Source organism: Stutzerimonas stutzeri (genome assembly GCF_000952685.1).
Taxonomy (GTDB): domain Bacteria; phylum Pseudomonadota; class Gammaproteobacteria; order Pseudomonadales; family Pseudomonadaceae; genus Stutzerimonas; species Stutzerimonas stutzeri_E.
This window is the reverse complement of sequence record NZ_JYHV01000034.1, coordinates 57,672-250,415: the sequence shown is the minus strand read 5'-3', so window position 1 is coordinate 250,415 and position 192,744 is coordinate 57,672. Positions and strand designations below refer to the sequence as shown.

187 protein-coding genes, 1 other RNA gene and 1 pseudogene (1 of these 189 cut by a window edge) are annotated in these 192,744 nt (G+C 61.9%); 96 read left to right on the top strand and 93 right to left on the bottom strand.

Going from position 1 to position 192,744, the window contains the following annotated elements; genetic code table 11:
* Positions 1-385: 385 nt before the first annotated feature.
* Positions 386-1,069 (top strand): type 1 glutamine amidotransferase domain-containing protein, encoded by a 684-nt coding sequence (locus UF78_RS18245; RefSeq protein ID WP_045163636.1) that lies wholly within the window; start codon positions 386-388, stop codon positions 1,067-1,069.
* A 6-nt stretch (positions 1,070-1,075) separates the two neighbouring features.
* On the opposite strand, the gene UF78_RS18240 is transcribed toward UF78_RS18245, so the two are convergent.
* The 4 genes from UF78_RS18240 to phhA form a co-directional block, all read right to left on the bottom strand.
* Entirely contained in the window at positions 1,076-1,900 is an 825-nt protein-coding gene (locus tag UF78_RS18240; RefSeq protein WP_045163635.1) for an EAL domain-containing protein, read from the bottom strand.
* 373 nt (positions 1,901-2,273) lie between these two features.
* The gene (locus UF78_RS18235) at positions 2,274-3,470 is read right to left on the bottom strand and encodes an amino acid aminotransferase (RefSeq protein ID WP_045163634.1); all 1,197 of its coding nucleotides are present in this window, start codon (positions 3,468-3,470) and stop codon (positions 2,274-2,276) included.
* Positions 3,467-3,823 (bottom strand): 4a-hydroxytetrahydrobiopterin dehydratase, encoded by a 357-nt coding sequence (locus tag UF78_RS18230; RefSeq protein WP_025240484.1) that lies wholly within the window; start codon positions 3,821-3,823, stop codon positions 3,467-3,469. The genes UF78_RS18235 and UF78_RS18230 overlap by 4 nt, the downstream gene beginning before the upstream one ends.
* A gap of 196 nt (positions 3,824-4,019) precedes the next feature.
* A complete protein-coding gene (phhA, locus tag UF78_RS18225) occupies positions 4,020-4,805 on the bottom strand; it encodes a phenylalanine 4-monooxygenase (RefSeq protein ID WP_045163633.1) in 786 nt (261 codons plus the stop codon).
* 261 nt (positions 4,806-5,066) lie between these two features.
* Here phhA and UF78_RS18220 point away from each other — a divergent pair, with 261 nt between their 5' ends.
* Positions 5,067-6,623: a sigma-54-dependent phenylalanine hydroxylase transcriptional regulator PhhR gene (locus UF78_RS18220; protein WP_045163632.1), complete on the top strand. Its 1,557-nt coding sequence runs from the start codon at positions 5,067-5,069 to the stop codon at positions 6,621-6,623.
* Positions 6,624-6,827: 204 nt separating this feature from the next.
* On the opposite strand, the gene UF78_RS18215 is transcribed toward UF78_RS18220, so the two are convergent.
* The 3 genes from UF78_RS18215 to UF78_RS18205 all read right to left on the bottom strand — a co-directional run bounded on the left by UF78_RS18215 (position 6,828) and on the right by UF78_RS18205 (position 13,577).
* Positions 6,828-10,997, bottom strand: coding sequence for a CheR family methyltransferase (locus tag UF78_RS18215; RefSeq protein ID WP_045163631.1), 4,170 nt, complete (start codon positions 10,995-10,997; stop codon positions 6,828-6,830).
* A gap of 172 nt (positions 10,998-11,169) precedes the next feature.
* Complete coding sequence (locus UF78_RS18210) at positions 11,170-12,546, bottom strand: L-serine ammonia-lyase (RefSeq protein ID WP_045163630.1); 1,377 nt, start codon at positions 12,544-12,546, stop codon at positions 11,170-11,172.
* A gap of 80 nt (positions 12,547-12,626) precedes the next feature.
* Positions 12,627-13,577 (bottom strand): NAD(P)/FAD-dependent oxidoreductase, encoded by a 951-nt coding sequence (locus tag UF78_RS18205; protein WP_196298696.1) that lies wholly within the window; start codon positions 13,575-13,577, stop codon positions 12,627-12,629.
* 360 nt (positions 13,578-13,937) lie between these two features.
* Between UF78_RS18205 and UF78_RS18200 the strand changes: the two genes are divergently transcribed.
* The 3 genes from UF78_RS18200 to UF78_RS18190 all read left to right on the top strand — a co-directional run bounded on the left by UF78_RS18200 (position 13,938) and on the right by UF78_RS18190 (position 18,253).
* Positions 13,938-14,930: a TRAP transporter substrate-binding protein gene (locus tag UF78_RS18200; RefSeq protein WP_045163629.1), complete on the top strand. Its 993-nt coding sequence runs from the start codon at positions 13,938-13,940 to the stop codon at positions 14,928-14,930.
* Positions 14,931-15,294: 364 nt separating this feature from the next.
* Positions 15,295-16,293, top strand: a complete 999-nt coding sequence (locus UF78_RS18195; RefSeq protein WP_045163628.1) for a TRAP transporter substrate-binding protein — start codon at positions 15,295-15,297, stop codon at positions 16,291-16,293.
* Positions 16,294-16,648: 355 nt separating this feature from the next.
* Complete coding sequence (locus UF78_RS18190; RefSeq protein ID WP_230623683.1) at positions 16,649-18,253, top strand: BCCT family transporter; 1,605 nt, start codon at positions 16,649-16,651, stop codon at positions 18,251-18,253.
* Between the two features lie 87 nt (positions 18,254-18,340).
* Here UF78_RS18190 and UF78_RS18185 read toward each other — a convergent pair whose 3' ends face one another.
* The 3 genes from UF78_RS18185 to UF78_RS18175 all read right to left on the bottom strand — a co-directional run bounded on the left by UF78_RS18185 (position 18,341) and on the right by UF78_RS18175 (position 21,587).
* Positions 18,341-19,063, bottom strand: coding sequence for a 3'-5' exonuclease (locus tag UF78_RS18185; RefSeq protein WP_045163626.1), 723 nt, complete (start codon positions 19,061-19,063; stop codon positions 18,341-18,343).
* Positions 19,060-20,952, bottom strand: a complete 1,893-nt coding sequence (locus UF78_RS18180) for a DUF294 nucleotidyltransferase-like domain-containing protein (protein ID WP_045163625.1) — start codon at positions 20,950-20,952, stop codon at positions 19,060-19,062. Before UF78_RS18180 ends, UF78_RS18185 begins: the two co-directional genes overlap by 4 nt.
* A 233-nt stretch (positions 20,953-21,185) precedes the next feature.
* Positions 21,186-21,587 carry a DUF488 domain-containing protein gene (locus UF78_RS18175; protein WP_045163624.1) on the bottom strand — a complete coding sequence of 134 codons (402 nt, stop codon included), beginning with the start codon at positions 21,585-21,587 and terminating at the stop codon, positions 21,186-21,188.
* A 197-nt stretch (positions 21,588-21,784) separates the two neighbouring features.
* Between UF78_RS18175 and UF78_RS18170 the strand changes: the two genes are divergently transcribed.
* From UF78_RS18170 to UF78_RS18110, 13 genes are all read left to right on the top strand, one after another.
* Positions 21,785-22,138 carry a hypothetical protein gene (locus UF78_RS18170; protein WP_045163623.1) on the top strand — a complete coding sequence of 118 codons (354 nt, stop codon included), beginning with the start codon at positions 21,785-21,787 and terminating at the stop codon, positions 22,136-22,138.
* 63 nt (positions 22,139-22,201) lie between these two features.
* Positions 22,202-22,642: a CopD family copper resistance protein gene (locus UF78_RS18165; protein ID WP_045163622.1), complete on the top strand. Its 441-nt coding sequence runs from the start codon at positions 22,202-22,204 to the stop codon at positions 22,640-22,642.
* 259 nt (positions 22,643-22,901) lie between these two features.
* Entirely contained in the window at positions 22,902-24,158 is a 1,257-nt protein-coding gene (locus UF78_RS18160) for an acyl-CoA dehydrogenase family protein (RefSeq protein WP_045163621.1), read from the top strand.
* Positions 24,159-24,463: 305 nt separating this feature from the next.
* Positions 24,464-26,653 carry a transcriptional regulator NosR gene (gene nosR, locus UF78_RS18155; protein WP_045163620.1) on the top strand — a complete coding sequence of 730 codons (2,190 nt, stop codon included), beginning with the start codon at positions 24,464-24,466 and terminating at the stop codon, positions 26,651-26,653.
* Positions 26,654-26,708: 55 nt separating this feature from the next.
* Entirely contained in the window at positions 26,709-28,610 is a 1,902-nt protein-coding gene (gene nosZ / locus UF78_RS18150) for a TAT-dependent nitrous-oxide reductase (RefSeq protein WP_045163619.1), read from the top strand.
* Positions 28,611-28,675: 65 nt separating this feature from the next.
* Positions 28,676-29,983 (top strand): nitrous oxide reductase family maturation protein NosD, encoded by a 1,308-nt coding sequence (locus tag UF78_RS18145; protein WP_045163618.1) that lies wholly within the window; start codon positions 28,676-28,678, stop codon positions 29,981-29,983.
* On the top strand, positions 29,980-30,906 hold the full coding sequence (locus UF78_RS18140; protein ID WP_045163617.1) for an ABC transporter ATP-binding protein: 927 nt from the start codon (positions 29,980-29,982) through the stop codon (positions 30,904-30,906). Before UF78_RS18145 ends, UF78_RS18140 begins: the two co-directional genes overlap by 4 nt.
* A complete protein-coding gene (locus UF78_RS18135) occupies positions 30,903-31,730 on the top strand; it encodes an ABC transporter permease (protein ID WP_045163616.1) in 828 nt (275 codons plus the stop codon). The genes UF78_RS18140 and UF78_RS18135 overlap by 4 nt, the downstream gene beginning before the upstream one ends.
* Positions 31,731-31,752: 22 nt before the next feature.
* Positions 31,753-32,307 (top strand): nitrous oxide reductase accessory protein NosL, encoded by a 555-nt coding sequence (locus UF78_RS18130; RefSeq protein ID WP_045163615.1) that lies wholly within the window; start codon positions 31,753-31,755, stop codon positions 32,305-32,307.
* 53 nt (positions 32,308-32,360) lie between these two features.
* Positions 32,361-32,537, top strand: a complete 177-nt coding sequence (gene tatA, locus UF78_RS18125; RefSeq protein WP_045163647.1) for a twin-arginine translocase TatA/TatE family subunit — start codon at positions 32,361-32,363, stop codon at positions 32,535-32,537.
* 849 nt (positions 32,538-33,386) lie between these two features.
* Positions 33,387-34,577, top strand: coding sequence for an NnrS family protein (locus UF78_RS18120; protein ID WP_045163614.1), 1,191 nt, complete (start codon positions 33,387-33,389; stop codon positions 34,575-34,577).
* A gap of 112 nt (positions 34,578-34,689) precedes the next feature.
* Positions 34,690-35,433, top strand: a complete 744-nt coding sequence (locus UF78_RS18115; protein WP_045163613.1) for an SDR family NAD(P)-dependent oxidoreductase — start codon at positions 34,690-34,692, stop codon at positions 35,431-35,433.
* A 380-nt stretch (positions 35,434-35,813) separates the two neighbouring features.
* Positions 35,814-36,953 (top strand): HPP family protein, encoded by a 1,140-nt coding sequence (locus UF78_RS18110; protein WP_045163612.1) that lies wholly within the window; start codon positions 35,814-35,816, stop codon positions 36,951-36,953.
* A 243-nt stretch (positions 36,954-37,196) separates the two neighbouring features.
* Here UF78_RS18110 and UF78_RS18105 read toward each other — a convergent pair whose 3' ends face one another.
* The 4 genes from UF78_RS18105 to nirJ all read right to left on the bottom strand — a co-directional run bounded on the left by UF78_RS18105 (position 37,197) and on the right by nirJ (position 41,742).
* On the bottom strand, positions 37,197-38,057 hold the full coding sequence (locus UF78_RS18105; RefSeq protein WP_045163611.1) for a LysR family transcriptional regulator: 861 nt from the start codon (positions 38,055-38,057) through the stop codon (positions 37,197-37,199).
* Between the two features lie 109 nt (positions 38,058-38,166).
* A complete protein-coding gene (locus UF78_RS18100) occupies positions 38,167-39,660 on the bottom strand; it encodes a nitrite reductase (protein WP_045163610.1) in 1,494 nt (497 codons plus the stop codon).
* Positions 39,651-40,496 (bottom strand): uroporphyrinogen-III C-methyltransferase, encoded by an 846-nt coding sequence (gene cobA / locus UF78_RS18095; RefSeq protein WP_045163609.1) that lies wholly within the window; start codon positions 40,494-40,496, stop codon positions 39,651-39,653. Before cobA ends, UF78_RS18100 begins: the two co-directional genes overlap by 10 nt.
* Positions 40,497-40,560: 64 nt before the next feature.
* Positions 40,561-41,742 (bottom strand): heme d1 biosynthesis radical SAM protein NirJ, encoded by a 1,182-nt coding sequence (nirJ, locus tag UF78_RS18090; RefSeq protein ID WP_045163608.1) that lies wholly within the window; start codon positions 41,740-41,742, stop codon positions 40,561-40,563.
* Positions 41,743-42,040: 298 nt separating this feature from the next.
* Between nirJ and UF78_RS18085 the strand changes: the two genes are divergently transcribed.
* A complete protein-coding gene (locus UF78_RS18085; protein ID WP_045163607.1) occupies positions 42,041-42,271 on the top strand; it encodes a hypothetical protein in 231 nt (76 codons plus the stop codon).
* A gap of 30 nt (positions 42,272-42,301) precedes the next feature.
* On the opposite strand, the gene UF78_RS18080 is transcribed toward UF78_RS18085, so the two are convergent.
* Genes UF78_RS18080 through UF78_RS18045 form a run of 8 tightly spaced genes read right to left on the bottom strand, consistent with a single transcriptional unit; the run spans position 42,302 to position 47,807 of the window.
* Positions 42,302-42,814, bottom strand: a complete 513-nt coding sequence (locus tag UF78_RS18080) for an Lrp/AsnC family transcriptional regulator (RefSeq protein ID WP_045163606.1) — start codon at positions 42,812-42,814, stop codon at positions 42,302-42,304.
* Complete coding sequence (locus UF78_RS18075; RefSeq protein ID WP_045163605.1) at positions 42,789-43,232, bottom strand: Lrp/AsnC family transcriptional regulator; 444 nt, start codon at positions 43,230-43,232, stop codon at positions 42,789-42,791. The genes UF78_RS18080 and UF78_RS18075 overlap by 26 nt, the downstream gene beginning before the upstream one ends.
* Positions 43,225-43,740, bottom strand: coding sequence for an Lrp/AsnC family transcriptional regulator (locus UF78_RS18070; protein ID WP_045163604.1), 516 nt, complete (start codon positions 43,738-43,740; stop codon positions 43,225-43,227). Before UF78_RS18070 ends, UF78_RS18075 begins: the two co-directional genes overlap by 8 nt.
* A complete protein-coding gene (locus tag UF78_RS18065) occupies positions 43,737-44,195 on the bottom strand; it encodes an Lrp/AsnC family transcriptional regulator (protein ID WP_045163603.1) in 459 nt (152 codons plus the stop codon). The genes UF78_RS18070 and UF78_RS18065 overlap by 4 nt, the downstream gene beginning before the upstream one ends.
* Before the next feature lies 1 nt (position 44,196).
* The gene (locus tag UF78_RS18060) at positions 44,197-45,375 is read right to left on the bottom strand and encodes a cytochrome D1 domain-containing protein (RefSeq protein WP_045163602.1); all 1,179 of its coding nucleotides are present in this window, start codon (positions 45,373-45,375) and stop codon (positions 44,197-44,199) included.
* Positions 45,372-45,713, bottom strand: a complete 342-nt coding sequence (locus tag UF78_RS18055; protein WP_045163601.1) for a c-type cytochrome — start codon at positions 45,711-45,713, stop codon at positions 45,372-45,374. The genes UF78_RS18060 and UF78_RS18055 overlap by 4 nt, the downstream gene beginning before the upstream one ends.
* 16 nt (positions 45,714-45,729) lie before the next feature.
* On the bottom strand, positions 45,730-46,044 hold the full coding sequence (locus UF78_RS18050; RefSeq protein ID WP_045163600.1) for a c-type cytochrome: 315 nt from the start codon (positions 46,042-46,044) through the stop codon (positions 45,730-45,732).
* 53 nt (positions 46,045-46,097) lie between these two features.
* Entirely contained in the window at positions 46,098-47,807 is a 1,710-nt protein-coding gene (locus UF78_RS18045) for a nitrite reductase (RefSeq protein ID WP_045163599.1), read from the bottom strand.
* Between the two features lie 349 nt (positions 47,808-48,156).
* Here UF78_RS18045 and UF78_RS18040 point away from each other — a divergent pair, with 349 nt between their 5' ends.
* The 6 genes from UF78_RS18040 (at position 48,157) to UF78_RS18015 (ending at position 53,982) form a co-directional block, all read left to right on the top strand.
* Positions 48,157-48,963: a CbbQ/NirQ/NorQ/GpvN family protein gene (locus tag UF78_RS18040; protein WP_045163598.1), complete on the top strand. Its 807-nt coding sequence runs from the start codon at positions 48,157-48,159 to the stop codon at positions 48,961-48,963.
* Complete coding sequence (locus UF78_RS18035) at positions 48,947-49,531, top strand: cytochrome c oxidase subunit 3 (protein WP_045163597.1); 585 nt, start codon at positions 48,947-48,949, stop codon at positions 49,529-49,531. The genes UF78_RS18040 and UF78_RS18035 overlap by 17 nt, the downstream gene beginning before the upstream one ends.
* Positions 49,532-49,541: 10 nt before the next feature.
* Positions 49,542-49,793, top strand: a complete 252-nt coding sequence (locus UF78_RS18030; protein ID WP_045163596.1) for a cytochrome C oxidase subunit IV family protein — start codon at positions 49,542-49,544, stop codon at positions 49,791-49,793.
* 391 nt (positions 49,794-50,184) lie between these two features.
* Positions 50,185-50,625, top strand: coding sequence for a c-type cytochrome (locus tag UF78_RS18025; RefSeq protein ID WP_045163595.1), 441 nt, complete (start codon positions 50,185-50,187; stop codon positions 50,623-50,625).
* A 3-nt stretch (positions 50,626-50,628) separates the two neighbouring features.
* Entirely contained in the window at positions 50,629-52,056 is a 1,428-nt protein-coding gene (locus UF78_RS18020) for a cbb3-type cytochrome c oxidase subunit I (RefSeq protein WP_045163594.1), read from the top strand.
* An 81-nt stretch (positions 52,057-52,137) separates the two neighbouring features.
* Positions 52,138-53,982, top strand: a complete 1,845-nt coding sequence (locus UF78_RS18015; protein WP_045163593.1) for a nitric oxide reductase activation protein NorD — start codon at positions 52,138-52,140, stop codon at positions 53,980-53,982.
* 787 nt (positions 53,983-54,769) lie between these two features.
* On the opposite strand, the gene UF78_RS18005 is transcribed toward UF78_RS18015, so the two are convergent.
* From UF78_RS18005 to ytfE, 4 genes are all read right to left on the bottom strand, one after another.
* Positions 54,770-54,958: a hypothetical protein gene (locus UF78_RS18005; RefSeq protein WP_045163591.1), complete on the bottom strand. Its 189-nt coding sequence runs from the start codon at positions 54,956-54,958 to the stop codon at positions 54,770-54,772.
* A gap of 135 nt (positions 54,959-55,093) precedes the next feature.
* A complete protein-coding gene (locus UF78_RS18000; protein WP_045163590.1) occupies positions 55,094-55,777 on the bottom strand; it encodes a Crp/Fnr family transcriptional regulator in 684 nt (227 codons plus the stop codon).
* A gap of 153 nt (positions 55,778-55,930) precedes the next feature.
* Positions 55,931-56,068 (bottom strand): hypothetical protein, encoded by a 138-nt coding sequence (locus tag UF78_RS23035; protein ID WP_196298694.1) that lies wholly within the window; start codon positions 56,066-56,068, stop codon positions 55,931-55,933.
* 55 nt (positions 56,069-56,123) lie between these two features.
* The gene (gene ytfE, locus UF78_RS17995; RefSeq protein WP_045163589.1) at positions 56,124-56,795 is read right to left on the bottom strand and encodes an iron-sulfur cluster repair protein YtfE; all 672 of its coding nucleotides are present in this window, start codon (positions 56,793-56,795) and stop codon (positions 56,124-56,126) included.
* A gap of 146 nt (positions 56,796-56,941) precedes the next feature.
* Between ytfE and norR the strand changes: the two genes are divergently transcribed.
* From norR to ubiT, 5 genes are all read left to right on the top strand, one after another.
* Complete coding sequence (gene norR / locus UF78_RS17990) at positions 56,942-58,471, top strand: nitric oxide reductase transcriptional regulator NorR (RefSeq protein ID WP_045163588.1); 1,530 nt, start codon at positions 56,942-56,944, stop codon at positions 58,469-58,471.
* A 107-nt stretch (positions 58,472-58,578) separates the two neighbouring features.
* Positions 58,579-58,788 (top strand): hypothetical protein, encoded by a 210-nt coding sequence (locus UF78_RS17985; protein ID WP_045163587.1) that lies wholly within the window; start codon positions 58,579-58,581, stop codon positions 58,786-58,788.
* Positions 58,789-59,138: 350 nt separating this feature from the next.
* Positions 59,139-60,134 carry a ubiquinone anaerobic biosynthesis protein UbiU gene (gene ubiU, locus UF78_RS17980; RefSeq protein WP_045163586.1) on the top strand — a complete coding sequence of 332 codons (996 nt, stop codon included), beginning with the start codon at positions 59,139-59,141 and terminating at the stop codon, positions 60,132-60,134.
* A gap of 14 nt (positions 60,135-60,148) precedes the next feature.
* A complete protein-coding gene (locus UF78_RS17975; protein ID WP_045163585.1) occupies positions 60,149-61,039 on the top strand; it encodes a U32 family peptidase in 891 nt (296 codons plus the stop codon).
* Complete coding sequence (ubiT, locus tag UF78_RS17970) at positions 61,033-61,527, top strand: ubiquinone anaerobic biosynthesis accessory factor UbiT (RefSeq protein ID WP_045163584.1); 495 nt, start codon at positions 61,033-61,035, stop codon at positions 61,525-61,527. Before UF78_RS17975 ends, ubiT begins: the two co-directional genes overlap by 7 nt.
* A 117-nt stretch (positions 61,528-61,644) precedes the next feature.
* On the opposite strand, the gene UF78_RS17965 is transcribed toward ubiT, so the two are convergent.
* Entirely contained in the window at positions 61,645-62,028 is a 384-nt protein-coding gene (locus UF78_RS17965) for a putative zinc-binding protein (protein WP_045163583.1), read from the bottom strand.
* A gap of 98 nt (positions 62,029-62,126) precedes the next feature.
* Entirely contained in the window at positions 62,127-62,804 is a 678-nt protein-coding gene (locus UF78_RS17960) for a Crp/Fnr family transcriptional regulator (RefSeq protein ID WP_045163582.1), read from the bottom strand.
* 235 nt (positions 62,805-63,039) lie between these two features.
* Between UF78_RS17960 and UF78_RS17955 the strand changes: the two genes are divergently transcribed.
* Genes UF78_RS17955 through UF78_RS17945 form a run of 3 tightly spaced genes read left to right on the top strand, consistent with a single transcriptional unit; the run spans position 63,040 to position 65,947 of the window.
* Positions 63,040-65,055 carry a ribonucleoside triphosphate reductase gene (locus tag UF78_RS17955; protein ID WP_045163581.1) on the top strand — a complete coding sequence of 672 codons (2,016 nt, stop codon included), beginning with the start codon at positions 63,040-63,042 and terminating at the stop codon, positions 65,053-65,055.
* Positions 65,056-65,087: 32 nt separating this feature from the next.
* Positions 65,088-65,255, top strand: a complete 168-nt coding sequence (gene nrdD, locus UF78_RS17950) for an anaerobic ribonucleoside-triphosphate reductase (protein WP_045163580.1) — start codon at positions 65,088-65,090, stop codon at positions 65,253-65,255.
* Positions 65,252-65,947, top strand: a complete 696-nt coding sequence (locus tag UF78_RS17945; RefSeq protein WP_045163579.1) for an anaerobic ribonucleoside-triphosphate reductase activating protein — start codon at positions 65,252-65,254, stop codon at positions 65,945-65,947. The genes nrdD and UF78_RS17945 overlap by 4 nt, the downstream gene beginning before the upstream one ends.
* 156 nt (positions 65,948-66,103) lie before the next feature.
* Here UF78_RS17945 and UF78_RS17940 read toward each other — a convergent pair whose 3' ends face one another.
* From UF78_RS17940 to UF78_RS17920, 5 genes are all read right to left on the bottom strand, one after another.
* Positions 66,104-66,562 (bottom strand): GNAT family N-acetyltransferase, encoded by a 459-nt coding sequence (locus tag UF78_RS17940; RefSeq protein ID WP_045163578.1) that lies wholly within the window; start codon positions 66,560-66,562, stop codon positions 66,104-66,106.
* Between the two features lie 256 nt (positions 66,563-66,818).
* On the bottom strand, positions 66,819-68,195 hold the full coding sequence (locus tag UF78_RS17935) for a 4Fe-4S binding protein (protein WP_045163577.1): 1,377 nt from the start codon (positions 68,193-68,195) through the stop codon (positions 66,819-66,821).
* Positions 68,192-69,049 carry an FTR1 family iron permease gene (locus UF78_RS17930; RefSeq protein WP_045163576.1) on the bottom strand — a complete coding sequence of 286 codons (858 nt, stop codon included), beginning with the start codon at positions 69,047-69,049 and terminating at the stop codon, positions 68,192-68,194. The genes UF78_RS17935 and UF78_RS17930 overlap by 4 nt, the downstream gene beginning before the upstream one ends.
* Positions 69,050-69,070: 21 nt before the next feature.
* A complete protein-coding gene (locus UF78_RS17925; protein WP_045163575.1) occupies positions 69,071-69,403 on the bottom strand; it encodes a cupredoxin domain-containing protein in 333 nt (110 codons plus the stop codon).
* 13 nt (positions 69,404-69,416) lie between these two features.
* The gene (locus UF78_RS17920; protein WP_045163574.1) at positions 69,417-69,950 is read right to left on the bottom strand and encodes an iron transporter; all 534 of its coding nucleotides are present in this window, start codon (positions 69,948-69,950) and stop codon (positions 69,417-69,419) included.
* Between the two features lie 325 nt (positions 69,951-70,275).
* Here UF78_RS17920 and mdtD point away from each other — a divergent pair, with 325 nt between their 5' ends.
* On the top strand, positions 70,276-71,688 hold the full coding sequence (gene mdtD / locus UF78_RS17915) for a multidrug transporter subunit MdtD (protein ID WP_045163573.1): 1,413 nt from the start codon (positions 70,276-70,278) through the stop codon (positions 71,686-71,688).
* A gap of 4 nt (positions 71,689-71,692) precedes the next feature.
* Here the strand turns inward: mdtD and UF78_RS17910 are convergent, their stop codons facing one another.
* Positions 71,693-71,905: a hypothetical protein gene (locus UF78_RS17910; protein ID WP_045163646.1), complete on the bottom strand. Its 213-nt coding sequence runs from the start codon at positions 71,903-71,905 to the stop codon at positions 71,693-71,695.
* A 233-nt stretch (positions 71,906-72,138) separates the two neighbouring features.
* Here UF78_RS17910 and UF78_RS17905 point away from each other — a divergent pair, with 233 nt between their 5' ends.
* Positions 72,139-72,870, top strand: a complete 732-nt coding sequence (locus tag UF78_RS17905; RefSeq protein WP_045163572.1) for a GntR family transcriptional regulator — start codon at positions 72,139-72,141, stop codon at positions 72,868-72,870.
* A 44-nt stretch (positions 72,871-72,914) separates the two neighbouring features.
* On the opposite strand, the gene UF78_RS17900 is transcribed toward UF78_RS17905, so the two are convergent.
* The 7 genes and pseudogenes from UF78_RS17900 to UF78_RS17870 all read right to left on the bottom strand — a co-directional run bounded on the left by UF78_RS17900 (position 72,915) and on the right by UF78_RS17870 (position 79,422).
* The gene (locus tag UF78_RS17900; RefSeq protein WP_045163571.1) at positions 72,915-73,868 is read right to left on the bottom strand and encodes a PDR/VanB family oxidoreductase; all 954 of its coding nucleotides are present in this window, start codon (positions 73,866-73,868) and stop codon (positions 72,915-72,917) included.
* A 48-nt stretch (positions 73,869-73,916) separates the two neighbouring features.
* On the bottom strand, positions 73,917-74,978 hold the full coding sequence (locus UF78_RS17895) for an aromatic ring-hydroxylating oxygenase subunit alpha (RefSeq protein ID WP_045163570.1): 1,062 nt from the start codon (positions 74,976-74,978) through the stop codon (positions 73,917-73,919).
* A gap of 721 nt (positions 74,979-75,699) precedes the next feature.
* Positions 75,700-76,071: pseudogene (locus tag UF78_RS17890) on the bottom strand (hypothetical protein); the annotation flags it as partial.
* A 149-nt stretch (positions 76,072-76,220) separates the two neighbouring features.
* A complete protein-coding gene (locus UF78_RS17885) occupies positions 76,221-77,051 on the bottom strand; it encodes an NYN domain-containing protein (protein ID WP_045163568.1) in 831 nt (276 codons plus the stop codon).
* Positions 77,052-77,140: 89 nt separating this feature from the next.
* Positions 77,141-77,599, bottom strand: coding sequence for a DUF2214 family protein (locus UF78_RS17880; protein ID WP_045163567.1), 459 nt, complete (start codon positions 77,597-77,599; stop codon positions 77,141-77,143).
* A 3-nt stretch (positions 77,600-77,602) separates the two neighbouring features.
* Positions 77,603-78,982 (bottom strand): MATE family efflux transporter, encoded by a 1,380-nt coding sequence (locus UF78_RS17875; protein ID WP_045163566.1) that lies wholly within the window; start codon positions 78,980-78,982, stop codon positions 77,603-77,605.
* A gap of 146 nt (positions 78,983-79,128) precedes the next feature.
* Entirely contained in the window at positions 79,129-79,422 is a 294-nt protein-coding gene (locus UF78_RS17870) for a hypothetical protein (protein ID WP_045163565.1), read from the bottom strand.
* A gap of 207 nt (positions 79,423-79,629) precedes the next feature.
* Between UF78_RS17870 and UF78_RS17865 the strand changes: the two genes are divergently transcribed.
* Positions 79,630-80,565 (top strand): SdiA-regulated domain-containing protein, encoded by a 936-nt coding sequence (locus tag UF78_RS17865; protein WP_045163564.1) that lies wholly within the window; start codon positions 79,630-79,632, stop codon positions 80,563-80,565.
* An 86-nt stretch (positions 80,566-80,651) separates the two neighbouring features.
* Here the strand turns inward: UF78_RS17865 and UF78_RS17860 are convergent, their stop codons facing one another.
* The 5 genes from UF78_RS17860 to cra all read right to left on the bottom strand — a co-directional run bounded on the left by UF78_RS17860 (position 80,652) and on the right by cra (position 83,985).
* Complete coding sequence (locus UF78_RS17860) at positions 80,652-81,212, bottom strand: DUF4136 domain-containing protein (protein WP_045163563.1); 561 nt, start codon at positions 81,210-81,212, stop codon at positions 80,652-80,654.
* Between the two features lie 25 nt (positions 81,213-81,237).
* On the bottom strand, positions 81,238-81,843 hold the full coding sequence (locus tag UF78_RS17855) for a DUF4136 domain-containing protein (RefSeq protein ID WP_045163645.1): 606 nt from the start codon (positions 81,841-81,843) through the stop codon (positions 81,238-81,240).
* Positions 81,844-81,863: 20 nt separating this feature from the next.
* Positions 81,864-82,613 carry a methyltransferase domain-containing protein gene (locus UF78_RS17850; protein WP_045163562.1) on the bottom strand — a complete coding sequence of 250 codons (750 nt, stop codon included), beginning with the start codon at positions 82,611-82,613 and terminating at the stop codon, positions 81,864-81,866.
* The gene (locus UF78_RS17845) at positions 82,610-82,915 is read right to left on the bottom strand and encodes a nucleotide pyrophosphohydrolase (protein ID WP_045163561.1); all 306 of its coding nucleotides are present in this window, start codon (positions 82,913-82,915) and stop codon (positions 82,610-82,612) included. Before UF78_RS17845 ends, UF78_RS17850 begins: the two co-directional genes overlap by 4 nt.
* A gap of 68 nt (positions 82,916-82,983) precedes the next feature.
* Positions 82,984-83,985, bottom strand: coding sequence for a catabolite repressor/activator (cra, locus tag UF78_RS17840; protein ID WP_045163560.1), 1,002 nt, complete (start codon positions 83,983-83,985; stop codon positions 82,984-82,986).
* Positions 83,986-84,186: 201 nt separating this feature from the next.
* Here cra and ptsP point away from each other — a divergent pair, with 201 nt between their 5' ends.
* From ptsP to UF78_RS17820, 4 genes are all read left to right on the top strand, one after another.
* Positions 84,187-87,069 (top strand): phosphoenolpyruvate--protein phosphotransferase, encoded by a 2,883-nt coding sequence (gene ptsP, locus UF78_RS17835; protein ID WP_045163559.1) that lies wholly within the window; start codon positions 84,187-84,189, stop codon positions 87,067-87,069.
* Complete coding sequence (pfkB, locus tag UF78_RS17830; RefSeq protein ID WP_045163558.1) at positions 87,069-88,007, top strand: 1-phosphofructokinase; 939 nt, start codon at positions 87,069-87,071, stop codon at positions 88,005-88,007. Before ptsP ends, pfkB begins: the two co-directional genes overlap by 1 nt.
* A gap of 20 nt (positions 88,008-88,027) precedes the next feature.
* The gene (locus UF78_RS17825; RefSeq protein ID WP_045163557.1) at positions 88,028-89,767 is read left to right on the top strand and encodes a PTS fructose-like transporter subunit IIB; all 1,740 of its coding nucleotides are present in this window, start codon (positions 88,028-88,030) and stop codon (positions 89,765-89,767) included.
* Positions 89,768-89,886: 119 nt separating this feature from the next.
* A complete protein-coding gene (locus tag UF78_RS17820) occupies positions 89,887-92,289 on the top strand; it encodes a membrane-bound PQQ-dependent dehydrogenase, glucose/quinate/shikimate family (RefSeq protein WP_045163556.1) in 2,403 nt (800 codons plus the stop codon).
* 108 nt (positions 92,290-92,397) lie between these two features.
* On the opposite strand, the gene UF78_RS17815 is transcribed toward UF78_RS17820, so the two are convergent.
* Entirely contained in the window at positions 92,398-92,724 is a 327-nt protein-coding gene (locus tag UF78_RS17815) for a hypothetical protein (RefSeq protein ID WP_045163555.1), read from the bottom strand.
* A 262-nt stretch (positions 92,725-92,986) separates the two neighbouring features.
* On the opposite strand from UF78_RS17815, the gene UF78_RS17810 reads away from it, so the two are divergent.
* Together UF78_RS17810 and UF78_RS17805 are read left to right on the top strand one after the other, a co-directional pair.
* Positions 92,987-94,567 (top strand): alkaline phosphatase D family protein, encoded by a 1,581-nt coding sequence (locus UF78_RS17810; protein ID WP_045163554.1) that lies wholly within the window; start codon positions 92,987-92,989, stop codon positions 94,565-94,567.
* Positions 94,568-94,585: 18 nt separating this feature from the next.
* A complete protein-coding gene (locus tag UF78_RS17805) occupies positions 94,586-96,937 on the top strand; it encodes an ExeM/NucH family extracellular endonuclease (RefSeq protein ID WP_423831487.1) in 2,352 nt (783 codons plus the stop codon).
* Between the two features lie 83 nt (positions 96,938-97,020).
* Here UF78_RS17805 and UF78_RS17800 read toward each other — a convergent pair whose 3' ends face one another.
* Positions 97,021-97,362, bottom strand: coding sequence for a zinc ribbon domain-containing protein YjdM (locus tag UF78_RS17800; protein WP_045163553.1), 342 nt, complete (start codon positions 97,360-97,362; stop codon positions 97,021-97,023).
* Between the two features lie 133 nt (positions 97,363-97,495).
* Positions 97,496-97,978, bottom strand: a complete 483-nt coding sequence (locus UF78_RS17795) for an acyl-CoA thioesterase (protein ID WP_045163552.1) — start codon at positions 97,976-97,978, stop codon at positions 97,496-97,498.
* A gap of 332 nt (positions 97,979-98,310) precedes the next feature.
* On the opposite strand from UF78_RS17795, the gene UF78_RS17790 reads away from it, so the two are divergent.
* Entirely contained in the window at positions 98,311-98,991 is a 681-nt protein-coding gene (locus UF78_RS17790) for a c-type cytochrome (protein WP_045163551.1), read from the top strand.
* Positions 98,992-99,011: 20 nt separating this feature from the next.
* On the opposite strand, the gene cynS is transcribed toward UF78_RS17790, so the two are convergent.
* The 5 genes from cynS to UF78_RS17765 form a co-directional block, all read right to left on the bottom strand.
* The gene (gene cynS, locus UF78_RS17785) at positions 99,012-99,461 is read right to left on the bottom strand and encodes a cyanase (RefSeq protein WP_045163550.1); all 450 of its coding nucleotides are present in this window, start codon (positions 99,459-99,461) and stop codon (positions 99,012-99,014) included.
* A 103-nt stretch (positions 99,462-99,564) separates the two neighbouring features.
* Positions 99,565-100,326: a phytanoyl-CoA dioxygenase family protein gene (locus UF78_RS17780; RefSeq protein ID WP_045163549.1), complete on the bottom strand. Its 762-nt coding sequence runs from the start codon at positions 100,324-100,326 to the stop codon at positions 99,565-99,567.
* A 208-nt stretch (positions 100,327-100,534) separates the two neighbouring features.
* Positions 100,535-104,188, bottom strand: coding sequence for an AAA family ATPase (locus UF78_RS17775; protein WP_045163548.1), 3,654 nt, complete (start codon positions 104,186-104,188; stop codon positions 100,535-100,537).
* Positions 104,185-105,420 (bottom strand): exonuclease SbcCD subunit D C-terminal domain-containing protein, encoded by a 1,236-nt coding sequence (locus tag UF78_RS17770; protein WP_045163547.1) that lies wholly within the window; start codon positions 105,418-105,420, stop codon positions 104,185-104,187. Before UF78_RS17770 ends, UF78_RS17775 begins: the two co-directional genes overlap by 4 nt.
* Positions 105,421-106,351: 931 nt before the next feature.
* On the bottom strand, positions 106,352-107,224 hold the full coding sequence (locus UF78_RS17765; RefSeq protein WP_045163546.1) for a helix-turn-helix transcriptional regulator: 873 nt from the start codon (positions 107,222-107,224) through the stop codon (positions 106,352-106,354).
* Between the two features lie 332 nt (positions 107,225-107,556).
* Here UF78_RS17765 and UF78_RS17760 point away from each other — a divergent pair, with 332 nt between their 5' ends.
* Positions 107,557-107,772 carry a hypothetical protein gene (locus UF78_RS17760; protein WP_045163545.1) on the top strand — a complete coding sequence of 72 codons (216 nt, stop codon included), beginning with the start codon at positions 107,557-107,559 and terminating at the stop codon, positions 107,770-107,772.
* Between the two features lie 35 nt (positions 107,773-107,807).
* Here the strand turns inward: UF78_RS17760 and UF78_RS17755 are convergent, their stop codons facing one another.
* Genes UF78_RS17755 through UF78_RS17740 form a run of 4 tightly spaced genes read right to left on the bottom strand, consistent with a single transcriptional unit; the run spans position 107,808 to position 110,411 of the window.
* Positions 107,808-109,136 (bottom strand): sensor histidine kinase, encoded by a 1,329-nt coding sequence (locus UF78_RS17755; protein ID WP_045163544.1) that lies wholly within the window; start codon positions 109,134-109,136, stop codon positions 107,808-107,810.
* Complete coding sequence (locus UF78_RS17750) at positions 109,133-109,798, bottom strand: response regulator transcription factor (protein ID WP_045163543.1); 666 nt, start codon at positions 109,796-109,798, stop codon at positions 109,133-109,135. The genes UF78_RS17755 and UF78_RS17750 overlap by 4 nt, the downstream gene beginning before the upstream one ends.
* Complete coding sequence (locus UF78_RS17745) at positions 109,798-110,103, bottom strand: PepSY domain-containing protein (RefSeq protein ID WP_045163542.1); 306 nt, start codon at positions 110,101-110,103, stop codon at positions 109,798-109,800. Before UF78_RS17745 ends, UF78_RS17750 begins: the two co-directional genes overlap by 1 nt.
* On the bottom strand, positions 110,103-110,411 hold the full coding sequence (locus UF78_RS17740) for a PepSY domain-containing protein (RefSeq protein ID WP_045163541.1): 309 nt from the start codon (positions 110,409-110,411) through the stop codon (positions 110,103-110,105). Before UF78_RS17740 ends, UF78_RS17745 begins: the two co-directional genes overlap by 1 nt.
* 161 nt (positions 110,412-110,572) lie before the next feature.
* On the opposite strand from UF78_RS17740, the gene UF78_RS17735 reads away from it, so the two are divergent.
* On the top strand, positions 110,573-110,932 hold the full coding sequence (locus tag UF78_RS17735) for a copper-binding protein (RefSeq protein WP_045163540.1): 360 nt from the start codon (positions 110,573-110,575) through the stop codon (positions 110,930-110,932).
* A 103-nt stretch (positions 110,933-111,035) separates the two neighbouring features.
* Here UF78_RS17735 and UF78_RS17730 read toward each other — a convergent pair whose 3' ends face one another.
* Both UF78_RS17730 and UF78_RS17725 read right to left on the bottom strand, forming a co-directional pair.
* Entirely contained in the window at positions 111,036-112,847 is a 1,812-nt protein-coding gene (locus UF78_RS17730; protein WP_045163539.1) for a thiamine pyrophosphate-requiring protein, read from the bottom strand.
* Between the two features lie 189 nt (positions 112,848-113,036).
* The gene (locus UF78_RS17725; RefSeq protein ID WP_045163538.1) at positions 113,037-113,822 is read right to left on the bottom strand and encodes a DUF899 domain-containing protein; all 786 of its coding nucleotides are present in this window, start codon (positions 113,820-113,822) and stop codon (positions 113,037-113,039) included.
* A gap of 178 nt (positions 113,823-114,000) precedes the next feature.
* Here UF78_RS17725 and UF78_RS17720 point away from each other — a divergent pair, with 178 nt between their 5' ends.
* Entirely contained in the window at positions 114,001-114,888 is an 888-nt protein-coding gene (locus tag UF78_RS17720; protein WP_196298693.1) for a pseudouridine synthase, read from the top strand.
* 126 nt (positions 114,889-115,014) lie between these two features.
* On the opposite strand, the gene UF78_RS17715 is transcribed toward UF78_RS17720, so the two are convergent.
* Entirely contained in the window at positions 115,015-116,598 is a 1,584-nt protein-coding gene (locus tag UF78_RS17715) for a peptide chain release factor 3 (RefSeq protein ID WP_045163537.1), read from the bottom strand.
* Positions 116,599-117,049: 451 nt separating this feature from the next.
* Here UF78_RS17715 and UF78_RS17710 point away from each other — a divergent pair, with 451 nt between their 5' ends.
* A complete protein-coding gene (locus UF78_RS17710) occupies positions 117,050-118,213 on the top strand; it encodes a type III PLP-dependent enzyme (protein WP_045163536.1) in 1,164 nt (387 codons plus the stop codon).
* Between the two features lie 142 nt (positions 118,214-118,355).
* On the opposite strand, the gene UF78_RS17705 is transcribed toward UF78_RS17710, so the two are convergent.
* The gene (locus tag UF78_RS17705) at positions 118,356-119,048 is read right to left on the bottom strand and encodes an SIMPL domain-containing protein (protein WP_045163535.1); all 693 of its coding nucleotides are present in this window, start codon (positions 119,046-119,048) and stop codon (positions 118,356-118,358) included.
* Positions 119,049-119,197: 149 nt separating this feature from the next.
* On the opposite strand from UF78_RS17705, the gene UF78_RS17700 reads away from it, so the two are divergent.
* The 6 genes from UF78_RS17700 to UF78_RS17675 all read left to right on the top strand — a co-directional run bounded on the left by UF78_RS17700 (position 119,198) and on the right by UF78_RS17675 (position 124,126).
* Positions 119,198-120,451 carry an ATP-binding protein gene (locus UF78_RS17700; RefSeq protein WP_045163534.1) on the top strand — a complete coding sequence of 418 codons (1,254 nt, stop codon included), beginning with the start codon at positions 119,198-119,200 and terminating at the stop codon, positions 120,449-120,451.
* Between the two features lie 33 nt (positions 120,452-120,484).
* On the top strand, positions 120,485-121,045 hold the full coding sequence (locus UF78_RS17695) for a response regulator transcription factor (protein ID WP_045163533.1): 561 nt from the start codon (positions 120,485-120,487) through the stop codon (positions 121,043-121,045).
* A 209-nt stretch (positions 121,046-121,254) separates the two neighbouring features.
* A complete protein-coding gene (locus UF78_RS17690; RefSeq protein WP_045163532.1) occupies positions 121,255-122,196 on the top strand; it encodes an AEC family transporter in 942 nt (313 codons plus the stop codon).
* 179 nt (positions 122,197-122,375) lie between these two features.
* Positions 122,376-123,353, top strand: a complete 978-nt coding sequence (locus UF78_RS17685) for a M23 family metallopeptidase (protein ID WP_045163531.1) — start codon at positions 122,376-122,378, stop codon at positions 123,351-123,353.
* Complete coding sequence (locus tag UF78_RS17680) at positions 123,346-123,690, top strand: hypothetical protein (RefSeq protein WP_230623682.1); 345 nt, start codon at positions 123,346-123,348, stop codon at positions 123,688-123,690. Before UF78_RS17685 ends, UF78_RS17680 begins: the two co-directional genes overlap by 8 nt.
* 16 nt (positions 123,691-123,706) lie before the next feature.
* Positions 123,707-124,126, top strand: coding sequence for a bactofilin family protein (locus UF78_RS17675; RefSeq protein ID WP_045163529.1), 420 nt, complete (start codon positions 123,707-123,709; stop codon positions 124,124-124,126).
* A 79-nt stretch (positions 124,127-124,205) separates the two neighbouring features.
* Here UF78_RS17675 and UF78_RS17670 read toward each other — a convergent pair whose 3' ends face one another.
* The 6 genes from UF78_RS17670 to gatC form a co-directional block, all read right to left on the bottom strand.
* Positions 124,206-125,294, bottom strand: a complete 1,089-nt coding sequence (locus tag UF78_RS17670; RefSeq protein WP_045163528.1) for a calcium/sodium antiporter — start codon at positions 125,292-125,294, stop codon at positions 124,206-124,208.
* Between the two features lie 31 nt (positions 125,295-125,325).
* Positions 125,326-126,411, bottom strand: coding sequence for a calcium/sodium antiporter (locus UF78_RS17665; RefSeq protein ID WP_045163527.1), 1,086 nt, complete (start codon positions 126,409-126,411; stop codon positions 125,326-125,328).
* A gap of 29 nt (positions 126,412-126,440) precedes the next feature.
* Positions 126,441-126,827, bottom strand: coding sequence for a septal ring lytic transglycosylase RlpA family protein (locus UF78_RS17660; protein ID WP_045163526.1), 387 nt, complete (start codon positions 126,825-126,827; stop codon positions 126,441-126,443).
* Between the two features lie 152 nt (positions 126,828-126,979).
* Positions 126,980-128,425: an Asp-tRNA(Asn)/Glu-tRNA(Gln) amidotransferase subunit GatB gene (gene gatB / locus UF78_RS17655; protein ID WP_045163525.1), complete on the bottom strand. Its 1,446-nt coding sequence runs from the start codon at positions 128,423-128,425 to the stop codon at positions 126,980-126,982.
* An 11-nt stretch (positions 128,426-128,436) separates the two neighbouring features.
* A complete protein-coding gene (gatA, locus tag UF78_RS17650) occupies positions 128,437-129,888 on the bottom strand; it encodes an Asp-tRNA(Asn)/Glu-tRNA(Gln) amidotransferase subunit GatA (protein ID WP_045163642.1) in 1,452 nt (483 codons plus the stop codon).
* Between the two features lie 14 nt (positions 129,889-129,902).
* On the bottom strand, positions 129,903-130,190 hold the full coding sequence (gene gatC, locus UF78_RS17645) for an Asp-tRNA(Asn)/Glu-tRNA(Gln) amidotransferase subunit GatC (RefSeq protein ID WP_045163524.1): 288 nt from the start codon (positions 130,188-130,190) through the stop codon (positions 129,903-129,905).
* A gap of 314 nt (positions 130,191-130,504) precedes the next feature.
* On the opposite strand from gatC, the gene mreB reads away from it, so the two are divergent.
* The 8 genes from mreB to tldD all read left to right on the top strand — a co-directional run bounded on the left by mreB (position 130,505) and on the right by tldD (position 141,799).
* A complete protein-coding gene (gene mreB, locus UF78_RS17640; RefSeq protein ID WP_025242938.1) occupies positions 130,505-131,542 on the top strand; it encodes a rod shape-determining protein MreB in 1,038 nt (345 codons plus the stop codon).
* A gap of 271 nt (positions 131,543-131,813) precedes the next feature.
* Positions 131,814-132,743 (top strand): rod shape-determining protein MreC, encoded by a 930-nt coding sequence (gene mreC, locus UF78_RS17635; protein ID WP_045163523.1) that lies wholly within the window; start codon positions 131,814-131,816, stop codon positions 132,741-132,743.
* The gene (gene mreD / locus UF78_RS17630; RefSeq protein ID WP_045163522.1) at positions 132,740-133,228 is read left to right on the top strand and encodes a rod shape-determining protein MreD; all 489 of its coding nucleotides are present in this window, start codon (positions 132,740-132,742) and stop codon (positions 133,226-133,228) included. Before mreC ends, mreD begins: the two co-directional genes overlap by 4 nt.
* A gap of 84 nt (positions 133,229-133,312) precedes the next feature.
* Positions 133,313-133,903, top strand: coding sequence for a Maf family protein (locus UF78_RS17625; RefSeq protein WP_045163521.1), 591 nt, complete (start codon positions 133,313-133,315; stop codon positions 133,901-133,903).
* A gap of 248 nt (positions 133,904-134,151) precedes the next feature.
* Positions 134,152-135,609: a ribonuclease G gene (gene rng, locus UF78_RS17620; RefSeq protein ID WP_045163520.1), complete on the top strand. Its 1,458-nt coding sequence runs from the start codon at positions 134,152-134,154 to the stop codon at positions 135,607-135,609.
* A gap of 49 nt (positions 135,610-135,658) precedes the next feature.
* Positions 135,659-139,462: a YhdP family protein gene (locus tag UF78_RS17615; RefSeq protein WP_045163519.1), complete on the top strand. Its 3,804-nt coding sequence runs from the start codon at positions 135,659-135,661 to the stop codon at positions 139,460-139,462.
* A gap of 46 nt (positions 139,463-139,508) precedes the next feature.
* The gene (locus tag UF78_RS17610) at positions 139,509-140,354 is read left to right on the top strand and encodes a carbon-nitrogen hydrolase family protein (RefSeq protein WP_045163518.1); all 846 of its coding nucleotides are present in this window, start codon (positions 139,509-139,511) and stop codon (positions 140,352-140,354) included.
* 2 nt (positions 140,355-140,356) lie between these two features.
* Positions 140,357-141,799 carry a metalloprotease TldD gene (tldD, locus tag UF78_RS17605; RefSeq protein ID WP_045163517.1) on the top strand — a complete coding sequence of 481 codons (1,443 nt, stop codon included), beginning with the start codon at positions 140,357-140,359 and terminating at the stop codon, positions 141,797-141,799.
* 32 nt (positions 141,800-141,831) lie between these two features.
* On the opposite strand, the gene yjgA is transcribed toward tldD, so the two are convergent.
* The gene (gene yjgA, locus UF78_RS17600) at positions 141,832-142,353 is read right to left on the bottom strand and encodes a ribosome biogenesis factor YjgA (RefSeq protein ID WP_045163516.1); all 522 of its coding nucleotides are present in this window, start codon (positions 142,351-142,353) and stop codon (positions 141,832-141,834) included.
* Between the two features lie 105 nt (positions 142,354-142,458).
* On the opposite strand from yjgA, the gene pmbA reads away from it, so the two are divergent.
* Complete coding sequence (pmbA, locus tag UF78_RS17595) at positions 142,459-143,805, top strand: metalloprotease PmbA (RefSeq protein ID WP_045163515.1); 1,347 nt, start codon at positions 142,459-142,461, stop codon at positions 143,803-143,805.
* Positions 143,806-143,836: 31 nt separating this feature from the next.
* Here the strand turns inward: pmbA and UF78_RS17590 are convergent, their stop codons facing one another.
* The 10 genes from UF78_RS17590 to UF78_RS17545 form a co-directional block, all read right to left on the bottom strand.
* Entirely contained in the window at positions 143,837-144,109 is a 273-nt protein-coding gene (locus tag UF78_RS17590; protein WP_045163514.1) for an HPr family phosphocarrier protein, read from the bottom strand.
* An 8-nt stretch (positions 144,110-144,117) separates the two neighbouring features.
* Positions 144,118-144,975 carry an RNase adapter RapZ gene (gene rapZ / locus UF78_RS17585; RefSeq protein WP_045163513.1) on the bottom strand — a complete coding sequence of 286 codons (858 nt, stop codon included), beginning with the start codon at positions 144,973-144,975 and terminating at the stop codon, positions 144,118-144,120.
* A gap of 123 nt (positions 144,976-145,098) precedes the next feature.
* Complete coding sequence (gene ptsN / locus UF78_RS17580) at positions 145,099-145,563, bottom strand: PTS IIA-like nitrogen regulatory protein PtsN (RefSeq protein ID WP_045163512.1); 465 nt, start codon at positions 145,561-145,563, stop codon at positions 145,099-145,101.
* Positions 145,564-145,569: 6 nt separating this feature from the next.
* Positions 145,570-145,878, bottom strand: a complete 309-nt coding sequence (hpf, locus tag UF78_RS17575) for a ribosome hibernation-promoting factor, HPF/YfiA family (RefSeq protein ID WP_045163511.1) — start codon at positions 145,876-145,878, stop codon at positions 145,570-145,572.
* 80 nt (positions 145,879-145,958) lie between these two features.
* Positions 145,959-147,467 (bottom strand): RNA polymerase factor sigma-54, encoded by a 1,509-nt coding sequence (locus UF78_RS17570; RefSeq protein WP_045163510.1) that lies wholly within the window; start codon positions 147,465-147,467, stop codon positions 145,959-145,961.
* Between the two features lie 147 nt (positions 147,468-147,614).
* A complete protein-coding gene (lptB, locus tag UF78_RS17565; protein ID WP_045163509.1) occupies positions 147,615-148,340 on the bottom strand; it encodes an LPS export ABC transporter ATP-binding protein in 726 nt (241 codons plus the stop codon).
* The gene (gene lptA / locus UF78_RS17560) at positions 148,340-148,888 is read right to left on the bottom strand and encodes a lipopolysaccharide transport periplasmic protein LptA (RefSeq protein WP_045163508.1); all 549 of its coding nucleotides are present in this window, start codon (positions 148,886-148,888) and stop codon (positions 148,340-148,342) included. The genes lptB and lptA overlap by 1 nt, the downstream gene beginning before the upstream one ends.
* Complete coding sequence (gene lptC, locus UF78_RS17555; protein ID WP_045163507.1) at positions 148,875-149,447, bottom strand: LPS export ABC transporter periplasmic protein LptC; 573 nt, start codon at positions 149,445-149,447, stop codon at positions 148,875-148,877. The genes lptA and lptC overlap by 14 nt, the downstream gene beginning before the upstream one ends.
* Positions 149,448-149,455: 8 nt before the next feature.
* On the bottom strand, positions 149,456-149,977 hold the full coding sequence (locus tag UF78_RS17550) for a KdsC family phosphatase (RefSeq protein WP_045163506.1): 522 nt from the start codon (positions 149,975-149,977) through the stop codon (positions 149,456-149,458).
* Positions 149,978-150,952: a KpsF/GutQ family sugar-phosphate isomerase gene (locus tag UF78_RS17545; RefSeq protein WP_045163641.1), complete on the bottom strand. Its 975-nt coding sequence runs from the start codon at positions 150,950-150,952 to the stop codon at positions 149,978-149,980. It lies immediately after the preceding gene.
* Between the two features lie 263 nt (positions 150,953-151,215).
* On the opposite strand from UF78_RS17545, the gene UF78_RS17540 reads away from it, so the two are divergent.
* The 11 genes from UF78_RS17540 (at position 151,216) to hisC (ending at position 159,859) form a co-directional block, all read left to right on the top strand.
* Complete coding sequence (locus tag UF78_RS17540) at positions 151,216-152,031, top strand: ATP-binding cassette domain-containing protein (protein ID WP_045163505.1); 816 nt, start codon at positions 151,216-151,218, stop codon at positions 152,029-152,031.
* The gene (mlaE, locus tag UF78_RS17535; protein WP_045163504.1) at positions 152,024-152,821 is read left to right on the top strand and encodes a lipid asymmetry maintenance ABC transporter permease subunit MlaE; all 798 of its coding nucleotides are present in this window, start codon (positions 152,024-152,026) and stop codon (positions 152,819-152,821) included. Before UF78_RS17540 ends, mlaE begins: the two co-directional genes overlap by 8 nt.
* Complete coding sequence (gene mlaD / locus UF78_RS17530) at positions 152,821-153,279, top strand: outer membrane lipid asymmetry maintenance protein MlaD (protein ID WP_045163503.1); 459 nt, start codon at positions 152,821-152,823, stop codon at positions 153,277-153,279. The genes mlaE and mlaD overlap by 1 nt, the downstream gene beginning before the upstream one ends.
* 11 nt (positions 153,280-153,290) lie before the next feature.
* Positions 153,291-153,941, top strand: coding sequence for an MlaC/ttg2D family ABC transporter substrate-binding protein (locus UF78_RS17525; RefSeq protein WP_045163502.1), 651 nt, complete (start codon positions 153,291-153,293; stop codon positions 153,939-153,941).
* The gene (locus UF78_RS17520) at positions 153,934-154,260 is read left to right on the top strand and encodes an STAS domain-containing protein (protein ID WP_045163501.1); all 327 of its coding nucleotides are present in this window, start codon (positions 153,934-153,936) and stop codon (positions 154,258-154,260) included. Before UF78_RS17525 ends, UF78_RS17520 begins: the two co-directional genes overlap by 8 nt.
* On the top strand, positions 154,260-154,742 hold the full coding sequence (locus tag UF78_RS17515) for a phosphate-starvation-inducible protein PsiE (RefSeq protein ID WP_045163500.1): 483 nt from the start codon (positions 154,260-154,262) through the stop codon (positions 154,740-154,742). Before UF78_RS17520 ends, UF78_RS17515 begins: the two co-directional genes overlap by 1 nt.
* A gap of 97 nt (positions 154,743-154,839) precedes the next feature.
* Complete coding sequence (locus UF78_RS17510) at positions 154,840-155,079, top strand: BolA family protein (RefSeq protein WP_045163499.1); 240 nt, start codon at positions 154,840-154,842, stop codon at positions 155,077-155,079.
* A gap of 102 nt (positions 155,080-155,181) precedes the next feature.
* Entirely contained in the window at positions 155,182-156,447 is a 1,266-nt protein-coding gene (gene murA, locus UF78_RS17505) for a UDP-N-acetylglucosamine 1-carboxyvinyltransferase (RefSeq protein WP_045163498.1), read from the top strand.
* Between the two features lie 118 nt (positions 156,448-156,565).
* On the top strand, positions 156,566-157,195 hold the full coding sequence (hisG, locus tag UF78_RS17500) for an ATP phosphoribosyltransferase (protein WP_045163497.1): 630 nt from the start codon (positions 156,566-156,568) through the stop codon (positions 157,193-157,195).
* Positions 157,196-157,327: 132 nt separating this feature from the next.
* On the top strand, positions 157,328-158,638 hold the full coding sequence (gene hisD, locus UF78_RS17495) for a histidinol dehydrogenase (protein WP_045163496.1): 1,311 nt from the start codon (positions 157,328-157,330) through the stop codon (positions 158,636-158,638).
* Between the two features lie 165 nt (positions 158,639-158,803).
* Positions 158,804-159,859 (top strand): histidinol-phosphate transaminase, encoded by a 1,056-nt coding sequence (hisC, locus tag UF78_RS17490; RefSeq protein WP_045163495.1) that lies wholly within the window; start codon positions 158,804-158,806, stop codon positions 159,857-159,859.
* 37 nt (positions 159,860-159,896) lie between these two features.
* Here the strand turns inward: hisC and algW are convergent, their stop codons facing one another.
* A complete protein-coding gene (gene algW, locus UF78_RS17485) occupies positions 159,897-161,054 on the bottom strand; it encodes a Do family serine endopeptidase AlgW (protein ID WP_045163494.1) in 1,158 nt (385 codons plus the stop codon).
* Between the two features lie 218 nt (positions 161,055-161,272).
* Here algW and UF78_RS17480 point away from each other — a divergent pair, with 218 nt between their 5' ends.
* The 4 genes from UF78_RS17480 to cysN all read left to right on the top strand — a co-directional run bounded on the left by UF78_RS17480 (position 161,273) and on the right by cysN (position 165,498).
* Positions 161,273-162,031, top strand: coding sequence for a Nif3-like dinuclear metal center hexameric protein (locus tag UF78_RS17480; protein WP_045163493.1), 759 nt, complete (start codon positions 161,273-161,275; stop codon positions 162,029-162,031).
* Positions 162,032-162,205: 174 nt separating this feature from the next.
* A complete protein-coding gene (gene cysD / locus UF78_RS17475) occupies positions 162,206-163,123 on the top strand; it encodes a sulfate adenylyltransferase subunit CysD (RefSeq protein WP_045163492.1) in 918 nt (305 codons plus the stop codon).
* Between the two features lie 56 nt (positions 163,124-163,179).
* Positions 163,180-163,524 (top strand): four helix bundle protein, encoded by a 345-nt coding sequence (locus tag UF78_RS17470; protein WP_045163491.1) that lies wholly within the window; start codon positions 163,180-163,182, stop codon positions 163,522-163,524.
* Positions 163,525-163,599: 75 nt separating this feature from the next.
* On the top strand, positions 163,600-165,498 hold the full coding sequence (gene cysN, locus UF78_RS17465) for a sulfate adenylyltransferase subunit CysN (protein ID WP_045163490.1): 1,899 nt from the start codon (positions 163,600-163,602) through the stop codon (positions 165,496-165,498).
* Between the two features lie 112 nt (positions 165,499-165,610).
* Here cysN and UF78_RS17460 read toward each other — a convergent pair whose 3' ends face one another.
* The 7 genes from UF78_RS17460 to UF78_RS23220 form a co-directional block, all read right to left on the bottom strand.
* The gene (locus tag UF78_RS17460; RefSeq protein ID WP_045163489.1) at positions 165,611-166,159 is read right to left on the bottom strand and encodes an REP-associated tyrosine transposase; all 549 of its coding nucleotides are present in this window, start codon (positions 166,157-166,159) and stop codon (positions 165,611-165,613) included.
* Positions 166,160-166,617: 458 nt separating this feature from the next.
* Positions 166,618-167,514, bottom strand: a complete 897-nt coding sequence (locus tag UF78_RS17455) for an ABC transporter ATP-binding protein (protein ID WP_045163488.1) — start codon at positions 167,512-167,514, stop codon at positions 166,618-166,620.
* Positions 167,511-168,326, bottom strand: a complete 816-nt coding sequence (locus UF78_RS17450; protein ID WP_230623681.1) for a hypothetical protein — start codon at positions 168,324-168,326, stop codon at positions 167,511-167,513. Before UF78_RS17450 ends, UF78_RS17455 begins: the two co-directional genes overlap by 4 nt.
* Positions 168,327-168,348: 22 nt before the next feature.
* Positions 168,349-169,158, bottom strand: a complete 810-nt coding sequence (locus UF78_RS17445) for an ABC transporter permease subunit (RefSeq protein ID WP_045163486.1) — start codon at positions 169,156-169,158, stop codon at positions 168,349-168,351.
* An 82-nt stretch (positions 169,159-169,240) separates the two neighbouring features.
* Positions 169,241-169,423, bottom strand: a complete 183-nt coding sequence (locus UF78_RS23225; protein WP_045163485.1) for a type IV pilin protein — start codon at positions 169,421-169,423, stop codon at positions 169,241-169,243.
* 97 nt (positions 169,424-169,520) lie between these two features.
* Positions 169,521-169,976, bottom strand: coding sequence for a hypothetical protein (locus UF78_RS22930; RefSeq protein ID WP_155397667.1), 456 nt, complete (start codon positions 169,974-169,976; stop codon positions 169,521-169,523).
* An 11-nt stretch (positions 169,977-169,987) separates the two neighbouring features.
* Positions 169,988-170,173 carry a type IV pilin protein gene (locus UF78_RS23220; protein WP_037038490.1) on the bottom strand — a complete coding sequence of 62 codons (186 nt, stop codon included), beginning with the start codon at positions 170,171-170,173 and terminating at the stop codon, positions 169,988-169,990.
* Positions 170,174-170,721: 548 nt separating this feature from the next.
* On the opposite strand from UF78_RS23220, the gene pilB reads away from it, so the two are divergent.
* The 5 genes from pilB (at position 170,722) to yacG (ending at position 175,826) form a co-directional block, all read left to right on the top strand.
* Entirely contained in the window at positions 170,722-172,428 is a 1,707-nt protein-coding gene (gene pilB / locus UF78_RS17430; protein WP_045163484.1) for a type IV-A pilus assembly ATPase PilB, read from the top strand.
* Positions 172,429-172,430: 2 nt separating this feature from the next.
* Positions 172,431-173,651 carry a type II secretion system F family protein gene (locus UF78_RS17425; protein ID WP_045163483.1) on the top strand — a complete coding sequence of 407 codons (1,221 nt, stop codon included), beginning with the start codon at positions 172,431-172,433 and terminating at the stop codon, positions 173,649-173,651.
* Between the two features lie 4 nt (positions 173,652-173,655).
* Complete coding sequence (locus UF78_RS17420) at positions 173,656-174,519, top strand: prepilin peptidase (RefSeq protein WP_423831485.1); 864 nt, start codon at positions 173,656-173,658, stop codon at positions 174,517-174,519.
* Positions 174,520-175,023: 504 nt separating this feature from the next.
* Positions 175,024-175,632: a dephospho-CoA kinase gene (gene coaE, locus UF78_RS17415; RefSeq protein ID WP_045163482.1), complete on the top strand. Its 609-nt coding sequence runs from the start codon at positions 175,024-175,026 to the stop codon at positions 175,630-175,632.
* Positions 175,629-175,826 (top strand): DNA gyrase inhibitor YacG, encoded by a 198-nt coding sequence (gene yacG, locus UF78_RS17410; protein ID WP_045163481.1) that lies wholly within the window; start codon positions 175,629-175,631, stop codon positions 175,824-175,826. Before coaE ends, yacG begins: the two co-directional genes overlap by 4 nt.
* Positions 175,827-175,882: 56 nt before the next feature.
* On the opposite strand, the gene UF78_RS17405 is transcribed toward yacG, so the two are convergent.
* Positions 175,883-176,575 carry an energy-coupling factor ABC transporter permease gene (locus UF78_RS17405; protein WP_045163480.1) on the bottom strand — a complete coding sequence of 231 codons (693 nt, stop codon included), beginning with the start codon at positions 176,573-176,575 and terminating at the stop codon, positions 175,883-175,885.
* 105 nt (positions 176,576-176,680) lie between these two features.
* Positions 176,681-177,718 (bottom strand): NADP(H)-dependent aldo-keto reductase, encoded by a 1,038-nt coding sequence (locus UF78_RS17400; RefSeq protein ID WP_045163479.1) that lies wholly within the window; start codon positions 177,716-177,718, stop codon positions 176,681-176,683.
* Between the two features lie 384 nt (positions 177,719-178,102).
* On the opposite strand from UF78_RS17400, the gene rplM reads away from it, so the two are divergent.
* The 7 genes from rplM (at position 178,103) to UF78_RS17365 (ending at position 182,938) form a co-directional block, all read left to right on the top strand.
* Positions 178,103-178,531 carry a 50S ribosomal protein L13 gene (gene rplM, locus UF78_RS17395; RefSeq protein WP_019342644.1) on the top strand — a complete coding sequence of 143 codons (429 nt, stop codon included), beginning with the start codon at positions 178,103-178,105 and terminating at the stop codon, positions 178,529-178,531.
* A 14-nt stretch (positions 178,532-178,545) separates the two neighbouring features.
* Entirely contained in the window at positions 178,546-178,938 is a 393-nt protein-coding gene (gene rpsI, locus UF78_RS17390; RefSeq protein WP_021209313.1) for a 30S ribosomal protein S9, read from the top strand.
* Between the two features lie 251 nt (positions 178,939-179,189).
* The gene (petA, locus tag UF78_RS17385) at positions 179,190-179,783 is read left to right on the top strand and encodes a ubiquinol-cytochrome c reductase iron-sulfur subunit (RefSeq protein WP_045163478.1); all 594 of its coding nucleotides are present in this window, start codon (positions 179,190-179,192) and stop codon (positions 179,781-179,783) included.
* On the top strand, positions 179,783-180,994 hold the full coding sequence (locus tag UF78_RS17380; RefSeq protein ID WP_045163477.1) for a cytochrome b: 1,212 nt from the start codon (positions 179,783-179,785) through the stop codon (positions 180,992-180,994). The genes petA and UF78_RS17380 overlap by 1 nt, the downstream gene beginning before the upstream one ends.
* On the top strand, positions 180,994-181,803 hold the full coding sequence (locus UF78_RS17375; protein WP_045163476.1) for a cytochrome c1: 810 nt from the start codon (positions 180,994-180,996) through the stop codon (positions 181,801-181,803). Before UF78_RS17380 ends, UF78_RS17375 begins: the two co-directional genes overlap by 1 nt.
* Before the next feature lie 88 nt (positions 181,804-181,891).
* The gene (locus UF78_RS17370; RefSeq protein ID WP_045163475.1) at positions 181,892-182,509 is read left to right on the top strand and encodes a glutathione S-transferase N-terminal domain-containing protein; all 618 of its coding nucleotides are present in this window, start codon (positions 181,892-181,894) and stop codon (positions 182,507-182,509) included.
* Positions 182,510-182,521: 12 nt separating this feature from the next.
* The gene (locus UF78_RS17365) at positions 182,522-182,938 is read left to right on the top strand and encodes a ClpXP protease specificity-enhancing factor (protein ID WP_045163474.1); all 417 of its coding nucleotides are present in this window, start codon (positions 182,522-182,524) and stop codon (positions 182,936-182,938) included.
* A 73-nt stretch (positions 182,939-183,011) separates the two neighbouring features.
* On the opposite strand, the gene UF78_RS17360 is transcribed toward UF78_RS17365, so the two are convergent.
* The 4 genes from UF78_RS17360 to UF78_RS17345 form a co-directional block, all read right to left on the bottom strand.
* Positions 183,012-183,590, bottom strand: a complete 579-nt coding sequence (locus UF78_RS17360) for a BON domain-containing protein (protein WP_045163473.1) — start codon at positions 183,588-183,590, stop codon at positions 183,012-183,014.
* Entirely contained in the window at positions 183,587-184,180 is a 594-nt protein-coding gene (locus tag UF78_RS17355; RefSeq protein WP_025242888.1) for a phosphoheptose isomerase, read from the bottom strand. The genes UF78_RS17360 and UF78_RS17355 overlap by 4 nt, the downstream gene beginning before the upstream one ends.
* A gap of 101 nt (positions 184,181-184,281) precedes the next feature.
* Positions 184,282-184,701, bottom strand: coding sequence for a YraN family protein (locus UF78_RS17350; protein WP_080890653.1), 420 nt, complete (start codon positions 184,699-184,701; stop codon positions 184,282-184,284).
* The gene (locus UF78_RS17345) at positions 184,647-186,410 is read right to left on the bottom strand and encodes a penicillin-binding protein activator (protein WP_196298691.1); all 1,764 of its coding nucleotides are present in this window, start codon (positions 186,408-186,410) and stop codon (positions 184,647-184,649) included. Before UF78_RS17345 ends, UF78_RS17350 begins: the two co-directional genes overlap by 55 nt.
* 122 nt (positions 186,411-186,532) lie before the next feature.
* On the opposite strand from UF78_RS17345, the gene rsmI reads away from it, so the two are divergent.
* The 7 genes from rsmI to UF78_RS17315 all read left to right on the top strand — a co-directional run.
* Positions 186,533-187,420, top strand: coding sequence for a 16S rRNA (cytidine(1402)-2'-O)-methyltransferase (gene rsmI, locus UF78_RS17340; protein WP_045163471.1), 888 nt, complete (start codon positions 186,533-186,535; stop codon positions 187,418-187,420).
* 67 nt (positions 187,421-187,487) lie between these two features.
* Positions 187,488-187,846: RNase P RNA component class A (rnpB, locus tag UF78_RS22470), an RNA gene on the top strand.
* A gap of 289 nt (positions 187,847-188,135) precedes the next feature.
* Positions 188,136-188,591: a division/cell wall cluster transcriptional repressor MraZ gene (gene mraZ / locus UF78_RS17335; RefSeq protein WP_045163470.1), complete on the top strand. Its 456-nt coding sequence runs from the start codon at positions 188,136-188,138 to the stop codon at positions 188,589-188,591.
* The gene (gene rsmH, locus UF78_RS17330; protein WP_045163469.1) at positions 188,588-189,535 is read left to right on the top strand and encodes a 16S rRNA (cytosine(1402)-N(4))-methyltransferase RsmH; all 948 of its coding nucleotides are present in this window, start codon (positions 188,588-188,590) and stop codon (positions 189,533-189,535) included. Before mraZ ends, rsmH begins: the two co-directional genes overlap by 4 nt.
* Positions 189,536-189,552: 17 nt before the next feature.
* On the top strand, positions 189,553-189,822 hold the full coding sequence (gene ftsL, locus UF78_RS17325) for a cell division protein FtsL (protein WP_275589464.1): 270 nt from the start codon (positions 189,553-189,555) through the stop codon (positions 189,820-189,822).
* Entirely contained in the window at positions 189,819-191,555 is a 1,737-nt protein-coding gene (locus tag UF78_RS17320) for a peptidoglycan D,D-transpeptidase FtsI family protein (protein ID WP_045163467.1), read from the top strand. The genes ftsL and UF78_RS17320 overlap by 4 nt, the downstream gene beginning before the upstream one ends.
* A protein-coding gene (locus UF78_RS17315) for a UDP-N-acetylmuramoyl-L-alanyl-D-glutamate--2,6-diaminopimelate ligase (protein ID WP_045163466.1) crosses the window boundary here: on the top strand, positions 191,555-192,744 show its 5' portion. Its footprint extends 274 nt past the window's final position; 1,190 of the gene's 1,464 nt are visible here — the first part of the coding sequence; it begins with the start codon at positions 191,555-191,557; its stop codon lies beyond the right edge, outside the window. Before UF78_RS17320 ends, UF78_RS17315 begins: the two co-directional genes overlap by 1 nt.

Below are 192,744 nucleotides of genomic sequence, written 5' to 3'. Positions count from 1 at the left end.
GAATGAGGGAAGTCGAGCGCAGCGAGACCCGGATGCAGGGGCAAGCGTTTTTGCTTACTTTTTCCGCGTTTGGAAAAAGTGAGTCGCCCAGCAGGGCGAAACCAATGCCCCAGCCATCCCGGCCAACAGGTTTAAACCAGATGACTCCAGCCCACTAAATCTTCGCAGCCAAGGCCACTCCTATAACAGCGCACTGTGCAGGGCTCTCGAACTTGCAACAGTCTCGTCGTAGCCCGGCATTACGGCTCGTCACGGTGCCGAGTTCGTGGCAGCGGGCGACCGCGGCCTCGGCGCCACGCCCACCCGTTGACCCATTTCCTACTCCCACGGTCCAGATAAACCAAGGCCCCGCCAATCTCGGGCCACCCGACCACAGGAGACCCCCATGAAAATCCTCATCGTGCTCACCTCCCACGACAAGCTCGGCAACACCGGCAAACCCACCGGCTTCTGGCTAGAAGAATTCGCCGCGCCTTACTACGTGTTCAAGGACGCCGGCGCCGAGATCGTCCTGGCCTCACCCAAGGGCGGGCAGCCGCCGCTGGATCCGAAAAGCGATGCGCCGGATGCCCAGACCGAGATGACCCAACGCTTCAAGAACGATGCCGAGTCCCAGGCCCTGCTGGCCAACACCCGCACGCTGGACGAGGTGTCGTCTGAGGATTTCGATGCGGTGTTCTATCCCGGTGGCCACGGACCGCTGTGGGACCTGTCCGGCAATCCCACCTCGATCTCACTGATCGAATCCTTCATCAAGGCGGGCAAGCCAGTGGGGGCGGTCTGTCATGCGCCGGCGGCGCTGATCGAGGTGCGCGGCGAGGACGGCGAATACCTGGTAAAGGGCAAGCAGGTGACCGGTTTCACCAACACCGAGGAAGCAGGCGTGCAGCTCACCGACGTGGTGCCCTTCCTGTTGGAGGAGAAGCTCAAGGAGATCGGTGGCGACTACAGCAAAGGGCCGGACTGGTCATCCTACGTGCAGGTAGACGGCCTGCTGGTCACTGGGCAGAACCCGGCGTCCTCGGAAGAGGCCGCTCGGGCATTGCTCAAACTAATGAATGCCGTTTGAAGGACTTCAGCACGGCAGGCCGTTCGGCCATACCAGGATATCGGCCTGGCTGCAGGCTTCGAACAGCGGTTTGCTGAACAGATAGCCCTGCATCAGGCTGATACCCAGATCATGCAGGGCGCTGCATTCATCCAGCGTTTCCACGCCTTCGCCGATCACCTGGATGTTCAGCTCCTGGCACATCGCAACCGTTGCCCTGACGATGGCCTGGCGGGGGCGGCTCTGGTCGATGCCGCGTATCAGGTCCATGTCCAGCTTGATGATGTCCGGCTGGAAGTCGGCAAGCAGGTTGAGACCGGCAAAGCCGGCACCGAAATCATCGATGGCGGTGAGAAATCCGATGCGCTGGTATTCGCGCAGTACTTCGGCCAGCCACTTGGCATCGCTGATGCGCTCGCCTTCGACGGTCTCGAAAATGATCCGCTCGACCGGAAAGTCATGCGCGCGGGCTGCTTCCAGCGTCGAGCGAATGCACAGCTCTGGCCGGTAGATGGCGTTGGGCATGAAGTTGATCGACAGCCTGCTTTGCATGTCGAGCTTGGCGGCGGTCTTGATCGCCTTGACCCGGCCGGCCTGGTCGAAGCGGAAGCGGTTGTCCTCGTTGACCTGCGACAGCACGCTCGGTGCGGGCTCGCCCTCAGGGCCACGGACCAATGCTTCATGAGCGAAAATCTCGCGTTTGCCTAGATCCACGATCGGCTGATAGGCATAACTGAAACGAAAGCCCAGGCGTTCGCCATTGGCGCAGCTGGGACAGGCGCCATGTTCGCTGGCCGCATGGCAGGCATATTCGCTTGGGGCAGGGTTGCCGTCAGTGCTGCGTTGAATCATGGGCGAGCTCGCTCGAAACCTGTTGCTGAAGATAGCGGCCGGGCCGGCCGCGGCTGAAGTCCATTCGTCACCAGGCTGCGCATTCCGCAAGATTGACCAAGCGTCATATTGAGTTAGAAATTCAAGATGTGATGGCTAAATGCTGCGGCCTGGCGCGGTCAGTCGAGTTCCGCCTGAGCTATCGATGTGGAGCGGCAATCATCGGAAAGATGGCCTGGGGCCCGGTTGCAGGCTTGGCCCCGGTGCGTTCGAGATGCGCAGCGCGCCCGGTCGTGACATGTCATGTCCGGCCTGCGCATAACGACGGTGTAGGGCATCCATGGCAAAAAAAGGCCAGCATGGTTGCCGGCCCGATGCCCTTCACGGGGAGTGCTTATGCCGTGACGCGTGCGATCGCCGCCGCCAGCTGATCCAGCCGCGCGGCATCCAGCCCGGCAATGTTGGCGCGGCCGCTTTCCACCAGATACACCGAATTCTCGCGGCGCAGGCGCAGCACCTGCTCGGCGGTCAGGCCGGTATAAGAGAACATGCCGCGTTGCTGTGTAATATGCGCGAAGCGCTCGGCCAAACCATGCGGTGCGAGGGCTTCGACCAGGCCCTTGCGCAAGCCGGCGATCCGTTCACGCTTGGCGGCGACTTCCTGCTGCCAGAGCTGACGCAGTTCAGGGTTGGCCAGGATCGTCGCGACCACGGCCGCGCCATGTGACGGGGGCGTGGACCAGAGGTTGCGTGCCACCGAAGCGAACTGGCTGCGCACGTCGAGCAGCGATTCGCCATTGGCGGCCACCACAATCAGTGCACCGGTGCGTTCGCGGTACAGGCCGAAGTTCTTCGAGCAGGAGCTGGTGATCAGCACTTCCGGCAGCGCCTCGACGAACAGACGAACCGCCCAGGCGTCTTCATCGATACCGTCGCCAAAGCCCTGGTAGGCGAAGTCGAACAGCGGCAGCAGTTCGCGCCGACGAACGATCTCCAGCACCTGGTGCCACTCGTCCCGGCTCAGGTCGTAGCCGGTGGGGTTGTGGCAGCAGGCGTGCAGCAGCACCACGTCGCCGCTGGGGATCCGCTGCAGCGCTTCGAGCATCGCGGGTACGTCGAGGCGGTTCTGCGCGTCGACATAGGGGTAATGCTCGGCCTTCAAGCGGGCAGCGGCGAACAGGGTTTCGTGGATAGGCCAGGTCGGGTCGCTGAGCCAGAGGCCGCGGCTCGGCAGGCACTTGGCGATGAAGTCGCCCACCAGCCGCAGGGCGCCGGTGCCGCCGGGTGTCTGGGTGCAGCCAGCTCGGTTTTCGATCAGGGCTGGCGAGCCCTCACCGAGCACCATCTTCAGTAATTGCTCACCGAACAGCGGATCGCCATGACCGCCGATATAGCTTTTGGTCTGCTCGCTGTCGATCAACCGCTGTTCGGCCAACTTCACCGCCTTGGGAATCGGCGTCAGGCCCAGCGCATCCTTGTAGACGCCGACACCGAGGTCGAGCTTGGCCGGATTGGGGTCGGCGCGATAAGCGTCCAGCAGACCGAGAATTGGGTCGCCGGGAACCCGTACGACATCAGCGAAATGCTTCACTTGCGGCCCTCGGCAGTCTTGGCCACCTCATCGGTGCGCGCGGCCATGATGAAGTCGTTGCGGTGCAGGCCCTTGATCGAGTGGCTCCACCAGGTCACGGTGACCTTGCCCCATTCGGTGAGCAGGCCGGGGTGGTGGCCTTCGGCTTCGGCTATTTCGCCGACGGCATTGGTGAAGGCCAGGGCGTGGCGGAAGTTCTTGAACGCGAAGACCTTCTCCAGCTCCATGTGGCCGTCGCGGGTCTCAATGTTCCAGTCCGGGATCTGCTTGATCAGTTCGGCCAGTTCGTCGTCGGAGACCTTGGGTGCGTCGGCGCGGCAGGCTTCGCAGTGGGCTTGGGTGAGAGCGGTCATGGTTGGGTCCTTGTGATGAGAGTCATGAGAGTTAAGCAGCGTAGGGTGGACAACGCCGCAGGCTTGTCCACGCGTCGGGTTCGGTCCGCCACGTTGCCGAGGGCTCATCCACCAATCGGCCGAAACGACCGGCATCGCCGCGAGACGTCGTTGTGGCCGAAATCAACGCGTGGAAAATGCTTCGCAGTTTTCCACCCTACGCCGCTTTCGGCGGGAATTTCGGCTGGTGCAGGCCCAACTGCATGGCGGTGCGGACGTGGGCCATGATGTCTTCATGAGCGACGTCGAACAGTCGCTTGAGTTCCGGCAGGGCGAAGTACACCGGCTGCAGGATATCGATGCGATACGGCGTGCGCATCGCTTCGACCACATCGAAGGGCTGATGCTCTGGCGCGTCCGAGAGGCAGTAAAGCGTCTCCTTCGGTGAGGAGAGGATGCCGCCGCCATAGATGCGGCGCCCGGCCGGCGTGTCTACCAGGCCGAACTCGATGGTCATCCAGTACAGCCGCGCCAGGTAGACGCGTTCTTCCTTGCTGGCCTTGAGGCCGAGCTGGCCGTAGGTGTGGGTGAATTCGGCGAACCAGGGGTTGGTCAGCAACGGGCAGTGGCCAAAGATCTCGTGGAAGATGTCCGGCTCCTGCAGATAATCCAGTTCCTCCGGGGTACGGATGAAGGTGGCGACCGGAAATCGCTTGCTGGCCAGTAGTTCGAAAAAGGTCTGGAAGGGAATCAGCGCCGGCACTCGCGCCACCTGCCAGCCGGTGGTGGACTGCAGCACGCGGTTGATCTCGTCCAGTTGCGGGATGCGGTCGCGGGGCAGGGCCAGCTGTTCGATACCGTCCAGATACTCCTGGCAAGCGCGACCGTCGAGTAGCTTCAACTGGCGTTCGATCAGCGTCTGCCAGACCGCGTGTTCGGCGTCCGGATACCGAATCTGGCCGTGCGCATCCGGTTCGCGGGCGACGTATTTCGTAGCTTTCATCTGACCTCCTGAGCGGGATGGCCGCGTAAATCTTGTTGTTATAGATGCCTCATCTGAACGCGCTGTAGATGCGCTGGGAAGTGTTTCGGACGGTTCTTCGCGAAGAGATATGCATTGTTTCGTAAAGAAAAGCTTACGAGCAGGCGGGTTGGCGTGATGATCGACTTGATCGGTGCCGCTGCTGTCAAATAATCTTGACGATAATCAACGGCAAGCGATAAAAATCGCCGGCGCTACCAACGACAACAGAGGCTTTCTCGCATGCGCATCAGGATTCTCTGCCAGAACCGCATCGGCATCCTCCGGGACATGCTCGAGCTGCTGGTGGACTACGGCATCAACGTCGCGCGCGGCGAAGTTGGCGGCGAGCATGGCAATGCCGTTTACCTGCATTGCCCCAATCTGATGAACCTGCAACTGCAGGCCCTGCGCCCCAAGATAGAGGCTCTGCAGGGCGTGTTCGAGGTACGCAAGGTCGGGCTGATGCCCAGCGAGCGGCATTCGCTGGAACTCAATGCACTGCTCGGTGCGCTGGAGTTTCCGGTGCTGTCGATCGACATGACGGGGGCCATCGTTGCCGCCAACCGTGCCGCGGCGCAGTTGCTCGGTGTGCGGGTGGATGAAGTGCCGGGCATGAGCCTGTCGCGCTACGCCGAGGATTTCGACTTGCCGGAGTTGGTGCGGGCGAACAAGGCGCGGATCAATGGGCTGCGGGTGACCATCAAAGGTGACGTTTTCCTCGCCGACATCGCCCCGCTCCAATCGGAACACGACGACAGTGAGGCGTTGGCTGGCGCAGTGTTGACGCTGCATCGCGCCGATCGTGTCGGCGAGCGCATCTACAACGTGCGCAAGCAGGAGCTGCGCGGTTTCGACAGCATCTTCCAGAGTTCGAAAGTGATGGCCGCGGTGGTCCGTGAAGCGCGCCGCATGGCCCCGCTGGACGCGCCGTTGCTGATCGAGGGCGAAACCGGCACCGGCAAGGAGCTGCTGGCGCGCGCCTGCCACCTGTCCAGCCCGCGCGGGCAATCACCGTTCATGGCGCTCAATTGCGCTGGTTTGCCGGAATCCATGGCCGAAACTGAGTTGTTCGGCTACGGCCCGGGCGCATTCGAGGGCGCGCGCCCGGAAGGCAAGCTCGGCCTGCTGGAGCTGACCGCCGGCGGCACGCTGTTCCTCGATGGCGTCGGCGAGATGAGCACACGCTTGCAGGCCAAGCTTGTGCGCTTTCTGCAGGACGGCTGTTTCCGCCGGGTCGGCAGCGATGAGGAGGTCTATCTGGACGTGCGGGTGATCTGCGCGACGCAGCTGGATCTGTCCGAACTCTGTGCTAAAGGCGAATTTCGCCAGGACCTGTACCACCGACTCAATGTGCTGTCCCTGCATATCCCGCCGCTGCGTGAATGCCTGGACGGGCTGGAGCCGCTGGCACTGCACTTTATCGACCAGGCCAGCCGGCAGATCGGTTGCGCCTTGCCGAGCCTGTCAGTGCAGGCGCTGGAGCGGCTGGCCGCCTATCACTGGCCGGGCAATGTGCGGCAGTTGGAGAACACCCTGTTTCAGGCGGTTTCGCTCTGCGAGGGCGGGATGATCAAGCCCGAGCACATTCGCCTGCCGGACTACGGCGCGCCGCAGCCGTTGGGCGAATTCTCCCTGGAGGGTGGCCTGAACAGCATCGTCGGGCGCTTCGAGAAGGCGGTGCTGGAGGCGCTTTACCAGCAGCATCCGAGCAGCCGCCTGCTGGGCAAGCGCCTGGGCGTTTCGCACACCACCATCGCCAACAAACTGCGCGACTACGGGATCGGTAAGGAGGGCTGAAGCGAGCGGTGCATGCGGGAAAGTTCGTGCACGCCCTTCCTCTCGGCCTGATGGGTTGCACCTGCGCGGCCCGACCCATCCTACGGTTATCCGGGACGGGCTCCGTAAGAGAGTGCGGGCCGCGCAAGGGCGACCTTTCTTGGATTGGCTCCAAAATCAGCCAGCAGACGCAACCTCGGCCAGCCTAGCGCGGCAGGCCTCGGCTCAGTGCACCGCCTGCAGCACCGCGTCGATCAGCGCCTGCAGATCGATCGGCTTGCGCAGGTGCAGGGTGAAGCCCGCGCTTTTGGCCTTCTCCACATCGCGCAGGGTGCCGTAGCCGGTGAGCGCAATGCTCGGGGTTTGGGCATTGGTGGTGCCGCGTCGTATTTCGCTCATCATCTTGTGGCCGTCGATGACCGGCATGCCGATATCGGACACGATCACGTCGAAGCGCGACTGCTCCGCGAGTTCTATACCCTGGGCGCCGCTGTCGGCGATGGTGACATTGGCGCCTTCGCTTTCCAGCAACTCGCGCATGGTATCGAGAATGTCCGGTGAGTCGTCGACCAGCAGAATTCGGATGCCGAGCAGGCCGCCGTTGAGCTCATGCGACGCCAGCCCGCTGAGTTCAAGTTCGGTCTGCAGGTGCATCGGCAGCCAAATGCTGAAGCGTGCGCCACGGCCCAACCCTTCGGAAAACGCCTCGATACGCCCGCCGTGCGCTTCCACCAGCTGTTTGACCAGCGCCAGGCCGATCCCCAGGCCGTGCTTGGAGCGCTGAGCATGCTGCATCTCCGCCTGGCCGAACATGTCGAAGACCTTGGGCAGGAAATCCGCAGTGATCCCTTCCCCGGTATCGATGACGTCCAGGCGGGCCAGATCGCCGTCGCGTTCGAGCTGCATGCAGATGCGGTCGCCGCCCTTGGTGAACTTCCAGGCGTTGTTCAACAGGTTCCAGATGATCTGCTCCAGGCGCGTTGGGTCGGCATGAATGAAAACCGGTTGCTCCGGCTTGAAGGTTTCGAAGCTGACACCTTCGGCCTGAGCCAGCGGGCCGAACACCGCCTCGATGCCCTTGAGCAGCTCCTGATAGGACAGCGTGACGAAGTTGAGCTTGAGCTTGCCGGTGCGGATGCGCGAAACGTCCATCAGATCGTCGATGATTCGCGACTGGCTGCGCACCGCGTTCTGAATCGCCTGGGTGGCTTTCTGCAGAGATGGCGTGTTTTTCGCGGCTTGGGAGCGAGCAATCAGGTCGGCATTGAGCTGGATGAGGTTCAGCGGGTGCTTGAGCTCGTGAGAGAGCACCGCGAAGAACTGATCCTTCTGCTGGTTGGCTGCCTGGACGCTCTCCAGTTCGTTCTGTTGATCGTTGCTGCGCTGTCGGTCGTCGGTGATGTCGCGCGCAATCTTGGCGAAACCGGCTACCCTGCCGTAATTGTCCATCAACGGATTGACCAGGCCACTAAAGAAGCACTGCGTACCATCCTGGCGAACATGCCATCGTTCGTCGGCAGCCTGACCCTGCTCCAGGGCGCGCTGACGTTCGGCTTCCGGTACTCCGAGCGACCGATCCGCCTCCGTATAGATCAGTTGGATGTTCTGACCCAAGACCTCATTCTCGGCATAGCCGAAGATGTATTCGGCGCCGCGGTTCCAGGTAGTGATGAGGCCGTCGCAGTCCAGGGTGATGATGGCGTAGCCCTTGGTGCTCTGCGCCAGTTGCTTCATATGGGCTTCGCCAGCGCGCACCTGCTCTTCGGCCCGGCGGCGGTCGGTGATGTCGATGAAGGTCAGCACGGCGCCCTGAATGCGGTCGTCCAGGGTTCGGTAGGGCAGCACGCGGGCCAGATACCAGTGGCTGCGGTCGAGGTTGCTGATCTCACGTTCGACCAGGTGCAGCGATTCGAAGGCCTCGGTGGCGTCTTGATGCAGCTGCGGATAGTCGAGCCGATGGGTGATGTCCAGCAGCGAGCGCCCGGCGTCGTTGCCGATCACGTTGAAAATGTCCTGCGCGCGCGGGGTGAACCATTTGATGCGCATGGTGCGGTCGACGAACAGGGTGGCGATGTCCGTTGAGGCGATCAGGTTCTGCAGGTCGTCGTTGATCTTGCTGGTTTCATCGACCTTGGTCTTCAGTTCAAAGTTGACCGTGGTCAGCTCCTCGTTGATCGACTGCAGTTCTTCCTTGCTGGTTTCCAGTTCTTCGGTGGCCGAGCGCAGCTCTTCATTGATTGCCTGTAGCTCTTCGTTGGAGGCACGCAGCTCTTCGGTCGAGGTTTCCGAGTGCTCCATGGTCACCTGCAGCTGCTCCTTGGTCTGCTGCAGTTCGGCCTCCAGCTGGGTCAGCACGCTGTCCTTGGTGGTGGGATTTGCCAGCGTGTTGCCGTCCATGCAGTCTTCGACTTCATCGAAGATCACCAGCATGTATTCGCTGCCGGCTTCGTTATCGCGGAACGGCCGTACGACCATATTCACGTAATAGTGCCGGCCGTCGCGCTCCAGCCGCACCCGCCGCGCCTCGACGCTCTTGCCGGTGTGAGTGGCCTGGTACAACGCAGTGCGCAACTCCAGGCGCAGCTGCGGGTGTACCAAGGTGGTCAGGTTCAGCGAGGGCTCACCGCCGACATAACGCAGGAAGTTGCCGGCGCGGTCGGACATGTGGACGATCTCCGCGTCGTGATTGACGATCACACTGGGCGGTGCGTACTGCTCGAGCGCCCGTTGGTGCACGTCGGCAAAGGAGAACTTGCGGTTGCGTCTGTGCGGCTGGCTGGTCTGGGATTGGCTCAGCGGACCGGTCGCAGTCAACGAGTGAAAAGGGGCTGTGGGCGCGCGGCGCAACCCCGATCCGACATTCTTGGCACGGTAGATACGGTTCTTTTTGTCGACCGGCTCGAACAATTGGCTGCAGGCATCGGCGGTTTCCGAGCTGCCGAGAAACAGATAGCCACCGGCATTGAGCGCAAAGTGGAACATGCGCAGCACTTCGATCTGGATGTCCCGGTCCAGGTAGATCATCAGGTTCCGGCAGGAAATCAGATCGAGCCGGGAAAACGGGGGGTCGCGCAGAATGTTGTGGCGGGCGAAGAGAATGCGCTCGCGTAGCTCCTTCTGCATGCGGTAGTGGTTCTGCTCCTTGACGAAATACTGGCGCAGGCGCATGGGCGGTACATCAGTGACGATGGCTTCCGGATAGACGCCGGTGCGCGCGGCATCCAGAGAGCGATCGTCGATATCGGTGGCGAACAGCTGCAGGTGCACTTCGTCGTCGTGGTGGTCACGTATCTGCGCATAGTCGGAAAACAGCATGGCCAGCGAGTAGGCCTCTTCGCCGGTCGAGCAGGCGGCGGACCAGATGCGCAGCGACTTATCTTCGGCCTGGGCTTTTTCTTCGAATAGCGCCGGGACGATGTCGCGCTCCAGCGCCTCGAACGCCTCACGGTCACGGAAGAAGTTGGTCACACCGATCAGCATGTCGGTGAGTAGCTTCGGCGTCTCGTCAGGGTGAGCTTGCAAGTACTTGGCGTAGCTGGGCATGTCGCGCAGTGCGTTGACCTGCATGCGTCGCTCGATGCGGCGCAGCACGGTGGCCTGCTTGTAATGCCGGAAGTCATGGCCGGTCCGGCTGCGAAGCGCCGCGAGGATTTCCCGTAACGCCAGCTCGTTGGGCTTGGACTGAGTGTGCGCGCGCTCGCTTTCCAGATCGCCCTGGTCCTGTTCGACGTCGCCGGGCGACGGGATGGGTGGGCGCTGGGTCAGCAACTCCACCATGTTTCGCCCCAACTCAACCAGGCGCTGCGGCATTTCCGCCACCGGCAGCACGATATCGACCATGCCGGTCTCGATGGCGTTGAGCGGCATCGAGTCGTATTCGGCGTCCTCGGGGCTCTGCGCCAGGGTCACGCCGCCTTGTTCCTTGATGCGCGCCAGGCCGACCGAGCCGTCGGCGCCGCTGCCGGATAGCACGATGCCGATGGCGTGGGTGTGGTGCACGTCCGCCAGTGTGCGGAAGAACAGATCGATGGCGACCTGAGCCCCGCGTTCGCGGGTGGGCCTCTGCAGGCGCAGATAGCCGTCGCTCATCGACAGGTCCATCGCCGGCGGAATCACATAAATGTGGTTGCGCTCGATGGGGACGGGCTGCTGTACCTGCAGCACACGCATCCTGGTGACATTCTGGAGAATCTTGTCGGCGTTGCTTTCGTGTTTGGGCGACAGGTGCATGATGACGACGAAGGCCATGCCGCAGTCGCTCGGCATCTGCTCGAAGAAGGTCAGCAGCGCTTTCAGGCCACCCGCCGAGGCACCGATTCCAACCACCGGGTAATCCAGCGTGCTTCTGGCCACTTGGCTGTTTTTCGGCGTAGAAGGCTCAGAGCTGGTGTTCATCGATTCCTCGGCATGTGGGTGCGCATTTTTTGTTCTGGCGGCTTGGAAAGAAGACAGCAGGCCCGCTGGGCGAATTCCTCTGAACGCCGGATTTGTCGCGAAAGGGGCAGATGATACGACTTGCCGCTGCCGATTGGCGCATTTTGCGTCGCGCTGCGACGAGCCGGGCGGCTCAGCACTCAATGATATTGACCGCCAGGCCTCCACGGGCGGTTTCCTTATATTTGCTCTTCATGTCCGCGCCGGTCTGGCGCATGGTGCGGATCACCTTGTCCAGTGAAATGAAGTGGCTGCCGTTACCACGCAGTGCCATTCGCGCGGCGTTGATGGCCTTGACCGCACCCATCGCGTTGCGCTCGATACAGGGCACCTGCACCAGCCCGCCGACCGGGTCGCAGGTCAGCCCGAGGTTGTGCTCCATGCCGATTTCGGCGGCATTCTCGACCTGTCGAGGATTGCCGCCCAGCACTTCGCAGAGTGCGCCCGCACCCATCGAGCAAGCGACGCCGACCTCGCCCTGACAACCGACTTCGGCGCCGGAGATCGACGCGTTTTCCTTGTACAGGATGCCGATCGCCGCCGCGGTGAGCAGAAATCGCACGACCCCATCTTCGTTGGCGCCGCGAATGAAACGTACATAGTAATGAAGCAACGCCGGGATGATTCCGGCCGCACCATTGGTTGGCGCGGTGACCACGCGACCACCGGCTGCATTCTCTTCATTCACTGCCAGCGCATAGAGGTTGACCCAGTCGAGAACGCTGAGCGAATCGCTCAGGCTGGCTTCCGGATGTTCGCTGAGCTGCCGATACAGGCCTGCCGCGCGCCGTTGCACTTTGAGCCCGCCGGGCATCACGCCTTCGGTGCGGCAACCGGCCTTGACGCAATCCTGCATGACCTGCCAGATCTTCAGCAGGCCGGCACGGGTTTCGGCTTCCGGGCGCCATGCGGCCTCGTTGGCAAGCATCAGTTCGCTGATCGACAGATCATGCTCACCGCTCAGCGCCAGTAACTCGGCGGCGCTACGGAACGGGTAGGGCAGCGGTGTGCGATCTTCGACGATACGGTCGCTGCCGGCTGCCTGTTCGTCGACCACGAAACCGCCGCCGACTGAATAATACTCGCGGCTGCGCAGTTGCAATCCGGCGCCATCGAAGGCGCGCAGAATCATGCCGTTGGGGTGATAGGCCAGCGGTTTGCGGATGAACTGCAGATCGTTGCTGACTTCGAATCGAATGGTTTTGTCGCCCAGCAAGCGCAGTTCGTGGGACTCACGGATGGTCGCCATGCGCTGCGCAATGCTGCCGGTATCGACGGCCTCCGGCAGCTCGCCTTCGAGCCCGAGGATCACCGCCTTGTCGCTGCCATGACCCTTGCCGGTGGCACCGAGCGAGCCGTACAGCTCGACTCGGACGCGTTCGGTGGCGCTCAGCAGATCGTCCTCGCGCAGGCCTTCGGCAAACCGCAGCGCCGCGCGCATCGGTCCCACCGTGTGCGAGCTGGACGGGCCGATACCGATCTTGAACAGGTCGAATACGCTGAGTGACATGACAGGCTCCGGGGCGAACAGACGTATATTGAGCCTAGACCCTCAGTGCCGCTCAGCTGTTGCAATCGCGTCACTGCGACTCAGCGCGTCGCCACCGAGCCGCCCCAGGGCTTGGCTTCCAGGCTGTTGTGCACCGCCGTGGCGGCCTGTGCGGCCTGACCAACGGCGACACTCATCTGTTTCAGGCCCTGGGTCACGTCGCCGATGGCGTAAAGCCCGCGCACCGAGGTTTGCATATGCTCGTCCACGCGTATGCCGCCGTCATCATCGCAACCCACATCCAGTCGCTGGGCGAGTTCCGAACGGAAGCGCGCGCCCAGACAGGGGTAGACGATATCGAAATGATAGGTGTCGCCTCGGCAGGTGATCATCTCGATTCCGGTTGTGCAAGGGCGCAGCGCTTCGACGCGATCGCTGATCAGGCGCACGTCGTAATGCTCGGCCAGGGCGATGGCTTGGTCGCAGGCATCCTGCTCGCCATGCACCACCACCGTGACCTGGTCAGTGAAGGTGCGTAGAAACACCGCATGGCCGATGGCGCATTCCGCCTCGCCGTAGACCGCGACGTTGTCGCCGTTGACCTCGTAGCCGTCGCAGATGGCGCACAGCCGCAGCTTGCCCTCGCCGATGGCCTGCTCGACATCCGGCATGTCCGGCAAGGTATCTTCGATGCCGGTGGCCAGAATGATCCGTCGGGTCACACAGCTTTTGTCCCCGTAGCGCACGCTGAAGCCTTCGGCGTGGGGTTCGATGTGTTCGACTCGACCATGCTCAAGCTCTGCGCCGTAGCTGTGGGCCTGTTCACGCAGACGAATCAACAGATCGTTGCCGTTGATGCCTGGCGGGAAGCCTGGGTAGTTATGCGACCGCGGTATCCATGAGGCGCGGCTGGAGCCTGCATCGACCACCCTGCAGCTGCGGCGAAAGCGCGCCAGATAGAGCGCAGCGGTCAGTCCGCCCGGCCCCCCGCCGATAACCAGGCAGTCGATCAGATCGGGGTTCGGCGGCGGTGGGGTCGAAACGTCGTTCATGGCAGATCGGAATGGCTGGGGATGTTGCTTGTAGAAGTGGCGGGCGATTTGAAAGTTCGCTTCTTCCGATGAGTGAAATGTTCCGTTTTGAGAGCTGGTCGGACCTTCAACCCTTGTGCTAGAGCGTCTGATGGCCAAAACTGCGCCGCTCGGTGACTGGGCGGATTCAATCCGTACTGACCGGTCATCGCCATTCCAATAAAGGCCAGCCTGCGATTCGTCGCGGTGCTCTGGTCACCCCGCTTTACCCATTCAGGCGTGCCACAACAGGTTCCGGCTGAACGCATATCGAACCGCAATACACCACTCGAACGGTGCTCACGAGGCGCCGCATCGAGCTTATTTCCCGTGGGGGTCAAAATGTTCAAATCATTCTTCGTTGCGCCTTGTACGGCGCTTTTCCTGTTGTTCGCGCCAATGGCCAGCGGCGCGGAGCCCATTGTGATCAAGTTCGCCCATGTGGTCGCGGACGACACGCCAAAGGGCAAGGGCGCCTTGCTGTTCCAGAAACTGGTTCGCGAGCGGCTCGCTGGCGCGGTGGAGGTCGAGGTCTATCCGAACTCGACGCTGGTTGGCGACGCCGATGAGATGCAGGCGCTGCTGGATAACAAGGTGCAGATGCTGGCGCCCTCGCTGTCCAAGTTCACCGAGTACTCACCGAAGCTGGAAGTCTTCGACCTGCCGTTTCTGTTCGATGACGAGGCGGCAGTGGCGCGCTTCCAGAAGCGCGAGATGAGCCGCGAGCTGCTGCGCTCGATGGCCCACCGTGGGATCTACGGTCTGGCTTATTGGAATAACGGCCTCAAACAGTTGTCGGCCAGCCAGCCATTGCGCAGCCCGGCGGACGCGGCGGGTCTGGCGTTCCGTATTCAGCCCTCATCGGTGCTCGAGGCGCAGTTCGCGGCAGTGGATGCCAAGACCATCCGGTTACCGTTTGCCGAAGTGGCAAAAGCCATGCAAAGCGGTACGGTGCAAGGCACCGAGGGCCCCTGGTCCAACATGCGCGGACAGAACGCGGGCGTTAAACGGAGCTACGTCACCGAAACCAATCATGGCGTGCTCAATTACATGTTGGTGACTAACTCCAAATTCTGGACCAGCATTCCTTTTGCGGTGCGCTCCGAGCTGGAAAACATCCTGCTCGAAGTGACACAGACCGTGAATGCAGAAGCCGCGGCAATCAACCAGCGCGAGCGTGAACGCATTCTGGCCAGCGGCAGCAGCACGCTCGTTACGCTAACCGCCGAGCAGCGCCAGGCCTGGCGAGACAAGATGCAGCCGGTATGGAAATCCTTCGAGTCGCAGATCGGCGCCGACGTCATGCGCGCGGCGCTGACGGTCAATCGCCGCTAACGCGGTCTGCGCCGGCGTCCGTATGGAGGCGCCGATGCTTCAGCACTCCTGCCGAGCGCGCACTCATTCGCGCGCTCAACCAATGTGTCGTTTTGAGAGCTGGTTGGACTTTCTGGCCTTGTGCCACGCCCGGTGATCGCGAAGACTTCCGCTCGGTTGGTAAAGGCTCTAGCGCTCTGCTTTTCGCCAACCGCATTCCAATAAAGGCCAGCCGCCGACCGCCGCAGTCGAGATGATCTGGCCAACTCGAACTGAAAAAACGAACCGACCACGCCGCTGCGTGAGTCAGGCCTTATCGTTGTCGACTAACCACTCGAACGGTGCCCACAAGGTGTCGCTTCGGGCTTTTCCCGTTGGGGGGTAGATGTTCAAGTCTTGTGTCGCTGCGCTGATCGCAGTTATGTGTGGGTTGAGTGCCTCGGTCATGGCGGCCGAAGGCGAGCCGTTCGTCATCAAGTTCGCTCACGTGGTGGCCGATGACACGCCCAAGGGCAAGGGGGCATTGCTGTTTCAGAAGCTGGTGCACGAGCGTCTGGGCGGCAAGGTCAAGGTCGAGGTCTATCCGAATTCGACATTGGTTGGCGATGCCGACGAGATGCAGGCGCTGCTGAATAACGACGTCCAGATCCTTGCGCCTTCGCTGTCCAAGTTCGGCAAGTACACGAACAAGTTGCAGGTCTTCGATCTGCCCTTCCTGTTCGATGACGAAGCGGCGGTTCAGCGCTTCCAGAAGCGCGAAATGAGCCGTGAATTGCTGCGCTCGATGGCCGACTCCGGCATCTATGGCCTGGCGTATTGGAACAACGGCCTTAAGCAGCTTTCCGCCACCAAGGCGTTGCATCTGCCCGAAGATGCCGCCGGATTGGCGTTTCGCATACAGCCTTCGGCGGTACTGGAAGCGCAGTTCAACGCGGTTGGGGCCAAGCCGGTGGTGCTGCCTTTCGCCGAGGTGTACAAGTCGCTCCAGGCTGGCGTGGTCCAGGGCGCGGAGAACCCATGGTCGAACATTGCCAGCCAGAACATGCACAAGGTCCAGCCGTTCATCACCGAGAGCAATCACGGGGTGCTCAACTACATGCTGGTGACCAGTTCGAAGTTCTGGATGAGCATGCCCTTTGCGGTGCGCTCGGAACTCGAGGGCATCATTCTCGAAGTGACCCAGGCGGTGAACCGAGAGGCTGCGGCGCTGAACCAGCGTGACCGTGACCGCATCCTCGCCAGTGGCAGCAGCAAGCTGATCACACTCACGCCGGAGCAGCGTCAGGCCTGGCGCGAGAAAATGATGCCGGTGTGGCAGTCCTATGAAGCGCAAATCGGTGCAGACGTGATCCGCGCAGCACTGACGGTCAATCGCAAACGCTAACCTCGTGCCTTCCGCTCGCCGGCACTGCCGTGCGGCGAGCTCGGCGCACCCACGCCGCTTCCGTTCCCCTTCTTTCCTCTCCTTGCGGGCCTGTCCACACCGGGCGTTTGCTGCAGTGCATCAGCAGACTAACGCTTGTCAAGGCCCGCCCCGCCGCCTGACGGTTCTAAGCTTGTCGATGCCGGTCCCTGAACGTTGGGCTTGATACCTGGCTGCTAGCATCATCTAGCAGGCGGAACCAGCCCGGTTGCAACAGGGGGCTTGTTCGTCCGTTGTGCGTGTGTTTCGAAGTGCCAACCAAGAATAAGGAGAACAGCAGGTGGCGACTAATCCTGGAAAGAACACGGCGTCGGCCGTGGAGAGTATCCCCGCCCCGACCGGGGCGGCCAACCTGATCGATACCGACTACGTCATCGGTCAGGACAACATCAAACGCAAGTTTTTCGACATTCATGGCAAGGTTTTCACTATCTCCGCCCTGACCATCGTGCTTTTCGTGGTCGTTACGCTCGCCCTGCGCAGCGATGTCGAGCCGCTGTTCACTGCGCTTCGCGACTGGCTGACCAGCAATCTGGCCTGGTTCTTTCTCGGCTCGGCGAACATTTTCGTCCTGCTGTGCCTGGGGCTGATCCTTTCGCCGTTGGGCAGGGTACGCCTGGGCGGCAGGGACGCGACCCCGGATTATTCCTACACGGGCTGGTTCTCCATGCTGTTCGCCGCCGGCATGGGCATCGGCCTGATGTTTTACGGCGTCGCCGAACCCATGTCGCATTTCTCCACGGCCATGGGGGGAACCACCGTCGAGAATGGCGTGCGAACCGACTGGGCTCCCCTGGGCGCCGCGGCGGGCGATGCCCAGGCTGCTGCCAGCCTGAGTATGGCTGCCACCATCTTCCACTGGGGCCTGCACCCCTGGGCAATCTACGCCATCGTGGCCTTGGCCTTGGCGCTGTTCTCCTTCAACAAGGGATTGCCGTTGAGCATCCGCTCGATCTTCTACCCGCTGCTCGGTGAGCGGGTGTGGGGTTGGCCGGGCCATATCATCGATATTCTGGCGGTGTTCGCGACCCTGTTCGGTTTGGCCACTTCGCTGGGCCTGGGTGCGCAACAGGCAGCGGCCGGTCTCGAGTTCCTGTTCGACATGCCCAATACGGACACCAGCAAGGTTCTGCTGGTAGCTGGTATCACCGTGATCGCCCTGATGTCGGTGCTGGCTGGCTTGGACAAGGGGGTCAAGCGCCTGTCGGAAATCAACATGGTGCTGGCGCTGTTGCTGCTGTTCTTCATCATCGTAGTCGGGCCGACCCTGGCGATCGTGACCGGCTTCTTCAGTAACCTGGGCAGCTACCTGACCAACTTGCCGGCACTGTCCAATCCGATCGGTCGCGACGACGCCAACTTCAGCCAAGGCTGGACAGCGTTTTACTGGGCCTGGTGGATCAGCTGGTCGCCCTTCGTCGGCATGTTCATCGCCCGGGTCAGCCGCGGCCGTACCGTACGTGAATTCCTGATCGCCGTGCTGCTGGTACCGTCGCTGGTATCGGTACTGTGGATGACCGCGTTCGGCGGCACGGCCCTCGGCCAGTTCGTCACCGATGGCTTCACCGGGGTGCAGGATGCGGCGCTGGAACTGAAACTGTTCGCCATGCTCGGCGAGCTGCCGCTGACGCAGATCAGCTCCTTTGTCGGAATCGTGCTGGTGGTGGTGTTCTTCGTCACCTCGTCGGACTCCGGTTCCCTGGTGATCGACACCATCACCGCCGGCGGCAAGGTCAACGCGCCGGTTCCGCAGCGGGCGTTCTGGGCCGTGTTGCAGGGAATCGTGGCCATTTCCTTGCTGCTTGGGGGCGGCCTGGTCGCGTTGCAAGCCATGGCGGTATCGACTGGTCTGCCGTTTACCATCGTGCTGCTGGTGGGCTGCGTGTCCATCGTCAAAGGTTTGATGAGTGAGCCGCGGTAGTTAACGGACGTATCCGGGGGTGCATGCCGATCAGGTGTGTACCCCAGTGTTCTACAAAGAAACGCGACCCATGGCGGTCGCGTTTTTTTAGTTCCAGAGATCGCCCACCGCCGTCGTCGGTGGATAGTGCCTGGCCGCCTGCGCCTGCAGCAGTTCGGCGGTGGCCAGGGCGTCGGTCAGGGCATGGTGTGCCTGGTACAGCGGCAAGCCGTAGCGCAGGCGGCTGTCGGCCAGCCGGATCGATACCGGCCGCTGCTTGTCGATCAGACGGCGCAGCCAGCCGGGCCGGCGTCGGCGCGGATGCAGCCGTGCTTCAAGCTGCATGGTGTCGATCACCGGGAATTGCAGCCCTTCACCCAGCAGGTGGCGCACCGCTTGGTCCAGAAAACCCCGTTCTATGTTGCGGTAATGCACCACCACGATCTTGCCGGCCATGGCGGCGAGCAGCTCGTCGAGCACGGTGGCCAGTCGTGGCGCCTCGCTGATATCCGAATGGGTGATGTGATGGAAGGTGACCGATTGGCTGCTCAGCTCGCAAATCGGTTTGACCACCCAGTAACTGGCCTCGCGGCAGCGGATGCGGCGCAGGTCGAAGGGCACCAGGCCGAGACTGACGATCGAGTCGCGCTGACTGTCCAGGCCGGTGGTCTCGACATCCAGCGCGAGCAAGGGCACCTGCTCCAGGGGCGTGTCAGCGCTGACCGTGCCGGCTTGGTAGAAGCGTACCAGGCGTGGATCGCGTGCCGTTTGCGCCAGTTGGGCGAACAGGCTTGGCCAATCGGGGGTTGGCGTATGGGCGTTACGCTTCATAGTGGTCGGCTTTGAGCTTGACCAGGGTAGCGGAAGCGCAGGAACTGCTGCGCATTGCTCAACACCTGGAAGGCCGACTTGAGGTTGTGTCGTTCGTTGGCTGACACCTTTTCCGGTTCTATGTAGTTATCCGGCTCGCGCCCCTCCAGCAGGTCCATGGCCTGATGACGGATGCGCACGATCGAGAGGAACTCCAGGGCATTGCGCAGCTGGGTGATGGCGTCTTCGGTCAACAGTTTGGTGGCGGCGATGGCGTCCAGGCGCTCCAGCGAGTTCTGGGCTTTGGAGCCGACGGCCAGGGCGTGTACCCGGATCAGGTCGGTCAGAGGCGCGGTGCCGCGGCCCTTGAGGTTGATGATGTTGTTCTGCTGACCGTCCTTTTCCATCACGAAGGTGCGAAAGAAGCCCAGGGGTGGTGTGCGGTTGAGCGCGTTGCGTGCCAGGCTGGCGAGAAACAGCGGGTTGCTGCTGGCTTTCTGCGCAATCAGATCCTTGAGGCCTTCCACCAGGCTGGCCTCGCCGTAAACACTGTCGAGGTCGAAGAAGATCGAACTGTTGAGCAGGGTTTCCGGGTTGGGCTGCTCGATCCACTGGGTGAAATAACTTCTCCAGACCCTCAACGGCTGGCGCCACTTGGGGTTGCTGGCCATGATCCCACCCTTGCAGTAGCTGTAGCCGCAGGCAGCCAGACCGTCGCTGACGAAGCTCGCCAACTGGAGGAAATATTCGTCGTGGATTCGCGGGTCGAAGCGGTTGTCGATTACCAGGGCATTGTCCTGGTCGGTAACGATCAGCTGTTCGTCACGCGCCATGGATCCCAGGACCATGTAGCAGTAGGGCACCGGCGGTGGTCCCAGCCGTTCCTCGGCCAGTTCCAGCAGGCGATGGGTCAGGCTGCGGCCGATCCCTGACATGGCGCTGCCGATCATGTGCGCGGTGGCCTCTTCATTGACCATGCGCAGGAAGGTTGCGCGCAGGTCCGGCAGCAGGGCCTGCAGTTCGGCCACCGATTGCTTGTTGAAGATGCTGTTGACCAGATACAGGCTGCTTTGCGATTCGTACTTGATGATGTCCGACAGGTTGATCACCCCAACCGGGCGCTGGCGATGCATCACCGGCAGGTGATGGATGTTATGGCGCAGCATGCACAGCATCGCCTCGAATACCGAGTCGTCGGCCTGAATGGTGATCGGGTTGGGTGACATCACCTGGTCGACCGGGGTATCCAGTGCCAGGCCTTCGGCTAATACTCGAGTGCGCAGGTCGCGATCGGTGGTGATGCCGGTCATAATCTGGATGCTGGACGGCGCGGAAGCGGTCGCTGGTGGGCCCAGGATCACCAGCGAGGAGACCCCATGTTCGGTCATCACCTGCGCCGCCTCCTGCACGCTGGTGCCCAGCGGTACGCTGACGGTGCGCCGGGTGATCAGCTTGCGCACCTTGATCTTCATCAGCTCGCTGGCCTTGCCGTTCGGCTCTTCCGGCTTCAACCGCGACTGACCTTCGGCCTCGACGAAGTCGGCGAAGGCGTCATGCGCCTCGCACAGCTGTTCGAACAGCTGGCCGGGAATGAAGTAGATCAGGCTGTCTTCGATCGCCCGTGCCGGCAGGCGCACCCTGTGCCCGCGCAGCAGGCCGAACTGGCCAAACACCTCACCCTCGGACAGGCGGTTGTACAGCTCGCCGTTGCGCCGGTAGATTTCCACCGCGCCGCTGCGAATGTAGTGCAGGTCCTCGATCGGTTCGCCATAGCGGAGGATGTCGCTGCCGGCCTTGAAATAGCTGACCTCGACCTGCCGGGCGATTTCGTCGAGGGTGTCGTCCGGCAGTCCGTCGAAGGGGGCGAAGCGACTCAGGTGGTCGCGTATCTCTATCAGCTCGACCTGCATGCAAATCTCCTGGCAGCACGCTCACGCTATTGAATGCATTGAACCATAGCCGCGGCTCTCAGCGTCGGGGCGCGGTGGCGCGAGTCGTTGGCTGGCAGCTGCATGTCGTTCGGTGGCGCGCTCGGGTTCGTTTGAATGCTGGTGCGAGGAGATCCTGTCCTATGGCCGTCGTATGACGCGCAAATCAGAGCCGACGTGATGCGTGCGCTGACGGTCAACCGCAACCCTGCCCCTCACGCCATCCGCTCGCCGGCATAGCAGGTCGGCGAACTCGGCGCGCCACGCCGTTCCAGCTCTTCCTCCAGCCATTCGGCCAGTACTCGCGCGTTGTTCTGCTGCTCGTCGCGGGCGGCGTAGATCAGCGTCAGCGGGCCTTTAGTGGCGATGTCCAGTAGCGGCCACCAGTGCTCCGGGTGGCCCGCCAACTCTCGCCGGTAATCGTCTCGAAAGGTCTCGTATACCTTTTCGCCTGCCTTGAACGCGCGTCGCAGCTCGGTCGAGGGCGCCAGATCCTTGCGCCAGTCATCCAGCGCCAGCGCTTCCTTGCGCAGGTTTCGCGGCCAGAGCCGATCAACCAGCACACGATGTCCATCGTTGGGTTCCGGAGTCTCGTAGGCGCGTTTGCAGCGGATCATCGGCCGGCTCCATCAGCATGAAATATAAGGCGATCAAATAAGGGTTAAAAAAACTTATCGCTAGGTCGTTATAACCATATGGATGTGGGTAAAAAGTACATCACCTGTTTCAGGTGTTTGAAAAATAAAGAAATTAAAAGCGGCACGCTTCGTGATTGTCATCAAGGGAACGACACAACACCTTGAAGGAGCATCGCATGAAAAATCTAGTCGCTTTGGTTACCTGTGCAACCCTATTGTCCAGCTCGCTGGCTGTCGCTGATTCGGTGGTAACGGCGCGAGAGGACCGCGTCGTCGGCGGCGGTTTCGGCGGGCTCAGTGGATTCATGCTCGGGGCCGCTGCCGGTGGGCCAATCGGCGCGCTGGTCGGCGGTGGCTTGGGCTATTTTGCCGGGCAGGGCGTGCAGAAGGCGGCGGGGCTCGAACAGACGCTCTATGTTGTTGAGCACGAAGATGGCAGCCAATCACGCCTACGCAGTTCTCACAATGGCCTGGTCGCCGGGGAGCAGGTACAACGCGACGGCACGCTCATCAGCGCAGACAACCGCTAGGGCCCCGCAGCGCAGGTCTGCCGTTCTGATAGGCTGGCCGGCATCAGACGCGAAGGAGCCGAGATGAGCTACTCCTTGTTACACATCACGCATCTACTGGCGGCGATCTTCTTTATCGGCGCGCTGTTCGTCGAGGTCGCCGTGCTCGCCCGGGTGCGCCAGCAGATCGAGCCGGCGACCATGCAGACCGTCGACAAGGCGGTCAGTGCTCGCCTGCGGGTGGTGCTGCACTGGGTGGTGGTGTTCGTCTATGGCGCCGGCATCGGCCTGGCCTGGCATCACCGCCAAGCACTCGCCGATCCCTTCTCCAGCAGCTTCGCGACGTTGTTGTCGTTGAAAATCCTGCTGGCGATCGGGGTGTTCTTCACCTTCGGCCTGGTCGCGATGTTGCTGCGCAGCGGGCGCATGACGCCGGCGCGCTATCGGCGCGTTCATTGGGCAATATTTGCCCAGATGATTGGCATCGTGCTGCTGGCCAAGGGCATGTTCTACCTGCACTGGTAACGGGCCGCGGCCGCCCAGGCCGTTATCCCCAACGGGCCTCACTGCGGGCCTTCGGCTTGTGCCTGTTGTCGATCGGGCGGTTTATGCCAGTCGCGTCTCTACTGCATCGACACAGGGTCGGCGATGACCTCGGTCAATCCCCATGCGCTATCGGCTGGCGTGATTGTGGGCAGATTCAGCCGCTTTAGCCTTGTTTGTTTCGGCTCCCATCGCGCCTATCGTCAGCGCATCCCTGCCCGTCAGATCAACGAGGTATCCGATGAATTTCGCCTACAGCCCACGTGTTGAGGCCTTGCGCCAGCAGCTACTGGCCTTTATGGATGAGTACGTTGTGCCGCGTAACGGCGCCTGGCACATGGAGGTCGCCGCCGGAGCCTACCCGGTGTCGTTCATGGAGGATCTGAAGGCGCTGGCACGCTCTGAAGGGCTGTGGAATCTGTTCCTGCCTTCGCTCGGCGAGGACGAACCGGGCACGGGTCTGAGCAATCTCGAATACGCCCCGCTGGCCGAAATCATGGGCCGTGTGCATTGGGCATCGGAGGTGTTCAACTGCAACGCGCCGGACACCGGCAACATGGAGTTGCTGCACCTGTTCGCCACGCCGGCGCAGCGTGAGCGCTGGCTCAAGCCTCTGCTCGAGGGCGAGATCCGCTCGGCCTTCGCCATGACCGAGCCGGACGTGCCATCCTCCGATGCCACCAACATCCAGACACTGATCCGCCGCGACGGCGACGACTACGTGATCAACGGTCGCAAGTGGTTCATCACCAATGCCTCGCACCCCAACTGCAAGCTGCTCATCGTCATGGGCAAGACCGACCCGGACGCCGATACCCATCGGCAGCAGAGCATGATCCTGGTGCCGTTCGACACGCCCGGTGTCGAGCGAGTGCGCAATATCCCGGTGATGAACCACGTCGCGCCGGAAGGCCACTGCGAGCTGCTGCTGCGTAACGTGCGGGTGCCGGCCACCAACTTGCTGGGCCAGGAAGGGCAGGGCTTCATGATGGCCCAGGCTCGGCTCGGCCCAGGGCGCATCCATCATTGCATGCGCTCGATCGGCATGGCCGAGCTGGCGTTGGAGTTGATGGTCGAGCGCTGCCAGGAGCGCAAGGCGTTCGGCAGGTACCTGCAACAATATTCGAATATCAGCGACTGGATCGCCGAGTCGCGTATCGAGATCGAACAGGCGCGGCTGCTGGTGCTCAAGACCGCCTGGATGATCGACGAAGTCGGTGCCAAGGCAGCGCGCAAAGAGATCGCAATGATCAAAGCGCTGGTGCCGCGCATGCAGACGCGGGTAGTCGACCGCGCCATGCAGGTCTATGGCGGCATGGGGCTGACCCCCGATACGCCGCTGGCCGACATGTGGACCGCCGGCCGTGCCCTGCGCTTCGCCGACGGTCCGGATCAGGTGCACCTGCGCAGCATTGCGCGGATGGAGATCAAGGCCAGCGAAGCCACCCGCGGTGCGACCATGGTCTACCTCACCCCGCCCGGACGTCACGGCGTGTAGCTGGCTGGTGGGCTGAAGCGGAACGCCGCTCGGCCCATCCTACCGGGTGCGAATCCTTCATTCACGGTGAGCGCCAGACCGCCACGGTCAATGCTCGATGGTCATTGCGACTGAACCGCGAGCAGACCAGCTAACCGCTCTTGCTTCGGACGGGCGCGAGACTATCGGCGCTCCGCCAGATCCCGTCTCGTTGACATGGCTCAATGCAATCAGGGTTACCCGTGCAAGCTTGATCCGAGTCAAGGAGAGCGCCCGACCCACTCCCTACCATCGCTTCACATTCGATAAGTGAAAGTGGGTAGGTCATGAAGTCCCGTCTATCTCTCGCAGTAGCTGTCAGGCGTGCATGGGGGCTTGGCTTCACTCTGCTGATGACGTTGATGTTGGGCGCCGTAACCCTCGAGGCCAAGGAATACGAAGCCGAACAGCAGCGACTCGAACAATTCTTTCCTGGCACCAGCCTCTCCGCGCCCGAGGGCGACTATCAGGTGCGCACCATCCGCAAGGGTGACGAGGTGCTCGGTTACGCCTTCCAGACCATCAACGTGGTCGACATTCCGGCCTATTCCGGCAAGCCGATCAATATCCAGGTGCTGCTCGATCCGCAGGGCGTGATAGTCGATGCCTATGTGCTTGAGCACCACGAACCGATTCTGCTGGTGGGCATCCCGGTGGAGAAGCTCCACGCATTTACCGCCAAGTACCAGGGCATCAAGATCGATCAGCGGGTGGTCGTTGGCCATTCCAGTGACGAAAAGGCCGTCACCATCGATGCCGTGACCGGCGCCACGGTCACTGTGATGGTGGTCAACGAGATCGTCATGCGTGCCGGTCACGACGTCGCGGTATCGCTCGGGCTGGTCGAGGACAAGGGCGGCGCGACGCAGAAACCGGCCACGATTCGCCAGGATGACTATCAGCCGGCCAGTTGGAGCGAGCTCACCGGCAACGGCGCGATCCGCCGGTTGCACCTGACCAAGGGCGACATCGACCAGGCGTTCAAGGGCACCGACGCCGAGGGCATCGACGAAGCCGCCCCGGAAGCTGCCAACGAGACCTTCATCGACCTCTATGCCGCCGAAATCAATCCGCCGACCATCGGCCGCAACCTGCTGGGCGACAGCCAGTACCAGTCGCTCATGGGAGCGCTGAAGCCGGGCGAGCATGCCGTTGCGGTGATGGCCAGCGGCGAATATTCCTTCAAGGGCTCGGGGTACGTGCGCGGTGGCATCTTCGATCGGGTGCAGCTGCGCCAGTTCGGCAATGTCATCAGCTTCCGCGACATGGACTTCCAGCGCCTCGATGACGTCTATGCCGAGGGCATGCCGGATTTCGGTGAAATGGCCGTGTTCATCGTCCGCCAGCACGGCGCCTTCGACCCCGGCTCACCCTGGACGCTGGAGCTGCTGGTGCGGCGCCAGACCGGCCCGGTCAGCGGCGTGTTCACCAGTTTCGAGCTGCCGTACCAGATGCCCGAGGCCTACCTCGATCGCCCGCAGCCGAGTGCCGAGGAACTGGCTGCGGCCGAGGAGGCCAGCCGGCCGATGTGGGTCAACATCTGGTACCAGAAGAGCTTCCAGATCGGCGTGATCCTGGTCGCCCTGGCGTTGCTGACCGTCATCCTCTTCCTGCAGGACACCTTTACCCGGCGCCCACGCTTCATGCACTGGCTGCGTCGCGGCTACCTGGTGTTCACCGTAGTGTTCATCGGCTGGTACGCCTTAGGGCAGCTGTCGGTGGTCAATGCGCTGACCTTCGTCCATGCGCTGTTTCAGGATTTTCGCTGGGAGCTGTTCCTCACCGACCCGGTGATCTTCATTCTCTGGACCTTCACCGCGGCGAGCATCCTGCTCTGGGGACGCGGTGTGTTCTGCGGCTGGCTGTGCCCCTTCGGTGCCCTGCAGGAGCTGATCAACGAGGCCGCGCGCAAGCTGAAGATCCCGCAGTACGAACTGCCGTTTGCCGTGCATGAGCGGCTCTGGGCGATCAAGTACATCGTGCTGCTGGTGCTGTTCGGCATCTCGCTCGAGTCGATGATGATGGCCGAGAAGGCCGCCGAGGTGGAGCCGTTCAAGACGGCCATCACCCTGCACTTCGATCGTCAGTGGTGGTTCGTCGCTTACGCGGTGGCGCTGCTGGTCATCAACGTTTTCACCCGCAAGGTGTACTGCCGCTACATCTGCCCGCTGGGCGCGGCGCTGGCGATCCCCACCAAGTTCCGCCTGTTCGATTGGCTCAAGCGACGCAAGGAATGCGGCAACCCCTGCCAGCTGTGCGCCAAGGAATGCGAAATCCAGGCGATTCATCCGGACGGCCACATCAATGCCAACGAGTGCCATTACTGCCTCGATTGCCAGATGACCTACCACAACGAAAACAAGTGCCCGCCGCTGATTCTGAAGAACAAGCGCACCAAGCGCGGCAAGAAGGCCCCTGCCGGCCCGACGCTGATTCCCGTAGTGCAAGTGATGGACCCCGCGAGCGAGGCGCCGTAGCGCGAAAGCTCGCAATGATCCTCTGACCAAAAGCTGTCCCCTAAGGAGCAATCACATGAGCGACAAAGAAACCAAGAACCCCCAGGCGCTGGAGAAGAGTGGCCTCAGTCGCCGCGGCTTCCTCGGGGCCAGCGCCATGACCGGCGCGGTGGTAGCGGCTACGGCCCTGACCGGCGGCGTGATGACGCGCGAGTCGTGGGCGGCTGCGGTCAAGGAAGCGAAATCGAAGATCCACGTCGCGCCCGGTGAGCTCGACGATTACTACGGTTTCTGGAGCGGCGGCCACCAGGGCGAAGTACGCGTGGTGGGCGTGCCGTCGATGCGTGAGCTGATGCGTATCCCTGTGTTCAACGTCGATTCGGCCACTGGTTGGGGACTGACCAACGAAAGCCGCCACATCATGGGCGACAGCGCGAAATACCTGAACGGCGACTGCCACCATCCGCATATCTCGATGACCGATGGCAAGTACGACGGCAAATATCTGTTCATCAATGACAAGGCCAACAGCCGCGTCGCGCGGATCCGTCTGGACATCATGAAGTGCGACAAGATGCTCACCGTGCCCAACGTCCAGGCCATTCACGGCTTGCGTTTGCAGAAGGTGCCGCACACCAAGTACGTGTTCGCCAACGCCGAGTTCGTGATTCCGCACCCCAATGACGGCAGCAGTTTCGACCTGCAGGCCGAGAGCGCCTACACCCTGTTCAACGTCATCGATGCCGAGAAGATGGAGATGGCCTTCCAGGTCATCGTCGACGGTAATCTGGACAACACCGATGCCGACTACACCGGCAAGTATGCCGCCTCCACCTGCTACAACTCGGAAAAGGCCTACGACCTGGGCGGCATGATGCGCAACGAGCGCGACTGGGTCGTGGTGTACAACATTCCGCGCATCGAGGCCGCCATCAAGGCCGGCAAGTTCAGCACCATCGGTGATTCCAAGGTGCCGGTGGTCGACGGTCGCGCAGGCTCCGAGTTCACCCGCTACATTCCGGTGCCGAAGAACCCGCACGGCTGCAACACGTCCTCCGATGGCAAGTACTTCATCGCAGCCGGCAAGCTGTCGCCGACCGTCACCATGATCGAGATCGCCAAGCTCGATGACCTGTTCGATGGCAAGCTGAAGGATCCGCGCGATGTGGTCGCCGCCGAACCGGAACTGGGCCTCGGCCCGCTGCACACCACCTTCGACGGCCGCGGCAATGCCTACACCACGCTGTTCATCGACAGCCAGGTGGTCAAATGGAACATGGCCGACGCGGTGCGCGCCTACAACGGCGAGAAGGTCAACTACATCAAGCAGAAGCTCGATGTGCAGTATCAACCGGGCCACCTGCATGCCTCGCTGACCGAAACCAGCGAAGCCGACGGTCAATGGTTGGTGGCGCTGTGCAAGTTCTCCAAGGATCGCTTCCTCCCGACCGGGCCGCTGCACCCGGAAAACGACCAGCTGATCGACATTTCCGGCGACGAGATGAAACTGGTGCATGACGGCCCGACCTACGCCGAGCCGCACGACTGCATCCTCGCCCGTCGCGACCAGATCAAGACGCGCAAGATCTGGGAACGCAACGATCCATTCTTCGCGCCGACCGTCGAGATGGCGAAGAAGGACGGCATCACCCTGGAAACCGACAACAAGGTCATCCGCGACGGCAACAAGGTGCGCGTCTACATGACCTCGTCGGCACCGACCTATGGCCTGACCGAGTTCAACGTCAAGCAGGGCGACGAAGTCACCGTGGTCATCACCAATATCGACCAGATCGAGGACGTGTCCCACGGGTTCGTCATGACCAACCACGGCGCGAGCATGGAGATCAGCCCGCAGCAGACCTCGTCCATCACCTTCATTGCCGATAAGCCGGGCCTGCACTGGTACTACTGCAGCTGGTTCTGCCACGCGCTGCACATGGAAATGGTCGGCCGCATGCTGGTCGAGCCGGCGTAACACGACCGGGCGGGGGCGATCGCTCCCGCCTTTCACCTGCCTGGAAGCTGAAGAGGAACAACGCAGTGCTCAGATCTCAGGCGATATCCAGGCTTCAACCGCTGGCAGCGCTGCTGCTGGCACTGTTCTGCGGGGTGGCCGTGGCGGCCCCGCAACCCATCACCGTGCTGCCGTTACAGGCGGACGGCGAACAGCGCTGGCGCTTGCCCGCCGGTGAGTACAGCGGCTCGTTCAGTATCGACGAGTCGCTGCAGATCCGCTGCGAACCCGGTGCGGTCATCGACGCACAAGGCGAGGGCAACGCCCTGACCATCACCGCACCCGACGTCAGCGTCGAGGGCTGCGCCCTGCGCAATTGGGGGCACAACCTCACCGACCTCAATTCCGCCGTGTTCATCGGACCGAAGGCGCACGGCGCGGTGATCGAGGACAACCGGATGCAGGGCCCGGGCTCGGGCGTCTGGGTCGACTCCACCCACGACGTCAGCCTGATCGGCAACCGCATCCAGGGCGACCCGAACATCCGTTCGCAGGATCGCGGCAACGGCATCCACCTGTACGCCGTGAAGGGCGCGCAGGTGATCGGCAACCACGTGCGCGAAACCCGTGACGGCATCTACATCGACACCTCCAACGGCAACCTGTTGCAGAACAACGTGCTGGAGGATCTGCGCTACGGGGTGCACTACATGTTCGCCAATGACAACCGGGTGATCGGCAACATCACCCGTCGAACCCGTACCGGTTATGCGCTGATGCAGAGCCGCAAGCTGGAGGTCATCGGCAACCGCTCCGAGCAGGACGAGAACTACGGCATCCTGATGAACTACATCACCTATTCGACCATTCGCGACAACGTCGTCAGTGACGTGCGCAGCGGCTCGACCGGCGACAGCATGATCTCGGGCGCCGAGGGCAAGGCGCTGTTCATCTACAACTCCTTGTTCAACACCATCGCAGGCAACCGTTTCGAGAAAAGCGCGCTGGGCATCCACCTGACTGCGGGCTCGGAAGACAACCGCATCTCTGGCAATGCCTTTATCGACAATCAGCAGCAGGTCAAGTACGTGGCCACTCGCACTCAGGAATGGTCCATCGACGGCCGTGGTAACTACTGGAGCGACTACCTGGGCTGGGACCGCAACGATGATGGGCGGGGCGACGTAGCCTACGAGCCCAACGACAACGTCGATCGTCTGTTGTGGCTCTACCCGCAGGTGCGGTTGTTGATGAACAGCCCGAGCATCGAGGTGCTGCGCTGGGTTCAACGGGCCTTCCCGGTCATCAAGTCGCCTGGGGTGCAAGACAGCCATCCTTTGATGAAGCCGCCAACCGAACCATTGATGAGCAAAACGCAGGAGCCAACGCCATGAGCGCTGTAGAAATCCAGGGCGTGAACCAGCGTTACGGAAGCATGACCGTGCTGCATGATCTGAACCTGACCCTCGGCGAGGGCGAGGTGCTGGGCCTGTTCGGCCACAACGGCGCCGGCAAGACCACCAGCATGAAGCTCATCCTCGGCCTGCTGATGCCCAGCGAAGGGCAGGTGCGGGTGCTGAGCCATGCGCCGAACGACCCGGCGGTGCGCCGCCAGCTCGGCTATCTGCCTGAGAACGTGACCTTCTACCCGCAGCTCAGCGGCCGCGAAACGCTCCGGCATTTCGCCCGATTGAAGAGCGCGCCGCTGAAACAGGTCGACGATCTGCTGGAGCAGGTGGGCCTCGCCCATGCGGCCGACCGGCGGGTCAAGACTTATTCCAAGGGCATGCGTCAGCGCCTCGGCCTGGCCCAGGCGCTGCTCGGCGAGCCGCGCCTGCTACTGCTCGACGAACCTACCGTGGGCCTTGATCCGATTGCCACCGGCGATCTGTATCAGCTGATCGACCGCCTGCGTCAGCGCGGCACCAGCATCATTCTCTGTTCGCACGTGCTGCCTGGCGTCGAGGCGCACATCAACCGCGCGGCAATCCTCGCTAAAGGCCGCTTGCAGGCGGTCGGCAGTCTGGCGCAATTGCGTGTCGAGGCGGGCCTGCCGGTGCGCATCCGTGCCAGCGGCATGGACAACGGCGCGGCCTGGGTCCAGCGCTGGGATGCGGCCGGTCACCCGGCCCGCACGCTGGGCGAGCGCAGCGTCGAGGTTTCCGCCATCAACGGCCACAAACTGCCATTGCTGCGCGAGCTGCTCGGCGAAGGCGAGCCGGATGACATCGAGATTCATCAGCCTTCGCTGGAGGACCTGTACCGCTATTACATGGAGCGCGCCGGCGACGTCCGGGCCTCGGAGGGCACGCTATGAACCAAGTCTGGAACATCGCCCGCAAGGAACTCAGCGATGGCCTGCGCAACCGGTGGCTGCTGGCGATCAGTCTGCTGTTCGCGATGCTGGCGGTGGGCATCGCCTGGCTCGGCGCCGCGGCGTCCGGTCAGCTCGGCTTCACCTCGATCCCGGCCACGGTCGCCAGCCTGGCCAGTCTGGCGACTTTTCTGATGCCATTGATCGCACTGTTGCTGGCCTACGATGCCATCGTCGGCGAAGACGAGGGCGGCACCCTGATGCTGCTGCTGACCTATCCGCTGGGGCGCGGGCAGATTCTGCTCGGCAAGTTCGTCGGCCACGGCTTGATTCTGGCGTTGGCGGTGCTGATCGGCTTCGGCTGCGCGATGCTGGCCATCGCGGTGCTGGTCGACGACATCGAGATCGGCCTGCTGCTCTGGGCGTTCGGTCGCTTCATGGTGTCTTCGACGCTGCTTGGCTGGGTATTTCTGGCCATGGCCTATGTGCTGAGCAGCAAGGTCAGCGAGAAATCCAGTGCGGCCGGCTTGGCGCTCGGCGTGTGGTTTCTCTTCGTGCTGGTGTTCGATCTGGTCCTGCTGGCGCTGCTGGTGCTCAGCGAGGGCACCTTCAGCTCCGAGGCGCTGCCCTGGTTGCTGCTGCTCAACCCCGCCGACATTTACCGCCTGATCAATCTGTCCGGTTTCGAAGGTGGCAACGCCATGGGTGTGTTGTCGCTGGGCGGCGATCTGCCGCTACCGGGTGCCGCGCTCTGGCTATGCCTGCTGCTCTGGGTGGGCGTTTCGCTGCTACTGGCCTATGGCGTGTTCCGCCGCCGTTTGGCATGACTACGAGAAGGAAACTGTAACCATGAATGCGCTATACATCCGTTCGTCACGACTGCTGCTAACCGCGGCGCTGCTGTTGGGTTTGGCTGCCTGCAACGAGCCGGAGACCAACGAACAGGCGCTGGCGCCGGTGGCCTTCCATGCCAGCGATGAGTGCCACGTTTGCGGCATGGCGATCAGCGATTTCCCCGGCCCCAAGGGAGAGGCGGTGGAGAAGGGCAAGGTGAGGAAATTCTGTTCCACCGCGGAACTGCTCGGCTGGTGGTTGCAGCCGGAAAACCGCACGCTGCAGGCCAAGCTCTATGTTCACGACATGGGCCGCAGCAGTTGGGAGAAACCCGATGATCACTACCTGATCGATGCAACCAGCGCCTACTATGTGGCCGGTACGAAACTAAAGGGCGCGATGGGCGCGGTACTGGCGACCTTCGCCAAGGAAACCGACGCACAGCGCCTGGCAGCCGAGCAGGGTGGGCGGGTGCTGCGCTTCGACGAGATCGACCAGGCCGTGCTGCAACCCCAAGCCACCATGTCCATGGACATGACCGATCATCAACAGGCCCACGGCGGCCACTGATCGGCCGTCGGCACCGGCCGATCAACACAACTTGAAACGAGGTATTTGCAATGATGGGTATCAGTATCTGGCAACTCCTGATCGTGCTGATGATCGTGATCATGCTATTCGGCACCAAGCGCCTGCGCGGCCTGGGCTCCGACCTGGGCGGCGCGATCAGTGGCTTTCGCAAGTCAATGAACGACGGCGACAGCAGCGCCGCCGATGTGGTCAAGCACGAGCCGAAATAGCGTCGCAACCGACTGTCTTTGCGCTTTTCCTGTAGGAACCGCCCTCGGGGCGAGGCTTTTCGGCGCTGACTTGGCGCCATTCGCCGCGGGTCGCGGCTCCCACAGAAAAAGTGTGCGACCTGCACAGCGCAGCGCCACGCACGGGCGCGATTTGTGGAAGCGCCAACCCGGGGCGAGGCTTTTCGGCACCGAGTTGCGCCATTCGCCGCGGGTCGCGGCTCCCACAGAAAAAGCGTGCGACCTGCACAACGCAGCGCCACGCACGGGCGCGATTTGTGGAAGCCCCGACCCGGGGCGAGGCTTTTTCGGCACCGAGTTGCGCCATTCGCCGCGGGTCGCGGCTCCCACAGAAAAAGTGTGCGACCTGCACAACGCAGCGTCACGCACGGGCTCGATTTGTGGGAGCCCCGACCCGGGGCGAAGCTTTTCCGGCACCGAGTTGCGCCATTCGCCGCGGGTCGCGGCTCCCACAGAAGAAGTGTGCGACCTGCACAACGCAGCGTTACGCACGGGCTCCCACAGAAAAACAAGCCACCTGCATCAGTCGGCGCCACGCACGGGCTCTCATGAAGAGCTGCGTAGGGTGGATGTCGCCTTTTACATCCACCGTGGCTCGGCAGTCGGCGGCTCGACGAGGCGTGGCGCCGCTTGCCGGATGCCGGATGCCGGCTGCAACCCTGCCACGGCCTGCCAGCGGGACCCTCAGCAAAAACTGATTGCAATCAAGTCTGGGAACGCCTCCTACCCTGTAAAAAGTAACCCTGGCTCCGGGAATCTCGGCGCCCTGGTTCCTCGGTCCGGCGGCTTACTGCTTCGCCGGCCGTTGCAGAATGAGTGTCAGGAGGCCCCGTGCAAGTCATCGATCGGCGAAAAGCCCTCAGTATCCCGCCCCTTTGGCGGCTCGCGTTTCGTCCATTCTTTCTCGCCGGCAGCCTCTTCGCGATGCTGGCGATCCCGTTGTGGATCGGGGCCTGGACCGGACTGTGGTCGGGCTTTCACCCCACCGGCGGCTGGCTCGCCTGGCACCGCCACGAAATGCTGTTCGGCTTCGCCATGGCAATCGTCGCTGGCTTCCTGCTGACGGCGGGGCAGACCTGGACCGGCCAGCCCGGCGTCTCCGGCAACCGGTTGGCAGCGCTGGCGGGCGTTTGGCTGCTGGCGCGGCTGGGTTGGTTGCTGGGTGCGCCGATCGGCCTGCTGATCGTGGCGGACCTGCTATTTCTGCTCGGCGTGACCGGATTGATGGCGCGCATGCTCTGGGTGGCCAGGCAGAAACGCAACTACCCGATCATCGCCGTACTCACCCTGATGACCTGTGCCGATGTGCTGGTGCTCTGCGGCGTCGCCCTGAGCGACGATGGGCTGCAGCGCCAGGGCGTGCTCGCCGGGCTGTGGCTGGTGGCGGCGTTGATGGCCATCATCGGAGGCCGGGTGATTCCGTTCTTCACCCAGCGCGGCCTCGGTCGCAGCGAAGCCGTGAAACCCTGGCTTTGGCTGGACGTGGCGTTGCTGGTCGGGACCGGCTTGGTCGCTGCGCTCTATGCCGCCGGCGTCGCGCTGCTACCGAACGTGTGGCTCGGTGTGCTGTTTCTCGCCATCGCCATCGGCCACCTGCTGCGCCTGACTCGCTGGTACGACGCGGGGATCTGGCGAGTGTCGTTGCTCTGGTCGCTGCACCTGGCAATGCTCTGGCTGGTGATTGCCGCGGCAGGCCTGGCACTGTGGAATTTCGGCCTGCTGGCCAACTCCAGCGCTGCGCTGCATGCACTCTCGGTAGGCTCGATGAGCGGGCTGATCCTGGCGATGATCGCGCGGGTCACCCTTGGCCATACCGGACGCCCATTGCAGTTGCCGTCGGGCATCGTCGCCGCCTTCGTGCTGTTCAACCTCGGCGCCGTCTCGCGGGTGTTCCTCGCCAGCCAGTGGCCGATGACCGGGCTCTGGCTCGCCACCATCTGCTGGGTGCTGGCGTTCGCCCTGTATGCCTGGCGCTATGCGCCGATGCTGGTGACTGCGCGGGTCGACGGTCACCCTGGCTGATCGTTGTCCTGGCGCCTTCTCGGTTTCCCTGTTCACCCACTGAAAAACCGCTGCCTGCCCATCCTGGGACGGGCAGCCTGCGGCTCGGCGAACGCCGGCATCGGAGATGATGATGAAAACTGAATTCAAGGACCGTCTGGCCGTGGTCACCGGAGCCAGCTCCGGGATTGGACTGGCATTGTGCGCGGCGTTGCTGCAGCGTGGCGCTCGCGTATTGGCCATGTCGCGCAACCTGGGCGGTCTGGGGCAGCTGATGGAAACCTATTCCGAGCAGCTGCACTGGCTGGCGGGTGACGTGACCTCTGCGGACGCTTTGCTGGCGCTGAGCCGGCGTGCTGCCGAACTCGGGCCGGTGGACTATCTGGTACCGAACGCGGGCATCGCCGAGCTGGGCGACAGCCTCGACATGGCCTGCTTCGATCGTCAGTGGGCGGTCAACGGCGCCGGCGCGTTGAATACCCTGGCGGCACTGCGCGCCGAACTGGCCAAACCCGCCTCGGTGGTGTTCGTCGGCACCTTCCTGACGCGCGGAACCTTTCCCGGCCTGGCTGCCTACATCGCTACCAAGGCGGCATTGGTGGCCCAGGCGCGCACCCTGGCGGTGGAATTCGCGCCCCTGGATGTGCGCATCAACGTGGTCTCGCCGGGCCCGACCGCCACGGCGATATGGGGCACCCTGGGGTTGCCCGACGAGCAGCTCGAACAGGTCGCCGAAGGCGTCACCAAGCGTCTTTTGCCGGGGCACTTCCTCGAATCGGCGGCGGTTGCCAATGTCATCCTGTTCCAGCTGTCCCAGGGCGCTCGCGGCGTCTACGGCCAGGACTGGGTGGTCGATAACGGCTACACGCTCAGCTAACCTCGCGGGGCTGACGATCATCTTCGGATGCAAGCGAACCGTTCGCGAACGGTCTCGATCAGGTGTCGCACCAGGTCGAGACCCTGGCTACCCATTCGCGGGAAATCAACGGCATCGTCGATCTCAACAGCGGCATCGCCAACCCGCTCGCGCTCAACGCCGCCATGAGACGGTGATGGCGAGGCTGCAGTAGTGGATTGTTAGCAAAATTATTGCATCGAAGGATCAATAGGATTCATTGGCGGCGCTGACTCGACGCACCGACAATGTGCGGCTGGGCTGGCTGTGCCTCTTTTTCGTGCGCCGGTAAGCAGCCCGATGGCGGTATCGCGTCCTGCCGGACGACCGCAGTACGTCCTCCCTTCGATCAAGCAGGCCACATGCAACAACGTCTTCTCGACTGGTGCCGATCCTTCGCACCGGCGCCGCTTTCGGCACGTCCCGCGGAATGGCTGCGCGCGGCAATCGGTATTGGTCTGGCGCTACTCGTGGTTATCCCGGCCGGAGCCCTGCTTTTCGGTGTCTCGATCACCCTGCCATTGGCAGCGCCGACAGCCGCGTCGGCTGTATTGTTGTTTGCCGCATCGTCGAGTCCCTTCGCCCAGCCATGGTCGGTGACCGCCGGCAATCTATTGGCGACTGCGATTGGTGTCGCGCTGGGCGCCACTGATCTTCCGGTGGCGACGGCTGCCGGCCTGACCGGAACCTTGACGATCGTCTGCCTGTTCGGCCTGCGTTGCCTGCACCCGCCCAGCGCGGCGCTGGCGTTGGTGGCGGTGATTGGCACCCCGGAGCTACATGCCTACGGTTTTCAGTTGCTCTATCCGGTCGCATTCAACTCGCTGTTGTTGGTCACGGTTGCGTTGATCTACAACAACCTCAGCGGACATGCCTATCCGAAACCGCGCCCGCAAAAAGACAACCCGCATCACACCCATGATCCCTTGCCCAGCGAACGCATGAGCTTCAGCGAGGACGACGTCGAGCAGGCGTTGGCAGACTTCGGTGAGTACGTCGACGTGACCCGGGACGATCTCGCCCAGCTGATCAAGCAGACCGAAAAACATGCATTGCGGCGCAGCATGGGCGAGATCACCGCGGCCGATATCATGTCCCGCGATCTCTACTGGGGCACGCCGGATTGCTCGATTCAACGGGCCTGGCAAACCTTGCGCGAACACCGCCTGCACTCCTTCCCGGTGCTGGAGCCCGACAGCCAACGGCTGGTGGGTATCGTCACCCTGGTCGATCTGCTCAAGCACTTCCAGCCAGCGTCGGCACGGATCAAGTTCGGCCAGCTCAAGTTCCTTCGCGGCGTCCAGTTACGCACGATCATGAGCACGCCCGTGGTCTCGGTAACCCAGGACTGCCACATGGTCGACCTGGTGTTCCTCCTCTCCGACCGCGGCCTGCATTGCCTACCGGTGGTCGACGATCAGCAGCGGCTGGTCGGCATGATCACTCAGACCGACCTCATTGCCGCGCTCTACCGGAACTGGCTCAAGCATCTGCCCGACTGACTTGCGCCCTGCTGGTGCAGGCGGCAAGGCAACCCCTCGGCGAGCAAGCAGAGCCCTTGCGAGAGCGCCTGAACCATTGGTTGCGGTCGTGCATTCGTCTCCGCCGGATGTGCTAGAAGCGCTGAATCCGCCCTGGCTACCCGTGGCGATCCGGCTCAGTGACGGGGCGTCAGCCGGAGCGATTCGCCCCCACGTGTAAGTGCGCTGGATGAAGTGGGCCGAGCACTCGAGGGCCGTGCCGGTTCAGATTTCATAGGCCCAGCGCGACCAGTCGTAATCGTCCCGGGCGACCTCGCGTAGCAGCTCCAGCGCCTTGAGCAGCGCCGGCGATTGCGCCGCACGAGAGTGGACCAGATAGACCGGATAGCTGAATTCCGGCGCCTGCTCGACGCGCTTGAGCACGCCCTCATCGAGATAGCGCTGCACCACACGCGTGCGGAAGTAGCCGCGCCCGCCGCACTGGACCAGATACTGCAGCGCCAGCGGGCCCAGGCTGAACGACAATGCGGCGCGCATGTGCCCGGGCAGCGACAGGTCGTGCTGCTGACGAAACGCCGGACCCCAGTCGACGTAGAGATAAGGATCCGGCTCGCTCGCATGCACCACCTGGATAAGTTTTTCCTCCAGCAACTGCTCCACCTGCAGGCCCGGCCAGTATTCGGGCTGATGCAGCAATGCCGCGTCCAGCGCGCCCAGATCGAGCTGCTTCTGCAGCTCATCGCCGCTGGCCACCTCGTTGCGCAGCGCGTGGTCGGGCATCACCTGGCGCAGGCGCTGCACCCAGGCGAGCATCAGCGGGTTGCACAGGCTCATCTCGGCACCGAGTGACAACAGCTTGTCGTAGCCACGCGGCAGCGGCAGGTCGCGTCGCGCCGTTTCCCAGGTCTGCACCAGCTGCGTGGCGTAGGCGACAAAGCGCTCCCCATCGGCGGTTAGCCGCGCCCCGGCGCGATTGCGTATGAACAGTCGGCAACCGAGCTGTGTTTCCAGGCTACGTACCCGCGCGGTCACCGCCGTCTGGGTGATGTGCAAACGGTCGGCAGTAGCGATGAAGCTGCCGCTGCGAATGATCTCGAGAAAAGTACGGGCGAGATCGATGTCCATGGGAAGGGCTCATATCAAAGGGAATGATATGAAAGCAGGTTGGAATGATAAAAAACAACCGCAGACGCTAGGCCTCAGGCGCGGATAACCGCCTGAAGCCTGAGCCGATCTAGTGGGAGGTGCCTTCGGCAAACTCGATCTTGTTGCCGACGTTGTACTTGCCAGAGGGCTTGTTCATCGGGATGCGCTTGATCTCTTCCAGGGTCTTGGCGTCGTAGACGATCAGCGCGCCATTGGTATCCCAGACGCTGAGCAGGGCATAGCGGCCGTCGTTGGTGAACTCGACATGGGCGGCGTTCTTGCCAGGCATCGGACGCAGGGTATGGGCGACTTCCAGGGTCTGCTTGTCGATCAGGTGTACGGCGTCGTTGTTCGGGCCGAAGAACACATCGGTCCAGGCGTATTTCGAGTTCAGGTGGCTGCGCATGAAAAAGCCCGGCCCTTCGGTGGGAATCTCCTTGACAAGCCTCCAGGTGTCGAGGTCGAGCACCGAGATCAGTCCCTTGCTGACGTTGGGTGTGGCGAAGATCCACTGGCCGTCGCGTTTCCAGTAAATGCCCGAACCGAGGTGCGGCATGCCCGGCAGCGGAATGTCAGTGACCGCCTCGCCGGTGTCCAGATCGATGACCTGGCCGCCGAGGGCCTTGCGCGAGGTGGCCAGCAGGTAGTGGTAGTCCGGGGTAAAGGAAAAGTCGTCAAGAAAGTCCGCAGCCGGGATGCGCCGTGGCTGGAAGTTCGGTGTGCCGGCATAGGACAGCTCCCAGGCTTCCTTAACGTCCTTCAGCGCGACCACGAAGCTGTCTCGCGGCGGCGCGGTGTAGACCGCGCTGACCCGCGACGGCGTGCCGTCGACGGCGACCGCCGGGATGTGCTTGACCAGCGACAGGTCATGGGCGTCGAGCAGCACCAGATTGCCTGGCAGGTAGTTGCCTACCAACACCCAGCGGCCATCATTGCTGACGGCCAGGTTGCGGGTATTCAGGCCGGCGCGCACCTCGGCGATCATGGTCAGGTTGTGAAGGTCGTAGACGCTGACCCAGCCGTCGCGCGAGGCGAAGTAGACGAAGCGGCCGTCCGGCGAGAACTTCGGCCCGCCGTGCAGGGCGAAGTGCGACGGGAAGTTGGCCAGCTCCTCGAAGCGATCACCGTCCAGCACGCGAACGTGGTGATTGCCGGCCTCGACCACGACGAACAGGTTGAGCGGATCGGCGCCGTGCTGCGGCGTGCTCGGCAAAGCCTTCACGTCGGCAAGGATTCGGTGGCTGGTGCGGATGTCATCGTCGCTCCAGGTCGGCGGGGTGGCGGCCGGCTGGTAGAGGTAGTTGACCAAGCCGTCGATCTGAGCGGCGTCGAGGCGATCGCCAAAGGCCGCCATCTGGCTGGCTGGCCGGCCGTCATGGATCACCGCGCGGGCCTCGTCCGGCTTGAGCCGGCTGAGGCTTTCCGGCAGCAACGCCGGGCCGGCGCCGCCGAGGCGGTTGACGCCGTGGCAGCTCAGGCAATGCTGCTCGTAGAGCGCGCTGGCCTGTTCCAGGCTGACCACCTCCGGCGCCGCCTGAATTGCGCCAGACCATGCCAAAAGAAGAACCGGGACTACTCGCATAGGGCCTCCTGTTGGACGGGTTGCGCCTGACGTGTGGCCAGCATCCGAGCGGGGAACTCCAGTGCGGTGTCGGCGAACAGGCCAACCACCTGGCCGATCACGGTGAGCGTCGGCGGCAGCAGCTGGTGCGTCTGCGCCATGCCCGGCAGTTGCTTGAGGCTGCAGCGCACCACGCGCTGGTCGGCGCGAGTGCCATTGCCGATCAGCGCGGCGGGGGTATCGACCGGCAGGCCGGCGGCAATCAGGTTGCGCGAGATCTCGCCGAGTGCGGCCAGGCCCATGTAGAACACCAGGGTCTGCTTGCCCTCGACCAGGCTGCTCCAGGGTAGTTGCAGGGCGCCGTCCTCCTGCAGGTGACCAGTAATGAACTGGCAGGAGTGCGCCAGGTCGCGGTGGGTCAGCGGAATGCCGGCATAGGCGCTGCAGCCAGCCGCTGCGGTTACGCCCGGCACCACCTGACCATTGATGCCGCGCTTCAACAGATACTCGAGCTCTTCGGCACCGCGGCCGAAGATGAAAGGGTCGCCGCCCTTGAGCCTCACCACACGCAGGTTCTGTTGCGCCAGGTCCACCAGTAGCTGATTGATCTGTGGTTGCGGCAGGCTGTGGTAACCGCTGGTCTTGCCGACGTAGTGGCGGACGCAGCCGGCCGGCAACAGTTGCATCAGATCATTGCTGACCAGGCGGTCGTAGACCACCGCATCGGCCTGTTGCAGCAGGCTCCAGGCCCGCAGCGTGAGCAGCCCGGGGTCGCCGGGGCCGGCGCCGATCAAGGCGACTTCGCCCGGGGCCAACGTGGCGCCGAGCGAAGCGGGGAGGGTGATTGGCTGATCCATGCGAACTCCTGAAATCTCGTCGGACTGCGGTAGGTCTTGGGCGGCCTCGGGGCCGCGCTCGGTATCAAATGGAGAGGCTGGGGATGCGCTGCGGTTGCGGCAAACCGATCTCCTGATCGCTGAGGTAGCAACCGGGGTCTTCGCCCCAGAGGTTTCCTTCGGCCCAGGCGCGGGTGCGCGTATTGCCGTTGCAGATCGACAGCCAGCGACACTCGGCGCAGCGCCCGCCAATGGCGCGCGGATGCTGGCGCAGCTCGGTGAGCAGCGGCTCGGGCTTGTCCAGCCACAGCTCGCGGAACGGCTGTCGGCGCACATTGCCGACGGTGTGCTGCCACCAGTAGGTGTCCGGGTGCACGTCGCCGATGTTGTCGATGTTGGCGATGCCGCTGCCCGAGGCGTTGCCACCCCAGGCACGCAGCATCCGCTCCAGGCGGTCACGGTGCTCCGGCAATCGCTGCTCGACCCACTGCAGCAGGAGCACGGCGTCGGCGTCGTTGTTGCCACTGACGAAATCGGTTTCGCGGCCGTGTTGCACGTCGTCCCAGGCCTGCTCGAACAGCTGGTACATGGCGTCGCGGGTCATTTGGTGATGGGCGTCGGCCTTGCGGCTGCGTTTGCCGCGCCCGCTGTAGTTGAGGTGCGAGAGGTAGAACTTCTGCACGTCGTGCTCGCGCATCAGCGCCAGCAGAGCCGGCAGTTGCGGGTAGTTGTTCTGCGTCAGGGTGGTGCGCAGGCCGACCCGGATGCCGTGCTGGCGGCACAGGTCGATGGCGTGCATGGACGCGGCGAAGCTGCCCTTGAGCTGGCGCCAGTCGTCGTGCACTGCTTCGAGCCCGTCGATGCTGATGCCCACGTAGTCGTACTTCGCCGCGGCGATCCGCTCGATGTTGCGCTCGTCGATCAACGTGCCATTGGTTGACAGCGCGACGAAGAAACCGCGTAGGCGCGCGTACTCGGACAATTCGAAGATGTCCTCGCGCAGCAGCGGCTCGCCACCGGACAGGATCAATACCCGTACGCCGGCTTCATGCAGATCATCGATCACCTTGAGTGCTTCGGCGGTGCCCAGCTCGTCGCGGAACACGCTGTCGGCGGAGGTCGCGTAGCAGTGTTTGCAGGTCAGGTTGCAACGGCGCAACAGGTTCCAGATCACCACCGGCGGGCGCGCCGCACCCGTGCTGCGCGCGCCCAGTACCGGCATGGCGGGCCGGGCGAGGGCGCGCAGGTAATGGCTGATTCTCAACATGAGCGTCTCTCCCCGCGTCACGCGTCTTGCGTGGTTCGATGGACGCAGCATCTCCGAGCGACACCGTCCAATCCTTGACTGGAAACAATAAAAGCCTTGGTCCTGGTAAGGACATGCGCCTTGAACAGACCTGAGCTGGGTTTGGCCTTCTTCACAAACGGAACGCGTGCCCATGATCTGTGGTGGACGCAAAGAAATCGGTCCCGATAATGTCGCAAGCGTCCCGTTTGGATGGGATGCGGATAAACACCTGGCCGGGTTCCCCGGCTTCCTTGCAGGGATCTTCAGGACACGCTGAATGAGCACCACCGAATTCGTTGCGCTTTACCTTCTCAACAGCGCGTTTTGGAAATGGATCATCAGTTGGGGCGGGGCCCAGTGGATCGAGGGCTGGAAGAGCATGGTCGTTCTGGACTGGTTCGCCTGGCCTTGGAATGCCGAGCAGATCCGCCTGTATGCGCTGGTAATGTGGGGCTTCTCCACGCTCTTCTTCGTGGTCGGTCTGTTCAAGCCCGAGTGGCGGTTCTGATGGCCCGGCTGCAGCGCGTTAGCGGCGGCGCTAGCGAGGGCTGCCCACACGCAATCCGGTCTTCTTGAGGATACGGCTGCTGACCAGCATCTCGTCGGCGCGACAGGCACTACCGAGCAAGGCGCGGATCTGCGCGCGGTAGCCGTCGATCTCTTCTGCGCTGCGGCCGTGCACCATGGCGAACAGGTTGTAGCGCCAGCCGTCCTGCCGTGGCCGACGGTAGCAATGGCTGACGAAGGCCTGCTCGCCGATCAGCGGGCCGAGGCGGGCAAGCTTGGTGTCGTCCACATCCCAGACGGTCATTCCGTTGTGGCGATAGCCCAGGCGGTAATGGTTGGGAACCGCGGCGACGCGGCGAATAGCGCCGTCGGCCTGCAGCTGCTGCAACAGCGCCAGGGTGGCGTCGGCGCTGATGTCCAGACGCTCGGCGAGCCAGCCCCAGGGATCGTCCACCAGCGGCAGCCCGCCTTCGGTGAGCGACACCAGGCGGCCGGCCAGCTCGGCCTGCTCGGCGGGATCAAACGGCGAAGTGCAGGCCGACATGGTAGGTCTCCTCCTTGGGCAGGTTGAGCACCGGCAGGCCGGTCTCGGCTTCGATCCGCGCAATGGTCTCGGCAATGCCCTGCGGCGTGGCGCAGCCGAGCACGAACCACATGTTCCAGGCGTGTTCGCGGCGGTAGTTGTGCGCTACTTCGGGCATGGCCGCCAGCTGCTCGGCGATACGATCGAAGCGCTCTTCCGGCACCGAAAGTGCGGCGAGGGTAAAGGCGCCGCCGAGGCGTTCGATATCGAACATCGGCCCGAAGCGGGTCAGGGTGCCGTCATCGAGCAGCGCCTGGACGCGTTCGCGCAGCTGGGCGGCGTCGGCGTCCAGCTCCGCGGCCAGCGCCTGCCAGGGGTGACGGACCAGCGGCAGGCCGTGCTGCAGGCGATTGATCAGGCGCCGGTCGAGCTCATCCATGGGCGGCCACCGGGCGCGCGGGTGGGGCGTAACGGCCACCGCATTGTTTGAACGCGCGGGTACTGAACAGCAGCTGGTGCGGCACGTCGCTGAGCCCGTGTTCGGCGAGCAGCGCGGCGATCAGCCGGCAGACCTGCTCGCGCTCGCGGCCGTGGACCATGCAGAACAGGTTATAGGGCCAGTCCGGCAGACGTCGCGGCCGCTGATAACAGAGGTTGATACCGGCGGCCTGGCCGAGACTGTGACCGACCGCGTCGACGATCTCGTCCGGGATATCCATCACCAACATGGCGTTGGCGCGAAAGCCCAGGGCGCGGTGCTTGATGACCAGCCCCATGCGGCGAAACAGCCCGCTGTCGTTCCAACGCCGGACCTGCTCCAGCACCGTCTCTTCGCTGGCGCCAATGCGCTCGGCCAGCAGCTGATAGGGGCGGGTGGCCAGTGGCAGGCCCGCTTCGAGCAGGCGCCGCAATTGCAGCGTCTGAAGATCGTCGAGCAGGGCGTTCATGAGGCGTCTCCGATGGGGAAGCCGAGGTCGATGCGGTAGGCGGCCTGCATCGGCAGATCGAGCGGCGTGAGTTCGGTTTCCGCCTCGATCCGTGCCAGCAGCGCATCGACGTGGGCGCGGTCGGGGCCGGTTACCACGAACCAGACGTTGTAGCGATGCTCGCGCAGGTAGTTGTGGTTGACTTCGGGATAGCTGTTGATACGGGCGGCGACCGACTCCAGGCGCGCCTCTGGGACCGCCAAGGCGACCAGGGTGCTGGCGCCGGCGCGGCTGTGCTCGAACACCGGACCGACGCGCGACAGGCCGCCGCCGTGCTCCAGGCGTTCGAGGCAGGCAAGGACCTCGGCTTCGCTGCAGTCCAAGGCGTCTGCCATGGCGCGGTAAGGCTCGGCGCACAGTGGCATGCCGTGCTGGAAGCGGTCGATCAGGCGGCGGCTGAGCGGATCGATCTGCATGTCACAACCCCGTCTCGTGGGCGCGGCTGGTGAAGAAGATCCCGCTCGGGCTGTCGGCCGGCAGGCGCTTGATCAGCTTCAGCGCATAGGGATCCCAGACCTGCACCTCGTTGCCGTCGCGCACCGACAGCCAGAGCTGCTCGCCGCGTGGAGTGAACTCCATATGCAGCACCGCCGGGCCGGGTTCCAGCGTGCTGATGATCTCGTGGGTTTCGCTGTCGATCACCTGCACCTTGCCGTTGTCGGGATGGGCGAAGTTGACCCAGATCTGCCGAGTGTCCGGACGCGACATGACGAACACCGGCTGGCCGGCCACGTCGATGGCATCGGTCTGCTTCCAGCTTTGCGAGTCCATCACCAGCACCCGGTGCTGACCGATGGCGGGCACGAAAGTCTGGTTGCCGGCGACCGTCCAGCCTTCAAGGTGCGGCATCTTGTAGACCGGCAGCTTTTCCTGGCCGCGGCCATAGCCGTCGATGATTCGCTCGACGCCGCGGGCGGTGTGCCAGAGGTCTATCTTGGCCATGCCGTCTTCGCCGAACAGACCGGCGATGTAGTAGCGCCCGTCGGGGGTCAAGAGGCCGTCATAGGGTTGTTTGCCGACGCCCTCGAAGCGGGTGATGGCCGGCGTGTTGCCCTGGCTGAAGTCCAGCAGCCAGGTTTCGTTGGTGTCGAACAGGCTGTAGATGAAGCGCCGCCCAGGGGCGTCGATGACGCCGACCACGCGGGAGTTGCGGCTGCCATCGGCCAGCGGTGTGGCCGGAATGTCAGCCACCAGCTCAAGGCTATCGGCGTCGAAGACCTTGACCCCGCCTGGTTCATAGTTACCGACGGCGATCAGGTGGCCGTCCTGGCTGATGGCTCCGCCGATGCTGTTGCCGCCCTGGATGATGCGCTTGTCGATGCGCCGGCGTAGCAGGTCGACTTTGGTCAGCCCGCCGTCGCGTCCGAAGACATAGGCGAAGCGTTCGTCGCGGGAGAACACCACCGACGCGTGCGACAGGTCGCCCAATCCTTCAATCCGGGCCAGGCGCATCTGGCCGGTTGTTTCGACGATCTGCAGGGCGCCAGTGGCACGCTCTACCACCACGCCAAGGTCACCGGTGCCACGTAGCGGTTGTGCGGCGCAGGCACCGAGGAGCAGGCTGGCGGCGGCCAGCAACAGGGATGGGCGCATCATGGCGTGGATTTTCCTTCGATCAATCGGTCGACCAGCCAGACGATGTCCTGCTCGCTGAGCAGCGCGCTCCAGCCAGGCATGGCGGTATCGGGTCTACCGTGGGTGACGGTGGCGATGAGGGTGTCGCGGGGTTTGCCGGCGATGGCGCTGCGGGTCAGAGCCGGACCCAGGCCACCGGTCAGACGCAGGCCGTGGCATGAGCCGCAGTCCTGCACGAGCAGATGCTCGAGTTGACCCTGGCGTTCGGCTGTAGGGCCGTCGGCCAGGGCAATGGAAAAGGGGAAGAGGGACACCAGGGTGAGCCCCAAACCGATGACTGCATGTCGGGACCGAATCATGATGTCCTCCTGGGCGTTACTTGAGGCTCAGAACCCACTCGGCGAGGGTTTTGGCTTCTTCTTCGGTGACAGGGTTTGGCGGCATCGGGATCTGGCCCCAGGCGCCTACGGTGCCATTCTTGATGTGACCGGCGAGCAGATCGGCAGCGCCGTCCTGTCCGGCGTACTTGGCGGCTACTTCCTTCAGTGCAGGGCCAACCATCTTGGCGTCGATGCTATGGCATGCAGCGCAAGGCTTGCTCTTGAACAGTGCTTCACCGTCCTGCGCCATGGCGGGCTGGAACAGCATCGCGCCGCCTAGGGCGAGCAGTGGAACCAGTACTTTCTTCATGAGTTACTTCCTCAAGGCTAGATGGGGGAGTCTGCGCTCCCCCGATGGGGCACTCAGTACACGTCGTGCTGAGTGTTGTAGACGTTAAATTTACCGGTTGGGGTGATCAACCTTTTGTCCTTGATCACCTTTTTCAGTTTTAGCGTCTTGTCATCGACCACCACGATCGCCGATTGCTCCTCTTGGCCGCTCCATACCGAGAACCAGACTTCGTCGCCGGCTTTGTTGTACTCCGGCTGCACGACGCGCTTGGCGCCTCCGGTCAGGCCCGACCATTCGCCAATCGGCAGCACAGTGTATCCGGCCCCCAGATCGTTGATGTCGAACACCGCGGCCGACTGGCTGATGTTTGCGTCAGGGTTGAATGTGGTGTCCAGGTAGATGTGATTGGATTTCGGGTGGGTCTTGATGAACAGCGAGCCGCCGCCTTGGCCCTTGAGCGTTTCGACCACTTTCCAGGCCTGGTTCGGGTGTTTCGCCGGATCGGTACCGATCAGCGAAATGGTTTCATCGCCCAGGTGGCTGGTGGCCCAGACCGGACCGAACTTGGGATGCACGAAGTTGGCGCCGCGGCCCGGATGCGGGATCTTTCCGACATCGACCAGCGCGGCGAGCTTGCGGTCCTTGGAGTCGATCACCGCGACCTTGTTGGAGTTGTTCGCCGCCGTCATGAAGTAGCGATGGCTGACGTCCCAACCGCCGTCGTGCAGGAAGGGCGCGGTGCCGATCATGGTGGTGGAGAGATTGTCGATGTCCTCGTAGTTGACCAGCATGACCTTGCCGGTTTCCTTGACGTTGACGATGAATTCGGGGTGCTCGTGCGAGGCAATGATCGCCGCTACGCGCGGTTCCGGATGATATTCCTGGGTGCCGACGGTCATGCCGCGTGTGGATACGATCTGCAGCGGCTCCAGCGTTTCGCCATCCATGATGGTGAACTGCGGAGGCCAGTAGTCACCGGCGATCACGTACTTGTCTTCGTAGCCCTTGTATTTCGAGGTTTCCACCGAGCGGGCTTCGATGCCCACCTTGATTTCCGCAACCTTGATCGGCTCTTTGGCCCAAAGGTCGATCATGTCGATTTTGGCGTCGCGGCCGATCACGAACAGGTAGCGGCCGGAGGCGGACATGCGTGAGATGTGCACGGCATAGCCGGTGTCGATGGTCTTGACGATGTCCTTGGTCTTGCCATCGATCAGGGCGATCTTGCCATCGTCGCGCAGGGTGACGGAGAACAGGTTCGGCAGGTCCAGCTTGTTCATCTGCTTCTTCGGGCGGTCCTCGGGTTTGACCAGCACCGTCCAGGAATCCTTCATCTGAGCCATGCCCCACTCCGGCGGAGTCGGCGGGGTGTGCTGGATGAACTTGGCCATCAAGGTGATTTCATCCTTGGTCAGCGCATTCGACGTCCCCCAGTTGGGCATGCCGGCAGGCGAGCCGTAGGTGATCAGCGCTTCGAGATAGGCCTGTCCGCGTGCCTGAGTGATATCCGGGGTCAGCGGCTTGCCGGTCGCGCCCTTGCGCAGGACACCATGGCAGCCTGCACAGCGCTGGAAGTAGATCTCCTTGGCTTTCTCGAATTCGGCGGCGTTCAGATCCGGTGCTCCGGGCGAATGGACCACTTGGGCGCTGGCTGGGTCGACGGCAGAGGCCTGGCCCTTGTAGGCGGCATCGGCGTTTTCCGGATTCACGGCCGCCTGGGCAACTGCCAGACCGAGCAGCGAAAGGCCGGCGACGAGGCCTGCCAGTATTGGTTTGCTCATACTCTTATCTCCTCTGACCGCTTCGTGCGGTTCCTGCTAGTGACGGCGATGTGGCAGTTCCCGGGTCTTGCTGTGTGCGGTTGCATCCTATGGCGGGCTTTGGGCGATTGCGCTTGATGGCAATCAAGAGACCTGCCGTGATGCCCGGGGCGTGACGCCGTGTCGCGGGGGCCTGGCGAATAGGGAAGGAAAGCCGGCCGAACAGGGTTGTCTGTCGGCTCGCGAGGGCTCATTTGAGACTGGGCTTGACCGTAATCAAGCTTCGCTCGTGGATGCCTTGAGGGACGTATGACCCGACGGTTAGTTTGGCGGCAGATGCTTATCCAACCGTTGCCGTGAGGTATTGCCAATGAACGCGCCCGAGAATTTTGCCGACTTACCTGGTGCTCCGTTCTACCAGTCGCTGGGCAATGAAGAGGTGCTCTTCGAGCAGGCCTGGCGGCACGGCATGCCGGTGCTGATCAAAGGCCCGACCGGCTGTGGCAAAACGCGTTTCGTGCAGCACATGGCGCACCGGCTGAACCTGCCGCTGTACACGGTGGCTTGTCACGACGACCTCAGCGCCGCGGACCTGGTCGGCCGCCACCTGATCGGCGCACAGGGCACTTGGTGGCAGGATGGCCCGCTGACCCGAGCGGTACGCGAAGGGGGCATCTGCTACCTGGACGAAGTGGTCGAGGCGCGCCAGGACACCGCCGTGGTGCTGCACCCGCTGGCCGACGATCGCCGCGAGCTGTTCATCGAGCGCACCGGTGAGGCGCTCAAGGCGCCGCCGGGCTTCATGCTGGTGGTCAGCTACAACCCCGGTTACCAGAACCTGCTCAAGGGCATGAAGCCCAGCACCCGCCAGCGCTTCGTGGCCATGCGCTTCGACTATCCGGCGGCCGCCGAGGAAGAGCGCATCGTCGCCAACGAGGCGCAGGTGGACACGGCCCTGGCGAAGCAGGTGGTCAAGCTGGGGCAGGCCTTGCGTCGCCTCGAACAGCATGATCTGGAAGAGGTCGCCTCGACTCGTCTGCTGATCTTCGCCGCGCGAATGATCCGTTCCGGCATGAGCCCGCGTGAAGCCTGCCTGGCGTGCCTGGCCGAGACGCTGTCCGACGATGCGCAGACCGTTGCGGCGCTGATGGATGTGGTCGATGTCCATTTCGCATGAAGCGAGCGCAGCGACCCGGCGGCTGCCAGGCGACCTGGCCATGTGGTTTTTCATCCTGGCCGAGCTGACCGTCTTCGCCATTCTGATCCTCGCCTTTGCCGTGGCGCAGTGGCTCAACCCGGCGTTCTTTCGCGAGAGCCGGACGGCGCTGGACAGCTCCATCGGGCTGGCTCTGACCCTGAGTCTACTGACTTCCGGTCTGTTTGCCGCCCTGGCGGTCGAGCAGGTGCGCATGGCGCAGCCGCGTCGCGCGGCGGTGCTGCTGCTGACGGCGCTGATCAGTGCCTGTGTCTATGTGGTGCTCAAACTCAACGAGTACGGCCATCTGGCCGGGATGGGGCTGGGGTTGGAGCACAACACCTTCTTCACCCTGTACTGGATTCTCACCGGCTTTCACTTCCTCCACGTGCTGCTGGGCATGGTCATTCTCGGCTGGATGGCCGAGCGCTGTCGCCGCCGCGCCTACGCGGCGACAGACTGCTCCGGGCTGGAGTCCGGCGTGCTCTATTGGCACATGGTGGATATGGTCTGGGTGCTGCTGTTCCCGCTCGTTTACATCATCAATTGAGGAGGGGCGGATGTCCGCGTCGATCGTGCTGATCCTCTGCTGGCTTGGGCTTGCGGTCCTGACCACGCTCACCGTGCTGCTGGGCAGTTCCGGCTCGACCCTGCTGCTCGCCGCCGGGGTGCTGGCGGTTGCGCTGGTCAAGGCCTGGTTGATTTCCGACGGCTTCATGGAGCTGCGTCATGCGCCACGGATGTGGCGCTTGCTGCTGTTCTGTTGGCCATTGGTGATGGCAGGCGGGATTCTGTTGGCGATCAGCCTCTGACGGTTGCGTAGCCAGGGCAACCCGCGCAGCTCTGTCGTTACGCTTGCTCTGCCGTAGCGTCTGGTGGGCTGAACCCCACCGTAGCTACACGCTCGGCTTTACGCTGCGTCCACGCCGTGATGGAGAGCACGATCGTAGGGTGGATCACGCTTCACCGATCCACCAGACCTAAGCTCGGTGGATGTAAAAAGCGACATCCACCCTACGTGTGCAAAGCCCGCCCCGCGCGGGGTGCGGCCGGTTGCTCGTTTCGTTGGTCGCCTGCGTTGAGCTCCATCGTTCAGGGCGGTAAAGACCAACTATCACGTTCAGGTTTTTCTTGATTGTCATCAAGCAGGTTTCGATAGCCACCTTCTTAAACTGGCCACGCCAACGCCATGAGGAGGCGACCATGTCCGAGACCTTTACCAAGGGAATGGCCAGAAACATCTACTTCGGGGGAAGCGTGTTCTTCTTCCTGGTATTTCTGGGCCTGACCTATCACACAGAGCAGACCTTTCCAGAGCGATCCAATGAGTCGGCGCTGACCGAATCGGTGGTGCGCGGCAAAGCGGTCTGGGAAAACAACAACTGCATCGGCTGCCACAGCCTGCTTGGTGAAGGTGCCTACTTCGCGCCGGAGCTGGGCAACGTCTTCGTTCGTCGCGGTGAGGATGCGGCCTTCAAGCCCTTCCTGCACGCATGGATGAAGGCACAGCCACTCGGCGTTCCAGGGCGCCGGGCGATGCCGCAGTTCAACCTGAACGAGCAACAAGTTGACGATCTGGCCGAGTTCCTCAAGTGGACATCGAAGATCGACACCAACAACTGGCCGCCAAACAAGGAGGGCTGAGAGATGAGCATCATGAATCCGCATCTCAAATTCCAATCGCAGGCTGTCGCCAAACCCTACTTCGTGTTTGCGCTGATGCTGTTCGTCGGTCAAATCCTGTTCGGCCTGATCATGGGTCTGCAGTATGTCGTCGGTGACTTCCTGTTTCCGCTGCTGCCGTTCAACGTGGCGCGGATGGTTCATACAAACCTGCTGATCGTCTGGTTGCTGTTCGGCTTCATGGGTGCGGCTTACTACCTCATCCCTGAGGAAGCGGACCGCGAACTGCACAGCCCGAAACTGGCGATCATCCTGTTCTGGGTGTTCGCCGCCGCCGGCGTGCTGACCATTCTCGGCTACCTGTTCGTGCCCTACGCCGGCTTGGCCGCGCTGACGCACAACGAGCTGCTGCCGACCATGGGCCGCGAGTTCCTCGAACAGCCGACCATCACCAAGATGGGTATCGTGGTGGTCGCCCTGGGCTTCCTCTACAACATCGGCATGACGCTGCTCAAGGGTCGCAAGACTGCGATCAGCATGGTCATGATGACCGGCCTGATCGGCCTGGCGGTGTTCTTCCTGTTCTCCTTCTATAACCCGGAAAACCTGGCGCGCGACAAGTACTACTGGTGGTTCGTGGTGCACCTGTGGGTGGAAGGCGTGTGGGAACTGATCATGGGTTCGATGCTGGCCTTCGTCCTGATCAAGATCACCGGCGTGGACCGTGAAGTGATCGAGAAGTGGCTCTACGTGATCATCGCCATGGCTCTGATCACCGGCATCATCGGCACCGGCCACCACTTCTTCTGGATTGGTGCGCCTGAAGTCTGGTTGTGGCTGGGTTCGATCTTCTCTGCGATGGAACCGCTGCCGTTCTTCGCCATGGTGCTGTTCTCGCTGAACATGGTGAACCGTCGCCGTCGCCAGCACCCGAACAAGGCTGCATCGCTCTGGGCCATCGGCACTACCGTGACAGCGTTCCTCGGGGCGGGCGTATGGGGCTTCCTGCACACCCTGGCACCGGTGAACTACTACACCCACGGCTCGCAACTGACAGCCGCCCATGGTCACCTGGCGTTCTATGGTGCCTACGCGATGATCATCATGACCATGATCAGCTACGCCATGCCGCGCTTGCGGGGCCTGGGTGAAGCGCCGGATGCCCGCGCTCAGCGCATTGAGATCTGGGGCTTCTGGCTGATGACCCTGTCGATGGTTGCCATCACCCTGTTCCTCACCGCCGCTGGCGTGGTGCAGGTCTGGCTGCAACGGATCCCGGCGGACGGGGCGGCAATGTCCTTCATGAACACTGTGGACCAGCTGAGCGTGTTCTTCTGGCTGCGGTTGATTGCCGGGGTGTTCTTCATGATCGGCCTGGTCTGCTACCTGTACAGCTTCAGGCAGCGTGGCCGGGCGACTGCCGACGCGACTGCAGCTGTCGCTGCAGCCTGAGAGTGATTGCAACATGAGCAACGGCCCGGCTGACCCAGCGGGCCGTTGCCGTTTTTATACGGCGCAACGGAGTGATTGAGCATGGCTTTTACCATTGAAGTCGAAGAGTGGGTCGGCAGTGTCTGGCACCGCTTCATCACCCGTCGCGCTAGCCCGGATTTTCCCGAGGCGAGCGTCGCGCTGGAGAGCATGCAGCGGTCGCTGTCGGTACTGTTCCGCGCCATGGGTGGCGCCAGCGGCGTCGGCGTCGAGGCTGCCAATGCGCGCGATTTGATGCTGCGGCGCAACCTGCTGCAACAGGTCGCCGGGACCTGTAAACAACTGCCGGTGGCGTGGTGCGACGCGAACAACCTGCGCTTACCGCAACGCCTCGCGGTCTATCCCGAAGTTTCACTCAATCAGGATCTGTATCGCTGGCTGGCGCTGCTCGCAGCGCAAGCGGGCGAGATGCGTCACTGGGCGCGCGACAACCAGCGCTGGACCCAGTCCATCCTCCAGCGCTTCCCGGCCATGCGGCCGCGCTATGAACGGCTGGTCGAGGCGCACCTGCAACTGCGCCCGGACCCGGCCAGCCTACCGCGTGCCGAGGGCGCGCTGGAGCGGGCGCTGTGCCAGGCCTTGCGCGAGCCGGGCAGTGTCACGCAGTTCCCGCGCAGCGAAGTGGCGCCTTGGCCGCTGCCGATGTGGCTCTATCCGGCGGAAAATCTCGGCGTGCCGCAGGCCACCGAGCTAGCCGAGGAGGATCAGGACAACCATCTGCAGGCCCCGCCCACCGAGCAGAAAGGCCTGCGTAAGCGCGCCAAGCGGGTCGAGGACAGCACCAGCAAGGGTGGCCTGATGCTGTTCCGCCTGGAAAATCTGTTCAGCTGGTCCGAGCACGTCGAGCTCGATCGACAGGGCGACGACAGCGAAAACGAGGATGCCTCCCGCGTCGCCGAAGACCTCGACGAGATCGCCATGTCGCGCCAGCGCATGCGCAAGGGCGGCGGCCTCAAGCTGCACCTCGACCTGCCGCCAGCGGACGTCGATGACATCCCGCTGGGCGAGGGCATCAAGCTGCCGGAGTGGGACTATCGCAAGCAGCGCATGCAGGAGAACTTCGTCAGCCTGCAGACGATGCTGCCGCGCGGCTCCGAGCCCATGGGCCTGCCGCTGCGGCTGAGCCCGCTGGCGCGCAAGCTGCGCCGGCAGTTCGAGCACCTGCGCAACGACCGCCAATGGCTGCGCGGGCAACCCCAGGGCTCGGAGTTGGACATGCAGGCCTGGCTCGACTTCCACGTGGAGCGCCAGCAAGGCCAGTGCGCCGAGCGCGGGCTGTTCATGGAGCAGCGGCAGAACCGCCGCGACCTGGCCTGCCTGCTGCTGGCCGACCTGTCGATGTCCACTGATGCGCACCTGGACGACGAGCACAAGGTGATCGATGTGATCACCGACAGCCTGCTTCTGTTCGGCGAGGCGCTGTCGGCGGTCGGGGACGATTTCGCCCTGTACGGATTTTCTTCGCTGCGCCGCCATCAGGTGCGCATGCAGGAGCTCAAGAGCTTCAAACAACGCTACGGCGACGACACCCGTGGGCGCATCCAGGCGCTCAAACCCGGCTACTACACCCGCATGGGTGCGGCCATCCGCCAGGCCACCGAACTGCTCGGCAACTGCAAGCAGCGGCGCAAGCTCTTGCTGCTGGTCACCGATGGCAAGCCCAACGACCTGGACCTGTACGAAGGCCGCTACGGCGTCGAAGACACCCGTCAGGCCGTACTGGAAGCTCGGCGCCAGGGGCTGCTGCCGTTCTGCATCACCATCGATCAGGAAGCCGGCGACTACCTGCCCCACATGTTCGGCGCCAATGGCTACACGTTGATCAAGGACCCGCAGCAGCTCCCGTTCCGCCTGCCGCAGCTGTACAAGCAGCTGACCCAGCGGTAAGCGCCAGGATGGAAAACGGACGAGGCGCGGTGTTAAGAGATGCGCTTTCGGAGGACTGGAGGACGCGTCCATCACTCAGTGGCCGGTAGGGTGGATGTCGCGCTTCACATCCGCCGTGGCTTCGCTCGGTGGATGGCCACCCCGTGGATCGGTGAAGTGTGACCCACCCTACGATGCTTTTGCGGGAGCCCTCGGGGCGAAGCTTTTCAGACACCGAGCCGCAGCCATTCGCCGCGAGTCGCGACTCCTACAAGGGCGGCGGCATGCACGACTGCTTTGTTGTGGGAGCCCCGCCCTCGGGGCGAAGCTTTTCAGACACCGAGCTGCGGCCATTCGCCGCGAGTCGCGACTCCTACAAAGGCGGCGGTATGCACGACTGCTTTTGTGGGAGCCCCGCCCTCGGGGCGAAGCGTTTTAGCACCGAGCCGCAGCCATTCGCCGCGGGTCGCGACTCCTACAAGGGCGGCGGCATGCACGACTGCTTTTGTGGGAGCCCCGCCCTCGGGGCGAAGCTTTTTAGCACCGAGCCGGCGCCACTCGCCGCGGGTCGCGACTCCTACAAAGGCGGCGGCATGCACGACTGCTTTATTGTGGGAGCCCCGCCCTCGGGGCGAAGCTTTTAGCACCGAGCCGCAGCCATTCGCCGCGGGTCGCGACTCCTACAAGGGCGGCGGTATGCACGACTGCTTTTGTGGGAGCCCCGCCCTCGGGGCGAAGCTTTTCAGGACGGCAGGATAGGCAAGCGGCGTTCCGCTTCTGTGCATCACGCGGGCAGTGTGGCCGCCCCTTAGAAGAAGTGGCGCGGCAACCAGACGATCATCACGGCACAGAACACCGTCAGGCCGATGCAGAACCAGAAGAATTTGCGTTGGCGCCGTTCGCCAGCGGTATCGGCGTGGGCGGGGAGGGGCATACCGCAGTTGCTGCATTCGGCTTCCTGCGGGTTGGGTTGCTGGCAGTACAAGCACTTGGGCATGGGCGGCGTCCTCTTTACGTCAGGTCCAGCTTGCCATCCCTGGCGACCGATCAAGGTTGACCGCAATCAACCGCCTGAAAAAGCCGCTCGGCCTGGACGGGCAGCCGACCGGGGGGAGCGGGCGGTTGCTGCCGATCACTCGAACTGTTCGAGGCGCTGGCGATCGAGGATGGTGATCTGCCGGCCTTCCTGGATGATGATGTCTTCGTCGATCAGGCGACGCATGATGCGCGAAAAGGTTTCCGGCTGGATCGACAGGTGGCCGGCGATCAGCTGCTTGGCCATCGGCAGCTCGAAGCTGTTGCTTTCGTCCTTGAGTCGCGCCAGCTGCGTCATCAGGTAGCGCACCACGCGGTGGGTGGCGTTCTTCAGCGACAGCGTTTCGATCTCGTTGATGCGCTGATGCAAGCGCACGCTGAGCTTGCCGAGTAGCGCGAAGGACAGCTTCTGGTTGGCTTCCAGCAGACGCATGTAGGCCGTATTGGAGAACCGGTAGACCTGGGTCGGGCAGACGGCCTGGGCCGAGGCGACGTAGTTGGGTGTGTCCATGAGCATCATCGCTTCGGCAAAGGTCTGCCGGTTGCCGATCACCTCGAAGACCTTTTCCTGCCCGTCCGGGGTCAGCCGGTAGATCTTAACCGCCCCGGAAATCACGAAGTAGAACGAATGGGCCGGTTCGCCCTGATGAAAGAGGTTGTCGCCCTTGTCGAGATTGAGCAGCTGGCTGGCGCTCATCAGCTCGTCCATCTGTTCGTCATTCAAGGGCTCGAACAGGTGATGGCTACGGAGGATCTGGTTGTGTACGCGATGAAGCACCATGCAAGGCATCCTGTTTTCTAATAATCAACCGCCCTCGGACGGGTGCCGTACCGGTTCACAGGTGTCGGCGTCGAGGTTTTACTGAGCCTAGCCCAGGCGTGGGACTGAAGTATTGATGCATGCCAAGTGTTGAAACGCATGGCATCAGGCCCGTCAGGGTGAGAGCGTTTTCGTTCCGCTGACAGCTGCTTGTGTGGGGCTGACGACCAGGTCGAGTGCCACACCGCTGGCCAACGCCAGCATCGACGCCACGGCCAGGCCCCACACCAAGGGCTGAATCACTGCTTTCATACCGCCTCCGTTACTACAGGATGGGGCCATCTGGCCCGCGTGGCTCGTTGTCGCCTCAATGTGCAGCGGCGTTGACGAACAGGATGTTGTTCTCGAGATGAATGTGCTGCATCAGGTCGTCGCGCAGCTCCTCGAGCCCGCGATAAAGCGCGCGCCAGGTGTTGCAGGCGTTGGCCGGCGGGGTGATGTCATGGGTCAGCTCGGCCAGGCGCTCCAGAGCGGCGCCGTGCTGGTCGTGCTCGTAGCGCATCACCGCGATCGGGCCCTGGGTCGGCGACAGTTGGATGTTGCGGCGCAGCATCGGGAACAGAATCTGCTCCTCCTTGAGCATGTGGCTTTCCAGCTCCTGCTGCATGCGCCAGAGGTGTTCGGCGAGCCCGGTCGGACAGTCAGCCTTGTTGCCGTGTACCTGCTCGACGCGGCTGGCCAGGCGGATCAGCTCTGGAAGCTGTTCACGATGCCGTTCGTGAAAGCGTTCGAGAATGTATTCGATGAGCTCGGCGACCGATTCATTGCGCCAATCCAGCTCGGTTGTCGAGTTGATACTCAGTGCCGCGAGCTCGTTGGCTATGGTTTGCGCGTCCAGGTTGCGCTGCAGCGCCGCGTCGCGCAGCGGGATGTTGCCACCGCAGCAGAAATCCAGTTTGTACTGGCGGAACACGCGGGTGGCGCCGGGGATGAGGCAAGCCAAGCTGCCCAGGGTCTGCTCGGTAAGCGCGATGTTCATGGCGGCGTATCCGTGAGTGGAGATACAGGAGAAGGGCAAGCTCCGTGCCATAGCTAACCGGTTGATTCATAAGGACCTAAATTTAGGCTTGGTGAAAACTACCTGACCGGTATAGGGTTTAAAAAACCTTGAGGGTAGTTCGCACCATGATGGAAGAAGCACTGCTGGCCGATCTTGTCACCGAGCTGCCCAATGCGGTTCGCCTGCAACGACTGGTGCATACCCTGCACGAACGCTTCCGCTGTGGCGCGGTGGTGTTGCTGCGCCTCGATGACGACACGCTGCGCCCGTTGGCCGCGGTGGGGCTGGTGCAGGAGGCGCTTGGCCGGCGCTTCGTGGTGGCGCAACACCCGCGGCTCGCTGCGATCCTCTCGCAACGCGAGCCCACCTGGTTCGAACCCGATAGCCGGCTGCCGGACCCTTACGACGGGCTGCTCGACGAACGTGCCGGCGAGCCTTTGCCGGTACACGATTGCATGGGCGTCAGCCTGTTCGTGGAAGGCAAGCTATGGGGCGCGTTGACCCTCGATGCGTTGCACGCCGGAACCTTCGATGACGACGCGCGGCGCGACCTGCAGCGCTATACCCTGGTGATCGAGGCGGCGATTCGTATCACCCGGCTGGAGCACGAAAATCGCGGCCTTCGCCTGGCCCGCACCGATGTGCTGGAACCCACCGAAGTGCCGGGTGACGGTGAGATTCTCGGCCAGAGTCAGGTGATTTCCGAACTGCTGCGGGAACTGAAAGTGGTCGCCGACTCCGAACTGCCGGTGTTGCTGCTGGGCGAGACCGGCGTGGGCAAGGAGCTGTTCGCCCGTTGGTTGCACCGCCATTCGCGCCGCCGCAACAAGCCCCTGGTGCTGGTCAACTGCGCCGCATTGCCTGAATCGTTGGCCGAAAGCGAGCTGTTCGGTCACGTCAAAGGTGCGTTTTCCGGTGCCACCACCGATCGGCCCGGCCGTTTCGATGCAGCCAACGGCGGCACTCTGGTGCTCGATGAAGTGGGCGAGTTGCCGCTGGTGGTCCAGGCCAAGCTGCTACGCACCTTGCAGAACGGAGAAATCCAGCGTCTCGGGGCCGACAAGCCGCGGCAGGTCGATGTGCGGATCATCGCGGCGACCAATCGGAATCTGCGCGAGAGCGTGCGCGACGGGCATTTTCGTGCCGATCTCTACCATCGCTTGTCCGTCTACCCGGCACCGATTCCGCCGCTGCGCGAACGCGGCAATGACGTGCTGATCCTGGCCGGCTACTTTCTCGAGCTGAACCGCGCCCGGCTGGGGCTGCGCAGCATGCGACTGTCACCTGCCGCCGAGCGCGCGTTGCTCGGTTATGGCTGGCCGGGCAACGTGCGCGAGCTGGAGCACGTGATCAGTCGCGCGGCGCTGCGACTGCTCAGCCGTGGCGCGTCACGCAGCGAGATCCTCACCCTGGAGCCCGATCTGCTCGATCTGGACAGCACGCATGCCGCCTCGCTTGCGCCGATTGCCGAGGCCCAGCCGCAACCGACGGAAGTGGAAATCGTCTCGCTGCGCCAAGCCGTCGATGACGCTCAGCGCCTGGCGATCGTTCGCGCCCTGGAGGCCAGCGGCGAGAACTGGGCACATGCAGCCCGCTTGCTGGATGTCGATTCCAGCAACCTGCACAAGCTCGCCAGACGGCTGAAGCTCAAATAGCCCCGACGTGGTTGCAACCGTTTCATCGCAATTGCCGCCAATCGGCGCGAGTCGTCTCGACAGCTCGCTGGTCTAAGCTGCTGACATGACCTATCGAGGAGACTTCCATGGCTCTGGACCATGACCAGTTCGACGCGCTGCTGACCGAGGCGCTGGCGCATGCCGAGCGCGCCGCCAGCGAGAATAATCCACAGCACTACCAACAGGCCTTCGTCGCCAGCCTCAAGGCCATGCGTCTGCTGGCGGACGAATCCGGTGCCTGGCGGCAGATGGTGGCGCGCGCCACCGAGGAATTCGAAGGCGACGAGGGAATATAGACCGAGGCGCTGGAGGCTGGCAGCAAAAGCAGAAGCTGGGCTGTCGGCGGATCGGCATGCGCGGCTTAGCGAGCTTGTGGCGAAACGCAGCCGGAGCCTCGTGAACAAGCCGCGCGCCCATGGCGTCTCGCCCCGCGCGAACTGCATGGCATGCAGAACAACATCGACAATATCCGAATGAAAGCCCAGCCCTGATTAGCTTCGAACGTCGAGCTTCGAGCGCTACCCCTCCTTGACCTTTATCAATGCCGACCTCGGGTCGTCTACCTAGACTGCCGGCTTTCCGTCCGGCCCGGACGGCGCTGCTGCCATTGGCACGGCGCGCATGAACCGCACGTCTAGGAGTTGCCATGCATTTGGTCTGTCCAGCAGGTAGCCTGCCGGCGCTGAAGGCCGCCGTCCAGCAGGGCGCCGATGCCATCTATGTCGGTTTTCGCGACGACACCAACGCCCGCCATTTCGCCGGCCTCAATCTCGATGACAAGCAGCTCGACAAGGGCCTGCAGTTGATCCGCGAGAAGGGCCGGCAGCTGTATATCGCGGTCAATACCTATGCGCAGCCCGACGGTTGGAGCCGTTGGCAGCGCGCCGTGGATCAGGCCGCCGCCATGGGCGTCGACGCACTGATCGCCGCCGACCCTGGCGTATTGGGCTATGCCGCCAAGCGCCATCCGCAGCTCAACCTGCACTTGTCGGTGCAAGGCTCGGCGACCAATGCCGCGGCGCTGGCGTTCTACCAGCAGCGCTACAACATCAAGCGCGCCGTGCTGCCCCGGGTGCTATCGCTCAAACAGGTCAAGCAGGTCGCCGCCAGCAGCCCGGTGCCGATCGAAGTGTTCGCCTTCGGCAGCCTGTGCATCATGGCCGAGGGTCGTTGCCATCTGTCTTCATATCTCACTGGCGAATCACCGAACCTCTGCGGCGTGTGCTCGCCAGCCAAGGCAGTGCGCTGGAGCGAGGAGCCGGAAGGACTGACCTCGCGCCTCAACAACGTGCTGATCGACCGCTACGCCGAGGGCGAATCGGCCGGCTACCCGACGCTGTGCAAGGGTCGCTTCATGGTCAATGGCCAACGTTTCCACGCGCTGGAAGAACCCACCAGCCTGAACACCCTGGATCTGATCCCCGAGCTGTCCGCCATCGGCGTCACCGCGATGAAGATCGAGGGCCGCCAGCGCAGCCCGGCCTATGTCGAGCAGGTCACCCGGGTCTGGCGCGCGGCGCTGGACAGCTACCTCAAGGCGCCGCAGCGCTACACGGTCGAACCCGGCTGGCGGCAGGTGCTGGACGGCCTCTCCGAAGGCTCGCAAACCACCCTGGGTGCCTACCACCGGGCTTGGCAATGAACGAGGAGTCACCCATGAAACTTTCTCTGGGCCCGGTGCTGTTCTACTGGGATCGCCAGCAGACGCTGGACTTCTACGCCAACATGGCCAGCCAGCCGCTGGATGTTATCTACCTCGGCGAAACCGTTTGCTCCAAGCGCCGCGCGCTGATGCTCGACGACTGGCTTGGTCTGGCTCGTGATCTGGCCGAAGCCTCCTCGGCGCAATTGGTATTGTCCGGCCTGACCCTGGTCGAAGCCGCTTCCGAACTGTCCAGCCTGCGTCGCCTGTGCGACAACGGCGAACTGCTGGTGGAAGCCAACGATATGGGCGCGGTGCAGCTGATGTCCGAACGCAAGTTGCCCTTCGTCGGCGGCCCGGCGCTGAATCTCTACAACGGCCATGCGCTGGCCGAGCTGGTGGCCAGCGGCATGAGCCGCTGGGTGCCGCCGGTGGAAGCCTCCGGCAAGCTGATCAAGAGCGCCCGCGCGCAGCTGCAGGAGCTGGACGTCACGCTGCCGGAAATCGAGATATTCGCCTACGGGCACCTGCCGCTGGCCTATTCGGCGCGCTGCTTCACCGCCCGCGCCGAGAACCGGCCGAAGGATGACTGTCAGTTCTGCTGCCAGAACTACCCCGAGGGCATTCCGTTGCTCAGCCAGGAAGGTGAGGCGCTGTTCACCATCAATGGCATCCAGACGATGTCGGCCTCGGTCAGCAACCTGCTGGCCGACTATGTCGGGCTGGTCGACACTGGCGCCGATCTGTTGCGCCTGAGCCCTCGCGCTGCCGGCATGGAAGAGGTGATCGGCGCCTTCGATGCGGTGCGCAAGGGCGCGCCGCCGCCGCTGGCGGTGGATGGCTGCAATGGTTATTGGCATGGCCAGCCGGGCATGCTGCGTGCCGAGGAGGCCGGATTATGTTGAGCCCGCGTGCCCATCTGGTGAATCTCGGTGGGCGGCTGCTGCCGCTCGCCGCCAAGACGCCGTTCCTGTTGCAGCGTCTGGCGCTGGAGCGCAGCCTCAATCAGGTATTCGCCGAAGCGCTGAGTGACGGTGCCTTCGATGTGCTGGACGATCGCTGGTTGAAGCTCGAAGTCGCCGACCTCGGTCTCGCCTGGTGCCTGACCTGCGAGCGTGAGCAGCTGCGCATCGCCGCGCAGGTGCCAGCGGAGGTGACGATTCGCGGCAACTGGCGTGAGTTCCTGCTGTTGGCCAGCCGTCAGGAAGACCCGGATACGCTGTTCTTCCGTCGCCGGCTGGTCATCGAAGGCGATACCGAGCTGGGCCTGGCGATCAAGAACCTGATCGACAGCCTCGACCCCGACTCGCTGCCGAGCTGGCTGTGGAAACTGCTGCAGGGCGCTGGTGAAGAAGTGGCCGCGGCCGGGCGGGCCCAGGCGGCTGGTGCCTGATCCGACTAGCAGTGCTAGCGGTGCGGCGTTGGTCAGGGTGGTCTTCAGTGTTGCGCCGTAGGATGGGCTCAGTCCGCCGCCCTGGCTGATCGAGTCGCCGACCAGCGATGTGTGGTTTCACCCCGCGCGCCGCTGCATCCGATCGCTGGCGATGATGGCCTTCATGTCCACGAACAACGCGTCGGCTTCGGCCTCCGAGCAGTCCTCGCGATAGCGCTTGCGCAAGCCGTAGCTGCTGAGCGTGATATGGACATCGGCGGTCACGTCGTGGAGCGCCAGGCAGGCTTGTACGCAATGCAGCGGGCAGCCGTCGATCGCCAGAATCGGTCGGCCCGAGTTGGCCTTGTTGACCAGCGAGCTGACTCTTCCGCCGACACCGGCAATGCAGGACATTTCTGCCAGCCCGGCACGATCGAGGCGCACCGCGAGGGTGTTGGCCAGCTGCGCCACGTTCGAGCAGCCTGAACAGGCGTACACCAAGGGTAGGCGCGACGTCGACATGCTGTTCTCCCGATCCGATAGGTCTGTCGGCAAGTATCCAAGCCTGGCGGATCTCTGCCTTTGACGATCATCAAGAAGCTGGGGCGATTGGTCGCAGGTCACTCCTGATAGGCAGCCAGGCCTTGATTGTCCAGGATCTCGATGCGGCGGCGTTGCACGCTGATCATTCCCGACTCCATCAGCCGGTGCAGGATGCGCGAAAAGGTTTCCGGCTGTATGCCCAACTTGGAGGCGATCAGGCGTTTGGGCACGTCCAGCGTGACCACGCCGCTGTCGTCCGCCTGTGACTGATAGAGAAAGCGCACCACGCGATGGCTGGCGTTGGCCAGGGTAAGGGTGTCGATTTCGTTCATGCGCTGATGCAGACGGATACTGAGCGTGGCGAGGATGTCCAGGCAGATGCTCGGGTGCTCCTCCAGCATGCGCCGATAGTGCGGGCCATGCAGGCTGGCGATGAGGCTGGCCTTGAGCGCCGTGGCACTGACCGGGTAATTCGGCGCGCCGGTGAACAACAGCGCTTCGGCGAAAGATTCGCCGCTGCGAATGACCTCCACCAGTTTCTCCTGGCCGTCGCAGACTACGCGATGCAATTTCACCTGACCGCTGAACAGAAAGTAGAAGCGCTCGGCCTTGTCGCCCTGGTGAAACAGCGAAGCGCCAGCGGGCAAACGCTTGAGATTGGCCGACGCACAGACCTCCTGCATCGCCGCCTCGGGCAGCCGGCTGAACAAGTGATGGCGGCGAAGCTCCGCAACAAGGGATGTTTCGGTGAGCATGGTTCCTCCGCCGGTACGCGTCCGGGATTGTTCGAAGCTGCATCCTAGAAGTCCCGGTGGTCGCGCTTCCTTGACCTCGGACAAGATCGTCCGCCGCGGTTGGCTAGGCCAAATGTTGAAAAAACACCGAGGACGAATTGACGATGGTCAATTCGTTCCAGGCCTCGATTCTCTACATTCACACCATCTTGTGTTTTTGGATTTTTTGCTTACTACATATGGTGATGGAGGGGTGATGCTCAGGCTTGAGGAGGTGAACCATCCTGTCTCGCTGCGCAAGCGCGATGGGCGGCTGGTAGCGTTCGAACTGGACAAGATTGGCGCCGCAATCGAGGCGGCCGGTCTGGCCACGGGTGAATTCGACCAGACCGCTGCCCAGGCGCTGGCTGCCCAGGTGCTGACGCGCTTGCAGCAGCGGGTGGTAGCGGTGGAGCAGGCGCAGGATGCCGTCGAACGCGTACTGATGGAGGCGGGGCATTACGCGACTGCCCGCGCTTATATCGTCTACCGGGAGCAGCATGGCCGGCTGCGCCGCGACCACAAGGCGATCGTCGATGTCGCCGCCTCGATGAACGAGTACCTGTCTCGTGAAGACTGGCGCGTGCGGGCCAACGCCAATCAGGGCTATTCGCTGGGCGGTCTGATCCTCAACGTGTCGGGCAAGGTCACCGCCAATTACTGGCTGGACGAGGTCTATAGTTCGGAAATCGGTACCGCGCATCGCGAAGGCGATCTGCACATCCACGATCTGGACATGCTGGCCGGCTACTGTGCCGGTTGGTCGCTGCGCACCCTGCTCAACGAAGGATTCAACGGCATTCCCGGCCGGGTCGAGGCGGGGCCTCCCAAACACCTGTCGAGTGCGCTGGGGCAGATGGTCAACTTCCTCGGCACGCTGCAGAACGAGTGGGCCGGCGCGCAAGCCTTCAGTTCCTTCGATACCTACCTCGCGCCGTTCGTGCGCAAGGACAATCTGGGCTTTGCCGAGATCCGCCAGGCCATTCAGGAATTTATCTACAACCTCAATGTGCCGTCGCGCTGGGGCACCCAGACGCCGTTCACCAATCTGACGTTCGACTGGGTCTGCCCGGAAGATCTGCGCGAGCAGATCCCCTATATCGGTGGTGAAGAGATGCCGTTCGCCTATGGCGAGCTGCAGGCCGAAATGGAGCTGATCAACCGCGCCTACATCGAGGTCATGCAGGCGGGCGACGGACTTGGTCGGGTGTTCACCTTCCCTATACCGACCTACAACATCACCCATGATTTCCCCTGGGACAGCGAGAACGCCGATCGCCTGTTCGAGATGACTGCGCGCTACGGGCTGCCGTACTTCCAGAACTTCCTCAATTCCGACATGCAGCCCAATCAGGTGCGCTCGATGTGCTGCCGGCTGCAGCTGGATGTGCGCGAGTTGCTCAAGCGAGGCGGTGGCCTGTTCGGTTCGGCCGAGCAGACCGGTTCCCTCGGCGTGGTGACGATCAACTGCGCGCGCCTCGGCTATCTACATGCCGGCGACTGGTCCGGGTTGCTCGAGCATCTCGATGCGCTACTGGAAATGGCCATGCAGAGCCTGGAGATCAAGCGCAAGGTGATTCAGCATCACATGGACGCCGGGCTCTATCCCTACACCAAGCGCTACCTGGGCACCCTGCGCAATCATTTTTCAACCGTCGGTGTGAACGGCCTGCACGAAATGGTGCGCAACTTCACCGAGGATGCCGAAGGGCTGCATACATCGGCGGGGCGGCAGCTTGCGATCGACTTGCTCGACCATGTGCGTGCGGTGCTGGTGCGCTTCCAGGAGCAGACCGGTCACCTCTACAACCTCGAAGCGACGCCGGCCGAGGGCACCACCTACCGGTTCGCCAAGGAAGACCGAAAGCGCTTCCCGGACATCTTGCAGGCGGGTTCGGCGGATGCACCGTACTACACCAATTCCTCGCAGCTGCCGGTGGGCTTCACCGATGACCCCTTCGAGGCCCTGGCGTTGCAGGACGAGCTGCAGACCAAATACACCGGCGGCACCGTGCTGCACCTGTACATGGCCGAGCAGATCTCGTCGGTGCAGGCCTGCAAGAACCTGGTGCGCAAGGCGCTCGGTCGGTTCCGGCTGCCTTACCTGACCATCACCCCGACGTTTTCCATCTGCCCGGTCCACGGCTACCTGAGCGGCGAACACGAGTTCTGCCCGAAGTGCGACGAGGTATTGATTGCCAAGCGGCGGGCCGAATGCCCCTGCACGGCGTGACACGAGTTCTAACCAACCCAGAGGAGCGACACATGACCCAAGCCACCCAACTGCCCGAGGCCCAACGCCAGCGCTGCGAAGTCTGGACCCGTGTGATGGGATATCACCGCCCGGTAACCGCCTTCAACCCGGGCAAGCAGTCGGAGCACCGGGAGCGCAGGCACTTCACTGAACAGGCGGCGCGAGTGACCGTTGCGTGAACGCAGCGCTTCGGGTCGGGGGGCTGGTCCCCCTGACCACATTGGATTTTCCAGACCATCTCGCCTGCGTGCTGTTCTGCCAAGGTTGCGGCTGGCGCTGTCGCTACTGCCATAACCCCGGGCTGATTCCAGCCTGTGGGGAGCAGGAAAAGCCTTGGGACGGGATTCTCGATTTTCTTCGGGAACGAGTCGGACTACTCGAAGCGGTCGTTTTCAGCGGCGGCGAGCCGACCCTGCAATTGGCGCTACCCGAGGCGATTGCCGAGGTGCGCGCGATGGGTTTCAAGATCGGCCTGCACAGCGCTGGCATCAAACCCAGGTTGTTCCGTCAGGTGCTATCGCTGGTGGATTGGGTGGGCTTCGACGTCAAGGCCCTGCCGGAGCACAGCATGCTGATCACCGGAGTCGAAGGCAGCGGCAAAGCCAACTGGAAAAGCCTTGAGCACTTGCTGGAAAGCGGTGTTGCCCACGAATGCCGGACCACCGTGCATTGGCAGCTGTTTGATGCCGACCACCTCTGGGACCTGGCCCAGCGTCTTCGCGCCCTGGGTGTCGAGCGCTTTGCGGTGCAGTGCGTGCGCACCGCCAGGATGTTCGACAACACCCTGCCCGACAGCCGCGCGCCCTATGACCAGCAGAAACTCTGGGATCGGCTGGGGATGCTGTTTCCGTCGTTCGTGCTGCGAGGGTGACGTCAAGCCTCTTCGCAGCATTCCGGCTCCCTCCGGATGCTTCGGGGCTGGCAACGATAACGACTCGTGGCGAGCGAACTTGCTCGCGATCAGGGTGAGCATCGGAGTTTTTGTATCAAGCCGGTGCTGGCGATTCCTGAGCGGCGTTTAGGCGTGTTACTCACGCTTCCGGCGCATGCCGATGTGCGGGATCCCGTCCTCGACATACACCTCGCCCACCGGGTCGAAGCCGTAACGCCTGTAATAGCCTTGCAGGTGGGCCTGGGCGGACAGGAAGATCGAGTGCCCCGGCCATTGTTTCTCCGCATGGTCGAGTGCATGCACCATCATTTCATGGCCGATGCCCTGACCGCGGGCCGAGGGCGCGGTCACGACGCGGCCAATGACCACGTCGCCATCATGCTGGATGGGGGCGAGCAGGCGCAGGTAGGCCGCTAATTGCTCGTCGCGCCAGGCCATCAGGTGGCAGGTGTCGCCTATCAGGTCCTGGCCATCAACATCCAGGTACACGCATTGTTGCTCGACCACGAAGACGTCCGCGCGCAGGCGCAGGATGGCATAGAGTTCTTGCGTGCTGAGTTGGGTGTGGTGTTTGCAGATCCAGTTGATTGACATGACGCCGACTCGTAGAAAATACCTGAGCTGATACTAAACGTATCCCACGCCAAACGCTGCCGACAGTCCCTGCAAGCAGCCTCCCCGACGCCCTGCGTGAGCGGGTCGGACTGCTGGAAGCCGTCGGCGTTGGCACTCGCTCTTACAGGAGCGAGCCTTGCTTGCGATCAGGGCGAGTATCAGAGGGTCCGCTTTGTTTCCGAATGCGGCTGGGATCGCCAAAAGAAGGCTGGGCGGAGCCCGACAGGGCGCCTGTTCAGCTCCAACCCCAGAACTGCAAATACCAGCCGTAACCCACCACCGCAGTCGCCAGTCCCACGCAACCTAACGCACTGAGCCGTCGCAGGCCATTGGCCCCATGGCGGCTGATTACCCGCCACGCCAAGTACAGGCTCCAGCCGATAGCACCGGCCAGGAGCAGTGCGCGGGTCGGCTGTGCCCAGGCGAGGATGAACCCTTCGTAGCGCAACAGCTTGATGGTGGTCGCCGAGAGGCCGAGAAACAGCCCAGCACCACCCAGGGGCGTGAGCGCAAGCGCGAGGTGGTGGAAAACCTCATCGCGGCGGTTCATCAAGCGCATTGCGCCACGCAACAGCAACCACAGCGCACCACCGATCAGCAGCGAGCTGGCACCGATGTAGGTAAGGATGGCTGCACCATCGAGCCAGGTGAAGGCGTCGTTGACCTGCGGATAGTGGGTCAGCAGCCACCAGGGCGCGTTGGCCTCCAGCGGCCAGAAGATGTCGCGATCGACCAGCCACTCGGCGGCGGTCTGCTTGAGGGTGATGAACCAGGGACTGACCGTCCATTGGAAGGCGCCCATGGCCAGGCCGATCATGCCGAATAGCAGCAGCGTACTGTCCCAATGGCCGTGCTGCGGCTGGTTGCCGACGATGAGGATTTCCTCGTTGGGCGAACGGGCGGCGAGGGCGACGGCCCCACGTTGGCCACTGCAGCGACCGCAGGCGTGGCATTCGCTGTTTCCCTGCATGCGGCGGATGTCGATCAGCGGCGCGCAGTTGGGGGTCGCCAGCTTCGGTCCTTGGTTGGCCTGCCAGCGTTGCTCGTCGACCCTGTAGTGCATCGGCGCCAGACGCGCGAGCAAGCCGAACACACCGCTCACCGGACACAGGTGGCGGCACCAGACGCGTTTGCCGCGTCCGTAGAGGAAGCCGACGATCATCGCCGCGACGGTGGAGCCGCCGAGGATCAATGCGGCGGCCCGACCATAGTCATAGACGCTGATCAGCTGGCCGTAGACGGTGGTCAGCACGAAGGCGATGGTCGGCCAGCCGCTCCAGCGGATCCACTGCGGCGTGCGCTTGTTCAGCCCGCGCCAGCTGATCCATTCGCTGAGCGCGCCTTCCGGGCAGAGCACGCCGCACCAGAGTCGGCCGAAAATCACCATCGACAGCAACACGAACGGCCACCACAGCCCCCAGAACAGGAACTGCGCGAACACCGTGATGTTGTCCAGCATGCGTGCCTCGGAAGGCGGCAGCGAAAGCACGGCGGGCACCAGCAACAGGACCAGATAGAAGCCGACCACCAGCCACTGGATCAGGCGGATGGTCTTGGCATGCTGGCGCAGCAGGTCGCCGATACGCGCCAGCCAGGGAGCGTTGGCTATCATGCTGGATGCGCCTCCAGACGAGCCTCCGCCTTCGGCCGCAACCAGGCCCAGACGGCCAGCCAGTACAAGGCCATGAGAATGACCGCCGCCAGCGAAGGCATTGCTCGGTAGCCGGTCAGCCCGGCGATGGTGCTGCCCAGGGTGCCGCCGTCATCGAGCAGGGCGGAGGTGTCCCATAGCGGATCGCCGAAGGCTGTATAGAACAGTTCCGGTACGTCCATGCCCATCAGTTGACCGCTGAAACGGTCGAGTCCGGCCATCAGCAGGGCGGCGCCGAGCAACAGCAGCAAGGCTTCGCTGATCTTGAAGAAGCGTTTCCAGGAGAAGAACCAGCTGCCCGCCTGCAGTGCGGCGTAGCTGAGCAGTGCCAGGCCGAAACCGAGCAGACCGCCAATGACGAAGCTGGTCAGGTCCATGCCCTGTTGCTGATGGCCGATGCCGTACAGGAAGACCACCGTCTCGCTGCCTTCACGCGCCACGGCAAGCATGGCCAACACCAGCAGTCCGACACCGTTGCCCTGGCTCAGCTGTGTGCTGGCGCTGTCGATCAGATTGCGTTTGAGATCGCGTCCATGATGATGCATCCAGCCGACCATCTGCAGGATCAGCACGCTGGCAACCAACAGCATGGCGCACTGGAACCATTCGCCCGCCGGGCCGGCCAGCCAGTCCCCGGCGCTGAGAATCCCCCAGGCCAGCAACGTCGCCAGGCCAAGGCCTGCGCCTACACCAGCCCAGAGCATACGCAGCGCGTGGCGATTGCCGGGTTGCTGGCTCAGCCAGGCGTGCAGAATGCCGATGACGAGCAGCGCCTCGACGCTTTCGCGCCAGACGATGAACATTGATTGGCCCATGTCGCTTCTCCTGTGAAGGAACTACTTGGCGATGATTTCCCCTTCCGGGAGGTCCATGTGGAACTCATCGAAGAAGGGGTAGCGGCCCGGCTTGAGCGGATGAATCACGACAAACGAGGTGACGCCGGGCGAGAGGACCTTTTCCACCCGCAGCGGCGTGCTTTCGAACTCGGTCGGCCCGCTGCCGGCATTGATGACGACGATCTTGAAGCGCTGGCGAGCCGGCACTTCGATTGTCGCCGGCTCGAAATGGCCGTCACGGATGGTCAGTTCGTAGGTGGGTAACCCGGCTTGGGCGCCGCCGGCGAAACCGGCAGCGAGCAGGGCGAGGGTAGGGAGCAGGATGCCTCGCATGCTGACCTCCGACTCAATAGCCGCCTTTCTTGCCGATGCCGGCGTAGGTGAACTCGTAGTTCAGCTTGCAGGTCTCGAACCAGGGCGCGACTCCGGTTTCCTTGTCCACGTGACGGCCGAACATGCTGTGCTTGCCATCCGGCGGCGAGATGGTGAAAGTCAGCTGGTATTTGCCTGGCCCCATCAGCTTGACGTTGTCGCCGTAGTGCGGGCCGTCGTTGGCAACCATCGGGTGGAAGTCACCCTCGATTTTCTCATCCGAGCCTTTCTTGGTCAGCGCGTAGCTGATGTTCAGGTAGGAGACGAAGCTGCCTTCCTGCCAGCCGTTGGGGTTGTTTTCCGTAGCGGAGATATCGGCTTCCAGGTGCACGTCGGATTTGGCCGCGTCGAGCATCATTCCGGCCGGCTCCATTTCGACTGGCTGCAGGTACACGGCACCGACTTCCATACCGCCGCATTGCTGCGGTTCGCCGATGGGGTATTCCTTGGCCTGAGCGAGGGGAGTGAGTAGCAACGAAGCAACGGCGAGGGTGGCGAGAATGCGCATGAAGCCTCCGAAGAGCAGAGATGAGTGTGTGGAGAGGTTCGCACCTGTGATGCTTAACGATAATGATTCGCGTCAATTCTGATCGAAATACTTTGTTACGTATAGCCCGAATGGGTTGTGTCCGACGCTCCACAGAGCCTGGATGCTCCGCGTGCTGTGTCCTGGAGCCGTTGGGTGCGTTGAGTTGTCGCACCGGGGTGGGCGCTGAAGTGGTTGGCCTCGGCATGCCAGGGCAGCCCTGTCCGGAGTGTTTATGAGGCTCGATAAAAGCTGCGGGAGATATCGTTAGCGGCCTACCATATGTATTTTCGAGTCGGGGAATTCTATGCCTCAAGCCATCGCACTGGATGCTCGATCCGCCCGTGTATTGCCCTGGCTGGTCGCCATCGCGTTCTTCATGCAGACCCTCGATGGCACCATTCTCAACACGGCGCTGCCCGCAATGGCCCGTGACCTGGCCGAGGACCCGCTGCGCATGCAGGGCGTGGTCATTGCTTACATGCTCACCGTGGCACTGCTGATTCCAGCGTCCGGATGGGTGGCGGATCGCTTCGGCACTCGACGCATCTTTTTCTCGGCCATCGTGTTGTTCACGCTCGGCTCGTTGCTCTGCGCGATGAGTGCGAGCTTTAATCAGCTGGTAATGGCTCGCGTGGTGCAGGCTATCGGGGGCGCGCTGATGCTTCCGGTCGGGCGTCTGGTGGTGCTGCGCGCCTATCCGCGCAGCGAGTTCGTGCGGGTGATGACCTTCATTGCGTTGCCGGGCATGGTCGGTCCGCTGATCGGCCCGACCCTCGGTGGTTGGCTAGTGGAATACGCCTCCTGGCACTGGATATTCCTGATCAACCTGCCAGTCGGGTTGGTTGGCTGCATCGCCGCGCTTCGCTTCATGCCCGATCTGAAGAGCAGTGAGCGGATGCGTTTCGATACGGTCGGCTTTTTGCTGTTTGGTGGCTCGATGGTGCTGATCACCATTGCGCTCGAAGGCCTGGGGGAAATGCAGATGCCTCACGCCCGCGTTCTATTATTAATGGTGATTGGCAGCGCTTGCCTGGCGGCCTATTGGTTGCGCGCCGGGCATGTCGACGAACCCTTGTTCAGCCCGACGTTGTTCCGCACGCGTAGTTTCGCCGTTGGCATTTTCGGTAATCTGTTCGCACGCCTAGGCAGTGGGGCGCTGCCTTTCCTGCTGCCGTTGCTGCTGCAGGTCGCACTGGGCTATTCGCCGGCGCAGGCGGGCATGAGCATGATCCCGCTGGCACTAGGTGCAATGTTGATCAAACCTCTGGCCAAACCGCTGATCGACCGGCTCGGCTACCGGCGCATCCTGGTGGGCAACACCTTGTTGCTGGGCAGTCTGATCGCGAGCCTCGCGACAATCGACGCACACACACCGACAGTGCTTCTGCTGCTGCAGCTGAGCCTGATCGGCATTGTCAATTCGATGCAGTTCACCGCGATGAACACCGTGACCCTGGTCGGGCTCAGCAACCAGAATGCCAGCAGCGGCAACAGCCTGTTATCGGTGGTGGTGCAGTTGTCGATGAGCCTGGGAGTGGCTTCGGCGGGCGCATTGCTGGGCGGCTTCACGGTCCCGGGCGCTGACGGCGAGGCCGTGCTGCAAGCGTTCCACTTGACGTTCCTGTGCATCGGCGGGATGTCGATGCTCGCCGCCACATTGTTCTTTCAGCTCGACAGCAAGCAGGTCATGGCCGCCCGACTCATCGACGACGAGTGACAGATCAGCCGATACAGAGATCGGCTTCTTCTTCCTCGGGTATTTCGTCAGTCACGATCACCCGCGCGTGGTAGTTGTTTTCTTCCTCCATGCGCAGGCCGAAATAGCGGGTGTCATGCGCATCCCAGAACGCCTCGACCTGCTCCATTGTGGCGGCCTCAAGGAGTACCTCCAGACTATGTTCCAGAACAATGGTGTAGAGTTTTTCAGAAGACATGGTTCGCAGGCTCATGCTCGGATTAGAAGGTGGCTGCTCGTCTGTAGCAGTGATGTCATTCTGACAGCTGGCGCTTTGTTATCCGTGCCCGCTCATCGCCTTACCACCGCGTTCCGCTGAACGGTCTATCGATGCGGTGGTCGCGTTTCCGGCAGATGCTTTATCCAGCCCGGCTTGAGCGCTGTTCGGCTGCGCTATGATGGCGTCCGTCAGGTCGAGGAGTGGGAAATCCCATGAGTAAGCCGGGTCAGCGGGTCTTGATCGCGCTGCGCAAGATGATCGCCTCCGGGGAATTGGTGGCGGGTGAGCGCATCGCAGAGATTCCTACGGCGCAATTGCTGGAAGTATCCCGCACGCCGGTGCGCATCGCCTTTCGCACCCTGGAACAAGAGGGCCTACTGGCCAAGAGCGCCGGGCGCGGTTACACGGTGCGCGCAGTCAGCCCCGTGGAAATTGCCGGCGCGGTCGAGGTACGCGGAGTGCTCGAGGGGCTGGCCGCGCGCCAGGCCGCCGAGCGCGGCATCGATGCCGAGGTGCGTCAGTCTCTACGCGAATGTCTGGAGCAAGGCGACCGGCTGTTCGGCAAAGGCTACGTCACGGAGGAGGATCTCGAGGCCTACCACGAGCTGAACATGCACTTTCATCAGCTGATCCTCGAAGCCAGCGGCAACCCTGCCATCGCCGACGCCCTGTCGCGCAACGACCACCTGCCGTTCGCCTCGGTCAGCTCGCTGGCGGTCGACCTGCATGATATGGCGCGCGAGTATCGCCGCTTCAATTTCGCTCATATGCAGCACCACGCGGTGTTCGACGCCTTGATCAACGGCCAGGGTGCCCGGGCCGAAGCGATCATGCGCGAGCATGCCAACGCGACTCTGCGCTACGCGGAGATCTTCGGACCGGCCAAAACCGCCAGTGAAGGGCTCAAAGTGATCCACAAGAGCCAGGCGGACGAAGCTGGATAAGCGCCAGCCTAATTCGGAAGGCGGCGGCGCCTGCGTAGTACGCTTTACAGATCCAAAACCAGCAACGGACTTTTCGCCCGCGAGCAGCAAGGGGTGAATTGGTCGTTGCGTGCCTGTTCTTCTTCGCTGAGGTAGAGATCGCGGTGTTCCGGTTCGCCGGCCAGCACGCCGGTCAGGCAGGTGCCGCAGATCCCCTGTTCGCACGACAACGGAATCAGGATGCCGGCGGCGTCAAGGGCCTCGGCCACGCTCTGGTCGGCGGGGATCTGGATGATCTGGCCGCTGCTGGCGAGCTGCACGGCGAAGCTGCCGTCGTGCGCATGGTCGACGGGCGCGGCGGCGAAATACTCGCGGTGCGCGCGTTCGTCGGCCCAGCCTTGGGCTTTGGCGGTATCCAGCACGTGGGCCATAAAGCCGCCCGGTCCGCACACGTACAGGTGTGTATCGGCGCCGGGCTCAGCCAACAGAGCGCTGGCATCGAGCCGCTGTGCGGCCGCGCCATCGTCAAAATGCAGCTGTACCCGGTCGGCGAATGGCGCTGCCCGCAAGCGGTCGAGGAAGGCTGCTCGCTCGACCGAGCGGGCGCAGTAATGCAGCTCGAAATCGGCACCGAGCTGGTGCAGACGTTCGGCCATACACAGCATCGGTGTGATTCCAATGCCGCCGGCGAACAGGAGGCTGCGTCGGGCATCTTCGGTTAGGGGAAACAGATTGCGCGGCTCACTGATTGACAGCGTCTGGCCGACCTGTATCTGCACGTGCATGGTCTGGGAGCCGCCGCGCGAAGCGGGATCCTTTAGAACGCCGATCAGGTAGCGGTGGTTTTCATCCGGGTGGTTGCACAGCGAATACTGGCGGACCAGGCCGCCGGGCAGGTGTACGTCAATATGCGCGCCGGCCGTGAATGCGGGCAGCGGTGCGCCGTCGGCTCGGGCCAGTTCGAAACTGCAGATGTCCTCGGCCTGGTTGTGGCGCGCAATCACTATGACTTCGATCACGGTCGGCTCCTTGAGCGGTAAGGGGATGGGCTATGCCGGGCCTGATGATCAGCTACTGGCGATCAGCTCGGGCAACGTGGCCTGGGTCCGTTCTGCGGCGATCAGTCGTTCAAGGATGCGCCGCGCCTGCACGCCCCCGGCGTCGATATTCAGCTTGAGCAGTTGGCGCTGCGGGTGCGCCAGCAGGTTGGCCTGCTGCTGCTCGAGCATTTGCAGATCCTCGGAGAAAATCTTGCCCTGGCCTTCGCGGATGCTTGCGGTGAGTTCCTGATCGTCGGGCTTGAAGCTGCGCGCCATGCCCCAGAAGTACCAGATCGAGGTCTCGGTCTCCGGGGTGATGAAATCCACAACGATGCTCGCCGCCTTGTCGGCCTCCGCCGCTTCGTAGCCGCCCTTGCCGGCGTGAGCCACGCCCACCTCGATCAGCACATGGCTCGGTGGGGTGAAGCGGCAGATCTGCCAGCGATCCACTGGGACGTCGTCCGCCAGGCCGTTGCCGCGCAGGGCCCTGCGCCAGAACGGCGGGGCCATGATGTTCTGCATGTGCCGGCTGGTGATTACGCTGTCGCCCTCGACGGTGGTGGCCGGCGCGACCTCGTCGATTTCCTTCTGGCCGATGCTCGAGGCGTGGACATAGGTCTCGTGGGTCAGGTCCATCAGGTTGTCGATCATCAGGCGATAGTCGCAATTGATGTGGAACAGCCCGCCGCCGTAGGCCCAGTCCGGGTTGTCGGCCCATTCCAGATGGTGGATCAGTGCGGGGTCGGCCTGCTCGGCGTCGCCCGGCCAGACCCAGATGAAACCGTAGCGCTCCTCCACCGGGTAGCTGCGGATACATGGGAAGCCGCGCACGCGTTGGCCCGGCATCGCGGCGGTCTTGCCGTCGGCGCCCATACTCAGGCCGTGATAGCCGCAGATGAGTTGTCCGTCTTCGACGAAACCCAGGGACAGCGGCGCGCCACGGTGCGGGCAGAAATCCTCGACCGCCGCGACCTTGCCCTGCGGGCCGCGATAGAAAGCGATTTTCTCGCCGCAGATCAGTCGGCCGAGCGGCTTCTCGGCGATCTCGTCCGGGGTGCAGGCTACATACCAAGTGTTTTTTGGAAACATGAGAGGATCTCCAGCACAGGCTGTGTTTGTTTTTATTGGATCCAATAGTTTCCTTGCTTTAGGTTGATGTCAAATAAAAGCCCGATAAATGTCCGATTATCGCCCTTATTCGGCTTAAAACGTTATGTTTTCCGGAGGGCAATAGGTGAGGTGAATTCCAATGGATCCATTATTGGATTTTTCAGATGCTCGCATCGCCGCGCTGTAAGGGCTGGTAAATTAGTTGGTCATGAGTGCAGCCATGCCGTAAGGGCTCTCCTGCAAGGGCAGGTCGCTGCCAACGAAGAACTCGGCGTTGAGGTCGGTCAGATCCGCTTCGGCGTCTTACCATTCTTCGGCGGGGTTACGGCTCAGGCGGCAGATGACGGAGCCCGTGGGGGATTCGACGGAAATGGCCGCGCAGGTGCATGAGCGGATCCAGATTCCATCCAATCAGGCTCGCAGGCATGAGGCTAGGCGTGTAGCTCAAAGGCAACGCCAGCGGAAGGCACACGGGGACTTTCACGCCATCACAGCGCGGCGGACAGATTCTGCCTGCCGCCATGCTCCTGTGCTCGTTTTCGTGTAGTCGAGCAAACGGTGCGTCGGGCGCTCAGCGGTCGCGGCCGGACGCTTCCCGTGATCGCATTGCTCCGTCCTCTGCGCCAGAAGCGGCAGGCGCCTCAGCCTCAGCCGGTTCGCTACTCGGCTCGCTGGACGGCACCGCCGTCGGCGTACCGACACTCTGGTTGGCGGCACGGCAGGTCAATTCCGCGAAGGGCTTGTCGGGCGAATAGTCTCCCGGTACCCGCTCGACCCGCTGGCTGTTCGAGGTAACGGTGAAAACCGGTGGGGCCGAGGTATCCGCGCGTGCTTCATCCGGCACGTGGAATTCGCAGGTCACGGTTTCTTCGCTCTTGTTCATGACCCGAACCGCCCGAATGCCCACCAGCTCGACACCAGCCTCGGCGCTCGTCGAGGTGGGCACGCCCATGGCGCTGACCTCGACATCGAGCCCGTTCAGGTGCGTGATGACCTCGGGTTTCGGTGTCTGGGCAAAGGCCATCGGCGCGCAAAGGGCCAGGCCGCAGGCGATGAGAAGTGGTTTGGTCATGGGAACCTCCTGGAGTCGTGTGTGCTTAGAAGGGTTCGATGGGCGAGGGTTCGGCGCTGGTCATTGGATTGGTTGCAAAATGATTGTGCCGCGACAGCGGCAGCGACGCTGCACATGCGATGCGGTGTGGGACCTGAATGGCTGAAAGGCTATTTGGAAGATTTGAGATTGCGTGCGTAAAGCGCCTTGCCACCGGTCGAGGTCGTCCCGCGGGATTCCAGCTCGAAGCGCTTGGGCTGGGACTTGATCAGGTCGCTGAGTTTCTTGAAGCCATAAAGCCGCGGATCGAAAGCTGGGCGGAGCTTGCTGATGTTCGAGCCCAGCAGGCCCAGTTGGACCCAATCATCTTCATCGTCGGCAATGTCGCTGAGCACCTTGGCGATGAAGTCCACCGGCACCTTCTGCGATTTGACCTGAGCGCTCTTGTCGGCGGCCTTGGTGTCTTCCTCGGTTTTTTCCGGCGCTGCCGGCGTAGGAGACTTCTCACCATTGCTGGGTGGTTCCTGAGAGGTCTTTGGTGCGTCGGCCCGGAGGATTTCGGTGTAGATGAACTTGTCGCACGCGGAGACGAACGGCGAGGGCGTCTTCTGTTCGCCAAATCCATAGACGGTCAGGCCCTCCTCGCGCAGGCGGGCGGCCAGGCGGGTGAAGTCGCTGTCGCTGGAAACCAGGCAGAAGCCATCGAAGCGCCGGGTGTAGAGCAGATCCATGGCATCGATGATCAGCGAGCTGTCCGTGGCATTTTTGCCGGAGGTGTAGGCGAACTGCTGAATTGGCTGGATCGAATAATCGAGCAGCACCTTCTTCCAGCTGCCGAGGTTGGGCTTGGTCCAGTCGCCGTAGATGCGCTTGACGCTGGCGACGCCGTACTTGGCGATTTCCTCGAAAAGGCCTTCGACAATGGCCGCAGGCGCGTTGTCGGCATCGATCAGTACGGCGAGGTGAATCTGCTGGCGGGTGCTGCTGGGCTTGGCGGCCATGAGGTCGTCCCTGAGTGGGTTTGGGTCGACCTTAACGTCAGTGGCGGGCCGTCGGCCAGAGGCAATGTGCGTGGTGGGGGGGGCATGCCTTACTGCGCAATCACGCCGAACCCCCGCGCCATCAAGGTGGCCAACAGGGGGATCAGCAGCAGGGCAAGGAGTTCGACGCGGATGATCAGCTTCACCCATCGGGTGGTTGCTGGGCTGATGGCCGGAGGCTGGCCGGCCTTCAGCGCTGGACGCCAGCGCAGGAAAGTGACGGTGGGGTAGATGGACAACAGCGCGACGGCCACGAACACACCGATCTTGGCATGAAAGAAACTGTTGTTGAGGTAATAGTCCATGCCCTTGCCGTAGCGCATGGCGCGAGCGGCGCCGGTGATCAGTACCAGCCCGGCGACGATGCCGAATGCAATATCGGTGCGGAACAGGCTGCGAGCCCGCTCAAGACTCAGTGGTTGGCTGAACAGCTGATGCTCAAGCACCAGCAGGGCGAAGAGCAGGAAGATCGCTACGAAGTGCAGGTAGGCCGCGACGGCGTAGGCCATTTTTCAGTGTCCTTTCGATAGGGTTGCTGCGGGTGCCGCATGGGTCGAGTGGAACCATTGCCGCTGGCGCTGCAGGCGTCGGGCGATGCTGGCAAGGCAGATACCCCGCAGCAGCATGAAGGCGAGAAAGGCCAACCACAATCCATGATTGCCCATTGCTCGCAGCAGCCAGCCCAATGGTAGCGAAATCGCCACGGCAAGAAGCATCGCATTGCGCATTTCTCGCGCCCGGGTGGCGCCGATGAAGAGGCCGTCGAGCAGATAGCTCCATACGGCAACCAGGGGCAGCGCGGCGAGATAGGGCAGGTAGACGATGGCCGTTTCGCGTACTGCGGGTATATCGGTCTGCAGGCCGATGAACAGCTCGCCGCCCAGGAGAAAGAACAGGCCGAAGGCGAGGCTGGCGAGCAACGACCAGCCACCGGCGACCGTGAGGATACGGCGCAATTCGGTCCGATTCTGCGCGCCGATGGCGTGACCGCTGAGGGCTTCCACCGCATGGGCCAGCCCGTCGAGTGCATGGGCGGTGAGCATCAGACCGTTGAGCAGCAGCGCATTGGCGGCAACGGTGGCATCACCCAGGCGGGTGCCTTGCACCGTGATCAGGAAAAACACCAGTTGCAGCGCCAGCGATCGCAGGAATATGTCGCGGTTGACGGACATCAAGGGTTTCCAGCTCGCCCAGCGGCGCAGTGCGTGGCTATCCAGGCGACCGCGATAGCGCGACAGGGCGCCACGGGTGAGCACCACGCCGATCACCACGCCGCTCCACTCGGCGATCACTGAGGCGCGTGCGGCACCGGCCACGCCCCAGTCCAGGCCGATGACGAACCAGAGATCCAGCGCGACGTTGGTCAAGTTGGTGGTCAGCAGGATCGCCAGCGGCGCACGGGCATTCTGGGTGCCGAGAAACCAGCCGATCAGCGCCAGGTTCGCCAGCGCGGCGGGCAAGCCGAACAGGCGGGTGTGGAAGTAGTGCTGGGTAAGGTCATTGAGCTCGGCCGAAGGCTGCATCAGCTGCAGCGCATAACCTTTGAGCGGCAGGGCGATCAGGCTCAGCAGCAGGGCGAATCCCAGCGCGAGTAGCAGTCCCTGCAGCAGCACCTGGCGCAACGCACCTCCGTCCTCGCGTCCCGCGGCCTGGGCGGCGAAGCCGGTGGTGCCCATGCGCAGAAAGCCCATGACCCATACCAGCAGGGTATAGAGGCTAGCGCCCACCGCGACCGATGCCAGCTGATGAGCATGCGGCAAATGGCCGATCACCGCGCTGTCGACCAAGGCCACCAGCGGCACGGACAGGTTGGACAGAATCATCGGCGCAGCCAGCGCCCAAACTCGTTTATGAGTGGGGACGTGCTGCCAGGCGGTCAATAGCCGTGACATGTATAGCTCCAGGACAGCGGGGCATGATACGTCGCGGCGAAGCGAGCGGCCAATCGAGGGATGAGGTGGCGGGATAAGAACACTCAGGTTTCATCGAAACGCTGAGCTGATGGTTCGCTCGCGCGTTGGCTTCCAGCTTCCAGCTGTCAGTGAATCAGCCAGCTCAACAGCCAGAGGCCCAGGAACAGATAGATCACACCGGCGATGATCGAGCGCCGGAAGAAGGCGCGAACGGCCCCGACCAGCAACATCAGGCCGATCGCCAGGGCGATCAGGCTGATCAGTGAGCGGTCCATGCCCAGGGTCCTGGACAGCCCTTCCAGGAAGTTGGCCCCGGCGTCGGCGAACAGGCTGAAAAAGCCGCTGAGTGCGTCGACGATGTAGCGAATCACTGTGCCGAGCGCCTGGCCCAACCATTCGAAAAAACTTTCCACCCGCATGGTGCTCTCCTGCCGTGATGGGAGCTGCAAGCGCAGCCGTTCCTCGGGGCATTGGGCTATCAATCCGTCCGGCAGTTCCCACGGCCCGGGTTGAACCGGTAGTCAAATGGTGGGTCAGTACAGGCTGATGAGTGCCGTATCGGTCGCCGTCATGCAATTGCAATCCTTCCCGAGCAGGCTGTAGCCGTTGCTCCAACGAGAAAAAATATGCCATCCGTTACTGATGTGCGCCCCCAATGGCTACCGGGCGCACGCCCCGGTGCCTGGGCGCTGGGTCTGCTGGCTGCCGGGTTGTTCTACACGGCGGCGACCTTTCACCTCGATGAGCGGGTGTTCTACTCGTTGCAATCGGCCTGGCACGAAGACAGTCGCCAGGCGCGCAGCCTCTGGCTGCCGGAGTATAAGGTGCGTGTCGAGGCGCAGCCGGTAACGTCGGTGGGTAATAACCTCTCCGGGTTAACGTTCGACGATCGCCGCAAGCATCTATGGGCGGTGGTGAACAATCCAGAAGAGTTGGTCGCGCTGGACCTGAACGGCGAATTCATCGCACGTTACCCGCTGAAGGGCTTTAGCGACGTCGAAGGCATTACCTACCTGGGCGACAACCTGCTGGCGGTCGCCGAGGAGCGCAGTCAGTCGATCGTGATACTGCCGGTCCCGGCGCAACCCGGTAATCTGCAGCGTGCAGACTATGCGTCGGTCTCGTTGCCGGCAGAGGCGTCGGATAATTCGGGGTTCGAGGGCCTGGGCTACGATCGCGACGGCGACCGCCTCTTCGTGGTCAAAGAGCATTCGCCGCGCAAGCTCTACGAAATTCAGGGTATCAAGGCAAGCCTGCACGGCCAGCTGAACTTGAAAATCATCGATCGCGAGGCATGGATCGCTGACAAGGACATGGCCAGCGATCTGGCATCGGTACACTTCGACGAGCGCACCGGCCATCTGGTGCTGCTCAGCGACGAAGCGAAGATGGTGCTGGAGCTCGACGGACAAGGCGATCTGGTCAGTTTTCGCTCGTTGTGGAGCGGTTTCGCGGGGCTGAAAAACAGTGTGCCGCAAGCCGAGGGCATGACCTTCGATGCGCACGGCAACCTCTATTTGGTCAGCGAACCCAACCTGTTCTACGCCTTCGAGCGCAGGTAGCCGTCGGCATTCGCCGAGATTCCACCAGGCGTAGACGGACATAGGAATCAAGGCCCGCCGAGACACAGCAGGCTGATGGCGACTGCTCAGTGTGGCGGGTACTGCGAGAGCACCTTGGCCACGGTCTCGCGGAGCATCCCGGCGCGTTCCTGTGGGCCGCCGGGATCGTCGCGCAGGACCTGCTCGGCACTGCCGCGCCAGACGAGTTTGCCGTCGGCCGCATCGTAGAAGTCCACCTGCAAGGTGCCGACCTGATAATGGATGGTGCGCGTGTCGGTGAACATCGGTCCGCCCCAGAAGCCATTCCAAGGACTGCCCCACGCCCCCATCGAGGTGGTGGTGTACTGCTGGGAGCGCTGATCGACGATGAGCCAGGCCTGGATCAATACATCCGCCTGGTTGCCGGCCGGGGCCTGGCGCAGGCCGCGCTGATCGAGCTGTTCGCTGACCGCGCTGCGAATACGCTGCTCGGTGAGGTCGCTTTTGATCCGGGGGTCGTCCGGGCGATATTGCAGCGCCGGCTCTTTCCAGCTCCAGCTGCGGTATGCGGAAAAGTCCCGCTGTGGATCGAAGTCGCGTTGCACCTGTGTGCTCTGGCAGGCCGCCAGGAGCAACAGCAGGGGAAGCATCATCAATTGCCGCACCATATCGATCTCCTTGAGGCACCTGCGTTCAGCGCGGAGGATAATCCGCCAACGCGCGATTCACCGCATCTCGCGCCGCGTTCTTGCGCTCGGCCTGCTTGCCGCCGCTGCGGGCTTCGGCGCGGTTGCTCCAGACCGTCTGGCCGGACGCGCCGTCGATCATCTCGACGCGCACGGTGACGACTTCCTCTTCATAGTTGCGTACCACCGGTGCGCTGACGCCAAAGCCGGAACCGTAGCCGGGGCCGTAACCGCCATAGCGACCGGCACCGATGTGAGTGCCATAGTCATCGTAGACCTGTCGCACGCGCGTCTCCATCCGGGCGCTGGCGCTGATCTGCACGTCGCCGTTGCTCCCCGCGGGCGCCGGGCGCAGACCGCGCTGATCGAGGGCGCCGGCAATCATCTCCTGCAACTCCTCGCCGGCAAGCGATGCGCTGCCTGCTGGCGGGTTGCGCCAGCTCCAGCTCTGGTACGCGGAAAAATCCCTGGGCGCGGCCGGGTAGGTGGGCGACTGGATCTGTTCGACCGGCGGCGCCGGCGGAATTGGCGCGGACTCGCTGCGGTAGGGGTTGCTGCTCTGGCAGGCCGTGAGACTCAGGCAGAGCAGGGGCAACGCAGCACGCATCAACATGATGTCCTCCTGGCCGGCGCTCAGCTCGGCCGGCACATCCAGTGCAAGTAACGTCCGAGCTTGGCGAACGCGGGATGACGGCGATAGGCCAGTTCCATCTCGATCAGGTCGGCCGGCTCGGTGCGGGCCTGGAAATCGGCGGGCATGTAATCGTGAAACACCCGCACGCCGCTTTCTGATTCGACCCGCCAGTGCGGTGCGAGTTGCGCCGCCAGCTCTCTTGGGTCGAGTGGCTGCTGCGGCGTCAGGCTCTGGCGCTCACCGGCAAAGGATTGCGTGCGCAGCTTCTTGAAGTGTCCCTTGAGCAGATTGCGGTAGATCAGCGCGTCGCGGTTGTAGAAGGCCAGCGACAGCCAGCCGTCGGCTGCGGTCAGGCGATGCAGTACTGGCAGGATCGCCTGTGGTTCGGCCAGCCACTCCAGCACGGCGTGGCAGATGACCAGATCGAACCGGCCCTCGACCTGGCTCTCCACTTCTTGCCAGGGCGCCTGGATAAAGGTGGCGTGCTGGCCTGCTTCGGCAAATCGCTCGCGTGCACCTTCGAGCATCGGTTCGGCCGGTTCGGCGAGGGTCACCTGATGGCCTTGCTGCGCCAGCCAGAGGCTCATGTGGCCGAGACCGGCACCGATGTCCAGCACCTGCAGTGGCCGCTCGGGGAGGATCTCCGTCAGGTCTGCCTGTAGCACGGCGAGACGGATAGCGCCCTTGGCGCCACCGTAGATCTTCTGCGCGAAACGCGTGGCCAGCTCGTCGAAATGGCGGTCGCTCATCGGGCGAACCGCCGCTCGTTGTCGGCCAGCTTGGCCAGCAGCGCCTGTTCCATGTCGATGCCCAGCTCGCTGCACATCAATAGCAGATACATAAGGATGTCGCCGACTTCCTGTCCGACGTGTTCACGCGTGTCGCCCGGCAGCTGGCGCGACTCGTCCTCGTTCAGCCACTGGAAGATTTCCACCAGTTCGGCCATTTCCACGCTGGCGGCCATGGCCAGATTCTTCGGGCTATGAAAGCGCTGCCAGTCGTTGCGATCGCGGATCGCATGCAGGCGTTGGGTGATCTGTTCGATGTTCATCAGCAAGCGGCTCGTTCGGAGGCGGCTAGCTTCCGTCACTGCGTCGCTGCCCGCAAGGGGTAGGCGCCTCAGGCCGGCGCGTCTGTGCGGCGAACCTTGAGCACCCGTGCCACGGCACGTTCTCCCGCTTGGTAGTCGCCGTGCTCGATGGCGCGAATCGCCTGGTCGAGCGCCAGATCGGCGATCTGCGCGTGCTGTTGGGAGATGGCGTTGACCCGGATCGGCAGGAAATCGAGCAGCTGCGCGTCGCCGAAGGTGCCCAGGCGCAAGGCCTCGGGCCATAGCAGTTGACGCTCCTGCAGGGCATCGAAGACGCCTTCGAGCAATACATAGGCGGTGGTGATCAGGGCATCGGGTAGCGGTCCGCGGTCGAGCAGAGCGAGCATCTGCTCGCGGCCGCAGGCACGGCTGAACTGCTCGGCCTGCAGCACGCTGACCTGACCCTGGTGATGCGCAAGGGCCTGGCGGAAGCCTTGCTCGCGCTGCTGGCTGATACGCAAGGCCGGTCGCGCGCTGATGAGCGCGACATGGGCATCTAGCGGCGCGTGCAACGACTGCGTCAGCTGTGTGGCCGCTTCCTTGTCATCGCTGACCACCGAACAGAAATGCTCGGCGTCCAGCGCCCGGTCGAGGGCGATAATGGGCGTGCCACCGGTCAACAGTTTGCGGTAGCTGGCATCGCCCGCCGGCAGGCAGCTGGCGACGATCAGCGCATCACAGCGGCGTGAGCGCAGCACCTGAATGACCTGGCGCTCGGTGTCCGGTTCGTCATCGGAGCCGACGATCAGCAACTGATAACCCCGTTGACGGGCGCGCTGCTCGAGCAATTTGGCCAGGCGTGCATAGCTGGGGTTTTCCAGGTCCGGGACGATGAAGCCGAGCGTTCGCGACAGCCCGCGGCGCAGACCGGCGGCCTGCTGGTCAAGCTGGAAGCCCTGCTGCTCGGCCACGGCCATTACTCGCTCGACTGTGGCCTGGCTTATCCGCCGCTGCGCCGCCTTGCCATTGAGAACGTAACTGGCGGTGGTCAGTGAGACGTTGGCGAGGCGGGCGATGTCGATCAGTTTCAAGAGAGATCCTGCGGCCTGAGACGGGTGGTATGCATTCGGGCTTCTAGAATTACTCAATATTGCGTAATGTGCCAGCCTGAGGTGAAACGTTTCAGCATTGGTTCGGTCATAAGCGCCAGCCCGGAATCCGGTGATACCGGCACCCTGTCGGTCATACCGCACCGGCTATAAAAACAATCGCGAGCCTGCAAGGAGCCTTCCATGCTTGAGTTGAATGCCCAGCACATCCACATGCATCAGACGGCAGCCGACAAGCCTGCCGCCCTGGCCCTGCTTAGCGAGGTGCTGGTGGCCGACGGGTTGGTGGCACCCGGTTACCTCGACGGGCTGCGCGCACGCGAAGCCCAGGGCTCCACCTTTCTTGGCCAGGGGCTTGCGATCCCGCACGGCACGCCGGATACCCGTGATCAGGTGTTCACCACTGGTGTGCGCTTGTTGCACTTCCCCAAGGGCGTCGACTGGGGCAACGGTCAGCAGGTGTACCTTGCTATCGGCATCGCCGCACGTTCGGATGAGCACCTGCGGTTGCTGCAGCTTTTGACCCGAGCGCTGGGGGAGGGCGATCTCAGCGAGGCGTTGCAAAAGGCCGAGTCCCCCGAAGCGATCATCGATCTGCTGCAAGGCGCGCCGCAGGCGCTGGCGCTGGATGGCGAACTGGTGGGGCTGGGCGTCGCCGCAGATGATTTCGACGAGTTGGCCTGGCAAGGCGTCAAGCTCCTCAAGCGTGCCCAGTGCGTGGAGCCCGGCTTCAATGCCGGGTTGGCCCTGAACCAGGCGCTGCCGCTGGGCGATGGCCTGTGGTGGCTGAGCAGTGAGCAGTCGGTGCTGCGGCCCGGGCTGGCGTTCGTCACACCCGCCGCGGGTCTGACTCACCAGGGCCAGCCCCTGAATGGATTGTTCGTGCTCGCCAGTCTGGGAGAAGCGCACCGCGCGATGCTCGAGCGATTGTGCAATCTGCTGATCGAGGGGCGTGGCCAGGAGCTGAGCCAGGCGACTTCCAGCCGCGTGGTGCTCGAAGCCCTGGGCGGCGAGGTCCCGGCTGACTGGCCCAGTGCGCAGGTGCCGCTCGCCAATCTGCATGGCTTGCATGCGCGACCGGCCAAGCAACTGACCGAAACCGCCCAGGCGTTCGACGGCGATATCCGTGTGCGCCTGGCCGGAAGCGAAAGCCTTGGCGTGTCGGTCAAGAGCCTGAGCAAGCTGCTCGCGCTGGGCGCACAGCGTGGTCAGGTGCTGGAGTTCATGGCCGAGCCGTCGATTGCCAGTGATGCGTTGCCCGCGTTGGTGCGCGCAGTCGAGGAGGGCCTCGGCGAAGAGATCGAGCCGCTACCGGCAGCGGGCGAGGCGAGCGAGCCGCCGGCTATCGCGGCGCTGCCCGATGAGGCGCTTATCGAACAGGCGGTACTGCGCGCCGGGGAGCGGGTAAGCGGCATCGCGGCGTCGCCCGGAATTGCCATTGGCCCGGTACTGGTGCGCAAGCCTCAAGCGATCGACTACCCCGCGCGTGGCGAGTCGCCGGCCGTCGAACTGCAGCGGCTGGACGCGGCGCTGGACAAGGTGTTTCGCGAGATCGGCGTGTTGATCGAGGAGAGCCAGGTCGCCAGCATTCGCGAGATCTTCACCACCCACCAGGCCATGCTGCGCGATCCGGCGTTGCGCGAAGAGATCCAGGTGCGCTTGCAGAAGGGGCTCAGCGCCGAAGCGGCCTGGATGGATGAAATCGAGAGTGCGGCGCAGCAGCAGGAAGCTCTGCACGACAAGTTGCTGGCAGAGCGCGCGGCGGATCTGCGCGATGTCGGCCGTCGCGTGCTGGCCTGTCTGACCGACGTCGAGGCCGAACAGGCACCAAGCGAAGCCTACATTTTGGTGATGGACGAGGTGGCACCTTCGGATGTCGCCACGCTGAACGCCCAACGCGTCGCGGGTATTCTGACTGCAGGTGGTGGCGCCACCTCGCACAGCGCCATCATCGCCCGCGCACTGGGCATTCCGGCAGTTGTCGGGGCGGGTCCGAGCGTGCTCGGGTTGGCGCCGAACACCCTGTTGCTGCTCGATGGCGAACGCGGCGAGCTGCTGGTCTCGCCGACCGACGCGCAGCTCGAGCAGGCACGCAGCGAACGCGCCACGCGCGAGGAACGAAAGCGGTTAGCTAACGAGCGACGCATGGAGCCGGCGACCACCCGTGACGGCCATTCGGTGGAGATCGCCGCCAATATCGGTGCCGCCGGTGAAACGCCCGAGGCCGTGGCGATGGGCGCCGAGGGTATCGGTCTGCTGCGCACCGAGCTGGTCTTCATGAACCATTCCCAGGCACCGGATCAGGCAACCCAGGAAGCCGAATACCGCCGTGTACTGGACGCGCTCGAAGGGCGCCCGCTGGTAGTGCGCACGCTGGATGTCGGCGGTGACAAACCATTGCCCTACTGGCCGATGCCGGCAGAAGAAAACCCCTTCCTCGGTGTGCGCGGCATTCGGCTGAGCCTGCAACGCCCGGACATCCTCGAAACCCAGCTGCGCGCCTTGCTCGCCTCGGCCGATGGCCGCCCGCTGCGGATCATGTTTCCCATGGTCGGCAACATCGGCGAATGGCGCACCGCCAAAGCCATGGTCGACCGTTTGCGGGTGGAGCTGCCGGTGGCCGATCTGCAGGTCGGCATCATGATCGAGATTCCGTCCGCTGCGCTGATCGCACCGGTGCTGGCGCAGGAAGTCGACTTTTTCAGCATCGGCACCAACGACCTGACGCAATACACCCTGGCCATCGATCGCGGCCATCCGAGCCTGTCCGGCCAGGCGGATGGGTTGCATCCGGCAGTCCTGCGGTTGATCGGCATGACCGTCGAAGCGGCCCACGCGCATGGCAAGTGGGTCGGTGTCTGCGGCGAGCTGGCGGCCGACGCCCTGGCGGTGCCGATGCTGGTGGGGCTGGGCGTCGATGAACTGAGTGTCTCGGCGCGCAGCATCGCATTGGTCAAGGCGCGGGTGCGCGAGCTGAATTTCGCCGCCTGCCAGCGGCTGGCCCAGCAAGCGCTGATGCTGCCGGGCGCGCATGAGGTGCGCACCTTCGTCGGGGAGCACTGCTGATGGCCCGTGTCCTGACTGTCACCCTCAATCCCGCGCTCGACCTGACCGTTCGGTTGCCGGCGTTGCGCCTGGGCGAGGTCAACCGCAGCGACAGTCTGCAGGTGCATGCCGCCGGCAAGGGGCTCAACGTGGCCCAAGTGCTGGCCGATCTCGGCCATCAGCTGACCGTCACCGGCTTTCTCGGCGAAGGCAATCCGCAAGCGTTCGAGCAGCTGTTTGCCGCGCGCGGCTTCAGCGACGAGTTCGTCCGCGTCGCGGGGGACACCCGCAGCAATATCAAGCTGGCCGAAGCTGGCGGACAGGTCACCGACATCAACGGCCCGGGATTGGCGGTGAGCGAGGCGCAGCGCGACGCGTTGCTGCTGCGGCTCAAGCGGTTGGCTCCGGACCATGAACTGGTGGTGGTCGCCGGCAGCCTGCCGCGCGGTGTGGACAGCCAGTGGTTCGTCGAACTGCTGCGCACGCTCAAGCAGCTCGGCTTGCGGGTCGCGCTGGACACCAGCGGCGCTGCGCTGCGCGACGGACTGACGACCGCACCCTGGCTGATCAAACCCAACGAAGAGGAACTGGCCGAGGCGCGCGGAATTCCGCTCGCCGAATCGCAGGCGCTGGCCCGCGAGGCCTGGCGTCTGCAGGTCGAAGGCGTCGAGCACGTGGTCGTTTCCCAGGGCGCAGAAGGCGTCAGCTGGTTCTCGCCGGGCGCGTCCTTGCATGCACAACCGCCCAAGGTCCGAGTGGTCAGCACGGTTGGCGCCGGCGACTCGCTGCTGGCCGGCATGCTCCATGGGTTGCTGGAAGGGTGGCCTGGTGAGCGCACTTTGGCGCACGCCACCGCGATTGCCGCGCAGGCGGTCGGTCAGGTCGGCTTCGGGATCAGCGACCCGGCTCAACTCGCCGAGCTGGAGGCTGCGGTCCGGCTTCAGCCGCTCAGCCAATAATTCGAATAAGAGGTGAAGGAATGAATCTTCTCATCGTCACGGCCTGCCCCAACGGAATGGTCACCAGCGTGCTCACGTCACGCCTGCTCGAAGCGGCCGCCCATCGTCTGGGCTGGTCGACCTCCGTGGAGGTCCACGATCCCAAAGCCATCGGTTCGCCGCTGACCCCTGCGCAGATCGCCAGTGCCGATCTGGTCGTCGTGGTGAAGACCGGGCCGCTTTCGTTGCAGCGTTTCATCGGCAAGCGTGTCGCTCAATCGACGCCGTCCGAAGCTCTGCTCGATCCCGAAGCGTTCCTGCGCAGTGCCGCGGACGGTGCCACCGAGTTGCAGCAGGACGACGGAGCGGATGCCGTGCACACCAGCGGCAAGCCCAAGCTGGTCGCCATCACCGCCTGCCCGACCGGCGTTGCGCACACCTTCATGGCGGCCGAAGCCCTGCAGCAAGCGGCCGCGCGCAAAGGCTACGCCCTGCAGGTGGAAACCCGTGGCTCGGTGGGCGCGCGCAATGTGCTCGAGCCCCAGGCCATCGAAGAGGCGGACGTGGTCTTGCTGGCTGCGGACATCGAAGTGGACGTCGCCCGGTTTGCCGGCAAGCGGGTGTTCCGCTGCGGCACCGGTGTCGCGCTGAAGCAACCTGATGCGACCCTCGACCGCGCGCTGGAAGAGGCCGCGGTGCTCAGCGGCAGCGTGGCTGCCAGTAGCAGCGGGACCGAGCAGAAGGGCGAGAAGACCGGTGTCTACAAACACCTGCTCACCGGCGTGTCCTACATGCTGCCGATGGTCGTGGCCGGTGGCTTGCTGATTGCGCTGTCGTTCGTCTTCGGTATCGAGGCGTTCAAAGAGGAGGGCACCCTGGCCGCAGCCTTGATGCAGATCGGTGGCGAGACGGCATTCAAGCTGATGGTGCCGCTCCTGGCCGGCTACATCGCCTACTCGATAGCCGACCGGCCGGGCCTGGCGCCGGGGATGATCGGCGGGCTGCTGGCCGGCACCCTCGGGGCAGGCTTCATCGGTGGGATTATCGCCGGCTTCGTCGCCGGTTACGCGGCCAAGGCGGTCAATCGCTGGGTTCCGCTGCCGGCCAGTATCGAGTCGCTCAAGCCGATCCTGATTATCCCGCTGCTGGCCAGCCTGTTCACCGGTCTGGTGATGATCTACATCGTCGGCACGCCGGTAGCGAAGATGCTAGCCGGGCTCACCGAGTTCCTCGACACCATGGGTACCTCCAACGCCATCCTGCTCGGGCTGCTGCTCGGCGGCATGATGTGCGTCGACCTCGGCGGCCCGGTGAACAAGGCGGCCTATGCCTTCTCGGTTGGCCTGCTCGCCTCGCAGAGCTACGCGCCGATGGCCGCCACCATGGCCGCGGGGATGGTGCCGCCGATCGGCATGGCCATCGCCACGCTGATCGCTCGGCGCAAATTCGCCCAGACCGAGCGCGAAGCCGGCAAGGCCGCGCTGGTGTTGGGCTGCTGCTTCATTTCCGAGGGCGCGATCCCCTTCGCCGCAAAAGACCCTCTGCGGGTGATCCCGGCCAGCATTGCCGGTGGCGCCCTGACCGGTGCGCTGTCGATGGCCTTCGGTGCGAAGTTGCTGGCGCCCCACGGCGGCCTGTTCGTGCTGCTGATTCCCAACGCCATCAATCACGCGCTGCTGTATCTGCTGGCGATTCTGGCAGGCAGTCTGGTGACCGGGGTGATCTACGCGGTGATCAAAAAGCCCGAGGTACAGCCGCTGGCTGTTGGTGCGGTGGCTTGAGCGAGTGCGTAAAAAGCGTGAACTAAGGCCTCGCTGTCGTATCCACTAATAGCTGGCTGACGCTTTGTATCAGAACGTTTCGCCAGCCGTTTGTAAATGAAATCGGCAGGAGAGTCTGGATGAGTATCGAATACGGGCCCCGCCCCTTGCGTATCACGCTGACCGCCATTGTCGTGCTGGTGCTGGGCGCGCTGATGGCCGTCGGTGGCGGCTACCTCGCGACGTTGGGAGGATCCTGGTACTACCTGGTCGCCGGCATCGGCCTGCTGGTGGTCGCCGCGCTGCTGTTCCTCCGGCATCGTGCGGCGATCTGGCTGTACGCGTTGCTGCTGTTGGGAACGCTGGCCTGGACGGTTTACGAGGTCCGTTTCGACTGGTGGCAGCTAGCGCCGCGGATCGACCTTTGGTGCATCCTCGGACTTTGGCTGATCCTGCCTTTCGTCAATCGCTATGTGGATGACCGCCTGGTTTGGCGCGACGGCGCCAGCGGTTTGCTCGGTCTAGGGTTGCTGGCCGGTGCGCTGATGGCAGGCTATTCGCTGACGCAGGATTACTCATCGATCCAGGGTGAGTTCAGCGACGCGCAGATGCAGGGCGCTAGTCCCGACGGACAAGCCGGACGTTCGGCGAGTGGTTGGCCGGCCTACGGGGGCTCGGCCCAGGGCGATCGCTATTCTGCCGCCGATCTGATCACCCCCGAGAACGTCGGAACGCTGGAAAAGGCCTGGGAATACCACACCGGCGACCTGCCCGGACCGAACGATCCCGGTGAGTTCACCTACGAGGTGACGCCGCTCAAGGTCGGTGACAACCTCTTCATCTGTACACCACACAGCATCGCCATCGCGCTGGACGCCGACACCGGCGAGGAGCGCTGGCGCTTCGATCCGAGCATCAACCGCGATGCCGAGTATTACCAGCACATGACCTGCCGCGGCCTCGCGTTTCACGACGCCACGGCCTATGGCGCGGGCGCGCCTGCACAACCGGATCAGCCGACGGCGCGCTGCGAGCGTCGGTTGTTCCTGCCCACCAACGACAGCACGCTGATTGCCCTCGATGTCGAGGACGGCAAGCCGTGCGAAGACTTCGGTGATGGCGGTGTGGTGGATCTCAAGGCCGGCCTCGGTGAAGGCGCGCTGGGCGTCTACCTGCCAACATCGCCGCCGGTAGTGACCGAGAAACTGGTCATTGTGGGCGGATCGGTCACCGATAATGGTGCGGTGGATTCTCCCGGCGGCGTCATTCGTGCTTACGACGTACGCAATGGTCGGTTGATGTGGAATTTCGATCCGGGCAATCCCGACGCCACCGAGCCTTTGGCGCCGGGCGAGACCTATGTACGCAGCACCCCAAACTCCTGGACTGTCGCCACCGCGGATGAATCGCTGGGCCTGGTGTACATCCCCACCGGCAACCAGACGCCGGACCAGTGGGCTGAACCGCGCACGCCGGAGGCCGAGCGCTTCACCGCGACCCTGGTCGCGCTGGATCTGGAAACCGGCAAGGTGCGCTGGGAGTTCCAGACCGTGCACCATGACCTATGGGACCGCGACCTGCCCTCCCAGCCGACCCTGGTGGACATCGACGGGCCGCAGGGCAAGGTTCCGGCGATCATCCAGCCGACCAAGCGCGGTGACCTTTACGTGCTCGACCGTCGCACTGGTAAGCCCATCGTACCGGTCGAGGAGTTTTCCGTACCGCAGGGCACCGATTATGGTGACTTTACCGCCCCGACTCAGCCGGCGTCGGCGCTCAGCTATGCGCCTGACGAACCGTTGCGCGAGCGCGACATGTGGGGCGGCACGCCGCTTGATCAGATGATGTGCCGCATCCAGTTCCGCAAGCTGCGGTATGACGGTGACTTCACGCCGCCGTCGCAGAAGGGCTCGCTGATCTATCCAGGCAACGTCGGCACCTTCAACTGGCCATCGGTTGCGGTTGACCCCAGCCGGCAACTGTTATTCGGCGCACCGAACTATCTGGCATTCGTTTCGACGATGGTCAAGCGCAGTGAGGTCGACCCTGACGAGCGTTCCGGTGGCGGCGAGACCGGTCTACAGCCCAACCTTGGCGCACCTTACATGGTCAGACTGGGGCCGCTGCTGTCGGTGCTGGGCCTGCCATGCCAGACGCCGCCGTGGGGCTATGTCACGGCCGTCGACCTGCGCACCATGAAGAAGATCTGGATGCACAAGAATGGCACCAGCCGCGATAGTGCGCCGTTGGGCATTCCGCTGCCCGTCGGTACACCGGCGTTGGGCGGGCCGATCGTGACTGCTGGCGGTGTCGCCTTCATGAGCGGCACCCTGGACTACTACCTGCGCGCCTATGACATGCAGAACGGCAAAGAATTGTGGAAAGGGCGCTTGCCCGCCGGCGGCCAGGCGACGCCGATCACCTATGTGTCGGAAAAGACCGGCAAGCAGTACGTGGTGCAGATGGCCGGCGGGCATGGTTCGTTCGGCACCAAGATCGGCGACTCGGTGATCGCTTGGACGCTCGACGAGGGCGAGAAATAGGACGATTGGGAGGAAACACAATGGCCACACCCTCTTCTTTCTAGTCTCGCTAGGGAAGAGGGCGGCTGGCGGGTATCACCGCGTTGGACACGTGGGATTCCCGGTCACTCAGCAGGGCTGCCCGTGGTATCTGCGGTTATCACTGGGCTCCACGCATTGCTGTTCCGTATGCTGCTCAAGCCGTGGGGACTTGTCTCGCAGGCTGGATGTCAGGCTGTTCAAAAACTTCACGGCCCTTGCCTGGTCTTCGAAGCGCCGCGCGCCGTTCAGTGAGCCCGTGTAGCTGCCGTTGCTGGCGGCGTAGCACTCTTGATTGTTGGCACAGGTCAGACCGACGACCCAGTACGGGCTATTGATCAGCACCCCTGCCTGAGCAGCAGAGGCGGTGAGTGCGAGAGAGGCGATGAGTGAAGAAACGAACAGATAACGCCGCATGGGAGTGCTCCTGGATTTGACACTGCGAACATAACCCATCGCCGGATTCATGAGTGTGTGCCACATCGCGACCGGTGCTCTTTCGGGGTGAAGCTCAGGTCTCGCCGGCTTTTGGGTGACGGTCGCAAGTCCTGAACGGCTCGATGGCATGTGTACCTGAATCGATAGGTACGTTTTTTTGACGACCGTTCGTCTGTGCGTCACGGTTCTGTCAAGCGTGTCGCTTAAACCCTTCTTCAGCCACAGTCGAAGGGGACCGATCATGACCGAACCAACCAATAACGAACTGGACCGCACACGCCGCCGTCTGGTGCAGGGCATCGGCGCTGGCTTGGCGCTACCGGCGCTTGGCGTTTCGCCTGCCATCATCGCGGCACCCACGGCGCGCCCCTGGATCACCGACGGCGTTCAGTCCGGTGATGTGCTGGCCGATCGCGCGGTGATCTGGAGCCGCTGCGATCGACCTGCACGGCTGGTGGTCGAGTGGGACACCACTAGCGGTTTCACCAATCCCCGGCAGATGAGATCACCGGTCACTGACGAGCGCCTGGACTTCACTGCGCGGATCGATCTGCGCGGCCTGCCCTCGGATCAGTCTATTTTCTACCGCGCCTGCTTCGAAGACGCCCGCGACCATGTCCGGAGCGAACCCTGGCTGGGGCATCTGCGCACTGCGCCCCGGCGCGCGCGCGACATCCGTTTCGTCTGGGGCGGCGACACCTGTGGCCAGGGCTGGGGCATCAACGCCGATTTCGGCGGTATGCGTATCTATGAAGCGATGCGCCAGCGTCGCCCGGATTTCTTCCTCCAGAGTGGCGATGCGATTTACGCCGATGGTGTGATCCAGGCTGAAGTGCAGGCCGAAGACGGGCGTCTCTGGCGCAACATCGTCACTGAGGCCAAGAGCAAGGTGGCCGAAACGCTCGACGAATTTCGCGGCAACTATCGCTACAACCTGCTCGATCATAATCTGCGCCAGTTCAATGCCGAGGTGCCGCAGATCTGGCAGTGGGACGATCATGAGGTGACCAACAACTGGTCGCCGGGCAAGACGCTGGACGAGCGCTATCAGGTCAAGGACATCGAGCTGTTGGCCCGTCGTGGCCGCCAGGCATTCCTCGAATACGCGCCGATGCGCCTGGTAGGCCGGGATGCCTCGGGGCGTGTCTACCGCAAGATCGCCTATGGCCCGCAGCTGGACGTGTTCGTGCTGGACATGCGCAGCTATCGTGGTGCCAATACGCACAACCTGCAGCCGGAACAGAGTGCCGAGACCGCGTTCCTCGGTGCCGAGCAGCTGGCCTGGCTGAAGCGCGAGCTGCGCCGTTCACGCGCGACCTGGAAAGTCATCGCGGCCGACATGCCCATCGGCCTGCACGTGCCGGATGGCACCGATACCGCCGGCCGGCCGCGCTGGGAAGCGATCGCCAATGGCCAGGACGGCCCGGCGTTGGGACGGGAACTGGAAATCGCCGAGCTGCTGGGCTTCATCCAGCGATATCGGGTGCGTAACACGGTCTGGCTGACGGCTGATGTGCACTATTGCGCGGCGCACCACTATCATCCCAACCGCGCCGCCTTCCAGGAATTCGATCCGTTCTGGGAATTCGTCGCCGGGCCCCTGAATGCCGGCAGCTTCGGGCCCAATCCATTGGATGCGACCTTCGGTCCGGAGGCGGTTTTCCAGAAGGCGCCGCCGACCGCCAACGCATCACCTTATGCCGGTTTCCAGTTCTTCGGTGAAGTCGAAATCGATTCACGCAGTGGCACCCTGAGCGTCACCCTTCGAGACATCGACGGCGCTTCGGTCTTCTCCAAAACCCTCGAACCCCAACACGCCTGAGCCTACGGAGCGACACCCATGCGCCGCAATGTCCGTTTCATGCCGCATCCCCTGGCCGCCGCACTGCTGGCAGTCGTCTCGCTGGGCGCGCAGTCGATGGCGTCCGCCGAGCTGCTGATTTCCGAATACATCGAGGGCAGCGGCAATAACAAGGCGCTGGAGCTCTACAACCCCGGCGAGACGGCGGTCCCGCTCGACGGCTATAGGATCGACTTCTATTTCAACGGATCGACCAGCAGCGGGCGGAGCATCGGTCTGGCCGGTGAGGTCGCGCCGAGCGGCGTGCATGTGCTGGTCCACGAAAGCGCCGATTCGGCCCTGCAGACCATGGCGAATCAGCGAGGCAGCGGCAGCTGGTACAACGGCGACGATGCCATCGTGTTGCGCGGGCCGTCCGGGGAGATTCTCGATAGCATCGGCCAGCTCGGCGTCGATCCGGGCAGCGCCTGGGGATCGGGGCAAACGCAGACGGCCGATCGTACCCTGACGCGCAGGGTGTCGGTCTCAACCGGTGATCGCGACCCCAGCGACACCTTCGATCCGGCCACGGAATGGCAGGGTTATGCCGTCAATACCTTCGCCCACCTGGGCCAGTACGGCGAAGGCGAGCCGGGCGGGGAAGATGCGGGGCGGCGCTCGATTGCCGAGGTGCAGGGAACGGGTGATAGCAGCCCGCTAGTCAATCAGTCGGTCATCGTCGAAGGGATCGTGGTAGCTGATTTTCAGAACAATGGCCAAGACGAAGGCGAGTTGGGCGGCTTCTTCATCCAGGCGCCGGACAGCGAGACGGATAACGACCCGCTCACCTCCGAGGGCCTGTACGTCTATGGGAAAGGCAACGGCGTGGATGTGCAGGTGGGCGATCGGGTCCAGGTACGCGGATTGGTCACCGAATACAACGGCCTCACGGAGTTGACGTCTCCTCAGATCAGTCTGGTCGCCAAAGCGCAGCCGCTGCCCAGCGTGGCGCAGATCCGCTTGCCGCTTGCCTCGCCCGATGAGCTGGAACGGTACGAAGGTATGCAGGTGCGCCTCACGCAGACCCTCACCGTCAGCGAGGTATATGACCTGGGCCGCTATGGCGAGGTGGTGTTGTCGTCCGGTGGACGGCTGTGGATTCCAACCAACAAGGTGTCGCCCGGCGAGCCGGCGCAACGTCTGCAGGCACAGAACGACCTCAACCGGATCATCCTCGACGACGGGCGCAGCGGGCAGAATCCGGATCCGATCCGCTACCCCTCGCCCGAGCTCGATGCCTACCGGACGCTGCGGGTCGGCTATGAGGTAAGCGACGTGCGCGGTGTGCTGCATTACCTGGCCGGTAGCTACCGGGTGCAGCCGACGCAACAACCGCAGTTCGTGGCGAAGAACCCCAGGCCGGACTCGCCGGAGCCTATCGGCGGGCGACTGCGGGTAGCGAGCTTCAACGTGCTCAACTACTTCAACGGTGACGGTCGCGGTAGTGGTTTCCCGACCTCGCGCGGCGCCCACTCCCTGGAAGAGTTCAAACGTCAGCGCGACAAGATCATCGCCGCGATTCTCGGCGCGGACGCCCATATCATCGGGCTGATGGAAATCGAGAACGACGGCTACGGTGAGAACAGCGCCATCGCCGATCTGGTGGTCGGCCTCAACGCGGCCTCACCCGAGCGCGATCGCTATGCCTTCATCGATCCGCGGCGCAATCGGTTGGGCACCGACGAGATCGCTGTCGGCCTGATCTACCGCACGGACATCGTCAGCCCGCACAAGGATGCCGCGGTGCTGGACGGTTCGGTCGATCCGCGTTTCAACGACACCCGGAACCGCCCGGCGCTCGCGCAGACCTTCCGCGAGCGCCGCAGCGGCGAGCGGCTGACCGTGGTCGTCAATCATTTCAAGTCCAAGGGGTCGAGTTGCGATGACATCGGCGACAAGGACATGGGCGACGGCCAGGGCAACTGCAACCTGACCCGCGTGCAGGCCGCCCAGGCGTTGGTCGACTGGCTGGGGCGCGATCCGACCCGATCATACGATCCGGACCGCCTGATCCTCGGCGACCTCAATGCCTACGCCAAGGAAGATCCGATCAATGTGATTCGCGCGGCGGGCTATACGGATCTGCTGGCGCGCTTCGGTGAAGGCAACGCCTATTCCTATGTGTTCGCCGGACAGTCGGGCTACCTCGATCACGGTCTCGCCAGCGCCAGTCTGGCAGCACAGGTCAAGGACGCCACCGAGTGGCACATCAACGCCGACGAGCCGCGGGTGCTAGATTACAACCTGGAGTTCAAGACGCCACGCCAGCAGTCGTTGCTGTACAGCAGCGAACCCTATCGGGCCTCGGATCATGATCCGTTGGTGATGGGGATCGATCTGAGCCGCGAGTAAGTAGAGCAGGGTGCAGGCGCCAGCGGGCGATCGATCCGGACGCGGTCGGGTCGCTCTGATGCTGGCCTGTAGGCGTGTGCTCGTCAGACCTTGCGTACGAACTCGGACTTCAGCTTCATCGCGCCGATGCCGTCGATCTTGCAGTCGATGTCATGGTCGCCATCTACCAGGCGGATGTTCTTGACCTTGGTGCCGACCTTGACCACCAGCGACGAGCCCTTGACTTTGAGGTCCTTGATCACTGTAACGGTGTCACCGTCCTGCAGGGTGTTGCCCACCGAATCCTTGATTGCCTTCTGCTCATCACCAGTCGGCTCGGTCGCGTTGGCAGACCACTCGTGCGCACACTCCGGGCAGACCAGCATCTGGCCGTCTTCGTAGGTGTATTCGGAGTTGCATTGGGGGCAGGCTGGCAGAGCGCTCATGGCGAATCCTCGGATGGCGGATGCGAAAAGCCGCGGATTGTATAGGGTTTTTTTGCTGCCGTTGCGGTCTCGCTTCACAGGCGCCGCCGTCAGGTCCCGCGATAACGTTCGCGGGACGGTGCGTTTGCTCGCCTCAGTAGTCGTCCTTGATCGCCCGGTAGCGCTCTTCCAGCTCGCGACGAATCTGCCGGCGGTGCTGCGCCTGGGCGAAGCGGCGCTTCTGATCGGGGGTTTGCGGCTGCAGGGTGGGCACAGGCGCGGGGCGACCGTCTTCGCCGACCGCCACCATAGTGAAGAAGCAGCTGTTGGTGTGGCGAACGGTTTTCTGCCGGATGTCTTCGGTGATGACCTTGATGCCGATTTCCATCGAGGTGGTCCCGACATAGTTGACCGAGGCGAGAAAGGTCACTAGCTCGCCGACGTGCACGGGCTGGCGAAAGTTGACCTGATCCACGGACAGCGTGACCACGTACTGCCCGGCGTAACGGCTGGCGCAGGCGTAGGCGACTTCATCGAGGTACTTCAGCAGCGTGCCGCCATGGACGTTACCGGAAAAGTTGGCCTTGTCCGGGGTCATCAGTACGGTCATGGTCAGTTCGGCATGTCCATCTAGCATGGTGCGCGGCTCGTGCTGGCAAAAAGGGCCGCTACTTTAGTCGAATACGAGGCGGCTGTGTGCATTGCGCATGCGACGGCTTCAGTTTTATCTCATCGGGTCAATGTGGCAATAACGCGCAGTGTGGCGCATGGGGCATCGACGAGATGCGGCGGTGCGGTGTGCGCTATTTCGGAGCGATACGCACGATGAACAGTGCGAACGAATTCCCGATGCAGGCCGGTGTGCGCTGCAGTGTGCGTCTTTATTGACTTGAGCCAGTGTCGAGGCTGTTTTTCTCCTTATAGTCCGGGCTGCTACGCGTTTCGATATTCACCCGTGCCGGACCTCCCATGCGCTTATTCATCCTTGTTCTGCTCAGTTGCCTCGCTCCTTTCGTCCACGCCAGCGAGGAGGCGATGGAGCGCTTCCGATACCTGATGGACGATACCGCGCGGCGTGAACAGGCCTATGCAGCCGGCCAGGAACGCATGCTGTTCTGCGGCTATTGCCATGGGGAGAACGGCAACAGCAAGCGTCCGCATATTCCCAACCTGGCCTCGCAGAATCCGGTCTACCTGTTCCACTCGTTCGAGAAATTCGCCAACGGCGAGCGCATCGACTTCGTGATGTCGAAGCTGGCGAAGAACCTGACGCTCGAAGACCGCGTCAACATTGCCGTCTATTTCAGCCAGCAGAAGGTCGTGCCCTCCGCAGTTACCGGCGATGCGGCGCAGATCCAGCGTGGCGCGGCGCTGTTCCAGCGTACCTGCACCGGTTGTCACGGCGCCCATGCGCAAGGCCGGGAGACCATACCGCGGCTGGCGGGGCAGCCTGCCGAATACCTCAGCAAGGCGCTGAACCGTTTCCGTACCCATGACCCGAGCCGAGCCGATTCGGTGATGATCGGCATCGCCGACAAGCTGTCCGAGGCGGACATCGAGGTGCTGGCGGCCTATCTGACGCAGCTGCGACTGAGCGAGGAACAGGAGCAGCAGGCCAATGCGCAACTGCTCGGCACGAACGTGCCCTGAGGCCCTGCCTCGCTGATCGGTCAGTAGCTCTTGTAGGGCAGGAACTTGCCGGAGAGCACCACATTGACACGGTCTCCTTTAGGATCCGGTTGGCGCTGAATGTTCATGGAGAAGTCGATGGCGCTCATGATGCCGTCACCGAATTCTTCATGGATCAGTTCCTTGATGGTGCTGCCATAGACGTTGACCAGTTCGTACCAGCGATAGATCAGGGGATCGGTGGGCACCGTGGTCGGCAGTGAGCCTTTATAGGGCACGATCTGCAGCCAGGCCACGGCCTCGTCAGGCAGCTCGAACAGCTTGCCAAGGGTTTCCGCCTGAGCCTTGTCGAAGGCCATCTGGCCCAGGCAGCCGGCTGTCGTCCACTCCTTCGACATGCCCATGGACTCGGCGATATCGCCCCATCTGAGGTTTTTCCGCACCTTGGCGGACACGATCATTTGGGTGACTTGGCTGCGGCAGGAAATCATCGGCGATACCTCTCGAGGTGGACTGGCGAGTCGGACTGGGCGGGCCGCATGCGGCGGCCGGTCTGTCCTGCTTTGCAGAAGCTATGCCAAAGGGGCTGTACGCTCAGTCGTATTCCGAGGCCTCGTGCTCGCCCAGCAGGCGTCGCTGCCGGGGTGTGGCCGCCCCCAGCACGTCGGGATTGAAATGCCACTGCAAATAGGGCGAGAACTTCTGCGCGACCATGCGCCGGCCGTAGTGCACCTGCAGCAGATAGCGGCTGCGGTCGGCGGTGCGGTTGCGGCTGCCGGCGTGCCAGAGGTCGCTGCGAAACAGCAGGACGTCGCCCGCATCGCAAAGTACCGGCTCCGGCTCACGGCCCTTCCAATCGGTTTCGCCCATGCGCGGTTTACGGCCGGCGCGGTGACTGCCGGGAATCACGCGGGTGGGGCAGAGGTCCGCATCGATCCGGTCGAGATAGATGTGCGCCGTGCAAACCTGCATCGGTAGCCTGAAGGTGGGGTCGGCCAGCAACGCCTCCGGCAATTCCATCGCCAGGTAATCGGCGTGCAACTCACCACCGACGAAGCCCGGATGGCTGCGCCAGGCGGTTTGGCCGATCACATGGCAGTCCGCGCCTAGGCAGGCTTCGACGAGCTCGATGACGCCTGGCAGGTCGAGGTAGGGCAGCCAGAGTGGGTCGCGATTGAAGACGCATTTGTAATGGTCATCCACCAGCCCTTGATAGTCCCAATGGATAGGTTCGAGGCGGTCGATGGCGGCGCGCACCTCGTCGATCTGCCGTGGCTGCAGCATCTCGCGCAACAGCACGTAGCCTTGTTCGTGCATGGCACGCAGCGCGTCGGTGGTGGGTTGGGTTCGTGGCATGGCGGCAGGCTCGGCGGGGCTCAGATTATCGACAGCTTGTTGAAAGCTTGGGTTCGTATGCTGCCGCCGTTCGCGATGACCTGTTGTCGCGGCAGGCGCACGGCCACAAGCGGTGGGCCCGTTTCACCCTTCCTCGTGCGGAACCTGGCGGCGCCGCCACAAGCGACGTCTGCCGGTTTCGTTTTCACTTCGCACCAAGGCCGGTTGCTCAGCCGCCCCCTCCGGTGATCCGCAGGCCGCTCTGGCCGCTACCCTGCCGTTGCACCTGGATCTGCACCGGAATCCGTTCATGCATTTGCGCCACGTGCGAAATCACCGCGACCTTGCGGCCCTGGGCTTGCAGCGAGTCCAGCGCGTCCATGGCGATCTGCAGCGATTCGGGGTCGAGGCTGCCGAAGCCTTCATCGATGAATAGCGATTCGATCTTCAGCTTGCTCGACGCCATCGACGCCAGGCCCAGCGCGAGTGCCAGCGAGACGAGGAAGGTTTCGCCGCCGGACAGCGAATGCACCGAGCGCAGCTCGTCGCCCATCTCGGTGTCCATCACCAGCAATCCCAGCGGACTGCCGCCGCGCTTGAGCCTATAGCGCCTGGCCAGCTGGCGCAGTTGCACGTTGGCATGCTGCACCAGGAGGTCGAGGTTGTAGGCCTGGGCGATCTTGCGGAAGGCCCCGCCGTCGCTGGTTCCGATCAAGGCGGCAATACGCCCCCAGCGCTGGCTTTCGGCGGTCGCGTCGGCGATCTGCTGGAGCAGCGCCTGGCTCTGGTTGCGCCGGCGATCGTCGTCGAGCAGTGCGGCGCGGGTTTCGGTGCTGCGCTGCTCGGCCCTGTCGCAGCTGGCTTGCTGACTACTGAATTGGGTTTCCAGCGTTTCGGCGTCCGGTGGGTTCGTCTGTCCAGACTGGTGTGCCTTCAGCCTCTGCTCGCAGCCGTCGAGGCGCTCGCGACCACGGGCGAGCTGTTCGGTGTTGGCACGCAGACGTTCACGCGCTTCGGCGAGCAGCGTGTCGTCCAGCTGCAATAGCTGCTCCAGGGTTGCATCGTCCAAGTCGGGATGCGCGGCGCGCCAGCTCGCGAGTTCTTCGCTGAGCGTGCTGCGCTCGGCCAGCAGCTCGGCACGGCGCTGAGCGCAATTGTGCTGCTCGCCCGCGAGCCGGGTCAGCTCGAGGCGCGCCTCGTTCAGTTGCCGGTCGATTGCGGCCTGCTGATGACGGGCGAGCTGGATGGCCTTTTCCAATTGCTGCTGCCAGGCCTGGGCGCTGGGCTGTTCGCCGAGGCTTTCGCGCAGGCTCTGGCGACAGGCCTGTTCCCGTTTTTGCAGCTCGGCGAGACGGGTGGTGCAGGCCTTGTGCTGGTCGAGGCGATGCTGTTGTTGTAGCTGCTCGCGCTCCAGTGCTGCCTGGCGCTGCTGTTGTTCGTCTGCCAGCTCGGTCTGCTGCTCGAGCTGCTGGCGTCGGGCCTCGACCTGGCCGTCCAGTTGCATGAACGTATCGGCAGGCGCCTCGCGCCAGCGCGCGAGCAGGGCGGCTGGCATCAGATCGGCGAATTCGGCCAGCTCTTCTTCTAGTCGCGCGTTGTCGCGGGCGATGGCATCGCGCTGCCCGGCCAAGGCCTGGGTGGCCTGAACGCAGGTTTCGCGGGCCCGCTGCGCAGCGTTCAGCAGTTCTTCGCTGCGCTGTTGCAACTTGAGCAGCTCACGTTGACGGCTATTGGCGTGGGCAATGTCGGCCTTGAGCGTGGTCAAACGGCTGTCGAGCCAAGATTGGCGATCCGTTTCCGCCTGGCTCAGCAGGTCGGAATAGCTGGGCAGGGCGCAGAGTTGAGCCTCCAGCTTCGCCAGCTCATCGGCGATTTCCCCCTGTCGCTGACCGTTCTGTTTGATCCCGGTGGAGAGGACGATGTGCTGATCGCGCAGGGCTTGCAGTTTTTCGTCCTGGGCGGCGAGGTGGCGTTGCGCCTGCTCGACTTCGCCCTCATCGTGCTGATCGAGGGCGGCGAGCAGCGCGTCGCCGTCGTGCCAGGGATGCTCGGCGCTGCCGCATACGCTGCACGGCTCGCCCGGTACCAGCGCGGCGCGCAAGGCCTCGACGTTGGCGCTACGGGCCAGGCGCTGGCGATCCAGCAGCGCCTGCAAAATCTTCAGCGTCTTCTCCGCTTCGTCGCGCTCGCCGCGCGCCAGCTTGCCGGCCTGGGTGAGGGCATCGAGTTCGTCCTGCTGGCGGCCTTGTTCGCTTTGCAGAGCGCGCTGCTGATTGGCCAACTGTTGCTGGCGAGACCATAGGTTGTGCAGGCCTTCAAGTCCGCGCTCGGCCTTGCGGGAGGCTTCGAGTCCAGTCGTCAGTTTGGCAAGCTGCTCGCCGAGGCTCGTTTCACCGCCGATTTGCTTCTGCAGCTCTTCGAGCGCCTGGCGGGCCGTGGTTTGCGCGGCTTCGGTAGCAATGGCGGTGGCTTCCAGCGCCGGCAATTCCTGTCGACCTTGTTGCAACCGAGCCGCAATCTGCACCGCTTGTTGCAGGCGTGGCCGGTAGCCGCTCCAGGCTGCGCACAGCGGTTGCAATTCGGCGCTGCGCATGAGCGATTCGACGAGAGCGCCGAGCTGCGTGGCCGTCTGTTCCTGTTGCTGGCGCAGCTGGGCCAACGTTGTGTCGCCGGCCTGGCTCGCCAGTTCGGCTTGTTCGGCTTGCTCGCGCGCTTCCCGCAGATCGTTGTCGAGGTGGCTCAGGCGTTCTTCTTCACGGCGAGCCCGCGCGAGCCCGGGCTCGGCGGCTTTGTGCTGCTGTTCGGCGGTTTTCAGGGCTTCGGTCGAGGCGCGGCAGGCCTCTTCCAATTGCCCGACGCGGCGCTCCACGTCCGTGTGCTCGCGCTGATGGCGCGCCAGGGTCTCGTCGACCTTGGCCAACAATGGCGCCAGTTCACGTTCACGAATAAAACGATGGCGTTGCGGTGCCAACTGGTCGAACAGCCCGAGAATGCGCCGGGCATCGGCTAGGTTTTGCTGCTCTTCTTCGGCCTCGGCGAGCTGGCGCCGGGCATTGTCGCGCTCGCCTTGCAGACGGGAAAGGTCCTGCAACCATTGGCGCTGTTGCTTGAGCGCTTCGAGCTGCTGTTGCAGGGTCTTGAGTTCGGCCTGTTGTTGCTCATGCAACGCTTCCAGCGCTTGGCGCGCCTCGGGTTCCAGTGGCTGTACGCCGCCGGCCTGTTGTTGCAGCGCAGCCAGCGCTTCGCGGGCGCGCTTGGCCGCTTCGAAGGCAGCCTGGCCCAGGCGGCTGTAGAGCCCTGTGTCAGTGAGCTTTTCCAGCAGGGTACCGCGGTCGTTGTCGTCGGCCTTGAGAAACGCCGAAAACTCGCTCTGGGCCAGCAGCACCGCGCGGGTGAACTGCGCCAGGGTCAGGCCGAGCTTGGCTTCCAGCAGCTCCTTGAATTCACGCTTCTTGCCGCTGGCCAGCAACTGGTCGCGGTCCAGGTCCAGCAGGCTCTGGTTGCTGGCCTGCAGACGGCCGTCGACTTTCTCGCGGGCGCGCTTGACCTCCCAGCGGGCGCGGTAGCGATGCTGGTCGACGCCGACGAAATCCACCTCGGCATAGCCACTGGCGCAGCCGCGGCGCAGCAGGTTGCGTTCGTCGCCGCTGCCGATCTCGTCGTTGCCGTCAGGCACCTTGCTCAGCAGCGAGGCGCCGTCGAGTCGTGGCGTGCTGCCGAACAGCGCCAGACACAAGGCATCGAGGATGGTGCTCTTGCCCGCCCCGGTGGGCCCGGTGATAGCGAACAGGCCGGCGCTGGCCAAGGGTTCGGCGGTGAAATCGATCACCTGCTCGCCAGCCAGAGAGGCGAGGTTTTTCAGGCGGATGGCGAGGATCTTCATTTGCCGTCTCCTTCGCTGGCGAACTCGACGCTCTGCAGCAGACTGGCGAAATCGTCCAGCGCCTGCTCGTCCGGCGGGTTGCCGAACTGTTCTTCCCAGGCGCGGGCGAAGAGTTCCTGTGGCGTGATCTGGTCGAGGCCGAGCAGGACCTCCGAGTCGGCCTCGCCGCGTTTGCCGGCGTATTCGCTGGCGATGCGCACCAGGCGGCAGGCCTTGCCGGCGAGCGCCACTTCGATGCGCTGGCGCAGGTCGGGCTGAGGCTCGTCGAGCTGCACCCGTACTTCCAGCCAAGGCAGGTTCTCGGTGAACAGGCCCACCGGCGGTAGGGCTTCGAGTTGACTGATCACCTCGGCCAGCGGGGCGCGGCCGATGCGGATCATCGCCACCGCGCGTGGCACCGGCAGGCTTTCAATCCGGCTCAACTGATCGCCATCGAAACTCACCAGCAGCACCTGATGCGGGTAGTTGATCTCGCCGAACGACAGCGGCAACGGCGAGCCGCTGTAGCGAATACGCTCCTGTCCGGCGACCTTCTGCGGCTTGTGCAGGTGACCCAGGGCGACATAGGCGACGGGTTCAGGAAACAGGCTGGCCGGCAGCGCCTCGGCATTGCCGATGACGATGTTGCGTTCCGAATCCTCCGACACTGCGCCACCGGCCATATGCGCGTGGCTCATGGCAATCAGCGCCTGGCCGGGCTGGCGCTGCGCTTCGGCCGCGGCAATCAGGTGCTGGTGCACATGGCGGATGCCGACCATGTAGTCCTCACCCGCCTCACCGCCGGTAACCTCCGCCGGGCGCAGAAAGGGCAGGGCGAGGCACCAGCCGGCGACCCGGCCCTGGGCATCGTGCAGCGGCACCAGCAAGCGGCCGTGGTCGAGTTGATGGTCAGCCAGCCAGCTGATGCGGCCGATAGCGTGGGCGTTCAGCCGTCGCATCAAGGGACCTGGGAGTTCGATGCGCCCGCCAGAATCGTGGTTGCCGGCGATCATGACGATGTCCAGCTGCGGCAGCTTTTCGTGGGCGCGGACGATGAAATCGTAGAGGCGCTCCTGCGCCTTGAGCGGCGGGTTGACGGTGTCGAAGATATCGCCGGCGATCAGCAGCGCGTCGGGCTGATGGGCGATCAGTTGGTCGAGCAGCCAGGCGAGGAACTGCGCATGTTCGTAGTCGCGGTCCTGGCCGTGGAGGGTTTGGCCCAGGTGCCAGTCGGAGGTGTGGATCAGGCGCATACGAGGGGTCTTTTTTCGTTGGAGTCGCGGCGGGGCGCGACTGGATGCGAGGCTGGGCGCAGAATTTGCGAGATGCTTTTGTAGCCGCGAGGGGCGCGCCGAGTCCTTGCTTGCGAGGTCTTTTGGCCTTGGCTTTGTCTTTGGGTTCGCTGAGTGATACCCATTGGCTGGGTTGGCTGGGGCATTGGTTTCGCCCTGCTGGGCGAGTCCCTTTTGGCAGTCGCCGGATGGCCGACCCCGCCCAAAGGAACCAAAAGGTCTTGCCCCTGCATCCGGGTCTCACTTCGCGAGACTTCCCTCATTCCATCCGCGCTCCGGGGGGCGGCGTACAAGGGCCATCCATGGCCCTTTACGCCTCTCGCGGCATCCATGCCGCTCGCTCCCCTCCGCGCGGATTCCATTCGGCCTCCTGAAAGGGGCGTTCGGCGTCGTCTGACGGCCTGTTCGTCCTCAAATGAGGAAGGCGCTTTGTTGCTGTCGCTGCTGAAAAACTTCCAGACGCCTCGGTCCCGAGTCCCCTTCACGAGGCCGAGCGTAGGCGTTGCGTAGGGGGACGCGAGGCATGGACGCCGAGCGAGGAGTGATGGGCCAGGGATGGCCCTTCGCGACGCCCCCCGGAGCGGCGCCGGAGGGAGGGAAGTTTTGCGCAGCAAAACCCGGATGCAGGGGTGGCCTTCTTTTTGGTTACTTTTTCTTGGCCACACAAGAAAAAGTAACGCGCCGTGCGAGGCGCAACCTGCAGTGACGACCGATGAAAGTGCGGCGCCGAACTTCGGTGTCGAAGCCGGTAATGCTGCGCGCCCAAACGCGCCCCTATAAAAAGCCAAGAAGCGATATATCTCCCGGCTCGTTGCCGTCCCCCTCGCAACCGGCCAGACGGGCGAAGATGGACGGATAAACTCGCCTCTATGCACGACGCTGCGCAGCCGAGTCATGTGTACAACCACCCCTTCAACCCCTGCAGATTCCTCACCTGAATCTGCTGCGCCGCTGCATTGGCCTGCACGGTGTTGGGATCGATCTGATACCGCTGCAGCACGTATTGCACCAGCGCACCGCGCGTTTTAATCAGTAACTCACCGTTCTCCATCCCATAATCGGTTGCGATGATCGCCTTCTGTTCCGGCGTCAGGCGCGCATCGGGCTCGATGATCACCTCGACCGGCGTGTTCCAGGCCTCGTCGGTGTCCTGGGTGTTGTCACTTTCATCCATCAGGTCCGGCTCGCCGCGAAAGCGGCTGAGCACGAAGTCGCGGAAGCCGCGGTTCTTCTCGCAGTAGGCGCGCACGTGCCAGCGAGTTCCGGTGAAGACCAGGGTGTGCGGTGCCATCACACGGATTTCGACGTCGGGGTGGGCGAGGGATACGTATTCGGTTTCCAGCCGCAACCCTTCACGGCAGGCTTTCAGAATCGGCCGCAAGACTTCCGGGCGGATGCTGCGGTCAGGCATGTGCAGCACCTCGGTATGCGCGTAGGCCAGCGCCAGGCCTTCGATATGCGGCGCGCGGTCGCGGTTCTGGTCGAGCAGGTGCAGGTAGGCGCCGGCGCTGCCATCGATGAACAGCGGGGTGAACCCCTTGCTTGGCTTGTAGCCCTTCAGATGGCGGTCATATGTAAGGTTTTTCGGCGCATGCTCGTTCAGGTAGGTGTTGATGTCCTTCGAAGCCTGTTGCCGGCTGATGCCGAAACTCTGCATCAGGTGTCCGGTCGTCAGACGACCTTCCCACCAGGCCACCGTCTCGATCAGGCGATAGCGCAGCGCCAGGTCCCAGCGGATCTGGCTGATCGATTGCTTCCTTTTCATGTTCGCCTCATCTGCTGGAAAACTTTACACGCGACTATCGGGTGGCTCGACGTGTCGCGCGAAGCTACATATATTCGGGGCGTACATCAAGCGAGCCAAACGAGGACGATGACACCATGAGCCTGTTATTGAATGCGCTGCTGCTTTCCGCGACTGCCTTTGCCGGCATGGGTGTTCTGGCCTGGCTGGCCTACGGCAGAGGCGAGGGAAAGTGAACCCGGGCGGACGCGCTCGTTACAGTTTTTTGTCGACCGACAGTCATCCGATGAGTGGTTCGGAATCTCCGAGTGCATTGCCAGGTCTTTGTTTCAGACTCAGCGCACGAGGTCTTCATGAAAACCCTGTCCCGTCACCTTGCCGACAACTTTCCGGCTGACTACAAAACTCGCGTGGAGCCGCAGGACGATGGCTATCTGGTCGTTCGCGTCGGCTACCCGATCAACGGCACCGAAGCCATTCGAATGGTCTCCGGTCGTCAGGTACAGAACGGCCTGTTGGTGGAAACTATCCTGGAAGATATGCGTAACGAGCTGGCGCGCGGCCAGTAAAAACCTCGCCGATCCGTCTGTTCCTTACCCCCTGGTTATTCTTTGCGGCGCGGCTGCGTCGACAAGTGAACGCTTGCCCGCAAACCGCCGAGCGAACTTTGTTCCAACGATAGCCGACCGTTCCAGGCGGCCAGAATATCCCGCACGATGCCAAGCCCCAGCCCGTGTCCTTCGGCGCGCTCGTCGAGGCGAATACCGCGTTCCAGTACCGCTTCGCGTTGGTCTTCTGGAATGCCCGGTCCGTCATCTTCTACCCGAATGAGGTAGCCGCCCGGCGTCCGATCGATGCTCAACAGCACTTCCGAGCGGGCGAATTTGCAGGCGTTGTCCAATAGGTTGCCGAGCAGTTCGAGCATGTCTTCTCGATCCCAGGGCAGGCGGCAATCTTCATGCGTGTGCCAATGCAGATGAAGATCGCGGCGGTGGATCATGTTCAGCGTCTCGAATAGCGGCGCGAGTTCTTCGGCGCAATCGAAATAGGCGCCGGGTAGCACGTCGCCGGCCAACCGTGCGCGCCCCAGCTCACGGGCGACGCGTTGCTGGATCTGCTCCAGCTGATCGCGAAGAGCCGCCTGCAACTGCGGATGAGGCTGTAGTTCCTCGTGTCGGATGAGGCTGCCGAGCACCGCCAGTGGCGTTTTCAACGCGTGACCCAGGTTGCCCAAGGCGTGCCGCGAGCGCTTGAGGGTCTCGTCAGTGTGCGCCAGCAGGTGATTGATCTGTTCCACCAACGGCTGCAATTCGAGCGGCGCCTGGATGTCCAGCTGTTGACGCTCGCCTTGCTGCAGCTGAGCGATCTGCTGGCGCGCGCGCTCCAACGGGCGCATGGCGAGCTTAACCGCATAGCGCTGCAGCAGCAGAAACACCAGCAGCGCCAAGCCGACCAGGCCCAGTCCGCCCAGACGAACCTGGGCGAAGCTCTTCAGCACGGGCGTGTAGTCGCGCGCGACGCTGATGACGATGGTCTGCCCGCCGCGCCGGTATTCGGCACGAAAGCTCAGCAGTTGCTGATCCTGCGGGCCTTCGAGGAGGTCGCTGGCCAAGCCGTTGGTGGTGGGCCAGGCCGGTTCGGCATCCCACAGCGAGCGGGATCGCCAGCTGCGCGTCGGCAGATCGATGCGAAAATAGTGGCCGGAAAACGCCCGCTGATAGCGAGGATTGAGCCGGTTCGGGTCCAGCTGGAAGCCGTCCGTGCCTTGGACCATGGCGATCAGCAGGCCCTCGGTCTCTTCCCGCAGGTCGATCGCCAGGTTGCGCCGCAGGCCGGCTTCGAATAGCCACAGACTGGTCTGCACCAATAGCAGACCGACCAGCAGCAGGCCTGAAATCAGCCCGAGGCTGAGGCTGCGCTGAATGGACTTCAAGACGCGCCGCCGAAGCGATAACCCTGGCCGCGACGAGTTTCGATCAGCTTGCGACCGAGCTTGCCGCGCAGTCGGTTGACATGCACTTCGATGACGTTGGAGTCGCGCTCGGTTTCGCCGTCATATAGATGTTCGGCCAGCTGGGTCTTCGACAGCAGCTGGCCGGGATGCAGCATGAAGTAGCGCAACAGACGGAACTCGCCGGCGGTCAGTTCGACGTCCTGGCCATCCTGGTTGCAACGCTGGCGCGCTTCGTCCAGGGCCAGCCCGCCGACCTGCAGTAAAGGTTGATTGGCCACGCCGTGGGCGCGCCGCAGCAGCGCCTGGATGCGCAACTGCAGTTCTTCCGGGTGAAAGGGTTTGGTCAGGTAATCGTCGGCACCGGCCTTGAGGCCTTCGATGCGTTCGGCCCAGGAATCACGCGCAGTAAGGACCAGCACCGGCGTGGAAACACCGCGTGCGCGCCAGGCGCGCAAGACCTCCAGCCCCGGCTTGCCAGGCAGGCCGAGGTCCAGAACGATCAGGTCATAGGGCTCGCTGCCGCCCTGGTAATCGGCGTCGCGACCATCGGCCAGCCAATCGGTGGCGTAGCCTTGGCGGCCAAGGCTGGCGATCAGTTCATCGGCCAACGGCACATTGTCTTCGACCAACAACAGGCGCATCAGTCTTCTTCGTCCTTGAGCAGGCGGCCGTCGCGCGCGTCCAATTCAAGTTCGCGGGCGACGCCGTCGGCTGTGAGCAATTCGATTTCATAGACGTAGATCCCATCTTCTTCTTCCAGTTCGGCTTCCAGCAGCCGAGCGCCTGGATAGCGCTCCATGGTGCGCTGCACGAGCGCCTCCAGCGGCATGATCAGCCCTTCGTGGCGTAGCTGCAGGGCTTCGTCCTGATCCAGGTCACGGCCCGCCGCCGGGGTGGCGGCGAGCAGTATGGTCAGGGGAACGCTGAGAAGAGTGGTGGGTCGCATCAATCGTCCTGATGGTCCTTGAGCACTTCGCCGGTCTTGGCGTCGAGCTCCATGTCCCATTGCACACCTTTGCCGTCACGCAGTTCAAGCTGATAGATGTGGCGGCCGTATTCTTCCTCCAGCTCGGTTTCCTCGACAGTGGCGCCCGGATGCTTGGCCAGCGCTGCCTCGTTGAGCTTCTCGAAGGACTGAATGGTGCCGGCATCGCGCAGCTTGAGCGCTTCGTCCGGTCCAAGGTCGCGGGCCATGGCCAGGTTGGCGCCGAGGGCGAGGGTGGCGGCGGTAATCAGGGTAGTCAGTGTTTTCATGGTTTGGTTTTCCTGTGTGGGTTTCGACGATTCACAGATTACGGAACGTGGCTTACGCGAAGCTGAACGAGCGCGATGCCGGGAAAATCGCCCGCTAGCAGTAATCGTCGAGGCGCTATTGTCCAATGCAGCGTACGTCCACCTGTCCCGGGAGGCCTGTCATGAAACCGCTTCATTGCGTCGCGCTCAGCCTGGTGCTGCTCGTTCAACCGGTAGTGGCGCAGGATCTGCTCAAACCGACGGAGCCGGCAGAAGCACCGGAAATCGACGCCGGGCCGGCTACCGAGTTGATGTCCGAGCCGGTCATGCGGGCCACTGGCACCATCGAGGCCATCGATCACGAGCGCGGCGTGGTGACCATCGCCCACGGCCCGGTCCCCGCATTGAAATGGCCGGCCTCGAGCATGGAGTTCCAGGCCAGGCGCGAGCAACTCGACGGCCTGGCCGTAGGCGACGAGGTGCGGATCGGCTTCCAGAGCGAGGCCGGTGAGGCGGCGCTTGTTTCCATCGACAAGCGCTAAAAGTCTGCTTCGCTTCAGTCCGCCTCGCCCCACCAGAATCCAAATGCGATCGGCGGTGCGGCAGGCGATGGGCTGGATGACCTGTTGGCGCCAGGACGCCCGCTCACTTCCGGTCCTTGCCCTTGTCTGCGTGACGGCCCGGCAGGACCTTGCTGAGCACCTGCTTGGCCGATTGCTTGATGATCCCGCCCTGATCCGGGTCGCCATGCAGCAACGCCGACGCATAGGCCTTGGCCTGCTCCAGCTTGATGTGCGGCGGCAGCGGCGGCACGTCGGGGTCGGTCTTGAATTCGAGCACCACCGGCCGGTCCGCGGCGAACGCCTCGTCCCAGGCGGCCGCGACCTGATCTTCACGGTCGACGTAGATGCCCTTCAGCCCGATGGACTCGGCGAAGCGGTGGTAGGGTACGTTGGGAATATCCTGCGACGCCTCGAACTTCGGATCGCCTTCCATCACGCGCTGCTCCCAAGTCACCTGATTGAGGTCCTCGTTGTTGAAGACGCAGCAGATCCACTGCGAGTTCTGCCACTGCTGCCAATATTTGGAGACGGTGATCAGCTCGGCCATGTTGTTCATCTGCATCGCGCCATCGCCCACCATCGCCACGACCGGGCGTTCCGGGTGCGAAAACTTGGCGGCTATCGCATAAGGCACGGCTGCGCCCATCGAGGCCAAGCCTCCGGACAGCGAGCCCATCATGCCGCGGCGCATCTTCACGTCGCGGGCATACCAGTTGGCGCAGGAACCTGAGTCGCTGGTGACTATGGCGTTATCCGGCAGGCGGGGCGATAGCTCGAAGGCGACGCGCTGCGGGTTGATCGGATGGGCCTCGACCATGGCGCGGTTTTCCAGCAGATGCTCCCAGTCCATGCGCCACTCTTCGACGTGCCTGCGCCATTTTCGCTCGGTTTTTTCCTGCAGCAATGGCAGCAGCGCGCGCAGGGTTTCGGCCGAGTCGCCTTGCAGATTCACCTCCATCGGGTAGCGGATGCTGAGCATGTCGGCCTTTAGGTCGATCTGCACGCCGCGCGCCTGGCCTTCCTTGGGCAGGAATTCGGAGTAGGGGAAGCCCGAGCCGATCATCAGCAGAGTGTCGCACTCGGTCATCAGCTTGTAGCTTGGCTCGGTTCCGAGCAGGCCGATGGAGCCGGTGACCCAGGGGAGGTCGTCAGGCACCGCGGCCTTACCCAATAGCGCCTTGGCTACCCCGGCACCGAGTTTCTCGGCCACGGCGATCACTTCGTCGGTGGCGTTCAGCGCGCCGGCACCCACCAGGATGGCCACCTTCTCGCCGGCATTGAGCACTTCGGCCGCGCGTTGCAGATCTGCGTCGTAAGGCACCATCTTCGGTCGGGTGTAACCGACACCCGAATGCACGGCGCCGTGGGCCCGCGGCGGCTCGCTGTACTCGGCCTCCTGCAGGTCGTTGGGCAGAATCACCGTCGCGACCTTACGCTCGCCCACCGCGGTGCGGATCGCCCGGTCGATCAGGTGTCTGACCTGGGCGGGTGCACTGGCCTGTTCGACGAACGCGCCGGACACGTCCTTGAACAACGCAGGCAGATCGATCTCCTGCTGATAATGGCTGCCCAGCGCAGTGCGCGATTTCTGCCCGGTGATCGCCAGCACCGGCATGTGATCCAGCCGCGCATCGTAAAGGCCGGTGATCAGATGCGCGGCACCTGGGCCGGATGTGGCGATACAGACGCCGAGGCCGCCGCTGAACTTGGCGTCTGCCGCGGCCATGAAGGCCGCCATCTCCTCGTGCCGAGCTTGGATAAAGCGAATCTTCTCGTTGGCACGATTGAGAGCGCCGAACACCCCGTTGATACCATCGCCGGGGTAGCCGTAAATGCGGCGAACGCCCCATTGGTAGAGGCGTTCGATCACGTAGTCACCCACTGTCATTGCCATGGAAACCTCGCTTGATTCGGCTGTGAACTCTTCAGACCAGTAGGGCTGGGGTATCGCAGGCGCCCAAACAATCACAGTACGCGTGGGATAAGCGGCTTGGGCAGCCCTAGAACATGCCTGGTCGTTCTAGTCTGGACCGGGTAGTGCGGTGAGGGTTTCCCGAGAATTCCTTGCGGCGACGGCGAGCGTTCAGGTGCGATGGCAGCAATCCGCCGATCCCCGATGGTCGCTTGAGCTGACGCGCCCAGTCGAGTCGACCCGATCGTCGCTGTCGTAACGGTCGTGATGGCGAACCCAGTCGGTCAGGTTATGTTGCGGCCCGTTTTCGTTACGCCCATTGGGTGTCATATCGAGCAGCACATAGCTGCCGAGCAGCTCTTCGGCACCACGCCCATAAGCGGAAAAGGTGTGGAAGATGCGTCCGTCCTCGTCGCGATAGAACACGCTGAAGCCCGACAGCTCCTCGCAGACGAACGGCTGCCAGGTGAAGTTATAGAAGACCTTGCCTTCGACGATGTCCTCGGGATCGAACGAGACATGAAAGTCGCGGTTGAAATCGCTGCCAGCAGACGATACCCAGCGGACTTGCCAGCCCATGCGTTGGCGGAAGACTTCGAGCGCCGCGAAGGGCGCCCGCGACACCGCGGCGAAGCTGACGTCATGGTGGGTCAGGTGCACCAGTGCGCCTTGCAGATGGTCCATCTCGAAGGAACAGCCGACGCAGCCTTCCTGCCAGTCGGGGCCGAACATGAAATGCTTGATGATCAGTTGGCTGCGCCCTTCGAACAGCTCGGCCAGGCCCACCGAGCCGTGTGCGTCTTGGAATCGGTAGTCTTTGTCCACCAATGCCCAGGGCAGTTCGCGGCGGGCGGCTGCGAGGGTTTCGCGCTGGTGGGTGACCTGCTTTTCTCTGAGCAGGTGTTCGCTGTGGGCGGCCAGCCATTGCTGACGGGAAACGATCGGATGGTTGTTCATCGTAAACCTCCGCTTGCGGGACGAGCGAATGAAGCATCGATGGTTTTCGATGCATGCTCGGATGGTCGATCGACACCGAGCCAAATCGACACCACCAATGGTGAAATCGATATGAACCGACGGTCGGCACGATGCAGTCGGGTATCATCGCTGGCCAATTCCCATGTGCGTCGTCGTCATGTCCGCCACTGCCCACAACGCCCGCAGCACCCTGCATCTGCCCCAGGGCGACTGGCCCTCGGTGCTCGATTGCTTATGCGCGCATTTCCCCGCGATTGATCGCGCCACCTGGCTGGATCGCTTCGCCAGAGCACGCGTGCTGGGCGCCGACGGGCGGCCGCTCGCGGTTGATCATCCCTATCAAGTGGGGCTGAGGGTTCACTACTTTCGTGAAGTGCCGGAGGAAAAGCCGATTCCCTTCGCGGAGCAGGTGTTGCACCTCGATGAGCATCTGCTGGTGGCGGACAAACCGCATTTCCTGCCGGTGATGCCGGCCGGCGAGTACGTCAACGAAACCCTATTGGCGCGTCTGAGCAAACGTCTGGGCAATCCCGATCTGGTACCCATCCACCGCATTGATCGGCTGACTGCCGGGCTGGTGCTGTTCTCCACCAATCCCGAAAGCCGTGGCCGCTATCAGGCGCTGTTTCGCGAGCGCCGGATCGACAAGCGCTACGAAGCGATCTGCCCGGCGCTACCCGCTCTCGACTTTCCGCGGCAGGAGCGGTTGCACATGGTCGAGGGCGATCCGTTCTTTCTGATGAAACAGGGTGATGGCGCGCCCAACAGCGAGACGCGTATCGAGGTGTTGGAGCGCCGCGGTGCGTTCTGGCGCTACGCACTTTTCCCAGTGACTGGACGCAAGCACCAATTGCGTTTGCAGATGGCCACGCTGGGAGCCGGAATCTGCAACGATCCCTTTTATCCGGAGCTGATCGAGCGCAGTCGTCGTGATCAGGACGACTACGCCAACCCGCTCAAGCTGCTGGCACGCGGCCTGGAATTTCGCGATCCGCTGAGCGGCGAGCCACGCCACTTCGAGAGTCGCCTGGCACTGGATTGGTAGAGGGATTCGAATCGTGCGACGGGATGCGCAGGCCGCGGTGTCTTGCCTCGCTGAAGGCCAATCCCGCTGGTAACTTCAGGCGCCACTCTCGTAGGCACCAGGCCGGTGCCTACGAATGATCGCCTGTCAGTGATGCTCGCGCGTCGCCCTGAATTTCACATCCGGCCAGCGCTCTTCCATCAGGCTCAGGTTGACCCGGGTCGGTGCCAGATAGGTGAGGTGGCCGCCGCCGTCGAGTGCCAGGTTCTCGTAGGCCTTGTCGCTGAATTCCTTGAGCTTCTTCTCGTTGTCGCACTCGATCCAGCGCGCCGACCAGACGTTGATCGCCTCGTAGGCGCACTCGACCTTGTATTCCTCCTTCAGGCGGCTGGCAACGACGTCGAACTGCAGCACACCCACCGCGCCGAGGATGATGTCGTTGTTGCGCTCGGGGAAGAACACCTGGGTCGCGCCTTCTTCGGCCAGTTCCTGCAGGCCCTGGCGCAGCTGCTTGGACTTCAGCGGGTCCTTCAGGCGTACGCGGCGGAACAGTTCCGGGGCGAAATGCGGGATGCCGGTGAAGCCGAGGTTTTCGCCTTCAGTGAAGGTATCGCCGATCTGGATGGTGCCGTGGTTGTGCAGACCGATGATGTCGCCGGCCCACGCTTCTTCCAATTGCTCACGCTCGCTGGAGAAGAAGGTCAGGGCATCGGCGATACGGATGTCCTTGCCGATGCGCGCATGGCGCAGCTTCATGCCTTTTTCGTATTTGCCCGAACAGATGCGCATGAAGGCGATGCGGTCGCGGTGCTTGGGGTCCATGTTCGCCTGGATCTTGAAGACGAAACCGGTGAATTTGTCCTCGACCGGCTCGACAACGCGCTCGTTGGCGGCACGCGGCAGTGGGCGCGGTGCCCAATCGACGACCGCATCGAGTACATGATCGACGCCGAAGTTGCCCAGCGCGGTGCCGAAGAACACCGGAGTCAGTTGGCCGCTGAGGAACTCGTCCTGGTCGAACTCATGACAGGCACCCTGGACCAGCTCCAGCTGTTCGACGAAGCGGTCGTATTCGTCGCCGATATGTTTGCGCGCCTCGTCGGAGTCGAGCTTCTGGATGATCTTGACGTCGGTGCGCTCATGCCCGTGGCCCGGGGTGTAGACGATGATGTAATCGTCCTTGAGGTGATACACACCCTTGAAGTCGCGGTAGCAGCCGATCGGCCAGGTGATGGGCGCCGCCTTGATCTTCAGAACCGCTTCGATCTCGTCGAGCAGCTCGATGGGGTCGCGGATGTCGCGGTCGAGCTTGTTGATGAAGCTGACGATGGGCGTGTCGCGCAGGCGGCAGACGTCCATCAGCGCGATGGTGCGTGGTTCGACACCTTTACCGCCGTCGAGCACCATCAATGCCGAGTCCACCGCGGTCAGGGTGCGGTAGGTGTCTTCCGAGAAGTCTTCGTGGCCGGGGGTGTCGAGCAGGTTGATCATGTGCTCGCGGTAGGGGAACTGCATCACCGAGGTGGTGATGGAAATGCCGCGCTGCTTTTCCATTTCCATCCAGTCGGAGGTCGCGTGACGGTCGGATTTGCGCGACTTCACGGTACCGGCCACCGCAATCGCCTTGCCCATCAGTAGCAGCTTCTCGGTGATGGTGGTTTTGCCCGCGTCGGGGTGGGAAATGATGGCGAAGGTGCGGCGCTTCGCGACTTCGGCGGCCTGAGAGGTCATGGCGGTCCCGGTATTGAAAGCGTGTCGGAAAAAGCCGGCGATTATAGCGCAAAGGGCGCGCTCGGGCGCGGTCCGTCAAGGGGATTGGGATGGCTCCGCCGATCCGCAGCGGGGCGAGACGGATGGAACATCGCCGCAGCACATCTGTCGGTTTGAGTAGGGTAGGTTCGCCGATGCGGCAAAAAATGGAACGAGCGTGGATTTTTCATTGATCTGAAACAGCTGTGGTTCTACAGTTCGCGCCCGAACGTCCATGCTGGCAACGATCCATCCGGCTCAAGTACTGACGACGAGAGATCAGGATTCACCAAGTCACTGCACCTGTGCTGTCGATTTGGCCGTGATACTCGGCGACATGCCTTGGGAAGTAGGCGAACCAAAGTGGGGAAACTGATCAGGCGTTCTTGCTTACCCCTAATCCGACTTTACGTTTCCCGATTTGGAGCCATGCATGTCGATCAAGATCGAAGACTACTATTCCCGATCCACCTTCCAGAAGATGAAGACCTTCGCTGACCAGCACGAAACACCGTTCGTGGTCATCGATACCGAAACCATCGACAAGGCATACGACGATCTGCGCGCCGGTTTCGAATTCGCCAAGGTCTACTACGCGGTCAAGGCCAATCCGGCGGTCGAGATCATCGACCTGTTGCGTGACAAGGGCTCGAACTTCGACATCGCCTCGATCTACGAGCTGGACAAAGTCATGTCCCGCGGCGTTGGCCCGGAGCGCATCAGCTACGGCAACACCATCAAGAAAGCCAAGGACATCCGCTACTTCTACGACAAGGGTGTGCGCATGTTCGCCACCGACTCGGAAGCCGACCTGCGCAACATCGCCAAGGCCGCACCGGGTTCGAAAGTCTATGTGCGGATTCTCACCGAAGGTTCGACTACGGCTGACTGGCCGCTTTCGCGCAAGTTCGGCTGCCAGACCGATATGGCGATGGATCTGCTGATCCTGGCGCGCCAGTTGAAGCTAGAGCCCTACGGTATCTCCTTCCACGTGGGTTCCCAGCAGCGCGACATCTCCGTATGGGACGCCGCGATCGCCAAGGTCAAGGTGATCTTCGAACGTCTGAAAGAAGAAGATGGCATCGAACTGAAGATGATCAACATGGGTGGCGGCTTCCCGGCCAACTACATCACCCGCACCAACAGCCTGGAAACCTACGCCGAGGAAATTATCCGCTTCCTCAAGGAAGACTTCGGTGACGACCTGCCGGAAATCATCCTCGAACCGGGCCGCTCGCTGATCGCCAACTCGGGCATTCTGGTCAGCGAAGTGGTGCTGGTGGCACGTAAGTCGCGGACCGCCGTCGAGCGTTGGGTCTACACCGATGTGGGCATGTTCTCCGGTCTCATCGAAACCATGGGCGAAGCCATCAAGTTCCCGATCTGGACCGAGAAGAAGGGCGAGATGGAAGAGGTGGTCATCGCCGGCCCGACTTGCGACAGCGCCGACATCATGTACGAGAACTACAAGTACGGCTTGCCGTTGAACCTGGCCATCGGCGACCGTATGTACTGGCTCTCCACCGGTGCCTACACCACCAGTTACAGTGCGGTGGAGTTCAACGGCTTCCCGCCGCTGAAGGCCTACTACATCTAAGCCTCCGCGTTACGCAAAACGCCGCGATTTTCGCGGCGTTGTTGTTTCTGCGGTAACGGTTACGCGGCGCTGTGTATGCCCGTGCCAGGTGCAAACGAGCCGAGACCGCATGGCCTCGGCTCGTCACCGTGGCGGTGTCGAATCAGGGCATCTGCACTTCGATGACGCCGTCGGCACTGACGCTGACCTGGCGGGTTCCGGCCTCTACATCGGGTGTCGGCATCGCCTCCATGCTCTTCATGGCGAAGTTGCGCATCACCGGCTGATAACCGCCGCCGCTGCCCAGGTTGAGGTTGACTATGCGGTAGTCGGTGCCACCCAATGCCTCGGTGGCCAGTTGGGCTCGGGCGCGGAAGGCGGCGACGGCATCTTTGAGCAGGGCGTCTTCGTTCTGCTTGCGGATCGCGTCGGAAACGCTGAATTGCATACCGCCCATTTTCAGGTCCTGCATCAGCTCCCCGGTCAGCTTGGACAGCGCGGCGAAATCACCGCTTTCCAAGCGTAGTTCGGCGCGTTCACGCCAGGCGGTGATCTGCTGGCCCTTTTCCTCATAGACCGGATAGCTGCTGCGGCTGCCCTGGCTGATCACGATACCTTTCACCTGACGCGCATGTTGCAGAGCCTTGTTCATGGCCTGGGTGGTTTGCGCGGCCAGTTGCGCCGGGTCTTCATGCTGGGCCTCGCTGTACAGCGTGACATGCATGCGGTCATGAGCGACTTCGCTGCTGGCCTCGGCATGCAGCGAGATCTGGTTGTAATGTTGCTCGTCGGCAACAGCGGGAAGGCAGGCGATGCAGGCCAGCAGAGCAAGGCTGCGAGGGGCGGAAACGAACATGAAAGCTCCTGGATTCGATAGCACCAGCGGTGCGGCGCAGAGACTTTAGCGGGTTGACGGCCTCCGTGCAGGTTTTCGTGCGTCGCGTTGCCGCAGATCAGTTGTCGTTCAGGCGGCTTGGTTATACTCCCGACTCCTTTGGAGAACCCATGTACGCATCCGTTCACCTGCTGTCTGCCAGTCGCCAGAACCTCCGTCTGCTCACCCTGATCCGCATCCTCGTGCTGGGTGCTCAGGCGGGCGCGGTGGGGCTCGCCTACGCTACGCAGCTGTTCGGTCTGCCCTGGTTTCATCTAGGGGTCACGCTGGCTGTCTCTGCACTGATCTGCCTGGGCACGGCGTTGCGACTGCGCGGCCCCTGGCCGGTGACCGAGTTCGAGTACGCCGTGCATCTGGCCACCGATCTGCTGATCCACAGCGCGCTGCTGTACTACTCGGGCGGCTCGACCAATCCGTTCGTTTCCTACTATCTGGTGCCGCTTACCATTGCCGCGGCGACACTGCCCTGGTTGTATTCGGTGGTTCTGTCTGGCCTGGCGCTTGCGGGTTATACCCTGATGCTGGTGTGGTATGACCCGGTCATCGTGCCACCGGTCGATCGCACCACGCTGCTGGTCTACGGGATGTGGCTGAGCTTCGCGTTGGCTGCGGCATTGATCACCTTCTTCGTGGCACGCATGGCCGAGCAGCTGCGGCGCCAGGAACAGCTCCAGGCCCAACGGCGTGAGGAAAGCATGCGTGACCAGCAGCTGCTGGCCGTGGCGACACAGGCGGCGGGTGCCGCGCATGAGTTGGGAACGCCCCTGGCGACCATGAGCGTGCTGCTCAAGGAGCTGCGTCAGGAATACCAGCAAGCTCAGCTGAACGAAGATCTGGCGCTGCTGCAGTCGCAGGTGCAGTTGTGCAAGGAAAGTCTGCGCCAGCTTGTGCGTGCGGCGGAGGCGGACCGTCGTCAGGCGGTCGTCGAGCAGACCGTGCGCGAATGGGTCGAGTTGGTGCTACAGCGTTGGCATCTGATGCACCCTGAGGCCACCTATCGTTTCCAGTGCCTGGGCAAGGGCACCCCGCCGCGCCTGATGCCACCAGCGGATCTTGGGCAGTCGCTGCTCAACCTGCTGAATAACGCCACCGATGCCAGCCCGGACAACCTGGACATTCGTCTGGACTGGGACGCGCAGTGGATCAAACTGACCATTCGAGATCATGGCGCTGGCGTACCTCTGGCCATCGCCGAGCAGATCGGCAGACCCTTCATCACGACCAAGGGCAAGGGCTTCGGCCTCGGTCTGTTTCTGAGCCAGGCCAGCGTTACCCGCGCCGGCGGAACGGTGAAGCTCTACAATCACGAAGACGGTGGCACCCTGACCGAGTTGCGCTTGCCGCGTGGTTCGGTACGGGCCTGAATCTGACGTGACCACAATGCGAGGAATGCGAACATGACCGAAGAGTTGCAGCACGAAGGCGAAGAACAGCCTCATCTGCTGCTGGTGGATGACGACCCGACATTTACCCGGGTCATGGCCCGAGCCATGAGTCGCCGGGGCCTGCTGGTCAGCATCGCCGGATCGGCCGAAGAAGGCCTGGAGCTGGCGAAGCAGGAACTGCCCGATTACGCGGTATTGGACCTGAAAATGGAGGGCGACTCCGGATTGGTCCTGCTGCCCAAGCTGCTCGAACTGGACCCGGAGATGAAGGTACTGATTCTCACCGGTTACTCGAGCATCGCCACGGCCGTCGAGGCTATCAAGCGTGGCGCCTGCAACTACCTGTGCAAGCCCGCCGACGCCGACGATGTGCTGGCGGCGTTGCTTTCCAAGCATGCCGATCTGGATACGCTGGTGCCGGAAAACCCGATGTCGGTGGATCGCTTGCAGTGGGAACACATCCAGCGCGTGCTCGCCGAGCATGACGGCAATATCTCCGCCACGGCGCGCGCACTGGGCATGCATCGGCGGACGTTGCAACGCAAACTGCAGAAGCGGCCGGTAAGGCGGTAAAGCAGCTTGAAGCTTGAAGCGAGTCGTCTGGCGCCGGGTGCATGCACAGCAGCTGAAAGCGGCAAGTAAAGTTGACGGAATTCAAAGCGGACCGAAGACTTTCCAGCTTCCAGCTTCCAGCTTCCAGCTTCCAGCTTCCAGCTTCCAGCTTCCAGCTTCCAGCTCATAAGCGACTACCATAGGCGGCGTCTCTGCCGCCGAGCCCATTCATGCTTTCAGTTGCCATCCAGACCCTGAGCATTACCGCCCCGGTCTTCGTCATGCTGTTCATCGGTGTCGCGCTCAAGCGACTGGGCTGGATCGATGCTGCCTTTATCCAGACGGCTTCGGCGCTGGTATTCAAGGCCACGATGCCAACGCTACTGTTCATATCGATCATCCGCGCCGATCTGAACGCCGCGCTGCAGCCGGCGCTGTTGAGCTACTACGTCATCGCCACCGTGATGACCTTCTTTCTGGCCTGGGCCTGGGCGCTCTGGCGCTGCCCGCTGGTGGACCGCGGCGTTTACATTCAGGGCGCATTTCGCGGCAATAACGGCATCGTCGGCCTGGCGCTGGCTACCAGCCTCTACGGCGACTACGGATTGTCGCTGGGAGGCGTTCTGGCGGGTCTGGTGATATTGGTCTACAACAGCCTCTCGGCGTTGATTCTAGCCATCTACAACCCGGACGGGCGTGCCAGCGCCGGCGCCATTCTGCTCAGCATCCTGCGCAATCCTTTGGTCATCGGAGTGACGCTGGCCGTCCCCTTTGCCTATTGGCGGATCCCGCTACCGGACTGGCTGATGACCTCGGGTCAGTATTTCGCGCAGATGACCCTGCCGCTGGCGCTTATCTGCATCGGCGGCACGCTATCGCTCTCGGTGCTGCGCGAAAGCAGTCGCATTGCGATGAGTTCAAGCCTGATGAAAATGGTCTGGCTGCCAGCGCTGGCGACAGTGGGAGCCTGGCTGTGCGGCTTCCGTGGCGCGGATCTGGGTATTCTGTTTCTCTACTTTGCTTGCCCAACGGCCTCAGCCAGCTTCGTCATGGCACGGGCGGTGAACGCCAATCACCAACTGGCCGCGATCATCATCGTACTCACCACGCTGATGGCGGCGCTGAGCATCAATGCCGGGCTTCTCCTGCTCGGCTGGCTGGGCTGGATCTAACCCGGTCCGTCGGGATTGTGATCGATATCGGCTTTTCGGCCTTTGGACTTAAGAGGCGCTCTGCAATGGTCGCAATCGGTCAATAGGCCTCAGAAAAAAATAACCGCTTCGGTCACATTGCTCTGGATGCCGACGGCCGCCTGCCGAGGGTGGCCGCCTTGTTTTCCGGGGATTGCACGATGTCGTTTTTCACTCCTTCGAACCGTTCGTTGACCCGCGATGCCGATCGTGTCGTCAGCCTGCGCCGTAGGCTCGTCCCAGGGCTGGCTTTGTTGTTGCTGGTCAATCTCGGAACCTTCGCTGGCGGCGTCTGGATCGGGCGGGATATTGGCTCAGTGGGGGAGTCCGCCCGCCTGGGCGAGCCTGGTCTGGACAGCGAAGGTCGTTTTGCCATTGCACGCGTAGGTAAGGTGGTCGGTCGGTTGAAATCGCTGCAGTCCGATGTGCTCGCGCTGCAGGAAATGATGGGTGAGCAGCGGATCCTCAGCGAACAGCTTTCAGCCCTCGATCCAACACTTCTTCCACTTTTGGTGCCGGAGCAGCCGACCGACAGCTCAGGGCAGGGCGGCATCCTGCTGCCGCCACAAGGCTGTCCGGATGAGCTGTCACTGGCCGACAGCGTATCGCTGGATGATCTGCAGCGCACCGAGACCTCCGCGCTCTGTTTGCGGGTGGTACTCGACGGAATGATGGCGCGCGTGGCCGAGCGCAATGCCGCGCTCATGGCGATTCCATCTCGCCGTCCTGTCGGTGCGGCGCGGCTGGGGTCGGCCTATGGCAATCGAATCGACCCGTTCAAAAAGCAGGTCGCCTTTCACTCGGGAGTGGATTTCGCGTTGCACGCCGGTTCCGATGTGCTCGCCGCGGCCGGAGGGCGGGTTCGTTTCGCCGGTACCCGCGGCGGATACGGCAAGGTGGTGGAAATCGACCACGGCAACCAGCTCGTGACTCGCTACGCGCATTTGTCTCGACGGTACGTGCGGGCCGGAGATCTGGTAACCCCTGAGCAGCGGATTGGCGCGGTCGGTTCCACCGGTCGCTCCACTGGTCCGCACCTTCATTTCGAGGTGTTGCACAAGGGACGCTTCGTCGATCCGCAGCGCTTCCTCGCCCTTGGCGATCTTGAACGGGCCGACGATGCTCAGGCCGATGATTAGAAGGTCCAATACGCGCGAATTGGTGCGTGCCGAACACCGTTTGCTGGCCGCACGTCCCATCCGCCCATGGCTTTTGCTCTGCGTTGCGAAGCTGTGTCTGATCGCCGCCTTGCTGTACCTGCGGGACCATGAACACGCCGCGTACGAGCAACGGCTTGCCACCCTCGGCGCTGAAAATCTGATGCTTCAGGACGCACTCGAACAGGGCCGCTTACAGCGGCAGGAAGCCGAGGCGACGCAGGAGCAGTTGCTCGGGCGCATCGCCCGGTTGTCCGCGCAGATCGAGCGACTACAGACGGATCTGGCGTTCTTCCGGCAGCAGAAGAAAGCCCGTTGATACTTTGGAGTAGATGATGTTCAACAAAAAGAAGGCGGTGCGGGTCAGCATCGACCAGTTTTCAAGCCTGATTTCCAGCAATGTCTCGCTGATCGGCGATATGGAGTTCGAGGAAGGGCTGAAAGTCAGTGGCACCGTAAAGGGCAACGTGTGCCACAAGCCAGGTACCCATAGCCTCCTGGCACTGAGCACCGATGGGCGGATCGAGGGTAACGTCAGCAGTTACGATGCGCTGATCGACGGCACCGTCGTTGGCGACATGGTGGTCGAGCATCTGCTTGAGCTGCATTCCAACGCGCGAGTGCGGGGCAATATCCGCTACCGCCAATTGAGCATGGAGAACGGTGCCGTGGTCGATGGCACGCTGAATCGTATGGGTGACGAAGAGACCGCACAGGTGGTCGAACTGCCACGGCTGCAGGTCCGCGAGGGCTGATCAGCGAGCAACGCGCGGCGGGCTTTGCGGCCCGTCTCGGCGCGTTTGCCGATCAAGCTCTCTAGAAAGCACTACGGGTTCAACGTTGCTTCCGCCAGGCCCGGCTGGCGATCACCAGCAAGGTCACGGTGGTCAGCGGTACGGCATAGCCGATCATCGCATCGCCAAACGTCTCGGCAAAGGGACGCCCGGTGCTGACCATCACCAGGTAGAGCGTATAGGCGATGTAATAGGCCAGAAACAGCAGGCCTTCCCAACGGTTGATGCTATAGCCGGAGAAAAAGATCGGTAGGCAGGCCAGGGCCACCGCAATCATCACTGGGAAATCGAAGGCCAATGCATTGGCGGCCACCCCGATCGCTTCCGGCGACACCAGCGAGGCCAGCCCGAGGACGCAGAGCAAATTGAATATGTTGCTGCCGACGATGTTGCCGACGGCGATATCACGTTCGCCGCGGATAGCGGCGAGTATCGAGGTGGCGAGTTCTGGAAGCGAAGTGCCGACGGCAATGACGGTCAGGCCGATCACCAATTCCGACAGACCCAGCGCTCGGGCCAGCGATACCGCACCTTCCACCAGAAAATGGGAACCGCCCACCAAGAGCACCAAGCCGGCTATCACCAGGCCCGCGTTGATCAGGCTGGCGTAGGGCTTGGGTTGGGCATCGAGGCCAAATTCTCTGGCGAACTCATCGTCGGCGGTTGCAGCTGCACTGGCGCGGCGGCTGCTGATGATCAGGAAAAACGTGTAGCTGACAACCAAGGCAAATAGCAGCGCGCCATCGAGCCGGCTTAACGTACCGTCCCAGGCCAGGGCGTAGGTGAGCAAGCTGGCGCCGATCATGATCGGTACATCGAGGCGAATCAACTGACGGGAAACGATCAGCGGCGCGACCAGCGAGGTCATGCCGAGAATCAGCAGAACGTTGGCGATATTGCTCCCGAGCACGTTGCCGATAGCGATATCGCCGCTGCCGTTTATCGATGCCTGCACGCTCACCGCCGTCTCCGGCGCACTGGTACCAAAGGCCACGACGGTGAGGCCGATAATCAACGGCGGGATGCCGAACTGGGCTGCCAGTTTGGCCGCGCCGCGCACCAGAACCTCGGCGCCGGCGACAAGAAGCACCAGACCGGCTATCAAATAGACGAACGTCATCAGGGACACAAAAGGGCGCTCCAGGAGTGAAAGGCATCGCTCAGCGCTGGTATTTCCAGGCGCGCAGAAAGATCACCAAAAGCGTGATGGCGGTCAAGGGCAATACGTACCAAGTCATTGCATGACGTAGCAGATTAATCGCCGGTAGGCCGGTGGAAAACAGCACCAAGTAGAGCGTGTAGGCCAGGTAGTAGCCGAAGAACATCGTGCCTTCCCAGCGATTGATTCGATAGCCAGAGAAGAAGATTGGCAGGCAGGCGGCAAATACCGCGAGCATGACCGGCAGATCGAAGGCCAGAGCATTGGGCGAAATGGACAGGCCGTTGGTCGACACCAATGCCCCGGCACCGAGCACCAGCAACAGGTTGAAGATGCAGCTGCCAACGACATTGCCAACAGCGATATCGCGCTCGCCGCGGTACACGGCCAGCAATGAAGTCGCCAATTCGGGCAGCGAGGTGCCGACGGCAATCACGGTGAGGCCGATGACCAGCTCCGACAGGCCGAGCGCTCGCGCCAAGGCCACCGCGCCTTCGATCAGCAGGTTGGACCCGGCAACGAGCAGGCCCAGCCCAAGCAGGATCAACAACAGCTGCAATACCCAGCCGAATGGCTTGGCCTGCTCCTCGGCGCCATACTCCACGGCGAACTCGTCCCGCTGCGCACGTTGCGTCTCGCGTTTGCTGGCAATGACCAGAAACAACGTATAGGCCAGGAGAAGCGCCAGCAGAATGCATCCGTCCAGACGGCTTACGGTGCCATTCGAAGCGAGGCCGAAGGTCAGCACTCCGGCAGCGATCATTACCGGCACGTCGAGGCGCACCAGCTGACGCGACACCAGTAACGGAGCCACCAGTGCGGATAGCCCGAGAATCAGCAGAATGTTGGCGATGTTGCTGCCGATTACATTGCCGACGGCAATGTCACCGCTCCCGTTCAACGAGGCCTGGATGCTGACCGCCGTTTCCGGTGCGCTGGTGCCGAACGCGACGACGGTCAAGCCAATGATCAGCGGCGAAATACCAAAGCGCGCGGCCAGCTTCACGGCTCCGCGTACCAATGCTTCGGCGCCTAGCACCAGCAATACCAGTCCGCCGATCAGATAGGCGAATGTCAACAAACTCATCGAAACTCCGGATGTGGGACGTGCGTGTTCTATCGGTTCACTTTTTCGATTTTTACCCTGGCGATGCCATCTTCGAGCAGGTCGATCCTGGCAGCAGCGACCCTCGATAGATCGATTATTCGTCCTGGTTCGAACGGGCCGCGATCGACGATTCGCACCGTAACCTGTCTTCCGTTGTCCAGGTTGGTTACCTTCACCTGCGTACCGAATGGCAGCGTCTTGTGCGCAGCGACCAGTTCGTTCTGGTTGAAGGTTTCGCCGCTGGCAGTCTCCTCGCCATGAAAGCTGCGCGCGTAGTAGGAAGCCATGCCTTGCTGGGTAAAACTGTTTCTGGCTTTGGAGTAGGCCTCCTGGGTGTCGCCACAACCACCAAACAGCGCCAAGGGCAGTGCAATGAGCAGCAGTCTGGTTCGCATGCGTCAATCCTTCCCGGGCGGGACTGATCAGTTCTATGGCCTGGAAAGCTTTTGAACGTCAACCCAGACAGCCGTTCAACCTGTCGCCGCTCGTCGAGCGGCGCGGTGCGCGGCGGGGCAAGCGGGGCGGGCCTGACGACCCGCCCCGTCAATCAGCCTTCCAGCTTGCTTTTGAGCAGCTGGTTGACCTGGCCGGGGTTGGCCTTGCCCTTGGACGCCTTCATCGCCTGGCCGACGAAAAAGCCGAACATCTTGCCGCGCTTGGCTTCATCGCTGGCGCGGTATTGCTCGACCTGCTCGGCGTTGGCGGCGAGCACCTCGTCGAGCATCTTCTCGATGGCACCGGAGTCGGTGACCTGCTTGAGGCCCTTCTTCTCGATGATCTCATCGGCTGAGCCTTCGCCGGTCGCCATGGCTTCGAAGACCATCTTGGCGATCTTGCCGCTGATGGTGTTGTCCTTGATGCGCAGGATCATGCCGCCCAGTTGCTCGGCCGATACCGGCGACTGGTCGATCTCAAGGCCTTCCTTGTTGAGCAGGCTGGAGAGTTCGCCCATGACCCAGTTGGCGGCCAACTTGGCGTCGCCGCAAGCCTGCTGTACCGCCTCGAAATAGTCAGCCATTTCGCGGCTGGCAGCCAGGACGTCGGCGTCATAGGCCGACAGGCCGAATTCGCGCTGGAAACGCTCGCGCTTCTCTACGGGTAGTTCCGGCAGGCTGGCGCGCACCTCGTCGAGGAAGCTCTGTTCGATTACCACCGGCAGCAGGTCCGGGCAGGGGAAGTAGCGGTAGTCGTTGGCTTCTTCCTTGCTGCGCATCGAGCGCGTCTCGTCCTTGTTCGGGTCGTACAGGCGGGTTTCCTGCACCACCTTGCCGCCGTCCTCGATCAGCTCGATCTGGCGCTGTACCTCGTGGTTGATCGCCTTTTCGATGAAACGGAAGGAGTTGACGTTCTTGATCTCGGCGCGGGTGCCGAACTCGGCCTGGCCTTTGGGGCGTACCGAAACGTTGCAGTCGCAACGCAGCGAGCCTTCAGCCATGTTGCCGTCACAAATCCCCAGGTAGCGCACCAACGCATGGATGGCCTTGACGTAGGCCACCGCTTCCTTGGCGCTGCGAATGTCCGGCTCTGAGACGATTTCCAGCAACGGTGTGCCGGCGCGGTTGAGGTCGATTCCGCTCATGCCGTGGAAGTCTTCATGCAAACTCTTGCCGGCGTCTTCTTCCAGATGCGCGCGGGTGATGCCGATGCGCTTCTGCGAGCCATCTTCCAGGGCGATGTCGAGGAATCCCTTGCCGACAATGGGGTGATCCATCTGGCTGGTCTGGTAACCCTTGGGTAGGTCCGGGTAGAAATAATTCTTGCGGGCGAAGACGTTCTTCCCGGCGATCTCGGCATCGATCGCCAGACCGAACTTGCAGGCCATGCGCACGGCTTCGGCGTTGAGCACCGGCAGCGTGCCAGGCATGCCCAGGTCAACCAGGCTGGCCTGGGTGTTGGGTTCGGCACCAAAAGTGGTGGCACTGCCGGAGAAAATCTTCGACTGGGTTGCGAGCTGTGCGTGGATTTCCAGCCCGATGACGGTTTCCCATTGCATCTTCTATCTCCTCAGAATCCGCTCGGTGCTTGTTTGTGCCAATCAGTGACCTGCTGGTACTGGTGCGCCACGTTGAGCAGACGCGCCTCCTGGAAATAAGGCGCCAGTAGCTGCACACCGACCGGCAGGCCATCGATGAACCCCGCCGGCATCGAGAGCCCAGGGATGCCGGCCAGGTTGGCGGTGATGGTGTAGATGTCCTCCAGATAGGCCGAGACCGGGTCAGCGTTCTTCTCGCCGAGCTTCCAGGCCAGGTTGGGCGTGGTCGGGCCGAGAATTACGTCCACTTCGTCGAACGCACTGACGAAGTCGTTCTTGATCAGCCGGCGGATCTTCTGCGCTTTGAGGTAGTAGGCGTCGTAGTAGCCCGCGGACAGCGCATAGGTACCGACCATGATCCGCCGCTTGACCTCGTCACCGAAGCCTTCGGCGCGCGAACGCTTATAGAGATCGGTCAGGTCGGTCGGATCTTCGCAGCGATAGCCGAAACGCACGCCATCGAAGCGCGATAGGTTGGAGCTGGCTTCGGCTGGCGCGATCACATAATAGGAAGGGATGGCGTGCTGCATGTTCGGCAGGCTGATTTCTTTCACCGTTGCGCCGAGCTTCTCCAGCGCATCGACCGCAGCCATCACCGCATCGGCGATCTTCGCGTCCAGGCCGGCGCCGAAGTATTCCTTTGGCAGGCCGATGCGCAGGCCGGTCAGCGGCTTGTCGAGGGCGGCGAGGTAATCATCCAGCGGTTGATCGACGCTGGTGGAGTCCTTCGGATCGAAGCCGGCCATGGTGCCGAGCATCAGTGCACAATCTTCGGCTGTGCGGGCCAGCGGGCCGCCCTGATCGAGGCTCGAGGCATAGGCGATCATGCCCCAGCGTGAAACGCGTCCGTAGGTCGGTTTGAGACCGGTGAGGTTGGTCAGTGCCGCGGGTTGGCGGATCGAGCCGCCGGTGTCGCTGCCGGTTGCGGCGGGCAACAGGCGCGCCGCCACTGCCGCGGCCGATCCGCCGGAAGAACCACCGGGCACTCGGGTCAGGTCCCAGGGATTCTTCACCGCGCCGTAGAAACTCGACTCGTTGGCCGAGCCCATGGCGAACTCGTCCATGTTCAGTTTGCCCAGCGAGACGGAGCCGGCTGCAGCGAGTCGCTCGACGACCGTGGCATCGTAGGGCGATTTGAAACTGTCGAGGATCTTCGAACCACAGCTGGTGCGTACGCCCTCGGTGCAGAACAGATCCTTGTGACCGATCGGTGCGCCCAGCAGCGAGCCGCTTTCACCATTGGCGCGGCGTGCATCGGCTGCTCGGGCCTGAGCCAGGGCCTGCTCTTCGGTCACGGTGATGAAGCTGTTCAGTTGCGGGTCGAGCGTCTGGATGCGCGTGAGCAGCGCACGGGTCAGCTCTTCGGCCGAGAAGCGCTTGTCGGCCAAAGCGCGAGCGATTTCGGCGAGGGTCAATTGATGCATGTCGGCGTCCTTCATTACTCGATCACCCGCGGAACCAGATACAGGCCGTCTTCCACGGCCGGGGCAATGGCCTGGTAGGCGTCGCGCTGATTGCGTTCGGTGACGGCGTCGGCGCGCAGGCGCTGATGCGTTTCCAGCGGATGAGCGAGCGGCTCGATGCCGGTGGTGTCGACCGCTTGCATGCGATCGACCAGGCCCAGGATGTTGTTCAGGGTCTCGGTGGTGCGGGGCAGGTCGGCTTCATTCAGGCCTAGACGGGCCAGATGAGCGATCTTTTCCACCTCGGAGCGTTCAAGCGCCATCGGGATTCTCCAGCGGGAAGCGAATCGGGTACGCCTTCCGTCGGCAAAGGCCGACGCAAGAGCAGCAGGGTGCGAGCCGCAGCAGTGGGCATTCGAGCCCGGAAAAGCCGTCAATCTTACATGTCTGCGGCGCTTGCCGGTAGCGCGGCTGCGGCTTGCCGCTCATCCGGCGGGTTTTTGCGGTTGGTTATATTTTGGGCAGTGGCTCACGTATGGCCAGACGCGCGTCTACGAGCGCCTTGCCCTAAGTTCGCACCATTGTTAGAGTTTGCGGCACTTTTTTCCCCACGCGTTTGCCCCAGGGCCCTTTCCCCATGTTCAAAAAACTGCGTGGCATGTTTTCCAGCGATTTGTCGATCGACCTGGGCACTGCCAATACCCTCATTTATGTGCGCGACCGTGGCATCGTCCTGAACGAGCCGTCAGTGGTTGCCATTCGCTCCCACGGCAACCAGAAAAGTGTTGTCGCGGTGGGCACCGACGCCAAACGCATGCTCGGCCGGACCCCTGGCAACATCAACGCCATCCGCCCGATGAAAGACGGCGTGATCGCCGATTTCAGCGTGTGCGAAAAGATGCTGCAGTACTTCATCAACAAGGTTCATGAAAACAGTTTCCTGCAGCCCAGCCCGCGTGTTCTGATCTGCGTGCCCTGCAAATCGACTCAGGTCGAGCGCCGCGCGATTCGGGAATCGGCACTCGGTGCTGGCGCACGTGAGGTGTTCCTGATTGAAGAGCCGATGGCCGCGGCCATCGGCGCTGGACTGCCGGTCGACGAAGCGCGCGGTTCAATGGTTGTCGATATCGGTGGCGGTACCACCGAGATCGCGCTGATTTCCCTCAACGGCGTGGTCTATGCCGAGTCCGTGCGTGTAGGCGGCGACCGCTTCGATGAATCCATCGTCACCTATGTACGCCGCAACTATGGCAGCCTGATCGGTGAATCCACCGCCGAACGGATCAAGCAGGAAATCGGCACCGCGTTCCCGAGCAGTGATGTGCGTGAAGTCGACGTTCGTGGCCGTAACCTAGCCGAAGGTGTGCCGCGCAGCTTCACGCTCAACTCCAACGAGGTCCTCGAAGCGCTGCAGGAGTCGCTGGCGACTATCGTCCAGGCGGTCAAGAGCGCGCTGGAGCAATCCCCCCCCGAACTGGCTTCGGATATCGCCGAGCGCGGCTTGGTACTGACCGGTGGCGGCGCATTGTTGCGTGATCTCGACAAGCTGTTGGCGCAGGAAACCGGCCTGCCAGTCATCGTGGCCGAAGAGCCGCTGACCTGTGTGGCACGTGGTGGCGGTCGAGCGCTGGAAATGATGGACCGTCATGCCATGGATCTGTTGTCCACGGAGTGAGTGACAAGCGCTAGCAGGCCGTTTAAAAACTAGCTGCGTTGGCAAATACTTCGTTGAAAACAGCCTCAGAATGCTCATTTAGAAACCTAAACTGCGCTTCTTCGGCTGTTTCCGCCTCGTCTTGCCTGCCTCGCCTACGTTTTTCAACGGCCTGATAAGCTCCAAGCGCAAGCCGATAGCAGGGGCCGCTCTGCTCTCGGCTTGTCGCGTTTAGTTTGAAGCCTGCAGCTGCGAGGACCCGCCCATCAAACCACTGTTCGCCAAAGGACCCTTGCTTGGAGTTCGCCTGCTGGTGCTCTCCGTGCTCTGTGTCGCGTTGATGGTAGTGGATGCTCGCTTCGAGACCCTGAAGCCCTTGCGCAGCCAGATGGGACTTGTGCTGACCCCGTTCTACTGGCTGGCTGACCTGCCGGTGCGGACCTGGCAGCGGGCCACCGAGCAGATCAGCAGCAGCACCAGCCTGGTGGCCGAGAACGAGAAGCTCAAGGCGGAGGCGCTGTTGATGCAGCGGCGCCTGCAGAAGCTGGCGATGCTCACCGAGCAGAATGTGCGCCTACGCGAGCTGCTCAATTCCGCCGCCCTGGTCGACGACAAGGTGATCGTCAGCGAGCTGATCGGACTGGATCCCAACCCCTTCACTCATCGCATCTTGATCGACAAGGGCGAGCGCGACGGCGTGTTTCTCGGTCAGCCGGTACTCGACGCCAGCGGATTGATGGGGCAGGTCGTCGAGGTCATGCCCTACGCTGCCCGGGTGCTGCTGCTGACGGACGTGACCCATAGCATCCCGGTACAGGTCAATCGCAACGGTCTGCGCGCGATCGCGGTAGGCACCGGCAGCCCCGACTATCTCGAGCTGCGCCATGTCGCCGAGACAGCCGACATCAAAGAGGGCGATTTGCTGGTGAGCTCTGGGCTCGGACAGCGCTTTCCTAGCGGTTATCCGGTTGCGCAGGTCACCGAGGTGGTGCGCGGTTCCGGGCAGCCTTTCCTGATCGTCCGCGCCATCCCCACCGCCATGCTCAATCGTAGCCGCTACCTGTTGCTGGTCTTCAGTGATGCGCGGACGCCGGAAGAGCGCGCCACTGCGGCCGCGAAGGCTCAGGAATCGGCCGACCGCGAGGCGGCGCAGGCGACAACTGACCCCGCAGATACAGCTGCTCCAGACGCGGCACCACCGAGTAACGAGGAGCGGCCATGATCCATGGGCGGCTGAATAACGGTTGGGTCATCTGGTTATCGATGGTGCTGGCCCTGCTGCTCAGTGTCGCTCCCATGCCCGCCAGTCTTGGTTTGGCGCGCCCGCTCTGGCTCGGCATGTTCATCGCTTATTGGGCGATCACTTTGCCTCATCGCGGCGGCATGGCGGCGGCATTCTTCTTCGGGCTGATGCTTGATGTGCTGTCTGGCACCTTGCTCGGGCAGAACGGCCTGCCGCTGATTCTGATCACCTTTCTCGTATTGAGTCTGCAGCAGCGTCTGCGGATGTTTCCGCTGCTGCAGCAGAGTCTGGTGTTGCTGGTAATTCTTGGGCTCGGCCAGCTGGTGCAGTTGTGGCTCAACACGCTGACCGGCAATCGCCCACCGACGCTGTTGTTCCTCGTCCCCGTGCCGGTCAGTGCATTGCTATGGCCGTGGGTGTTCGTCGCCCTGCAGTGGGCGCGGCGGCGTTTCAACGTCTACTAAGCCGTTGCCGATTGCTGCTGGGTTGCTTCCGGGGCTCGCCTGGATATGCGAATCTGCTCCGCTCGTTGCACCCAAGGAGCTGGCATGTCCGAATTGTTTCTCGCCTCTGCGTCCCCGCGACGTCGTGAACTGCTGACGCAAATCGGCGTTCCGTTTTCCCTGATTTCGGTGTCCGTCGACGAAACGCCGGCAGCGACGGAATCACCTGACATCTACGTTCAGCGCTTGGCTCGCGAGAAAGCCCTGGCCGGTCTGTCACTGGTCGACCGTGACTCGGCGTGCGTGCTGGGCGCTGATACCACGGTGGTGCTGGATCAGCGCATCCTTGGCAAACCGGCTGGCAAGGCGGATGCGCTGGCGATGCTGCAGGCATTGTCCGATCGCCAGCATGAGGTGATGACTGCCGTCGCGTTGGCCAGCGCGTCGGGCTGCGTAACGCGTCTGGTCACCAGCCGGGTGCGCTTTCGGCCGATCGGGGTCGACGAAGCCGAGGCCTACTGGGCCAGCGGCGAACCGCAGGACAAGGCCGGCAGCTACGCCATTCAGGGCTGGGGGGCGGTCTTCGTCAGCGAGCTGGAGGGTAGTTATTCGGCTGTGGTCGGCCTGCCGCTATGTGAGACGGCCCAGCTGCTCGACGCCTATGGGCTCCGGTACTGGTGTAAAAGCTTGGTATAGAGCCTGGGGCTTGGCGGCGTATGCCGTTAGAATCGAGCCAACTTGTCAGCTTCGGCTGCTATCAGGCCATTTGAGAAACGTAGGCGAGGCAGGAAAGACGAAGCAGAACAGCCGAAGGAGCGCTGTTCAGGTGCTCTAAATGGGCATTTGATTGGGCTGGTGATCCGGACTGTTTTGACGACGCACTGCCAACGCAGATAGTTTTTCAGCAGCCTGGCATACCCCACCGCCATCAGCCGAGAACAATAATGAGCGAAGAAATCCTGATGAACATCACCCCCATGGAGTCCCGGGTGGCGGTGGTGGAAAACGGCGTCCTGCAGGAGGTGCACGTCGAGCGTACCCAACGCCGCGGCATCGTCGGCAATATCTACAAGGGCAAGGTAGTGCGGGTGCTTCCCGGTATGCAGGCGGCCTTCGTCGACATCGGCCTGGAGCGCGCGGCTTTCATCCATGCTTCGGAGATCTCCAGCCGTGAAGGTAACGCCGTCGAACCCATCAGTGCGCTGGTTCATGACGGGCAGGCGTTGGTCGTGCAGGTTACCAAGGACCCGATCGGCACCAAGGGCGCCCGACTGACCACGCAGCTCTCGATACCTTCGCGTTATCTGGTGTACATGCCCAAGACCTGCCATGTCGGCATCTCCCTGCGCATCGAAGACGAGGCTGAGCGCGATCGTCTCAAACAGGTGGTCGCCGAATGCATCGAGGCTGAAGGCATCAAGGAAACCGGCGGCTTCATCCTGCGCACCGCCGCCGAAGGCGCCGGCAGCGATGAAATACTCATGGATATCCGCTATCTGCGTCGCCTGTGGGAACAGATCGACGGTCAGATGACGACCGCCGGCGCGCCCTCACTGATCTATGAAGATCTGTCGCTGGCCATGCGCACCCTGCGTGATCTGGTCAATCCGCGTATCGAGAAGATCCGCATCGACTCACGTGAAAATTTTCAGAAGGTCAGCCAGTTCGTCGGTGAGCTGATGCCCGAGCTGAGTGAGCACCTCGAACATTACCCTGGCGAGCGGCCGATCTTCGATCTCTACAGTGTCGAGGACGAAATCCAGAAAGCCCTCGAGCGCAAGGTCATGCTCAAGTCAGGCGGCTATCTGATCATCGATCCGGCCGAAGCGATGACCACCATCGATGTGAACACGGGGGCCTTCGTTGGCCACCGCACCCTTGAAGAAACCATTTTCAAGACCAATCTCGAGTCGGCTACCGCCATCGCCCGTCAGCTGCGGCTGCGCAATATCGGCGGCATCATCATCATCGATTTCATCGACATGGAGGACGAAGAGCACCGGCGGCAGGTCCTGCGCACCCTGGAAAAGCAGCTGGAGCGGGATCACGCCAAGACCAACATCATCGGCATCACCGAGCTGGGACTGGTGCAGATGACCCGCAAGCGCACGCGCGAGAGCCTCGAGCAAGTACTGTGCGAGCCCTGTCTGTGCTGCCAGGGACGCGGCAAGCTGAAAACCCCGGAAACCGTCTGCTACGAGATCTTTCGCGAAATTCTTCGCGAGGCTCGCGCCTATCAGCCCGAAGGCTATCGCGTGCTGGCGAACCAGAAAGTCATCGACCGGTTGCTCGACGAAGAGTCCGGCAGTGTCGCCGATCTCGAGAGTTTCATTGGGCGCTCGATCAAGTTCCAGGTGGAGACCATGTATTCCCAGGAACAGTACGACGTGGTGCTGCTCTGACTAGATGCAAACCTGGCCATCCGGGCTCGGGTGTGCGGAGCGTACCCAAATGAGTCGGCTGCTGGCCCTTGTTCTCGTCTTCCTGCGCCGCAGTCTCTGGCTGGGTGCGATCGGCCTGATGCTGCTGGCGCTCTATGTGAGCCTCGGTCGGCAACTGGTGCCGCTGGTCGCCGAGTATCGCCTCGAAGTCCAGAACAAGGCGCGCGAACTGTTGAACGTGCCGATCGAACTCGGCAACTTGGAAGGCCGCTGGGAGGGTTTCTCGCCGAGGTTGCTGGCCCACGATGTGATCCTCGGCGAAGGCGACATGGCGATGCGGCTGGACCAACTTGCGCTGGTACCGGATATCGCTGCCAGTCTTCTGTCTCGTCAGCTGCAATTGAGGACGGTGGAGTTCGTCGGTGCCCATCTGAGCCTGGTCCAGGGTGCCGATGGTAGATGGCGCGTCGGCGGTCTGCCCGAGCGCGACGATCAGGGGCCGATTGACCTGCCGAAGCTCTTGGGTGAGTTGCAGCGGATTCAATATCTGCGATTGCTGGATAGCCAGATCACGCTTGAGGCGCACACCGAAGCGCCAGTCACCCTGACCTATGCCAATCTCGAACTGCACACTGCCGGCAAGCATTTGCGCCTCGACGGGCGCGTGTTGCTGCCTGACGGGCAGCCGCTGAGCACGCATGCTCAGGTGCGGGTGCAGGCCGATGACTGGCGTGCCAGTGAGGCCGAGCTCTACCTCAGCCTGCCGCAGAGCGACTGGGCGGCCTGGTTGCCGGCGAGCCTGACCGGTAGCTGGGCCTTGGATCAGCTCCAGGTCGGCGGCGAGGTGTGGCTTGACTGGCGTGAGCATGAGTTGGCCCGCGCGGTGGCTCGACTGAACGTACCGATACTGCGTGTGGGTCGATCGCAGCGGGAGCCGGTTCGGATCGAAGATCTGGCGGTGAATGCTTATCTCGACCGAGGGGTCGAAGGCTACCGGCTGCAGCTCGATGGCCTGGCGTTCACGTTCGCAGGAAACCGTTGGCGGGACACGGCAGTGCTGGTCCAACAGAACATCGCTGAGGATCGCTGGCGTCTGCAGTCCGATCACACCGCCGTCGGACCGATAGCGGCACTGGTTCATGCCGTGGTGCCATTACCTGAACTGGCAAACGAATACCTGCTCGGGTTGGCTCCGAGTGGAACGCTGCGCAATCTTCAGCTCGACTACCGGCCGACGGCACCCCGCGACGAACGTCTGGCATTCACTGCCAACCTCGATGCGGTCAGCATCGCCGCGCACGATTGGGTGCCCGCCGTGCACAACGTAAGCGGTGCGGTACAGGGCAATCTCGCCGGCGGCGAGCTGCGCTTCGATAACCGGGATTTCAGTCTGCATCTGGCTCAGTTGTTCCCGCGGCCCTGGGACTATTATCGTGCTCGCGGTCGCTTGCGTTGGGCGCTCGACGATCAGGCCGTCACGCTTGCCTCGCCCTATTTGCAGGTCGAGGGCGAGGAGGGGCAGATCGCCGGCGACTTTCTGATCCGTCTGATGCGCGATCCGGCGGCTGAGGACTATATGGATCTGCGCGTCGGTATTCGTGACGGCGATGCCCGCTTTACGGAGAAGTATCTGCCGACGCGCTCTCCGGCGCTGAGTCCGGCGCTAAGCGAGTGGCTGAACACGGCGATTCGCAGCGGCACTGTCGAACAGGGCTATTTCGAGTACCAGGGCTCGATAAACAAGAACGCCGACGATGCCGCACGCAGCTTGAGTCTGTATTTCAAGGTGAAGGATGCCGAGCTCGCATTCCAGCCCGGCTGGCCAATACTGCGCGAAGGCAGGGGTGAGGTGTTGATCGAGGACAGCGGCGTGCGGATCCGTCTTGCCGATGGGCGGATGCTCGACAGCCGGTTACATGACGCCACAGCTGAAATACCTCACGTTGCGGGCGATCAGACACTGCGTCTGGGCATCGAGGGACGTGTGGACGGCCGTCTGCGCGATGCACTGACGCTGATGCAGGTGGCGCCGATCGGCACGGGCGAGCTGTTCGCAGGTTGGCACGGCGAGGGGCCATTGAGCGGCACACTCCAGCTGGACATCCCGCTGGCCAAGGGCGAGCAACCTCAGGTGGTTGCCGACTTTTCCAGTACCGATGCCGCACTGTTCATCAGACAGGCGGACCTCCAGCTCGACACATTGAGTGGCGAGTTTCGTTATGACAGCGAACGGGGCTTCAGCGCTAAGGCGTTTCGCGGCCGGACGCTGGGCAGTCCGATACAGGGCAAGGCCACCGCCACCGGGGCGCCGGGCGACCCGTCCACACGGATCGAAGCGTCGGGCACGGTAGCTCTGCAGCGACTTCTGGCGTGGCGCAAGATCGAACAGCCGCTGCCCCTCTCTGGAGAGCTGCCGTTCAGGCTGAGCCTGAACCTGAGTGGCGCCGACAACCAGCTACAAGTCGATTCGTCCCTGCTGGGTACCGCTCTGGCGCTACCGGTGCCGTTCGGCAAGCCGGCCGAACAGCGGCGCGACACCACGTTGCGTATGACCTTTGGTGGCGATCGACAGCGCTACACGCTGCGACATGGGACGCTGGCAGCACTGGCATTCGTCGTGCCAAACGGTGACTGGACCGAAGGTGGCGGCGAGCTGGTCTTGGGCGGTGGAGCGGCGAATCTGCGCACCGATCAGGGCCTCTATGTGCGAGGCGAGCTGTCGCAGCTCGAGCTGGGTGCATGGCAGGCGTTGTTGGAAACTTATGGCCAATCTTCGGCGGATCAGACCGGCGCCTCGATGCTGCGACAGGCCAACCTCGACATTGGTGCCTTTGATGGCTTTGGTACACATATCGACAACCTCGCTGTCGAGTTGCGGCGCCACTCCTCCGGATGGCTGCTTGGGCTGGACAGCGAGACGGTGGCCGGAACCGTCCGCTTGTCAGATACCGACGGCGAGCCCATCGCACTGGAGCTGTCGCGCGTGCGACTTCCTGCTGCCGAGCCGAGCAACCCCCAGGTGCCGCCTGGCGATGCGCTGGCAGCCGTCGATCCGAAGCGCTTGCCCGCGATGGATATCAGCGTGGCCCAGGTGCTGCGGGGCGAAGAGTTGATGGGGTCTGGATCATTGAAGATGCGGCCGAGCTCGGATGGCGTGGCGTTCTCGAATCTCGCCCTGGATCTGAAAGGTCTGAAATTGGGCGGCGCCGGCGGTTGGAATGCCACACGGACCTGGTACAAGGGCCGGCTAGAAGGCGAAAACGTGGCCGATGTATTGCTGGCCTGGGGGTTCGCGCCTTCGACCACCAGCAGGGATTTTCGTCTGGATGTGGACGGCAGCTGGCCCGGCTCGCCGGCATACTTCGCCCTGAACCGGTTGTCCGGCAGGCTCGACGCTCGGCTGCGCAAGGGCCAGCTGCGCGAGGTGGATGGTGGCGCGCAGGCGCTGCGGGTTTTCGGTCTGCTCAACTTCGACTCGATCGGCCGGCGTCTGCGGCTGGATTTCTCGGATCTGTTCAGCAAAGGTCTGAGCTACGATCGTATTCAGACCGAGCTGGTTGCGACCCATGGGGTTTACGTGACATCGCAGCCGCTCACGGTGGCCGGGCCGTCCAGCAATCTGGAGTTGAATGGCCAATTGGATCTGGTCAGGGATCAGATCGATGCCAAGTTGCTGGTGACGCTTCCTGTCAGCAACAACCTGCCATTGGCAGCGCTGATCGTCGGTGCTCCGGCCATCGGTGGTGCTCTGTTCGTCGTCGACAAGCTGCTGGGCGATAAGGTCGCCCGCTTCGCCACCGTTCAATACAACGTCGAGGGGCCATGGCAGGCGCCCAGGATCACCTTCGACAAACCCTTCGAGAAGCCCAACTGAGTGCCATTTGCAGCGAGCGGCTGAGCGCCGCAGGGGGTAGTCAAGCATGAGCCTCGCCGTCATTCAGATGGTCAGTCAGGCCGACATTCAGGCCAATCTCGCCAATGCCAGGCGGCTGTTGGAACAGGCCGCCGAGGGCGGTGCGCGGCTCGCGGTCCTGCCGGAAAACTTCGCCGCCATGGGGCGGACCGACCTGCCGGCGGTGGGCCGAGCCGAAGCCGAGGGCACCGGACCGATCCTGCCATGGTTGAAACAGACGGCCCGCGACCTCAGGTTATGGATAGTCGCCGGCACGCTGCCGTTGCCGCCGGATGATCAGCCGCAGGCGAAGGTCAGAGCCTGTTCGTTGCTGGTCGATGACCAAGGCGAGCGGATTGCGCGGTACGACAAACTGCATTTGTTCGACGCCCAGATCAGTGACGCGCGTGGCCGTTATCGGGAGTCGGACGACTACGCGGCGGGCGAGCGGATGGTGGTCGTCGATACGCCGGTGGGACGACTGGGCATGACGGTCTGCTATGACCTGCGTTTCGCCGAGCTGTATGCGGCCCTGCGGTTGGCCGGCGCCGAGTTGATCAGCGTCCCGTCGGCTTTTACCACCGTCACCGGCCAGGCGCATTGGGAGATGTTGATACGCACGCGGGCCATCGAGACGCAATGCTATATGCTGGCCGCAGCACAGGGGGGCGAACACCCTGGCGGACGGTTGACCCATGGTCATTCGTCTATCGTGGATTACTGGGGGCGTGTGTTGGGCGAGCAACCGACGGGCGAAGCGGCACTGGTAGCCGACCGAGATGCGGCCGATCAGGCTGCGACGCGTCAGCGCATGCCCGTGCTGGACCATCGCCGATTCACTGCGCCCCGCATTGTCTCGGGCACCTTGGAGTAGATATGAGTGAACTGTTGTTACCTGTCACCGAGCGCCTGCTGACACCGGGTGGGTTGGAACTCGATGACCTGCCGGGTTTGCTCGGCGAGTTGGCCGGCCCCGGCATCGATGCCGCGGATCTGTATTTCCAGGACCAGGTGACCGAGTCCTGGGTGCTGGAAGACGGCATCGTCAAGGAAGGCGGCTTCCACCTGGAGCAAGGTGTGGGCGTGCGCGCGCTGTCCGGTGAAAAGACCGGTTTCGCCTACAGCAACGCGATCACCGCTGATGCGCTGCGCCAGGCCGCCGAGGCCGCGCGCTCGATTGCCCGCGGCGGCCAGCAAGGCCGTGTGCAGGTGCTGTCGAAGGCCGACTTCGCGCCGCTGTATGGCCGAGACAACCCGCTGGACGGGCTCGGTCGAGCAGAGAAAGTCGAGCTGCTCAAGCGGATCGACGTCGCGACGCGGGCCCTGGATCCGCGTATCAAGCAGGTCACGGTCAGCCTGGCGGGCGTATGGGAGCACATTCTAGTGGCCGGCCTTGACGGCGGCATGGCGGCGGATATTCGCCCGCTGGTGCGCTTCAACGTCAGCGTCATCGTCGAGCAGAACGGCCGTCGTGAGCGTGGCGGCCAGGGTGGCGGCGGGCGTACCGGATACGATTACTTCCTCAGCGAAGACCGGGCGATGGGCTATGCGCGCGAGGCGCTGCGACAGGCGCTGGTCAACCTTGAGGCCGTGGCGGCACCGGCCGGCACGCTGCCGGTGGTGCTCGGGCCAGGCTGGTCCGGGGTATTGCTGCATGAGGCGGTAGGTCATGGCCTGGAAGGTGACTTCAATCGCAAGGGCAGTTCGGCCTACAGCGGTCGGATCGGTCAGCAGGTGGCGTCCAAACTGTGCACCATCGTTGACGACGGCACGCTGGCCAACCGCCGCGGGTCGCTCAGCGTAGACGACGAGGGCACGCCTACTCAGTGCACCACGCTGATCGAGAACGGCATACTCAAGGGTTACATTCAGGACAAGCTCAACGCGCGCTTGATGGGCGTCGCACCTACCGGCAACGGCCGACGCGAGTCCTATGCTCACCTGCCGATGCCGCGGATGACCAACACCTACATGCTGGCCGGCGAGAGCGATCCGGAGGAAATCATTCGCTCGGTGAAAAAGGGCATCTACTGTGCGAGCCTCGGCGGCGGGCAGGTGGACATCACCAGCGGCAAGTTCGTGTTCTCGACCAGCGAGGCTTACTTGATCGAGGATGGCAAGATTACCGCGCCGGTGAAGGGCGCCACCTTGATCGGCAATGGACCGGAGGTAATGAACAAGGTCTCGATGGTCGGTACCGACCTGGCGCTGGATAGCGGCGTTGGCACTTGTGGCAAAGACGGCCAGTCGGTACCGGTCGGTGTGGGTCAGCCGACCCTGAAGATCGATGGCATCACGGTTGGTGGTACAGGGGCTTGACGCAGCGTCGGGTCATAACGATGTGCCAGTACCTAGCGCAAGCCGCGCAGGGTCTCGTCCAGCCCGCGGATGTACTTGAAGATCTTGCGGCTGGCTGCAGGCGGCTTGTTTCGTGCCGCTTCGTGCTGAGCGTGACGGATCAGGCCACGTAGATGCTGGCGGTCGGTCTCGGGATACTCGGTAATGAAGGCTTCGAGGGTTTCGTCGTTACCGGCAATGAGGCGGTCACGCCAGCGTTCCAGCGCATGGAAGCGTTCGTTGTATTGCCGAGTGGAGGCGTCGAGCTGGTCAACCAGGGCCAGGATGGCGTCGACATCCTGATCACGCATCAGTTTGCCGATGTACTGCAGGTGGCGTTTGCGTGCGATGTGCGCGGTGTGCTTCGGCGCATCGCCCAGGGCCTTGCGCAGGGCATCGGTGAGCGGTAGGCGGTCCAGGACGTCGGGCTTGAGGGTCGTGAGGCGTTCACCCAGCTCCTGCAGGGCATGCAGTTCACGCTTGACCTGGGTTTTGCTTTTTTCCTCGAAACCGTCGAGATCGGAAATATCAGACATGGGGTTGGTCCAGTAGGGAATGCCGCCATGATAACAGCAGCCTTGCCGTGGAGCTCAGCCGAGCGCGGTGGTTGCGATTGGATCGAATCAGTTGTTGGAGTGTTTATGAGCGAGATTGAGGGGATCGGCCCGCATGCGTTGCCCGGATTGCGTGAAAAGGTCGCGCGGATCATAGAGGAGGCCAGCCGGCAGGGTGCCAGCGCCTGCGAGGTGTCCGTCTCGATGGAGCAGGGCCTGTCGACCACGGTTCGTCAGCGAGAAGTGGAGACGGTCGAGTTCAATCGGGATCAGGGTTTCGGCATCACGCTGTACGTTGGTCAGCGCAAAGGCTCGGCAAGTACCACCGGTAGCGGCGATGAAGCGATTCGCGAAACCGTGGCAGCCGCGCTGGCGATCGCCAAGCATGCCTCGGAAGACGAGTTCGCCGGGCTTGCCGATCCGACGCTGATGGCCAAGGACGTGCCTGATCTCGATCTCTATCATCCGTGGGACATTTCCCCGGACCAGGCCGTCGAACTGGCGCTTAGCTGCGAGGCAGCTGCGTTCGACACCGACAAACGCATTCTAAATGCTGACGGCACCAGCCTTAGCACCCATCTGGGCTGCCGCGGCTATGGCAACAGCAACGGTTTTATCGGTACCTACTGCAGCACTCGTCACAGCCTCAGCAGTGTGATGATCGCCGAAGCCGATGGGCAGATGCAGCGTGACTACCACTACGACGTCAGTCGTGTCGCGGGTGACCTGGCGTCCGCCGAGTCGATTGGCCGGCGTGCCGCCGAACGCGCCGTCCGCCGTTTGGGCGCTCGTCCCGTACCAACCTGTGACGTCCCGGTGCTGTTCTCCTCGGAACTGGCGACGGGGCTGTTCGGGCACTTCCTCGCCGCGATTTCGGGTGGCAACCTCTATCGCAAGTCCTCCTATCTGGAAGATGCGTTGGGGCAGACGCTGTTTCCCGAGTGGTTGAGTCTCGACGAGCGCCCGCATTTGCTCCGTGGTCTGGCCAGTTCGTCCTATGACGGTGATGGTCTGGCGACCTATGCCAAGCCATTCGTCGAGAAGGGCAGGCTGCTTTCCTATGTGTTGGGAACCTACTCCGGACGCAAATTGGGCATGCCCAGCACCGCCAACGCGGGCGGTGTACACAACCTTTTCGTTACCCATGGCGATGAAGATCAGACTGCACTGATCCGTCGTATGGGGCGTGGTTTGCTGGTCACCGAACTGATGGGGCAGGGCTTGAATCTGGTGACCGGCGACTACTCACGCGGCGCCGGAGGTTTTTGGGTGGAGAACGGCGAGATCCAGTTTCCGGTCCAGGAAGTCACCATCGCCGGCAACCTGCGCGATATGTTCCGTCAGATCGTCGCGGTGGGCTGTGACGTCGAGACGCGCAGTAGCATTCACACCGGCTCGGTGCTGATCGAACGGATGAAAGTGGCGGGCAGCTAGCTAGAACGGCAACGCGTTTCTTGACGTGGCTTTATTCGCCTTCTTCGAAATAGTTTTCGATCAGCGCGATCAACGCCTCGAGTGCCTCCTGCTCCCGCTCACCTTCGGCGTGCAGGTGCAGGATGGTGCCTTTGCTGGCGGCGAGCATCATCACGGCCATGATGCTCTTGCCGTCGATGAGGCTGGCCGGACAGCGTCCGACTCGGATGTCACAGGGGAACTGGTTGGCAACACCGACGAACTTGGCCGCCGCGCGGGCGTGCAGCCCCAGCTTGTTGATGATGGTGATCTCGCACGAGGGCATGTGTATTCCTAAGCCAGATCGCGGTGGCGGACCTGGACGTTCTTCAGTGGTTCGCGTAGCGCCTGACCGAGCCGCTCAGCGAGATAGACCGAGCGGTGATGCCCACCGGTGCAACCGATGGCGACCGTGACATAGGCGCGGTTGCTGGCGGCGAAACGCGGAAGCCATTTACTCAGGTAGGCCAGAATGTCCTGGAACATCTCTTCGACGTCCGCTTGTGTCGCGAGGTAATCGACAACGGGCTGATCCAGTCCGGAAAATTCACGCAGGTCGGCTTTCCAGTAAGGATTGGGCAGGCAGCGCACGTCGAACACCAGGTCGGCGTCCACTGGCATGCCTCGTTTGAAACCAAAAGACTCGAAGAGAAACGCCGTGCCCGGCTCAGGTTTGTTCAGCAGGCGCAGTTTCAGCGTGTCACGTAGCTGATAGAGGTTCAGGTGCGTTGTGTCGATCTTCAGATCGGCGTGGTCGATGATGGGCGCCAGTAGCAGCTCTTCGTCAAGAATGGCTTCGGCCAGGGAGCGATTCTGATTGGTCAGTGGATGTCGCCGTCGCGTTTCCGAGAAGCGCTTGAGCAGCGTCTCGTCCGCCGCATCGAGATACAGCACGTCGCACTGGATATAGCGGGCGCGGACATCTTCGAGTAGTTCCGGAAAGCGCTTCAGCTGGCTCGGCAGATTACGCGCGTCGATAGATACCGCGACCTGCGGCTGCAGCAGCTCCGTATGCAGCAATGCACGTTCCGCCAACTCCGGCAGCAGGCCCGCGGGAAGGTTGTCGATGCAGTAGAAGCCGTTATCCTCGAGCACGTCGAGCGCCGTGCTTTTGCCCGACCCGGACCGACCACTAACGATGATCAGGCGCATCGCAGCAAGAGGTCCGGCAGAGCGGGGGCTCGAACGCCTTGCAGTACGTAGCGCAGGCGGGTTGGGTGTGGGCAGATAGAAGGCACGTCTCTTTCCTCACTCAGCGTAGGCAATGCCGTTGCGCTAGCGACCGCTCTGAATATCGACGATAGCCTGATACAGATGCTGTCCCGTTGGGGCCTGGCGTAAACGTTCACGAACGTCCTCGCGGTCCAGCATGCTGGCGATCTGACGAAGCAGTTCGAGGTGTTCGTCGGTCGCCGCTTCCGGCACCAACAGCACGAATAGCAGATCGACCGGCGCGCCGTCGATGGCATCGAAGTCCACTGGCGCATCGAGCCGCAGCACCGCGCTGAGCGGTGATGTACAGCCGGGCATGCGGCAATGGGGGATGGCAATTCCGTTGCCGAAGCCGGTGGAGCCAAGTTTTTCGCGGGCGATGAAGCTCTCGAAGATGGCTTGGGAGTCCAGGTCTGGAAGGTCTTGGCCGAGCACCTTGGCGATCTGTTCCAGGACGCGTTTCTTGCTGCCGCCCGGTACGTTCACCAAGGAACGACCGGGGGTCAGAATGTTTTCGATTCGGATCATGATGGGTCAGCGAGCTAGGACGCCCTGGTTATGGTCGAGCTGTTTTTCTTTGTGCTTGATAAGCTGCCGGTCGAGCTTGTCGGCAAGCAGGTCTATGGCGGCGTACATATCTGCGTGTTCGGCGTTGGCGACGACTTCGCGCCCGGCTACGTGCAGCGTGGCTTCGGCCTTCTGCTTGAGCTTTTCGACTTGGAGAATCACCTGGACGGCAATGATGCGGTCGAAGTGCCGTTCCAGTCTGTCGAATTTTTCCTCGACGTAGTCACGCAGGGCTTCTGTGATTTCCAGGTGAAGGCCAGTGATGTTGACTTGCATACTGCATCTCCTTTTTGCCACGTGCGAATTGGCGAGCTGAGCACCCGCCACCGGAAGAAATCGACCAGGTCGCCTGGCATTTACATCAACCGCTTACGCTCGCTGGACGGCGCAATACCGAGTGATTCGCGGTACTTGGCGACGGTGCGGCGTGCAACTTGAATACCCTGTGCTTCCAGTAAACCAGCGATCTTGCTGTCGCTCAATGGCTTTTTCGGGTTTTCCGCGGCGACCAGCTTTTTGAGGATCGCGCGTATGGCGGTAGAAGAGCACTCGCCACCTTCGGCCGTACTGACGTGACTGGAGAAGAAATATTTCAGCTCGTAGATGCCGCGAGGCGTGTGCATATATTTCTGGGTCGTGACCCGCGAGATCGTCGACTCATGCATGCCTACCGCCTCGGCGATGTCATGCAATACCAGCGGCTTCATGGCTTCATCGCCATGCTCGAAGAAGCCACGCTGATGCTCGACGATCTGCGTGGCGACCTTCATCAGCGTCTCGTTGCGACTGAGGAGGCTCTTGATGAACCAGCGCGCTTCCTGCAGCTGGTTGCGCATGAAAGTGTTGTCGGCGCTGGAGTCGGCACGCTTGACGAAGCCGGCATACTGCGGATTTACCCGCAGGCGCGGCATCGCCTCTTGGTTCAGTTCGACCAGCCAGCGGCCATTGTGCTTGCGCACGATCACGTCGGGCACGACATACTCGGGCTCGCCTGCTTCGATCTGCGAGCCGGGCCGTGGATTGAGTGTTTGAATGAGGTCGATGACCTGACGCAGTTCGTCTTCCTTGAGCTTCATTCGGCGCATCAGCAGGCTGTAGTCGCGTCCACCGAGGGTGTCCAGATGGTCACTCACCAGCCGCATCGCCTCGCCCAGCCAAGGGGTCCGCTCGGGGAGTTGGCGCAGTTGCAGTAGCAGGCATTCGCGCAAATCACGCGCACCGATCCCGGCAGGTTCGAATTGCTGGATGCGGCGTAGTACCACTTCGATTTCGTCGAGCTCGATTTCGAGTTCAGGATCGAAAGACTCAAGGACTTCCTCGAGGGTTTCGTCGAGATAGCCCTGGGGGTTAATGCAGTCGATCAGGGTGGCTGCAATGAGGCGATCGGTGTCGCTCATCGGGGCGAGATTGAGTTGCCAAAGCAGATGGCTTTGCAGGCTCTCTCCGGAGGAGGTGCGGGTGGTGAAATCCCATTCGTCGTCATCACTGCTGGGAAGGCTGCTGGCGCTGGTCTGATAGATATCTTCCCAGGCGGTGTCTACCGGAAGCTCTTCAGGGATGCGATCGCCCCAGTCGCCTTCCTCGAGGTTCTCCACCGTGTTGATGGGCTCTTCGTAATGGTTATCCGGCTCGCTCTGTTCGCTCGAAGTGCTTTCCGGCTTCTTTTCGATGGACTCGGCCATCGGATCGGAGTTGTCGAAGTCGTCTCCGTCCTCTTCACGCTCGAGCATGGGATTCGAGTCCAGTGCTTCCTGAATCTCCTGCTGGAGATCGAGCGTGGACAATTGGAGCAGTCGTATGGCTTGTTGCAGCTGCGGTGTCATCGTCAGCTGCTGGCCCATCTTCAGGACTAGCGATGGTTTCATGGCAGAGGACTTCGAACCTTGTTTGCCGGCGCAACCGCGCCTGTTCCGATTTCGCTGACGCCGCGGGCGCCAATGTAAGCAAATTATATGCCTGCTAACGAAGCCTTTGCCTAGCCCTAGATGTTCGCCTCGATGGAAAAATTGGCATCAGAGTCGGAATTCGTGTCCGAGGTAGACTTCCTTGACCAACTGATTGGCCAGGATCGTTTCCGCGTTGCCCTCGGCAATCAGTTGGCCGTCGTTGACAATGTAGGCGGTTTCGCAGATGTCCAACGTCTCGCGCACGTTGTGGTCGGTGATGAGCACGCCGATGCCCTTCGCTTTGAGATGGTGGATGATCTGCTTGATGTCCCCGACCGAAATCGGATCGACGCCGGCGAAAGGTTCGTCCAGGAGGATGAATTTGGGTGCGGTAGCCAATGCTCGAGCGATCTCGACGCGGCGCCGCTCACCGCCGGACAGGCTCATACCCAGGCTGTCGCGGATGTGGTGGATGTGGAATTCCTGCAGCAGCCCTTCCAGAGCCTGTTGGCGACCGCTGCGATCCAGATCCTTGCGGGTTTCCAGGATCGCCATGATGTTGTCGGTCACCGACAGCTTGCGAAAGATCGAGGCTTCCTGCGGCAGATAGCCGATGCCGGCCCGGGCACGGCCATGCATAGGCAGGTAGGTCACATCCTGGTCGTCGATCAGCACTCGTCCCTGGTCGGCCTTGACAAGGCCAACGATCATGTAGAAACAGGTGGTCTTGCCGGCGCCGTTCGGTCCGAGCAGGCCGACGATCTGCCCGCTTTCGATGGACAGGCTTACATCGCGCACGACCTGTCGGCTTTTGTAGCTTTTCGCCAGATGCTGGGCCTTGAGAATCGCCATTACTCGGTCTGCTCCGCGGCCTGTTGGTCCTTCTTGCGCGGCTGAATGACCATGTCCACGCGAGGGCGCGGCGTAGTGACATCGGTATCGGTGGCGCGGCCGGCATTGACGATCTGCCGCTGTGTGTCATAGACGATTTTCTCGCCTTCGAAGGTATTGCCTTCCTGCACGACTTTCGCCTGGTCGATCAGCACGATGCGTTCGTTGGCGGCGAAATACTGGATGGTCAGGCCATACGCCTTGACGATTTCCTTGTCCGCTGCCGGCTTCTGCTCGTAGTACGCGGGCTTGCCGATGGAGGTGAAGACCTCGACATCACCGTTCTTGTTCTGAGTGATGGTTACCGTATTGCCAGTGATCTTCATGGTGCCTTGGGTGATGACCACGTCGCCGCGATACACGGCAACGCCCTGTCGATCGTCCAGTTCCGCTGTATCGGCCTGCACGCGGATCGGCTGATTGCGGTCCTCGGGGAGCGCATGGGCGTTCGCGCCGAGCAGGAAAATGCTCACACCGAGCAGGAAAGGAAGGGTCTTAACGCAGCTCATGCTGGCCTCTTACATTGGATAGCAGGAGCATCCTGCCTTCGTTCAGGTACGCTTTCATACCCGTCGCGGTCGTTACGCCGTTTGCGGCGACGATTCTAACGGGTTGGCGGGTCTCGGCGTAATCCTTCTCGGGAAACACCGTCATTCGACTGGAAGTGATAATCGTAGGGCGTCCCTTGGCGTCGTTCCGCTCGACCCTGACGTTGTCGATCAACTCGACTTCCTCGCCCTGTGGGCCGACTTCACCGCGCTCACTGGTCACATGCCACGGCAGATCGGAGCCCCTGTAGGAATGAAGGTCGGGGCGAGTCAGCAGGCTGACGTCACTGGCCTTGATGTGCTCCACCTTCTCGGCGGACAGCTCGTAATTGCGCTTGCCGTCTGGCTGATACTGAATGGTCCGAGAGTTGACGACATAGAAATCGATCGGCGTTTCGCCGCCCTGGCTCACGGGAGCTTCCTGCATGAAGCTCTCGGGGCGGATGTTCCAGTAGCCGACTGCGATCAGCAGCAGGGCGATCAGCAACAGGATGACAGGAAGACGGATTCTGCTCAGCATTGAAACCTCTAGAGGTAGGCGGCCTGGGCTGCATCGAGACTGCCCTGGGCGCGCATGATCAGTTCGCAGAACTCTCGTGCCGCGCCCTCGCCACCGCGGGCGGCGGTGACCCCGTGCGCATGCTGGCGGACGAAGGCATCGGCGCTGGCCACCGCCATGCCCAGGCCGACACGGCGGATTACCGGCAGATCGGGCAGATCGTCGCCCAGGTAGGCGACCTCAGCGTAGTCGAGTCCGAGCTCGGTGAGTAACTCATCGAGGACCACCAGTTTGTCTTCGCGGCCCTGATACAGGTGCTGGATACCGAGGTTCTGCGCTCGGCGCTCGACGACCGGCGTCTTGCGGCCGCTGATGATAGCGGTACGCACACCCGAATTGATCAGCATCTTGATCCCGTGACCATCAAGGGTGTTGAACGTCTTGAATTCGCTACCGTCGACTAAAAAGTACAACTTGCCGTCCGTGAGCACGCCATCGACGTCGAAAATGGCCAGGCGAATATCGCGGGCGCGTCGCAGTAGATCGTTCACTTACATCACTCCCGCACGCAGCAGATCGTGCATGTTCAGCGCGCCGACCGGTCGGTCGCTCTCATCGACCACTACCAGCGCGTTGATCTTGTTGTCTTCCATGATCTTCAGTGCTTCGGCGGCCAGCATGTCGGCATGGGCCGTCTTGCCGTGAATCGTCATGACCTGGTCGATACTGGCCTGACGCACATCGATACCTTTGTCCAGTGTGCGGCGCAGATCGCCGTCGGTGAAGATTCCGGCCAGGCGGCCGTCTGCTTCCAGCACCGCTGTCATGCCCAGTCCTTTCTGGGTCATTTCCAGCAGTGCATCGCGCAGCGTTGTGCCGCGGTTGACCAGCGGCAGGCGATCACCGGAATGCATGACATGTTCGACTTTCAATAGCAGACGCCTGCCCAGTGCACCGCCCGGATGCGAAAAGGCGAAATCCTCCGCGGTGAAGCCGCGGGCTTCGAGTAGGGCAATCGCCAGCGCGTCTCCAAGTACCAGACTGACCGTGGTCGACGAAGTGGGCGCAAGGTTCAGTGGGCATGCCTCGATGGCAACGCTCGCGTCGAGGTTGACTGATGCCGCCTTGGCCAGCACCGACTCGGGGTTGCCGGTCATGCTGATCAGGGTGATGCCGAGGCGCTTGATCAATGGCAGCAGCGTCACGATTTCGCTGGTGGTGCCCGAGTTGGAAAGCGCCAGCACGACATCATCACGGGTGATCATGCCCATGTCGCCATGACTGGCTTCGGCCGGATGAACGAAGAATGCGGCGGTGCCGGTGCTGGCGAGCGTGGCGGCAATCTTGTTGCCGATATGTCCCGACTTGCCCATGCCGACCACGACGACGCGGCCTTTACACTGGAGAATGAGCTCGCATGCCTTGACGAACTGCGCATCAACCCGTGTCGTGAGTTGCTCGACGGCCTCTAGTTCCATGCGGATGGTGCGCTGTGCCGTCTCGATCAGCTGGCTGCTCTGACTCATGTTCACGTCGTCGCCTGAAAATGGAAACGCGGGATTATAACGGTAAAACCTAGCGCCGCTCACCGAAAAGCTTTCGAGCCGATCGTGGTCGTTGGAGCTGAACCGAAGCTGAACGAATGTGCGCTCGTTCATGCGCCGATACAGGCCTTTGCTTGGGACGTCCCGAGGGCGGTGCTATAGTTCGCGCCGCCAAAACGGCTCTGCGAAGTATCTCCCCAAGATCGGAGGGCGTCTGATTCGCAGGCTGTATCCAAGGAGATCCGATGAGCGCCGCCAACGCTAACGCCGTCGAGCTGAAGGGTGTGACCTTCATGCGCGGGGAGCGGAGCATATTCAACAACGTCGATATCGCCATACCGCGAGGCAAGGTGACGGCCATCATGGGCCCGTCCGGCTGTGGCAAGACCACGCTGTTGCGGCTGATCGCCGCCCAGCTCAGGCCCGCGCGCGGAGAGGTGTGGGTGGCCGGCACCAACCTGCCGACCCTGTCGCGCCGGGAATTGTTCGACATGCGCAAGCAGATGGGCGTGCTGTTCCAGAGCGGAGCCCTGTTCACGGACCTCGACGTGTTCGAGAACGTGGCCTTCCCGCTGCGCGTGCATACCAAGCTGCCGGAAGAGATGATCCGCGACATCGTACTGATGAAGCTTCAGGCAGTGGGGCTGCGCGGCGCGGTCGAGTTGATGCCCGACGAACTGTCCGGAGGCATGAAGCGTCGTGTGGCGCTGGCGCGCGCGATCGCACTGGACCCCCAGATCCTGATGTATGACGAACCTTTTGCCGGTCAGGACCCGATTGCCATGGGAGTTCTGGTGCAGTTGATTAGAATGCTGAACGACGCCCTGGGCATTACCAGTATCGTGGTTTCCCATGATCTGGCTGAAACCGCGAGCATCGCCGATTACATCTATGTGGTGGGTGACGGTCAGGTGCTGGGGCAGGGAACGCCCGCCGAGCTGCGCGAATCGACCAGCCCGCGAATTCAACAGTTCATGAAAGGGGCTGCGGACGGGCCGGTGCCTTTCCATTTTCCGGCACCGGCCTATGCCGAGGATCTGCTGCGAGGCTCCGATGCGTAAGCGTTCATTGATCGAGCGAATCCGGATGTTTGGTGAGGGCGGGCTGAACGTGGTCGCGGCGCAGGGGCGGGCGACTTTGTTCCTGTTCCATGCGTTGTTCGGGCCCAGTGGGTTGAGCAATCGCTTCTCGTTGCTGGTTCGGCAGCTTTACTCGGTCGGCGTGCTCTCGCTGGCCATCGTGGTGGTGTCCGGTATCTTCATCGGCATGGTGTTGGCGCTGCAGGGCTACAGCATTCTCAGCAGCTACGGCTCCGAGCAGGCGGTGGGGCAGATGGTGGCGCTGACGTTGCTGCGTGAACTGGGACCGGTGGTCACCGCCTTGCTGTTTGCCGGGCGCGCCGGGTCTGCGCTGGCTGCGGAAATCGGCAACATGAAGTCCACCGAGCAGTTGTCCAGCCTTGAAATGATCGGCGTCGATCCGCTGAAATACATCATCGCGCCGCGGTTATGGGCCGGCTTCATCTCTCTGCCGTTGCTGACTGTGATTTTCAACGTGGTCGGCATCTGGGGCGGGGCGATGGTGGCCGTGGACTGGCTCGGCGTTTATGAAGGCTCGTTCTGGGCCAACATGCAAAACAGCGTCACCTTTACCTCTGACGTGCTCAACGGCGTTATCAAGAGCATGGTGTTCGCCGTGGTGGTCACCTGGATCGCGGTGTTTCAGGGCTATGACTGCGAACCGACCTCCGAGGGCATCAGCCGCGCCACCACTCGAACCGTGGTTTACGCCTCGCTGGCAGTACTCGGCCTCGACTTTATTCTGACCGCCTTGATGTTTGGAGATTTTTGATGCGTATCCGCACCCTGGAAATCGGTGTTGGCTTGTTCCTCCTGGCGGGCGTTCTGGCGCTCCTGTTGCTTTCACTGCGGGTCAGTGGGCTGAACGTCGACAGTGCAGACACCTACAAGCTGTACGCTTATTTCGACAATATTGCCGGTCTCAGTGTCCGATCCAAGGTCACCATGGCTGGTGTGACCATTGGCAAGGTGACCGCGATTGATTTGGACCGTGAAAGCTATACCGGCCGTGTCACGCTGGATATCCAGAAGGACATCGACATTCTTCCGGTCGACTCTACGGCGTCGATTCTGACCGCCGGCTTGCTGGGCGAGAAATATATCGGTATCAGCGTCGGTGGCGAAGAGGAAACTTTGGCGGACGGCGATACGATTCGTGATACCCAGTCGTCCTTGGTTCTGGAAGAGCTGATCGGCAAGTTTTTGCTTAATTCGGTCAATAGAGAGTGAGGAGTATCCACATGATGAATGCCCTGCGTCGCGGCTTGCTGGTGTTATTGGCCACCCTGCCCATGTTGGCTCTGGCGGCCCCTAGCGCTCACGAAGTGATCCAGAAAACCACCGATGAGCTGCTCGCCGATCTCAAGGCCAACAAGGATCAGTACCGTCAGGACCCGAATGCGTTCTACGAGTCGCTCAACGACATTCTCGGTCCGGTGGTCGATGCGGAAGGGATTTCCCGCAGCATCATGACGGTGAAGTACTCGCGTAACGCCAGTCCGGAGCAGATGACTCGCTTCCAGGAAAACTTCAAGCGCAGCCTGATGCAGTTCTATGGTAACGCCTTGCTGGAATACAACAATCAGCAGATCCGCGTGTTGCCGTCCAGTGGCAAGCAGGATGCCGAACGCACCAGCGTTGGTATGGAAGTGACCGGCCGCCAGGGCGAGATCTATCCGGTGTCCTACACCATGGTCAATCAGGGCGGTGAATGGCGTGTCCGCAATGTGATCATCAACGGGATCAATATCGGCAAGCTGTTCCGTGACCAATTCGCCGATGCGATGCAGAAGAACGGCGGAAATTTGGACAAGACCATCGATGGCTGGGCTGAAGTGGTTGCACGAGCCAAGGATACCGAGGCCGGCCAGCAGGCGGCGGGCGATGAGTGAGGCATTGGTCGAAGGTGGCGCCGATGGTGAGCTACGGCTTTCCGGCGTGCTCGACTACCAGACCGGGCCGACCCTGCGGCGCGCCGGCCAAGACCTGATCCGCAAGGGCAAGACAAGGCGGGTGCTGATCGATTGCACTGCCGTGGAGAAGTCCAGCAGCGTCGGGCTTTCATTGCTGCTTGCCTTTACCCGCGACGCCATGGCGACGGGTCGTGAGGTATTGATCGTCGGCATGCCGGAAGACATGCGAGAAATCGCTCGGGTATCCGGCCTGCTGGACGTTCTCGCTTTGGCGGACGAAGCACGAGGAGCTGTCTGATGTTGCTGCGATGGGCCGAATCGACGCGAGCCAAGGTGCATCTGCTTGCGGAGTCGCTGGGCAATCTGTTGGTAGAGACGTTTCACTACCTGTCGCTGTTCGCCATTGGCGCCATCACCGCATGGGCCGGCTTGCTGACCTTTCTCGACATGCTCGGCAAGGGCAGTATCAGCGTCGATGACATTCTGTTGCTATTCATCTATCTCGAACTCGGCGCGATGGTCGGCATTTATTTCAAGACCAACCATATGCCGGTGCGATTCCTGATCTACGTGGCGATCACCGCGTTGACCCGGCTGCTGATTTCTGACGTTTCGCACCATCATGCTCCTGACATGGGCGTCGTCTATATTTCCGGAGCGATTCTGTTGCTGGCGATGGCCATTCTGGTGGTGCGCTTCGCTTCTTCTCGTTTTCCGGCGGTTTCGGCTCCTGGCCGGCACCCGCTGCGGCGCGACAACGATGCCGAAACCCTCGATTGAGCGAGTTCGTCAGGCAGGGCGGCTTCGGGGTTCGCAGCCTTCGGGCTTTTTTGTATGATGGCCGGCCGCGCGCGTCCGGCGCCGATCGAGGTTGAACATGCAGGCCGTAGAAGTTAAGAATTTTCTGGAACAGAAGCTTTCAGGTGCTCAGGTGGAAGTCGAAGGCGAAGGCTGCAACTTCCAGCTGAACGTGATCAGTGACGAGCTGGCTGGTCTGGGGCCGGTCAAGCGTCAGCAGCAAATTTACGCGCATCTGAACCCATGGATCGCCGATGGCAGCATTCACGCCGTCACGATGAAATTCTTCAGCCGTGCCGACTGGCTTGCACGCAGCTGATCGCCGGTCGCGACAGATATCTTTCAGCCCGTGCGCAGGCGGTGACGCCGTGCACGGCTCCTCTTCGCAAGCGCTTCGCGCCTGCGGGTTACGGGAACATCCATGGACAAATTGATCATTACCGGCGGTGCTCGCCTCAATGGCGAGATTCGCATCTCCGGTGCCAAGAACTCGGCCCTGCCAATTCTGGCCGCCACGCTGCTGGCCGATACGCCAGTTACCGTCTGCAACCTGCCGCACCTGCATGACATCACCACCATGATCGAACTGTTCGGTCGCATGGGTGTGCAGCCGGTCATCGATGAAAAGCTCAGCGTTGAAGTCGACGCCAGCAGCATCCAGACGCTGGTCGCGCCTTACGAGCTGGTCAAGACCATGCGCGCCTCGATCCTGGTGCTCGGGCCCATGGTGGCGCGCTTCGGCGAGGCGGAAGTCGCCCTGCCGGGTGGCTGTGCCATCGGTTCGCGCCCGGTCGACCTGCACATCCGCGGCCTGGAAGCGATGGGCGCGCAGATCGATGTCGAAGGCGGCTATATCAAGGCGCGGGCGCCGGCTGGCGGCTTGCGCGGCGCGCATTTCTTCTTCGACATCGTCAGCGTGACCGGCACCGAGAACATCATGATGGCGGCGGCGCTGGCCAATGGCCGCAGCGTGTTGGAAAACGCCGCCCGTGAGCCGGAAGTGGTCGACCTGGCCAACTTCCTCAACGCCATGGGCGCGCAGATTTCCGGTGCGGGTACCGATACCATCACCATCGACGGCGTGAAGCGCCTGGGTGGTGGTCGCTACAGCGTGATGCCGGACCGTATCGAGACGGGCACTTACCTGGTCGCCGCTGCCGCAACCGGTGGACGAGTAAAGCTCAAGGACACCGATGCCACTCTGCTCGAGGCGGTGCTACACAAGCTCGAGGAGGCTGGTGCTCACATCGACACCGGCAGTAATTGGATCGAGCTTGATATGAAGGGTAATCGGCCGAAAGCGGTGAACGTCCGTACGGCGCCTTACCCGGCCTTTCCCACCGACATGCAGGCGCAGTTCATCGCCATGAACGCGGTCGCCGAAGGCACTGGCACGGTTATCGAGACGGTGTTCGAGAATCGCTTCATGCACGTCTACGAAATGAACCGCATGGGCTCGCAGATTCTCGTCGAGGGCAATACCGCGATCGTGACCGGCGTACCGAAGCTCAAGGGCGCACCTGTCATGGCGACCGATCTGCGCGCTTCGGCGAGCCTGGTGATCGCCGGTCTGGTCGCCGAAGGCGATACTCTGATCGATCGCATCTACCACATCGACCGTGGTTACGAGTGCATCGAAGAAAAGCTGCAATTGCTGGGCGCCAAGATCCGCCGCGTACCGGGCTAGCGATTGGCAATAGGCCATAGCCGCGTGCTCCGTCGAGCCTCTGCCATGGTCAAAACTTGCAATCGCTGCTTCCGCCTGCGCCAAGGCCGCCATCAACAGGCTCCAAGGAATAACGTCCATGCTTACCATCGCCCTTTCCAAAGGCCGCATTCTCGACGACACCCTGCCTTTGCTGGCCGCGGCGGGTATCGTTCCCACCGAGAATCCGGAGAAAAGCCGCAAGCTGATCATCCCGACCACGCAAGATGACGTGCGTCTGCTGATCGTGCGTGCCACCGACGTGCCGACCTATGTCGAGCACGGCGCGGCGGATCTCGGCGTAGCGGGCAAGGACGTATTGCTGGAATACGGTGGGCAGGGCCTGTATGAGCCGCTCGACTTGAAGATCGCCAACTGCAAGCTGATGACGGCCGGTAAGGTGGGTGCAGCGGAGCCAAAGGGGCGGCTGCGGGTGGCGACCAAGTTCGTCAATGTCGCCAAACGCTACTATGCCGAGCAGGGTCGCCAGGTCGACATCATCAAGCTCTACGGCTCGATGGAGCTCGCACCGCTGGTAGGGCTGGCGGATAAGATCATCGACGTCGTCGATACCGGCAATACGTTGCGAGCCAACGGGCTGGAACCGCAGGAACTGATCGCCATGATCAGTTCGCGCCTGGTGGTCAACAAGGCATCGATGAAAATGCAGCACACGCGGATCCAGGCATTGATCGATGCGTTGCAGCACGCAATAACGTATCAACGCTGATTCCTCCTGCGGCTGCTGATAGCCGGCTCGCCTAGCCGTGTCATAGCCTAAATTCTCAGGTGCCCGCACGGCTGGCTTGTTAATCTAGAGGCGCCTGAAAACCCGCTTGTAAGCATTCTCATGAGGCCTGTTATGACCGCTCCCATCGACATCCGCCGACTCAACGCTGCCGATCCTGATTTCTCGCGACACCTGGATCACCTGCTGAGCTGGGAAAGCGTGTCCGATGACGGCGTCAACCAGCGTGTGTTGGAAATCATTCAGGCAGTACGTGAGCGCGGCGATGCTGCCCTGGTTGAGTTGACCCAGCGTTTCGATGGCCTCGAGGTGGCCTCGATGGCCGACCTGATCCTGCCGCGCGAACGCCTTGAACTGGCGCTCGAGCGTATCAGTCCAGCCCAGCGCCAGGCCCTGGAGGCCGCGGCGGAGCGGGTCCGCCGTTATCACGAAAAGCAGAAACAGGACTCCTGGACCTACACCGAAGCCGATGGCACCGTGCTCGGCCAGAAGGTCACGCCGCTCGATCGCGCGGGGCTCTACGTGCCCGGCGGCAAGGCGTCATATCCCTCGTCCGTGCTGATGAACGCCATTCCGGCGAAGGTCGCCGGTGTGCCGGAAGTGGTCATGGTCGTGCCCACACCGCGTGGCGAACTCAACGAGTTGGTGCTGGCGGCCGCCTGCATCGCCGGCGTCGATCGGGTCTTCACCATCGGCGGAGCCCAGGCCGTGGCTGCGCTGGCCTATGGCACCGAGAGCGTGCCGCCTGTGGACAAGATCGTCGGCCCGGGCAACATTTATGTCGCCACTGCCAAGCGCCACGTGTTCGGCAAGGTCGGCATCGACATGATCGCCGGTCCCTCCGAAATCCTGGTGGTCTGCGACGGCCAGACCGAGCCTGACTGGATCGCCATGGACCTGTTTTCCCAGGCCGAGCACGACGAGGATGCCCAATCGATTCTGGTCAGCCCGGATGCGGCATTCCTTGATCGCGTCGCCGAGAGCATTGCGCGTCTGTTGCCGACCCTGGAACGTAACGAGATTGCCCGGGCGTCGCTACAGGGGCGAGGAGCACTGATCCAGGTTGCCGATATGCAACAAGCGATCGAAGTCGCCAACCGCATCGCGCCCGAGCACCTTGAACTCTCCGTCGCGAATCCCGAACAATGGCTGCCTGAGATCCGCCACGCCGGTGCGATCTTCATGGGGCGCTACACCGCCGAAGCCTTGGGCGACTACTGTGCCGGGCCGAATCACGTCTTGCCGACCTCGGGCACAGCGCGATTTTCCTCGCCGCTGGGGGTTTACGATTTCCAGAAGCGCTCGTCGATCATCAATTGCTCGGCTGCGGGCGCTTCTGAGCTGGGTAAGATCGCCTCGGTGCTGGCTCGCGGCGAGTCGCTGACTGCACACGCGCGCAGTGCCGAATACCGGATAAAGCAGTAAGACCGATAGCGGCTTTGAACTGCTAGGACTTGAGCGAAGGAGACGGCTCGGTGTAGCGAAACATCTTGGGTGGGTGTCGCTTTCACATTCACCGAGGCGTCACGCAACACCTTCATCGTTCAGCTCCTGCGATCCATTGATTGATAGCGAAGGAGATAAAGGGCAGTGAGTAAATTCTGGAGTTCCTTCGTCAAGGAACTGGTGCCCTACGTGCCGGGTGAGCAGCCGAAGCTGGCCAACCTGGTCAAGCTCAATACCAATGAGAACCCGTACGGCCCATCGCCAAAGGCGATCAAGGCGATGCAGGCCGAAGTCAGTGACAGTCTGCGGTTGTACCCTGACCCGAACGGCGATCGCCTCAAGCATGCGGTTGCCGATTATTACAATGTGCAACCAGGGCAGGTCTTTGTCGGCAACGGATCGGACGAAGTACTCGCCCATGCGTTCCACGGCCTCTTTCAGCACGGCAAGCCGCTGCTGTTTCCCGACGTGACATACAGCTTCTATCCGGTCTATTGCGGTTTGTATGGCATCGATTTCGAGGCCGTTGCGTTGGGTGGGCAGTTCCAGATCGACGTCGACGATTATGTCCGGCCAAACGGCGGGATCATATTTCCGAATCCCAATGCGCCGACTGGCTGCCTGCTGGCACTCGATGCGATCGAGCGGCTGCTGCAGGCCAATCCGGATTCCGTCGTGCTGGTGGATGAGGCCTACATCGATTTCGGCGGTACCTCGGCCATTGCGTTGGTGGACCGCTACCCGAACCTGTTGGTCACCCAGACGCTGTCAAAGTCGCGCTCGCTGGCAGGCCTGCGGGTCGGCTTGGCTGTTGGGCATCCGGATCTGATCGAGGCATTGGAGCGCATCAAGAACAGCTTCAACTCTTATCCCCTGGACCGCATCGCCATCGCTGGCGCCGCGGCTGCGTTTGATGATCGCGAGTACTTCGAGCACAGCTGTCAGCGAGTGATCGCCAGCCGCGAGGCCGTGATCGCCGCGATGCAGGATTTAGGCTTCGAGGTGCTGCCGTCCGCGGCCAACTTCATCTTCGCCCGGCATCCGCAACGCGATGCTGCCCAGCTCGCTGCGGCGCTCCGCGAGCAGAGCGTGATCGTGCGGCATTTCAAGCAGCCGCGCATCGAGCAGTTCCTGCGGATCACCATTGGCGCACCGGAGCAGAATCAGGCCTTGCTCGAGGCGTTGAAAGGCATCGTCTGATCGTCCCGATCGCAAGCAACGTAAGATTGCTTGCGATCTATTGAGGACTCTTTTCTACCAACGGCCGCATCCCGACTTCGGCGGTCAGCGTCATTGGCTTGCCGTTGCGCAGGATATCGATGTCGATGTCGTCGCCAGGGCGCGCGCGGGCGACCTGGTTCATCGAACTGCGGCCGTCGACAGCCTGCTGTCCATCGATGCTGAGAATCAGGTCTCCTGGGAGCAACCCGGCGCGTTCTGCTGGACCATCGCGATAAACCCCTGCTACGACGATTCCCGGCCGTCCGGCCTGGCCGAACGACTCCGCCAATTCAGGGGTAAGGGATTGCACCTCCACGCCGAGCCAACCGCGAATCACCTGACCATGCTCGACAATGGATTTCATCACTTCCATCGCAAGCTTCACCGGAATCGCGAAACCGATGCCCTGCGAGCCGCCGGATTCGGAGATGATCGCCGTGTTGATGCCGATCAGGTGCCCCGCGGTGTCGACCAGCGCGCCACCTGAATTGCCCCGGTTGATGGCTGCGTCGGTCTGGATGAAGTCCTCGTAGGTATTAAGGCCCAGCTGGTTGCGCCCTGTGGCGCTGATGATGCCCATGGTCACGGTTTGACCTACCCCGAACGGATTGCCGATCGCCAGCGTCACGTCGCCAATGCGGATACCGTCGGAGCGGCCGATGGTAATCGCCGGAAGATCCGCCAGATCGATCTTCAGCACCGCAAGATCCGTCTCGGGGTCGCTGCCGATCACCCGCGCAAGCGTTTCCCGACCATCTCGCAAGGCCACGACGATCTGCTCGGCGTTGGCCGTGACGTGGTTGTTGGTCAGCAGATAGCCCTCTGGGCTCATGATCACCGCTGAGCCCAGGCTCGACTCCATGCGGCGCTGCCGCGGCAGGTTATCGCCGTAAAATCTCCGGAACAGTGGATCGTCCTTGAGCATCGGTGGCTGGCTGGAGCTGTCGATCACCTTAGTGGTGTAGAGATTGGCGACCGCCGGCGCTGCACTGCTGACCGCGTTGGCATAGGAGTAGGGGCCTTGCTGCGGTATGCCCACCAGCGGCGTTTGCTGCAGCTTATATTCCGGCTCGTCGCTAAGGCCCACCAGATGCGGGTAGCGCTGAATGATCAGCAGGGCCACTAGCAGGCCTACCAGCAACGGCCAGCCAAGAAAACGCAGGGCATTGATCATCGCGATTGAAAATCCGGACAGGTTGCGGAGGGCTATAGCGCCCCCTTAAGGTGGCGGCATTATACGAAGCTGGCGGCGAATTGCAGCCTTGCCGATAGTGAATCTGTGCGGATTGGCGAAGCGGTTAGCCATGTCGTTTTGCAGATGGGCACCTGTACGGTCTTTCGCCTTCGATAGCCAGCGTTGATCAATCAATTTTCTTTACGAGGACTGTCCACATGGCCGTTGCGCTAATTACGCTAGTCGAAGAGGCTGATCGCTACCTGAGCGCCGCCAAGATCTCCGACTATTGCCCCAACGGCCTGCAAGTGGAAGGGCGGCCGCAGGTGCGCCGCATCGTCAGCGGCGTAACCGCCAGCCAGGCGTTGCTCGATGCGGCGGTTGAGGCGCAGGCCGACGTGGTGCTGGTGCACCACGGCTATTTCTGGAAGAACGAGGACCCACGCGTCGTGGGCATCAAGCAGCGCCGACTGAAGACGCTACTCAGCCACGACATCAGCCTACTTGCCTACCATCTGCCTCTCGATGTGCATCCAGAGGTCGGCAATAACGTGCAGTTGGCGAAGATGCTCGGGCTGACCGTGGAGGGGCCTCTGGAGCCTGACAACCCCCGCTCGGTTGGCCTTGTCGGCTCCCTCGATTCGCCGCTCGCCCCTGCCGACTTCATGCGTCGGGTAGAATCGGCGCTCGGGCGCGAACCGCTGATGATCGAAGGGGCAGAACCGATCAGGCGGATTGCCTGGTGTACAGGCGGTGCCCAGGGTTATATCGATCAAGCCGTGACGGCTGGTGTCGATGCCTATCTAACGGGAGAGGTTTCAGAGCCCACGGTGCACATCGCGCGGGAAAACGGACTGAGCTTTTTCGCCGCCGGCCACCACGCCACGGAGCGCTACGGGGTCCAGGCGCTTGGCGAGTATCTGGCGAAACGATTTCCCATCGAGCATCTATTCATCGATTGCCCAAACCCGGCCTGACCGGCGATGCCGATTGTCTGGACCGCGTTCCATGAGGAATGGGGCGCGGATTCGCCGGCATAAACCTAGATCATTTAGATCTAACAGACGACCTGATTAGAAGTTTGTGCCGTGTTAAAGTTGCGCCCTCGTTCCGGCCGTGCCGGCCGTCCACCTGCAAATTCGTGAGTAGCCATGGTCGACAAACTGACGCATCTGAAACAGCTGGAGGCGGAAAGCATCCACATCATCCGTGAGGTGGCCGCCGAATTCGACAACCCGGTGATGCTCTATTCCATCGGCAAGGATTCGGCCGTGATGCTGCATCTGGCACGCAAGGCGTTTTTCCCTGGCCGGTTGCCGTTCCCGGTGATGCATGTCGACACTCGCTGGAAATTTCAAGAAATGTACCGCTTCCGCGAGAAGATGGTCACCGAGATGGATCTGGATCTGATCACGCACATCAACCCAGACGGTGTCGCGCAGAATATAAATCCGTTCACTCATGGCAGCGCCAAGCACACCGACATCATGAAGACCGAGGGCCTGAAACAGGCGCTCGACAAACATGGCTTCGATGCAGCCTTCGGCGGCGCCCGGCGTGACGAAGAGAAATCCCGTGCCAAGGAGCGTGTGTACTCCTTCCGCGACAGCAAGCATCGTTGGGATCCGAAGAACCAGCGCCCCGAGTTGTGGAACGTCTACAACGGCAAGGTGAAGAAGGGCGAATCCATTCGGGTCTTCCCGCTGTCGAACTGGACCGAGCTGGACATCTGGCAGTACATCTACCTGGAACAGATTCCGATCGTGCCGCTGTACTTCGCTGCCGAACGCGAGGTCATCGAGAAAAACGGCACCCTGATCATGATCGACGACGAGCGGATCCTCGAACACCTCACCGACGAGGAAAAGACGCGTATCGAAAAGCGCATGGTTCGCTTCCGTACCCTCGGCTGCTACCCGTTGACCGGTGCGGTGGAGTCCACGGCCTCGACATTGCCGGAGATCATCCAGGAAATGCTCCTGACGCGCACTTCCGAACGTCAGGGCCGCGTCATCGATCACGATGGCGCAGGTTCGATGGAAGAAAAGAAACGTCAGGGCTATTTCTAAACGCAGCTGAAAGCTTGAAGCCGGAAGCTTGAAGCGAGAGCAGCAAGGAGCGCTGCATGAATTTTGAGAATCTGGACGTGTGGAAGAGATCGGCAAGGCTGTCCGTCAATCTGTATCGACAGCTAACCGACTCTCGCGAGCGCGGGTTCAAAGACCAAATTACGCGTTCGGGCTTATCCATCCCAAGCAATATCGCCGAAGGCATGAGCCGGGAAGGTATGAGAGAAAAGGTGCGCTTTCTGCTGATCGCCAAAGGCTCCTGTGCGGAGCTTCGAACGCAACTTTATATTGGTCGGGAGGCAGGCTTCGTATCCGAAGAGTTTGCGAAGCCGAGCATTCAGGAGACCCGAGAAATCGCCGCCATGCTGTCCAGCTTAATTCAAACCATTCGTAACGACTGATAGCAGAGCATGCTGCTGGTGTGAGGGGCTGTTACTTCCAGCTTCCAGCTTCCAGCTTCCAGCTCGGAGAATGCAATGAGCCACCAATCCGACTTGATTTCCGCCGACATCCTCGCGTACCTGGCCCAGCACGAACGCAAAGAGCTGCTGCGCTTCCTCACTTGCGGCAACGTCGACGACGGCAAGAGCACCCTGATTGGGCGCTTGCTGCACGACTCGAAGATGATCTATGAGGATCACCTCGAAGCCATCACCCGCGACTCGAAGAAATCCGGCACCACCGGTGACGACGTCGACCTCGCGCTGCTAGTCGACGGCCTGCAGGCCGAGCGCGAGCAGGGCATCACCATCGATGTCGCCTACCGCTATTTCTCCACCGCCAAGCGCAAGTTCATCATCGCCGACACCCCCGGTCATGAGCAGTACACGCGCAACATGGCGACCGGCGCCTCTACCTGCGACCTGGCGATCATCCTGGTCGACGCCCGCTATGGCGTGCAGACCCAGACCAAGCGCCACAGCTTTATCACTTCACTGCTGGGCATCAAGCACATCGTCGTGGCCATCAACAAGATGGACCTGATGGACTTCGATCAGTCCGTTTTCGAACGCATCAAGGCAGACTATCTGGCGTTCGCCGAGCGCATCGAGCTCCAGCCGACTTCGCTGCACTTCGTGCCCATGTCGGCGCTCAAGGGCGACAACGTGGTCAACCGTTCCGAGCGTGCGCCCTGGTACGAAGGCCAGTCGCTGATGGAAATTCTCGAGAGCGTCGAGATCGCCGGCGACCGCAACTTCGATGACTTACGCTTCCCGGTGCAGTACGTCAATCGTCCCAACCTCAACTTCCGCGGCTTCGCCGGCACACTCGCCAGCGGTGTCGTGCGCAAGGGCGACGAGGTGGTGGTTCTGCCATCCGGCAAGCGCAGCAAGGTCAAATCCATCGTCACCTTCGATGGTGAGCTGGCACAGGCCACGCCGGGCGAGGCCATTACTCTGACCTTGGAAGACGAAATTGACGTGTCGCGTGGCGACATGCTAGTCCATGCTGACAATCAGCCCCGCATCGTCGACAGCTTCGACGCCATGTTGGTATGGATGGCCGATGAGCCGATGCTGCCGGGCAAGAAGTACGACATCAAACGTGCTACCAGCTACGTGCCGGGTTCGATTGCCAGCATTACCCATCGGGTTGACGTGAATACCTTGGAGCATGGCGCGGCCAGCAGTTTGCAGCTCAACGAGATCGGCCGGGTCAAGGTCAGCCTGGACGCCCCGATTGCCTTGGATGGTTATGCGCAGAACCGCACCACCGGCTCGTTCATCGTCATCGATCGCCTCACCAACGGCACCGTGGGTGCGGGCATGATCATTGCCGATCCGGTTGTTCAAGGCTCATCAGGACACCACGGTGCACTGGCGCATGTCTCCACTGAAGAGCGTGCGAGTCGCTTTGGTCAGCAGCCTGCGACCGTGCTGTTCACCGGCCTTTCAGGCGCGGGTAAGAGCACACTGGCCTACGCGGTGGAGCGCAAGCTGTTCGATATGGGCCGAGCTGTCTATGTTCTTGACGGCCAGAACCTGCGCCATGACCTGAACAAAGGTCTGCCGCAGGATCGTGCGGGCCGTACCGAAAACTGGCGTCGGGCCGCGCATGTAGCGCGCCAGTTCAACGAGGCGGGCCTGATTACATTGGCAGCTTTTGTCGCACCGGATGCAGAAGGGCGCGAGCAGGCCAAGGGGCTGATCGGAGCCGATCGAACCATTACCGTCTACATGCAAGCCTCCCCGCAAGCCTGCCAGCAGCGCGATCCGCAGGGGCTATACGCCGCGGGCGGCGACAACATCCCGGGCGAATCCTTCCCGTATGACGTACCGGGCAACGCCGATCTGGTGATTGATACGGAATCGTTAACGGTGGAAGAGGGCGCGAGGCAGGTGATAGACATGCTGCGCAAGCGTGGCGTGATCTAATCGAGCCCTTCGTTGATGCGAAAACGCCCTGCCATGCAGGGCGTTTTTGTTTGGGCTGACTTGCCGTCCAAGCAACGTAGGTTGGATTAGCCGAAGGCGTAATCCGACGAGATTATGGGGCACGGGACCCACACCGCGCATCAGGGACGAGAAGTGACGGATCGCCCGCCCAGTCGGCCGGATAAAGTCCGGCACGCACATCACGATGAAAGCTCGAATGCGGCCAGTCGCAGACGCGCCGCACTAGGCCATGCTTGAGCGGATTCACATAGACGTAATCGACATGCCGACGGAAGTCGAGTTCGTCACGAATCATGTGCTCCCAGTAACGACGTTGCCAGACACCGCGCTCGCCTCGCAGCAGGCGCACCGTTGACCGATGCTCGTCAGGAGGCAAGGCGCGGCAGAAGAACGTCTTGATCAAGCGCCAACGCAGCGAGTAGTCCGCATCACCTGGCGGTAGTGTCCAGACGCAATGCATGTGCTCGGGCAGCACTACCCAGGCATCAATGGTAAAGGGATGGCGCCGATGCACTCGCCGGACCGACGCTCGGAGCAGATCAATATGGCGGAGCAGCAAATCATTACCGCGGCGCTGCAACAGATTGACGGTGAAAAACCAGCTCGCTCCTGGAGCGAGGGCTCGACGATAGTTGGGCATCCTTGCCTCCGGCGTTGCATTTGCTGGAAGTTTAGGCGGGACCAACCTCGGCTGGTGCGGCCTATTCGTGATAAACGACAAGCCGGCACGCAAACCGATGCGCAGACGATGTAGGTTGGATTAGCCGAAGGCGTAATCCGACGATCGAGAGGTGCGTGCGGGGGCGGTGGTTTGGCCGATCGAGTGCCCAAACGTGGTAAACGACGGAAGCGCCTTCGGCGATTCCATCCTACGAAAGCAGCCGTCCGTGCCGGGTAGGTTGGATTAGCCGAAGGCGTAATCCGGCGGTCGCGAGGGTGCGCGCGGGTGCGATGTTTGATCGATTGATGTGCCGCACGTGGTAAACGATGGAAGCGCCTTCGGCGATTCCATCCTATGAAAGCACCCACCGTGTCGGGCCGGGTAGGTTGGATTAGCCGGGCGTAATCCGACGCTCGTGGTGCGGGCAACACGGCGGGTCAGGATGCTTCGGCCAGGATGCGGAAGAAAACGGTTTCTAGGGATACGGCAGGCTTGATGGTCAGCAGGTGGCCGCCGTTGTTGCTCAAGTGGACGATGGCGGCAGGCAAGTCCGTCTGCGACAGCTCGCATTCGTACTCGCCTGGACGCAGTGCGACGGACGAAGGGTTGAGTGGCTTGTCCAGTTGATAGCGCAGGATGAAGCAGTCCGCCCTTTCCGCAGCCAATTCCCGCGGGGAGCGGACGGTCACCAGCTTGCCGTTGTTGATGAAGCCGAAACGATCGGCGATGCGCTCCACGTCGTGCAGCACGTGGGAGGTGAAGAAGATAGCGCCGCCTTGCTTCTTGTAATCGTTGAGGATCTCGACGACATCCTTGCGGCCCACCGGGTCGAGGCCCGAAAGTGGCTCATCGAGAATCAGCAGTCGCGGCTCGACCGCCATGGCATGCGCCAATGCAACGCGTTGTGCATTGCCTTTGGATAGCTCACGCATTCGCCGCTTGCCTGTACCGTCCACGGAGAACCGTTCCAGCCATTGCAGGCACCACGCATCGGCGTCGCGGCGTTTGATCCCGTACATGGACAAGCCCATGCGCAGAATTTCCAACGGGGTGAACTGGTCGTACAGCGCCGGTGCTTCCGGCACATAGGCCAGGTGCTGGCGGGATTCGGCGCGGCGGGCATCGGTGCCGTAGAGCGTTACCTGGCCCTGATAGTCGTTGATGATGTCCAGCAAGATCTTGATAGTGGTGGACTTGCCGGCGCCATTGGGACCGACAAAGCCAAACACCTCGCCTTCGGACAGGCTGAAACTGACATCACGCACCGCCTGGACCTGCTTGCCCTTCGTCCGGTAGGTATGGCTGACATCCTTAAACTCTACGGCTACGCTCAAGGTTGCTCCTCCAATCCGGCAATCTTTAACTTCTTCAATTCGATGCGCCCATTGCGTAGCTCGTAGCCGAGGCGCAAGGGATCGTTTGGCAGACTCTCGATCAGGTGCTGCTCGACCAATTGATCAAGAGTCGTGAGCGGTCCATGTCCTTGTTCGTAGCGCCTCTGTGCCTCGCGTAGCTCAATCAAACCCTGCAGACGGATGACACGCTTGTCCAGCATCTCGCGCAGCTTGGGATCGGACGCGTTATCACGTTGCTGGGTCAGGTAGTTGAGAGCTAGGCGCTCATCGGCGAACTGCTCGGCACGGAGCATTACCGCCAGTTTGCGCATGGCTGCGGCGTTCTGCGGAGATCGTTGCGCACCAATTTCCAAAACCCGTGCGGCTTCTTCGTTGTTGTGCTGGAAGAACGAGAGATTGATGCCGTAGAAAAAGGGCGGTATTTCGTCCCAGAAGCGGCATTCGACGGCCGCGCGCAGCACCTCGTTGCCTTCTTCCACCGCGCCGCCCCACGTCAGCAGACCGTTGGCTAAATAGTAGTTGTCTTCGTGGCAAGGATTGAGTCGGGCGACTTCGCGTTGTGCGCGGATCAGATACCCGGTGTCTACGCCGCGGTTATCCATACCAGTGGCGGCTAGGCGCACAGTTTCGAGGTCCGCAGCCAAAAACCGATCACCTCCATGGAGTATCACAAGCAGAGGCGCGGATACTACAACACGGTCGGTGAACAGTTGTGGTGTCAGTGCGACTGGCTGCTGGGCGCGCCAGGCAGCAATCCCTGCGAAGAGAATAAAACTCAGCAGGGCGAACAATAGCGAGTGACGCATGCGCATATCAGGCGAAGCGTTTACGTTGCAAGGCCCATGCCGCCACGGCAAGCAAGCCGACCGTGTAGCTCAGGGTTGACAGCACCAGCCAGGGCCAATCGGCGGGCAGCAGCTCCATCTGGCCGTAGAGGGTGATTGCGCGCACATCCAATGCCCCCAGATCTGGCAGCAGATAGCTAAGCAGGCCGACACCGGAGCGGTACCTTTCGGCGTCTCCCACCACCATTGCATCGCGGGTGAGCAATTCGACAATTGCGCCAAACGACCGGGCCACAAGCATAAAGCCGAGGGTGCCAATTAGTACGAAGCTGGGCGTTGATGCAACCACCGAGAGCAGCGTGGCGACAGCGGTCAGCATAAGCATGTCCAGGCCGATAAATGCGATGGTGATTAGGTAATGGGTGCCCAAAGCAACCGATGTATTTTGTGCGTAGCCTTGACCGATTAACCCGACCAATAGTGCCAGCGCGCCGGCGAGAAACAACAGTAATCCGGCCGTGATGAGGGCTACGGCAATAAAACGGCCTAGCAAAAGGCTGTGTCGTGGATGCGGGTACGACAAAGTGTTTAAAAAATAGCGTCGGTCGGATTCGCGTGACAGCAGTTCCTGGCTCATCAATACCAAGACTAGGGGCAATAGCAGGCGAATCAGAGATAAGCCTACATCCAGCGCCACGGTGGCGGGCTGGCGACCACTGAATTGCGCCGAGAGCAATGAGCAGAGAGTAAGAGCAAGCAATGAGCCGATTGCTAGCCAGCCAAAACGGGCGCGAAAAGCGAGGCGGAAACCGGTGGATATGTTCGGAAAGGACAGCATGAACGGCTACCGGTCAGGTGGTTTTGTCAAGAGGGACGGGAGATTAAAGCGTAAGTTTTTTGTTGAATGCATCGTCTAAGAATTATTTACCTATAGCGGATGACATTATCCAAATAGTATTCCTTACATCGGCCTGAGTATTGCTGTCGTTAGCTTTAGCACGATATTCAGAGAATTTCGGTATGGCTAACGCGGCCAGAATTCCGACAATGGCTACTACAATCATCAGTTCGATCAACGTAAATCCGGAAAGTTTGGATTTCATTGAAAAAATATTCCAAATTTCTTTAGGAAAAGTAGTGAAAGGTCGTGGGAAATATCTTTCCCACGACCTATCTCGCTCTGAATTTATAGCGCTACGCTTATTGGAAATTAACCAGCTGAGCTTCAGGCACGCCAGCCGCGCAATTTGCGCTCAGTGACTGAGCGCCGACAGTACCGCCGGTGCTGGAAGCACGGAAGCCGCGAAAACTTGCGGTAGTAACGGTTAAAACATGACCAGCAGGTTGGCCCGCACAGCCTGGATCGTTGAATACTGGATCGCCGGCAGCATCAACTCCAATCTGAGCACATGTCAAACTAGTGCTACGGCTGCCGCTCTCATGGCATGCGCCAACGTTGATGGCGTTTTGAGCCACGTCACAGTTGTACGCTCCATGAACTCCCTTCGATAAGTTGAGGCGAACGGTGTCGCTTAGAATGGCGCAATCGTCAGTATCGATAGCATTGCCGCTCTCAATTGCAGTGGGGGCAGCCATTACCGAAGAGGCAAATACAACAGCGGAAACAGCAAACAGAGCCAGAAGATTCTTTTTCATTTAGGTCACCCTTAGCGCTGAGCGGCAGTCATTACACTGATGGAGTTCTTCACATCAGCCTGAGCAGTGGAGTCGTTGGCTTTTGCCCGATATTCGTTGAACTGCGGAATGGCGATCGCGGCCAGAATGCCGATGATTGCAACCACAATCATCAACTCAATCAGGGTAAAACCTTTTTGCTTCTTGATGGACTTCATTGAAAAGCTCCTTTGTTGGTGAGGTCGTTGGACCTGTAAATACAGCAGCAGCTTCTGTGCCAAGCATGGAAGGGTAGGCAGGCTAAGAGGCTGGATTGTGTGGTGAATCAAGTTTTGGTCTGCAATGGCTTACTCGTTTGGGGTAGGGGGAGCCTGGCCTAGTGTGGAACGGTAAAACGTGCCTTCGCCGCAGGGGCGCGTCTCCACAATACCAGGGAGAGCGCTGGCGGAGCCCAGTGGGCGGGCGTTACGCGGAGGAGGGGCTCGCTAAGAGCTGCTATTGGGATGCAGCGGGGAGGCAGCCCACGAGACGATTTTTTTATCTGAAGTGGGATGATCTCTCCCTTCAGCGCGGGGCGCGCCTCCTACAGTAGATGCCGAGTTATACGACTGACTGATGTCAGCTGGTTAACCGCGGGTCGCGTTATTCGTAGAGCCGATGCAGTCACCAAGTGACAATATTTGCCACTTGGTTTTTGGGAGTTTGGCGCGAGGTGGGAAACGCGTTATAAGGGCGCGACATTTCCCCAGCCTTTATAGGCAGTCCAATGAACGAAAACGCTCCCCTCGGTGGCTTGGCTCGCCAGTTGGTACTGGTCGGCCAGCTTGATGAAAAGGTCGCGCTGCAGGCGCAGCAGCAAGCTCAGCGCAACCATGTGCCGCTGGTTTCCTGGCTGGTGCAGAACAAGCTGGTCAAAAGCCGGGCGGTGACGGAAGTTGCAGGTGAGCAGTTCGGGGTGCCTTATTTCGACCTTGGTACGCTGGATAAAGAAACCCAGCCCAAGGATCTGGTCAGCGAGAAGCTGGTCCGCCAGCACCGTGCACTGCCGCTGCAGCGTCGCGGCAATAAGCTGTATGTGGCTATTTCAGATCCGACCAATCATCAAGCTATCAGCGATATCCAGTTCAATACCGGGCTTTCGGTCGAGTCGGTGCTGGTGGAAGACGACAAGCTCGGCGACGCCATTGATAAGTTGTTTGAGTCGGCTAATACCGCTCTGGACGGCATGACCGACTCAGATCTCGATGAGTTGGACGTCGAAATACCAGGCGGAGCCACGGAGAAGGAAGAAGGGGAGCATAACGAAGCCGATGATGCACCGGTGGTTCGCTTCGTCAATAAGATGCTGCTGGATGCGATCAAGCGAGGCTCATCGGATCTGCACTTCGAACCTTATGAAAAGTCCTATCGTGTTCGCTTTCGCACCGATGGTGTCCTGCACGAAGTGGCGAGGCCGCCTGTTCAACTAGTCAGCCGAATTTCTGCGCGCTTGAAGGTCATGGCAGCGCTTGATATCGCTGAGCGGCGCAAGCCGCAGGACGGCCGGATCAAGATGAAGGTCTCCAAAACCAAGTCCATCGATTTTCGCGTTAACAGCTTGCCCACGCTGTGGGGCGAGAAAATCGTGATGCGTATTTTGGATTCCTCCAGCGCGAAGATGGGCATTGATGCCCTAGGCTACGAGGAAGACCAGAAAGAACTCTATCTGACCGCGCTAAAGCAGCCGCAGGGAATGATCCTTGTCACCGGGCCGACCGGCTCAGGCAAGACGGTGTCTCTGTATACCGGTCTGAATATTCTTAATACCGTCGACGTGAATATCTCCACAGCCGAGGATCCGGTGGAGATCAACCTTGAAGGTATCAATCAGGTCAACGTCAACCCGCGTCAGGGAATGGACTTCGCTCAGGCGCTTCGTGCTTTCCTGCGCCAAGATCCGGACATCATCATGGTGGGGGAGATCCGCGATCTCGAGACCGCTGAAATCGCCGTCAAGGCCGCCCAGACGGGGCATATGGTGATGTCCACGCTTCACACCAACAGTGCGGCGGAAACACTTACCCGTCTGCGCAACATGGGCGTGCCAGCGTTCAATATTGCTACCTCCGTCAATCTGATCATCGCCCAGCGGCTCGCTCGTAAGCTTTGCTCTGGCTGTAAAAAAGAAGTCGAGGTGCCGCGTGAGGCGCTTTTGAAGGAAGGAATCCCAGAAGAGAAGATCGGCACATTTCAGCTCTATGGTCCGGTGGGTTGCGACAATTGCAATGGCGGATACAAGGGCCGTGTCGGTATTTATGAAGTGGTTAAAATCACGCCTGCCCTGCAGCGGCTTATCATGGAGGAAGGCAACTCCATCGATATCGCCATTCAGGCGCGCAAAGATGGTTTCAATGATTTGCGCATTTCCGGTCTGGTCAAAGCCATGAATGGCATTACCAGTCTGGAAGAAGTCAACCGCGTGACCAAGGATTAACCATGGCGGAAAAAGCGTTGAAAACCAGTGTGTTCACCTGGGAAGGGACTGACCGCAGGGGCAGCAAGATCAAAGGTGAGCTTTCCGGTCAAAGCCCTGCCCTGATCAAGGCGCAACTCCGCAAGCAGGGCATCAATCCGCTCAAGGTGCGCAAGAAAGCGGTCTCGCTGTTCAGCGCTGGTAAAAAGATCAAACCCATGGACATCGCGCTGTTTACCCGGCAGATGGCGACCATGATGAAGGCGGGTGTGCCGCTGCTTCAGTCTTTCGACATCATTGGTGAGGGCTTTGACAATCCCAATATGCGCAAGTTGGTTGATGAGGTGAAGCAAGAGGTCGCTGCCGGTAACAGCTTTGCCGGTTCGCTGCGCAAGAAGCCGCAATACTTCGATGACCTTTATTGCAACCTGGTGGAGTCCGGTGAGCAGTCCGGTGCGCTAGAAACCCTATTGGATCGTGTGGCGACTTACAAAGAAAAGACAGAACAGCTAAAGGCAAAAATCAAGAAAGCGATGACCTATCCCATAGCGGTCATCGTCGTGGCGATCATCGTATCGGCTATCCTATTGATCAAGGTCGTGCCGCAGTTCGAGAGCGTGTTTGAAGGGTTTGGCGCCGAGTTGCCGGCTTTTACGCAGATGGTGGTTGGGCTTTCCCGATGGTTGCAGGAATGGTGGTACCTTGTATTAATCGGCCTGTTCGCTGCAGCTTTTCTGTTCAAGCACAGCTACAAGCGGTCGGAGAAATTCCGCGACGCGCTCGATCGGGGGCTTCTAAAAACGCCAATCGTTGGCGACATTATGTACAAGGCAGTAGTGGCTCGCTATGCGCGGACGTTGTCGACCACATTCGCAGCAGGAGTCCCATTGGTCGATGCGCTGGATTCAGTTGGTGGGGCTACCGGTAACGTTGTGTTCCGCAATGCCGTAGTTAAGATACGTAACGACGTATCGTCAGGCGTGCAGTTGAATTTCTCAATGAGGACGACCGGGGTTTTCCCATCAATGGCTATCCAGATGACCGCCATTGGTGAGGAGTCGGGGTCGCTGGATGAGATGCTAGACAAGGTCGCTAGCTTCTACGAAGACGAAGTCGACAACATGGTCGACAACCTCACGACCCTAATGGAGCCACTGATCATGGCGGTGCTGGGCGTGCTTGTTGGTGGCCTAATCATTGCAATGTACCTGCCTATATTCCAGCTCGGCAGTGTGGTCGGATAAACTGATGATTTTCGACGTTCTGGCCAGCAACACGCTGGCCTTTGTTTTATGCGCGCTTGTGCTGGGTCTGTTAGTCGGCAGCTTTCTGAATGTGGTGATCCATCGCCTGCCGATCATGATGCAGCGAGATTGGCGCGCTCAGGCTCGAGAGTTTCTTGATTTACCTGCCGAGTCATCCACGACGTTTAATCTGATCCTTCCAAATTCCCATTGCCCCCATTGCGATCACGAGATTCGTCCGTGGGAGAACATCCCGTTGGTGAGTTGGCTGGCGCTGCGCGGCAAATGCTCCTCGTGCAGGGCACCAATCAGTAGACGCTACCCGCTTATCGAACTGCTCTGTGGGCTGTTGTCCGCCTATGTCGCCTGGCACTTCGGTTTTTCCTGGCAGGCTGGTGCGATGTTGCTGTTGACCTGGGGGTTGCTGGCGATGAGCATGATCGACGTCGATCACCAGCTGCTGCCTGATTCCATCGTGCTGCCGCTGCTTTGGATGGGGTTGATCGTCAATCAGTTCGGGCTGTTCGCTACGTTGCCTGACGCGCTTTGGGGGGCGATTGCCGGGTATCTCAGCCTGTGGTCGGTGTACTGGTTGTTCAAGCTGGTGACCGGCAAGGAGGGCATGGGCTACGGGGACTTCAAGTTGCTGGCCATGCTGGGAGCCTGGGGCGGCTGGCAGGTACTGCCGTTGACCATTCTGCTGTCGTCCGTGGTGGGCGCGGTGCTGGGGACCATCATGCTGCGTATGCAGAAGGCCGATATCGGCACGGCGATTCCCTTCGGCCCCTATCTGGCTATTGCCGGCTGGATCGCGTTGCTATGGGGCGACCAGATCACATCGAGCTATCTGCAGTTCGCCAGGCTCTGAGGGCGGATATCCTACAAAACGAAATCAAGTCCCGCGCCCACTGCTTTTCGCGGGGTGCGCCCCCCGCGGCGAAAGCGGGTTTTCTGCCGGTGCGCAGTTCAGAGCTTCGCCCCGGGTCGGGCCTCCCACAAGGACGCAAAAGCTTCACCCCTAGGGTGGGCCTCCCACAGGAAAGACACAAGCTTTGCCCTGGAGTCGCGCAGACCTGCTTTTCGTAGGAGGCGCGCCCCGCGGCGAAAGCGGGTTTTCTGCCGGTGCGCAGCCCAGGGCTTCGTCCTGGGTCGGGCCTCCCACAATAAAGCCAAAGGCTTCGCCCCGAGGGCGGGCCCCCACCAGAAAGCCAAAGAGCTTCGCTCCGGGGCAAGTTCCCCACAAAGCCAGAAGCATCGCCCCGAGGTGGGCCGATGTTGGTCGCTGAATCGGGCATGTGTGGCCCTTGCGCTTGCATCCTCGCTTTTCAGGCGTTACTACTGCGCGTCGTTTTCCGGGTTTGGGCGGTACGTGATGAAGCCTTGGGTGCTTGGTTTAACGGGGGGCATTGGCAGCGGCAAGAGCGCTGTGGTGGACGAGTTCGGCAGGCTCGGCGTGCATTGGGTCGATGCCGATCAGGCTGCGCGCTGGGTCGTTGAGCCCGGCAGACCTGCGCTGAGGGAGATCGCCGGACGTTTTGGCGAGACCGTTCTGGCCGCTGATGGCAGTCTGGACCGGGCAGTGCTGCGTGAGCTGGTGTTCCGCGAGCCGGAACAACGCAAGTGGCTTGAGGCGCTACTGCATCCGCTGATTCGTCAGGAAGTCGCTGAGCATCTCGCGCGGGCCACCTCTCCTTACGCCATCATGGTCTCTCCGCTACTGGTGGAGTCCGGTCAGTATCGCCAGGTCGATCGCGTGCTGCTGGTCGACGTGCCTGAAGCATTGCAGTTGGAGCGTGCTGTCCGGCGTGATCAGTCCAGCGAGGCGCAGATTCGGGCCATTCTCAAGGTCCAAGCCAGTCGCGAAGAGCGCTTGCAGCACGCCGACGATGTGCTGGTCAACGATCGCGATATGGCGTGGTTAAGAAACGAGGTGGAGCGTCTGCATAATTTCTATCTGACGCTACGAGGAGGTCAGGAATGAGTAGTACGGTTGTCGAATGCCCGACTTGTGGCGCGCCGGTTGAGTGGAGCGTGAAAAGCCCGAGTCGGCCGTTCTGTTCGGAGCGCTGCAAATTGATCGATCTCGGCGCCTGGGCTTCGGAAGAGCATGCGATTCCAGGCAATGACCTTGAAGATGATTTGTTTTCCGAGGATAAGCCGCCGCGCCAACACTGAGCGAGGCGCCTGGCAGGGCGGGTTGCCATTTTGGCTGGTTGCAGTATCTGGTCAGCTCAAGCCTGTTTGTTGTTGTCGTCCTTCCAGGGCGCCTGCAAATAGCGGCTGCGATTGAACGTTTCCATCCAATCTGGATAGAACACGACCAGTGCGCTAACGACGGTTCCATTGATGAACGCCTCGGGAAACATCACCAGCCAGATATAGCCTGCGAAGTCGTCCAACCAGGGTGGCATCGGGTAGCGACCGTCAGCCAGCAGAACCCCCAATCCGGCCAGTATGCAGAGAAGCGCCGCGAGGCCGGCTGCAAAGAATCCGGAAAAGAAGATGTAGACGAAGAGGTTGCGCGGCTGAGTGCGTTCGACTGCAATCGCACAGAGCTCTGTCACCGTAACCGGTATCAGCACGAGCAGTACGCCGTTCAGGCCGAGGGCTTCGAGCTGTTGGTGGCCGGTTATGGTCAGGCCAAGCTGGGCGACAAAAGCGGCCAGAATTGCCAGTGGCCAGTCTAGTAGCAGCGTAACGGCTGTCAATCCTATGAAATGGAAGGACAGCCCGGAGTCGAAGTCCCGGCGAACCAGCCAAAGCAGGAAGATCGCCAATATCGCGCCGAACAACAGATGCTGACGACGGCTGTCGCTGAACAGCTCCACCCAGGGTGCCCGCAGGCAGGCCAGGGCCAATCCGGCTCCATAGAGCAACCAGCCTAGCAATAAGCTGGAGGAGGCGAGCAGTTCTGCGGCGATCATCTTCAAGTCTCCTCGCGGCGGGGTTGACTCCGGTGGTCATGGTGGCGCCGCTGCGGGCGCTATTTCGACCTCCGCACTACATGCGACCGGTTGCTCCGGGGTTACTCAAGGGGCGGGGTTGGGTTGCTCGGTGTGAATAGCTTCTATGGCTTCGAGTATCTCGACTGGCAGTCGCAGCTCAATGCTCGCGATGTTGCTATCCAGCTGTTCGAGTGAAGTGGCGCCAATGATATTACTGGTAACGAAGGGCTGCTGGGTCACGTATGCCAAGGCCATCTGGGCCGGATCCAGGTTATGTTGCCGTGCCAGCGCTACATAGCGAGAGCAGGCCGTTTGCGCCTGGGGATTTAGGTAACGTGCAAAGCGGCTGAACAGCGTGATTCGCGCGCCGGCCGGCCGCGCTCCTTGCTCGTATTTGCCACTGAGCATGCCGAAGGCTAGCGGTGAATACGCCAGCAGACCACACTGCTCGCGAATGGCGATTTCGGCCAGGCCGACCTCGAAGGATCGGTTGAGAAGGTTATAAGGATTCTGGATGGAAACGGCGCGCGGCCAGCCTCTGGATTCTGCAAGCTGCAAAAACTTCATGGTGCCCCATGGGGTTTCGTTCGAGAGCCCGATGTGGCGGATTTTTCCAGCCTTTACCTGCTCATCGAGCGCCTCAAGGGTTTCCTCGAACGGCGTAAAATCCTGCTCTTGGTGACGGTAGCCGAGCTGGCCGAAGAAGTTGGTGGTGCGTTCCGGCCAATGCAATTGATATAGGTCGATCCAGTCCGTCTGCAGGCGCTGCAGGCTCGCGTCCAGCGCTGCGACAATATGCTTGCGGTTCATTTTCAACTGGCCGTCACGGATGTGGCTGATACCGTTGCCAGGCCCGGCAATTTTGCTGGCCAGTATCCAGTCCGCACGGTTTCCACGGGCCTTAAAGTAGTTGCCGATGTAGCGCTCTGTAGTGGCGTAGGTCTCCGCGCGCGGTGGCACCGGATACATTTCGGCGGTATCGATGAAGTTGATGCCTGCGGCCTTGGCGCGATCAAGCTGCGCGAACGCCTGATCCTGATTATTTTGCTCGCCCCAGGTCATGCTGCCCAGGCACAGCGAGCTGACTTTCAATTCAGTGCGGCCGAGTTGGCGCCGTTCCATGCAATATCCTTCGTAAGTTGGGGTTGAGGATCGGATTGTGAGACAGGTCGAGAAGTTTCGTTTCGGCCATGCCTAGAGCCGAGCGTGGCGCTTGATTATGCCCTCGCGGCGGTGGAGGCGAAATCCTTGGACGATTCATCGTTCATCGTGCTTGCTATTTCGCTGGTAATCCGGATAATTCCGCAGCCTGTCGCCGGGGATGCCTAGCCCGCTGACGCAAAACCAAGGTAGGGGATGCCTAGCCTACCGAACACTGCCGTAGCGGACGCGCTGACCCGAGCCCCCGATAGCGTCTGTTTCCGGCTGTCCTGGCCTTGCCAGGGCGAGCACCATTCAGTAAGATTCGCCGTCTTATTTTCAGGGCGGCCCCTGAGGCTATAACGAATGAAGACTTTTACTGCTAAACCGGAAACCGTCAAGCGCGACTGGTTCGTCGTCGACGCTGCCGGCCAGACCCTGGGTCGTCTGGCAACCGAAATCGCTAGCCGCCTGCGTGGCAAGCACAAGGCGGAATACACCCCTCACGTCGATACCGGTGATTACATCGTCGTTATCAACGCCGAGCAAGTGCGTGTTACCGGTGCGAAGACCACCGACAAGATGTACTACTCTCACTCCGGTTTCCCGGGTGGCATCAAGTCGATCAACTTCGAGAAGCTGATCGCCAAGGCGCCAGAGCGTGTGATCGAGACCGCGGTCAAGGGCATGCTGCCTAAGAACCCGCTGGGTCGCGACATGTATCGTAAGCTGAAGGTGTACAAGGGTGCCAATCACCCGCATACCGCTCAGCAGCCCCAAGAACTGAAGATTTAACGGAATAGTTCATTATGTCGGCGACTCAAAACTACGGCACCGGCCGTCGCAAGACTGCAACCGCGCGCGTATTCCTGCGCCCGGGTACTGGCAAGATTTCCATCAACAACCGCGAGCTGGATAACTTCTTCGGGCGTGAAACCGCTCGCATGGTGGTTCGTCAGCCTCTGGAACTGACCGAGACTGTCGAGAAGTTCGATATCTATGTCACTGTTCTCGGTGGTGGAGTGAGCGGTCAGGCGGGTGCGATCCGTCACGGTATCACTCGTGCCCTGATGGAATATGACGAGACACTGCGTCCTGCTCTGCGCAAGGCTGGCTTCGTTACTCGCGATGCTCGCGAAGTTGAACGTAAGAAGGTTGGTCTGCGTAAGGCGCGTAAGCGTCCGCAGTACTCGAAGCGCTAATCCCGCTTCACAAAAAAACGCCCAGCTTTATTCGAAGCTGGGCGTTTTTTTATGGGCTGGTTTTTATCCGTGCGACAGCGTGTCGCGTTTAGGAAGCCCCTGTTTTCGGGGCTTAGCGCTGGGGTGTATCCGGTTATTACCTTGTCATGCGAGGGGCTTTTCTTTACCATTTGGCGAATTTTTTCGCGGCTGTTTTACGTAGTAGACGCCTGCTTTCGGTAGGCCATAAGAAACTGATGGGAGACGACTGAATGAGCAATGACGGCGTGAATGCTGGCCGGCGTCGCTTCCTCGTAGCCGCTACTTCGGTAGTAGGAGCTGCAGGAGCGGTGGGTGCCGCGGTCCCGTTCGTGGGATCGTGGTTCCCGAGTGCCAAGGCCAAGGCAGCCGGTGCACCGGTTAAGGTAAATATCAGCAAGATCGAGCCAGGCCAGCAGATGGTTGCCGAGTGGCGTGGTCAGCCGGTGTTCATTGTGCGTCGTACCGAGGAGGCCCTGGCCAATCTGGACAAGCTCACCGATACGGTCGCTGATCCGAAGTCCGAAGCATCCGAGCAGCCGGCGTACGTGGATCCGGTGGTGCGCTCGATCAAGCCGGAGGTGCTAATTCTGGTTGGATTGTGCACGCATCTTGGTTGCTCTCCGTCCTTCCGTCCTGAAGTAGCGGCGCCCGATTTGGGTGCAGATTGGCTTGGGGGCTACTTCTGCCCTTGCCATGGTTCGAAATATGACATGGCTGGCCGCGTCTACAAGGGGCAACCTGCTCCCTTGAACCTGCCGGTTCCCCCTCATTCGTACGAGACCGACTCTTTGGTGGTCATCGGCGTGGATCAGGAGAACGCGTGATGAGCAAGTTCATGGAATGGGTCGATGCGCGCTTCCCCGCGACCAAGATGTGGGAAGACCATCTGAGCAAGTACTACGCACCGAAGAACTTCAACGTTCTGTACTTCTTTGGCTCGCTGGCCTTGTTGGTGCTAGTCAATCAGATCCTTACCGGTATCTGGCTGACAATGAGTTTCGAGCCCTCCGCTGAGGGGGCATTCGCTTCTGTCGAATACATCATGCGGGACGTCGAGTACGGCTGGATAATCCGCTATCTGCACTCCACTGGCGCTTCTGCGTTCTTCGTCGTCGTATATCTGCATATGTTCCGCGGCATTCTGTACGGCTCATATCAGAAACCTCGTGAGCTGGTGTGGATCTTCGGCATGATGATCTATCTGGCGTTGATGGCTGAAGCCTTTATGGGCTACTTGCTGCCATGGGGGCAGATGTCGTACTGGGGCGCTCAGGTGATCATCTCCTTGTTCGGTGCGATACCGGTCATCGGTGGTGACCTAACCCAGTGGATTCGCGGTGATTACCTGATTTCAGGTATCACGTTGAACCGCTTCTTCGCGCTGCACGTCATCGCGCTGCCGATCGTTATTCTCGGTTTGGTCGTTCTGCATATCCTGGCTTTGCACGAAGTGGGTTCGAACAACCCGATGGGTGTCGACATCAAGAAGTCAAAGGACGAGGCTGGCGTACCGCTTGATGGTATCCCCTTCCATCCGTACTACACGGTGAAGGACATCGTGGGTGTAGTGGTGTTCCTCTTCGTCTTCTGCGCCATCGTGTTCTTTTTCCCGGAGATGGGCGGCTATTTCCTTGAGAAGCCGAACTTCGAAGTGGCGAACGCGTTTAAGACTCCTGAGCACATTGCGCCGGTTTGGTACTTCACGCCTTACTACGCAATCCTTCGGGCGGTGCCGGACAAACTACTTGGCGTTATCGCCATGGGTGCTGCAATCGCTGTTCTGTTCGTGCTGCCTTGGTTGGACCGTAGCCCGGTCAAGTCCATGCGCTACAAGGGCTGGATGAGCAAGATCGCGCTAGTGTTGTTCTGTATTTCCTTCGTCATCCTTGGCGTGCTAGGTGTGCTTTCTCCTACGCCTGAGCGCACGTTGGTATCTCGGATCTGTACTGCTATCTACTTCGGTTACTTCATCCTGATGCCGTTCTACACCAAGCTCGAGAAGACCAAAGTAGTTCCGCAAAGGGTGGATGGCTGATGAAAAAGCAATTTGCTGCATTAATTCTTGCGCTGGTGCCAGCGTTCGGGTTCGCCGCTGGTGGTGGCGTACACCTGGATAAGGTCGACATCGACCTGACCGACAAGGTGGCCCTGCAAGATGGCCTGAAAACGTTCGCCAACTATTGCATGGGTTGTCACAGCGCCCAGTACCAGCGTTATGAGCGCGTGGCGACGGACTTGGGTATTCCAGAAGAAGTCATGCTCGATAACATCGTTTTCAGTGATGCCAAGATCGGCGATCACATGAAGATCGGCATGAAGCCGGAAGATGCGAAGACCTGGTTCGGGGCGGCCCCTCCAGATCTGACCCTGGTGGCGCGCGTGCGTGGAAACGACTGGTTGTACACATACCTGCGCAGCTTCTATGAGGATCCTACACGTCCTTATGGAGTGAACAACACCGTGTTCCCTAACGTAGGCATGCCGCATGTGCTGGCGCCGCTGCAGGGCCGTCAAGTGCTGCCGAGCAAGCTGCCGGAAGGTGAGTCGGTAGCATGTAAGCAGGTTCAGGTCGTCGAAGACGGACGCAAGCAATTCGATCCGCTGACCGGGACGCCGATCACGCATGAAGATTGTCATGCGATGACGATAGTGCCAGGCACTGGTGAGCTGACCGAGGCGGAGTACGACGAGAAGATCAAGAACCTGGTGACCTTCCTGGCCTACTCGGCCAATCCGGTCAAGCTGGAAAGCCAGCGCATCGGTACCTATGTGCTGCTGTTCCTGGCGTTCTTCTTCGTATTCGCCTACCTGCTGAAGCGTGAATACTGGAAAGACGTTCACTGATCCCACGCCGTTTTGCGGTACCCTGCGCGCGCCCTTATGGGCGCGTGTTTTTTTCTGCAGCGTCATAATTCCAATGAGGAGGGACCCAATGGCCGCTACCAATCGGTTGGCCTGTTATTCCGATCCCGCCGACCATTATTCGCACCGTGTGCGCTATGTCCTGGCCGAGAAGGGCGTCAGCGTCGAGATAATCGATGTCGACCCGGCGCGTTGTCCGGTCAGATTGACCGAGGTAAATCCCTACGCCAGCGTGCCGACGCTGGTGGATCGTGACCTGGCTCTGTATGAGCCAAGCGTGATCACCGAGTATTTGGAGGAGCGTTATCCGCACCCTCCGTTGCTTCCAGTGTATCCGGTGGCCAGGGCTAATACTCGGCTGCTGGTGCATAGGGTTCAGCGGGACTGGTGTGCGCTGGTTGATCGGATCGCTGATCGACGTACTCCCGATGCGGCGCGGATCCAGGCGCGTAAGGAGTTGCGCGAGAGTCTTACAGGTGTATCGCCTGTCTTCGCCGAAAAGGCGTTCTTCATGAGTGATGAGATCAGTTTGGTAGATTGCTGTCTGTTGCCTATTCTTTGGCGTTTGCCCAAACTCGGAATAGAGCTGCCGCGGCCGGCGAAACCGCTGCTCGATTACATGGAGACCAATTTTGCTCGCGAGGCCTTCCAGGTCAGTCTATCCGCCGTTGAGCGCGGCATGCGCTAAGAGGGGCTGTATATGACTTCAAGCCGTCCTTATCTGGTTCGGGCGCTGTATGAGTGGATCGTCGACAATGACTGCACGCCGCATTTGTTGGTCAATGTCGAGCATCCGGGCGTTAGGGTGCCCGATGGTTTTGCCAGTGATGGTCAGATTGTGCTGAACGTAGCGCCAAGCGCGGTCCGTCATCTGCAGATGGACAACCAATCGATCAGTTTCGAAGGTCGCTTCGGTGGGGTTCCCCACAGCCTGCATGTTCCATCTGCGGCTGTCATGGCGATCTATGCGCGGGAAAACGGGCAGGGAATGGTGTTTGAGATCGAGCCCACTCCGCCTGACGACGGTACGCCCGCTGACGACTCGCCCGCTGCTTCAAGTGAGGCATCGCCGCGTCCTGCTTCGGCAGGACGTCCAAGCCTGAAAGTCGTGAAGTAGCGGCGAGCCTCAATTCAGCCGGCAGGCGGTTCGTTGGTTCCGCTCTGGCTGGATTGAGGCCTTGAGGCGCCTCTTAATCGATGTATTCAAACAGCTTAACAATGCGTTGCACGCCGGAAACGCCTTGCACCACGCTCGTGGCACGATTGCCTTCCTGGCGGGTGACGAGACCCAGCAGATAGACGATACCGTTCTCGGTAATGACTTTGATGCGTGAGCCGGGGACGCTTGCGTCGGCGAGCATCTGCGTTTTGATTTTGGTGGTCAGCCAAGAATCATTGCTGCGAGCCAGGGCAGATGAGGGCTTGAGCACCTGAAGCTCGTTGTGTACACGTTTAACGCGCTGCACTGAGCTGGCGGCCTGTTCGGCCAGTTGCTTCAGCTCTTGACGCGGCGTCTGACCGGCCAACAGCACGACCCCGTTATAGCTGGCGACTATGATATGCGACGCCTGGCCCAGATCCGGATGGGCCTTGGCGATATTAACGGATGCTTTCGTTTCGATGAGGGAATCATCGATGGTGCTGCCTATGGTGCGGGTTCCCCGGTTGTCGTTGATGGGGTCATCGCGGGTGGCCGTGAGTACCGAGCTGCAGCCAGTGGCGGCCAGGCATAGTGCAAGCGTGAGCGCGTGCAGGTGAACCGGAATCATTCTTCGCTCCCGAACAGTTGATTGTCTATCAGATCGCATAGGCAATGGATGGTCAGTAGGTGGACTTCCTGTATGCGTGCGGTCACTTTCGCCGGCACGCGTATCTCGACGTCTTCAGGCAGTAGCAGTGAGGCCATGCCGCCGCCGTCACGGCCGGTGAGTGCGACCACAACCATCTCACGGTCATGAGCGGCCTGTATGGCTTGGATCACGTTGGCGGAGTTGCCACTGGTGGAGATCGCCAGCAGCACATCGCCAGGCTGACCCAGCGCCCGGATCTGCTTGGAAAAGACTTCGTTGTAGCTATAGTCATTGGCGATTGAGGTCAGCGTTGAGCTGTCTGTCGTCAGCGCGATCGCGGGTAGGCTTGGGCGCTCCCGCTCGAAACGGTTGAGCAACTCCGAAGAAAAATGCTGAGCGTCGCCGGCCGACCCGCCGTTGCCGCAGGTTAGGATCTTGCCTTCGCTGAGCAGCGTATTGACCATGACTTGTCCGGCCTGCTCGATGCTGGGCGCCAGCACCTCCATGGCGTTCTGCTTGGTCTCGATGCTGGCCTGGAAAAGCTGACGTATACGGGATTGCATATCCATCGGTGTTTAACCTTCAGGTAACGGGCTGGGCTGCTGGGCCGCGCCGTAGAAAATCTTGAGGACAGAGGAGGGTCGCCGAGCGCTGCGAAAGTGATCCTGGTCTAGCTATCGAACGCATTTCGGATCCAGTTGGGCTGTTCTGCGGTGCCGGTGGTCGCCTCTATGGCGACTACGTCAAAACGACAGGGGTGTCTCGCCCAGTGGCTCTCCTTTAGCAGGAATAGCTGAGCTGCCTTGATCAGCTTCTGCTGTTTGCGCAGGTCAACGCTTTGCAGCGCACCGCCCCATGCGGCATGGCGTCGGTAGCGAACCTCGACGAATACTACTGTATCGCCATCGAGCATGACCAGATCAAGCTCGCCGCTACGGCATGTCCAGTTTCTATGCAGCAGGCGCAGTCCATGAGTTTGTAGATGACGCTGCGCGAGATCCTCGGCGAGCTGTCCGCTGATCTGTTTGCTGGTCCTCAATCGGGCGTGTCCGCTAGCCGTTGGACCTGGCCGTCGTGGAATTCGGCCCATGGAAGGCGTCGCTCGATTCGCTGCTCGGGAGTGATGCTGAGCGTGCCGGACAGTCCGTCGAGTTGCGTCTCAGGCAATACCAGGAGCTGGTTCAGGCTCGGCGCCAGCAGATAGGCGTCGGCTCCCATGGCGTACAGCCTGCCTAGGCTGCTGCGGGCTTGCGGCCATTTGCGCTCGATTTCCTGGCGAAGAGGAAGTTGAGGGTTGAGCAGCCAGGGCGTTTCGGTGAATCGAATGCCTTCGAGATCGAGATATTGGGTGCGGTTGTCGGTGGCCGCGTGCAGGTGCGAAGTCGCATAGACGGGTAGGTCGCCAGCGTATTGGAATATTAACGTGGGCCTGACCTGCTGTGCTTGCTGCGGCGTTGCAGCGAGGAACAGGAAGTCAATGTCCTGACTACGTGATGGCTGCGACTCGTTGCCCTCTCTGCTGCGAACTTGCAGTAGGTCGGCTATCTGATTAGCCAATTCGATCGGCTCAGCGAGAGACTCTGCGGCGACGACTGTTCCACCCAGGTCCTGCCATTCTTGGCGAAAGGCTTGGAGCACTCTATTGCCCCAATCGCCGCGAGGCGTCAGGGCTACCGCGCGACGGTGCCCATCGGCCCAGGCTCGACGTGCCACTTCGCGCGCTTCGTCTTCCGCAGCCAGGCCGAACTGGAACAGCTGAGGTGGGGTCTTTTGGTCTGCATCGCTGTAGTTGAGGGCGAGGGTGGTTATCGGTAGCTGTTCGCGGTTGGCCAACTGACGGACCATATCCTTTTCCAGTGGGCCGATGACCAGCTCGACGCCAGAGGCCGCCGCCTGTTGGTAGAAATCATCCAGTGAGGAAAGGCGGGTGCTGTCGAACAGCTCGATTTTCAGGTCGTGCCGTGCCGCGAGGTGAGCGGCAAGAAATCCGTCACGTAACGCGCGCGCTACGCTGGCCAGAGGACCGTCCATGGGCAGTAGCAGTGCCACGTGCGAAAGGGGTTTGTCTGCCAGTTCTCGAAGCTTTACCAATGATTCCGGCAAGCGTCGCGCGGCTGGGTGGTTGGGGTTTTGCTGTATCCAGGCGTCGATCGCGCGTTGTTGCTGGCCAAGGGTACCGGCCTGCTTCACCGTTGCTGCCAACGATAACCAGCCGGAAAGATCAGTGTCCGCGGTTGGCTGTAATTCATCGTCTGGCAGGCTCGATACGAGCGACCAGATCGCTTCATGATTCCGCTCGGCTGCTTCGCCGCTCAGTAGTGGTGCGATGAAGGTGCGCTCGCGTGCTGCATCGAGGGGCTGGTCATTGGCTTCGAGTGCTTGCGCGCGCGCCAGCTGGGTGCGCAATTGCTGTTCCACAGGCAGTTCTGCGAGGCGCTCGAAGGCTGGGTGTTGCAAGGCTTGGAGGGCGCGCTGTGGTTCGTTGCCGGCCAGTGCCAGTTCTGCTTCCAGGGTTTTGGCGAACATCTGCTGGGCCGGCTTCAATTGCTCGATAGCGACCTGCTCGAGTATCTGCCGAGCCTGTGCCTGGTTGCCCTGTTGCATGCTCTGGTCGGCAGCTGACAATCGCAATAAGGCGGCCTTGGCTGGGTCGCTGGCATCGGCCTCTTCCAGCATTTGTTGCGTTGATGCCTGCGGGGTCCGAGGCAGCTCGCCCAGCGTCGAAGACGGTGAGCTGGCACAGGCTGAGAGTAAGGCGGCAATGCATAAGAACAGAAGCGGGCGAAAGCGAGCCATCATGTAATTGATCCTAGAGGCGCTGGGCGAGTGTTCGTGGATTGTACCCAAGCACCGTCGGGGCTGCGATGTCATGGCGGCTAAACGGGCTACAATGCGCGTTTTCATAAATTGAGGTATGCCCTGTGACTGCGCCAGGTGATGTGAATTCCGCTGCAGGCACGCTCTATGTCGTCGCCACGCCAATCGGCAATCTTGAGGATGTCAGTGCACGGGCGCTGCGCGTGCTCGGCGAGGTGGGGCTGATCGCAGCAGAAGACACCCGTCACTCGGCCCGGCTACTGCAGCACTTCGGTATCACTACCCCGCTGGCAGCATGTCATGAGCACAATGAGCGGGACGAAGGCGGCCGCTTCATCAGGCGGCTTCTGGCAGGGGAGGACGTGGCGCTTATTTCCGATGCTGGCACGCCGTTGATATCCGATCCGGGCTACCACCTGGTCAGGCAGGCGCGCTCGGCGGGTATAAGAGTCGTTCCGCTACCTGGGGCCTGTGCGCTCATTACAGCGCTCTGCGCTGCAGGTCTGCCTTCCGATCGCTTCATCTTCGAGGGGTTTCTGCCTGCCAAGCAGGCCGCGCGTCAGGCGCGCCTGGAGCATTTGCGGGAGGAGTCGCGCACGTTGATCTTCTACGAAGCGCCGCATCGTATCCTTGACACGCTGGGCGACTTGGCGACGGTATTCGGGCCGGACCGTCCCGCTGTGTTGGGGCGGGAGTTGACCAAGACATTCGAGACCTTGAAGGGGCTGCCGCTGGGTGAGTTGCGTAATTGGGTGGAGTCCGACAGTAATCAGCAGCGCGGTGAATGCGTACTCGTGGTTGGAGGGTGGCAGGCGCCACAGGGCGACGATGCTATCGACGCAAACGCGCGCAGAGTGTTGCATTTGTTGTTGGCAGAGCTGCCCGTCAAGCGAGCGGCGGCTGTTGCTGCGGAGATAACGGGAGTCAGAAAGAACCTGCTGTACCAGCTTGCATTGCAAGACAAGAGCGCGAATGAAACGAAGTTGCCGTGACGGCAAGCAGGCCTTGGGTAGCTATCAGCTTGCAGGCGTGGGCGCGGCAAAGTACCCTGGCGGTCGGAGAGTCGATCGGACAGTCGCTGTCTCTTTTTGTTCAACGAAAAGGGAGGGAGGAAAGTCCGGGCTCCATAGGGCGAAGTGCCAGGTAACGCCTGGGAGGCGTGAGCCTACGGAAAGTGCCACAGAAAATAACCGCCTAAGCGCTTCGGCGCCGGTAAGGGTGAAAAGGTGCGGTAAGAGCGCACCGCACGGCTGGCAACAGTCCGTGGCTAGGTAAACCCCACTTGGAGCAAGACCAAATAGGGATCCATTGGCGTGGCCCGCGCTGGATCCGGGTAGGTTGCTAGAGGCAGTCAGTGATGGCTGTCGTAGAGGAATGACTGTCCTCGACAGAACCCGGCTTACAGATCGACTCTCCGACCCTTCCGCAATGCCCCCGTCTTTTTAGTCCAAAATATTCTTGCTCTTAACAAAGTACTTTAACTTTGTGATGCAGCCTTTTGGCTCGCTTGAATATGTCTTCTCTGTCTGCGCTCCGCGTTGCCGTTTATCTCCTATTTGCTCGCTAAATTACCGTCCCATAAGGGTTTTTCCCGTCAGGCTCACCTTGACGGTGGGGCTGCTGCGTTTCTATAGTGCGCAGAAGTGGCGGAAAGTGGAATGAAGTGGGTAATTATGGATATGAATAGCTAGTCAAGGGGAGCGAGCCGTGTTTCGCGGAGCAAACGCCATCAGTCTCGATACCAAAGGGCGGCTAGCTATGCCCAGCCGGTATCGTGACGAGCTCGTTTCGCGCTGCGAAGGCCAGCTGATCATCACCATCGACGCCGTTGATCGCTGCCTCTGTATATATCCACTTCCAGAATGGGAGCAGATCGAAGCCAAACTCCGCGAACTTCCTTCGCTGCGAGAGGAAAGTCGGCGGTTGCAGCGTTTGCTGATCGGTAACGCGGTGGATCTGGAAATGGATGGCAGCGGCCGGGTGTTGGTGCCGCCGCGTTTGCGGGAATACGCGGGCTTGGACAAACGGGCCATGTTGGTTGGTCAGCTGAACAAGTTCAGCCTGTGGAACGAGGACGACTGGAACGCGCAAGCAGATGCGGACCTGGCGGCCATTAAACAACCCGGCGGCTTGCCGGAAGAATTGCGCGACTTAATCCTGTGAACCAGACCAGCAGCTATAACCATGTGACCGTGTTGCTCGACGAGGCCGTTGCGGCGCTCGCTGTGCGCGCGAATGGCCGCTATCTGGACGGTACCTTCGGGCGTGGAGGGCATAGCCGCCTGTTATTGCGGCAGCTTGGGCCTGATGGTTGTTTGCTGGGCTTTGACAAGGACCCGCTAGCAATCGCTACGGGGCAAGCACTGGCGGCCGAGGATGGCCGCTTTGTCGTTGTGCAAAGAAGTTTCGCCGAGCTCGGCGCCGAGGTTGCACAGCGTGGCTGGACCGGCACCATCAGCGGTGTACTGCTGGATCTCGGTGTGTCTTCACCGCAACTAGATGATCCCGAGCGCGGCTTCAGTTTTCTCAATGATGGTCCTTTGGACATGCGCATGGATCCCAGTCGCGGGATTAGCGCCGCCGAGTGGATCGCCACGGCCAGCGAGGACGATATCGCCCGGGTACTCAAGGAGTACGGCGAGGAGCGTTTCGCCAAGCGCATGGCGCGTGCTGTGGTACAGCGTCGTGTCGAACGGCCCTTCGAGCGCACGGCCGATCTCGCTCAGGTGCTCACCGTCGCCAATCCTGCCTGGGAAAAAGGCAAGAACCCGGCGACTCGTGCATTCCAGGGTCTGCGCATTTTCATCAACAACGAGCTGGGCGATCTGGAGGCGGGGCTTGAGGCTGCGCTCGAGGCACTCGAAGTTGGCGGTCGGCTGGTCGTGATCAGCTTTCATTCGCTCGAAGACCGCATCGTTAAGCAATTCATGCGTCGTCATGCCAAGGGTGAGGCCGATAGTCTGCCGCGTGATTTGCCGATCATTCCCGAGAAATTCGTGCCACGCCTGAAGTTGCTGGGCAAGCCGCAATATGCGTCACCCGAAGAGGTCAAGGCCAATCCACGCTCACGCAGTGCCGTGATGCGCGTCGCGGAGAAGTTGCGGTGAACCAGCTCCGGCGCGCCATGCCCAACGGCAGCCTGCTGATGCTGGTGCTGTTTATTGCCGTTCTGCTGTCGGCGATAGCTGTCTCCTATAGTGCGCACTGGAATCGCCAGCTGCTCAATGAGTTGTATGGCGAACTCAGCGTGCGCGACAAGGCGCAGGCTGAATGGGGCCGTCTGATTCTGGAGCAGAGCACTTGGACGGCTCACAGCCGCATCGAGACATTGGCCGCCGATCAGTTGAAGATGCAAATCCCGGCAGCGGCTGAAGTCAGGTTGGTGGCGCCATGATGAGGCTTGAAGGGGCGCTCTATCCTTGGCGTTTTCGTATCGTTCTCGCCTTGTTGACGCTGATGGTTGGTGTCATCGCGTGGCGAATCGTCGATCTGCAGGTAGTCGACCATGGTTTCTTGAAAACCCAAGGCGACGCCCGCAGTGTGCGGCATATTCCCATTCCAGCGCATCGCGGGCTGATTACCGATCGTCATGGTGAGCCCCTGGCTGTGAGTACGCCGGTAACCACGCTCTGGGCTAATCCGCGCGAGCTCCAGGCCGCTCAAGGGCGCTGGGCAGAGCTGGCTGAGGCCCTTGGGCAGGAGCCGGCATCTCTTCAGCAGCGTCTCAAGGACCAAGCCGAGCGCGAGTTCATCTATCTGGTGCGTGGGTTGACGCCAGAGCAGGGCCAGCGTGTGTTGGATCTGAAAATACCTGGTGTCTATTCACAAGAAGAGTTTCGCCGTTTCTACCCGGCTGGAGAGGTTGCGGCTCAGGTGGTTGGATTCACTGACATTGATGACCGTGGTCGTGAAGGGCTGGAACTGGCGTATGACGAGTGGCTGGCGGGTGTCCCTGGTAAGCGCCAAGTCCTCAAGGACCGCCGTGGGCGGCTGATCAAGGACGTACAGGTAGTCAAAAACGCCAAGGCCGGCAAGGCTCTGGCGCTGTCCATCGACCTGCGTCTGCAGTACCTGGCGCACCGAGAGCTACGCAATGCGTTGCTGGAGTTCGGCGCCAAGGCGGGCAGCTTGGTCATGCTCGACGTAAAGACGGGGGAAGTGCTGGCCATGGTCAACCAGCCGACCTACAACCCGAACAATCGCCGCAACCTTCAGCCGGACGCCATGCGTAATCGGGCAATGACTGACTTGTTCGAGCCGGGTTCGACCATGAAACCTATTTCCATGAGCGCGGCCCTCGAAACGGGCCGTTGGAAGCCCAGCGATGTCGTCGAGGTCTGGCCAGGATCGTTGCGCATCGGGCGCTATACCATTCGCGACGTCTCCAGAACCGAAGGTCGTGAGCTGAGCCTGACCGGCATCCTGATCAATTCTTCCAACGTCGGCATGAGCAAAGTTGCCTTCGATATTGGCGGTACGGCGATTCATGAAGTCATGCGCAAGGTCGGCTTTGGCCAGGACACTGGCCTGGGTTTTCCCGGTGAACGAGTCGGCAACCTACCCAGCTACCGGGAATGGCGACAGGCGGAGACCGCCACGCTTTCCTATGGTTATGGCCTCTCGGTAACTGCCGTGCAGCTGGCGCACGCTTACAGCACGCTGGCCAACGATGGCCGCCTGGTGCCAATGTCGCTCACGCGCGTGGATCGGCAGCCCGAAGGCGCCGAAGTGATCTCGCCTGAGGTGGCCGAAACCATCCAAGGCATGCTTCAGGAAGTCATCGAGGCTCCGCGTGGCGTCTTTCGCGCCCAAGTGCCGGGTTATCACGTGGCCGGCAAGAGCGGCACCGCGCGTAAGGCCTCTGCCAGCAGTCGGGGCTATCAGGAAAATGCCTATCGTTCGATGTTCGCCGGTTTCGGGCCTATGAAAGATCCACGCATTGCTGTTGCGGTGGTCATCGATGAGCCAAGCAAGAGCGGTTATTACGGCGGTCTGGTATCTGCTCCGGTGTTCAGCCGTGTGATGTCCGGCGCGCTGCGTTTGATGAACATCGCGCCTGACAACCTGCCTCCTCCGGAAGAAATCCAGACGGCCGAGACGGCCAAGACGAAGGGAGGGCGGATCTGATGCCTATGCCCCTGAATCAGCTACTCCCCCAGGCTGCGAGCGGTACTCTCATTCGCGAGTTGACCTTGGACAGTCGCAAGGTGCGCCCCGGCGATCTTTTTCTGGCTGTGCCCGGTCACCAGCAAGACGGCCGCGTGCACATTGCTGATGCGATTTCCCGTGGCGCGGCGGCGATCGCCTACGAAGCCGAAGGCGCTACTGAAATGAGCGCGGCGAGTGCCGTGCTGGTGCCGGTCCGTCACTTGGCGGAGCAGCTCTCCGCCATTGCTGGACGATTCTATGGAGAGCCAAGCCGCAGCCTGCATCTGGTGGGTGTCACCGGCACCAACGGCAAGACCAGTGTGACCTACCTGATAGCCCAGGCCCTGGATCGTCTGGGCGAGCGTTGCGGCATCATTGGCACCCTTGGCACTGGCTTCTATGGCGAGCTGGTGCTTGGCCAGCACACCACTCCCGACGCCATCGGCGTACAGGCGAACCTGGCCAACCTGCGCAAGCAGGGCGCGCGAGCCGTAGCGATGGAGGTCTCGTCCCATGGCTTGGCGCAGGGGCGGGTTGCCGCCTTGGCGTTCGATGTGGCTGTCTTCACCAATCTGTCTCGCGACCACCTGGATTATCACGGCTCCATGGAAGCCTACGCGGCGGTCAAGGCTCAGTTGTTCAAGATGCCTGGGCTCAGCTGCCGAGTGGTCAACCTGGATGATTCCGTCGGGCGTGCTCTTGCGGCAGAGCGTTCGGAGTCGCGGCTCATCACCTACAGCCTGGACGACGCCTCCGCCTACCTTTATTGCCCGGAAGCGCAGCTGGACGATAACGGCATTCGTGCCCGTCTGGTTACCCCTCAAGGTGAACGCTCTCTGCGTAGCCCGTTGCTGGGTCGCTTCAACGTGAGCAACCTGCTCGCAGCGGTGGGCGCTCTGCTGGGAATGAACTACCCGCTGGATGAGATTCTCGCCGTGCTGCCGGAAATTCACGGGCCCGTCGGTCGTATGCAATGTCTTGGTGGCGGCGACCGCCCCTTGGTGGTGGTTGATTACGCCCATACGCCCGATGCTTTGGAAAAAGTACTCGATGCCCTGCGTCCGCATGCCCGGGGCAAATTGCTATGCCTGTTTGGCTGTGGCGGCGATCGTGACCGCGGCAAGCGAGCACTGATGGCCGATGTGGCCGAACGGTTGGCTGATCGCAT

What these genes read in the sequence shown, in the direction of transcription:
- UF78_RS18245 (WP_045163636.1), top strand. Translation starts at nt 386, where the DNA reads ATGAAAATCCTCATCGTGCTCACCTCCCACGACAAGCTCGGCAACACC.
- UF78_RS18240 (WP_045163635.1), bottom strand. Translation starts at nt 1,900, where the DNA reads ATGATTCAACGCAGCACTGACGGCAACCCTGCCCCAAGCGAATATGCC.
- UF78_RS18230 (WP_025240484.1), bottom strand. Translation starts at nt 3,823, where the DNA reads ATGACCGCTCTCACCCAAGCCCACTGCGAAGCCTGCCGCGCCGACGCA.
- phhA (WP_045163633.1), bottom strand. Translation starts at nt 4,805, where the DNA reads ATGAAAGCTACGAAATACGTCGCCCGCGAACCGGATGCGCACGGCCAG.
- UF78_RS18220 (WP_045163632.1), top strand. Translation starts at nt 5,067, where the DNA reads ATGCGCATCAGGATTCTCTGCCAGAACCGCATCGGCATCCTCCGGGAC.
- UF78_RS18215 (WP_045163631.1), bottom strand. Translation starts at nt 10,997, where the DNA reads ATGAACACCAGCTCTGAGCCTTCTACGCCGAAAAACAGCCAAGTGGCC.
- UF78_RS18210 (WP_045163630.1), bottom strand. Translation starts at nt 12,546, where the DNA reads ATGTCACTCAGCGTATTCGACCTGTTCAAGATCGGTATCGGCCCGTCC.
- UF78_RS18205 (WP_196298696.1), bottom strand. Translation starts at nt 13,577, where the DNA reads ATGAACGACGTTTCGACCCCACCGCCGCCGAACCCCGATCTGATCGAC.
- UF78_RS18200 (WP_045163629.1), top strand. Translation starts at nt 13,938, where the DNA reads ATGTTCAAATCATTCTTCGTTGCGCCTTGTACGGCGCTTTTCCTGTTG.
- UF78_RS18195 (WP_045163628.1), top strand. Translation starts at nt 15,295, where the DNA reads ATGTTCAAGTCTTGTGTCGCTGCGCTGATCGCAGTTATGTGTGGGTTG.
- UF78_RS18185 (WP_045163626.1), bottom strand. Translation starts at nt 19,063, where the DNA reads ATGAAGCGTAACGCCCATACGCCAACCCCCGATTGGCCAAGCCTGTTC.
- UF78_RS18180 (WP_045163625.1), bottom strand. Translation starts at nt 20,952, where the DNA reads ATGCAGGTCGAGCTGATAGAGATACGCGACCACCTGAGTCGCTTCGCC.
- UF78_RS18175 (WP_045163624.1), bottom strand. Translation starts at nt 21,587, where the DNA reads ATGATCCGCTGCAAACGCGCCTACGAGACTCCGGAACCCAACGATGGA.
- UF78_RS18170 (WP_045163623.1), top strand. Translation starts at nt 21,785, where the DNA reads ATGAAAAATCTAGTCGCTTTGGTTACCTGTGCAACCCTATTGTCCAGC.
- UF78_RS18165 (WP_045163622.1), top strand. Translation starts at nt 22,202, where the DNA reads ATGAGCTACTCCTTGTTACACATCACGCATCTACTGGCGGCGATCTTC.
- UF78_RS18160 (WP_045163621.1), top strand. Translation starts at nt 22,902, where the DNA reads ATGAATTTCGCCTACAGCCCACGTGTTGAGGCCTTGCGCCAGCAGCTA.
- nosR (WP_045163620.1), top strand. Translation starts at nt 24,464, where the DNA reads ATGAAGTCCCGTCTATCTCTCGCAGTAGCTGTCAGGCGTGCATGGGGG.
- nosZ (WP_045163619.1), top strand. Translation starts at nt 26,709, where the DNA reads ATGAGCGACAAAGAAACCAAGAACCCCCAGGCGCTGGAGAAGAGTGGC.
- UF78_RS18140 (WP_045163617.1), top strand. Translation starts at nt 29,980, where the DNA reads ATGAGCGCTGTAGAAATCCAGGGCGTGAACCAGCGTTACGGAAGCATG.
- UF78_RS18135 (WP_045163616.1), top strand. Translation starts at nt 30,903, where the DNA reads ATGAACCAAGTCTGGAACATCGCCCGCAAGGAACTCAGCGATGGCCTG.
- UF78_RS18130 (WP_045163615.1), top strand. Translation starts at nt 31,753, where the DNA reads ATGAATGCGCTATACATCCGTTCGTCACGACTGCTGCTAACCGCGGCG.
- tatA (WP_045163647.1), top strand. Translation starts at nt 32,361, where the DNA reads ATGGGTATCAGTATCTGGCAACTCCTGATCGTGCTGATGATCGTGATC.
- UF78_RS18115 (WP_045163613.1), top strand. Translation starts at nt 34,690, where the DNA reads ATGAAAACTGAATTCAAGGACCGTCTGGCCGTGGTCACCGGAGCCAGC.
- UF78_RS18110 (WP_045163612.1), top strand. Translation starts at nt 35,814, where the DNA reads ATGCAACAACGTCTTCTCGACTGGTGCCGATCCTTCGCACCGGCGCCG.
- UF78_RS18105 (WP_045163611.1), bottom strand. Translation starts at nt 38,057, where the DNA reads ATGGACATCGATCTCGCCCGTACTTTTCTCGAGATCATTCGCAGCGGC.
- UF78_RS18100 (WP_045163610.1), bottom strand. Translation starts at nt 39,660, where the DNA reads ATGCGAGTAGTCCCGGTTCTTCTTTTGGCATGGTCTGGCGCAATTCAG.
- cobA (WP_045163609.1), bottom strand. Translation starts at nt 40,496, where the DNA reads ATGGATCAGCCAATCACCCTCCCCGCTTCGCTCGGCGCCACGTTGGCC.
- nirJ (WP_045163608.1), bottom strand. Translation starts at nt 41,742, where the DNA reads ATGTTGAGAATCAGCCATTACCTGCGCGCCCTCGCCCGGCCCGCCATG.
- UF78_RS18085 (WP_045163607.1), top strand. Translation starts at nt 42,041, where the DNA reads ATGAGCACCACCGAATTCGTTGCGCTTTACCTTCTCAACAGCGCGTTT.
- UF78_RS18080 (WP_045163606.1), bottom strand. Translation starts at nt 42,814, where the DNA reads ATGTCGGCCTGCACTTCGCCGTTTGATCCCGCCGAGCAGGCCGAGCTG.
- UF78_RS18075 (WP_045163605.1), bottom strand. Translation starts at nt 43,232, where the DNA reads ATGGATGAGCTCGACCGGCGCCTGATCAATCGCCTGCAGCACGGCCTG.
- UF78_RS18070 (WP_045163604.1), bottom strand. Translation starts at nt 43,740, where the DNA reads ATGAACGCCCTGCTCGACGATCTTCAGACGCTGCAATTGCGGCGCCTG.
- UF78_RS18065 (WP_045163603.1), bottom strand. Translation starts at nt 44,195, where the DNA reads ATGCAGATCGATCCGCTCAGCCGCCGCCTGATCGACCGCTTCCAGCAC.
- UF78_RS18060 (WP_045163602.1), bottom strand. Translation starts at nt 45,375, where the DNA reads ATGATGCGCCCATCCCTGTTGCTGGCCGCCGCCAGCCTGCTCCTCGGT.
- UF78_RS18055 (WP_045163601.1), bottom strand. Translation starts at nt 45,713, where the DNA reads ATGATTCGGTCCCGACATGCAGTCATCGGTTTGGGGCTCACCCTGGTG.
- UF78_RS18050 (WP_045163600.1), bottom strand. Translation starts at nt 46,044, where the DNA reads ATGAAGAAAGTACTGGTTCCACTGCTCGCCCTAGGCGGCGCGATGCTG.
- UF78_RS18045 (WP_045163599.1), bottom strand. Translation starts at nt 47,807, where the DNA reads ATGAGCAAACCAATACTGGCAGGCCTCGTCGCCGGCCTTTCGCTGCTC.
- UF78_RS18040 (WP_045163598.1), top strand. Translation starts at nt 48,157, where the DNA reads ATGAACGCGCCCGAGAATTTTGCCGACTTACCTGGTGCTCCGTTCTAC.
- UF78_RS18035 (WP_045163597.1), top strand. Translation starts at nt 48,947, where the DNA reads ATGTCCATTTCGCATGAAGCGAGCGCAGCGACCCGGCGGCTGCCAGGC.
- UF78_RS18030 (WP_045163596.1), top strand. Translation starts at nt 49,542, where the DNA reads ATGTCCGCGTCGATCGTGCTGATCCTCTGCTGGCTTGGGCTTGCGGTC.
- UF78_RS18025 (WP_045163595.1), top strand. Translation starts at nt 50,185, where the DNA reads ATGTCCGAGACCTTTACCAAGGGAATGGCCAGAAACATCTACTTCGGG.
- UF78_RS18020 (WP_045163594.1), top strand. Translation starts at nt 50,629, where the DNA reads ATGAGCATCATGAATCCGCATCTCAAATTCCAATCGCAGGCTGTCGCC.
- UF78_RS18015 (WP_045163593.1), top strand. Translation starts at nt 52,138, where the DNA reads ATGGCTTTTACCATTGAAGTCGAAGAGTGGGTCGGCAGTGTCTGGCAC.
- UF78_RS18005 (WP_045163591.1), bottom strand. Translation starts at nt 54,958, where the DNA reads ATGCCCAAGTGCTTGTACTGCCAGCAACCCAACCCGCAGGAAGCCGAA.
- UF78_RS18000 (WP_045163590.1), bottom strand. Translation starts at nt 55,777, where the DNA reads ATGGTGCTTCATCGCGTACACAACCAGATCCTCCGTAGCCATCACCTG.
- UF78_RS23035 (WP_196298694.1), bottom strand. Translation starts at nt 56,068, where the DNA reads ATGAAAGCAGTGATTCAGCCCTTGGTGTGGGGCCTGGCCGTGGCGTCG.
- ytfE (WP_045163589.1), bottom strand. Translation starts at nt 56,795, where the DNA reads ATGAACATCGCGCTTACCGAGCAGACCCTGGGCAGCTTGGCTTGCCTC.
- norR (WP_045163588.1), top strand. Translation starts at nt 56,942, where the DNA reads ATGATGGAAGAAGCACTGCTGGCCGATCTTGTCACCGAGCTGCCCAAT.
- UF78_RS17985 (WP_045163587.1), top strand. Translation starts at nt 58,579, where the DNA reads ATGGCTCTGGACCATGACCAGTTCGACGCGCTGCTGACCGAGGCGCTG.
- ubiU (WP_045163586.1), top strand. Translation starts at nt 59,139, where the DNA reads ATGCATTTGGTCTGTCCAGCAGGTAGCCTGCCGGCGCTGAAGGCCGCC.
- UF78_RS17975 (WP_045163585.1), top strand. Translation starts at nt 60,149, where the DNA reads ATGAAACTTTCTCTGGGCCCGGTGCTGTTCTACTGGGATCGCCAGCAG.
- ubiT (WP_045163584.1), top strand. Translation starts at nt 61,033, where the DNA reads ATGTTGAGCCCGCGTGCCCATCTGGTGAATCTCGGTGGGCGGCTGCTG.
- UF78_RS17965 (WP_045163583.1), bottom strand. Translation starts at nt 62,028, where the DNA reads ATGTCGACGTCGCGCCTACCCTTGGTGTACGCCTGTTCAGGCTGCTCG.
- UF78_RS17960 (WP_045163582.1), bottom strand. Translation starts at nt 62,804, where the DNA reads ATGCTCACCGAAACATCCCTTGTTGCGGAGCTTCGCCGCCATCACTTG.
- UF78_RS17955 (WP_045163581.1), top strand. Translation starts at nt 63,040, where the DNA reads ATGCTCAGGCTTGAGGAGGTGAACCATCCTGTCTCGCTGCGCAAGCGC.
- nrdD (WP_045163580.1), top strand. Translation starts at nt 65,088, where the DNA reads ATGACCCAAGCCACCCAACTGCCCGAGGCCCAACGCCAGCGCTGCGAA.
- UF78_RS17940 (WP_045163578.1), bottom strand. Translation starts at nt 66,562, where the DNA reads ATGTCAATCAACTGGATCTGCAAACACCACACCCAACTCAGCACGCAA.
- UF78_RS17935 (WP_045163577.1), bottom strand. Translation starts at nt 68,195, where the DNA reads ATGATAGCCAACGCTCCCTGGCTGGCGCGTATCGGCGACCTGCTGCGC.
- UF78_RS17930 (WP_045163576.1), bottom strand. Translation starts at nt 69,049, where the DNA reads ATGGGCCAATCAATGTTCATCGTCTGGCGCGAAAGCGTCGAGGCGCTG.
- UF78_RS17925 (WP_045163575.1), bottom strand. Translation starts at nt 69,403, where the DNA reads ATGCGAGGCATCCTGCTCCCTACCCTCGCCCTGCTCGCTGCCGGTTTC.
- UF78_RS17920 (WP_045163574.1), bottom strand. Translation starts at nt 69,950, where the DNA reads ATGCGCATTCTCGCCACCCTCGCCGTTGCTTCGTTGCTACTCACTCCC.
- mdtD (WP_045163573.1), top strand. Translation starts at nt 70,276, where the DNA reads ATGCCTCAAGCCATCGCACTGGATGCTCGATCCGCCCGTGTATTGCCC.
- UF78_RS17910 (WP_045163646.1), bottom strand. Translation starts at nt 71,905, where the DNA reads ATGTCTTCTGAAAAACTCTACACCATTGTTCTGGAACATAGTCTGGAG.
- UF78_RS17905 (WP_045163572.1), top strand. Translation starts at nt 72,139, where the DNA reads ATGAGTAAGCCGGGTCAGCGGGTCTTGATCGCGCTGCGCAAGATGATC.
- UF78_RS17895 (WP_045163570.1), bottom strand. Translation starts at nt 74,978, where the DNA reads ATGTTTCCAAAAAACACTTGGTATGTAGCCTGCACCCCGGACGAGATC.
- UF78_RS17885 (WP_045163568.1), bottom strand. Translation starts at nt 77,051, where the DNA reads ATGGCCGCCAAGCCCAGCAGCACCCGCCAGCAGATTCACCTCGCCGTA.
- UF78_RS17880 (WP_045163567.1), bottom strand. Translation starts at nt 77,599, where the DNA reads ATGGCCTACGCCGTCGCGGCCTACCTGCACTTCGTAGCGATCTTCCTG.
- UF78_RS17875 (WP_045163566.1), bottom strand. Translation starts at nt 78,982, where the DNA reads ATGTCACGGCTATTGACCGCCTGGCAGCACGTCCCCACTCATAAACGA.
- UF78_RS17870 (WP_045163565.1), bottom strand. Translation starts at nt 79,422, where the DNA reads ATGCGGGTGGAAAGTTTTTTCGAATGGTTGGGCCAGGCGCTCGGCACA.
- UF78_RS17865 (WP_045163564.1), top strand. Translation starts at nt 79,630, where the DNA reads ATGCCATCCGTTACTGATGTGCGCCCCCAATGGCTACCGGGCGCACGC.
- UF78_RS17860 (WP_045163563.1), bottom strand. Translation starts at nt 81,212, where the DNA reads ATGGTGCGGCAATTGATGATGCTTCCCCTGCTGTTGCTCCTGGCGGCC.
- UF78_RS17855 (WP_045163645.1), bottom strand. Translation starts at nt 81,843, where the DNA reads ATGTTGATGCGTGCTGCGTTGCCCCTGCTCTGCCTGAGTCTCACGGCC.
- UF78_RS17850 (WP_045163562.1), bottom strand. Translation starts at nt 82,613, where the DNA reads ATGAGCGACCGCCATTTCGACGAGCTGGCCACGCGTTTCGCGCAGAAG.
- UF78_RS17845 (WP_045163561.1), bottom strand. Translation starts at nt 82,915, where the DNA reads ATGAACATCGAACAGATCACCCAACGCCTGCATGCGATCCGCGATCGC.
- ptsP (WP_045163559.1), top strand. Translation starts at nt 84,187, where the DNA reads ATGCTTGAGTTGAATGCCCAGCACATCCACATGCATCAGACGGCAGCC.
- pfkB (WP_045163558.1), top strand. Translation starts at nt 87,069, where the DNA reads ATGGCCCGTGTCCTGACTGTCACCCTCAATCCCGCGCTCGACCTGACC.
- UF78_RS17825 (WP_045163557.1), top strand. Translation starts at nt 88,028, where the DNA reads ATGAATCTTCTCATCGTCACGGCCTGCCCCAACGGAATGGTCACCAGC.
- UF78_RS17820 (WP_045163556.1), top strand. Translation starts at nt 89,887, where the DNA reads ATGAGTATCGAATACGGGCCCCGCCCCTTGCGTATCACGCTGACCGCC.
- UF78_RS17815 (WP_045163555.1), bottom strand. Translation starts at nt 92,724, where the DNA reads ATGCGGCGTTATCTGTTCGTTTCTTCACTCATCGCCTCTCTCGCACTC.
- UF78_RS17810 (WP_045163554.1), top strand. Translation starts at nt 92,987, where the DNA reads ATGACCGAACCAACCAATAACGAACTGGACCGCACACGCCGCCGTCTG.
- UF78_RS17805 (WP_423831487.1), top strand. Translation starts at nt 94,586, where the DNA reads ATGCGCCGCAATGTCCGTTTCATGCCGCATCCCCTGGCCGCCGCACTG.
- UF78_RS17800 (WP_045163553.1), bottom strand. Translation starts at nt 97,362, where the DNA reads ATGAGCGCTCTGCCAGCCTGCCCCCAATGCAACTCCGAATACACCTAC.
- UF78_RS17795 (WP_045163552.1), bottom strand. Translation starts at nt 97,978, where the DNA reads ATGCTAGATGGACATGCCGAACTGACCATGACCGTACTGATGACCCCG.
- UF78_RS17790 (WP_045163551.1), top strand. Translation starts at nt 98,311, where the DNA reads ATGCGCTTATTCATCCTTGTTCTGCTCAGTTGCCTCGCTCCTTTCGTC.
- cynS (WP_045163550.1), bottom strand. Translation starts at nt 99,461, where the DNA reads ATGATTTCCTGCCGCAGCCAAGTCACCCAAATGATCGTGTCCGCCAAG.
- UF78_RS17780 (WP_045163549.1), bottom strand. Translation starts at nt 100,326, where the DNA reads ATGCCACGAACCCAACCCACCACCGACGCGCTGCGTGCCATGCACGAA.
- UF78_RS17775 (WP_045163548.1), bottom strand. Translation starts at nt 104,188, where the DNA reads ATGAAGATCCTCGCCATCCGCCTGAAAAACCTCGCCTCTCTGGCTGGC.
- UF78_RS17770 (WP_045163547.1), bottom strand. Translation starts at nt 105,420, where the DNA reads ATGCGCCTGATCCACACCTCCGACTGGCACCTGGGCCAAACCCTCCAC.
- UF78_RS17765 (WP_045163546.1), bottom strand. Translation starts at nt 107,224, where the DNA reads ATGAAAAGGAAGCAATCGATCAGCCAGATCCGCTGGGACCTGGCGCTG.
- UF78_RS17760 (WP_045163545.1), top strand. Translation starts at nt 107,557, where the DNA reads ATGAAAACCCTGTCCCGTCACCTTGCCGACAACTTTCCGGCTGACTAC.
- UF78_RS17750 (WP_045163543.1), bottom strand. Translation starts at nt 109,798, where the DNA reads ATGCGCCTGTTGTTGGTCGAAGACAATGTGCCGTTGGCCGATGAACTG.
- UF78_RS17745 (WP_045163542.1), bottom strand. Translation starts at nt 110,103, where the DNA reads ATGCGACCCACCACTCTTCTCAGCGTTCCCCTGACCATACTGCTCGCC.
- UF78_RS17740 (WP_045163541.1), bottom strand. Translation starts at nt 110,411, where the DNA reads ATGAAAACACTGACTACCCTGATTACCGCCGCCACCCTCGCCCTCGGC.
- UF78_RS17735 (WP_045163540.1), top strand. Translation starts at nt 110,573, where the DNA reads ATGAAACCGCTTCATTGCGTCGCGCTCAGCCTGGTGCTGCTCGTTCAA.
- UF78_RS17730 (WP_045163539.1), bottom strand. Translation starts at nt 112,847, where the DNA reads ATGGCAATGACAGTGGGTGACTACGTGATCGAACGCCTCTACCAATGG.
- UF78_RS17725 (WP_045163538.1), bottom strand. Translation starts at nt 113,822, where the DNA reads ATGAACAACCATCCGATCGTTTCCCGTCAGCAATGGCTGGCCGCCCAC.
- UF78_RS17720 (WP_196298693.1), top strand. Translation starts at nt 114,001, where the DNA reads ATGTCCGCCACTGCCCACAACGCCCGCAGCACCCTGCATCTGCCCCAG.
- UF78_RS17715 (WP_045163537.1), bottom strand. Translation starts at nt 116,598, where the DNA reads ATGACCTCTCAGGCCGCCGAAGTCGCGAAGCGCCGCACCTTCGCCATC.
- UF78_RS17710 (WP_045163536.1), top strand. Translation starts at nt 117,050, where the DNA reads ATGTCGATCAAGATCGAAGACTACTATTCCCGATCCACCTTCCAGAAG.
- UF78_RS17705 (WP_045163535.1), bottom strand. Translation starts at nt 119,048, where the DNA reads ATGTTCGTTTCCGCCCCTCGCAGCCTTGCTCTGCTGGCCTGCATCGCC.
- UF78_RS17700 (WP_045163534.1), top strand. Translation starts at nt 119,198, where the DNA reads ATGTACGCATCCGTTCACCTGCTGTCTGCCAGTCGCCAGAACCTCCGT.
- UF78_RS17695 (WP_045163533.1), top strand. Translation starts at nt 120,485, where the DNA reads ATGACCGAAGAGTTGCAGCACGAAGGCGAAGAACAGCCTCATCTGCTG.
- UF78_RS17690 (WP_045163532.1), top strand. Translation starts at nt 121,255, where the DNA reads ATGCTTTCAGTTGCCATCCAGACCCTGAGCATTACCGCCCCGGTCTTC.
- UF78_RS17685 (WP_045163531.1), top strand. Translation starts at nt 122,376, where the DNA reads ATGTCGTTTTTCACTCCTTCGAACCGTTCGTTGACCCGCGATGCCGAT.
- UF78_RS17680 (WP_230623682.1), top strand. Translation starts at nt 123,346, where the DNA reads ATGATTAGAAGGTCCAATACGCGCGAATTGGTGCGTGCCGAACACCGT.
- UF78_RS17675 (WP_045163529.1), top strand. Translation starts at nt 123,707, where the DNA reads ATGTTCAACAAAAAGAAGGCGGTGCGGGTCAGCATCGACCAGTTTTCA.
- UF78_RS17665 (WP_045163527.1), bottom strand. Translation starts at nt 126,411, where the DNA reads ATGAGTTTGTTGACATTCGCCTATCTGATCGGCGGACTGGTATTGCTG.
- UF78_RS17660 (WP_045163526.1), bottom strand. Translation starts at nt 126,827, where the DNA reads ATGCGAACCAGACTGCTGCTCATTGCACTGCCCTTGGCGCTGTTTGGT.
- gatB (WP_045163525.1), bottom strand. Translation starts at nt 128,425, where the DNA reads ATGCAATGGGAAACCGTCATCGGGCTGGAAATCCACGCACAGCTCGCA.
- gatA (WP_045163642.1), bottom strand. Translation starts at nt 129,888, where the DNA reads ATGCATCAATTGACCCTCGCCGAAATCGCTCGCGCTTTGGCCGACAAG.
- gatC (WP_045163524.1), bottom strand. Translation starts at nt 130,190, where the DNA reads ATGGCGCTTGAACGCTCCGAGGTGGAAAAGATCGCTCATCTGGCCCGT.
- mreB (WP_025242938.1), top strand. Translation starts at nt 130,505, where the DNA reads ATGTTCAAAAAACTGCGTGGCATGTTTTCCAGCGATTTGTCGATCGAC.
- mreD (WP_045163522.1), top strand. Translation starts at nt 132,740, where the DNA reads ATGATCCATGGGCGGCTGAATAACGGTTGGGTCATCTGGTTATCGATG.
- UF78_RS17625 (WP_045163521.1), top strand. Translation starts at nt 133,313, where the DNA reads ATGTCCGAATTGTTTCTCGCCTCTGCGTCCCCGCGACGTCGTGAACTG.
- rng (WP_045163520.1), top strand. Translation starts at nt 134,152, where the DNA reads ATGAGCGAAGAAATCCTGATGAACATCACCCCCATGGAGTCCCGGGTG.
- UF78_RS17615 (WP_045163519.1), top strand. Translation starts at nt 135,659, where the DNA reads ATGAGTCGGCTGCTGGCCCTTGTTCTCGTCTTCCTGCGCCGCAGTCTC.
- UF78_RS17610 (WP_045163518.1), top strand. Translation starts at nt 139,509, where the DNA reads ATGAGCCTCGCCGTCATTCAGATGGTCAGTCAGGCCGACATTCAGGCC.
- tldD (WP_045163517.1), top strand. Translation starts at nt 140,357, where the DNA reads ATGAGTGAACTGTTGTTACCTGTCACCGAGCGCCTGCTGACACCGGGT.
- yjgA (WP_045163516.1), bottom strand. Translation starts at nt 142,353, where the DNA reads ATGTCTGATATTTCCGATCTCGACGGTTTCGAGGAAAAAAGCAAAACC.
- pmbA (WP_045163515.1), top strand. Translation starts at nt 142,459, where the DNA reads ATGAGCGAGATTGAGGGGATCGGCCCGCATGCGTTGCCCGGATTGCGT.
- UF78_RS17590 (WP_045163514.1), bottom strand. Translation starts at nt 144,109, where the DNA reads ATGCCCTCGTGCGAGATCACCATCATCAACAAGCTGGGGCTGCACGCC.
- rapZ (WP_045163513.1), bottom strand. Translation starts at nt 144,975, where the DNA reads ATGCGCCTGATCATCGTTAGTGGTCGGTCCGGGTCGGGCAAAAGCACG.
- ptsN (WP_045163512.1), bottom strand. Translation starts at nt 145,563, where the DNA reads ATGATCCGAATCGAAAACATTCTGACCCCCGGTCGTTCCTTGGTGAAC.
- hpf (WP_045163511.1), bottom strand. Translation starts at nt 145,878, where the DNA reads ATGCAAGTCAACATCACTGGCCTTCACCTGGAAATCACAGAAGCCCTG.
- UF78_RS17570 (WP_045163510.1), bottom strand. Translation starts at nt 147,467, where the DNA reads ATGAAACCATCGCTAGTCCTGAAGATGGGCCAGCAGCTGACGATGACA.
- lptB (WP_045163509.1), bottom strand. Translation starts at nt 148,340, where the DNA reads ATGGCGATTCTCAAGGCCCAGCATCTGGCGAAAAGCTACAAAAGCCGA.
- lptA (WP_045163508.1), bottom strand. Translation starts at nt 148,888, where the DNA reads ATGAGCTGCGTTAAGACCCTTCCTTTCCTGCTCGGTGTGAGCATTTTC.
- lptC (WP_045163507.1), bottom strand. Translation starts at nt 149,447, where the DNA reads ATGCTGAGCAGAATCCGTCTTCCTGTCATCCTGTTGCTGATCGCCCTG.
- UF78_RS17545 (WP_045163641.1), bottom strand. Translation starts at nt 150,952, where the DNA reads ATGAGTCAGAGCAGCCAGCTGATCGAGACGGCACAGCGCACCATCCGC.
- UF78_RS17540 (WP_045163505.1), top strand. Translation starts at nt 151,216, where the DNA reads ATGAGCGCCGCCAACGCTAACGCCGTCGAGCTGAAGGGTGTGACCTTC.
- mlaE (WP_045163504.1), top strand. Translation starts at nt 152,024, where the DNA reads ATGCGTAAGCGTTCATTGATCGAGCGAATCCGGATGTTTGGTGAGGGC.
- mlaD (WP_045163503.1), top strand. Translation starts at nt 152,821, where the DNA reads ATGCGTATCCGCACCCTGGAAATCGGTGTTGGCTTGTTCCTCCTGGCG.
- UF78_RS17525 (WP_045163502.1), top strand. Translation starts at nt 153,291, where the DNA reads ATGATGAATGCCCTGCGTCGCGGCTTGCTGGTGTTATTGGCCACCCTG.
- UF78_RS17520 (WP_045163501.1), top strand. Translation starts at nt 153,934, where the DNA reads ATGAGTGAGGCATTGGTCGAAGGTGGCGCCGATGGTGAGCTACGGCTT.
- UF78_RS17515 (WP_045163500.1), top strand. Translation starts at nt 154,260, where the DNA reads ATGTTGCTGCGATGGGCCGAATCGACGCGAGCCAAGGTGCATCTGCTT.
- UF78_RS17510 (WP_045163499.1), top strand. Translation starts at nt 154,840, where the DNA reads ATGCAGGCCGTAGAAGTTAAGAATTTTCTGGAACAGAAGCTTTCAGGT.
- murA (WP_045163498.1), top strand. Translation starts at nt 155,182, where the DNA reads ATGGACAAATTGATCATTACCGGCGGTGCTCGCCTCAATGGCGAGATT.
- hisG (WP_045163497.1), top strand. Translation starts at nt 156,566, where the DNA reads ATGCTTACCATCGCCCTTTCCAAAGGCCGCATTCTCGACGACACCCTG.
- hisD (WP_045163496.1), top strand. Translation starts at nt 157,328, where the DNA reads ATGACCGCTCCCATCGACATCCGCCGACTCAACGCTGCCGATCCTGAT.
- algW (WP_045163494.1), bottom strand. Translation starts at nt 161,054, where the DNA reads ATGATCAATGCCCTGCGTTTTCTTGGCTGGCCGTTGCTGGTAGGCCTG.
- UF78_RS17480 (WP_045163493.1), top strand. Translation starts at nt 161,273, where the DNA reads ATGGCCGTTGCGCTAATTACGCTAGTCGAAGAGGCTGATCGCTACCTG.
- cysD (WP_045163492.1), top strand. Translation starts at nt 162,206, where the DNA reads ATGGTCGACAAACTGACGCATCTGAAACAGCTGGAGGCGGAAAGCATC.
- UF78_RS17470 (WP_045163491.1), top strand. Translation starts at nt 163,180, where the DNA reads ATGAATTTTGAGAATCTGGACGTGTGGAAGAGATCGGCAAGGCTGTCC.
- cysN (WP_045163490.1), top strand. Translation starts at nt 163,600, where the DNA reads ATGAGCCACCAATCCGACTTGATTTCCGCCGACATCCTCGCGTACCTG.
- UF78_RS17460 (WP_045163489.1), bottom strand. Translation starts at nt 166,159, where the DNA reads ATGCCCAACTATCGTCGAGCCCTCGCTCCAGGAGCGAGCTGGTTTTTC.
- UF78_RS17445 (WP_045163486.1), bottom strand. Translation starts at nt 169,158, where the DNA reads ATGCTGTCCTTTCCGAACATATCCACCGGTTTCCGCCTCGCTTTTCGC.
- UF78_RS23225 (WP_045163485.1), bottom strand. Translation starts at nt 169,423, where the DNA reads ATGAAATCCAAACTTTCCGGATTTACGTTGATCGAACTGATGATTGTA.
- UF78_RS22930 (WP_155397667.1), bottom strand. Translation starts at nt 169,976, where the DNA reads ATGAAAAAGAATCTTCTGGCTCTGTTTGCTGTTTCCGCTGTTGTATTT.
- UF78_RS23220 (WP_037038490.1), bottom strand. Translation starts at nt 170,173, where the DNA reads ATGAAGTCCATCAAGAAGCAAAAAGGTTTTACCCTGATTGAGTTGATG.
- pilB (WP_045163484.1), top strand. Translation starts at nt 170,722, where the DNA reads ATGAACGAAAACGCTCCCCTCGGTGGCTTGGCTCGCCAGTTGGTACTG.
- UF78_RS17425 (WP_045163483.1), top strand. Translation starts at nt 172,431, where the DNA reads ATGGCGGAAAAAGCGTTGAAAACCAGTGTGTTCACCTGGGAAGGGACT.
- UF78_RS17420 (WP_423831485.1), top strand. Translation starts at nt 173,656, where the DNA reads ATGATTTTCGACGTTCTGGCCAGCAACACGCTGGCCTTTGTTTTATGC.
- coaE (WP_045163482.1), top strand. Translation starts at nt 175,024, where the DNA reads ATGAAGCCTTGGGTGCTTGGTTTAACGGGGGGCATTGGCAGCGGCAAG.
- yacG (WP_045163481.1), top strand. Translation starts at nt 175,629, where the DNA reads ATGAGTAGTACGGTTGTCGAATGCCCGACTTGTGGCGCGCCGGTTGAG.
- UF78_RS17405 (WP_045163480.1), bottom strand. Translation starts at nt 176,575, where the DNA reads ATGATCGCCGCAGAACTGCTCGCCTCCTCCAGCTTATTGCTAGGCTGG.
- UF78_RS17400 (WP_045163479.1), bottom strand. Translation starts at nt 177,718, where the DNA reads ATGGAACGGCGCCAACTCGGCCGCACTGAATTGAAAGTCAGCTCGCTG.
- rplM (WP_019342644.1), top strand. Translation starts at nt 178,103, where the DNA reads ATGAAGACTTTTACTGCTAAACCGGAAACCGTCAAGCGCGACTGGTTC.
- rpsI (WP_021209313.1), top strand. Translation starts at nt 178,546, where the DNA reads ATGTCGGCGACTCAAAACTACGGCACCGGCCGTCGCAAGACTGCAACC.
- petA (WP_045163478.1), top strand. Translation starts at nt 179,190, where the DNA reads ATGAGCAATGACGGCGTGAATGCTGGCCGGCGTCGCTTCCTCGTAGCC.
- UF78_RS17380 (WP_045163477.1), top strand. Translation starts at nt 179,783, where the DNA reads ATGAGCAAGTTCATGGAATGGGTCGATGCGCGCTTCCCCGCGACCAAG.
- UF78_RS17375 (WP_045163476.1), top strand. Translation starts at nt 180,994, where the DNA reads ATGAAAAAGCAATTTGCTGCATTAATTCTTGCGCTGGTGCCAGCGTTC.
- UF78_RS17370 (WP_045163475.1), top strand. Translation starts at nt 181,892, where the DNA reads ATGGCCGCTACCAATCGGTTGGCCTGTTATTCCGATCCCGCCGACCAT.
- UF78_RS17365 (WP_045163474.1), top strand. Translation starts at nt 182,522, where the DNA reads ATGACTTCAAGCCGTCCTTATCTGGTTCGGGCGCTGTATGAGTGGATC.
- UF78_RS17360 (WP_045163473.1), bottom strand. Translation starts at nt 183,590, where the DNA reads ATGATTCCGGTTCACCTGCACGCGCTCACGCTTGCACTATGCCTGGCC.
- UF78_RS17355 (WP_025242888.1), bottom strand. Translation starts at nt 184,180, where the DNA reads ATGGATATGCAATCCCGTATACGTCAGCTTTTCCAGGCCAGCATCGAG.
- UF78_RS17350 (WP_080890653.1), bottom strand. Translation starts at nt 184,701, where the DNA reads ATGGGCCGAATTCCACGACGGCCAGGTCCAACGGCTAGCGGACACGCC.
- UF78_RS17345 (WP_196298691.1), bottom strand. Translation starts at nt 186,410, where the DNA reads ATGATGGCTCGCTTTCGCCCGCTTCTGTTCTTATGCATTGCCGCCTTA.
- ftsL (WP_275589464.1), top strand. Translation starts at nt 189,553, where the DNA reads ATGCCCAACGGCAGCCTGCTGATGCTGGTGCTGTTTATTGCCGTTCTG.
- UF78_RS17320 (WP_045163467.1), top strand. Translation starts at nt 189,819, where the DNA reads ATGATGAGGCTTGAAGGGGCGCTCTATCCTTGGCGTTTTCGTATCGTT.